A 230,686-nucleotide genomic window follows, 5' to 3' on the forward strand; every position below is an offset into this window, starting at 1 on the left:
AGAAACAGAAGATCTCTGGCTCAGTTTAGGCTATGATCCGCGGTCCCGATCGGGATCCAGCGATCCTGGCCGGGTATAACCGCAGATAGCGGTTCGCACATCACCCTCATTGGGTCATGTCGATGTGCGCCAACAATCATGAATATTCAATAGTTTTCTTTTATTGTTCGAGTGGAGTCCGCCGTGTCACTTTCGCTTTGGCAGCAGTGTCTTGCCCGATTGCAGGATGAGTTACCAGCCACAGAATTCAGTATGTGGATCCGCCCATTGCAGGCGGAACTGAGCGATAACACGCTGGCTTTGTATGCGCCAAACCGTTTTGTGCTCGATTGGGTAAGGGACAAGTACCTTAATAACATCAATGGACTGCTGAACGATTTCTGCGGGTCAGATGCCCCGCAGCTGCGCTTTGAAGTGGGCACAAAGCCGGTGACCCAAACCGTCCGTGAAACCGTGAACGTAGCAGCGCCCGCTCAGGCCGCGCCTGCTCCGGCCCCTCGCGTCGCACCCGCTCGTCAGGGCTGGGATAATGTCCCCGCACCGGCTGAGCCAACCTACCGCTCTAACGTTAACGTGAAACACACGTTCGATAACTTCGTTGAAGGTAAGTCGAACCAGCTGGCGCGCGCGGCGGCTCGTCAGGTTGCTGATAATCCCGGTGGGGCCTACAACCCGCTGTTCCTTTACGGCGGCACGGGTCTGGGTAAAACGCACCTGCTGCATGCAGTGGGTAACGGCATTATGGCGCGCAAGCCCAATGCCAAAGTGGTGTATATGCACTCCGAGCGCTTCGTTCAGGACATGGTAAAAGCCCTGCAAAACAATGCGATCGAAGAGTTTAAACGCTACTATCGTTCCGTTGACGCGCTGCTCATCGATGACATCCAGTTCTTTGCGAATAAAGAACGATCGCAGGAAGAGTTTTTCCACACCTTCAATGCCCTGCTGGAAGGCAATCAGCAGATCATTTTGACCTCGGATCGTTATCCAAAAGAGATCAACGGCGTTGAAGATCGTCTGAAATCCCGCTTCGGCTGGGGCCTGACCGTGGCGATCGAGCCACCGGAGCTGGAAACCCGCGTCGCGATCCTGATGAAGAAAGCCGATGAAAACGACATTCGCCTGCCGGGCGAAGTGGCGTTCTTTATTGCCAAGCGTCTGCGCTCCAACGTGCGTGAGCTGGAAGGGGCGCTGAACCGCGTTATCGCCAATGCCAACTTTACCGGTCGTGCGATCACCATCGATTTTGTGCGTGAAGCGCTGCGCGATTTGCTGGCATTGCAGGAAAAACTGGTCACTATCGATAATATTCAAAAGACGGTGGCTGAGTACTACAAGATCAAAGTGGCAGATTTACTGTCTAAACGTCGTTCCCGCTCGGTGGCGCGTCCGCGTCAGATGGCGATGGCGCTGGCAAAGGAGTTAACCAACCACAGTCTGCCGGAAATCGGGGATGCGTTTGGTGGCCGTGACCATACGACCGTGCTGCACGCTTGTCGTAAGATTGAGCAGTTACGCGAAGAAAGCCACGACATAAAAGAAGATTTTTCCAATTTAATTAGAACATTATCATCGTGACGCTATGAAATTTACCGTTGAACGTGAACATTTATTAAAACCGCTGCAACAGGTGAGTGGCCCATTAGGTGGCCGCCCAACGCTGCCTATTCTCGGAAACCTGCTGCTTCAGGTCGCGGACGGTACGCTGTCGCTGACCGGTACAGATCTGGAAATGGAAATGATCGCGCGCGTTACGCTGACGCAGCCGCACGACGCGGGCGCGACCACGGTTCCGGCACGTAAATTCTTTGATATCTGCCGCGGGCTGCCGGAAGGCGCTGAAATCGCCGTGCAGCTGGAAGGCGACCGTATGCTGGTGCGCTCTGGCCGCAGCCGTTTCTCGCTCTCCACGTTGCCTGCTGCGGACTTCCCGAACCTGGACGACTGGCAGAGCGAAGTTGAATTCACCCTGCCGCAGGCGACGATGAAGCGTCTGATTGAAGCCACGCAGTTCTCCATGGCGCATCAGGACGTCCGTTACTACTTAAACGGCATGCTGTTCGAAACTGAAGGTGAAGAGCTGCGTACCGTAGCCACCGACGGCCACCGTCTGGCGGTCTGTTCTATGCCGATTGGCGACGCGCTGCCAAACCATTCGGTGATCGTGCCGCGTAAAGGGGTGATTGAGCTGATGCGTATGCTCGACGGCGGCGACACGCCGCTGCGCGTGCAGATCGGCAGCAACAACATCCGCGCACACGTGGGCGATTTTGTCTTCACGTCTAAGCTGGTTGACGGTCGTTTCCCGGATTATCGCCGCGTATTGCCGAAGAACCCGGACAAAACGCTGGAAGCGGGCTGCGATAGCCTCAAGCAGGCCTTTGCCCGTGCGGCCATTCTCTCCAACGAGAAATTCCGCGGCGTGCGCCTGTACGTGAGTGAAAACCAGATCAAAATCACCGCTAACAACCCGGAGCAGGAAGAGGCAGAAGAGATTCTGGACGTCACCTACGCCGGCGCTGAGATGGAAATCGGCTTTAACGTCAGCTACGTGCTGGATGTGCTGAATGCGCTGAAATGCGAAAACGTGCGCATTCTGCTGACCGACTCCGTTTCAAGCGTACAGATTGAAGATGCCGCATCACAGTCGGCTGCCTATGTTGTTATGCCAATGAGACTGTAATGTCGCTCACCCGTCTGTTGATCCGCGACTTTCGCAATATCGAAAGCGCGGATCTCGCTTTATCCCCTGGCTTTAACTTCCTGGTTGGCGCAAACGGCAGCGGCAAAACCAGCGTGCTTGAGGCCATCTATACGCTCGGCCACGGTCGGGCGTTTCGCAGTTTGCAGATTGGTCGCGTCATTCGCCACGAGCAGGAATCCTTTGTCCTGCACGGGCGTTTGCAGGGGGCGGAGCGGGAAACCGCGATCGGCCTGACCAAAGACAAGCAGGGCGACAGCAAGGTGCGCATCGACGGCACCGACGGCCATAAAGTGGCGGAGCTGGCGCTGCTGATGCCAATGCAGCTGATTACGCCGGAGGGGTTTACTTTACTCAACGGCGGCCCCAAATACAGAAGAGCATTCCTCGACTGGGGATGCTTTCACAACGAAGCCGGTTTCTTTAACGCCTGGAGCAACCTGAAGCGTCTGCTCAAGCAGCGTAACGCTGCCCTGCGCCAGGTTACCCGTTACGCCCAGCTGCGTCCGTGGGACATGGAGTTAATCCCTCTCGCGGAACAAATCAGCAACTGGCGTGCCGAATACAGCGCAGGTATCGCCGAAGACATGGCCGACACCTGCAAACAGTTTTTACCCGAGTTCTCTCTCACCTTCTCTTTCCAGCGCGGCTGGGAGAAAGAGACAGATTATGCTGAGGTGTTAGAGAGAAGCTTCGAGCGCGACCGCATGTTGACCTATACCGCGCACGGCCCGCACAAGGCGGATTTCCGCATTCGTGCCGACGGTGCACCGGTGGAAGACACGCTGTCGCGCGGGCAGCTCAAGCTCCTGATGTGTGCGCTGCGCCTGGCACAGGGAGAGTTTCTCACACGCGAGAGCGGAAGACGCTGCCTGTACCTGATAGATGATTTTGCCTCGGAACTTGACGACGCGCGGCGCGGGCTGCTTGCCAGCCGCTTAAAAGCCACTCAGTCGCAGGTTTTCGTCAGCGCCATTAGCGCTGAACACGTTATAGACATGTCGGACGAAAATTCGAAGATGTTTACCGTGGAAAAGGGTAAAATAACGGATTAACCCAAGTTGAAATGAGCGAGAAACGTTGATGTCGAATTCTTATGACTCCTCCAGTATCAAAGTCCTGAAAGGGCTGGATGCGGTGCGTAAGCGCCCGGGTATGTATATCGGCGACACGGATGACGGCACCGGTCTGCACCACATGGTATTCGAGGTGGTAGATAACGCTATCGACGAAGCGCTCGCGGGTCACTGTAAAGACATCGTGGTCACCATCCATGCGGACAACTCCGTCTCAGTCACCGATGATGGTCGTGGCATCCCAACCGGTATTCACCCGGAAGAGGGCGTCTCTGCCGCGGAAGTGATCATGACCGTGCTGCACGCAGGCGGTAAGTTTGACGATAACTCCTATAAAGTTTCCGGCGGCCTGCACGGCGTAGGCGTCTCCGTGGTTAACGCCCTGTCGCAGAAGCTGGAGCTGGTTATCCAGCGAGAAGGCAAAATTCACCGTCAGCTCTATACGCACGGCGTGCCGCAGGCACCGCTGGCCGTTACCGGCGATACCGACAAAACCGGTACCATGGTGCGTTTCTGGCCGAGCCATGAAACCTTCACCAACGTCACCGAATTCGAGTACGACATCCTGGCGAAACGCCTGCGTGAACTGTCGTTCCTGAACTCCGGCGTCTCTATCCGCCTGCGCGACAAGCGTGACGGCAAAGAAGACCACTTCCACTACGAAGGCGGTATCAAGGCGTTCGTTGAGTATCTGAACAAGAACAAAACGCCTATTCACCCGAATATCTTCTATTTCTCCACCGAAAAAGACGGTATCGGCGTGGAAGTGGCGCTGCAGTGGAACGATGGTTTTCAGGAAAACATCTACTGCTTCACCAACAACATTCCACAGCGTGACGGCGGTACGCACCTTGCAGGCTTCCGTGCGGCGATGACCCGTACCCTGAACGCCTACATGGACAAAGAAGGCTACAGCAAGAAAGCGAAAGTCAGCGCCACCGGTGATGACGCCCGTGAAGGCCTGATTGCCGTTGTCTCCGTGAAGGTGCCGGATCCGAAGTTCTCCTCACAGACCAAAGACAAGCTGGTCTCTTCCGAGGTGAAATCGGCGGTTGAACAGCAGATGAACGAACTGCTGAGCGAATACCTGCTGGAAAACCCGTCCGACGCGAAAATCGTGGTGGGCAAAATTATCGATGCGGCGCGTGCCCGCGAAGCGGCGCGTAAAGCCCGTGAAATGACCCGTCGTAAAGGCGCGCTGGACTTAGCAGGCCTGCCGGGCAAACTGGCTGACTGCCAGGAACGTGACCCGGCGCTGTCCGAACTGTACCTCGTGGAAGGGGACTCCGCGGGCGGTTCTGCGAAGCAGGGCCGTAACCGTAAGAACCAGGCTATCCTGCCGCTGAAGGGTAAAATCCTCAACGTTGAGAAAGCCCGTTTCGACAAGATGCTCTCTTCTCAGGAAGTGGCGACGCTCATTACCGCGCTGGGCTGCGGCATCGGCCGTGATGAGTACAACCCGGACAAACTGCGCTACCACAGCATCATCATCATGACCGATGCGGACGTCGACGGCTCGCACATTCGTACGCTGCTGTTGACCTTCTTCTATCGTCAGATGCCTGAAATCGTTGAGCGTGGTCACGTCTACATTGCACAGCCGCCGCTGTACAAGGTGAAGAAAGGCAAGCAGGAACAGTACATTAAAGACGACGAAGCGATGGATCAGTACCAAATCGCGATTGCCCTTGATGGCGCGACCCTGCACGCGAACTCGCACGCCCCTGCACTGGCCGGTGAGCCGCTGGAGCGTCTGGTGTCCGAGTTCAACGCGACTCAGAAAATGATCACGCGTATGGAACGTCGCTATCCGAAAACGCTACTGAAGGAGCTGGTTTATCAGCCAACCCTGACCGAAGCCGATCTGAGCGACGAGCAGACCGTGACCCGCTGGGTGAATGCCTTGGTGACCGATCTCAACGAGAAAGAGCAGCACGGCAGCATGTGGAAATGCGATATCCAGCAGAACGCCGATAAGCAGTTCGAGCCTATTATTCGCGTGCGTACCCACGGCGTTGATACCGACTACCCGCTGGAACACGAGTTTGTGACCGGTCCGGAATACCGCCGTATCTGCACGCTCGGCGAGACGCTGCGCGGCCTGATCGAAGACGATGCGTTCATCGAACGTGGCGAACGTCGTCAGCCGGTAGCCAGCTTCGAGCAGGCGCTGGACTGGCTGGTGAAAGAGTCTCGTCGTGGTCTTGCGATCCAGCGCTATAAAGGTCTGGGCGAAATGAACCCGGACCAGCTGTGGGAAACCACCATGGATCCGGAAAGCCGCCGCATGCTGCGCGTGACCGTTAAGGACGCGATTGCCGCGGACCAGCTGTTCACGACCCTGATGGGCGATGCGGTTGAACCACGTCGTGCCTTCATCGAAGAGAACGCCCTGAAAGCGGCAAATATCGATATTTAATCGTCGTTATACCGCACGATAACTGGCCGCGCTTTTAGCGCGGCTTTTTTATGGACGCTGGAAGGTCCAGTGACATCGCTGCCGGTAAACGGCTCGCCAGCGTATCTATCGCTATTCTTACCCTCAGCGGCAGATGCGGCGTCTGCTGCCACACGGCATGAACGTTGAAATGCACATCCGGTGCCTGCTTCAGGAGCGGCACGAGTTTACCCTGGTGAATATCTTTGACGACCATCCAACAGGGCAGCCATGCAATGCCGTGTCCGGCCAGCGCAGCGTCGCAGATCGCCTGCAAATCATCCATATTGAGCGACGATCGGGGCGTAAAGGTGTGCGACGTTCCTTCGTTATCCATCAGCTGCCAGGACAACACTCTGCCTGCGCTCAAATAGTTGATGGCCGTATGCTGGGATAAATCATTAACGCTTTGTGGCTGGCCTTTCTTCAGCAGATACTCCGGCGCGGCGCACAGCACCATGCGGTGTTCTCCCAGCTTTCTGGCGACCAGCACGCTGCTGTCCTGAAGCGTGCCGTTACGCACCGCCATATCAAACCCTTCCTCGACGAGATCCACCACGCGGTCGCTGAATGACATTTCCAGCTCAAGCCCGGGGTGTTCCTGCGCCAGCGCTATCAGCAAGGGGGCGACGCACTGGCGACCAAACAGCACCGGCATGGCAACGCGCAGGCGGCCACTGACCTGCTGTTTCCCCGTTTCAAGCAGCGATTCCGCACCCCGAATCTCCTCCAGCGCGCGCAGACAGCGTTCATAAAAAAGGGCGCCGTTATCGGTCAGACTCTGGCTGCGGGTGGTGCGCTGAAAAAGACGCACCCCAAGCCGCTGTTCGAGGCGAGCGATGCTTTTTCCGACCGCCGAACGTGACAAATGCAGGCGAATCGCGGCCTGCGCGAAACTTCCCGCCTCAACGGCGGCCACGAAAACAGGAATATCCTTCAGCGTATCGGTCATGGATTGTATCTATTCTGGCGTCAATAAAGAGAAAACTTATCGCCACTGGCGACCATTAGTCAACGGTAGACTGTCAGGACTAAAGCTCATCTGATGGCAGGAGAAATAAAATGACAGAGACAATGCAACGCTGGTCCATGGATGCCCTCGGGCGCGAGAACCTCCAGCTGACTCAGGCGCCCGTTCCACAGCCTGGCCCGGGTGAAGTGCGCGTAAGGGTAAATGCCGTTGCGCTTAACTATCGCGATAAAATGGTTGTTGAAGGCACAATGCCGATCCCGCTTTCCTTCCCGTTTACCCCGGCGTCTGACATGGCGGGCGTGGTGGACAGCATTGGTGAAGGCGTTACGCGCTTCCAGCCCGGCGCGCGCGTCATCTCAACCTTCTTCCCGGAGTGGATCGACGGTAAGCCGCAGGCGGACGCGCGCAATCTGCCCTATAAAACGTCCGGTGGATACTTCCAGGGCATGCTGTCCGAGTATGTGATTGTGAAGGAAGACGCGCTGGTGGCCTCCCCGGAGACCCTGGATGACGCCGAGGCCAGCACCTTACCTTGCGCAGGGCTTACCGCCTGGTTTGCGCTGGTGGAACGCGGCCAGCTGCGCGCCGGGCAATCGGTGCTGGTGCAGGGCACGGGCGGCGTGGCGTTATTCGCCCTTCAGATTGCAAAAGCGCACGGCGCGGAGGTGTTTGTCACCTCGGGGAGCGATGAGAAACTGGCGCTGGCCAAAACGCTGGGGGCCAGCCACGGCATCAACCGGCTGAAAGGCGACTGGGCTGAAAATACGCTGGCGCTCACGCAGGATCGCGGTATCGACCATATTATTGAAACCGTCGGTGGAGAGAATCTGAAGCATTCCCTGCGCGCCGTTGCCGTTCACGGACGTATCTCCGTCATTGGCGTGCTGGCCGGGACGGAGATTACCCTCTCTGCTGGCGAACTGCTGCTGAAATCCCCCGTCATTCAGGGGATTGGCGTGGGGCACCGCCGGGCGCTGGAAGATTTTGTCCGCGCTGTTGACGTCACGGGGCTGAAGCCGGTGATTGAGCATCGCTACCGTTTTAACGAGCTTGAACAGGCGTTTGAACATCTGGATCGCGGCGCGTTCGGTAAAATTGTGCTCACCCGCGAGTAAGCTTTTGTTCCTCGGGATAAGCGTAAAAGGGGTGTTCCTGTTGCGCAATATAGCTCTATTTTTGTGTGCTTAATCGCGTTAGCATGAGGCAGCACTCATTTATTCCGGGGAACTCATGGCTATCAAACTCATTGCAATCGACATGGACGGCACGCTGCTGCTGCCAGATCACACCATCTCTCCAGCCGTTAAAAACGCGATCGCCGCGGCGCGCGCTAAGGGCGTGAATGTGGTCCTGACCACGGGGCGTCCGTATGCGGGTGTACACAGCTACCTGAAAGAGCTGCACATGAATCAGCCGGGCGACTACTGCATCACCTATAACGGCGCGCTGGTGCAGAAAGCCGCAGATGGCAGTACGGTTGCGCAAACCGCGCTGAGCTACGATGACTATCTGTTCCTGGAAAAACTGTCCCGTGAAGTGGGTTCCCACTTCCACGCGCTCGATCGCAATACGCTCTATACCGCCAACCGCGATATCAGCTACTACACGGTACATGAATCCTACGTTGCGACCATTCCGCTGGTGTTCTGTGAAGCGGAGAAAATGGACCCGGCGACGCAGTTCCTGAAAGTGATGATGATCGACGAGCCGGAGATCCTGGATAAAGCGATTGCGCGCATTCCGGCGGAGGTAAAAGAGAAGTACACCGTGCTGAAAAGTGCGCCGTACTTCCTCGAAATCCTCGATAAACGCGTCAATAAAGGCACCGGTGTCAAATCGCTGGCCGATGCGTTGGGCATTAAACAGGAAGAGATCATGGCGCTGGGCGACCAGGAAAATGACATCGCGATGATCCAATTCGCCGGTATGGGCGTGGCGATGGATAACGCGATCCCATCGGTGAAAGAGGTGGCTAACTTCGTGACCAAATCCAACCTCGAAGACGGCGTGGCTTATGCCATCGAGAAGTTTGTGCTGAACTAAAAACCCGCTTGCGATACCCTGATGCGATAACTGCGCATCAGGGTATCCTCATGAAACAAATCACCTTCGCTTCCCGCAACCACCAGCTGACCAACATCAATACCTGGACGCCGGACAGCCAGTGGCTGGTCTACGACGTGCGCCCGTCCGGTGCGTCGTTCACCGGCGAAACCATCGAGCGGGTCAATGTCGCGACGGGTGAGGTAGAGGTGGTTTATCGCGCGACTGACGGCGCGCATGTCGGCGTGGTGACCGTTCATCCTGCAGAAGATAAATATGTCTTTATCCACGGCCCGAAAAAGCCGGATGCCGACTGGCGCTACGATTTTCATCATCGCCAGGGAGTGATTGCGCAAAACGGTCAGGTGAGCAACCTGGACGCGATGGATATCACCGCGCCTTACACCGCAGGCGCGCTGCGCGGCGGCAGCCACGTCCATGTCTTCAGCCCGAACGGGCAGCTCGTCAGCTTTACCTATAACGACCATGTCCTGCACGAGCGCGATCCTAAACTCGATTTACGCAACGTCGGCGTGGCTGCGCCTTACGGCCCGGTGAACCCGCAGGGGAACCATCCCCGTGAATATTCGGGAACCTTCTGGAGCGTGCTGGTTAGCCGCACGACGCCCAACCCACGGCCGGGCAGCGATGAAATCAACCGCGCTTACGAAGAGGGCTGGGTGGGCAACGACAGGCTGGCGTTTATCGGCGATACCCTCTCCGCGCAGGGCGAAAAAGTACCCGAACTGTTTATCGTCGACCTGCCGAAAGACGAGCAGGGCTGGAAGCGTGCGGGCGATGCGCCGCTACAGGGCACGACGGAGACCCTGCCAGCTCCGCCTGCCGGGGTGATGCAGCGTCGTCTGACCTTTACGCATCAGAGGGCATATCCAGGCCTGGTGAACGTGCCGCGCCACTGGGTACGCAGCAACCCGCAGGGGACGCAGATCGCGTTTCTGATGCGGGATGATAACGGCATTGTGCAGCTGTGGCTGATCTCTCCTGAGGGCGGCGAGCCGCGCCAGTTGACGCGTACCGGGAGCGATATTCAGTCAGCATTTAACTGGCATCCTGCGGGCGACAGTCTGGGGTTTGTGCTCGAAAATCGGATCGCCTGCTGCGACGTCCAGACCGGAGAGGTGACGTTTTTGACGTCCGATCATGGCAACCCGCCGTCTGCTGATGCGGTTGTGTTTTCCCCTGACGGGCGCGTTATTGCGTGGATGGAGGAGACAGCCGGTTTCCGTCAGCTTTGGGTAACGGAAACCGCGCAGTACTAGCGTGGAGGCATGTCAGCGGGCGGAATGACGGCGTTTGTCGCCAGATTTTCCTGCTCGCTTTTTTCTACCCGCGAGCGTACGGAGTTGTCCTTACGAAACATATCCCACGGCAGCAGAAGCGTATCCGCCACGGCCGTAAACGGCATATCCAGGATAACCAGGGATTTGGTGCCCCAGTTTGTATCGTCATCGGAGAGCATCGCCGCGCTGGCGCGCGTCCCCGGATATGTTCCTTCTTTACCGCCGGTGTGAGACATCACGCTCGAACACCCGCAAAGTAAAACTACCCCGCTGAACGTCGTCAGCTTTATCAGAACATTTTTCATCATCACTCAGTCATCGTTAATGGCACTGCATAGACCTGCAACTCTGGGTTATAGCGAGCCTTATCCAAAATGGATAGCCCGATAACCCCGCACTGTGGCAGCCATCGCAATTTAACCCTTTGTGCTGTTGTCCCAGTCTAAGCGAGATGCAGGAAAGTGCAAAAAAAAGTGCAGCTGTCGTTCTTGAAAAGCCCGATTGCAGACCCATTTTAAGAATGTGGCCCGATAACGAACTCGCCTGATGGGTGTTCGGGGGCGCAAAGGCCTGTCCATGGTGGAAGGCTACAATTTCTCGCTGATTTCAGGAGTTTTATTTATGCGTAACTTCGATCTTTCTCCGCTATACCGTTCTGCAATTGGTTTTGACCGCCTGTTTAACCATTTAGAAAATAACCAAAGCCAGAGCAACGGCTACCCTCCATACAATGTTGAGCTGGTTGACGAAAACCACTACCGCATCGCCATTGCCGTCGCCGGTTTTGCAGAAAATGAACTGGAGATCACCGCGCAGGACAACCTGCTGGTGGTGAAAGGTTCCCATACGGCCGAGCAGAAAGAACGTACCTATCTTTATCAGGGCATCGCCGAGCGCAACTTTGAACGCAAGTTCCAGTTAGCCGAGAACATTCACGTTAAAGGCGCGAACCTGGTCAACGGCCTGCTGTTTATCGAACTGGAACGTGTGATTCCGGAAGAGAAAAAACCGCGCCGTATCGAAATTAACTAATTACGCGGGTCGCGTGAGCGGCCCACCCGGACTTGCTTGCCGTAACGGGAGCATATGCGAATCCTTCAGGATTTGCAGGAACAACCGTGCACAAAATTACACTGTGCCGAACTCGCTTCTCAGAAGGAGATTTAGTATGCGTAACTACGATTTATCCCCCCTGCTGCGTCAGTGGATTGGTTTTGACAAACTGGCGAACGCCCTGCAAAGCACCACCGAGCAACAGACGTTTCCGCCGTACAACATCGAAAAAAGCGACGATAACCACTATCGCATCACCCTTGCGCTGGCCGGTTTCCGCCAGGACGATCTGGACATCCAGCTTGAAGGCACGCGCCTGACCGTGAAAGGTACGCCGGAAAAACAAGAGACCGAGACCAAATGGCTGCATCAGGGGCTGGTTAATCAGCCGTTCAGCCTGAGCTTTACCCTGGCAGACCATATGGAAGTGTCCGGCGCAACGTTTACCAACGGTCTGCTGCATATCGACCTGATCCGCAACGTGCCGGAAGCCATCGCGCCGCAGCGTATCGCCATTAGCGAGCGGCCTGCGTTGAATAGCTAATAGTGTGCGGGCTGATGCCCTCACCCCGGCCCTCTCCTGTAGGGAGAGGGTGAAAAGATAAAGCCCTGCCCCGGCAGGGCTTTTTTGTGCGCCATCACCCATACAACCGCCTCCGGCTCTGAGAGAATCCTTAGCATAACTAAGGTTATGATAAGGAAGTGGGTCATGAGTGATATCGCGTTAACCGTCAGCGTGTTGGCCCTGGTCGCTGTTGTTGGCCTGTGGATAGGTAATATCAAAATCCGTGGCGTCGGGTTTGGGATAGGCGGGGTACTGTTTGGCGGCATTTTTGTCGGGCACTTCGCCGACAAGCTCGGGCTGGTCCTCAGCGCCGAAATGCTCCACTTTACCCAGGAGTTCGGCCTGATCCTCTTCGTTTATACCATCGGTATTCAGGTGGGACCGGGCTTTTTCGCCTCACTTCGGGTCTCCGGATTACGGCTCAACCTGTTTGCCCTCGGCATAGTGGTGATGGGCGGGCTGGTCACCGCAATTCTGCATAAAATCTTCGATATCCCGCTCCCCGTGGTGCTGGGCATTTTCTCCGGGGCGGTTACCAACACGCCTGCGCTCGGTGCCGGGCAGCAAATCCTTCGCGATTTGGGCATCGAACCCGGCATCGTCGACCAGATGGGGATGAGCTACGCCATGGCCTATCCGTTTGGGATTTGCGGCATTCTGCTTTCCATGTGGCTGGTACGCGTCCTGTTTCGCATTAACGTCGACAAAGAGGCGAAGGACCACGAAACCACGCTCACCAACGGCCATATGCCGATCAAAACCATCAACATTCGGGTCGATAACCCCAACCTGAACAATATGGCGATTCAGGACGTGCCGATCCTCAACAGCGCCAATATCATCTGCTCCCGCCTCAAGCGTGACGATATGCTGATGGTGCCCGCGCCCGGCACCGTCATTCGGCAGGGCGATCTGCTGCACCTGGTCGGCCAGCCCGGAGATTTAAACAACGCGCGGCTGGTGATTGGCCAGGAAGTGGATACCTCGCTCTCAACCCGCGGCACCGATATGCGCGTGGAACGCGTTGTGGTGACTAACGAACACGTTCTTGGCAAGAAAATACGCGATCTGCAGGTAAAAGAGCGCTATGACGTGGTGATCTCTCGCCTTAACCGTGCGGGGGTTGAACTGGTCGCCAGCCCGGAGGCTAGCCTGCAGTTCGGGGATATCCTCAACCTGGTCGGGCGCCCGTCGTCCATCGACGCCGTGGCGGATATGGTGGGTAACGCCCAGCAAAAACTGCAGCAGGTGCAGATGCTGCCGGTGTTTATCGGTATCGGACTCGGCGTGCTGCTCGGTTCTATTCCTGTGTACGTGCCGGGCTTCCCGGTGGCGCTCAAGCTGGGCCTGGCGGGCGGGCCGCTGATTATGGCGCTGATCCTCGGGCGTATCGGCTGTATCGGGAAGCTCTACTGGTTTATGCCGCCGAGCGCCAACCTGGCGCTGCGCGAGCTGGGCATCGTGCTGTTCCTGGCGGTGGTCGGCCTGAAATCCGGCGGTGATTTTGTCGATACCCTGGTCAAGGGCGAAGGGATGAGCTGGGTTGGATACGGCATCTTTATCACGGCGATCCCGCTGCTGACGGTGGGAATACTGGCGCGGATGTTCGCCAAAATGAACTACCTGACGCTGTGCGGGATGCTGGCGGGCTCCATGACCGATCCGCCCGCGCTGGCTTTTGCCAACAACCTGCACGCCACCAGCGGTGCGGCCGCGCTCTCCTATGCCACCGTCTATCCGCTGGTGATGTTCCTGCGCATCATCACCCCGCAGCTACTGGCGGTGCTGTTCTGGGGGATGAGCTAGCAGGTCATCCGGATGGATGCGCCGCAGATGGTAGTCCACCTGGTAATCACTGGTATTTCGGAACATCACGGAATAATTGAGGAACTCGCCGCTGTCGCTGTAGGAGAGAGAGGTAATTCGCAGCAGCGGCGTCTGTTCCGGCAGGTTCATATAACCGGCCAGCGTTTTATCTGCCAGCACCGGCGTCAGGCTCTCGTAGTTGCCGCTGATGGTGATCCCGCACTCCTTCTCGATGTAATCAAACTTAGACCCCTCAAGATGCGCCAGCGACAGATTGCGGAACAGCTTCACCGGCATAAAGCTGTCCTCCAGCATCAGCGGCTTTCCGTCCACGTAGCGCACCCGTCGGGAAAAGTAGATCCGTTCATCCACCTGAATCCGCAGCTGGCTGGCGATGGCCGGAGGGGCGGGCATCACTTCAAACTGTAAGACCTTACTCTGCACCTCTTTTCCCTGCTGACGCAGCACCTCCACCAGCCCGGTCAGGTTGGTGGTTTCGTGGTGAACGTCTTTGCGTGAGACAAAGGTTCCGCTGCCGTGCCGACGCTCAACCAGCCCCCAGCTCACCAGCAGATCCAGCGCCTTGCGGATGGTCATTCGCGCCACGCCGAACTCCTGCGCCAGCGCTTTTTCGCCGGGCAGCGGGCTGCCGACGTTGTAGTCCGACGAATTCAGCCGCAGCCGCAATCTGTCAGCAATAGATTTGTAGATCACCAGTAGACCTCTCTGCCGTTATCAGGGCGTGGATTGCGTTCTGACATGTCCATATTTACCGCAAAAAGTAGACCTGATTGGTCAAAATAAAACCATGAATGCGATCACGAATCGCAGCGGCACGCCATGTTCGCGCATCAGTAACTTCTTATGCTCACCTCAGGCCAGCAAAAAACCATAAAGGCCTCTACCCCTACAGGTTGTTTCATGAGGATTTAAAAATGCTCAGTCAAATACAACGTTTTGGCGGTGCCATGTTTACCCCGGTGTTGCTGTTTCCGTTCGCCGGGATCGTGGTGGGAATCGCCATCATGCTTTGCAACCCGCTGTTTGTCGGCGAAGCCTTAACGGCCCCCGATCATCTTTTCGCGCAGATCGTTCACATCATTGAAGAGGGCGGCTGGGCGGTGTTTCGCAATATGCCGCTGATTTTTGCCGTTGGCTTACCGATTGGCCTGGCGAAGCAGGCGCAGGGCCGCGCCTGTCTTGCGGTGCTGATTAGCTTCCTGACCTGGAACTACTTTATTAACGCGATGGGGATGACCTGGGGCCACTTCTTCGGCGTCGACTTCTCCGCCGAACCGACGGCCGGAAGCGGGCTGGCGATGATTGCCGGTATCAAAACGCTCGATACCAGCATCATCGGTGCCATTGTGATCTCAGGCATCGTCACCGCCATCCACAACCGCTATTTCGACAAGCCGCTGCCGGTGTTTCTGGGGATTTTCCAGGGCAGCTCGTTTGTCGTTATCCTCGCGTTCTTCGTCATGATCCCCTGCGCCTGGCTGACGCTGCTGGGCTGGCCGAAAGTGCAGATGGGCATTGAGTCCCTGCAGGCGTTCCTGCGGTCCGCCGGTGCGCTGGGCGTGTGGGTGTATACCTTCCTGGAACGCATTCTGATCCCAACCGGATTGCACCACTTCGTCTACGGTCCGTTCATCTTCGGCCCGGCGGCGGTGGAAGGCGGGATTCAGGTCTACTGGGCACAGCACCTGCAGGAATTCAGCCAGAGCACCCTGCCGCTGAAAACCCTCTTCCCGGAAGGCGGATTCGCGCTGCACGGCAACTCAAAAGTGTTTGGCTCGGTCGGGATTGCGCTGGCGATCTGGTATACCGCGTCGCCGGAAAACCGCGTCAAGGTGGCGGGGCTGCTGGTCCCGGCCACGCTCACCGCCGTGCTGGTGGGCATCACTGAACCGCTTGAGTTCACCTTCCTGTTTATCTCGCCGCTGCTGTTTGCCGTGCACGCCGTGCTGGCGGCCACCATGGCAACGGTGATGTACGCCTTTGGCGTCGTGGGGAACATGGGCGGCGGCCTGCTGGACCAGTTCCTGCCGCAAAACTGGATCCCAATGTTCCACAACCACGCCTCGACGGTATTCACCCAGATCGGCATTGGCGTCTGCTTCACCGGGGTTTACTTCGTGGTCTTCAAAACGCTGATCGAACGTCTGAACCTGAAAACGCCGGGCCGGGAAGAGAGCGAAATCAAACTTTACAGCAAGGCCGACTATAAGGCGGCGCGCGGGCAAACCACCGCCCCGGCGGCGGCCAGCCAGCAGGTAGGGCAGGCCGCCGGATTCCTGCAGGCGCTCGGCGGCGCGGCCAACATCGAAAGCATCAACAACTGCGCCACCCGCTTGCGCATTGCGCTGGTGGATATGGCGAAAACCCAAAGCGATGACGTCTTCAAAGCCCTCGGCGCCCACGGCGTGGTGCGACGCGGCAACGGCATTCAGGTGATTGTCGGCCTGCACGTTCCTCAGGTGCGCGACCAGCTGGAATCGCTGATGAAAACCCCTTTAACGAATGAACAAACCACCCTGACAGAGGCTATATCATGAAAAAATTCTCAGTTGTTATTGCAGGCGGCGGCAGTACCTTTACGCCTGGTATCGTCCTGATGCTGTTAGCCAACCGCGACCGTTTCCCGCTGCGCGCGCTGAAGTTCTATGACAACGACGGCGCACGTCAGGAAACCATCGCCGAAGCGTGCAAAATCATCCTCAGGGAGCAGGCGCCGGAGATTGAATTCAGCTACACCACCGACCCTAAAGCGGCGTTTACCGATGTGGATTTTGTGATGGCGCATATCCGCGTGGGCAAATACCCGATGCGTGAAAAAGATGAAAAAATTCCGCTGCGCCATGGCGTGCTGGGCCAGGAAACCTGCGGACCGGGCGGCATCTCCTACGGCATGCGCTCTATCGGCGGCGTGCTGGAGCTGGTTGATTATATGCAGCAGTACTCCCCGAACGCGTGGATGCTGAACTATTCCAACCCGGCGGCGATTGTCGCGGAAGCCACGCGTCGCCTGCGTCCGAACGCCAAAATCCTCAACATCTGCGATATGCCGATCGGCATTGAAGGGCGCATGGCGCAGATTGTCGGCCTGAAAAACCGCAAAGAGATGCGCGTGCGCTACTACGGTCTGAACCACTTCGGCTGGTGGACGTCGATTGAAGATCTCAACGGCAACGATCTGATGCCGAAACTGCGCGAATACGTGGCGAAAAACGGCTATGTTCCGCCTTCGGAAGATGCGCATACCGAAGCGAGCTGGAACGATACCTTTGCCAAAGCCAGAGACGTACAGGCGCTGGATCCTGATACCATGCCGAACACCTACCTGAAGTATTATCTGTTCCCGGACTACGTGGTCGCGCACTCCAACCCGGAACGCACCCGCGCCAATGAGGTCATGGATCACCGTGAGAAGCACGTATTCAGCGCCTGCCGGGCGATTATTGAAGCCGGTCACTCTGCCGCCGGTGAGCTGGAAATCGACGAACATGCGTCGTACATCGTCGATCTGGCGACGGCGATTGCCTTCAACACTCAGGAGAGGATGCTGCTGATTGTGCCAAACAACGGGGCCATCCATAACTTTGATGCCGACGCGATGGTGGAGATCCCGTGCCTGGTAGGCCATAACGGCCCAGAGCCGCTTACGGTGGGCGATATTCCACACTTCCAGAAAGGGCTGATGAGCCAGCAGGTGGCGGTGGAAAAACTGGTGGTGGATGCCTGGGAGCAGCGCTCGTACCAGAAACTCTGGCAGGCGATCACACTGTCGAAAACCGTGCCGAGCGCGTCCGTCGCGAAAGCGATTCTGGATGACCTGATCGAGGCCAATAAGGACTTCTGGCCAGCGCTGCACTAATCGTCCTGACCGGCATCGCCCGATGCCGGTCTCCTTGTCCTTGTCGATTTACGCTATGCTGAAGCCTGCCTGGAGCACGACAAGGAACCTTCATGAAAATTTCCCGCCTCGGCGAAGCGCCGGACTACCGCTTTTCTCTGGCCAATGAACGCACTTTTTTAGCGTGGATCCGCACCGCGCTGGGCTTTCTTGCCGCAGGGGTCGGTCTCGATCAGCTCGCGCCCGATTTCGCCACGCCGCTGATCCGTGAAGTGCTGGCGCTGCTGCTGTGCCTGTGTGCGGGCGTGCTGGCGATTTACGGCTACCTGCGCTGGCTGCGCAATGAGAAGGCGATGCGCCTGAAGCAGGATCTGCCCTATACGCGCGGGCTGCTGATCGTCAGCACGATTCTGCTGACGGTGGCGGGCGTGGTGATGGTGCTGGTGTTCTATGGCGGATAGCCGCAAAGCGCGGCGCGAGGCGGACCCCGGCCTGCAGCCGGAGCGGACGTCGCTGGCCTGGCTTCGCACGCTGCTGGGGTATGGCGCGCTGATTGCCCTGGCGATTAAGCACAACTGGCACCGCACGGGGGTGCCATTCTGGATTTCTATTGTTGTGCTGGCGCTGGTGGCCATCATTTTATGGCGCTATACCCGCAGGCGTAACCTGATGGACGTGGCGCAGAACGATTTTGTACAGCCGAAAGCGGTGCGGGATAAGTTCCTGATCGCGCTCGCTGTTCTCTCGCTGTCGCTGCTGTTTGCGGTAACCCATATTCAGCAAATTTTGAGCCTGTAAGCCCGGTGGCGGCTACGCCTTACCGGGCCTACGATTAACGGCCTTTTGCTAAATACTTCGCCATCTCGTCTTCCGGCACCATTCCGCCGCCGGTCGCCCACACCAGGTGGGTAACGTTGGTATGCGAATGAACGCGCACCGGCCCGGCCATGCCCGCCAGCGCCGACGGCTCCAGGCGGAGCCCTTCCTCCTGCGCGAGCCAGCCGAGCATGTCATACATGCTCTGGTCGGAAAGGGTGTAGAACCCGTCGAGCAGGCGCTCCATCGCGCGGCCCACGAAGCCGGAGGCGCGTCCTACCGCCAGCCCGTCCGCCGCCGTCACGTTATCAATGCCCAGATCCTGCACCGCGATCTCATCGTGCAGGCCGGTGTAGACGCCAAGCAGCATGCACGGGGAGTGCGTTGGCTCCGCGAAGAAGCAGTGGACGTTATCGCCAAAGGCCAGCTTCAGGCCAAATGCTACGCCGCCGGGGCCGCCGCCGACGCCGCACGGCAGGTAAACGTACAGAGGATGGTCCGCATCCACCACGCGGCCCTGTTCGGCAAATTGCGCCTTCAGCCGCTCGCCTGCAACGGCGTAGCCCAGGAAAAGGGTGCGGGAGTTTTCATCGTCAATGAAGAAACAGTTCGGATCGCTTTCCGCCGCTTTTCGTCCCTGCTCCACCGCCACGCCGTAATCCTGCTCATATTCCACGACGATGACGCCGTGGCTGCGCAGTTTGGCTTTCTTCCACTCGCGGGCGTCGGCGGACATATGCACCGTCACCTTAAAGCCGATGCGTGCGCTCATAATGCCGATGGACATCCCGAGGTTGCCGGTTGAGCCTACCGCAATGCTGTACTGGCTGAAGAAGTCCTTAAAGCGCGGCTCCAGCAGAATGCTGTAGTCGTCGTCGATGCTCAGCAACCCGGCTTCCAGCGCCAGTTTTTCCGCATGGGTCAGCACCTCATAGATGCCGCCGCGCGCTTTAATCGAGCCGGAAATCGGCAGATGGCTGTCTTTTTTCAGCAGCAGCGTGCCGGGAATAGGCTTACCAGATTCTCTCTCCAGCCGCTTTTGCATCGCCGGGATCGCGACCAGCTCGGATTCGATAATCCCGCCCGTTACCGCCGTTTCCGGGAAGGCTTTCGCCAGATACGGCGCGAAGCGGTTGAGGCGCGCGTGCGCGTCGTCCACGTCGGCTTTGGTCAGCCCGACATAGGGCAACCCTTCTGCAAGCGTCGTGGTGCGCGGGTTAAGCCAGGTAGTTTCTTTCAGGGCAATCAGATCCTCAACCAGAGGAAACTGTGCGGTTAAAGTAGTGATAGTTGCGTTTTCCATAATACGTCTCTTCGCGCTCAGATAATGAAGGAAAGCAGGAATGTGCCGCCAAGTGCAAGCACCGAGGCGATAAACGTCGCCGTCGTATAGTATTTGAAGGTCTCCTTCAGGGTCGCGCCGCAGTATTGCTTCACCAGCCAGAAAAGGGAATCGGTCACGATCGTGCAGCCAATGGCGCCGGAACCGATGGCAATGGTGATGATCTCCGGGCTCACGTTCGGATAGAGCGGCAGCATCGGCGCGACGATCGCCGTCGCGCCCATCATCGCCACCGTCGCGGAGCCGACGGCGGCATGCAGAACCAGCGCCACCAGCCAGGCGAGCAGGATAGGGTGCATGTGCAGGTTCGAGAGAATATGCGCCAGCGAGTCTGCCAGCCCGCTGGTTTTCAGGATGGCGTTAAACGCGCCGCCCGCGCCGATAATCAGCAAAATGTTGGCGATAGAGCCGAAGCCGTGCTCGGTGTGCGTCAGCATCGTGCCCATGCCCATATGCTGGCGTATCCCCAGCAGGTAGTAGGCGACAAACACGGCGATAAACATCGCGGTGATCGGGTTGCCGATAAACTCCAGCAGCGTATACAGCGTGCCTTCTTTTGCCATATTCAGCTCGGCAATGGTTTTCACCAGCATCAGGGCAATCGGCAGCAGCACCGTGAACAGCGTGGCGCCCAGCGACGGCAGGGTGTGCTCTTCCCGTACCTTCAGGTCTGAAAATTCCGCCGGAACCGGTTTAAAGGGCAGACGGTTGCCGAGCAGTTTCAGGAACAGCGGGCCGCCGACCAGCGAGGCCATCAGGCCTACCATCAAACCGTAGACAATGACCGTTCCGACGTCCGCGCCTAATTTATTAGTCACAAACAGCGCGGCCGGATGCGGCGGCACCACGCAGTGCACCGCCATCAGCGCGGTACAGAGCGGAATGGCCAGCTTGAGCAGCGACGTGTTGGTCTTTTTGGCGATGGAAAACGCCAGCGGGATCAGCAATACCACGCCCACTTCCACGAACAGCGTGATCCCGCAGATAAGGCCCACCAGCACCATAATCACGTCTGCGGATAGCCAGCGGCAGCGCTGCAACGCGATCCCGATGCGCTCTGCCGCGCCGGAGACTTCCATCATCTTGCCGAGAATGGTGCCCAGACCAATCACCGCCGCCAGGAAGCCCAGCGTACCGCCAATTCCGCTCTCGATGGCGTTCACCATATCCAGCGGGCTCATCCCCATCATCGCGCCGACGAAAAAGCTCGCCAGCAGCAGCGCGAGGAACGGGTGAAACTTCAGCTTAACGATGGTTAAAACAATCAACACAATGCTGACCAGCAGCGTTGCCACAACCCAGACCTGAGATCCCATATCTCACCTCACCCTTATGTCATCTGTGGGTATTGGACGAAAAAACGGCGTGGGCTGACAAACGATATAAATTGGCGTTCAGATGAGCCAGATTGGATCAACTGAGTGACTGCGGTCTAAAAAGCGCACTTAATTCGTATTAGGTTCACATAAATTCACCCTTGAGCGGTATGCTGAGCGCAGAAAACTCGCGTGAGAATTGTGATGACCGATGCGAATGAAGCCAGAAACCGGCTGTTAAACGGCTGGCAGCTGTCGAAAATGTACACCTTTGAAGTGGCCGCCCGGCATGAGTCTTTCGCCCTGGCGGCGGAGGAACTGTCGCTCAGCCCAAGCGCGGTGAGCCACCGCATCAACCTGTTGGAAGAGGAGCTGGGCATTCAGCTGTTCGTCCGCTCGCACCGTAAAGTTGAGCTGACGCAGGAGGGAAAGCGCGTTTACTGGACGCTTAAGTCGTCCCTCGACACCCTGAATCAGGAGATCCTGGACATCAAAAACCAGGCACTGTCCGGCACGCTGACGGTCTACTCCCGGCCGTCGATCGCTCAGTGCTGGCTGGTGCCCATGCTGGGGGACTTTACCCGCCGCTATCCGTCGATTTCACTCACCATCCTGACCGGCAATGATTACGTTAATATGCAGCGAACGGGCATCGATCTGGCGCTCTATTTCGACGATACGCCGCCAAACCACCTCTCTCATCACTTCCTGATGGACGAGGAGATTTTGCCCGTCTGCTCGCCGCAGTATGCCCGCGAGCATGAGCTGCTGAAAAACCCCGATAACCTCAGCCACTGCACGCTGCTGCACGACCGTCAGGCCTGGAGCAACGATTCCGGTACGGATGAGTGGCTGAGCTGGGCGCAACACTTTGCGGTGAATATGCCGCCATCGTCGGGTATTGGTTTCGATCGTTCCGATTTAGCGATTATTGCGGCCATCAACCACGTCGGCGTCGCGATGGGCAGAAAGCGGCTGGTGCAGAAACGGCTCGAACGGGGCGAGCTTATCGCCCCGTTTGGTGAAAAGACCCTGAAATGCCATCAGCACTACTATATCTCGACGCTCTCTGGCCGACAGTGGCCGAAAATAGACGCCTTTATCGGCTGGCTGAGAGAACTGGCAGGTTGAAGAATTATTACGCTTTCGCTCTACACGAAATGTGAAAAAGCGTGCTAAATACAGGTAATGCTTTCGATTTATCCAGGGTAAACCGTGTTAAAGCCTTTTATTGCCTGTGCATTACTGATCTCTTCCGGCTGGGCGATTGCCGCTGAGCCGCCGCTGACGGCTGCCCGTTATGCGCAGCAGCTGGGCGTCGGGATGGATGTGGACTGGGCGCGCACCGAGCGCGGCATACGCGAATTCGACCCGCTGGTGGTACGCGATTTTCGTGCAAAAGGCATTACCCACGTGCGCATTCGCGTCGCTGATGAGCCGACGGAAGCGCGCCTAATCCACCTGCGGAAGTTGGTGGAAGCCTGCGAACAGTATGGCGTGATCCCGATTATCGCCTATCAGGCTGATGAGTATAAAAACGACCCGAAAGCCGATAACGAGAAAGAGACGATCAACTGGTGGATTGCCGTGGCGCACTATTTCGGTCAGAGCTATCCGCTGCTGGGTTTTGATCTCATTTATGAGCCGGCCGACAAGCTTAACCACAACCTCGCGTCGCTAAACCGCGTGTATGAAAAAACCATTAAAGCGATCCACGACATGGACCCGCAGCGCATGATCTTTATTGCGCCACGCCTGCGCGCCGCGCCGGAGGATTTATCCAGCCTGAAGCTGCCTGCGCACAGCCAAAACTACCTGCTGGCGGAGTGGCATATTTTCCCGTGGGGGCCGCTGAAAAATAGCGGTAAATACCCGTGGACGTCCGGCACGGCGGCTGAGAAAGCGGCTATACATAATCGCATCAATACCGCGCTACGCTGGCAGCAAAAAACCGGGCACGTGAGCTGGGTCGGGGGCTGGGGCGTGGGAGAGTCAAACCATCTCACGCCAACCGCTTCGCAAATGGCGTTCTCCACCTTTATGGCCTGCGAGCTGCAAAAGGCGAAAATCCCGTATGCGCTGAACGCGGATTTCCAGTTTTACGACGGGGAAGAGGGGGCCTGGCGGCCCGCGCCGGAGCCGTTACTGCAGGCGATGATTGCGCCCGTCTGTGAAAAGCCCGGCGAGAAGCCGGGCCATCATGCGGTTAAACCGGCTGCTCGTGATGCGGAACACGCGACGCCAGCGGCAGCCAGCACAGTAAAATCAGCAGCCCCATCAGCGTCATCAGCAGGCCCAAACTAGCCTGCCCGGTCTGCGGCATCATCGCCGAGAGCCAGGCCAGCGCGCCGGAGCCGATATTCTGCAAACCGCCTACCAGCGCGCCAGCCGTGCCTGCGAGAAACGGGAACGGCTCCATCGCGCCGCTGGTCGCCAGCGGGAACAGCATCCCCGCGCCGAAGAAGAACAGCGCTGCCGGGATGAGCAGCGTCCAGACCGTCATCACGCCAAACAGCCCCGGTATCCACATCATCAGACCCGCCAGCAGACAGCTGATCACCGACTGCCACATCAGGGTGGAGAAGCGTTTATTTGGGCGTCCGGCAAACCACGCGCCGAAGAACGCCGCCGGGATCGGCAGAATAAACAGAATACTCACTACCATGCTGCTCAGGCCCAGACCCGCGCCCAGCAGCACGCCGGAACAGGCTTCAAACACCGCAATGCCCGCCAGGCCGCCGATCAGCATCAGCAGGTAGCAGGTAAACGACCCGTTGCCGAACAGCGTTTTATAGCTGGTGATAAGCTTCGTGCGCGGGGCGTCCTGCGGGCGCGTTTCCGGCATCCAGCGCGCCATGCTGAAGGTGACAATGACGCACAGCACCAGCAGGAAGGCGTAGCAGGCGCGCCAGGACCACATCGTGTCCAGCAGGCCGCCAATCAGCGGGGCGAGAAGCGGGCTGACCAGAATACCCATATTCAACAAGCTGTTGGCATGACGGAGCTGGGTGCCCTGATACATATCGCGCGGTAAGGTTCGCGCCATCACCCCACCGACGCCGGTTCCGACGCCCTGCAGGGCGCTGGCGGCAATCAGTACGGTCAGGCTGTGCGTGGTAATGGCAATCACCGTCGCCACCATGAAAATGCTCATGCCCACCAGGATCACCGGGCGACGCCCGATTCGGTCAGACAGCGGGCCGTAAAAGAGCTGCGAAACGCCATAGGTCAGCAGGTAGGCTGCCATCACGCTCTGCACCGCGCCCTCGCGGACGTTCAATTCCTTTGCCATGTCGGCAATCGCCGGAATGTAGATGGTTTGCGCCATCTGACCGACGGCCACCAGTAACACCAGCATCAACAATAAGTTAACGTTCCTTTGTTTTTTCATGTCGCTGAATACTTTTGCCAAAAGAGAAAAATGAAGAATAAGTGACTGCGCATTCCCATAAATGCGCGAGGAATCTACCACAGAGAGATGACAATTTAAGCATTGTCGTGGTGAATGAAAAAACCGGGAAAGGCAGGATTTGTAAACAAGGACGGCAACTAATGTTGCCAGTGATTTACGCCAGGCGCAGCAGAATGGCGCCGCCAGCAATACCCAGCGCCGCCGCGATGCGCAGGCCCGCAACCTTCTCTTTTAAAAGGACAAACGCGATCAGCGCCCCGAAAAGAATCGAGGTTTCACGCAGCGCCGCGACCACCGCCAGCGGTGCCTGCGTCATGGCCCAAAGCGCCAGACCGTAAGAGCCCATGGTGCCCACCCCGCCGAGTAACCCCTTTTTCCAGTGCAGGCGCAGGTAGCCGGACGCCTCGCGCCGACGCGCCACCATCGCCCAGCTCAGCAGGCAGAAGCCATTCATAAAGAAGGTCCACAGCGTGTAGCCCAGCGCGGTGTCCGACAGCCGCACGCCGGTGCCGTCCACTAGCGTATACCCGGCAATGAAGCAGGCGTTCAGCAGCGCCAGCCAGATCCCTTTGCGTGACTGCATGCGGCCATGCATCGCCATCGCCAGAATCGAAAGGCAAATTACTCCGATGCCGGACCAGGCGAGCCAGGAGAGACGATCGCCGAGCGCCAGCACGCCGATCAGCGCCACCAGCAGCGGGGCGGTGCCGCGCATCAGGGGATAGGTCTGGCTCATATCGGAGACCTGATAGGTCTTCGCTACCAGCACGGTGTACACCACCTGTAAGGCGCAGGAGACGATCAAAAACGGCCAGCTTGCAGCAGATGGCTGTGGGGAAAACGGCAGTAAGACCAGAGCGATAACCGTGGCGGATCCGCTGACGCTTATCGCGGAATAGAGCTTGTCCGTTCCGGCCTTAACGATGGCGTTCCAGCTGGCATGCAGCAGCGCGGCGAAGAGCAAAATGCAGAAAACGGTGGTGGTCATGGCGTATCGGGTGATGAATTGTCACTCAACTGTAACATTCACACCCTGATGCTGCCAGCCGGTTACACGGCACAAAAAAGGCGGTGCGTCACCCGCGGTTCGTCCGAGACCAGCGTAAAACCCGCCCGATTATAAAACCCGTAGGCACTGTCCGGCGCGTGGGTATTCAGAAAATCAAACCAGATGCTGGCATCGGCCATCACCACGGTTAAAAGCTGTTTGCCAATGCCCAGCCCGCGGCACTTCTCGCTGACGTAGAGATGGCGAATACGTCCGGCGCGCGGCTGCTGGCTGAACGGATCGCGGTTGAGGCCGCATACGCCGACCAGCTTGCCGTTAAGAAACGCGCCCAGCAGCTTTTCTCCCGGCGCGTTAAAGCGGTTCTCGCCGCGCTGCCAGTTCTCTTCCAGCCTGCGCAGCATGTTGAAATTCAGTGCGATACTTTCAGCCTTCAGGGCGATATACCCCGGTTCATCCGGTGTGACAGGCTCAATTAACAGACGCGACATAGCATTCCCTCGTTATTAAAGAGGGGCGGTTTCCCGCCCCTCTCAGGTGCGACTTGAACCTGAATTACCGAAGGAATTTCAGGACAGCATCAAGCAGTTGCAGTACTGCAACAATGAGTTTGAGGATAAGTATCACCATATCCACTACGCTCATACGCGTCTCCTTTTGGTTAAAAGGAGCACGATGCTGGCGTACCTTTCCGCCGCCTGTTGCCAGCACCTGGATTGACGTAACACAGTGTGCTCACTTCAGGGGTTAAGGCACTGACGGCACCACCCGTTTCAGCCAGGGCTTCGTTGCGCCGGTAAAACTGCGGCCCCCTCGCTCACTGCGAACACCCTCAGTATAGATAAATACTGTATGCATGAACAGTATTTTTTGGACAAAATCAGGAAGGCGATCCATACTCAAAAGCGTCAAAATCCGTGCCGGAATTGCGCGTTCGTCTTCGATCGCGTATACTTTTTGCGTTGACGTAACACAGTGTGTTCTGCGGCGACCAACCGCAAACCCTGATAAAAACCTCGCTCCGGCGGGGTTTTTTGTTTTCATCCCTCAACAAACGAAACGTGATCCCTGGCGCATTTTTGCGCAGATGAAAATATTTCCATTGTCACGCCCGAAAACCTGTGTTTGTATAAATTCCATCAATGATTCCAAACACAGGTCCCCAATGACTTCATCCATCTTCACTTCGACCCTACTAAAAACTGCGCAACCAGCCGCAGTGGTCGTCGTGCGTGTGGTGGTGGTCGTCGGCAATGCGCCGTAGGGACTGGATCAACACACGAATCCAAAACCCCGCCGGCGCAAACCGGGCGGGGTTTTTCGTTTAGGACCCTCCCCGGAACGTCGGCCCAGAAGAAAAGGACTGGAGCATGGCAAGTTCGGGCACAACATCCACCACGACGCGTTTTACTGGCGCGCAGCTGATCGTTCATCTGCTGGAACGGCAGGGCATCACCACGGTTGCGGGTATCCCTGGCGGCACGGTACTGCCGCTGTACGATGCGTTAAGCCAAAGCACGCAGATCCGCCACGTGCTGGCGCGCCACGAGCAGGGGGCAGGCTTTATTGCTCAGGGCATGGCGCGTACGCAGGGCAAACCGGCGGTCTGTATGGCCTGCAGCGGCCCTGGCGCAACCAACCTGGTGACCGCCATCGCCGACGCGCGCCTCGACTCCATTCCGCTGATCTGCATTACCGGCCAGGTACCGTCCTCAATGATCGGCACCGATGCGTTCCAGGAAGTGGACACCTACGGCATCTCTATCCCCATCACCAAACATAACTATTTAGTTCGCGATATCAGCGAGCTTCCTCAGGTTATCAGCGATGCGTTCCGCATTGCGCAGTCTGGCCGCCCGGGCCCGGTGTGGATAGACATTCCTAAGGATGTCCAGACCGCTGAGATCGAGATCGACGTCCTGCCTGAGCCGGGCGAGCGTGCCCCCGCGCCGGAATTCAGCGCTGAGAGCGTGCGCGATGCCGCCGCCATGATTAACGCCGCCAAACGCCCGGTGCTCTATCTGGGCGGCGGAGCGATTAACGCTGCGGATGAAATCCGCCAGTTTGCAGAGAAAGCCAACCTGCCGACCACCATGACCCTGATGGCGCTGGGCATGCTGCCTAAAGCGCACCCACTCTCTCTCGGCATGCTGGGCATGCACGGCGCACGCAGCACCAACTACATCCTGCAAGAGGCTGATTTGCTGATTGTTATGGGCGCGCGTTTTGATGACCGGGCGATCGGCAAAACCGAGCAGTTCTGCCCGAACGCCAAAATCATTCACGTGGATATCGACCGCGCCGAGCTGGGTAAAATCAAGCAGCCGCACGTGGCGATTCAGGGCGACGTGGCCGAGGTTCTGGCGCAGCTGATCCCGCAGACGGACGCAGCCGACCGCGCCGACTGGCGCCAGCTGGTGGCCGATCTGCAGCGCGAGTTCCCGGGCGCCATCCCAACCGAAGGCGACCCGCTGAGCCACTACGGTCTTATCAACGCCGTGGCCGCCTGCGTGGACGACAGCGCAATTATCACCACCGACGTCGGCCAGCATCAGATGTGGACCGCCCAGGCCTACCCGCTGAACCGTCCGCGCCAGTGGCTGACCTCCGGCGGTCTGGGAACCATGGGCTTTGGTCTGCCCGCAGCTGTGGGTGCGGCGCTCGCCAACCCGGACCGCAAGGTCATCTGCTTCTCCGGCGACGGTAGCCTGATGATGAATATTCAGGAAATGGCCACCGCGGCCGAAAACCAGTTAGACGTGAAAATCATCCTGATGAACAACGAGGCGCTGGGGCTGGTGCACCAGCAGCAGAGCCTGTTCTACAAGCAGGGCGTGTTTGCCGCGACCTATCCGGGGATGATTAACTTCATGCAGATTGCCGCCGGCTTTGGCCTGCACACCTGCGATCTGAACGCCGAAGAGGATGCCCACGCGGCGCTGCAGGACGCGATTTCTCGCCCCGGCCCGGCGCTGATCCACGTGCGTATCGACCCTGAACAAAAAGTGTATCCGATGGTGCCGCCGGGAGCGGCAAATACTGAGATGGTGGGAGAATAAGCCATGCAGAAACAACATGATAACGTCATTCTGGAACTCACCGTCCGCAACCACCCTGGCGTCATGACCCACGTCTGCGGGCTCTTTGCCCGCCGGGCGTTTAACGTGGAAGGCATTCTCTGTCTGCCGATTCAGGGCAGCGAGCACAGCCGCATCTGGCTGCTGGTCAACGACGACCAGCGTCTGGAGCAGATGATGGCGCAGATCGACAAGCTGGAAGACGTCACCAGAGTGGCGCGCAACCAGTCCGATCCCACCATGTTTAACAAAATTGCGGTGTTTTTCGAATAAATCGCTTAAGGTAAGCGCCCTGGTCGGCCTGCAGGCGTCGCGCTTGCAGGCCGGATAAGCGCAGCGCCATCCGGCGTTTTCAGACCGCAGGAACACACATGACCACCATCGCTCTCATCGACGACCACCTTATCGTCCGCTCCGGCTTTGCCCAGCTTTTAAACCTCGAACCGGATTTTCAGGTCGTGGCCGAGTTTGGCTCCGGTCGCGAGGCGCTGGCGGGCCTGCCGGGGCGCGGGGTGCAGGTCTGTATCTGCGACATCTCGATGCCGGATCTCTCCGGGCTGGAGCTGCTAAGCCAGCTGCCGAAAGGGATGGCGACGATCATGCTGTCGGTCCACGACAGCCCGGCGCTGGTCGAGCAGGCCCTCAACGCGGGCGCGCGCGGCTTTCTCTCCAAGCGCTGTAGCCCCGACGAACTGATCGCCGCCGTGCGAACCGTCTCCACCGGCGGCTGCTATTTAACGCCGGATATCGCCATCAAGCTGGCGGCCGGACGTCAGGATCCGCTCACCCGACGCGAGCGCCAGGTGGCTGAGAAGCTCGCGCAGGGGATGTCGGTGAAAGAGATTGCCGCCGAGCTGGAGCTGTCCCCGAAAACCGTGCACGTCCACCGCGCCAACCTGATGGAAAAACTCAACGTCAGCAACGACGTCGAGCTGGCGCGCCGCATGTTTGACAGCTGGCAATGAGTTCCGCTTTTTCACGGCTGATCGCCGTTGTCGCCAGCTTTTTTATCTTCTCCGCCGCCTGGTTTTGCCTGTGGAGCATCAGCCTGCACCTGGTGGAACGCCCGGAGCTGGCGGTGCTGCTGTTTCCCTTCGGCCTGCGTCTGGGGTTAATGCTCCAGTGTCCGCGCGCCTACTGGCCCGTTTTGCTCGGTGCTGAATGGCTGATGCTGGTCTGGCTGGCGCAGGAGGTTGCCCTCGCGCACCTGCCCTTATTGATGACCGGAAGCCTGCTCACGCTTCTCCCGGTTGCCCTCATTTCCCGCTACCGCCACCAGCGCGACTGGCGCACGCTGCTGCGGCAGGGGGCGGCGCTGATGGCCGCCGCGCTGCTGCAGTCGCTTCCGTGGATCGGCGAGAAGGAGATGCTCAACGCCCTGCTGCTGACCCTCACCGGCGGCCTGACGCTCGCGCCAACCTGTCTGGTGATCTGGCACTACCTCACCAGCACCGTCTGGCAGCCTCTCGGCCCGGCGCTGGTTTCCCAGCCGGTGAACTGGCGCGCCCGGCACCTCATCTGGTATCTGCTGCTGTTTGTGGTGAGCCTGTGGCTCCAGCTTGGCCTGCCCGCCGAGCTTTCTCGCTTCACGCCGTTTTGTCTGGCGCTGCCGATTATCGCCCTGGCCTGGCACTACGGCTGGCAGGGGGCGCTGATCGCCACGCTGATGAACGCCATCGCGCTGATCGCCAGCCAGACCTGGCACGATCACCCTGTGGATTTACTGCTTTCCCTGCTGGCACAGAGCCTGACCGGGCTGCTGCTCGGCGCGGGCATTCAGCGCCTGCGCGAGCTGAACCAGTCCCTGCAAACCGAGCTGGCGCGCAACCGCCGTCTGGCGGAGCGTCTGCTGGAAACCGAAGAGAGCGTGCGGCAGGAGGTCGCCCGCGAGCTGCACGACGATATCGGCCAGACCATCACCGCCATCCGCACCCAGGCGGGCATTGTCCAGCGCCTGGCGGCAGAAAACGCAGGCGTGAAGCAGGGCGGGGCGCATATCGAACAGCTTTCGCTGGGCGTCTATGATTCCGTTCGTCGCCTGTTAGGACGGCTGCGCCCGCGCCAGCTTGACGACCTTACGCTGGAGCAGGCGGTGCGTTCCCTGATGCGCGAGATGGAGCTGGAAAGCCGCGGAATAGTCAGCCATCTCGACTGGCGCATTAACGAATCTACGCTCAGCGAAGGCCAGCGCGTGACGCTGTTCCGCGTCTGTCAGGAGGGGCTGAACAACATCGTCAAGCACGCCAGCGCCAGCGCGGTCACGATCCAGGGCTGGCAGCAGGACGACAGCCTGAAGCTGATAATTGAAGACGACGGCTGCGGCCTGCCGCCGGGTTCCGGCCAGCAGGGCTTTGGCCTGGCGGGCATGCGCGAGCGCGTGAAGGCGCTGGGCGGCACGCTGAACCTCTCCTGCACCCACGGGACGCGCGTCAGCGTCAGCCTGCCGCTACGGAGTTACCATGTTTAAAACCCCTGCCAGCGCCGCGCCGATTGGCGATAAAGCGGAAATCGACGCCCGCTACCGCTACTGGCGTCGCCATATCCTGATGACCATCTGGCTCGGCTACGCGCTGTTCTACTTCACCCGCAAAAGCTTCAACGCCGCCGCGCCTGAAATCCTCGCCAGCGGCGTGATGACGCGCACCGATATCGGCCTGCTGGCGACGCTGTTTTACATCACCTACGGCCTGTCGAAGTTCTTCTCCGGCATCGTCAGCGACCGCTCCAATGCGCGCTATTTCATGGGCGTTGGGCTGATCGCCACCGGGGTGGTGAATATCCTGTTTGGCTTTTCGACGTCGCTTTGGGCCTTTGCCCTGCTGTGGGCGCTGAACGCCTTTTTCCAGGGCTGGGGCGCGCCGGTCTGCGCCCGCCTGCTCACCGCCTGGTATTCGCGCAACGAGCGCGGCGGCTGGTGGGCAATCTGGAACACCGCGCATAACGTCGGCGGGGCGCTGATTCCGATGGTGGTGGGGGCGGCGGCGCTGCACTACGGCTGGCGCGCGGGGATGATGATTGCCGGTGGCCTGGCGATAATTGCCGGGCTGTTTCTCTGCTGGCGCCTGCGCGACCGGCCGCAAACCGTCGGCCTGCCTGCGGTGGGCGACTGGCGGCACGACGAAATGGAGATTGCCCAGCAGCAGGAGGGCGCGGGGCTGACCCGCAGGGAGATCCTCACCAAGTACGTGCTGAAAAACCCTTACATCTGGCTGCTGTCGCTCTGCTACGTGCTGGTCTACGTGGTGCGCGCGGCGATCAACGACTGGGGCAACCTGTACATGTCCGAGACGCTCGGCGTGGATCTGGTGACCGCCAACTCGGCGGTGACGATGTTCGAGCTGGGCGGGTTTATCGGCGCGCTGGTGGCGGGCTGGGGATCGGACAAGCTGTTCAACGGCAATCGTGGACCGATGAACCTGATTTTCGCCGCCGGGATTTTGCTCTCCGTCGGCTCGCTGTGGCTGATGCCGTTCGCCAGCTACGTGATGCAGGCGGCGTGCTTCTTCACCACCGGCTTCTTCGTGTTTGGCCCGCAGATGCTGATCGGCATGGCGGCGGCAGAGTGTTCGCACAAAGAGGCGGCAGGCGCGGCGACGGGCTTTGTCGGGCTGTTTGCCTACCTCGGCGCATCGCTCTCCGGCTGGCCGCTGGCGCGGGTGATCGACGTCTGGCACTGGAGCGGATTCTTTGCGGTGATCGCCATCGCGGCGGGGATTTCCGCGCTGCTGCTGCTGCCCTTCCTGCACGCGCAGGCGCCGCGCGAGGTGAGCGAAGCGTGATGCGTCTCACCTTTTCACCCCGAATGGCGCAAAACCAGGAAATTTTCCCGGTTTTACCTGGACGCTGTCTCAGGCATCTCTCCCGGCTGATTTTTACAATGCCTGCCATTCGCAGGTAAAAATCAGCTCAGGAGCAAACCATGCTGGCCTTCCTCAACCAGGTGCGCAAGCCGACCCTGGATCTGCCGCTCGACGTGCGGCGCAAGATGTGGTTCAAACCGTTCATGCAGTCCTATCTGGTGGTCTTCATCGGCTACCTGACCATGTACCTGATCCGCAAAAACTTTAACATCGCGCAGAACGACATGATCTCAACCTACGGGCTGAGCATGACGCAGCTGGGGATGATTGGCCTGGGCTTCTCCATCACCTACGGCGTGGGTAAAACCGTCGTTTCCTACTATGCGGACGGCAAAAACACCAAGCAGTTCCTGCCGTTTATGCTGATCCTCTCCGCCATCTGTATGCTCGGCTTCAGCGCCAGCATGGGCGCGGGCTCCGTCAGCCTGTTCATGATGATCGCCTTCTACGCCCTGAGCGGCTTCTTCCAGAGTACCGGCGGGTCGTGCAGCTATTCCACCATCACCAAATGGACCCCGCGCCGCAAGCGTGGTTCGTACCTCGGCATGTGGAACATCTCCCACAACCTCGGCGGGGCGGGGGCGGCTGGCGTAGCGCTGTTTGGCGCAAACTACCTGTTCGACGGCCACGTGATCGGCATGTTTATCTTCCCGTCGATTATCGCCCTGATTGTCGGCTTTATCGGCCTGCGCTACGGCAGCGACTCCCCGGAATCTTACGGCCTCGGCAAAGCCGAAGAGCTGTTCGGCGAGGAGATCAGCGAAGAGGACAAAGAGACCGAAGAAAACGAGATGTCCAAATGGCAGATCTTTGTTGAGTACGTGCTGAAAAACAAAGTGATCTGGCTGCTGTGCTTCTCAAACATCTTCCTGTACGTGGTGCGTATTGGCATCGACCAGTGGTCGACCGTGTATGCCTTCCAGGAGCTGAAGCTCTCTAAAGAAGTGGCGATTCAGGGCTTTACCCTGTTCGAAGTGGGCGCCCTGGTCGGCACCCTGCTGTGGGGCTGGCTCTCGGATCTCGCCAACGGCCGTCGCGCGCTGGTGGCCTGCGTTGCGCTGGCGTTGATTATCGCCACGCTCGGCGTCTACCAGCACGCCAGTAACCAGTACGTTTACCTGGCGTCTCTGTTCGCGCTCGGCTTCCTGGTGTTTGGTCCACAGCTGCTGATCGGCGTGGCGGCAGTCGGCTTCGTACCGAAAAAAGCGATCGGCGCCGCCGATGGGATTAAAGGCACCTTCGCCTACCTGATCGGCGACAGCTTCGCCAAGCTGGGTCTGGGGATGATCGCCGACGGCACGCCAATTTTCGGCCTCACCGGCTGGGCGGGCACCTTCGCGGCGCTGGATGCGGCGGCCATCGGCTGTATCGTCCTGATGGCGATGGTAGCGGTGCTGGAAGAACGTAAAATTCGCCGTGAGAATCGTGCGCAGAAATTAAAAACAGCCTGAGTGTGCAGGTAACTTCTTTGCCCGGTGTGTGATGCCGGGCTTTTTTATGCCTGTCGCTGTCGACGCCCTGCGTTTCCCGCTATGATGAGCGGCAATTCATAGGAGAACGCATGGTCTGGATAATGCTGGCAACGCTTGCCGTGGTGTTTGTGGTGGGATTTCGCGTCCTGACCTCAGATTCCCGCCGCGCCATCAAACGTTTGAGCGAGCGTCTGGGGATTACCCCGATGCCGGTCGAGTCGATGATCGACCAGTTCGGTAAAACGTCCGGCAATGAGTTTATCCGCTACCTTGAGCGACCCGACGAGGCGCATCTGCAAAACGCTGCGCAGGTGCTGCTGATCTGGCAGGTTTGCATCGTCGACGGCAGCGAGGAGAACCTGCACGCCTGGCACCGCATGCTGCGTAAAGCCCGCCTTGCCGCGCCGATTACCGATGCGCAAATTCGTCTGGCGCTTGGCTTCATGCGCGAGATGGAGCCCGATCCGCAGGAGCTAAACGCTTTCCAGCTTCGCTATAACCAGCTCTTCCTGCCGGAAGAGGGCGTGTTTTACCTGCACTGATCCCCTGTAAAAACGACAAAAGTTGTCAAATCGTTAAATCCGTCACACTTTTGATGATAAACTGCGCGACTTTTCCGCACGTTTTTATCTTCAGGTGACGCCATGACAGAACATATCCAGCCCACGACCAGACCGCAGACCAAAGAGGTTTCTCGCCCCAACTGGTCGGCCGTTTTCGCCGTGGCGTTCTGCGTCGCCTGCCTGATTACCGTTGAGTTTCTGCCGGTGAGCCTGCTGACGCCGATGGCGCAGGATTTGGGCATTTCCGAGGGCGTGGCGGGGCAGTCCGTCACCGTTACCGCCTTCGTGGCGATGTTCGCCAGCCTGTTTATCACCCAGGTGATTGGCACCATCGACCGCCGCAAGGTGGTTATTCTGTTCAGCGTGCTGCTGACGCTCTCCTGCCTGCTGGTCTCCTTCGCGGAAAGCTTCACCCTGCTGCTGCTGGGGCGCGCCTGCCTGGGGCTGGGATTAGGCGGTTTCTGGGCGATGTCGGCCTCGCTCACGATGCGCCTGGTGCCCGCGCGGACGGTGCCAAAAGCGCTTTCCGTTATCTTCGGTGCGGTCTCTATCGCGCTGGTGATTGCCGCGCCGCTCGGCAGCTTCCTCGGCGGGATTATCGGCTGGCGTAACGTCTTCAACGCCGCGGCGGTGATGGGCCTGCTCTGCATCATTTGGGTGTGGAAGGCGCTGCCGTCCCTGCCGGGCGAAGCGGCGCACCACAAACAGAACATGTTCGCGCTGCTGAAGCGCCCCGGCGTGCTGGCGGGGATGACCGCCATCTTTATGTCCTTTGCCGGGCAGTTTGCCTTCTTTACCTATATCCGCCCGGTGTTTATGACCATGGCGGGCTTTGACGTCGACGGCCTGACGCTGGTGCTGCTGAGCTTTGGTATTGCCAGCTTTGTCGGCACCTCGCTGTCGTCCCAGTTCCTGAAACGCTCCCTGAAGGTGGCGCTGGCGGGGGCGCCGCTGGTGCTGGCGGCGAGCGCGGCGGTGCTGGTGCTGTGGGGCAGCGATAAGTGGGTGGCGTCTGCCATCGCGATTATCTGGGGGTTGGCCTTTGCGCTGGTACCGGTGGGCTGGTCGACGTGGATCACCCGCTCGCTTGCCGATCAGGCGGAAAAAGCCGGGTCGATTCAGGTGGCGGTGATCCAGCTGGCGAACACCTGCGGCGCGGCCATTGGCGGCGTGGCGCTCGACCATTTGGGGCTGACGTCACCGCTGGTGATCTCCGGCACGCTGATGCTGCTGACCGCGCTGCTGGTGGCGGGGAAGGTGAAGGCGAAGTAGTGTTTTTCTCCCTCTCCCGTGGGAGAGGGTTGGGGTGAGGGCATCAGGCTACGCCGATGTCTGAACCCGTCTTCTCGAATCCATCGAAATCAGCACTACCGACGACACGATCAATAGCGTCCCCAGCCAGTCCGGCAGGGTGAACGCCACGCCCAGCAAAATCACCGACAGCAGCGCGCTGCTCAGCGGCTCGGCGCAGCTCAGAATGCTCGCCTTCGGCCCGCCGATCATCTGCGCGCCTTTCAGATACAGGCTGAACGTCAGCGCGGTGCCAATCACCACCAGGTAGAAAAACGCCAGCAGCAGGCTGCCGTCAATCACAAAGGTGGTCCCGCGTCCGGCGTAGAACGGCGTCAGCATTAGCCCGGCGATCAACATGCTCCAGCCGACAATCGGCAGCGTGCCGTAGCGGGCGATCAGCGTTGACGGATAGGTGGTGTAAAACGCGGCGGCAAACGCCGAGGCGATGCCGAAGAACAGCGCGGCAGGCGAGATGGAGAGCGAGGTTGGGTCGCCGTGGGTGACCAGCAGAAACGTACCGACAAGCGACGTCATGATGGCCGACAGCACAAACACGCCGGGACGCTTTTTCCGCGCCAGGGCGAACCAGGCCACGATAATGGTCGGCGAGAGGAACTGCAGCACGGTAGCGGTGGCTGCGTTGGATTTCTCAATCGTCAGCAGGAAGGTGAGCTGCACGGTGAGCGCGCCGACCAGCGAGAAAATCAGCAGGCTGAGGGCGTCTTTGCGATGTTTGATGACCGAGAAAATCTTATCGCCGTGAACGAAGGAGAGCGTCAGCAGGATCACGCCGGTAAACAGCAGGCGAACCATGGTCAGGTAAGGCGAAGAAATGTGGCTTTTCTCCATGATGTACTGCGCGCAAACGCCGGAACTGCCCCATAAAACGGCGGCGATCAGGACGTTTAGCATCCCTTTACGTGTGGAACCCATTTTCTCCCCTGCGATGTTGTCGTTAATTCGGTCAACAGCATAGCATGGTTGCGTGCGGCCTGATGCCCTCACCCCGGACCGTACACCCACGTGGAGAGGGAGCAAACACTAAAAACGGCAACTTGCGTTGCCGTTTTGCTTCTACCTTGCTTAGAACCACGCCTCCCACATCGCGCCGACGTTGAAGTCGTCGAGCGTTTCGTCTTTGGTGTTGTTCACGCGCGCGGTGCGTTCGTTATCCACTTTGCCGCCGGTCACGTAGAAGCGCAGCATCGGGCGGAACTCCGGCCCCATGGCGATAGACATGTTCTGGGACAGGGTCAGCTTCCAGCCCTTGTTGTCGCCGCCGTTGTCGTAATCCACGTGCTGCCAGCCCGCTTCCAGCCAGGTGGAGTGAACGTCGTTCCACCAGTGCATCGGTCGCACGATGGCGTTGTAGTTCTTGCGGTTGTCGGTCTTATCGCGGCTGTTGTCGTAGTCGTGGAAGGCGAGGATGTACTCCACCTGCGTGGCCTGGGTGAATTTGTACAGCCCTTCGAAGCTGGCGTAGACCGTGGTCAGATCCTCGGTTTTGTTGAACACGCTGTTGTCCGCGTTATCGGAGTAGCGGGCGATCACCTTGTTCACGCCGCTGTCGTTGGTGTGGCTCAACACTACGCCGCCCTGCCACGCGTTCAGACGCTCGTCGCTCTCCACCGCCTTGGAGTCAAAGCCGTAGTTGGCGTACAGCTCCATGTCGATCGGGCCGAGCTTCATGCCGTGGATTTTTGAGGTCGCGGCGTAGTTGCCTTTGTCGCCCGTGCCGGAACCGCCGGTACAGGTGATGCGCGACGGGTTGGCTTCATCTTCCATCACTTCCGGGCTACAGGATTCCACCGCCGCCACGGCGGCGACGTCAAACTGCACGCCGCCGATGTCGAAGTTCTTCACCCCGGCGCCCTGGCCGTCGTGGTTCATCCAGAAGTAATCGTTGATGCCCTGCTGCGGACGCTGGTGGAAGTCACGGCCTGCCCAGAAATAGGCGTTCGGGTTGGAGGCCATAATGTTGGTCACCCCCGCGTAGGCTTTTTTCAGGTTAACTTCGTCGCCCCAGTGGTCGATCATCACGTTAACGTCCCAGATGGCGCCGTTTTCACCCTTGAAGGCCTTGGATAGCTGGAATTCCCCGCCGTTGCCTTCGTTGCCCAGACGACCAATGGCGGACGCGCCGTTGTACGAGCCGTCCACCGCCACGTATTTCTGATCGGCGGCCTGGAAGTGCGCGCCGTAGCGGGCGTAGCCGGTAAATTTAATTCCGAACGGGATCGCCATGTCCGGAGATTGCGCCGCGCTTTGCGGCTCGGTCACCACGTCCGCTTTTTTCGCGACCGCCGCATCCATTTTAGCCTGACGTTCGGCCAGGGCTTTATCCACCGCTTTCGCCACAATGGCGTCGATTTGCTCCTGCGTGAATTCCTGCGCGAGCACGGAAATTGGGCAAAGCGCGGCGATAACCGCCATGGTTAATGGAAGTTTTTTAATCGTATTCATGGTTATCTCAATATAGTTTAATTTTATTCAGACAATAACCATCCCGCTCCGATCTGACAGAGTATGTCGCTATCATCAGAACAAGTGGATCTCTATTTAGGGTACAGAGGTATTACAATAATTATTTCGCCATAGACTATCTCTGATATAAATGAATAATTTCTTCGGACAGTTCACGCGCTAATAATGAATTCATTAAATGATCCTGCGCGTGCACCATAATTAACGTCATCGGCTGACGGCCTTCGCCCGCATCCTGCTCGATCAGTTTGGTCTGCATCTTGTGCGCCTGGCGCGCGTAGCCGTCGGCTTCGCGCAGCAGGCTTTTGGCTTCGTCAATGTTGCCCTGACGCGCCGCGTGCAGCGCTTCAAAGCACAGGCTGCGGGACTGTCCGGCATTGACGATAATTTCCATTACGGCTTCTTCTAATGCGATCATCATCATTACTCTTTTTCAAAACTATTATTTAACGCGGTAGCGGCAAACCACTCTCCGCTTTTCTTAATGGTGCGTTTCTGCGTCTCTAAATCGAGCTGGATAAATCCGTAGCGATTTTTATACGCGTTGCACCACGACCAGTTATCAATAAACGTCCACATATGGTAGCCGAGACAATTGCACCCTTCGCTAATACCCTTATGCAGCCAGGCTAAATGTTCGGAAATAAACTCGATGCGGTATTGATCGTTAATCTGGCCATTTTCAATAAAACGCTGCTCGTTTTCGACGCCCATGCCGTTTTCAGAAATAAAGCAGCGTGGGTTGCCGTAGTTGTCGCGCAGGTTGACCAGAATATCGTAAATTCCCGGCTCGTAGATTTCCCAGCCGCGGTACGGGTTCATCTTGCGGCCCGGCATCTCGTAATTATCGAAGAACCACTCCGGCATAAACGGCGCCTGCGGGTTCACCGCGCTGTCGCGACACTTCACGCGACGCGGCTGATAGTAGTTCACGCCGAGCAGGTCGATTTTCCCTTCCGCAATCAGGAAGCCGTCTTCCGGTTTACAGGCGGGTAATTGATCGCAGGATTTCAGCAGCGCTACGAGATCTGCCGGGTATTCGCCGCGCAGGACCGGGTCAAGGAAGCTGCGGTTAAACATCAGGTCCGCGATGTGCGCCGCCTTCACGTCTGCCGGGTTCTGCGAACGCGGGTACGACGGCGTCAGGTTTAGCACGATGCCAATCTCCCCCGCGTAATGTCCGGCGCGGTAGGCCTGAACCGCCTTCGCATGGGCCAGCACGGTGTGATACGCCACGGTGGCTGCCCGACGAAAATCCACCACGTTGGGGTAGTGGAAGTCGTACAGATAACCGCCTTCCACCGGCACGATCGGCTCGTTGAAGGTAAACCAGTGCAGCACGCGATCGCCGAACAGCTCAAAGCAAATCTGCGCATAGCGGGCGTAGGCGTCCACCACGTCGCGGTTTTCCCAGCCGCCGATCTCCTGCATCGCCATCGGCATGTCGAAATGGAACAGGGTCATAAACGGCGTGATGCCCTGTTCATTCAGCTCATCAATGACCTGATTGTAAAAATCGACCGCTTCCGGGTTCACTTCACCGATACCGTCGGGGATCAGGCGCGCCCAGCTAATCGAGGTGCGAAAGCTGTTGTGGTTCAGCTGCTTTAACAGCTGAATATCCGTTTTCCAGTGCTGATAAAACGTGGAGGTCTGCTGCGGCCCCACGCCGTTGTGAAAACGGTTTGGCTCGCGGGCAAACCAGTAATCCCACGTGGTTTCCCCCTCTCTTGCCCCTTCCGTCTGGAGAGCGGAGCTTGCGCTGCCCCACCAGAAGTTATCGGGAAATGCGTATTTCATGACTCTTCCTCTTTGACTTAATTGCTGGCGGTCTCGGCGGCGCCGACGGTTGCCTGGGCCTTCTGCTCTTCGTTTTTGATGAGCGTACGCTCATAGGCGCGCAGGAACGGCAGGTACATCAGCGCGGACATCACCATACAGACCAGGCACATCACCACCGGGCTCAGCGCCCAGTTTGCCGCCCACGAGGCGCCAATCGGTGCAGGGGTGGTCCACGGGGTCAACGAGACGACCTGCGCCAGCCAGCCGAGTTTGGTTGCGCCGTACGCCAGGCAGGCGTTAACCAGCGGAACGAACACGAACGGGATAAACAGCATCGGGTTCATGATGATCGGCGCGCCGAACAGAATCGGTTCGTTGATGTTGAAGAAGCTTGGCACCACGCCCATTTTGCCGATGGTGCGCAGGTGGGTAACGCGGCTGCGCAGCAGCAGGAACGCCAGCGGCAGGGTAGAGCCTACGCCGCCAATCAGGAGGTAGTGATCCCAGAAGCCCTGGAGGTAAACGTGCGGCAGCGCCGCGCCGGCCGCCAGCGCCGCCTGGTTTGCCGAGAGGTTCGCCATCCAGAACGGGTTCATGATGCCGGTGACGATCAGCGAGCCGTGAATACCGGCGAACCAGAAGATCTGACACAGCAGCACGGAGAGCAGAATGGCGGGCAGGGAGTCAGAGGCGGACACCAGCGGCTCCAGCAGGTGCATGATCGCCTGCGGGATGATCATTCCGGTCTGCGCTTCGATGAACAGGTTCAGCGGGTGCAGCGTGCCGATCACCACCATCACCGGGATCAGGATCTCAAACGAGCGCGCCACGCCGGTTGGCACTTCCTTCGGCAGGCGAATGGTCACGTTGTTCTGCTTCAGCCACGCGTAAACGCGGGTGGCGTAAATGGCGGTGATCAGCGCGGTGAAGATGCCCTGGCCGGAGAGATACTGGGTCGAAATTTTGCCGTCGGCATAGGGTGCGGCGACCAGCAGGAAGGCCATAAAGGCCAGCAGGCCGGACATCACCGGGTCGAGGTTGAACTGACGCCCCAGGCTCGCCCCAATTCCCACCGAAATGAAGAAGGTCATCACGCCCATGCTGAGGTTAAACGGCAGCATCAGCTGTTCGCGATAGGTCTGGGAGAAATCCAGCCAGCCGCGGGCAAAGCTGTTGGTGGTATCCGCCGAGAACGGCGGGAAGATGAACACCAGCATAAACGAGCCGATGATCATAAACGGCAGCGCGGCGGTAAAGCCGTCGCGGATGGCAATCACATACTTTTGCTGGCCCAGCTTGGCGGCCAGCGGGGTAATTGACTGCTCAATCACCGCGACCATGGATTGATATAACGAACTCATGTGAACACCTTTTAGTGTGCCGCTTCGATGAGCGACAGAGCATAGTCCAGTACTTTATCGCCACGCTGCATGCCGTAGTCCATCATGTCGATGGGCTGCACCGGAATGCCTTTCGTAGCCGCCTTGTCTGAGAGTGTCTTTAACATGTATTTCACTTGCGGTCCGAGAAGGACAACCTGGTATTGCGGAAACTGCGTATCAAATTCGGAAACACCGTACGCATCAATCTTCACCGGCAAACCACGTTCTTTCGCGACATCGACCATTTTGCTGACCAACAGGCTGGTGGACATCCCGGCAGAGCAGCACAGCATAATCTTGAACATCGACAACCATCCTCTAAATGTAAAAAGTTATTGCGAGGATGATTGGACATTATACGGAAACCGGTTTCCATTCATAAAAGACAGAAGTGTGACAACCATCAATATCCCTTACTTATGAGGCTAATTAACCGGATGTGGGTCACATAATTTGGCTGTTTTGACATCATTTTGAGTGGAAACGGAAAATCGGTTTCCATGGAAAACGGAAACGGATATACTCCGTTCTGGCTATAATGTGAGCCGAAGCGGTGATGGAATTTGCAGGCGCGAGGTAAGCCTGCCAGGGGAAAGAGATGTCGACAATCAATGATGTATCACGTCTTGCCGGGGTGTCTAAAGCCACGGTATCGCGAGTGTTGAGTGGGTCGCGTGGCGTAAAGGAAGCCAGCCGTCAGGCCGTTCTGAAGGCCGTGGATGAGCTGAACTATCGTCCCAACGTGATTGCCCAGTCGCTGCTGAGCCAGTCGACGGGCTGTATCGGGGTGATTTGCGCGCAGGAAAACATTAACCAGACCACCGGATATCTCTACGCGCTGGAAAAACAGCTCAGCCAGCATCAAAAACACCTCCTGCTGCGCTTCGCGCACAGCAAAGCGGAAGTGATGCACGCCCTTGAAGAACTCTCCTGCGGACTCTGCGATGATATCCTGGTGATTGGCGCCCGTTTCCCGCTGGACGTGGAGATGGACAACGTCATTCTGGTGGACTGCATGGAATCTGATAATTCCAACAGCATTCAGTTCGATCACGCCTTTGCCGCCGAAACCGCATGTAACTACCTCACCAGCCAGGGTCGTCGCCAGATTGCGCTGATCCACCCCCACGGCAGCGGTTTTGCCGACCAGGTGCTGCTCGGCTACAAGCACGCGCTGGAGAAAAATTTCCTGCCTTTTAATCGCAACCTGGTCTTTATGGACGCGACTTCTTCATCCGTTGCGCTGCAGGAGCTGCTTAACAACGCCAGCACCCTGAATTTCAACGCGCTGCTGGTGGCGGACGAGCAGGAAGCCCAGCGGGTGATCCCGCAGCTGCAGGCGTTTAATAAATCGGTGCCGGACGACATTATGGTCTTCAGCCTTGCCGGATCGCTGCACCTGCCGGGCATTCCAGTGATCCCAGCAATTGAATATTCCATGGACGCGATGGCGGCGCGTATTGTGAGCTGGCTGACGGAGAAAACGCAGATGCTCGGGTCCTATGTTCTGCGCGGGGATCTCATCATTCCGGATATGCGGAAGCGTTAAACATGTTTTCCAGGCCGGGTAAGCGCAGCGCCACCCGGCGGGAATTCAATAATCTTCCATACAATCCACCTGACCAATCGCCCCCCAGTAGGCATCCAGGTTGTCGCGCTTTACGGCGGTAATGGCATTTTTAATCAGCAGCTGATTGGCCTCGGACGACAAAATCATCTCCTGCCAGGCTTTATCGCTCTGCTTTTTCTGTGGCGTACAGGTTTTCTTAATATCTTTAAGGACCTGCTGCTTTATTTGCGCCTCTTTCGCGGGGTCATCCTTTTCCTGAGCATGGACAAACGCGGCGAAGAGCAGACAAACCAGCAGGCAGACCAGGTGCGCAGCTTTCATCAACAACCCCCTTTAGAAGTCACATGCTTCCCATGAAATATATCGTTACATTCAGTGTAGCGACGCCAGCCGAAAGTATGAATTTTCTCTTCACCGCCTGTCATGAACTTCCCGGCAAGCGCTACTGAATACCGCCCCCCAGCGACTGCCACAGCGTGATGCGGTTTTCCAGGTCGGTTTGCTGCAGCGCGATCAGCGATTCCTGCGCCGACCACAGCGACCGCTGCGCGGTCAGTACTGTCAGATAATCCCCCGCGCCCGCCTTATAGCTGCGCGTTGCCACATCCAGCGTTTTTTGCTCCGCCGCGACGTATTCACGCTGGGCGTCGAGCTGCTCGCTCAGGGTTTCACGCCGCGCCAGCGCGTCGGCCACGTCCTTAAACGCGCTCTGGATGGCTTTCTCATAGGTGGCGATCAGCCCCTTCTTCTCCGCTTCCGCGTAGCGCAACTGCGCCAGATTGTTCCCGCCGCTGAACAGCGGCAGGGTGATGGACGGCGCGAACGACCAGACCTTCATCCCGTGGCTGAACAGGGAGGAGAGCGAGTCGCTGCCGACGCCCGCGCTGGCGGTCAGTGAAATGGTCGGGAAGAAGTTGGCCCGCGCCGCGCCGATGTTGGCGTTGGCGCTCAGCAGGTTATGCTCCGCCTCCTGAATATCCGGACGACGCAGCAGCGTGCTGGAGCTGACGCCCGCCGGGATCAGCGTGATGGCGTTATCGCTCAGGCTCTCCAGCGTGCCGGGGAGTAGGTTGTCCGGCACCGTATCGCCCGCCAGCAGATTGAGGGCATTTTTGTCCTGCATCACCAAAGTCCGATAGCTCGCGACGCTGGCGCGCGCCTGCTGATAGACCGCCATTGCCGAGCTGACGTCCGTGGCGGCCGCCACGCCAACGTCCTGCTGGCGCTTCACAATCTTCAGCGAGTTTGCCGCGCTCTCCATCGTGGATTTCGCCAGCGCCAGGTTGCTGTTATCCGCCGCCAGCGTCACCCAGGCCGTGGTCAGCTCGCTGACCATCGTCAGGCGCGTGTTCTGCGCGGTGAACTCGCTGGCAAGCCAGGTTTCACGCGCGGCGCGGGAGAGGCTCTGGTTGCGGCCAAACAGATCCAGCTCGAAGCTGGAGACCGCGCCGTTGGCTTCATCGCTTGTCGCGACGCCGCTTGCCAGCGTGCGGCTGCGGGTGTGGCTCAGCTCCGCGTCCACCGTCGGGAACAGGGACGAGCGCGTTTCACCGTACTGGGCGCGGGCGGCGTCGATATCAGCAATCGCTTTTTGCACGTCGCGGTTGCTGTTAAGCGCCATCGTCACCACGCTTTTCAGCCGCGCATCGTTCATCACCTGCTGCCACTGGCTCACCACGGCGGTGGCTTCGCCGTGCGCGCCGGGCAAGGTTGCCGGGACGGGGGCGTCCGGGCGTTGATACGTTGGATCTAACGACACACAGCCCGCGCTCAGCAGGGCTAACGCTAAAATAGATACACGAAACATTATGACCTCCGGTTCGCGTGTTTACCGGAGAACAGTCGTTTCACCAGTACAAAGAATAAGGGGACGAAGAAGATCGCCAGCAGCGTCGCGGCCAGCGTTCCGCCGATAATGCCGGTACCAATTGCCACGCGGCTGTTGGCGCCTGCACCGGTTGCCACGGCCAGCGGCGTAACCCCTGCGATAAACGCCAGCGAGGTCATGATGATCGGCCGCAGACGCGTCTGGGCGGCACGCAGTGCGGCGCGCGTCAGAGAGTACCCTTCAGCGACTTTGGCTTCGGCAAACTCGACAATCAGGATGGCGTTCTTCGACGACAGGCCGATAGTGGTGAGCAGCGCCACCTGGAAGTAGACGTCGTTGTTCAGGCCGCGCAGGGAGGCGGCGACGGCCGCGCCTAGCACGCCAAGCGGGATCACCAGAATGACCGAAATCGGCACCGACCAGCTCTCATACAGCGCCGCCAGGCACAGGAACACGACCAGGATCGAGAGGGCATACAGGCTCATCGCCTGACCGCTCGCCAGTTTTTCCTGCAACGACAAACCGCTCCACGCCCAGGTGCTGCCGGACGGCAGGCTGTTTGCCAGCTGCTCCATTTTGCCCATCGCCGTGCCGGAGCTGGCGCCGCTGGCGTTTTCGCCCTGTATTTCATACGCCGCCGAGCCGTTGTAGCGCACCAGGCTTTCCGGGCCGTACTCCCAGCGGGTGGTGGCGAAGGCGGAGAACGGCGTCATGGTGCTGTCGCTGCCGCGCACAAACCATTTGTTGAGATCCGACGGTACGGCGCGGGTGTCGCTGTCGCCCTGGATGTAGACCTTTTTCACGCGGCCGCGGTCGATAAAATCGTTCACGTAGGTCCCGCCCCAGGCGCTGGAGAGGGTGTTGGTAACGTCGCTCAGGGACAGCCCCAGCGACACGGCCTTGTTGTTATCGATATCCACCTGAAGCTGCGGCATCTGCGGCAGATCGTTGGCGCGCACGGCGTGCAGCGAGCTGTCCTGATTGGCCTCGCCAATCAGCTGGTTACGCAGCTTCAGCAGCGCGTCGCGGTCGGTGCCGCCGCTTGCCATCAGCTCAAAGGTAAAGCCGTTGCTCTGGCCCAGGCCGTCCACCGCGGGCGGCGTCATGGCAAAGATTGTCGCATCGCGGATGGTGCTCAGCTCCTGCGTGGCGCGCAGGGCGATGGCCTGCGCGGTATTCTCATCGCCTTTACGTTCGGACCAGTTTTTCAGGGAGACAAACGCCATCCCGGCGTTCTGGCCGCTGCCGCTGAAGCTGAAGCCTTCAATGGTGAAGATCACGTTGGTATTGGCTTTTTCTTTCGTGAGGAACCACTCGCGCACCTGGCGGCTGACTTCGGCGGTACGTACCGTCGTTGCGCCCGCTGGCAGGGTGTACTGCACCATGATTTCGCCCTGATCTTCCGTTGGCAGGAAGCTGCCCGGCAGCTTAAGCATGGCGAAGCCCATCGCGCCGCAGAGCAGGGCATAGATAACCAGCATGCCGCCGGAACGGCGCAGGGCGCGCAGCACCTTGTTCTGATAGCCGCGCTCGGTCCTGCTGTAGAAGCGGTTAAACGCGCCGAAGAAGCCCTTTTTGTGCGGCGTCGTGTGGCTCAGGATCGAGCCGCAGAGCGCGGGCGTCAGTGTCAACGCCACCACCACGGAGAGGAACATCGCCGAAATGATGGTGACCGAGAACTGACGGTAAATCACCCCGGTGGATCCGCCGAAGAAGGCCATCGGCAGGAATACCGCAGAGAGCACCAGCGCAATGGCGACCAGCGCGCCGGAGATTTCGCCCATCGATTTCTCGGTGGCTTCCCGGGCGGGCAGCCCCTCGTCGCGCATAATACGCTCGACGTTTTCCACCACCACGATGGCGTCATCCACCAGGAGCCCGATCGCCAGCACCATCGCAAACAGCGTCAGGGTATTGATGGAGTAGCCGAACAGCGCCAGCACGCCGAAGGTGCCCAGCAGAACGACAGGTACTGCCAGCGCCGGGATCAGCGTCGCGCGGATGTTTTGCAGGAACAGGTACATCACCACCACCACGAGGATAATGGCTTCGAACAGGGTCTGAATCACGTCCTCAACGGAGATCTTGATGAACTCGGTGCTGTCTTTCGGGTAGGCCACGTCGTAGCCTTCCGGCATCGACTTTTTGAACTCGGCGATTTTATCTTTCACCGCCGTGGCGGTGTTGAGCGCGTTCGCGCCCGGTGAAAGCATCACCGCCATACCCGCCGCCGGGTGGCCGTTGAGCTTCGCGGTGGCGGTATAATCTTCGCTGCCCATCTCCACGCGGGCGACGTCGCTGATGCGCACCACCGCGCCGCTGGACTGGCTCTTCACGATGATGTTTTTAAACTGATCGACCGTCTGCAGGCGCGACTGGGCGCGGACGGTGGCGGTCAGCTGCTGGGCGTTCGACGAGGGCAGCGCGCCGATTTTACCGGCGGAAACCTGCACGTTCTGCGCTTCAATCGCGCTCTGCACGTCGGAAGGCATCAGCGAATAGGACGCCAGCTTCGCCGGGTCAAGCCAGATGCGCATCGCGTATTCCGCCCCGAACACCTGCAGGCTGCCGACGCCCTCCACGCGCGCCAGCGGGTCCTGCATATTGCTCACCAGCCAGTCGGCGATATCCGAGCTGCTGGCGGAGTCGGTTTTGTCGTACACGCCCATGATCAGCAGGAAGTTGCTCTGCGATTTCTCGACGGTAATGCCGGACTGCTGCACCTCGGTCGGCAGGCGCGATTCTGCCTGCTGAACCTTGTTCTGCACCTGCACCTGGGCGGTGTCCGGGTCGGTTCCCTGCTCGAAGGTGACGGTAATGCTCACCGACCCGTCCGAGCTGCTGGTGGAGGTGAAGTAGAGCAGGTTATCCAGCCCGGTCAGCTGCTGCTCGATCACCTGCGTCACGCTGTTTTCCAGCGTCTGCGCGGAGGCACCGGTGTAGGTGGCGGAGATTTTGATCGACGGCGGGGCGACGTCCGGGTACTGCGCCACCGGCAGCGTGCGGATCGCCAGCATCCCGGCGAGCATGATAAGAATGGCGATAACCCAGGCAAAAACCGGGCGACGCACGAAGAAGCGGGAAAACATCAGGCTTTTCCTCCCGCAGCTTTCATCTCTTCGGCCTTCACTTCCTGCCCGGGAGTCACTTTGTCGGTACCTTCCACAATCAGCCTGTCGCCCGCCTTCAGGCCGCTCAGCACCAGCCATTTGTCGCCGTAGGTGTCGCCCGTCTCCAGCTGACGCTGCTCGACCTTATTGCCGGCATTCACCACCAGCGCGGTGGCGGTGCCTTTGGCGTCGCGGGTGATGCCCTGTTGCGGTGCCAGGATCGCGTCGTTCATGATGCCTTCATCTACCCTGGCGCGAACGAACATCCCCGGCAGGAGCTGGTGCTGCGAATTCGGGAAGACGGCGCGCAGCGTGACCGAGCCGGTTGATTCATCCACCGCCACTTCGGTTAACGCCAGGCGGCCTTTCTCACCGTAGGTGCTGCCGTCTTCGAGGATTAAGGAGACGCTTAGCGTATCGCTATTGGTGGCAAGGGTTTGCCTGCGTAAACGCAGCAGATCGGCGCTGGAACGGGTTAAGTCGACGTACATACTGTCCAGCCCGCGAACGGTGGCGAGCGCGGTATCCTGCTGGGCGGTCACCAGCGCGCCGGGCGTGACGGAGGAGATACCGATGCGTCCGGCAATCGGCGCGGTAACGGTGGTCCAGTTAAGGTTAATGCGCGCGCTCTCCTGCGCGGCCTTCTTTGACTCGACGCTGGCCTTGTCCTGCGCGCAGGTGGACTGTGCGTCCTCTGCGTCCTGGCGCGACACGCCGTCGTCTTTCACCAGCTGCGCATAGCGCCGGGCCTTCTGGCAGTCGGCCGCTACCAGCGCCTGAGCCTGCTTCAGCGCCGCGGCGGCTTCATCAAACGCCGCGCGATAGCTGGAAGGGTCAATTTGATACAGCGCCTGTCCGGCCTTGACCGTATCGCCTTCGGTGAACAGCCGCTTCTGGATAATGCCGCCCACCTGCGGGCGCACTTCGGCGCTCATGGCGGCGGTGGTGCGGCCGGTCAGTTCGCTGACGACGGACACCGGCTGGCTCATGAGCGTGACAATCCCCACATCCGGAAGAGGACGCTGGGGAGCAGATGTTTGCGCATTATCGCACCCGGTCAGGAGAAATAATGCCGCGATGGAGGTTGTTATGTTTTTCATAATCTTTTTCCAGGGTGAACGACGCCAGCCCCGTTAATGGCTTAACGGGGAGGAGGACAATTTAGAGGCACAGCGATACCGCATCTCTGGCTGAGCCAGAAATGTAAAAAAGGGGAATTACTTATTCCCGCTAATTATTCATATGCGATTACTTCGCAGAGAAAAGCATATTTAAAATATCCTGATAAAGGGGTTCTAATTGTTCTGACGGGACTTTTAAGGGGGTTAATCGACGATAAATCGTTCCCTCAATCATCACGGCGGTAATCTCCACGCAGCAGCGAATATGCTCGTCGCTCAGGTGGGGAAACTGCTTTTTCAGGTGCGCGCAGGCGTTGGCGAACATGCGCGATTCAGCTTCGATCAGCATCGTCGCCACCTGCGGATTACGCGTGGCCTCAGCGGACATTTCCAGCATCAGCGCATCGTCATCTTCGTTGAGGGTCTGTCGCCAGGCGAGCGCCTGCGGCATCCCTTCCACCAGGGTTTTACCCTGCATCTCCTCAATGCGTGAGTCGATGATTCGGCGGATCATCTCTTCGATAATCGCGTCTTTGTTGCTGAAATAACGGTAAATTTGCCCGACGCTGAGCTTCGCTTCGCTGGCGATCTGCGACATGCTGGCGGCGTGAAATCCGCTGGCGCGAAAGCAACGACGCGCGGCGGTGATGATCTCGTCCTGACGTTGTTTTTGTCGTTCTTCCAGTTTCGTACTCATCGTCGGCTACCGTGTAAAAGTGAGAATGATCGTTCTCAGTATACGTTTTGGGTGCGTATTGGAAAGGCCTTTTTTATTTAGATATTGAGGGAATGTTTCCGTATTTAAAAAATGGAGGGAATGAGGAGTTTTTGTGGAGGTTAAGCTGTGAGATATTCAGATTGCATAGAAAATAAGGAGAGAAAAATGCACCTGAGCATAACAAATAATGTAACGCCCGCTGAAAAAGAAGAGTTATTTGTGGGGTTAAGAGCCTATAACGGGCAATTTTTGGATATGGCGACCTTTAGCGGCGACATTGGCGTTTACGTACGAGACGATAAAGGCGTTATGCTCGGCGGGCTAATTGGGGTGCGTAAAGGCGACTGGCTGAATATCGACTATCTCTGGGTCAGCGAGACCGTGCGCGGATCCGGCGTGGGCAGCCAGCTCATCAAAACGGCCGAAGAGGAAGCCAGACGCAAAGGCTGCAAGCACGCGCTGGTCGATACCGCCAGCTTCCAGGCGCGCCCGTTCTATGAAAAACAGGGGTACCAGCTGCAAATGTCTTTGCAGGATTATCCTTATCCGGGCATGCAGCGGCATTATCTGGCGAAAGCGCTTTAAATCCGTTTCTGTGATTAGGGATTCAGCTATTTATTGCGAGTCGCATTCCTAATTTGAAGCGTGTTGCTTGTCTTCTTTTCAGGCCCTGGCGCATGCTTTGGCCTGGTCAAGTAAACCATGGAGATGGCAATGGAACGCACAGCAAAACTCTTCAAGAAGGGGCGGAATCAGGCCGTAATGCTGCCTGCTGAATTCGCGTTTGATACGGAGAGCGTCTATATCCGGCGGGATGAGGAGGGGAATGTCGTTTTGACTGCGAGATCGGAGAAAGAGCGGCATCGAGATAACTTTTTACGTTTATTGAAGCAGACCCATGTTCCTGATTCATTCCTCAGCAAAGAGGAACGTAATCAGAGCTATACAACAAGAGATCCCTTTGAAGGACTCTAGAATATGCTGCATATGTTGGATAGTGACGCCGCCGCAACGTACGGCGAACTCCGCGCAGCAATGGAGAAGAGAGGAAAAGTGATGGGCGATCTCGATCAACTGATCGCTGCGCATGCTATCAGTCGGAGAACAACGATTGTGACTAACGATCGTGCATTCAGAATGGTGCAGGAGCTTACCGTCGAGGACTGGACGACAACGTCGTGATCCCTCATGCCGGGTAAGCGCAGCGCCACCCGGCAAAACCCGCATATAACTTATCCTTCTTATTGATTCTTTTTCGGTTTTTATTTCACCGCCTCGTTGTCGATATAGTCACTACAACATTTAGCAAAAGGAACTGTCTTGTGAAACGTCGATTGGGTGCTCTGGTACTTGCTGGCCTGCTGCTGGCAGGGTGCGATCAAAGTGGCAGCGATGCCAAACACATTAAAGTGGGCGTCATCAACGGCGCTGAACAGGACGTGGCGGAAGTCGCCAAAAAGGTGGCAAAAGAGAAATATGGCCTGGACGTTGAGCTGGTCGGCTTCAGCGGCTCGCTGTTGCCCAACGATGCCACCAACCAGGGAGAACTGGATGCCAACGTCTTCCAGCATCGCCCGTTCCTCGCTGAGGATAACAAGGCGCATAACTACAAGCTGGTGGCCGTAGCGAACACTTTTGTTTTTCCGATGGCTGGTTATTCCCGCAAAATTAAATCCGTCTCTGACCTGAAGGACGGGGCGACGATTGCCATTCCAAACGACCCGACCAACCTTGGCCGCGCGCTGTTGCTGCTGCAAAAGGAGAAGCTCATTACCCTGAAGCCGGGCACCGGGCTGCTGCCGACGGCGCTGGATATTACCGCCAACCCTAAACAGCTGAAAATTATGGAGCTGGAAGGGGCGCAGCTGCCGCGCGTGCTGGACGACCCGAAAGTGGATGTCGCCATCATCAGCACTACCTATATTCAGCAAACCGGGCTGTCGCCGGTGCATGACAGCGTCTTTATTGAAGACAAAAACTCGCCGTACGTGAACATCGTGGTGACGCGCGAAGACAACAAGGACGCGGAGAACGTGAAGACGTTTATCCAGTCGTATCAGTCGCCTGAAGTGGCAAAAGCGGCTGAGACGATCTTTAACGGCGGGGCGGTGCCGGGCTGGTAAACGATCTGACGGAAAACGGGTTGCTTAAATTGGCCCGATTCCATCGGTAATCGCCCTTTAACCCACTGCGGCAAGTGCGACGGCTGGCTATCCTCCTTATCACACCCACCGGAGGATAGCCCATGAACATTACCCACATTCGCAACGCCACCCAGCTGATTTCCTACGCCGGAAAATGTCTTTTAATCGACCCGATGCTGGCCCCGAAGGGGGCTTATCCGGGCTTTCCCGGCACGGCGTATGCCGAACGCCGTAACCCGACGGTCGAACTCCCCGTTGACGTCAACACGCTGCTGGACGCCGACGCGGTGATCGTCACCCATACTCATGACGATCACTGGGATCGCACTGCGGCGGAGCTGATCGCCAAAGACAAACCGATCTACGTGCAAAACGATCGTGACGCCGCGCTGCTGCGCAGCCAGGGATTCAGCAACCTGACGGTCATGACCGACGCGACCTTCTTCGGCGATATTCAGATTACGAAAACCCACGGCGGGCAGCACGGCACCGATCGCGCTTACGCCGTGCCGGAGCTGGCGGAGCGTCTGGGCGAGGCCTGCGGCGTGGTGCTGCGTCATCCCGATGAGAAGACGCTCTATCTTGCCGGGGATACCGTCTGGCGTGACGAAGTGGCGGTCGATCTGCAAAAGCACCAGCCGGACGTGGTGGTGCTGAACGCTGGCTATGCCCACGTCATTGGTTTTGGGCCCATTATTATGGGGCAGGAGGATGTGCTCAACGTTCATTTCCTGCTGCCGCAGGCCAGCATTGTGGCAATCCATATGGAGGCGATTAACCACTGCCTGTTGACCCGCAGCGCGCTGCGTGAGTACGTTGAAGCCAATCAGGTGAGTGACGCAGTGAGCATTCCCCAGGATGGCGAAACCGTTATATTCTGAGTGCGTTAAAGGGAAAGGAGGAACTGATGTCGCTAATCAACGTCGCGATTGTCGCGGTAGACGGGTTCAGCCCGTTCCACTACTCCGTTCCCTGCATTCTGTTTGGCGATTCGGTCTCCGGCGAAAAGCGCTTTAACGTGACGATCTGCGCCGAAACGCCGGGGTTTCTCACCTCAAAAGACGGATTTGCCCTCAACGCCACGCAGGATTTTACCGCCATTGGTCAGGCCGATATTGTCGTCGTTCCCTACTGGCAGCACGTTCTTGAACGCCCGCCCCAGACGCTGCTCGACAGCCTGGTGCGGGCGAGAGACAACGGCGCGGAAATCGTCGGGCTGTGTCTGGGGTCGTTTGTGCTGGCCTGGGCGGGGCTCCTCGACGGCAAACGTGCGGCCACCCACTGGGAGTTCGAGCATCAGTTCCAGTCCCTTTTCCCGCACGTTCAGCTGGATATCAATGCGCTCTACGTGGATGACGGCAATATCATCACCTCCGCCGGAACCGCGGCGGCGCTGGACTGCTGCCTGTATATCATTCGTCAGCGCTTTGGCAGCGTGGTCGCCAACCAGATTGCCCGTCGGATGATTGTTCCGCCCCACCGCGAGGGCGGTCAGGCGCAGTTCATCGCCCAGCCGGTACCCAAAGATACCCGCGACGGACGCATTAACTGCCTGATCGATTATCTTCAGCAGCACATTACCGAACCGCATAGCCTGGACTCACTGGCGGAGGTGGTTTCGATGAGCCGCCGCACCCTGACCCGTCATTTTATTCAAGCCACGGGGATGAGCGTCGCCGACTGGCTTACCGCCGAACGCCTGCGGCGCAGCCAGCTCCTGCTTGAAGCCGGAAATATGCCGATTGAGCGCGTGGCCGAACTGGTGGGATTTAATTCCGCCGTCACCTGGCGGCAGCAGTTTAAGGCGCGTTTTGGGGTGAGCCCTGCGGAATGGAGAAAAACGTTCCGTCTTCACAGCTAGTGTATTACGGCTAACTCAAGATTTAAGGGTTAGTTAAATCACTTCTTATTTTTTCTTAATCCACCTCTCATTTTTCTGAAAAAATATTTTATTTGCTTCGCCCTAACGCAAATTAGATATACTCGCATTAAGAATGCTCTTATATTTCGAAAATATTAATTGCGAATAAATTTTGTGGCATGGATGAATAGCAATAAAATAGAAAGAAGAATAATTTCATTAGCAAATTATATTATTTTTATCTTATCGGGTGCGCTTTTTTCAGCAAGCGTTAACGCTGCACCCTTGTCGCCAGCCGATCGCGATACTATTCAGCAGCAACAGCAGCAGCTTTTATTACAGAACCAGCAACAGCGTGAAGAGCTGGAGCGGAGTATTCCTCGCCCCGCGCCTGCCAGGCCTCTGCCTGCAGCCGGTGCCGGGCCCTGCTTCACCATTGATACCATTACCCTTTCCGGCACGACCCTCATTTCCCCGAAAACCCGGCAGGCCCTTGTCGCGCCGTGGCAGGGCCGGTGTCTGGATATGGCGAAAATAACGGAGCTTCTCGCCCGTATTTCTGACTGGTATATCAGCCGGGGATATATCACCAGCCGCGCTTTTCTTACCGAGCAGGATCTCTCCGGCGGTCAGCTGAATATTGTGGTGCTGGAAGGACGGCTGGAAGCGATCCGTCTGGAAGGCGAAACGCCGCGCATGCTGAAAATGGCGTTTCCGGGACGGACAGGCGGCATCCTTAATTTACGCGACATCGAACAGGGGATGGAGCAAATTAACCGTTTGCGCGCCGAACCGGTGCAGATTGAAATTCTGCCGGGAACGCAGGCCGGATATTCCATCGTTAATCTCACGGGCAAGCCGGAATTTCCGTTAAGTGCATCCGTGAGCCTGGATAATAGCGGGCAGAAGAGCACCGGTGAAAACCAGCTTAACGGCGTGCTCACCGCCAATAATATGCTGGGGCTGGCGGATAAATGGTTTGTCAGCGGCGGGCGCAGCAGTGATTTTGCCAGCGCGTACGATGCGCAGAATTTCCAGGCGGGCGTCAGCGTGCCGTCTGGTTACGGACTGCTGGACTACAGCTACGCCTGGAGCAACTACCGGACCACCATCAGTAACCAGGGCTTCAACTGGCTCTCCACGGGCGATACGAAAACCCACCGCCTTAACGCGTCCTGGGTGGTTTTCCGCAACGGGGATGTCAAAACCGGCATTGCGGCGGGCGTGGTTCAGCGCTCCAGCCGCAACTGGCTGAACGACGCGCCGCTTAAGAGCAGCACGCGCAACCTCTCCAGCCTGGTCCTGGGAATTACCCACACGCAAAAAATGCTGGGCGGCGTGGCGACCTTCAACCCGACCTGGAGCCACGGCATGCCGTGGTTCAATGCCGAAACCGATGAAAATAAATCCGGGGATATGCCGCGGGCGGAATTCCGCAAATGGAGCCTGAACGCCAGCTTCCAGCGTCCTGTTGCCCGTAACGCGTGGTGGCTGACCAGCGCCTACGGCCAGTGGTCGCCCGACCGGCTGTACGGCGCCGAGCGCCTGACGCTCGGCGGCGAAAGCTCCGTACGCGGTTTTAAAGAACAGTACCTGTCCGGGGATAACGGCGGCTACTGGCGTAACGAGCTGGGGTATTCCCTCTTCACCCTCCCGGTGATTGGCGCGGTAAGCGCAACGGTCGCCGTTGACGGCGGCTGGCTGGAAAAAGACCGTCAGGACCGCTTTGCCTCCGGCACGCTGTGGGGCGGTTCGGTGGGGCTGAGCAGCGCTGGGCGCGGGTACAGCAGCCAGATTTCGGTCGGCACGCCCCTGCACTACCCCGACTGGCTCGGCCCGGATCATGTGAGCGTTAACTGGCGCATTGCCTTCATGCTTTAAGAGACTCTACGACTATGGATACCCGTCACCCACCCGTTCGTTTCTCGCAGCGTCTGATCAGCTGGATTGTCTGCGGCCTGATGGTCTGGCAGCCGGTGGCACCCGCCGTCGCGGCGGCGCTTACGCCGGCCGGGCAGACCACGGTCGACCGGGCGGGGAACGGGGTGCCGGTCGTCAACATTGCCACCCCGAACGGGGCGGGCATTTCGCATAACCAGTTCGGCGAGTATAACGTCGGCAGCGAGGGGCTTATCCTCAACAACGGCACGGACCGTTTAACCCGGACCCAGCTGGGCGGGCTTATTCAGAACAACCCCAACCTGCAGGCCGGGCGGGAAGCGAAAGGCATCATCAACGAAGTCACGGGCGCCAGCCGCTCGCAGCTGCAGGGCTACACGGAAGTCGCCGGTAAGGCGGCAAACGTCATGGTGGCCAACCCCTACGGCATTACCTGTAACGGGTGCGGATTTATCAACACCCCGAACGTCACCCTGACCACCGGCAAGCCGCAGTTTGACGCCAGCGGTAACCTGCTGGCGCTGGAGGTGACGAAAGGGGCCATCACGGTTGAAGGCCAGGGGCTGGACGCCAGCAAGAGCGACGCGCTGTCGATTATTGCGCGCGCAACGGAGGTGAACGCCGCGATCCACGCGAACGACCTGACGGTGACCGCAGGGGCGAACCGCGTGGGTGCCGACGGCAGCGTCAGGCCAATTGCCGGCGAGGGCGCCGCGCCCGTGGTGGCGGTGGATACCGGCGCGCTCGGCGGGATGTATGCGAACCGTATCCGCCTGGTCTCCAGCGAGGCGGGCGTCGGGGTGAACCTCGGCAACCTCACCGCGCGCCAGGGCGACATTCAGCTGGATGCGGGCGGGAAACTGACGGTCAGGAACAGCCTCGCCAGCGGCTCGATTAGCGCGAAGGGCGCGGGAGTGGCCCTCAGCGGCAGCCATCAGGCAGGGGGCGCGCTGAACGTGGCCAGCTCGCAGGATGTGGAGCTCAGTAACAGCACGCTCGCCAGCCAGGGCGACATGCGCCTTTCCGCTGCGGGGAAAGTGCAGATGACGGGCGGCGGGACAAACAGCGCGGGCGCGCTGGCGGTCAGCAGCGGGCAGGCGATGACGCTCAGCAATACCTCCCTTATCTCCCGCGGCGCGGCGACGCTGAACAGTCAGGACACCCTTACCGTCAACGGCGGCGGCGTGTCGGCACAGGGCGGGGCGCTGACCGTCGCGGGCGGGCAGGGGATGGCACTTTCGGATGCAACGCTGACGGGCCAGGCCGACACCACGCTGTCCACCGGCGGCAGCCTGACGCAGCGCGGCGGCAGCGTCACCGGCAGGGGCGCGCTCAGCGTGGCGGCCGGGAAGGATATCACCCTGACGAATACCCGCAGCGGAAGCGATACCCGCGCGACGCTCAGCAGCGGCGGCACGCTGTCATCCACGGGCAGTGCGGTCTCGGCAGGAGAGAGCCTGGCGCTGAGCGGCGGGCAGCTGGTGCTGGACGGCCAGAGCCGGGCCGATGCCGCGGCCGATATCCGCCTGACGGGCAGCACCGTCAGTAACCAGGGGCAGGTGAATGCGGGGCGCGACATTGCGCTCTCCGGCGACAGGGTGTCCAGCAGCGGCCTGCTGGCGGCGAAAGGCCGTCTGGACGTGAACGCCGGAGAGCTGACGAACGGCGGCACGGCGCAGGGCAGCGACGTCACCCTGAAGGGACAGACGGTGACCAACAGCGGCACCCTGCAGAGCGCCGGCAGCCTGGCGTTAAGCGCCGGAACCCTGGCGCAGCGGGGCACGCTGAGCGCGAAGGGCAATGCGGACGTCACGGCGCAGCAGGCCCTGCGTAACGACGGCAGCCTGCTGGCTGACGGCGCGATGAACGTGACCGCAGGCGTGCTTGAGCAGAACGGCACCCTGTCCGGCGCGACGGCGCTGACGGCGCAGGCCGGCACCCTGACCAGCGGTCAGGCGTCCCGCACGACCAGCCAGGGCAATATACAGATTACCGCGACCCGCAGCGCCAGCCTGAACGGGCAGACGGACGCGGCGGGGGCGGTCACCGTCAGCGCCGGCGACCTGACCACCGGCCGGGACGCGCACCTGCAGAGCGGGCAGGGGCTCACCCTGCAGGCGCAGAGCGCCGCGCTGAACGGCACCCAGGCGGCGAAAGGCGCCCTGTCGGTGACGGCGGGCACGATTGCGCACGCCGGGAAATCCACCGGTGACGCGCTGAGCTTTAACGCGACCGGCGACCTGACCAGCGGCGGCGAACTCACCGCCGGCGCCATTACTCTCAGCGGACAGAACATCCTCCAGTCCGGCGCCGCAAAAGCGGACCGCATGACCCTGACGGCCCCCGGGCGCATCACCAGCAGCGGCTCGCTGATTGCCGGTACCCTCTCCCTGGACGCAGCCTCGGTGGAGAACGGCGGGCTGCTGCAGGGGACCACCCTGCTCGGCCTGAAGACCGGTTCACTCGCGAACCTCGCGGGCGGGTCGGTTTACAGCGCGCAGGATTTAACGCTGAACGTTCCGGTGCTGACCAACGGCGGGCTTATCACCACCGACGGCACGCTGCGCATTAAAGGCGACACGCTGACCAACCAGGGTGAAATCAACGGCGTCAGCCTGAGCAGCGACTACCTCAGCCTGACCAGCAGCGGACGCCTGCTGGCGGACGACCGGCTCACCCTGAACGGCACTACTCTGGTTAACGCGGGCAGTATTGCCGCCGGCGACCTGCACATCACGGCGGACAGCCTGGAGAACCAGGGTACCGTCGAGGGGGACGCGGCCCTGACGCTCGGCGTGGCAGACATTACTAACCGCGGCGCGCTGCGCAGCGGCGGAACGCTGACGCTTAACGGCGACACCCTTACCAGCAGCGGCGAGCTCAGCGCCACCGCGCTGCTGCTGAACCTGACCCGTCAGGTCAGCAACGAGGCGGGCGGCCGGGTGATTGCCCGGGACGGCCTGACGCTGACCGCCGCCAGCCTGACCAACAGCGGGCTGATGGCCGGTACCGACGCGCAGTTCAACAGCGCGTCGGTGACCAACGGCGGCACGCTGCAGGGAACCCGCTCGCTGACGGCGACGGGGGCACAGCTCAGCAACCTGCAGGCGGGCATGCTGCTCTCCGGTGGCGCGCTCGGCCTGCACCACTCCACCCTGAACAACGCCGGGCTCATGCAGGGCAACACCCTGAACCTGGCCACCGGCGAGTGGATGAACACCGGTAACGCGCTGGGGGAAGCGGGCGTGACGGCGGCGGTGACCGGCGCGCTGACCAACAGCGGTAAGGTGCTCAGCCAGCAGGCGCTGGACGTTCAGGCCGGCAATACCGATAACCGGGGCCAGCTGCTGGCGAAAGTGCTGACCCTGCGGGGCGACCTGCAGAACAGCGGCCTGCTTCAGGGCAGCAGCACGCTGGCCTGGTCCGGCAACACCTTCGCGAACCAGACTCAGGGGCAGGTGACGGGCGGTGAGACCCTCACCCTGAGCGGACACACGCTCAGCAACGCGGGCAGCCTGCAGGGGCGCAGCGCCACGCTGGACGCCGCAGGCCTGAATAACCAGGGCAGCGTTCAGGCGCTGGACGCCCTGACGCTTGCCGCGACCGGCAGGCTGGACAACACGGGCGCCCTGCTCAGCCAGAACCTGTTCACGCTGACGGCGGCGCAGCTGTTTAACGACGGCCGGCTGGCGGGGAAAGCGCTGACGGTGAACGCCGCGCAGCTGACCAACACCGGCATGCTGCAGGGCAACGACACGCTGGCGCTGACCACCCGCGCGCTGAGCAACGGCGCCACCGGGCAGCTGGTGAGCGGAAGCGGCCTGAATCTGTCCCTGGACACGCTCGATAACGCCGGTCTGCTGCTGGTGAACGGCGGGCTCATCCTCAGGGGCAGCGACCTGACCAACCAGGGCGATATTCAGGCGCAGGACCTGGATTTGGGGCTGGGCAACGCCCTGAGCAATACCGGGAACATCGTGGCCACCGGCGATGCCGCGCTTCACGCGACGACGCTGACCAGCAGCGGCACGGTGGCGGGCAGAACGCTGACCGCAGGCGCGACGGAGCTGCGCAACAGCGGCCTGATGCAGGGCAGCAGCGCGGTTAACGCCGCCGCTGACCGCTTTATCAACGCGCTGAACGGCAAATGGCTCTCCGGCGGCGGCTTCACGCTGACGGGCGGGCAGCTGACGAACGCCGGCACGCTGCAGGGCGCGACGCTGGACATGACCGGCACCACCCTGACCAGCAGCGGCACGGTGAACGGGCTGGCGGGGCTCAGCGGCACGCTCGGCGGGGCGTTAACCAATACCGGGCTGCTGCAGAGCGGCGGCGCAACCGCCTTCACCGCGGACACCCTGGTGAACCCGGGGCGCATCACCGGCGGCACGCTCTCCCTGACCGCCCGCGAGATGAACAACGACGGGCTGATGCAGGGAACGAACGGCCTGGCGCTCACCGGCACCGCGCTGACCACGGGCGCGGCCTCGCGCACCCTCTCCGGCGGCATGCTGACGCTGGACGCAGGCCAGCTGGTTACGCAGGGCACGCTGCAGGGGAGCGGCGCGGACATCCGCGCCACCGGCGACTGGACGCACGGCGGGTCCCTGCTCAGCCAGGGGGCGCTGACGGCCGCAACCGGCGGCACGCTGACCTCGTCCGGCTCGCTGATGAGCCAGGGGCGGGCGGATATCACCGCGCAGACGCTGGATAACCGCGGGCAGCTCCTCAGCGAGGGGGACGTGACGCTCGGCGGCAGCATCCTTAAAAACAGCGGCACCGTGCAGGGGAACACCCTCGCGCTGCGCCAGGACAGCATTAACAACCAGGGCACCCTGACCGGCCTGCAGAGCCTGACCGTTCAGGGGCAGCAGCGGCTGATGGCGCGCATGGCGATGGCCGCGCCGCAGCAGGCGCTGATTAACGGTGCAGGCGGCAGGCTTCTCACTCAGGGCGCGCTGACCATTGCCTCCGGGGCGGTGACCAACGCCGGCAGCTGGCAGGCGCAGAACATCCTGCTTAACGCGCAGTCGCTCAGCAACAGCGGCACGGTGCAGAGCGCCGACGGGCTGCAGATGACGCTGGCCGACACGCTCACCGGAACCACGGGCAGTAAGATTACCGCGCTGGGCAGCGCCACGCTGCAGGCCGCGACGCTGGTGAACCAGGGGCAGTGGGCGGCGAAAAACCTGACGCTGACCGGCGGCACGCTCAGCAACAGCGGCGCCATCAGCGGGGTGAATGGCCTGACCCTCAGCCAGACCGGCGCGGTCAGCCAGCAGTCGACCGGGACCCTGCTCTCCGGCGGGGCGCTGAACGTCACGGCGGCCTCCGTCACCAGCGACGGCAAAATGCAGGGGAGCACGCTCGGCATCACCACCGGGGCGCTCACCAACGGCGGACGTCTGCAGGGCGATAACGGCGCGACGCTGGCCCTCAGCGGCACGCTGACCAACAGCAGCGGGGGCGAAATCGTCAGCCGCGATGGCCTGACGCTGACCACGCCCGCGCTGTTTAACTACGGCCTGATTCAGGGCGGCGGCGAGACGCGCGTGACCGCCTCCTCGCAGGCGCGTAACGACGGCAGGCTGCTTTCCGGCGCGCGCCTGACGCTCGGCACGCCGCAGTTCACCGGTACCGGCTGGCTGCAGGCCACCGACCTGATACTCAATGCGGCAAACGCCACTAACGGCGGCACGTGGGTGGCCGACCGGGCCACGCTGACCGGCACCACCTTTGCCAGCCAGGGCACCACCCAGGCGGGACAGCTGACGGTTAACTACAGCCAGCTGAACAACAGCGGCACGCTGCTCGGCAACGCGCAGCTGAATATTGGCGCGGACCAGGTGACCCAGAGCGCGGGCGGCAGGCTGCTGAGCGGCGGCAACCTGTGGCTGCAGAGCCGGGGGCTGGACCTGACCGGCCAGCTGGTCTCCCTGGGGGACTTAACGCTGCAGCTGACGAACGCGTTTACCAGCCGGACCGCCGTGGCGGCAGGCCGGACCCTGACCATCAGCAGCGGCGGCGACATCGATAACCGCAGCGTGCTGCAGGGGCAGGCGGTTAACCTCAGCGCGGGCGGGCAGCTCAGCAACAACGGACAAATCACCACCGGCGGCGGCACCAGCACGCTCTCCGGCAGCAGCGTGGCGCTCAATGCCGCGGGCACGGTGCAGGGCGGGGGCGACATCACCGTCGCCAGCCGGAGCAACATTACCGTCGACGGCTTCACCGGCACGCGCGGCTCGCTGACCCTGAGCGCGCCGGGGTCCATCGTCAACACCGCGCTGCTGTACGCGGCGAATAACCTGGCGCTGTTTGCTGACAGCATCACCAACCGGCGCGGCGACATCATGGCGGGGAACAACCTGTGGATGCAGCGGGATGCGGCGGGGAACGCCAACAGCCAGGTGGTGAACACGTCGGGGAATATTGAGACGCAGGGTGGGGATATTACGGTTAAGACTGCCAGCCTGTTAAATCAGCGTGATGGATTAACGTCAACCACAACAACAAGTGCGTCGCCAGCGTATGGTTGGGTTGGGCAGGCAACTGTTGACATACCTGTGTCGGTTCTCGGAATCGATACGCTTGTTCGGGATAAATACAGCACTTATACCCATGAGGGTTCTGGTACATGTGGTGGGGTTCCCTGTTTCTTGTATGAGGATACCCATTACTATTACAAACCAATTACAGGCTATGAAACACGTAAATATGCACTAAATCAGATAGCGCAGGTTGTAAATGCTGAGGGTGGAAGCGCTCGTATTTCTTCCGGGCGTAACCTGACTATCACTGCCGCAGAGTTGAACAATCAGGCGAGTGCAATCCTGGCGAATAGCAATATTACGCTTGCAGGAAACACGCTGAATAATCAGAGCTATCAGAGCGGAACTTATACAGAATATGCTGTATATAAATATGTAAGCCCTTCATATGGTGGAAGTTTTTCTGGATCCTACTTTCCAACCCATCGCAATACTTACTACGACAATGACGTAACCTATGTATTAGATGGGCATGTCACAGAAAGTGAAAATGGCGAAACATTCCGCGCCGTCATCCAGGCGGGCGGCAACGTCACCGCAAACTTCACCAGCAACATCAGCAACACTAATACCACCGCTAACGCGGGCGGCGTCAGTAACGTTATCTCCACCCCGTCGCTGAACACCCTCAGCAACCAGACCATCGGCAGCGGTGTGCAAAAGCAGGGGCTGAACGCTACCGGCACCGTGGCGGTGACCTCGCCGCAGTGGAACGATCGGCTTCAGGGGGCGCTGCAGCAGCTTAACGGCGGCGGCGCGCTGGAAAACGGCGGCGCGTCCGGCACGCCTCTCAGCAACGTTGCCACCACGCAGAAAGGCGATGCGAACCTCGGCCAGCTGGGCGCACTGGCGAACGCCGGGGTCACCACCGCCGATCTCCGAACCGCGCAGGGCGGCGCCGTCGGGCATTATCAGGGCCAGCGCGTCGATACCAGCGCTTACCCGCTGCCGTCGGGCAACAACGGCTATTTTGTCTTCTCCGACAACCCGAAAAGCCCGTACCTGATCGGCATCAACCCGAAACTGAACGGTCTCGGGCAGCTTGATCCCGCCCTGTTTGCCGATCTGAACGCGATGCTCGGGATCAAACCGTCGTCCACGGCGCCGCAGGAGACGCGGCTGGCCTTTACCGACGAGAAGCAGTTCCTCGGCTCGTCCTATATGCTCGGCCGCCTCAACCTGAACCCGGACTACGATTACCGCTTCCTCGGCGATGCGGCGTTCGATACCCGCTATGTCTCCAACGTGGTGCTCAACCAGACCGGTAACCGCTACCTGAACGGCATCGGCTCCGATCTGGATCAGATGCGCTATCTGATGGACAACGCCGCGGCGGCACAGCAGTCGCTGGGCCTGCAGTTTGGCGTCTCGCTGACCGCCGATCAGATTGCCGCGCTCGACCACAGCCTGCTGTGGTGGGAGAAAGCCACCGTCAACGGCGAAACGGTGATGGTGCCGAAGCTTTACCTGTCACCGAAGGACGTCACCGTCAACAACGGCAGCGTGATTGCGGGCAACAACGTCACCCTGAAGGGCGGCAGCATCACCAACGGCGGCAGCACGCTGCTGGCGAAAAACAGCCTGACGCTCGACAGCCAGAACAGCATCAGCAACCTCAGCAACGGCCTGATGAAAGCGGGCGGCGACCTGAACCTGAGCGCCATCGGCGATATCAATAACATCAGCTCCACCATCAGCGGCAAAACGGTCGCGCTGGAGAGCCTGGACGGAAGCATCAACAACCTGACGCAGGTTGAGCAGATTGATATCAACGCCGGAGGGAAGTACGGCAACATCGGCCTGAAAGACACGCTGCTGGGCAACACGGCGTCGATTACCGCGCAGGATGGCCTGTCGCTTGAGGCGGGGAAAAACATCACCGTCACTGGGGCGAACCTGGCCTCCGGCGGGGATATGCTGCTGAATGCGTGGGGCGATATTGCCGTCAACGCGAATCAGATCAACGACGCATTCAGCTCCAGCCGGGAGAAAACCAGCCGTTCGTCCGTCACGTATCAGGGCAGTAACGTCACCGCGGGCGGCAACCTGCTGGTGAATGCCGGGCACAACCTTGACGTGACCGCCAGCGACCTGAAGGCGGGCGGCAGCGCGGGGCTGAGCGCGGGCAACGATCTGAACCTGAACGCGGAGCAAACCAGTGAAAGCAGCCGGAAAGGGAAAAGCGAGTCCCACAGCACCGGGCTCGACCGCACCACGATTTCCGCAGGCGATAACCTGGTCCTGAAGGCCGGGCAGGATATCAACGCCCAGGCCGCCGCGCTGGCGGCGGAGAAAAGCGTCGGGCTGCAGGCGGGTCGCGACGTGAATCTGGCTGCGGAAGAGACCACGCAGGGCGACAGCTATAGGTCAGGCAAGAAAACCGTTATTAACGAATCGGTACGTCAGCAGGGAACCGAGATCGCCAGCGGGGAGAATACTCAAATCCTCGCCGGACGCGATGTGACCACCGAAGCCGCGCAGGTGACGGCGAAGGGCGATATCGGCGTGGCGGCAGGCCGCGACGTCAATCTCAATACCGCAACCGAAAGCGATTATCACTACAAAGAGCAGACCAAAACCAAAAAAGGTTTCCTCAGCAAGAAAACCACCCACACCATCGAGGAGGACAGCGCGACGCGTGAATCCGGCTCATTACTTAGCGGCGACAACGTGCAGGTGGTGGCGGGCAACAACCTGCGGGTGTTCGGCTCCGCCGTGGCGGGCGATGGCGACGTGCAGCTTAAGGCGGGCAACAATGTTGATATCGTTGCGGCCACCAACACCGACACCTCGTGGCGCTTTAAGGAAGAGAAAAAATCCGGCCTGATGGGCTCGGGCGGGATTGGCTTCACCATCGGTAGCAGTAAAAGCACGCACGATCTTCGTGAGAAGGGTACCACCCAGAGCCAGAGCTTCAGTACGGTGGGCTCGACGGGCGGTAACGTCGCGATTTCTGCCGGAAACCAGGCCCACGTCGGCGGCGCGGATCTTATCGCCGGGAAGGATTTAAGCCTCAGCGGCGACAGCGTCATCATCGAGCCGGGGCACGACAGGCGCACCCGGGATGAAACATTCGAGCAGAAGAAAAGCGGGCTCACCGTGGCGCTCTCCGGCACCGTCGGTAGCGCTATTAACAATGCCGTGAGCGCGGCGCAGGAGACCAAAGAGCAAAGTGATGGCCGTCTGAAAGCCCTTCAGGCCACCAAAACGGTGCTGTCCGGCGTGCAGGCCGGGCAGGCTGCGGATATGGCGGCAACCACCGGCGACCCGAACGCAATGGGTGTGAGCCTCTCGCTGACGACCCAGAAGTCGAAATCACAGCAGCATGCTGAGAGTGATGCGGTGGCAGGCAGCACGCTGAACGCAGGCAATAATCTCTCCATCACCGCGAACGGCAAAAACAAAGGCGCGAACAGCGGCGACATCGTGATTGCGGGCAGCCAGCTGAAAGCCGGGGGTGATACCACGCTGGATGCACAGAACGATATTCTGCTGTCCGGCGCGGCGAATACCCAAAAAACCAGCGGCAAGAACAGCAGCAGCGGTGGCGGTATTGGGGTAAGCATCGGTGCCGGAGGCAACGGCGCGGGTATCAGCGTGTTTGCCAACGTTAACGCCGCGCACGGCAAGGATAAAGGTAACGGTACCGACTGGACCGAAACCACAATCGACAGCGGCAAAAACGTCACCCTTAAAAGCGGGCACGACACCGTGCTTGATGGCGCCCAGGTTAACGGCAATAAAATCGTGGCAGATGTTGGTCACGACCTGCTGATGCGCAGCCAGCAGAACAACAGCGACTACGACAGCAAGCAGACCAGCGTTGCAGCGGGTGGCAGCTTCACCTTCGGCACCATGTCCGGCTCAGGCTATATCAACGCCAGCCAGGACAAGATGAAGAGCCGCTTTGATTCGGTGGCCGAACAGACCGGGCTGTATGCCGGGGACGGGGGCTTCGACATCACCGTGGGGCATCACACCCAGCTTGATGGCGCGGTTATCGCGTCCACCGCCACGCCGGACAAAAACAGCCTCGATACCGGAACGCTCGGCTTCAGCGATATCCACAACGAAGCGGACTTTAAAACCTCGCACTCCGGTATCAGCCTGAGCGGCGGCGGCAGCTTCGGGGATAAATTCCAGGGCAACCTGCCGGGCGGCATGATCTCCGCTGCGGGTAATAAAGGCCATAAGGAAGGCACCACGCAGGCCGCCGTGGCAGAGGGCTCCCTCACCATCCGCGACAAGGCAAACCAGAAGCAGGACGTGGCCGATCTGAGTCGCGACACCGAACATGCTAACGACAGCATCAGCCCGATCTTCGACAAGGAGAAAGAGCAGAACCGCCTGAACGCGGTTGGGATGATCAGCGACATTGGTAGCCAGGTGGCGGATATTGCCAGGACGCAGGGTGATCTTAACGGGCTGAAGGCGGCCCAGAAAGAAACCGGCGCAACACTCCCCGCAAACGCGACAGAGAAACAGCGCCAGGATTATCTGGCGAAACTGCGAGATACCCAGGCATACAAAAACGTGATGGTGACGTACGGAACCGGCAGCGATATGCAGCGCGGCATCCAGGCGGCCACGGCAGCGCTGCAGGGACTGGCGGGCGGCAATATCGGAGGGGCGCTGGCGGGCGCGTCGGCACCTGAACTGGCGTACATCATCGGTCACCGCGCAGGCATTAACGACGACAAGGCGGCAAAAGCGATTGCCCATGCCATCCTCGGCGGCGTAACTGCAGCCCTTCAGGGAAACAGTGCCGCAGCGGGCGCTGTGGGGGCCGCATCCGGCGAACTGATTGCGACAGCAATCGCCAGACAGTTCTATCCGGACACAGACCCGTCGAAGCTGACGGAAGAGCAGAAGCAGACCGTGAGTACGCTGGCATCTGTTTCAGCGGGCATAGCCGGCGGGATTGCTGGGGGAAATACGGCTGGTGCGGCGGCCGGGGCCAGTGCCGGGAAGAATAGTGCTGAGAATAACGCGCTGAACTTTGGCACGGGCATGGAAAATACTATTGCGGTTAACGCTGTATGGAAACAGTATGCTGTGGAAAACAACCTGACGCCGGAAGAAACACAGGCCGGGCTGAATAGGATCGCGAAAGGCGATATGCCGGACAGCACCAATATCACGAAGGTGATAGTTAATGGATCTAAGGATGGTGTAATGATAGCGGGAGCCGCCTATTTAGGGCCTGCGGCATCCATAGTAAAAGTTGTTGGTGGTGCTGTAATCGGTGAAATTGCTAATGGCAGTTATCAATGGTACGACTTAAGCAGACCAGGCCACGAAAACAAAAGCTGGGATTACTGGAGTAGTATGTCTGCGGGTATTACAGGGGCGCTGGCTCCGGGTCGTAATGTCTGGCAAAACGCAGGTATCGTAGCTGGAGGGACATTTTTCACAGATGGTCTTGATAAAAATGCCCTGACGGGTTCTGGGTTTAGCTGGGCAGTTGGTGGTGTGGTTAGTGTTATTGCACCGCCTGCATTGAATCCAGTTTTCGGCCCAAGCACCGGATTTGTTAGTGACATTATTGGTTCTGTTGGTGGCGAATTTATTGGTAATAAAATTAAAGATAAACTAAAAGAAAAGGATGCTAATAATGCTGGCAATTAAAAAACAACAAAAAATAAGTTTGAAGATTTTATTTTTAAGTGTGGTTTATCTTGTCGTTTGCTGTTTTATTTTTTTCTCGATAGCTAGTGTTGTTATAGACTTGATTTTCGATGGTAAGGTGAATTTAACGCGAGAAGTTATTATAGATATTATAGTTGTAAGCGTTATTACGGGGACTGCTGGAGGGCTGGGGTCTTGGATCTTCGCGAAAATAGATGAGCGTAAAGCCCGTAAATCTTCGCGTTCTGATACTGAATAATTTTCGATAATCCTGCCCATCTGTTGGCAGGATTTTTCATATTTACTTAAAAGAAAGAGAATGCGACCTACCCCAGCCTCTCCACCTTCGTCTCCCCCTCCACCATTGACAGCTGATACAGCGAAAACGATCGCTGTTTCTCAATCAACTTCGCCAGCTCCGGCGAGTGGCTGGTGAGCCAGATCTGCGAGTAGCGGCTGGCCTCGGCGATTAAGCTCGCCAGCGCGGGCAGCATCTGCGGGTGCAGGCTGTTTTCCGGTTCGTTCAACGCGATAAACGCCGGTGGGCGCGGGCTTAACAGCGCCACCGTCAGGCACAGAAAGCGCAGGGTACCGTCGGAGAACTCCGCCGGTTCCAGCGGCCTGCTAAGACCTTCGCGCTGCATCATCATGCGAAAACGTCCGCCGGTGTTGTCGCTGTAAAACACGCAGCCGGGGAAGGCCTGGTCAAGGATGCGCATCAGCAGCAGCTCGTCGCCGATCTCGACGATAGTCTGAAACGCGGCAGCCAGGTTGGCACCGTCGCTGGCCAGCACCGGGGAGCGGAAGCCGACCTGCGGGGCGCGCATCGCCGAGCCGATTGATACAGAAAACTCATGATAAAAGCGCCAGTTACGCAGGGACTCGCGCATCTGCGACACTTCCGGGTAAAGATGCGGTTCGCCGAGCTGCCCGAACACCGATTCGTTCTCGTACAGCGTGCCGCTGTGGGTCACTTTCTCGTGATGCACGTTGTTCAGAAATACTGCCTGGTTCTTACGCTTCATCAGCTGTGACGAAGGCCGACGGTGCTGACCGCTCAGCCAGATGGACTCCTCTTTGATCACCGGATCGAGCTGAAACTGCGAGGGATAGGGCAGCTTCTCCACAAACCCGACCTGCAGCTCGTATTCGTAGGTCTCTGTTTCCACCGCCAGATTCATCCGCCGCAGCTGGTCGCTGCGGGTTTTGCCTGCCCAGAACACCTTCAGAATGCCGCCCTCGTTTGCCAGCGCCTGGGAAAATTGTCCCTGGGCGGCGCTGTGCATCAGGTGTATCGCCTTGTAGATATTGGATTTCCCGGTGCCGTTCGGCCCGAAGACGATGTTGAGCTGCTCCAGCTCCAGCGACATGTCGCGGATGGATCGGTAGTTTTGAATGTGCAGGGTGTTGATCACTGGCAGGCCCCTTTTTGCAGAATAAGCCTGTATATAATCACAGTCTTTGAGATGAAATGCAAAAAAGAGACGACAGTGAGGATGTCGTCTAAACGGGGTACTGCTTTGGGCCTCTACGGGTCAATGGGGCCTTCGCATTTTTATGATCACTTGACTGCCAGACGCAGACCCAAATCATCAGGATAGGGATCAAAGTAGTTTTGCGTCATCAGATACCGGTCGGGGTATTCGGCCAGGTAGTGCTTCAGCAGCGTGATCGGGGCGAGAATAGGCAACTGTCCGTTGCGATAGTGCAGGATCACGTCGCGCAGTTCGCCGCGCTGGCGGGTGTTCAGCTGGTTACGGAAATATCCCTGAATATGCATCAGCACGTTGGTGTGATTCTTCCGCGAGGCGGGTTTTTTCAGGATGGTCATCAGCTTTTCCCGGTACGCCACGAAGAAGGCGTCCAGGTCTTCCCACTCGTGCAGCGAGGCAACGAACGGGCCGATTTCGCGATAGCCTGCCTGATGGTGCGCCAGTAGCTGAAGCTTATAGCGGCTGTGAAAATCCAGCAGCCCACGGCGCGTCAGACCTTTAGCGCGCAGCGTGTTTAGCTCGTGCAGGGCAAATACCCGCTCGATAAAGTTTTCCCGCAGCACCGGGTCGTGCAGCCGACCGTCTTCCTCGACGGGCAGCCACGGGTAGGTTTCAAGAAGGGCGGCGGTGAACAGCCCGACGCCCTCCTTGCGGCCCCGGTTGCCGTTTTCATCGTACAGCCGCACGCGTTCCAGGCCGCAGCTTGGGGATTTTGCGCAGACGATAAATCCTGACAGATCGCCGATTTTTGGCAGATAGTCCGCCGTAAAGTCGGCCATTTTCTGCGTGAGGTCATCATGAGGCGGCTTGCTGAAACGGAGCTGCGTTTCGCAGCTGTCCGTCAGCGTCAGGCGTATGGCCGGGCGAGGCGTCGGCAGGCCGATGGCCATTTCAGGGCAGACGGGCCTGAAATTCACCCACTGGGCCAGCTCATCCATGACGAAGCCCATACGCTTGTGTCCGCCGTCAAAGCGAACGGCGGATCCGGTCAAACATCCGCTAATACCGAGCACAGGTTTCGTTGTCATGGTGTAGTCCTCCCGTTCATATAATTAAAACTTACACAACATGACTAATTTGTCCAAGTATTAGCGGAACTATTTTTTTTATTCCTTTAAAATCAATGCGTCTTAACTGCCCTTGTAGGTCGAGTAACCGTACTGGCTCAGCAGAAGCGGAATGTGCAGCTTCTCGTTGGTGCGGGTCACGGTAAACAGCACCGGGATCTCCGGGAAGAAGGAGTCCAGCTTTTTGCCGTGGAAGTACTCTGCGGTTTTGAAAGTCACTTTATACACGCCAGGCTGCATGTCCTGATCCTGCGGATAGAGCGATTTGATGCGGCCGTCGTGGTCGGTTTTGCCGCTGGCAATCGGGGTCCATTTGTCCTGCTGCTGTTTCTCCAGCGTAACGGTCACGTCTGATGGCGGCATCCCGGTTTGCTGGTCGAGAATGTGGACGCTCAGCGTGCCGGCAGGGGCGCTAAAGGCAGCAGGGGCAAAGGCCATCGAGGCCAGGATCAGCAGAGGGGCAGTTTTTTTCATGGTGTTTTCCTGTTGAGTTATTCGTTACAGGAAAACGTTAGCATCTGCGGCGCGGGAAAATATTCAACTTTTCGTGAAGATTCCCGCAGGAGAAAATTATCAGAGGATAATCACTTCAAGCGATACCTGCTGCTGCCACTGCTCCACCTGTTTTTTCCGCCCGGCGGTGAGTTTGCCGCTGGTGACCAGAAGCCATTTGCGCTCCGGGAAAATTTCCGGTGCCAGCGCGTCAGGCGGAACCGGCAGGATGTCGATTCGGTGGCCCTGCCCGGTGCGCGTTAAGGCTTCGAGCCAGATCTCGCACGGGTCGTTCAGGTGCCAGCCGCTGAGCAGAATGTTATCGCCCGGCGCTTTTTTATCGCCTTCGAGGCAAAACGAGGTGTAGGCGATGATGATGCCGTCGAGGATCGCGCGCAGGGTCATGGCGGCGGCGACGTTGGCCGAGACCTGGCTGCGCAGCGGGCGCAGCACGTTCGCGACCAGCTCCGGCCTTGGGTATTCGCGTCCGGCGTCGTAAATCATCTGGCGCAGGGACTCGACCTTGCCGTCCTGCAGGCGTTGCAGCATGTTCTTCTGCAGGGTTTGCCAGTTGTTGGTCCGACCCGGCATCGGGCGTTCCAGCAGCGGTTTGACCTGGCCGATCGGGACGCCTTTTTTGACCCAGTCGAGAATTTTTAGCGCCTGCTGGACGTCCTCGTCGCTGTACTGGCGGTGGCCGCCTTCCGTGCGCTGTGGCTTGAGTAAACCATAGCGACGCTGCCACGCCCGCAGGGTGGTGGCGGTGATGCCGCTGAGTCTGGCGAATTCGCCGATGGAGTAAGCCATGTCCGTGTCCAGAGTGGAGGAATACTCTCAATATACTACGAATTTTCCCGAACGGGATGAAGCGCCGAAACGGTGCACTACACTTAACGTCCAACCGTGCAAATGAAAGGAATTCTCATGAAGCTATGGCCTGTAGTGACCGGTGTTGCCATTGCACTGACGCTGGTCGCCTGTAAATCCCCCACGCCGCCGAAGGGCGTGCAGCCGATTTCCGGTTTTGACGCCAGCCGCTATCTTGGCAAATGGTACGAGGTCGCCCGTCTGGAAAACCGCTTTGAACGCGGGCTGGAGCAGGTAACCGCCACCTACGGCAAGCGCAGCGACGGCGGCATCAGCGTGCTCAACCGGGGCTACGATCCGGTGAAGAACAAGTGGAACGAGAGCGAAGGCAAAGCGTACTTTACCGGTGAGCCAACCACCGCCGCGCTGAAGGTGTCCTTCTTCGGCCCGTTCTACGGCGGCTATAACGTGATCAGGCTGGACGATAAGTACCAGTACGCCCTGGTCAGCGGCCCAAACCGCGACTACCTGTGGATCCTGTCGCGCACGCCAACCATTCCGGATGCGGTGAAGCAGGATTACCTGAACACTGCGCGCAGTCTGGGCTTCCGAACCGATCAGCTGTTGTGGGTGAAGCAGTAGCCCCTACTGGTAGGAAAACGTAATGCTGGCCAGCGCGTTGGCCGAGCCGGGGACCAGTTCGCCGGTTCGGATGTACTGCGCCTGGAACGGTAACGTGAGCGTCTGCGCCGCCGTGGTGCTCTGGATGAAGAACTGCCCGGTCGCACCCGCGGCCGAGCTGTCCGGCCCCATCGTCAGCGGCCCGCTGCCGTTGTAGAAAAACTGCACCCCAACGCCGGACGCCGTGGAATCTCCGGTCAGGGTCACCACCGACGAGGTGTTCGACGGCGTGGTCTGATCGGTCATCACCGCGTGAACCGCCACGTTCGCGTCGCAGGTCAGGCCGACGGTAAACGTCCCTGATGGCGACGTGCTTCCCACCGTGGGCAGGGTGCGAATATCAATGGTGCCCAGCGCCACGCTGGCGTTTTTGCTGCCGACCGTACACCCGCTGGCGGTCACCGTGATGGTGGTCGGGCTGATGATGACCTGCGCCGTTTTCGTTTCGTTGTTATAGGCGGTGAGCACCGCGGCGTTGATGGTCGGGATGTTATAGACGCCGGATTTCAGGGCGGCACCGGTTTTAATAAAGGTGACCTTTGCCGACCATCCCAGATCCTGGGCAAACCCACTGGTGCCCTCTGCCGGGTAGCTTTGCGTGATACCGGTTTGCAGGGGAATATATTGTGTACTCTTAAAATCCTTCAGCCCGATGATATAGCCCACGCCCGGTACGCCGGTCTCAAAAATGGTGTAATTCACGCCGTCGACGGTGACCGTCGCACCGCTTGAGATGGCGCTGCTGCTGGGCTGCAGCGTCCCTTTGTTGCAGGTAAAAATAAGCCCGCACCAGAACACCTGCTGCACGCTGGCGGTGGCGCTCCAGGTCGAGCCGATAATGCTGCCCGGCACCACGGAATCCGCCGGCCCGCTGTAGGTCATCGGCTGAGGGGAGAGCGTAATGTCCGATTTCCAGTCCAGAGCCTGCACGCTGGCGCAGAAAAGTAATCCGCCGAGAAGAAACGCTAAACGCATCATAGATACTCCGTTGTCCAGGTGGCGAGGGCTGACACATCACCGGCGCTCACCGGCGTAGCGGTGGCAACCAGCTGCGCGTAGAAGGTCATCTGTACGCTGTCATCCCCCGCCGTTCCGTACGCGGTGGTCTTTGTATTCAGGGGAATGAGTACGCTCTCTTTATCGAGGATCTGCACCGCCACGCCGGTAGCGCCACCGTCGGCAATTTTCAGCAGCTGCGGGTTGGCATCATCCGGCGTACCGCTGAAGCGAATTTTTACGCCAGCAAAGGTTGGCCCGCACGCTTCAAGCCTGAGCGTGAAGGGCGTTTTGATATTGCTGACGGCCCCGGCACGGCTGAACTGTTTAATACCAATGGTGCCCAGCGGCACGTTTTGCTCCCCGGAGTCCTGCGCCACCACGCAGGTGTTGCCGATCAAATTGCCGGTGACGGAGACCAGCACGTCGTAGCCGCGAACGGGGAGCGTGAAAACCAGCAGCAGCGCAAGGCAGCCGATCCGAAGCGTTACTGACATACCACCTCCTGAGAATAAAGACCGGTGCGGGCGTTAAAGTGCTGCTTGTTTAAGGCATAGGTAATGGCGCAGCGCTGGCGGCTGCCGCGACCCCACACGGCGTTCAGCTTGCCCTTCTCTGACAAACCGGAGAGATACAGGCTGCCGCCATCGCCAACGATGCCGCTGGTTTTGTCATCATCGAGCGAGACCAGCGTGCCGAAGGGGAGCACGTCGTTGCCGTGACGTACGATAAACATCGCTTTTGCCCCCTGGTGCGTGGTGAAGGTGGCGCGAACCAGGGCGCCATCGGTAGGCGTTTTGTTGGCGATGGCGTTTTCCAGCTCCACGTCGTTGCCGGCGGTCGTCACGTCCAGCGCGACCTGGTTAACGCGGTACGGCGTGGCGTACGGGATCACCGCGTAGCCACGGCCGTCCGTTTTGATGCCCTTATGGTTAAGCACGGCGACGTTGCTGGCCCCCGGCGCTTTCACCAGAATGTTGGTATTTCCGAGCGGCTGGCTCAGCGTCAGGCCATCTTCATGCACTACCGCGCCGCCGCTGATGCCGTAGCTGAGGTTGCGGGAGTCGCTGGCGTAGCTGTAGCCCAGGTTGTAGTCTCCCCACGCGCCTTCGTACTGCAGGGTGGCATCGCCGCCGTAGTGCTGTCGGGAGCTGTAGCGCTGGTTGACGCTATAGAACAGATTCTCCTCACCCGGCAGGTAGCCGCTCACGCCCGTGCTGGTGGTTGTGCCGGTGGAATCCGCATGGGTCGTGGTAAAGCGCGCGCGGGTCGACAGCGTCGGGTTGCCCAGCGGGACCGAAATCGACATCGACAGGATGTTATCTTTCTTGTCGTCATACAGGCTCGAGCTTCGCTGGACGCTGACGCCAAGCGACACGTTGCGAAACGTGGCGTTCCACGCAAACTGCAGGCTTTGCGTGGTATTTGACGTGTTCCAGTAGGTCTGCTGATCCCACGACAGTGACAGCGAGCCGTATTGTCCCATCGGCTGCGACAGCAGCAGCTGGTTTTTTGCCTTACGCGACATGCGCAGGTTGTACACGGTGTCGTATTGGGTGGTGACGGTGCCATCGTCTTCCACCGTCTGCTTTGGCGATCCGCCCGACATGCCTTTGTACGTGGTGTCGCTGAGGGTATAAAACCCTTTCGTGGAGTAGCGCAGCGAGAAGAAATTCACCCGCGTGCCAATGTCGTTCAGCAGCTTGCTGTAGCGCAGGCGCACCGAATCACCGGTATAGCGCCGATCGTCCGCCAGCTGGCTGCGGGCGTGGGTCAGGTCGATGGAGTAGGCGCCAAAGCGGCCGAGGTTTTGCCCAAACCCGAGGGCCAGGCCGTTATAGCGATCGGCAAACTGCGCCCCGCCGTAAAACGTCAGGCCGTATCGCCAGCCGTAGAACAGCTCGCCCTGCGCGAAAGCGGGCGCGTCCTGATTGCCCGTCGGACGGTATTTCCCGGCGCCGAGGGCATATTTCACCTGTCCGTTACGCACCAGGTTCGGCACGCTGGCAAAGGGGAGCGTGTATTGCGTTTTGCTGCCGTCGTTCTCCTGAATGGTGACCGCCAGATCGCCTCCCGAGGAGGTCGGGTAGAGATCTTTCAGCACAAACGCCCCCGGCGGGACGGAGGTTTGATAGATGATGTTGCCGTTCTGACGAACCGTGACCGTGGCGTTGCTGCGCGCGATGCCGCGAACTTCAGGTGCATAGCCGCTGAGGCTGGCGGGCAGCATGTTGTCATCGGTTTTCAGGGCGATACCGCGCAGGCCTACGGAGTCGAACACCTGCGCCGAGGTGTACGTTTCCCCGGCATACACCTGCGCGCGCAGGGCGTGAATATCGCGCTGCAGCCAGGTCTGCACGTGGGTAAGCTCATTGCTGTCTTTGGTCCACGTGGTGAAATCACGCAGCCGCCACGCGCCCAGGTTGACGCCGCTGTTGAGGCTCGCAAACAGCTGCTGCTCCCGCGTGCGCGTCTCGCCGCGATACTCATTGTTCGAGCCATTGACCACGTAATTCAGCCACGCGGCAGGAATGCCCGCCTCCCAGCTTTCCGGGCTGACGTACCCGCGCGGCAAATTGCGCATCGCACTTTGCGGTACGGTGAAGCTCAGGGTGAGCGTCTTCTGGTCCAGATCAAACTGCGTATCCGCAAACGCCTTCGTTAAGAAGATGCAGCGCTGCGCCAGCGGCAGGTCGCCGCCCTTCGCCTGATGGCTATCGATGCCCAGCGCGTCGAATTGTTCAGGCGTGAGGCAGGGCAGCGCTTCACCCGTGCTGTCTTCAGCAAGGCGGAACGTGACGTTACCCGTGAACGCATAATTCGTATTGATATATACGTTGAGGTTGTAATCACCCGGCGGCAACGCGCTCCCGGCGTTGACCCAGGCGAGATCGGCGCTGTTTGCGCTCTCGCCGTTGAGGAACGCGGGGTTAAATTGCAGCTCGCTTTCAGCAGCCACGGCTTGCCGAATCACCAGGGAGATCACCGTGGCGCACAGGATTTTTATTTTCACGTGGTCACGCCTTACTGTTTTTATTATTGGGATAACGACGCGCGCGCGGCGGGGGTCCAGGCCCCGTAATCGTTAATGGTCTGATAGCTCATGCTGCCCGCATGGCTGAAGGTTTCGGCCAGCGTCACGCTGCCTTTTGGGGGCACCATCACCGGCTGCACCGGCATACCGTCAATTTTCACGTTGATGGTGGTGAGGTAGTACGGCGTGGGGTTGCTGAGCGTGACTTTTCCGGCGCGATAGGCACCGGCCAGCTTTTTCCACGCCTCTCCCGGGGTCTCGCTGAGTCCTTCCGGGCGATAAAAGACCTTGATGCGGTTAGCCGAGGCAAACTGCAGCGTATTCCCGGCGCCGCTTTTCGCCTGCTGGGGGATGGCTTTTACCGTCATCCAGTAGAGCGTCTCCCGATCCTCTGGCAGGGCTTTGCCGTTAAACATGATTTTCACCGCGCTTTCGCTGGCCGGCTTCATGACGTACAGCGGCGGCGTGATCATGAAGTCGTTGGTGCGTTCGCCTTTCTCATTCTCCATCCACGACTGGATGAGGAACGTAGCGTCGGGATGGGTGTTTCTCACCTGCATCATGGCCTGGCTGGTGGCGCTGGAGTAGACCATTCGCGTTGCGCCCAGCCCCACGCCGCCGGCATAGACGGCGGAGGAACATAACGCACCCGCCAGGCAAATCCATGTGTTTACGCGCATAGTGTTTCTCCTGAAAGCTAAGACAGGCCCGGCCGTAGACCGGGCCTGAGGATTACGAATAGGTCACGGTGTAGGTTGCGACGGCGCTGGCATCACCCGCGGTGGCGCCGCCCTTCGGCGAGTAATATTTCGCGCTGAAGTTCAGGGTGTTGGCACCCTTACGCAGAGGGATGGCCGCAGCAGGTTCACCCAGGTTCACCACGTTGCCCTGCTCGTCATAAAGGCGAATAGCCACGTTTTGCGCAGAGTTGGCGCTGCCGTTTGCCCCGACGGACAAGCTATTAACATCGGAAGTGTCCGGCGTGCCGGTGAAGGTGACGGCCACGGTTGTGGCGGCAATCGGGTTCTCATCCGTAGAGGCTGAGGTATCGGCGATTTCGCAATCTTCCAGGGTGATGGCAAACGCTTTTGCCGTGCTGGCAACGCTGCCTGCCGTCTTCAGCGTTGCGGTACGCACTTCACCCATGTCCACGTCAATGTTGGCGCTTCCCGCGCTGATGGCGCAGGCGGAGGTCACCACTTTGCCGCTAAAGTTCACCGTGCCGCCGCTGGTGCCGGCAGCCAGGGCCGTGCCCGCTGGCAGTAATGCCGCAATAGCGATCGCGAGCAGCGTTTTATTATTGAATTGAGCTTTCATTGTCCTGATTCCATTATGGTGTTATGTCGAGATTTGCTCTGAAAGCAGCAGGTCTAACTGGTTAAAAAGACCAGCAAATCTGTCTTGTTCCTGAGCCCGAGTTTTCTTATCGCTGAGCTTTTTAACGCGCTGACACGACGGTAAGAAAGCTGCTCTGTTTCGGCGATGTAACGCATATCCAGACCCTTTCGCAGTTCCTTCAATACCCTCCATTCACCCGGCGTCAGCGATAACGCCGTGGGTTTTTTTAGTGGGCGATAACGGCTATCGACCATTTTTAATACGCTGGCTCGCCAGTGATAAAGCGGGTCCTGCAGCGAGAGATAGGCGTCTATTTCACCGCGTATCCACAGCCAGGAATTTGCCGGTGCGGAATACATGCAAATAAGTACGTCGGGATAAAGGACTTTCATCTTCCTGATATATTTCAGGCAGTCATATCCCGCGTGATATTTCTCCATGCCGGATAAAAAAATCACGTCTACCGGTGCGGCTGCGAGTATCGTTTCGAACTCTGCGTAATTATCGATTGATGCTGTAATCTGCATAGCCGGGACAATATTTTTTAATAACGCGGCGATCCCCTGGCGCGCAAAGTGATCTCCACCCAATAGCGCGATATTTAAATGACGTGTGTTGTTGAGCTTATTCGCCATGTCATTCCCTCGATTTATAATTGTAATGAGACTCGTCTGTCTGGCAGAGCGATGCCTGTATTTTCGAAGCAATTAAGCATTGCACGGTGTGAGCCCACTATACTCAGGGCGTAAAAGAGGTAACCTGAATTAATCTTAATTTGTTTTAAGTACGGTTTAGGTGTAGCGTCAATTTCTCCTCGCTGAACCGGCTTTTGCTTATCTGCCTGTAAATAATCATACCGGTAGTTTTTATTGAAAAGTTGGCTTTAATAAATGTTTTGTAAGGAAATAGTCTGGGGACGTCATGCGACGCGGGTTGTTACTGACGGTGGCTAACAGTTTCGCACCGAAATTGTTAATTAAGACGACAGCTTTCGAATTGGTCGTAATTTCGAAACCCGCTGGCAGAGCGCGTCCTCTCTGCTTTTTATTAAAAAAACAAATTAAGCGCGCTGAATAATTCAGACAATGATGGCTAAAGCGTTCAACGGGCGCCTTTGTCGAGTTTTGTCAGTGTCAAGACGGCTTTAAATGGCGGTTAAGAAAACTTCAGACCGGTCAGATAAAGAGAAAGGAAAAATAAGATTTTTCGCCAGGCGCCAGGATATACAGTTGCGCATTAATCCGTCACATTAATCCTTACACAGGCGAGGGATACGCAGGTTAACCGTGAAGGGAATCTACTGGAGCAACAGGCGTTGACCGGAGGTATTTAGCCCATTCTATGCATAAGCATTACATTATTAATGGCCTGGTAGAGTTTCATCCAGCGGCCAGCACATTACGCGATCTCAACAATCCTGACCGGGTGGTGGTATTAAATTCCCCGGCGGGGCGCTGTTTGTTGTTATTAATAGAAAGAGTCGGAAGTATTGTGACTCAACAGGAGTGCATGGATATTGTCTGGCAGCGCCGGGGGATGCTGGTTTCGCCTAATACCTACTACCAGAATATTTCTATTCTGCGTAAGGGGCTGAAGAAAGTGGGGTTTGAAACCGATCCGATTGTCACTATCCCGCGCATTGGACTGACGCTCGCAAGCGATACGCAAATCACCGTTAAAGAGACGCAGCCGCAGGCTGAAGAGGAAGAACGTGCTGCTCCGGATGTCTGCAAAGAGGCTGTCGCCCCAACGGTCTCGACGCGCCGCTTCTGGCTGCCTGGCGCGCTGGTGCTATTGCTGATGCTGGCTGGCGTGAGCGTTATCAGCCATAACCTGCTGCATGACGGCTATTTCGTCGACGGGTACCGCTTCGCGATGAAGATGGGCGAATGCCAGCTCTATTTTTCTCGCGATATTGAAACGCAGCGCGACCGGGATAAAGCCCTGGCCTATGCCGCCCCGTTTAAGAACCAGTGCGCTAACTATCCCTGGGTTTACGTCAGCGGCTACATCCTGCTGCCCCGTGCATCGGTCATTCGCTGTGACAGACCGATGACGGAACCCAACCGCTGTATGTCCGATTATTTTATAGAGGATCGCTAGTATGGTTCGCTACCGTCAAACGCTTGTTGCGCTCTGCCTGTGCCTGCTGATGGGGGCTGTCGTGTCGGCGTATTACCTCTGGCATCGCCATTACATCCAGCCCTTTTCCTGCCAGGCGAACTTTATTCAGCATCACCGTGATGAAACGCTCTCTCTGTGGCTGAATTACACCGTGGAGGGTAACAGCGGAATACTCAGCATGAATGGCCGGTTGAAAAGCGATCCCACGAAGACCCTGAATCGCAAAGTTTTCTTTCAGATTGTGCGCAAAGACAGCGTCTATAATCTGACGTCCATACGCAATATGAAATTTCCGGACGACAACATCAGCGACAGCTGGCTGGAGAAGTACGAGCCCTTATTTTTTATCTATCCGAATAAGAATATTTATATGCGTATTAAGAAACAGCAGAATGAGAATTATTTATTTATTCTGGGAACGCTGCCGACCTATGTGTGCCACACGTCAAAAAACGGATAGCGACAGGGAGAAATGTTTTTAAGTTTTTGCGACCATCATTTATGCTTGATTTAACAGCCAGGACCTATCTTAGGAAAATATAACAGCAACAATAATGTTGCGATAATGTAATTATTCTTCGGCAAGTTAATGAAAAATATAATTGATGATAGCGTCAGAATGACGCCTGCACGGAATAAATCCCTGCATATGGGTTTACTCCTGTGGCCCCATTTCTCGCTTTTCGCATATTCAGGATTAATAGAGGCGTTACGTATTGCATCCAGCGTCCAGAAGCGTAGCCAGAAAATACGCTTTAAACTCAGCCTGATAAGCACCTATCCCGACTTACCGGTAGTGAGCAGCTCAGGGCTCAGCGTGCGGCCCGAGGCCGCCCATGCGCCGCCCGGCGACTTCGACTATATTGCGGCGATCGGCGGAGGTCTGGAGCATCTTCATCAGGGACACCGCGGCGACAGAGCGTTTCTCACGGAGGCTTATCACAACAACGTTCCCCTGATCGGTATTGGTACCGGCAGCTTTATTCTGGCGGAGGAAGGCTTACTGAACGAGCGCCGCGCCTCGATTCATCCTCATCACCATGACGTTTTCACGCAGCGGTTTCCGCAGGTTTATGCTGAGCAAGGCCTCGATTTTATCGACGAAGGCGATGTGCTGACCTGCCCGGGCGGGATCTCAACGCTCACCCTGGTAACGGCGCTGATCCGCGCCCACGGGGGAGACGACATTGCGGCCACCACCTCCCGGCGGTTGTCCCTTCCTCCGCATGACGCCGCCACGCCGCGGCCCGCGAATATCGCCATGATCCCTGATTCACGGCTGCGCAGGGCGGTGACGATCGTCGAACAGTATCTGACTCACCCGCTGAACGCCGCCAGGCTCGCGCAGGACGTTAAGCTGAGCGAACGCCAGCTTAACCGCCTGTTTCACGCCGAGTTTGGCAAAACGGCGCGGGAATTTATTCGCAGCGCCAGGCTGCGCTATGCCTGCTGGCTGCTGAAAAACTCTCAGCAAAGCGTGACGGATATTGCGCGGCGGATGCGGTTTAGCGACTGCGCCCATTTTATTCGTCATTTTCAGACCGAGTACGGCTGCACGCCGGGGGTATGGCGCACGTCGCAGAACTGATGCACCTATTTCGTGCTTTCTTCGTAGGGTATTACTGGCTCGCCTGGATAGACTTCCGTTAAAAGCCCAACGGAGGGAAGACGACATGAACTGGCAGCCTTTTCGCGGCGATGCACCGGAAAATATGACGATTTTCAGCGCGTCATTTCCCGACGTCAGCGACCAGTGGCCGATGAAAGACGACGCTGCCCGTGAGATCGCCTCCCTTGACCGCGCCCTGAAAGCCGAGCCAGCGCTCCGGCCTCCGAGGGTGGAATACGATGAAGGGGGGCAGGCCGTGCTTGTCCCGCAGAATCGCTATTCCGAACAGGCCTTCCGCAACCGCCCGGCGCTCACCGCGTGGCGTACCCGGCTGGTGCCCTCCGCGCTGGCGCTGTTTGTGGTGCAAAACCCGCTGGAAGACCGCCTGCCCGACGGCACGAAAATGGACAGCGACAGCCGCCAGTGGTTTATCCACGCTAACGATGCGGTTGGCGTGCGCTCCCGCGCCCGGGTGCTGGCCGCGCTGGTGGATAAGTACATTCACAACGAAAGTGAAAATAACTGGGTTAGCCTCGCAAGCGGTGCCGCCATTCCGGTGCTGGAGGCGCTGCGCGAAGCAAAGCTCGACGGCCAGCGGGTATATCTTACGCTGGTGGACAAAGACCCGGTGGCGCTCAGCTGGGCCGAAACCATGGCGGCGCAGGAAGGGATTGTGGTGGGCGAACAGCTGACGCTGCTCAGGCGCAACCTGCTCCATACGCTGGTGCGTAACGAGGACCTGCTGCTGGAGCTGGGCGAGCATCAGGCCGAACTGGTCGACGCGCTGGGGATTTTCGAATACTTCAACGATACCGATGCGGTGATTTTTCTCCAGCGCGCGCTGCGGCTGATCAAGCCCGGCGGGGCGGTGATTGTGTCGAACATGCTGACCAGCAGCCCGCAAATTGACTTTGTGCTGCGGGGTATCGGTTGGGAGGATATTCACCCGAGGTCGTTACAGCAGCTGCAGGATATCCACCTTGCGGCGGGCGTGCCGGTGGAAAACGTCACCGTGGTGGTGCCGAAGGACGGGGTGTATGCGGTGATGGAGATTAGGGTTTAGCTCGAACGGTGTGGGATGACAAACCGCACAATCGGTTCCCTCTCCCTTGAGGGAGAGGGCTAGGGTGAGGGGGAGCAGGGCGCAACAATATTTACCGTTCCTCAGTTGTTCGGTTAAACCGAACAACTGTCATGAAGGATTGACTCGTTTCCCTGTTCTCATTCCCAGGTGATGATTCTTGCTTGCCATGATCTATCATTTGCCTGGTTTCCTGAACCAACTTTCGGGCCATTTCCTTGATACGCTCTCTACTTTCAGATGTACGAGAGTTTATAACTTCATTTAAGGTCTTCGTTTTATTGCCTCCATGCTTCTGGATACTTGATTTAATCTTTGCGCTCTATAATGATCCCCCCATGAAAATTGAAACCGCACTCCCCACACACTTCGAACTTCTGGTCGCGATCTGGGAATCCTCCGTCCGCGCCACCCATCACTTTTTACAGGAAAGCGATATTGCGGCGCTGCGCCCGTTATTGCTCAACGCCTATCTGCCAAACCTCAAGGTCGTAATCGCTCGCGATGACGCAGGCGTTATTCACGGCTTTTTAGGCGTGGATGAAAATCGCATTGAAATGCTGTTTGTTGACGACGCGAGCCGCGGGAAGGGCGTCGGGAAATTGCTGCTGCAACACGCCATCGCAGAGTGTGGCGCGAACGAAGTGGACGTGAATGAGCAGAACCCGCAGGGCGTGGGATTTTATCGCCATATGGGGTTTGAGCAGGTCGGACGCTCGGAACTGGACGGGCAGGGGAATCCGTTTCCGTTGCTGCATATGCGATTGGGTGAGTAAAAATAATCAGTAGATAATTTAAAACGTTACCGTAATTTCTGAGGGATATACTTACACCCTTATCATTCATTAAAAAAATAATTGTATTAAGTTACGGTGATATTAATATAGCTCTCGCAAAAGGAGAGCGCAGATGAGCGATGGAATAAAAATTGGCGGAGTGCGACTGTTAACGCTCGGTGAAATTAACCTTGCCAAAACACTTTATGGCTTAAGTATTCGTTATAATGAAGTGTGGATTCATCGGGGAAGTTATTTGCCCTTCAATATGCAGAATTTCAGAACCGCAATGACGCCAAACGGTGAGATTTATTTTATGGAAGGTACGTATGAAAACGACTTTTCCATGTCCCATCAAAGAATGTCTCGTATCGTCGGAGCACATCTTTTTCTGCATGAAATGATGCATGTTTGGCAGCATCAGCACGGTATGATGGTACGCCTTCGTGGAGCATTCTCCTGGGCTGTCGACTATTCCTACCATTTAGATAAACATCACCTGCTTGATTACGGTCTCGAGCAACAAGCCTCTATCGTCAGTGATTTCTGGCTGCTCAATACCTATGGATTTGATCCCCGCAGCAACCTGCATAAACTCATTGATTACGACCCATCGGAACCAAAACAGGATCTTCTCAGGCGGTATGAAGCTATTTTAGGAGACTTTCCACAGTGAAACTAAAAATTCTATTCATTCCGATTATCTCAATGTTGACCGGTTGTCCGGGTGAAAACCTGAATATTCCTGAGCAGCGAATGATCATGATAAATGGCAATCATTTTTGTTTTAGTGTTGACGAAAAAGATATTTTGAATGGATATACAATTTCGTCTATGCAACACGGTGAATATAAAGAGTTTGCGGCCGAATTTCAAAGACGTTCATATCCAGATAGTTGTATCGAGATTGCCCTGCCAGCTGGCTATGCCTATGAAATCTCTTATACCTTGAATGAGCAAAATTATTACTATCCATTTTTCAAGGATAATGACGGCAGAGTCATAAATTATCATTAGGAGAAAAGTCAATGTCATTACCCGCATACATGTTTCTTTATGATGAAAATGGAAACCCGATCAAAGGCAGCTGCAACGTTTCGGGCAGAGAAGGCGCGATTGAGATCCTTAACAGCAATTACCACATCCATCAGGTTTGCAGCGCCAACACGGGCAATCTTATGGGGGCCAGAGAACATGGGGCATTCACTATCCATAAGCAGATCGACAAAACGTCGCCTTACTTTGCAGATGCCTTATGTCAAAGCAAAAGGCTACAGAAAGCGGTTATCCACTACTATGATGTGAACGAAGCAGGATTTGAATTCGAGGTGTACCGCATAACGCTGGATAGTATCGTGATTATGTCTGTCGATGCTGCCCATACCTGGGTTCCGGGGGCGCCTGGTCATAATATGATGGAAAGCATCGGGATTCGTTATCGCGGTATCGAGTGGTTTTATCTGGAGGGACACATTAAATATGAGGATCACTGGAATAAGGTGCCTCAGTGATGCCGTTAGTGAAGATTGGGTCCCTCTACCTTGATGGAGAGGGATGTAAAAAATTAGTTACTGGTAATTTTCCCGATGATTACGCCACGCACTTTTTCGCCATCGAAGTAATAGGAGACCGTATTACTCTGGATGAATCCATTCTGTACTGGCGTCTCCTGATAAAAAAGCATCGCTTTCTTTCTGGAAGGTCAAAAAGAATTTTCTTTAAAGGTGTAATGAGCTTTTACCCACTCGTCACGAATGAGAGGCAGTTAAGAGAACTGGATGGATGGTTAGTTTCTACTATTTATAGAGCTTTATTGTTAAGATCAAAACTTCTTGCTCAGCATGGATATAACAGAAATCATAGTTTCCCATTCAATCAGTCTAAAGTTAACTTACTTACTAATTGTTCAAAAGTTAAAATTAATGGAAAAAAATTATTGGAGATTCCTAGTTTCCTTTTGATCAGCAAAGCATTAAGGAAAGGGTTAATAGAAAATGGCATTGAAAGAGTAATGAATCCCAATTCACAAAATTACAACTACCGATGGTAGGGGACTGGCGGAAGATCACAGGAGTCGAACCTGCCCGGGAACGCTGGCGTCCCCAACTGGATTTGAAGTCCAGCCACCTCACCGGAGATGACGATCTTCCGCGCCTCGATTGCTACATGGAGGCGGGGCGCATTATAGCTACTTTCAGGCATTTACCACATACCCCGACACACTTTTTTCACCTCTCTTTTGACCTGTACACCCCTGTTTCAGTTAATTCCTAAGAAAATCCTCATGTTAGCCCCTCGTGCTTCCAACATTTACCGCGATCACAAAAAACAAGAAACGTAATCTGCTAACCAGAAAACGCAATACCCGCTCCTGAAACAATGGTTTAAAACTCTGTAACCGGTCTCAGCGCCCCCTACAGCGTGAAGGATAAAAAAAGATGAGCGAAGTATTGTCAGTTAAAGAGAAGATTGGCTACGGCATGGGAGATGCCGCCAGCCACATCATTTTTGATAACGTCATGTTGTACATGATGTTTTTCTACACCGATATTTTCGGCATTCCCGCCGGGTTTGTCGGCACCATGTTTCTGCTGGCGCGCGCGCTGGATGCGATCTCCGACCCGTGCATGGGGCTGATTGCCGACCGCACCCGCAGCCGCTGGGGCAAGTTCCGTCCGTGGATTTTATTTGGTGCCATCCCGTTCGGCATCGTCTGCGTGCTGGCCTACACCACGCCGGACCTCAGCCTCAACGGCAAAATGGTTTACGCCGCCGTTACCTACACCCTGCTGACCCTGCTCTATACCGTGGTCAACATTCCCTACTGCGCGCTGGGCGGCGTGATCACCAACGACCCGACGCAGCGTATCTCCCTTCAGTCCTGGCGCTTTGTGCTGGCGACCGCGGGCGGCATGCTCTCCACGGTGCTGATGATGCCGCTGGTGAACCTGATTGGCGGCGACGATAAGGCGTTCGGCTTCCAGGGCGGCATCGCCGTGCTGTCGGTGGTCGCGTTCCTGATGCTGGCGTTCTGCTTCTTCACCACCAAAGAGCGCATCCAGGTGCCGCCGAGCACCACCTCCATGCGGGAAGACCTGCGCGACATCTGGCACAACGACCAGTGGCGCATCGTCGGCGTACTCACCATCCTCAACATCCTCGCAGTCTGCGTGCGCGGCGGCGCGATGATGTACTACTGCACCTGGATCATGGGCTCGCCGGAGGTGTTCGTCGCGTTCCTCACTACCTACTGCGTCGGCAACCTGATTGGCTCCGCGCTGGCGAAACCGCTCACCGACTGGAAGTGCAAGGTCAGCATCTTCTGGTGGACCAACGCCGCGCTGGCGGTGGTCAGCGTGGCGATGTTCTTCGTGCCGATGCACGCCACCGTGCTGATGTTCGCCTTTATCTTCGTCATCGGCGTGCTGCACCAGCTGGTGACGCCGATCCAGTGGGTGATGATGTCCGATACCGTCGACTACGGTGAATGGACCAACGGCAAACGCCTGACCGGCATCAGCTTTGCGGGCACGCTGTTCGTGCTGAAGCTCGGCCTGGCGCTGGGCGGGGCAATGATCGGCTGGATGCTGGCTGGCGGCGGCTACGACGCGGCAGCCAAAAGCCAGAACAGCGCGACCATCAGCATCATCATCGGCCTGTTTACCCTGGCCCCGGCGGCCTGCTACGTGCTGAGCGCCATTATCGCCAAGCGCTACTACACGCTGAAAACCCCCTTCCTGACCAAAATCATGGGCGAGCTGGCGCAGGGCGCGCGCCGCAATCAGCAGGAATTTGAAAACCTGCCGGTCAGCAAAGAATTACAGAACTAAGAGGACGAGAGCATGAAAATCAGTGATGGAAACTGGCTTATTCAACCGGGCCTGAAGGTGACGTATCCGGTTCAGGTGTTCGACGTGGAGCAGCAGGGCAACGACCTGGTGGTGTATGTGGCGCCGCGCGACGTGCGCGAACGCACCTGGCAGCTCGACACGTTGATGTTCACGGTGCGCCTGTTTGCCCCGCAGGAAGGGATTGTCGGGGTGCGCATTGAGCATTTTCAGGGCGTGCTGAATAACGGCCCGCACTATCCGCTGAACGTTCTTAAAGACGTGAAGGTAGAGATTGAAAACAACGCCGACTTTGCCGAGCTGAAAAGCGGCAGCGTCAGCGTGCGCGTCACCAAAGGCGAGTTCTGGGCGCTGGATTTCCTTCGCAACGGCCAGCGCATTACCGGCAGCCAGCTGAAAAATAACGGCTACGTGCAGGACAGCAATACCGACCACAATTACGTGTTTGAACGTCTGGATCTGGGCGTGGGGGAAACGGTCTACGGTCTGGGCGAGCGCTTTACCGCCCTGGTGCGCAACGGCCAGACGGTCGAAACCTGGAACCGCGACGGCGGCACCAGCACCGAGCAGTCCTACAAAAACATCCCGTTCTACCTGACCAACCGCGGCTACGGCGTGCTGGTGAATCATCCGGAAAACGTCTCGTTTGAAGTCGGCTCCGAGAAGGTCTCCAAAGTGCAGTTCAGCGTGGAAGGAGAATACCTCGAGTACTTCGTGATCGACGGCCCGACGCCGAAAGAGGTGCTGAACCGCTATACGCGGTTCACCGGGCGTCCGGCGCTGCCGCCTGCCTGGTCGTTCGGCCTGTGGCTGACCACCTCGTTCACCACCAACTACGACGAAGCCACGGTAAACAGCTTTATCGACGGCATGGCCGAGCGCGACCTGCCGCTGCACGTCTTCCACTTCGACTGCTTCTGGATGAAGGCCTTCCAGTGGTGCGATTTCGAGTGGGACCCGGTGACCTTCCCGGATCCGGAAGGGATGATCCGCCGCCTGAAGGAGAAAGGGCTGAAGGTCTGCGTGTGGATTAACCCGTACATCGGCCAGAAATCCCCGATCTTCCGGGAGCTGAAAGAGAAGGGCTACCTGCTCAGGCGCCCGGACGGCTCCCTGTGGCAGTGGGACAAATGGCAGCCGGGGCTGGCGATTTATGACTTCACCAACCCGGACGCGTGCCGGTGGTATGCCGACAGGCTGAAAGGCCTGGTGGAGATCGGCGTCGACTGCTTCAAGACCGACTTCGGCGAGCGTATCCCGACGGACGTGCAGTGGTTCGACGGGTCCGATCCGCAGAAGATGCATAACCACTACGCCTACATCTATAACGAGCTGGTGTGGAACGTGCTGAAGGAGACGGTGGGGGAGGAAGAGGCGGTGCTGTTTGCCCGCTCGGCGTCCGTCGGGGCGCAGCAGTTCCCGGTGCACTGGGGCGGTGACTGCTACGCCAACTATGAATCCATGGCCGAAAGCCTGCGCGGCGGGCTGTCGATTGGCCTGTCCGGCTTCGGGTTCTGGAGCCACGATATCGGCGGGTTCGAAAACACCGCTCCGGCGCACGTCTACAAACGCTGGTGCGCGTTCGGGCTGTTCTCCAGCCACAGCCGCCTGCACGGCAGCAAATCCTATCGCGTGCCGTGGGCGTACGATGACGAGTCCTGCGACGTGGTGCGCCACTTCACCCAGCAGAAGTGTCAGCTGATGCCGTACCTGTATCGTCAGGCGGCGCTGGCCCGCGAGTTCGGCACGCCGATGCTGCGGGCGATGATGCTGGAGTTCCCGGACGATCCGGCATGCGATTACCTCGACCGCCAGTACATGCTGGGGGATGCGGTGATGGTCGCACCGGTGTTCTCCGAGGCGGGCGACGTGCAGTTCTACCTGCCGGAAGGACGCTGGACGCATCTGTGGCATAACGACGAAATTCAGGGCAGCCGCTGGCATAAGCAGCAGCACGATTTCATGAGCCTGCCGGTCTACGTGCGCGACAACACCCTGCTGGCGCTGGGCAACAATAACCAGAAGCCGGACTACGCGTGGAACGCGGGGACGGCCTTCCAGCTGTTTAACCTGGACGATGGCTCAACGGCGGTGAGCGAAGTGCCTGCGGCGGACGGGGCCGTGGCGTTTACGCTGAAGGCGTCACGTCGGGGCGACATCGTGACCTTTACCGGCGCGGGAGACGCGAAAAACTGGTCGGTGTGCTTGCGCAACGTACAGAAGGTGAGTGGCGTAAAAGGTGGTTCACACGCGGGCAGCGAATGGGGTGTGGTGGTGAAAGCGGAGGGGAATGAGGTGGTGGTTCACCTTTAATTCCCCTCACCCTAACCCTCTCCCCAAAGGGGCGAGGGAAGGGTTTGCTCCCTCTCCCTTTCAGGGAGAGGGCTGGGGTGAGGGTGCGGTCGATACCACACCGCCCGTCATCGTCTGCTGCACCTGCTGTTTATCCATATTTACCGCGTTCAGCTTGCCGTTCACCGTTGGCTTCAACGGTGCGCTGGCCTGCACGCTGCCGCTGGCGGTGAGCTGAATATTGCCGTCGCCCGTAATCGGCAGCGCAGGCCAGCCCCACTGCTGCAGCACGTTGAGCGGCACGCCGCGGCCGTTCAGGCTCACCGTGGTCTGCCGCTGCGGAAGCTGTGAAACCGTCGCCGTTGCTTCAAGAATACCTTTCTCGGTAAAGGCGCTCAGGTCGGTAATGTTCACCGTGGCGGCGTTGGCATTCAGCGCCAGCGACGGACGACGCACGTCCACGCGGTTAAAGGTCGCCGCCGCGCCGTTCAGGGTTGCGCTACCGCCCCAGATGCCCCACTGGCGATCTTTCACCAGCTGCAGGTTTGCGCCATAGCCGTCCAGAGAGGTGATCTGCCACGGGAAGGCGGGATCGATGTCGATCACCAGGTTGCGGCTCAGGCCGAATTTTTGCAGCGTGACGCTGTTCAGCCATTCCGGCAGAGGCTCCATCCACAGCGTTTTCCAGTTTTGCGGCAGGGTGTACTCCAGCCCGGCGATGGCAACATCGTCCAGCACCAGCGCTTTACCGTCGCGCAGCCAGTTACCGGACGTGCGCACCATGCCGCCTTCCCAGCGGGAGGTGAACTGACGCAGCGCCATGCCCTGCGGGGAAAACTCCGCATTCAGGATCGGGTCGAAAAGATGCAGCGAGCCGTAGATAAACTCGCTGGCGTTCATGGACAGGCGGCCTTCCTGGCTCTGCCAGTCGCCTTTGCTGAGAGTCAGGTTGCGCAGGCTTAAATCGAGATCGGTCACCGCCCAGTCCGGGCCCTGAAGCCGGGCGTCGGTTACGTCCAGACGACCAATCTGCAGAGAAGGGATGGAGGCCAGCGGCGCGAAGAACGCCATCAGCGTTTTATCGCTCTGCAGGCGGATCTCATTCAGGCGCATCGTGTCGATAATCCAGCTCCCGTCGGCGTTGCGCAGGGCGGAGCCGGTGAGTGAGCCACGGGCCATGTCGGCACCAATCGTTTTCAGCACCACTTCCTTGCCGTTGAGCTGGCCCTCGATCAGCACGTTAGTCGCCGGTACGCCGTTCAGGGTCAGCGAGCCCGCGCTCATCTGGATCTGCGCGTTGTTCCCCAGCACGTTGCCCGCTTCCGGCTGCCACGGGCTGACGCCGCCCGTGACCTTCTGCGCGCTGAGATCCCATTCGGTATTCGGGCTGTTAAAGGCCATGTTGTTCAGCTGCAGGCGATCCGCCTGGAAAGGCAGCGGTGCCGTCTGAGGCGAGAGATTCAGCGTGCCATCGAACAGGGTGATGGTGTCCATATGCAGCGGATCGGTTATCTGGCGGCTGCTCAGACCGATATCGACTTTTTTGGCTACCAGCGTGGCGGGTTTACCGTCCCGACCGAAGGTGACGTTTTCCAGAATGATGTGGGAAGGCGACGAAAAGCGGTGATTCATCTTGTCGAAACTGAGTTCGTAGTCGGTATTCACCGTCACCCAGCTGCTGACCTGAGACGCGCCCCAGCGGGTCTGGAGCAGAATGTAGAACGCCAGCAGCACAATGAGCAGGGCTACCAGAAGATAGATGAGGAGCTTTCCAATAAATTTCATGGTCTTCCATCCCGCAAAACGCACATAAGGGAGTTATGCACGATTTATGCGCAATCCTCAAGGCGGGAATGGTGTAATTAGATGTCACGGCAGGCATTGGCTGCCTGCCGTGAAGAGGATCAGTTCTTTTCAGGCGGGAAAACGAGGTTCAGAACGATAGCGGTGATACCGCCCGCGGCAATGCCAGAAGAGAGCAGGTTTTTCACCCAGTCAGGCGCAAACTGCAGGATCAGCGGCTGCTGGGATACACCCAGACCGACGGCCAGCGACAGCGCGATAATCATGATCGCGCGGCGGTTCAGCGGCTCGCGGGAAACGATACGCACGCCAGAGGCCGCGATGGTCCCGAACATTACCAGGGTTGCGCCACCCAGCACCGGCTCAGGGATGTGCTGCACAAAACCGCTTACCGCCGGGAACAGGCCGAGGACGATCAGCATCAGCGCTACCACAAAACCGACGTAGCGGCTGGCCACACCGGTCAGCTGGATCACGCCGTTGTTTTGACCGAAGCAGGAGTTCGGGAAGGTGTTGAATACCGCAGAGACAAACGAGTTCAGGCCGTTCGCCAGCACGCCGCCTTTCAGGCGCTTCATGTACAGCGGGCCGGACACCGGCTGCTCGGAGACGTCGGAGGTGGCGGTGATATCGCCGATGGTCTCAAGAGAGGTGATCATAAAGACCAGCATCAGCGGCAGGAGCAGGCCCCAGTCAATGCCCAGTCCGTAGTACAGCGGCGTAGGAACGACGATCAGCGCGCTGTTGGTCGGCGCGGTGTTCTCCGGCAGCATGCCCAGCGCCCACGCCAGCAGGTAGCCCGCCGCCATGGCGATCACCAGCGAGGCGACGCGCAGGTAAGGATTACGCTGACGGTTAAGCAGAATAATGATCGCCAGCACGATACCCGCCAGCAGCAGGTTTTTCGGCGCGCCGAAGGTGTGGTCGCTCATTGCGGCATAGCCGCCGCCGATGGAGGTCAGGCCCACCTGAATCAGCGACAGCCCGATAATCATCACCACCACGCCGGAAACCAGCGGGGTGATGACGCGGCGAGCCAGATGCAGAACGCGGGAGATGACCATCTCCGTACAGCTGGCCAGCATCAGGGTGCCGAACAGCGCCGCCATCATGGTTGGGACATCCGCACCGCCGGTTTTTAGCGCCGTACCGCCCATGATCAGCGGTGCCACGAAGTTAAAGCTGGTGCCCTGAATCGACAATAATCCCGACCCTACCGGCCCCCACGCTTTAATTTGAATAATCGAGGCCACGCCGGAGGCGAAGAGAGACATGCTGATAATGTGCTGCGTGTCCTGCGCCGGTAAACCGAGCGCCTGGCAAATCAGCAGCGCCGGGGTGATCACCGCAACAAACATCGCCAGAAGATGCTGGCAGGCGGCGAAAAGCGTTTGCGGCAGCGGCGGGCGATCCTCAAGGCGGTAAATCAGTTCGCTATTTTGCTTCTGCGCAATCGGTTGCGCATCAGGCGACTCTATGGTGTTAACGGACATCGGCGGCAATCCCACGGTGGAAAAGCGGGCATTTTATCTGACCACCTGGTAAAAGCAAACGATTGCCAGCAAAAAAAGGGAAGAAAATCTGCCGCTGTGAGCAGGTTTTCTACAACGCGTGGGGAAAAAAAATTACACTTTTTGCGCCGGGGGCTCATGAAGAGCGCAAACCGGCCCAGGATAACGCCGCGTGTGTATGGAACACGCGCATAACAGGAGCCTTTTATGATTCATCTCGATACGTTGTCGACCCTTGTTGCCGCAACGCTGGTTCTTCTGCTTGGTCGCAAGCTGGTACACAGTGTTTCCTTTCTGAAAAAGTACACCATTCCTGAACCTGTCGCCGGTGGCCTGCTGGTGGCGCTGGCCCTGCTGTTACTGAAAAAAAGCATGGGCTGGGAAATCGATTTTGATATGTCCCTGAAAGATCCGCTGATGCTGGCCTTCTTTGCCACTATCGGCCTGAACGCCAACCTGGCAAGCCTGCGCTCGGGCGGTAAGGTGCTGGGCGTATTCCTGATTGTGGTGGTGGGGCTGCTGCTGATGCAAAACGCCATTGGCATCGGCATGGCAACGCTGCTGGGGCTGGATCCGCTGATGGGTCTGCTGGCGGGGTCGATTACCCTTTCGGGCGGTCACGGAACCGGGGCCGCGTGGAGCAAGCTGTTCATCGAGCGCTATGGGTTTGAAAACGCGACGGAAGTGGCGATGGCCTGTGCGACCTTTGGCCTGGTGCTGGGTGGCCTGATTGGTGGCCCGGTGGCGCGGTATCTGGTTAAGCACTCCACCACACCGAACGGCAGGCCTGACGATGAGCTGGTGCCGACCGCCTTCGAAAAGCCGGACGTTGGCCGCAGCATCACCTCGCTGGTGCTGATTGAAACTATCGCGACGATCGCCATCTGCCTGACCGTGGGCAAAGTGGTTGCGCAATGGCTGGCGGGTTCCGCGTTTGAACTGCCGACGTTTGTCTGCGTGCTGTTTATCGGGGTGATCCTGAGCAACGGTCTGGCGCTGATGGGCTTCTACCGCGTGTTTGAACGGGCGGTATCGGTGCTCGGCAACGTCTGCCTGTCGCTGTTCCTGGCGATGGCGCTGATGAGCCTCAAGCTGTGGGAGCTGGCCTCGCTGGCGCTGCCGATGGTGGCGATTCTGGCGGTACAGGCGCTGTTTATGGCGCTGTACGCCATGTTCGTGACCTGGCGCATGATGGGAAAAAACTACGATGCGGCGGTGCTGGCAGCGGGTCACTGCGGGTTTGGTCTGGGGGCTACCCCAACGGCTATAGCCAACATGCAGGCGATCACCGAACGGTTCGGACCATCGCACATGGCGTTTCTGGTGGTCCCGATGGTTGGGGCGTTCTTTATTGATATCGTCAACGCGCTGGTGATCAAGCTGTACCTGATGCTGCCGATGTTTGCCTGAGATCAGGCGTTGGAATACCGCTCGGTTTCCGGCATCCAGCGCTCAATTAACGCTGCCGCCTGTTCGGGGTAGCGTTCATGAATATGGCGGGCGAGGCGCTGAACCTCGGGGATCATGGCCTGATCGCGCAGCAAATCGGCTACTTTGAATTCCGCGTTACCCGTCTGACGCGTGCCCAGCAGTTCGCCCGGGCCGCGGATCTCCAGGTCTTTTTGCGCAATCACAAAACCGTCGTTGCTGTCGCGCAGCACCTGCAGACGCATCTGGGCGGTTTTGGAAAGCGGGGCTTTGTAGAGCAGTACGCAGTGGGACGCCACCGCGCCACGACCGACGCGCCCGCGCAGCTGGTGGAGCTGGGCAAGGCCGAGACGCTCCGGGTTTTCGATGATCATCAGGCTGGAATTGGGGACGTCCACGCCGACTTCGATCACCGTGGTGGCAATCAGCAGATGCAAATCACCCTGTTTGAATGACTGCATCACCGCCTGCTTTTCGGTGGGCTTCATGCGTCCGTGAACCAGACCGACGTTCAGCTCGGGCAGCGCCAGCTTAAGCTCTTCCCACGTTGCTTCGGCAGCCTGCGCTTCCAGCAGTTCAGATTCTTCAATCAGCGTACAGACCCAGTAGGCCTGACGCCCTTCCTGGGTGCAGGCGTTGCGCACGCGGTCAATGATATCGCTGCGGCGCGTGTCGGGAATGGCGACCGTGGTGACCGGCGTACGGCCCGGCGGCAGTTCGTCAATGGTGGAGGTATCCAGATCGGCGTAGGCGGTCATCGCCAGGGTACGCGGGATCGGCGTAGCGGTCATGATCAGCTGATGCGGGTGGAAGCCCTGCTGCAGCCCTTTCTCCCAGAGCGCCAGACGCTGATGCACGCCGAAGCGGTGCTGCTCGTCGATTATCACCAGCGCAAGACCGTTAAACTGCACCTGCTCCTGGAAGATGGCGTGCGTGCCGACAATCATCTGCACCTGCCCGCTGGCAATAGCCTCCTGTTGCGCAAGGCGCGCTTTGCCTTTTTGCTTCCCGGCAAGCCAGCCCACTTCAATTCCGAGTGGCGCAAACCAGGCGCGGAAATTGTTGGCGTGCTGCTCGGCCAGCAGCTCGGTCGGCGCCATTAGCGCCACCTGTTTACCGTTAGCAATCGCGCGCAGGGCCGCCAGGGCGGCAACCAGCGTTTTACCGGAGCCCACGTCGCCCTGCACCAGACGCATCATCGGCACGTCGAGCGCCATATCGCGTTCAATCTCGGCGGTGACGCGCGCCTGCGCGCCGGTGGGTTTAAACGGCAGCGAGGCCAGCAGCTTATCTTTGAGCGCATCATTCTGGCTTAACGGCTGAGCGTGGAAACGCTGCGCGCCCGCGCGAAGCGCCAGCATGCTCAGGTTATGGGCCAGTAATTCCTCAAGGATAAGACGCTGTTGTGCGGGATGTTTGCCGCTTTCTAAATCGCTGAGCTGCAGCGTTGGCGGCGGGCGGTGCAGGGTGCGCAGCGCCTCGGGCAGGCTCATCATGCCCTGCGCCAGCTCGGGCGGCAGCAGCTCGGTAATGGCGCAGGTATCCAGCAGCTCCAGTGCCTGATCGGTGAGCTTACGCAGCGTCGCCTGCTTGATGCCTTCGGTTGTCGGGTAAACCGGGGTAAGCGTCTCCTGCATTTCCGGCGTGCTGAGATCGCCCTGCACGCGGTACTCCGGGTGGATCATCTCTGCGCCGTATTTCCCGCGTTTGGCTTCGCCATAGGCCAGCACCCTGCGGCCCGTCGCCAGGCTGTTTTTCATCGCCGCGCTGAAGTTGAAAAAACGCATGGTGAGAATGCCGGTGCCGTCGCTGATCTGGCAGGTCATCATTCGGCGTCCGCCGAAGGTGATGTTGCAGTTCAGGACTTCGCCTTCAACGGTGGCGTAAATGGCGGGAAGAAGATCGCCAATCTTGTAGAGCTGGGTGCGGTCTTCGTAACGCAGGGGGAGATGAAGCAGGAGATCCTGCACGGTGTGCAGGCCAATTTTTGCCAGCTTATTGCTTTGCGCCGCGCCCACGCCCGTCAGGCTGTTAAGCGGGATGGCATCCAGCAGGCGGCCTTTCATCGCTTACCCGGCGTACTGCATGGTGGCCCACCACTCGGCATCGGCTTCTATTTCGCCCTGCGCGTTGACGTGGGGGTAAGGCAATTTTTTCTGCTTCGCAACGCGAGCCAACACCGGATAACCACCTTCAAACAGCAGGCGCTGCTGTTCCTCTTCCGGCAGCATGCTGTTGCTGCGCTCGTACATCCCGGCGTTCTGACGCTGGCGCTGCGCTTCATACAGAATGAGCGCGGACGCCACGGAGACGTTGAGAGACTGGACCATGCCGATCATCGGAATGATGATGTCACGATCCGCCAGATCCAGCGCTTCCTGGGTGATCCCGGTTTTCTCCTGACCCATCAAAATGCAGGTCGGACGGGTGTAGTCGATCTCGCGGAAATCTACGGCTTTAGCGGACAGGTTAGTGGCGAGGATCTGCATCCCGCGCCCTTTCAGGTGCGATACGGCTTCGCCAATGGTGTGATGATTATTGACAGACACCCAGCTGTTGCTGCCTGCCGCCGCCGAGACAGTATTGCGCATACGGCCGTCCGGCCAGACGGCGTGCACTTCATGCACACCGACGGCATCTGCGGTACGGACGATAGCAGAGACGTTATGAGGTTTATGCACCTGCTCCATGCAGACCGTCAGGTCAGGCTGACGCCTGGCGAGCATTTCGCAGATACGTGCATAACGTTGTGAATTCATAAACCTAGTTTCGGTTTCGGGTGACTTTAATCACGTCCGGCATGACGCGGATCTTGCGCATAATATTCGCCAGATGCACGCGGTCGCGGGCGGTCAGACGAATAAAGGCGCTGTACACGCGGCCATCTTTTTCTTCCGTATTCAGGCTCTGAATGTTGGAAGAAGCCGTGTTGATCGCTGCCGTCAGGTTCGCCAGGGCACCCTGGTGGTTGAACATATCCACCTTAATTTCGGTGATAAATTCCTGTGCGGTCTCTTTATCCCACTCAACCGCCATAAACTTCTCGGCTTCTTTCTGGTAGCCGCGAATGTTACGACAGGACTCGTGGTGGATAACCAGCCCTTTACCCGGGCTGACGTGCGCAATAATCGGGTCGCCAGGGATTGGACGGCAACATTTCGCGAAGGTGATCAGCACCCCGTCTGCGCCTTTAATCGGCAGGTGTCCGTGGCCTTGCGTGGTTGCAGGCACCGCTGTCGTGTCGCCTTGCTGCAGGTTCTTCGCCACCACCACGCTCATGGCGTTGCCGAGGCCAATCTCTGCAAGCAGGTCGTCAAGCGACGCGAGCTTCATGCGCTCCAGCTCGCGCTGGACGTTCTCCTGCGGAATTTCAGCCAGCTTACGGCTACCGCCCAACGCGTGGTTGAGCAGACGACGCCCCAGGCTGACGGAATCATCGCGCTTGAGGTTTTTCAGCAGCTGGCGAATTTTGGCGCGTGCTTTGGAGCTCACGACAAAGTTCAGCCAGGCCGCGTTCGGACGCGCGCCCGGCGCGGTAATAATTTCTACCGTCTGGCCGCTGGATAGCGGTTGAGACAGCGGATAAGGCTGTCTGTCGACGCGCGCGCCGACGCAGGCATGCCCGATATCGGTGTGCACGGCGTAGGCGAAGTCGACCGGCGTTGCGCCCGCAGGCAGTTCGACAATGCGACCTTCTGGGGTGAAAACGTAAATCTCATCCGGGAAGAGATCGGATTTAACGCTCTCGATAAATTCAAACGAGCTACCCGCACTCTGCTGAAGCTCCAGCAGGCTTTGCATCCAGCGCTGGGCGCGGATTTGTGCGGTCGTGCTACTTTCGCCACCGTGCTCTTTATACGCCCAGTGTGCGGCAACACCCATCTCTGCCATCTGGTCCATGTCTTCGGTGCGAATTTGCACCTCAACAGGTACGCCATGTGGCCCGATCATCGAGGTGTGCAAAGATTGATAGCCGTTCGCTTTTGGAATGGCGATGTAATCTTTCATGCGGCCCGGACGCGGTTTGTAGAGGCTGTGCATCTGCCCCAGCACGCGATAGCAGGTGTCCGAGTCGTGGACAATTACGCGGAAGGCGTAGATATCCATGATCGAGTGAAAACGCTGCTCTTTGAGCACCATTTTGCAGTAGATGGAGTACAAATGTTTTTCGCGACCGCTGACGCGGCACGGAATCCCCGCTTCCTGTAAGCGCCCTTCGATTTCAGAGAGGATTTTTTGAATCATCTCTTTACGGTTACCGCGTGCGGCTTTCACCACCTCTTTAATCACGCGATAGCGGTTAGGGTACAACGCTTCAAAACCCAGCTCTTCCAGCTCGGTTTTAATGTGATGAATACCTAAACGGTGCGCCAGCGGGCTGTAGATTTCGAGGGTTTCACGGGCAATGCGGCGACGTTTATCCGGGCGAAGTGAGCCCAGCGTGCGCATGTTGTGGGTACGGTCAGCGAGTTTGATGAGAATGACGCGGATATCCTGCACCATCGCCATAATCATCTTGCGGAAGTTTTCGGCTTGCGCCTCTTTCTTGTCGCGGAAATTCAGCTTATCAAGCTTAGAGACCCCTTCCACCAGTTCGGCAACGCTTTTGCCAAACAGCTGTTCCATGTCCTGATAGGTGGCAGGGGTATCTTCGATCACGTCGTGCAGCAGAGCGGCCATCAGCGTTTCGTAGTCGAGTTTCATCTCGGCCAGAATACAGGCCACCGCTACCGGGTGCGTGATATAGGGTTCACCGCTTGAACGTGTCTGGCCCTCGTGAGCGTCACGTGCAACGAGATACGCCTGCTGAAGACGCTTAATCTGGTCTTCAGGCAGGTAGGTTTGAATCAGTTGATTCAGGCTTTCAAACAGATACAAGGGCGACCCGCAGGTTTAATTAACGACGACCTTCAGCAATAGCGGTTACAGCCTGCAGTTCTGCGGCTTCCTGCTCTTGCTGCTCCTGGCGCTCACGCACGTCGAGGATCTGGTTGTTGATCAGACCTTCTTCGATTTCGCGAAGTGCAATAACGGTGGTTTTATCGTTTTCTTCCGGTACCAGCGGATCTTTACCGCCTACCTGCATCTGACGAGCGCGACGCGCGGCGACCAGCACCAGGTCAAAACGGTTACCAATTTTCTCTACAGCGTCCTGAACAGTTACGCGTGCCATACTTAAAATGCTCCACAGGTGAAGAAATGACTGGGCATGATACTGAAAGTGGGTTCAGTCTGCCAACAGTTTGGTGATTAATGCGTCATGTCGCTGCTTCTGGCGGCTCATACGCAGACGTTCTGCACGAAGAATGGTTTTGAGATCGCTCAGTGCGGCATCAAAATCATCATTCACAATAAGGTAATCATATTCCGCGTAATGGCTCATTTCTGCAACAGCCTGTTCCATACGCTTTGCGATCACTTCTTCGCTGTCCTGACCGCGGCCACGCAGGCGGCGATCCAGCTCATCTTTCGATGGCGGTAAAATAAAGATACTGCGCGAGTCAGGCATTTTCTTGCGAATTTGCTGTGCGCCCTGCCAGTCGATATCCAGGAACACATTCACGCCCGTGGCCAGAACCTGCTCAATGGTTTCACGCGAGGTACCGTAGTAATTACCGAATACTTCAGCGTGTTCAAGAAACGCGTCTCTGCCGATCATCGCTCTGAATTCGTCGTGATCCACAAAGAAATAGTGTTCACCGTGCACTTCACCCGGACGCGGCGCTCGCGTGGTGTGAGAAACAGAAACCTGTGTGTCGTACAACGGTTGGGTTTTTAACAGTGCCTGAATAAGGCTGGATTTACCCGCGCCACTAGGGGCAGAAACAATATAAAGCGTGCCTTGAGCCATGAGAGTCTTTTGTATGTGTTAACGAAGAAGTCCTACATACGGGCTTATTATACACGTCACCGCCGTGTGACGTAGCCTTTGTCACACTTTTTCCCCTGGATTATTGAATTTTGCGTGCCGTTTTCAGGTTTTATCTGTGGTTTTCAGCAACCAAAAGAAACACCGGATAGCGTCTCGCATTGTGAAACGTTGCCGTTAGCGTTGTTTCAGGCATCCGGGTATATCTCCTGCAATGAAAAGGAGGGGTAGCGATGTGGCGATGGATAAGCGGGTTAATGCTGTTGTGGTGTGGCTATGGCGCGGCGGTGTGTCCGGTGTGGTCGCAAGCAAAAGCAGAAAAAGAGATGGCGTCGTTAAGCGCGCAAATCAAACGCTGGGATGAGGCCTACTGGAAGCAGGGCGTGAGTGAGATCAACGACGAGGTTTACGACCAGCTTCACGGGCGGTTAACGCAGTGGCAGCGCTGTTTTGGCAGCGAGCCTTCAGAAGAGAAACTCCCTGCACTGGCGGGAAGCGTAAAACATCCTGTTGCCCATGCGGGCGTACATAAAGTGGCCAGCAAAGAGGAGTTGAGACAGTGGATGCGTGTCCGAAAGCATCTGTGGCTGCAGCCCAAAGTTGATGGTGTGGCGGTGACGCTGGTCTATCGTGACGGGAAGTTAACCCAGGCTATTAGTCGCGGTGATGGCCTCAAAGGGGAAGACTGGACCGGGAAGGTACATTTAATCCCGTCTGTTCCGCAAAATCTCACCGGCGCGCTGGCGAATAGCGTCTTGCAGGGCGAGCTTTTCTGGTTGCGTGACAACCACATTCAGCAGCAGTTGGGCGGAATGAACGCTCGCGCAAAGGTGGCAGGGGCGATGATGCGGCAAAAGGATAACGCGCTATTAAGCAAGATCGGCGTATTCATCTGGGCCTGGCCGGACGGACCGAAAGATATGCGGACATCTTTAGCTGAACTGTCTCAGGCCGGTTTTCCGTTGTCGGCACGGTACACGCTACCCGCCGATTCTGTCGATGCCGTCGAGAAGCAGCGCGCGGCCTGGCACGTGACCGCATTACCCTTTGCCACGGATGGCATTGTGGTGCGTTCGGAGAATGAACCTGCGGCCGAAGAGTGGTTACCGGGAGAAGGCCACTGGGTTGTCGCGTGGAAATATCCTCCCGCAGCCCAGGTCGCTGAGGTGAGTGATATTCATTTTTCCGTGGGGCGCACGGGCAAAATTTCCGTTGTAGCAGCGCTGGAACCCGTGCAACTGGATGATAAACAGGTGCAGCGGGTGAGTCTGGGCTCGGTTGGGCGCTGGCAGAATCTGGATATTGCTCCAGGGGATCAGATACAGATCAGCCTGGCCGGGCAGGGTATCCCCCGGTTTGATAAGGTGCTCTGGCGCGGAACGGACAGACATAAACCAGAGCCACCGGCCTCACGCTATCATGCTCTTAGCTGTTTCTATGCTTCGCCGGAGTGTATGGAGCAGTTCTTTGCCCGGCTGACCTGGCTCAGTTCAAAGCAGGTATTCGATATTGAAGGATTAGGTGAGTCAGGCTGGCGGACCCTCTGGCAGGCGCATCATTTTGAACATCTCTTTTCATGGCTGTTATTAACGCAGGCGCAGCTGCAGGCTACACCGGGGTTTTCCTCAGCACGCGGGCTGGCGCTCTGGCACCGATTTAATCTGGTGCGCGAGAAGCCGTTTATCCGCTGGCTCATGGCAATGGGTGTGCCATTGACCCAGGCTTCGCTGAAGGCGATGGGAGACATATCGTGGCAGAAGATGAGCGGGCGCAACGCAAAGGACTGGCAGACCCTGCCGGGAACAGGAGAGGAAAAAGCGCGAAAAATCGTAAACTGGATTCACGCGCCTCAGATTGATGTGCTGGCGAAATGGCTCGCTGAACAGAACATCAACGGGTTCTGAAGCTAGTGGGCGCTGTGTTTGTAATGAAAAACGGGCAGCCCGAGCTTCAGACGCAGCGCCAGCATGCGGGCCGTAAAGCCAAACAGCAGCGTCGAGATGACCACCACATCATGGTTTGAAACGTAATGCTGCAGGGCGATATAGAGCACCGCTGCCGCAAAGGAGATGCCGGCATACAGCTCTTTTTGAAAGACCAGGGGGATGCGTTTGCAGAACATATCGCGCAGCACGCCGCCGAATACGCCCGTGACCACGGCGGCGATGGTGGCGATAACCGGTCCTTCCCCCATATCGAGCGCGATTTGCGCGCCGATGATCGAAAATACGATCAGCCCCAGCGCATCAAGCACCAGGAACAGGCGGCGAAGATGGGGCATAACGGGCGCCACTATGGTGGTTAACACGGCGGCCGTTGCCACGATAATCACGTATTCAGGGTGTTTAACCCAGCCGAGCGGGTAATGGCCAAGCAGAATATCGCGCACGGAACCGCCACCCAGCGCGGTCGCCGTAGCAATAATGATCACGCCGAAGGTATCCATACGGCGACGTCCGGCGGCAAGTGCGCCGGTCATGGCTTCTGCGGTGATGCCAATGAGATAAAGGATGTGAAGCAGCATATACCCTCCGGTGTGAACGCGGGGGAGGTTAGCGATTTGTGCGCAAGATCACGATTGAGATTTTCTAAGGCGAGCCAGTTTGCCCTATAAATTTTTATCAAGTTCTATAGAGAAAGCTTGATGAAAGGCGGTAAACTGACAAAATTGGCGTTAAGATGGATTAGAAATAGTAATGGGTGGTGCTGTCGACACCACCCGAAAAGCATTACTCGATGTTCTGGATCTGCTCGCGCATCTGTTCAATCAGCACTTTCAGCTCAATCGCTGAATTCGTCACTTCTGCATTGATCGACTTAGACGCCAGGGTGTTCGACTCGCGGTTGAACTCCTGCATCATAAAGTCCAGACGGCGGCCCACAGCTTCTTTTTTCTTCAGAATGTTGTAGGTTTCTTTAACGTGCGCTTCCAGACGGTCCAGCTCTTCAGCGACATCGATACGCTGCGCCATCAGCACCAGCTCTTGTTCCAGACGGGTGTTTTCCAGCTGAACTTCCGCTTCTTCCAGTTTGGCGACAAGGCGCTCGCGCTGCCATTGCAGCACTTCTGGCATATGGGTGCGGACTTTCGCTACTTCGGTGCTCACGCCTTCAAGACGCTGCTCAATCATCGCTTTCAGCGCCTGGCCTTCGGTTTCGCGGGCAACGATAAAGTCGTCCAGCGTGCCGTCGAGAGCTGCCAGGATTTCAGCGGCAATGGCGTCCAGATCCTGCTCACCAGCGGCCATGACGCCAGGCCAGCGCAGAATATCAACCGGGTTGATTTCGCCTTCATCGCTCTGCATTTTGACCCAGTTCGCCGCATTCACGAGCTGTTTTGCCAGTTTTTCGTTGAGGATGAGCTCGCCCTGTGCGCTCGCATCAGGCTCAAAGCGCAGGTTACATTCAACTTTTCCGCGCGTCAGACGCGTACGGATACGTTCACGTACGACAGGCTCAAGGCTGCGGAACTGCTCCGGCATACGGAAATACGTTTCCAGGTAACGCTGGTTTACCGAGCGCATTTCCCATGTGGCGCTACCCCAGCTACCCTTGATTTCACGCCGGGCGTAGGCGGTCATACTGCGGATCATAGACATTCCCGTTTTTAAAGGAGAGATGGGGGGATTATAGCTTTCGGGGGCTTCTCAGGATAGGAATAAGCGTCCTTTATCCGTATAATGCGCAGCCACATTCGTTTCAAGCCGGAGAATCCATCATGCGTCCATCAGGCCGTAGCGCCAACCAGGTGCGTCCCGTCACCCTGACCCGTAACTATACAAAACACGCTGAAGGCTCCGTGCTGGTTGAGTTTGGTGACACTAAAGTGCTGTGCACCGCCTCCATCGAAGAAGGCGTTCCGCGCTTCCTGAAAGGTCAGGGCCAGGGTTGGATCACCGCAGAATACGGCATGCTGCCGCGTGCGACCCATACCCGTAATGCCCGTGAAGCGGCAAAGGGTAAGCAGGGCGGCCGTACCATGGAGATTCAGCGTCTGATCGCGCGTGCGCTGCGCGCCGCCGTTGACCTGAAAATCCTCGGCGAATTCACCATCACTCTCGATTGCGACGTCATTCAGGCAGACGGTGGTACGCGTACCGCATCCATTACCGGCGCCTGCGTGGCGCTGGCCGATGCTCTGAACAAGCTGGTTGCGGCCGGTAAGCTGAAAACCAACCCAATGAAAGGCATGGTTGCGGCGGTTTCTGTCGGTATCGTTAACGGCGAAGCGCTTTGCGATCTGGAATACGTTGAAGATTCCGCAGCCGAAACCGACATGAACGTGGTGATGACCGAAGATGGTCGCATCATTGAGGTGCAGGGCACGGCGGAAGGCGAGCCGTTCACCCACGAAGAGCTTCTCTCCCTGCTGGCGTTGGCCCGAGGGGGAATCGAATCCATTGTAACGACGCAGAAAGCGGCGTTAGAAAATTGATTTTAAAGGCGACCAATGAGTCGCCTTTTTTTTGCCTGTAAGACAGAAAAACCAAAGGAGCAAATCCATGAAATCGTATCAGCGCCAGTTTATTGAGTTTGCGCTTAACAAGCAGGTACTTAAGTTTGGCGAATTTACGCTGAAATCCGGGCGTAAGAGTCCCTATTTCTTCAACGCCGGGCTGTTTAATACCGGGCGCGATCTGGCACTGTTAGGCCGTTTCTATGCCGAAGCGCTGGTGGATTCCGGGATTGATTTTGACCTGCTGTTTGGCCCGGCCTATAAAGGCATTCCGATTGCGACCACCACCGCGGTGGCGCTGGCGGAACACCATGACCGCGACGTGCCGTACTGCTTTAACCGTAAAGAGGCTAAAACCCACGGTGAAGGCGGGAATCTGGTCGGCAGCGCGCTGCAGGGCCGCGTCATGCTGGTCGATGACGTGATTACCGCGGGTACGGCGATCCGTGAATCGATGGAGATTATTCAGGCCAACGGTGCGACGCTTGCTGGCGTGCTGATTTCTCTGGATCGTCAGGAGCGTGGTCGCGGTGAAATTTCCGCTATTCAGGAAGTCGAACGCGATTACAGCTGCAAAGTGACGTCGATTATTACCCTGAAAGACCTGATTGCGTATCTGGAAGAGAAGCCCGAGATGGCGGACCATCTGGCGGCGGTACGTGCGTACCGGGAAGAGTTCGGGGTGTAATTAAATTGCCCGGTGGCGCTACGCTTACCGGGCTTACGGATTACTGCAACTGAGCAGCCACTAACGGCCAGCGGGCGTCAAAATCGTCCGTTGGACGGTATTTGAACTCGCTGCGCACAAAGCGGGAGAGCATCCCTTCACAAAACGCCAGGATCTGGCTCGCCAGCAGCGTTTCATCAATGATGTAACCTTCGCCTTCACGCATTTTCTTTTCGCGCAGTACCTGGCGCAGCTGCGCTTCAATCCGCTCGAAAAGCTGGTTAATGCGGCCCTGCAGTCTGTCCTGTTCAAACATCAGCGCGTGGCCGGTGAGGATACGGGTTAAGCCCGGATTGCGTTCACCGAAGCCCAGGATTAACAACACAATCAGACGCAGACGCGCGGTGGTGTCTTTTTCGTCTTTCAGAATCAGGTTGATGCGCGTAATCAGGCTGTCTTCAATAAACTCGATCAGACTGTCGAACATCCGGGTCTTGCTCGGGAAATGACGGTACAGCGCCGCCTCAGACACGCCTACAGAGGCGGCCAGTTTAGCGGTGGTGATGCGTTGACTGCCATCGCTGGATTCAAGCATCAGAGCCAGAGATTGAAGTATTTCTTCGCGACGATTCCTTTTCGCGGTTTGTTTTTCTGCCATGTTACAAAATACCCCTGAAAATAAGCACTTGCCAGGCTGGCATCCACACAGCGACCGCAAACGGGCGTTTGCGGTTTGTTATTGCATTATAACGCTGTGAGATACGTGTCTTTCGGGCCGTTATTTGCGCCCGGAATGGCCGAAGCCGCCTTCGCCACGGTCGGTGGCGTCAAAGTCTGCCACCAGGTTAAATTCTGCCTGCACCACCGGTACAAAGACCATCTGGGCGATACGCTCGCCAGGTTCAATGGTAAAGCTGTCCTGACCGCGGTTCCAGACGGAGACCATCAGCTGACCCTGGTAGTCGGAGTCGATCAGGCCGACCAGGTTACCCAGCACAACGCCGTGCTTATGGCCCAGACCAGAACGCGGCAGGATCACTGCTGCCAGAGACGGGTCAGCAATGTGAATCGCCAGGCCAGTTGGAATCAGGGTAGTGGCACCCGGAGCCAGTTCTACGGCGTCATCGAGACAGGCGCGCAGGTCAAGACCGGCAGAGCCGGAGGTGGCATAGGTTGGCAGCGGGAATTGCTCGCCAACACGCGGGTCCAGAATCTTAACGTCGATTTTTTTCATCATAACGGGTAACGATCTCGTCCAGTAATTGTTGGCCCAGGAGTTCCTTGCGCTCAAGCGGTAAGACTTTATCTCCATCCTGCCAGAAAAGGTGCAGTGCGTTGCTGTCGCTGTTAAATCCTTGTGTGGCCAGCGATACGTCGTTCGCGCAAATCAAATCGAGGTTTTTGCGGGTACGTTTTTGCCGGGCATATTCTTCCACATTATTCGTTTCTGCGGCAAACCCAACAACGTATGGACGATGGCTTTTTAGTGCGGCGACGCCGGCAACAATGTCCGGGTTTTTCACCATTTTTAGTGTTAATTCATCGCCTTGCTTTTTAATTTTAGCCTCGGCAACCGTCTCGGCACGATAGTCTGCGACGGCCGCACAGCCGATAAAAATCTGCTGGCTTTGCGCATGTGCCTGCACGGCGGCTTCCATCTCCAGCGCGGTGGTCACGTCAATTCGCTTCACAAACGCAGGGGTAGGCAGCGATACCGGGCCGCTCACCAGCGTGACTTTCGCGCCACGCCTTGCGGCGGCGGCGGCAATCGCAAAGCCCATTTTGCCGGAGCTGTGGTTGGTGATGTAGCGCACCGGATCCAGCGGCTCGCGCGTGGGGCCCGCGGTAATCATGATGTTGAGATGTTGCAGATCGTTGACAGGCGAAAAATGGGCTGCGGCCATATCAACAATCGTCAGCGGATCAAGCATGCGGCCCGGGCCAACGTCGCCGCAGGCCTGGCTGCCGCTGTCTGGACCCCAGATAAGCAGGCCGCGTGAGGCCAGCGTCTCCAGATTATGCTGGGTGGCCGCGTTACGGTACATCTGCTGGTTCATGGCAGGAACGACGGCAACAGGCGCAGGGGTGGCCAGACAAATAGTGGAGACCAGATCGTTTGCCATACCGGCCGCAACCCGAGCGATTAAATCAGCCGTGGCGGGAGCGAGGATAACCAGGTCTGCCCATTTTCCCAGCTCAATATGGCCCATCGCGGCTTCGGCGGCCGGATCGAGCAGGCTGTCAGATACCGGGTATCCTGAAACGGCCTGCAGGCTCAGGGGAGTGATAAAGGCTTTACCGCCTTCGGTTATCGCGACCCGCACGTCAGCTCCGCGCTCGCGCAGACGACGCACCAGCTCCGGCGCTTTATAAGCAGCAATGCCGCCGCTCACGCCAAGAACAATTTTTTTACCGGCCAGGCTCATCATGATTCTTTCCTGTTGGGTTTCACCAGAGAGCGGGCATTTTATCACAATCCCCAAAGCGGGGTGATTTTGTCCTTCGACCACTTTGCGAGGCGCTACGCAAGAACGCAATGTGACCGTCGAGCGACGGATTGGCCTGTGGCAGCATGAGGTTAAAAAGGGGAGAAAGAGCATGGAAGAAGAGGATGAGGAGCTGCTGCCGCGCGAAAAACTGCTGCGCTATGGCGTTACCCTGTTAAAAGACGATGAACTGCTGGCGCTCTTTTTACGTACCGGAACGCCCGGAAAAACGGTATTTACGCTGGCAAAAGAGCTGATCGCACATTTCGGTTCGCTGTACGGTTTATTGACCGCCGATCTGGCGCAGTTTAAGCACGTTGAGGGAATTGGCGTGGCGAAATATGCCCAGCTGAGGGGCATTGCTGAACTTGCCCGCCGTTTTTACAACGTCCGCATGGAGAAGGAAGATCCGATCCTGACGCCAGAAATGACGCGTGAATTCCTGCAAAGCCAGTTAACTGATATTGAACGCGAGATCTTTATAGTGATCTTTGTCGATAACAGAAATCGGGTGCTGAAACATAGCTGTCTCTTTGCGGGCACGTTGAGTCACGTTGAGGTGCATCCGCGTGAAATTGTGCGGGAAGCGATAAAAGTGAATGCAGCGGGCGTGATCCTCGCGCATAATCACCCCTCTGGCTGTGCAGAACCGAGCAGAGCGGACAAAGAAATCACCGAACGCATTATCAAATGCTGTCAATTCATGGACATTCGTGTGCTGGACCATCTAATAATTGGCCGCGGTGAGTACATTTCTTTCGCAGAACATGGCTGGATTTAGGCTATTTCTCGCGATCCATCGGGATCTTTGTCTGTTCGGGACTTGAGCACACCGCCGAGTCAGCGTATACTACGCCACCTTTGAGAATCTCGGGTTTGGCATTTGGGCCTGGCAATCGAGAGTTCACTTAGAACTATGCGATGACCGGGCTGTAAAGCCTGACGAGGCGCCGATACCCCATACGAAGCTCGAGCTAATTTGATTTTTGGAGAATAGACATGTCCCGAGTCTGCCAAGTTACTGGCAAGCGTCCGGTGACCGGTAACAACCGTTCCCACGCACTGAACGCGACTAAACGCCGTTTCCTGCCGAACCTGCACTCTCACCGTTTCTGGGTTGAGAGCGAGAAGCGTTTTGTCACCCTGCGCGTATCTGCTAAAGGTATGCGTGTAATCGATAAGAAAGGCATCGATACAGTTCTGTCCGAACTGCGTGCCCGTGGCGAAAAGTACTAAGTACTTAAAGAGGAAATAAATCATGGCTAAAGGTATTCGCGAGAAAATCAAGCTGGTTTCTTCTGCTGGTACAGGTCACTTCTACACCACCACGAAGAACAAACGTACTAAGCCGGAAAAACTGGAACTGAAAAAGTTCGATCCAGTTGTACGCCAGCACGTACTGTACAAAGAAGCTAAAATCAAATAATTTTAGTCTCCTTGTATCGAAAAACCCCGCAACTGCGGGGTTTTTTGCATTCTGCATCTCAACGGAGGAACCATGCCTGAATTACCTGAGGTAGAAACCAGCCGTCGCGGCATTGAGCCCCATCTGGTCGGCGCGACGATTCTTCACGCGGTGGTCCGCAATGGACGTCTGCGCTGGCCGGTGTCCGATGAGATCCATGCCCTGAGCGATAAACCCGTCCTTAGCGTACAGCGTCGCGCGAAATACCTGCTGCTGGAACTGCCCGACGGCTGGATTATTATCCACCTGGGGATGTCCGGGAGCCTGCGCATTCTTACCGAAGAACTGCCTGCGGAAAAGCACGACCACGTCGATCTGGTGATGAGCAACGGCAAAGTGCTACGTTACACCGACCCACGGCGCTTTGGCGCGTGGCTGTGGACGAAGGAGCTGGAAGGGCATAACGTGCTGGCGCATCTGGGCCCGGAGCCGCTCTCAGACGCGTTTAACGCAGAATACCTCAAGGCGAAGTGTGCGAAGAAGAAAAGCCCGATTAAGCCCTGGCTGATGGATAACAAGCTGGTGGTCGGCGTGGGGAATATCTACGCCAGCGAATCGCTGTTTGCGGCGGGGATCCATCCCGATCGGCTGGCCTCTTCGCTGTCGGCGCAGGAGTGCGAGCTGCTGGTCCGGGTGATTAAAGCCGTATTACTTCGCTCGATTGAGCAGGGCGGGACAACGTTGAAGGACTTCCTGCAAAGTGACGGCAAGCCGGGCTATTTTGCCCAGGAGCTGCAGGTGTATGGCCGTAAAGGCGAACCGTGCAGAGTCTGCGGCACGCCGGTGATTGCCACGAAGCACGCCCAGCGCGCCACGTTCTACTGCCGTCAGTGCCAGAAATAAGGCTACTTTAGCTTTTCCATCAATGCCTGGTGGACGTTAGTCGGCAGGAAATGGGTGACATCGCCGTGATGACGCGCCACCTCTTTTACCAGCGTGGAAGAGATAAACGACCACTCTTTGGAGGGCATCAGGAACACGCTCTCCAGCTCCGGCATCAGGTGGCGGTTCATGTGCGCCAGCTGCATCTCATACTCGAAGTCTGCCACCGCGCGCAAACCACGGATCAGAATATTGGCCTGCTGAGCGCGGGCGAAGTTTGCCATCAGGTCGCTAAACCCGACCACCTCAACATTCGGCAGGTGCGAAATGGCATCGGTAGCGAGCTGTACGCGCTCGTTGAGGTCAAACATCGGCTTTTTGCTGGGGCTGGCGGCAATGGCCAGGATCACCTTGTCGAACATGCACGCCGCACGGGTGATGATATCAAGATGACCGTTGGTGATCGGATCGAAGGTACCCGGATAAATCGCTTTTGTGCTCATGGCTCACGTTTTCTCTGAGTAGCCGCGGCAGAGCGCCCACAGCTCGGTGTATTTGTTGAAAGTATACTGGGCATTCACAACCGCGAGTAACCAGCCCTGCTTGCCGTCCAGGACGCCACCACGCAGCAGCAGCGTTTTCAGGAACGCGCCCAGCGTGTGGGTGAAGATACCCGTCAGCGAGGCCTTCTTGCCGCGCTGGTGACGCTCCTGAGCCCATGCGGTGGCATAGTTGAGCTGTTTACGCTGGAAGCTCGCGAAATCACGGCAGGTCAGGTGCAGCAAATCGCCCGTCAGGGGAATAACCTGGGCGCTATCGCAGCTCAGGGATTCATGCACCAGATTGTCGTTGTATTGATACCGCTCGCGCTCGTAGAGGCGCATCACGCGGTCAGGATACCAGCCGCTGTGGCGCATAAAACGGCCAAGGAAGTAGTTGCGGCGGGCAATGCTGTATACGGCGCCAGGCTGGGGCGAGGAAAGCACAGCCTGAATGGCCTGCTGAAGCTCCGGCGTGATGCGTTCGTCGGTGTCGAGCATCAGGACATAATCACCTGTGGCATACCCCTGCGCGCGCTGGCGCTGGATGCCATAGCCCTGCCAGTCAGCGTCGACAAAGACTTTTGCGCCCGCTGCCCGGGCAACGTCCACCGTGTTGTCCGTACTTCCGGAGTCGAGAATGACTATCTCGTCAGCCCAGGCAACCGACGCCAGGCAATCCGGAAGCAGGTCGGCGGCGTTTTTGGCGATCATGACGACCGACAGACGCGTTGACATCAGTGGCTCCGCTGGGGCAGATAAGGTTGCAGAAGCTGCAGCAGTCGGGTCAGTGCGCCCTGGTTCTGGTGCAGCACTTCGACGGCATGACGCCCGTACCACAGGCGATAATCTTCGTCAGTCAGAAGGGTCGATACCTCTTTAACCACCGAATCCGCATCGGTCACGGTAATTAAACCATCGGCCTGCTGTAATTTCGCGCAGATATCTTTGAAGTTAAACGTGTGCGGCCCCATCAGCACCGGAATGGCGTGGGCTGCCGGCTCCAGCGGGTTATGACCGCCGCGTTCGACCAGGCTGCCACCGACAAACGCGAGGTCAGCGATTCCGTACAGCAGCATCAGCTCGCCCATCGTATCGCCAATCACCACCTGGGTGCTGCCGGAAGGAATTTCACCGCTGCTGCGCAGCGTGAAGCTGAAGCCGCCTTTCTGCACCATTTCACGGGCATCTTTAAAACGCTCCGGATGGCGAGGCACGAGGATCAGCAGTAAATCAGGGAATTTTTCCAGCAGCTTGCGGTGAGCCTGCAGAATGATCTCTTCTTCGCCATCATGAGTACTGGTGGCAATCCAGACCTGACGACGCGGGGCCCACTGGCGACGCAGCGTGATCGCACGGGCGGCGAGCTCAGGGGTAACGGAAATATCAAATTTCAGGCTGCCCGTTACCGCAAGCTGGTTGCGTTTCAGGCCCAGCGCGATAAAGCGTGCCGCATCCTCTTCGTTCTGCGCGGCAATCAGCGTAATTTTGCTCAGCAGGCGGCGCATAAACTTACCCAGCTTGCCGTAACCTTTCGCCGAGCGCTCTGAAAGGCGGGCGTTGGCAATGACCAGCGGGATTTTACGGGCATGCAGGGCGGAAATCATATTCGGCCACAGTTCGGTTTCCATCACGATCACCAGCTTCGGGCGCACGGTATTCAGGAAACGATTCATGGCGCAGGGCAGATCGTAAGGCAGATAGACGTGCTGCACGTCTTTACCGAAAGCGGATAACGCGCGCTCCGAGCCGGTTGGCGTCATCGTCGTGACGGTGATTGGCAGCGAAGGGTAGCGGTGACGCAGGGCGCGAACCAGCGGGATCGCCGCCAGCGTTTCACCGACAGAAACGGAATGCAGCAAAATACCGTCCGGTACGACTTTATTGCGGCAGAAGCCATAGCGTTCAGCCCAGCGTTTACGATACGCAGGCGCTTTCCGGCTACGAAGCAACAGTCTCAGCCACACCAGTGGCTGAATGATGTAGAGCAGAGCGGTATACAACAATTCCAAGCGATTATCCGTTTTTTTAGTTTCGGCGGGCAAATTCTAAGCATTTAGGCCAGGTAAAGCTATCTCTTATGCCAGATACCGTTTCAAACGGAAATAACGTCGACCCAGCCGCCAGCGCAGACGCGGACTTTTTGCACTTTTCCAGATGAGTTTCCAGATGCCTGTTTCGAAGAACTCTTTAATAATCATTGATTTCTTCTTCTCATCCTTCATGTTGTCGAAGGTGTGAATAATGCCCAGCCCCTCTTTGGCAATTTGCCAGTGGCAGGCAGGGATCCCTTTCACTTTATCCGGGTAGCGCTGATTGATGGTGTCGAGCATCTGCAAGATTTTCATGTAGTGACGCGCGGAGCGAATCAGCGTGTCGTCATTGTCCGGCATATGGGACACCGATGCAGAGTGAATGTAGTAGTCGTAATAACGTTCACTGGTGTACTGAACCCGCTCTGCCGCGAGCAGCACTTCGGTGGTCCACGGAATATCCTGATGGCGCAGGCCGGGTTCGAAATGGAAATTGTGTTTACGGATAAAGTCGTGGCGATAGATGTTCAGCCAGGTGACGTGAAGGAATTTACGAGAGTCCAGCGCCATTTTTAACCACGCAGGGCCAGCCATGACCCCAGTCGAAGCCAGTTTGTCTTCAGGGAAGATCGGGCGCGAGGGTTTCTTGTTATTCTCCCAGACGTAGTTCCCGTTACAGGTGGCGACATCCAGATCCTGCGTGACGGCCATATCCAGCAGGTGTTGGTACATGCCGGGTTTAAAGACATCATCAATATCCGGAAAAGAAAGATATTGACCCGTCGCAACGGCCAGACCGGTGTTACGCGCGATGGATACGCCCTGGTTTTGCTGTTCTATGACCTGCAGCTGCGGCAGTTTTTCTCGCCAGTTTTCGACGATCTCCATCGAGCGGTCAGTAGAGCCGTCATTGACAATGATGACTTCCATGCTGTCGATGCGTTGATTGACAAGGCAGGTAAAGAACTGATCCAGGAAAGCTTCACCGTTATAAACGGCAACCACCACGCTTAACAATGGGGCTGAATTTTGCATAAGAAACCTGATTATTTTTGATTGTCGACCAGAGCAACATATTGCTGGCAAATAGCATTGATACCGAACGACGCGATGGTTGTATCGCCAACGACCGGCGGGGCGGTATAAATATCCGCCAGCGTTTTTGCCAGTGACTCGTCATTTAACTCTGCCAGCCCGCGCGCTAAAGCGCCGGTGAGGATTTCGGCAGGGCCTCCGGGGCAATTTGTACTGACCGGTGGCGTCTGGCAGATAATGGCTTCGACCAGCACATTACCAAAACCTTCGCAGTCAGAACTTAACACTAAAAGGCGTGCCCCTTTAATCCAGGGATAGGGATTGGACTCGAACGGGCGGAAAACCGTTTTGTTTTCAATACCCAGCTCGGCAGCAAGCTGCTTGAGTTTTTGAATTTGAGCGTCAGACCCATTGCCCATCATGACCAGCGTGGTGTCAATTTTACTCAGGGCGAACGCACGTAAAAGGCGGTCGTGGCGTTTGTGCTCATGGAAGCGGCCAACATGAATAATGTAATCCTTTCCCTGCATCTCGAAGGGCGCATCCGCCAGACGCTGAATTTCAGGAATATCGAAAGGATTATGGATAACCGCTTTGCGTCGAAGATTGAGCGCCAGCGTCTCGGAAAGATCTGTCAACACGGCGCCTGAGACGGCGACAACGTTGCGGTTTTCGTAGGTATGACGGATTTTAAGATGTTTAAACCAGCGCGAAAGTCCGCTGCGATGGCGAAGATAGGAAAACGAGAACATGCCGTGCACGCAGAACCAGACTTTGTCACGTTCCAGCGCGCGGCAGTGCGCCACAATGCGGTCTGTTTTGTGCAGGTGAGAGAACACCACATCAAATTTGCCGCTGCGCTCAGCTCGCTCAATCGCCTGATCCAGCAGTTGGGCGCGGCGTGGGATTTCCGTCAGCTTTCGCCACGGTTTTTTACATGTGTCCTGAACAACCTGATAATCGATGCCTTCCGGGATGGCGTAGTCGCACACTTTCCGCAGAGAGAATAGAGAGACCTGATGTCCCATTTCTATTAATCCACGGGAGAGCGTAAGAACCGTTTTTTCAGCTCCTCCACCGGGTAAACCATCAATAATCATTAGGATGCGCATTTTTAATCCAGTAATTTTTGATAAAGCGTAATAAGCTGACTTGATAGTTTTTCGGGAGTGGCGTCTTTTACACGTTCACGTGCCGCTCGTCCCATATTGTTATTTTTTTCCAGTGAAGGAATGGCGGCTACCGCTTCCTTCAATGTACTGATATCAAGTGCGTCACAATAAAATCCGTTCTGGCCTTGTTGAATAAACTCTGCACCACCGCAACTCTCTGAAGTAATGACGGGCAAGCCGCAGGCCATCGCTTCAAGAATGACGTTAGGAAAGGGATCATACAGCGTTGGCAACAGTAAACCATCGGATAGCTGATAAAAAGGCAGAGTTTCTTTTTGCACCCCCAGGAAACGGATTTGTCCCTCGCAGCCTAACGAACGGGCGAGGTCGCGATAACGACGCTCTGCTTTATCTTGCCCAACCACAATCAGCCAGGCTGATGTTCCAGCGATAGCGCGTATGGCGCTGGCTAATCCTTTTCGTTCAAACCCTGAGCCAACAAAACAGAGCACAACGGCATCGGCTGGCAAACCAAATTGCTGGCGCAGCATCGCACGCTGTGCCTCCTGGGCCGGAACGAAGCGGCTGGAATCAATAGAATTATAAATCACATGAATTTTATTTGCGCCAATATCAAAGTCTTCAACGATTTCGCGTTTGATCATCTCCGCATTGCAGATTACGGCTTTTAACTCAGGCGCCTGATACATTTCCCGTTCCGCACGCATCACGTAGCGGTGATAGCGGTCATACATCAGCATTTGCGCACGCCAGGCAGGTAAAATGCGCGCGCGCTGCAGCAGCCAGCGACGATGCACCCCATCACCCGCGCGATAGATATCACAACCCGGGATGCGCTCATGGCTTTGAACAATATCAAACTGCTGTTGCTGCCACAGCGCGCGCGCGGCCTGTGCAAATCCGCGCTCTCGACTGATGCGGCCCCATTTTTGAGGGTTGCAAATATGGATATGCCAGTCGTCTTGCTTCTCTCCCTGCCACTCACGCGTGATGACGTTGAGCTCAAGGTTCTGATTGCTCAGCGCGGTGAGAGCGCGCGAAACGAAGCGTTCCGCTCCGCCATCAGGGCGATATTTTTGGCGAACAATGGCCAGACGATGGTTTTTCATGACAGATATCTCCTTGCGGCGGAGACGACAGCATCAACGGGAATGGCGTCGAGATAGCGTTCTTTCGTTTTGGTATCAATGGCATCCGGATCGGGTAGCGGGCCGTAATCGCCGGCCCAGATGACTTCACCGTTGACTTGCCATGGAGACCAAAACGTGAGTTTAGAAGGACCAAACAGCGCCACGCAGGGCGTTTGCAGCGCGGCGGCCATATGCATTGGAACGGAGTCAACGCCGATAAAAAGACGCGCATGATCGATAAGTGAGGCCAGCTGGCGCAACGTTAGCTGGCCCGCCAGCGAGACGACTCCCGTCTTTGGCGAGGCGGCGAGAATGCGATCGATCATCGCCAGCTCTTTTTTATCCGGCCCCGCGGTGAGCACAACCGTATGACCATCCTGCTGCAGTGCAGTAATGGTTTGCGCCATTTTGTCTTCGCTCCAGCATTTAAAGAACCAGCGGGACGTCGGCTGGATCACGATATAGCTGTCACCCACAGCCGTGAGCGTCAGCTTTTGGCGAGCATGATGCCAGTCTTCTGCGGTGTAAGCCATGGTGACGGCAGGCTGCGGCGCGACCGGTAATGGCGCCAGAATGGAAAGATTCTGTTCGACCGTATGCAGGGATTTGTGGCCGTCGACAGAAACCAGATCGGTGTGACAAAAACGCCAGAATGCACTGTTGCGTTTGTTAAACGCGAATCCGAGGCGAACGGATGCACCGGTGAAACGGGTGACGATCGCGCTACGCCATTGATCGGCAAGGTTAATCACCAGATGATAATGCTGATTTCTTAACGCACGCAGCAACTGCCACTCTTTTTGAAGATGCTTGAGCGTGCCAAGCTGTTTCCATTTACGATCGATTCCGTAAATTGTACCGATCGCCGGATGCGCGGCGAGCATATCGCGCGTTTCTTCATATAGCAGGACATCAATCTGCGCCTGCGGCCATTTTTGACGTAGCGAATCAATGACGGGAGTGGTCAGCAACATGTCGCCATGATGGCGGAGTTTGATAAGTAAAATGCGCAAATCAGGTGTGTCAGGTAAGTTATTCATCATCATCTTATCGGCGTTGTACTGATGGCAATTCTAATAGACCTGATAGCGACTTGCACTCTTTCTCCATAATCTCAGTAATTTCCCTGGAAGGGTTTACTCATGCTTTGGAGAGTGCGTAACATAGCGCTAACTTTCCTGTCTTGCGGACTCATTATGAACAAACCAGCGTTTATCATCACAATTGATACTGAGGGCGATAATCTCTGGCAAAATCACCGCGTCATTAAAACGGAAAATGCGCGTTATCTGGCGCGTTTCCAGGCGCTTTGTGAGCGTTTCGGCTTTAAGCCCGTGTGGCTGACCAATTACGAGATGGCGATCGAACCCGTTTTCATCGAATTCGCCAGGGACGCAATCGCCCGCGGTCAGGGGGAGGTGGGAATGCACCTTCACGCATGGAATAGCCCGCCGGAACACGATCTCACGGGCGATGACTGGCGATGGCAGCCTTATCTGGTGGAATTTTCGGATGAGGTGATGCGCGAAAAAGTGCTATTCATGACCCGCCTGCTGGAAGAGACCTTCCAGACCAAAATGTTAAGCCACCGTGCCGGACGTTGGGCATTTGACAGTCGCTATGCAAAATTGCTCGTTGAACTGGGCTACCAGGTGGATTGCTCCGTGACGCCACGCGTGAACTGGCGCAATGCGAAAGGCGCCCCGCAGGGTAATGGCGGAACGGATTATCAGCTTTTCCCCGACCACGCCTATTTCATGGATTTAGACAATATTTCCCGGGCAGGCAATAGCCCATTACTCGAAGTGCCGATGAGCATTCAGTATAAACACCCGTCGTGGTTGAACACGATCAAACAGGGTTACGACAGGCTTCGCGGTAAATACCGCTCTCCCTCTGTGAACTGGCTAAGACCGTCCGGTGGGAATGCGGCGCAAATGATTCAGGTCGCACAGCAATGCCTGTCGCAGGGAAGTGAGTACGTGGAGTTTATGCTTCATTCGTCGGAATTTATGCCTGGCGGAAGCCCAACGTTTAAAGATGAGGCGGCGATTGAAGGGTTGTATCAGGATTTAGAAACGCTCTTTAGCTGGTTATCCGATAAGACGGTAGGGATGACGCTGGCGGAGTTTTATCAGTACAAGAAAAAATAATGCCCGCCTGGCGGGCATTATCATTAGCGTTGCCTGGTTTGCGAAAAAGGGGTACTCAGCGCAAACACGGTGACAAAGAAGATTAAAGCCTCAGAACTCAACAGTATGACGTCAGTCAGGCCATAGAGTAATAAAAGAAGCATGGTCGTCAGCAGTAGGCCATTTCTGTTTTTAAGGGCGTAAACGATCATCGATATATAGAAAAACACTAATATCGCCAGCCCTGGGATCCCCTGCAGAGAATATTTTTCAATAAACTCATTGTGCAGATGCACCCTGATAAACTCGAGTGCAGCCGCGAGGTGTGGATGCCCATCTTTCACATATTGCTGTGTCCATATTTCGCGGTCTTCGACTGACTGCCCTAAAGGATGGGCAAGACCGTTTTGAATACCAACACTCCACATAGAGAAACGTGCGCCGAGTGAGGTTGCATCATAGCCTTTCTGATAACTTTCAACTTCAGCTTGTGTTTGTTGTATCTTAGGTAAGATTAATGGCTTGTAGCTAACGATAACAATACCCGCCACAATACATAAGAAAATCAGCGTAGATTTAAGGTGGATTCTTCTGAAGTGATAAAGCGTGAGTACAATCGCCAGGAGTAGATATAACCCCATTGCGGCACGCGTTCCCGTTAAAAGAATGACGAAATAAGATATTAAGATGATGAGTCCTGCGGCAACATACAGTTTTATATTTTTCTGTAGATAAAGGCTGTATACAAACGCCAGTGACAATACAGAATAAACATAGGCCGACACGGTCGCACGGTTTATCGCCATCTCGATACGCCCCATACCCTGTGAAGCCTGCCATAAGCCATAGCCAGTGGCGAGTATAAACCCTGCACCAGAGGCGTATAAAAAATATTTCTGGAAGGATGCTCTATCAATATAAGACTTAAACCGGTCAAGGTAAAAAATGAGAATACTTGCCAGAATTAATTTTTTACTTGCACCGAGATAATCGCTATAAACGTTCAGACCTTCGCTATGATATTCATACACCAGATACCAGCCAAGATTAAGCAGGCCAATCAATAAAATCGGCAATGCGATAGAAAAAGGACGCACTGTGATTTTTTTATATTCGCACGCCAGGCCGATAATGCTGGCATAAATCGCAATATAGAAAAACTCCCGCTGCTTACCTGAACTCAGCAGCGCCAGCGCAAGCGAAATAAGGCTCAAAATCAGCGTCAGCTGATAAAGCCGCAGTTTTACTTTTTCCATAATGCCTCAATGACCCTTTTTTTGTAGCTGAAACGTACATCTTTGGTGAAGAAGAAAGAGAGAGAATAAAGTGCATTGACCCGCTGTTTAACCAGTTTGAGTTGCTGGTCAGTCAGATGCTGTCGGTGGTTTCTGTAGATATCAAACCAGTGACAATTCACAAGATGCTTAAAAGAACGAGGGAATGTTTTTTCCATTTGTAATGTGCAATCAACCAGCGTAGCGATTTTACTGGCGTCGAGACGGCTCGACAAACTGTCGTTACGTTTGATGTAATAATAGTGTCCCTGACGCTGATAGACTATTTTACTCGATTGCATCAGCATGCCGGGAAACACGGCGAAATCTTCATAGCAGACCATCGAAGGAATCGGGTTATTCACATACAATTCCCGATGAATGAATTGCCCGATGAGATGTGCCTGAAAATCTTTGTGCTGCAGGAACCGCTTTATTGCCTCATGTTGTGACAAAGCAACAGGAGAGAACCCCTGCCAGTCGGCTGTCATTTTTTTTGTGTCGCGAATTTCCAGCAGGCGCGTCAGGAGCATATCAGGGCGCTCTGATTTGAGAAACGCCACAGCGTCCCTGATGCTGCCCGGTTTCATCCGGTCATCGCTATCCAGCATGGTGATGTATTCACCTTTGGCCAGCGAGAGGGCACTGTTTCGAACATGGCCTACGTTACGGTACTCGACGTATCGGGATTGCGCATTCGGAAGCATTGGCAGCCACGCTTCAATAATATCCTGCGTTGAGTCGTTTGAACTGTCGTTAAAGATAATGATCTCTACATCATCCCCCGCACCCTCAATCGCGTTTTGCAGGCTTTCTAGCGTGGTGTGAAGCGTATCTTTGGCGTTATGCGCGGCAATAATGATGCTTAGAAAAGCCATAATAATTAGTTTCCCTGAGCACCAAAGGAGTATGCGTCTGTATTAATTGTGGGTAACCCGCAAATGAAGTGTTTGAGTTCACGTAGCGCTTCGTCTGTTACAGCGAAGAGTTCTTCCCGGCTCTGTGAGAAGTAATATCGTGTTTCAAAAACATATGAGCAAATGTTGTCATCATTACCAATCAGCAATACGTTGCCCAGCGGACGCTGTTCATAGTGGCAACAAGGCCCGAACAGTAAGATTACCGGCACGCCTACCGCATCGGCAATGTAGACATTCCCCGAGTCAGACGCGATATAGCAATCCATTTTAGAAATGGCCCACGGCAGCTCTTCAAGCGAGATTTTGCCAATCAGGTTAATAAAGTTGGGCAGTTCACCGTAAGCGCGGGTGATATCATCCATCCACGATTGTTCATTTGGGGCGCCAAACACATAAAATTCGCAGGGCAGGTCGGCGAGACGATCGGCAATTTGCTTCCAGATGACCGGCGGAACGGTTTTCGCTTTATTCCCGGCGGCTACGCTGATGCCAATGCGGATCACGCCGGGTTTATCGAGGATTGCCGGATAGGTCGCAGGTTTGAAAAGTGGCTTTGTGGCGTGCTTTGGCGAGTCTTGCCAGGTTAAGGTGCGATCGGCCAGTTTGAGATAGTTCGTGACTGAAAGAGTCTTCTTACCGTGTTCAACTGTACCGTCTGCCGTTGCATAGAAAATACCGTGATACCATCTGCGCGTGTAAGTGCTTAAAAACTGTTTGTTTTTAGCGTTACACACGGAGGCGAAAAAGAGGTTCACGCTGTTGGGTTGCAGGAGATAGACATTGTCATAGCGGTTCATGATCCGGCAGGCAAAGACCAGCTTTCGCCACAGGTTACGCTTATGCTGCTCGATAAAAAAAATCTCATCGATCGTCTCATCATGCTTCGCCAGCGCACCTACGCTACGACTGATGAGCACGTCGCTTTTTTGCAGGTATGCCAGAAGGGGCGTTGCATTAACAAAATCGCCGATTTTTGCTGTCTGAATGACCAGGTTTTTACCTGTCTCTTTGCGGAACAGCTTCCGGATAAGCTTCACCGGAAAGAGTAAAATCAGCAGAAATACGTAACTCATGCGTTAGATATCCCTGTTGGAAAGCCAACGGCTGCCCTGTAAAAATGAAAAAATAGCATCTGCGCTGATATCCTTCGTTTGCTGGGTCGGGCTGACCATCTGATGCTGGTTTTTACCGTAACCCCCGATCAATCCGGGATCGGTCGGACCAAAAATCGTAATATTCGGACGATCCAGCGCCGCGGTTAAATGGCTTAAACCTGTATCAACGGAAACAACAGCATTCGCTCCCGCCAGCTGCGCGGCAACCTGCGCCAGCGTGAGTTTCGGCAATACCTCGACGTGTGAAAAGCCTGCTGCCAGACGCTCTGCACGCTGCCGCTCATGTTCAGCGCCCCAGGGCAGTTTAATATGGATGCCGGTAGGTTGCATTAGTTCAATCAGGCTTCGCCAGTGCGTTTCCGGCCAGTGTTTATCGTCGCGCGTTGTGGCATGCAGGAAGACAAGATAAGGCTGCGCACAGGGATCTGTATTGCGCAAAAAGTGCTGCGCAATGGCGTAGTCGCCCTGGGTTTCCGGTTTCGCATAGCCCAGACTTTTTGCAAATAGCTCGCGGGTACGTTCTACGGCATGCTGTTGCTTTGCGATGTGGTGCCGACGGTTATAGAACAGGCTCGCCAGCGGTTCGCGGGCGGTATGCCAGTCCATGCCGTGCTTTACGCCATGTGCCAGACGCGTCACCAGCGCGGCGCTTTTCACCAGCCCCTGGGCGTCGATGATGGCGTCGTAATGCTGTGCCTGCACCGCCTCACGGAAGGCTTTGCGTTCGGCTTTAATCGGGGCGGAGAACCACGCTTTGCGCCAGCGGCGGATCGCCACCGGGATCACGCGGTCAACCGCTTCATGCCAGGTGGGGATCTGCGCGAAGCCTTCTTCCACTACCCAGTCAAAACGAATGTCGGGAATGGCCCGCATGGCGTCCGTCAGTGACGGGAGCGTATGCAGCACATCGCCCATCGAAGAGGTTTTAACGATCAGTACCCGCATTCGTTATCCTTCTTCGCTCAACAGCAGTTCGTTAAGCTCTTCGAGAACGCGCTCTGGCGTAATGTCAATCAGGCTCTGATGGTAGCCTTCTGCGGCATCGCCCTTGCGAACTTTGTGATAGCCGGTGATCAGGCGGATGACGCGCGCTTTATGAGAAAGCGGGGGCGTGAAGTCCGGGCTACTTGGCCCATACAGCGCCACCAGCGGGCAGTTGAGCGCGGCGGCGACGTGCATCAGGCCCGAATCGTTGCTGACCACGGCCTCACAGGCGGCAATCAGGATAACAGCCTGTTCAAGCTGCGTTTCTCCCGCCAGGTTGCGGCACCAGGCCTGCTGTTCATTACTGAGCGTCGCGAGAATTTCGTTGCCTGCCTCGTGGTCCTTTGCCGAACCGAACAGGACAATCTGGTAGCCTTCGTCAATCAGCTGTTTCGCCAGCTCCGCATAGTGATAGTGCGGCCAGCGTTTTGCCGGGCCGAACTCGGCGCCGGGGCAGAAGCCAATCATCGGGCGTTCAGACGATAGACCAAACGCGTTACAGGTCTGGGATTTTTCACCGTCGTTAACCTGAAGCTGTGGCCAGAGCAGCGGCTGCGGCAGATCTTTCGCACTGCGCATCACGCCTTTGTCGTAGGCCAGCGCCACATAGCGCTCCACCATCAGCGGCCAGGCCTCTTTATCCAGCACCCGCGCATCGTTCAGCAGGCCGTAGCGCATTTCACCGCGCCAGCCGGTGCGATGTGGAATACCTGCAAAGAAAGGCACAAGGGCGGATTTAAAGGAGTTTGGCAGGACATACGCCCGATCGTAGCGCTTCCCGCGCAGGCTATGACCGAGCTTCCGGCGTTCGCCGATTTCCAGCGCCCCGTGGCCAAGCGGCATCGGGATCGCCTCGTTCACTTCCGGCATACGCGACAACAGCGGACGGCACCACGCGGGTGCCATCACGTCGATTATCGCCTGGGGATAACGCGCCTTGAGCGTGCGATAGAGACTTTGCGACATCATCATGTCGCCCACCCATGACGGGCCGATCACCAGAATCTTCATACTTATGCGTCGCGGTTCAGCCAGGCCATATATTCCGTTACGCCTTCGGCAACGGTCTTGAACGGCTTGTCGTAGCCTGCGGCGCGCAGGTTGGTCAGATCGGCCTGGGTGAACGCCTGATAACGGCCTTTCAGCTTGTCAGGGAACGGAATGTACTCGATGCTGCCTTTTTTGTGATACGCCAGCGTTGCGTCAGCCACGGCCTGGAAGGACTCCGCGCGGCCGGTACCCAGGTTGAAGATGCCGGATACGCCGTTTTCCCAGAACCACAGGTTCACTGCGGCTACGTCGCCCACGTAAACGAAGTCGCGCTTAAAGCCGTCGCTGCCTTCGAACAGTTTCGGGCTTTCGCCGTTATTCAGCTGGGTGTTCAGGTGGAACGCCACGCTCGCCATGCTGCCTTTGTGGCCTTCGCGCGGTCCGTACACGTTGAAGTAACGGAAGCCGACGATCTGCGAGTTCGCTTCAGGCAGCACCTGACGCACGTACTCGTCGAACAGGAATTTGGAGTAACCGTAGACGTTCAGCGGCTGTTCATACTCGCGGGATTCGATAAAGTCCGAGGTGCGGCCGCCGTAGGTTGCCGCGGAGGAGGCATACAGGAACGGAATTTCACGCTCCAGGCAGTAGTGCAGGATCTCTTTGGAGTACTGATAGTTATTGTCCATCATGTACTTGCCGTCCCACTCGGTGGTGGAAGAACACGCACCTTCGTGGAAGATGGCTTCGATCTCGCCGAACTCTTCGCCTGCCATAATCTGGATAAGGAAGTCTTCTTTATCCATGTAGTCAGCGATGTTCAGATCCACCAGGTTGACGAACTTGGTGCCGTCTTTCAGGTTGTCAACCACCAGGATGTCGGTGATGCCTTTGTCATTGAGAGCCTTAACAATATTGCTGCCGATAAAGCCCGCGCCGCCGGTAACGATGATCATAACTGTAACCTTTGAAGTGTGGAGCCCGGGGACAATCCCAGACGCTAATGTCTCTATCATATCATTAGTATGGCTGCCCTTCAGCCATTCACCTTCACAGCGCAGGGGTACGCGTGATTTATGCTGCAAAAACGACAAGAGATGACGTGTCATCTCGTCATGAACTATAGGTTTGGGTAATATGTCCCGAAATTTGCCGAGTCTGGAGAATTGCAATGCGTGGTGATTTTTACAAACAGTTAAACAGCGACCTCGACACCGCACGTGCGGAAGGGTTGTTCAAGGAAGAGCGTATTATCACGTCTGCCCAGCAGGCGGACATCACCGTTGCCGACGGCAGCCATGTGATCAACTTTTGTGCGAACAACTATTTAGGTCTTGCGAATCACCCTGAGCTGATTGCCGCTGCAAAAAACGGCATGGACACCCACGGTTTCGGCATGGCCTCCGTACGCTTTATCTGCGGTACGCAGGACAGCCACAAGCAGCTTGAGCAAAAGCTGGCGAGCTTCCTCGGAATGGAAGACGCGATTCTGTACTCCTCCTGCTTTGACGCCAACGGCGGTCTGTTTGAGACCCTGCTTGGCGCAGAAGATGCGATTATCTCCGACGCCCTGAACCACGCCTCCATCATCGACGGCGTTCGCCTGTGCAAAGCGAAGCGTTTCCGCTACGCCAACAACGACATGGTCGAGCTGGAAGCGCGTCTGAAAGAGGCGCGTGAAGCGGGGGCTCGCCACGTGCTGATCGCCACCGACGGCGTGTTCTCTATGGACGGCGTGATCGCCAACCTGAAGGGCGTGTGTGACCTGGCGGATAAATACGACGCGCTGGTGATGGTCGATGACTCTCACGCGGTCGGCTTTGTCGGCGAAAACGGCCGCGGTTCCCACGAATACTGTGACGTGATGGGCCGCGTGGATATCATCACCGGTACGCTGGGCAAAGCGCTCGGCGGCGCGTCCGGCGGCTATACCGCCGCGCGTAAAGAGGTGGTCGAGTGGCTGCGCCAGCGCTCTCGCCCGTACCTGTTCTCCAACTCCCTGGCGCCGGCGATTGTTTCTGCCTCCATCAAAGTACTGGAGATGGTGGAGTCAGGCGCTGAGCTGCGCGACCGCCTGTGGTCCAACGCCCGTCTGTTCCGTGAAAAAATGAGCGCCGCAGGGTTTACCCTGGCCGGTGCTGACCACGCGATCATTCCGGTGATGCTGGGCGATGCGGTCGTCGCGCAGCAATTTGCCCGCGAACTGCAGAAAGAAGGGATTTACGTCACCGGGTTCTTCTTCCCGGTGGTGCCAAAAGGTCAGGCGCGTATCCGCACCCAGATGTCTGCGGCGCATACGCCTGAACAAATTGAACGTGCGGTGGAAGCCTTTACCCGCATCGGCAAACAGCTGGGCGTAATTGCCTGAGGACGTGTGATGAAAGCGTTATCCAAACTGAAAGCGGAAGAAGGGATTTGGATGACCGACGTGCCGGAGCCGGAAGTCGGTCATAACGATCTGCTGATCAAAATTCGTAAAACCGCCATCTGCGGTACTGACGTTCACATCTACAACTGGGATCAGTGGTCGCAGAAAACCATTCCGGTACCGATGGTTGTCGGTCACGAATATGTCGGCGAAGTGGTGGGTATCGGCCAGGAAGTGAAAGGCTTCCAAATTGGCGACCGCGTCTCCGGTGAAGGCCATATTACCTGCGGCCACTGCCGTAACTGTCGCGGCGGGCGTACGCACCTGTGCCGTAATACCATTGGCGTGGGCGTAAACCGCCCGGGCTGCTTCGCGGAATACCTGGTGATCCCGGCGTTTAACGCGTTCAAAATCCCGGACAATATCTCTGACGACCTGGCCTCCATCTTCGACCCGTTCGGCAACGCGGTGCACACGGCGCTCTCCTTCGACCTGGTCGGTGAAGACGTGCTGGTCTCCGGCGCGGGCCCAATCGGCATTATGGCCGCTGCGGTGGCGAAGCACGTGGGCGCGCGCAACGTTGTGATCACCGACGTGAACGAATACCGTCTGTCGCTGGCACGCAAAATGGGCGTCACCCGTGCGGTAGATGTCTCGAAAGAGAGCCTGACCGACGTGATGGAAGAGCTGGGCATGACCGAAGGCTTTGACGTGGGTCTGGAGATGTCCGGTGCGCCACCGGCGTTCCGCACCATGCTCGACACCATGAACCACGGTGGCCGTATCGCGATGCTGGGGATTCCGCCGTCAGACATGTCTATCGACTGGAACAAAGTCATCTTCAAGGGGCTGTTCATCAAGGGCATCTATGGCCGCGAGATGTTCGAGACCTGGTACAAGATGGCGGCGCTGATCCAGTCCGGTCTGGATCTGTCCCCAATTATTACTCACCGTTTCTCCATCGATGAGTTCCAGCAGGGCTTCGACGCGATGCGTTCCGGCCAGTCAGGAAAAGTGATCCTGAGCTGGGATAAGTAATCAAAAAGGGGCCTCAGGCCCCTTATTTTATTGCTTCTTTTTTTCTTCGTCCGTCAGGTAACGCACCTTGCGGGTGTAGTCCTGACCTTTGAACAGCAGTTTGTTATCCGGCGATTCAAGATACTTCTGCCATTCAGAGAGAGGGAAGCCACCGTGCGCGCCAATCACCTCTTTCGGCACAACGGCTTCCTGACCGCCGATTTTTTTCGAGACCGGCCAGTTCATCCAGTCCCCCAGGTTAACCGTTTTTAAATCCAGCATGTCCAGCAGCGCGGCGAGCGGCAGCTGATCGGTCGGCGGCTGCGTATCATCCATCAGCTCCCAGGTATCCTGGAACAGCGTCAGCCACAGCGGGCAGATACGGCGCCAGGTTTTTTTGGTTGCCGCAAGAAACGCGCCGTTAACGTGATCGACCAGATACGGGCGCACCGTCTCTTTGTAATACGCCGGCACTTTCTCCGCTGGCGCACCGTCCAGCTTGGCAATCATTTTGCCCTGACGGAAGCTGGAGTAAATGTGCATATCGGCCATGTTGATCTCTGGCATCTTGAGCAGGTTGAGATCGGAATCGATCATCAATACCCCTTCACCGCGAGCCTGCAGCGGGGCGTTAAGCTTCACCAGACGGCTGAGGTAGATCTGCTTATAGCGGTAGTTTTCCTCACGAACGGGAAGGTTAAGCGTCACTACGCGGGTTTTAGGCGGCAGTACCCCAAAGGCGGATTCAGGCTGATCGCTGACGATGACGATTTCGCTCACCCCGGTGGCATAACGTTCCGCGAAGGTGGCAGAGAGTAATGCTTCTTCGACGAAATCTGCGCCGGTACACGGAATCACAATAGAATCCACCGCAGCAAGCGCGCCCGTCACGGGCAGAGAGCTGTAAGGAATGTTGTGTCGCCCGGTGATATGACGATAGCGAGCATTAAGAAATTTAAACATAGTTATCTCGTTTGGTTAGTGCGCGCCAAGCACGGCTTCGACACCGCTGACATAGTTTTCGATGGCATAGGTATGACAGACGTTCTGGTATGCAGCCGCAGCCAGTCGAGCCCGCAGATCCGCGTCTGCCCAGATATTGTCCAGATGCTGTGCAAGCTGTGAAACATCGCTCCAGGGGAAGAGAAGCCCTGTCGAATCATGGTCAATCAATTCCGCCGTGCCGGTCACCTGAGAGCCAATAACGGGGATATTGAGAAGCATCGCTTCCAGCACCACGCGCGGCAGCCCTTCGCTTTTTGAGGCCAGAATAAAGGCGTCAAACGTAGCGAGGTAATTAAATGGGGTATTCTGAAAACCGGTGAAGATGACGTGGTTTTCAATTCCCAGCATTCGGGCCTGTTCCGCTAAAGCGCGGCGTTCGGCACCTTCGCCGACCAGCACCATTTTCCATTTCGCCTCGGGATGCTTCTGGCTGAACTGTGCCAGCGCCTCCAGCGTGTGGTGGTTGGCTTTGCGAGGGATTAACGACCCAATACTGCCGAACACAAACGTGTCGTCATCAATGTTCAGGCGCTGGCGCATCGCGCGTCGGTCAGGTAAAGGCTGGTGGATGTCGATGGCATTATTGACCGTTGTACACAGTTCGGGCCGGACGCCATGCTCAAGCAACACGCGTTCAACGCCGTGCGAGACGGCGATGATTTTTGTGGCATGGGCATTAACCAGCTTTACCAGCGGCGGGGTCAAAACGGGCTCAATGCGGCAGTGCTGGATCAACCGCGCCTGCAGGTTCGCCGCCGCCAGATAGCCTTCCTCGTTTGAGCCCGGCTGGTTATTCATATAGAGCGTATCGAAACCGCCCTGCGTGAAAAGGGTCTCGATTTTGCTGACGTTAGGCCTGATGCGCCACATGATATCCACGTGACGCGTCAATGCCTTGCGGGCGCTGCGTGAGAAAAACAGCAGGCTACGTCCCGCTTCCTTCAACAATTTGGCCCAGACCGGCTGCGGACGTTGAGGGATCACGATGAGCGGGATGCCGATGCCGTTGAGCACCTGGCCAATCGTCTCACCTTCAGCACGACTATAATCACTGTAAAAACAACAGGTAATATCGAATTTATCGCGATTGATTCGCTTCAGGAGCTCAAGCATACTGTTGGTGCCTCCCCCCCATTCTTTACCCGTATCCAGGAGGAGAATTTTACTTTTGTGCGGCATGTCTGAATCCGTGTGCTACCCTTCATCTGACTGCATTATAAAGAATCTGTTGAAATAAAATAGATTTTTCTATTTTATTGCCCTTCAGAATTAGACAAAATTTCAAGCGTGATTATTTGAAAAGTGTGATTCAGGACTTTAATCGTCTCTACTCATTTATATAGTATTAATAATATTAATTTAGGCTGCTATTGAGAGTAGGAAAATGTTTAAAATAACGGTCTGCTTATTAACGTTTAATTCTGAAAGATTATTGCACGATGTTATCCCGCCTCTTTTGAAAATAGCGGATGAAATTGTCGTGGTCGATTCTGGCAGTACGGACAAAACACGATATATTTGTGAAAGTTTTGGACTGCTACCTGTCTATAAAAAATTTAGCTGGCATGGCGAGCAGATGAACCATGCCATATCCTTAGCCAGCAATGACTGGGTCCTGTGCATCGACAGCGACGAAATTCTTGACCAGGAAACGGTTAATGCCGTTTTAACGTTAAAAGCAGGCGATGAGCCAGACCCCGGAATGGCATGGCGAATATGTCGCCACTGGTTTGTTCTGGGTGAAGAAGTCCGGACGATTTATCCAGTTTCATCCCCTGATTATCCTGTGCGTCTTTTTAACCGTAAACAGTCCCGGTTTAATAACAGGCCGGTAGACGATCAGGTCGAAGGTTTTCTCCGTTGTGAACGTATTCCGGGCTATGTAAAACATGATACGTTTCCTACGCTGCATGAGCTTTTTAACAAATTAAATTGTTATACAACCCGCCTGGTTCAACATCAAAAAATACGGCCCTCGATAGGGCGCGGCGTAATCAGCGCCATCGGGGCTTTTTTCAAATGGTATCTGTTTAGCGGCGCCTGGCGTAAGGGCAAAGTGGGGGTGGCGACGGGACTGTATGCCACAGCCTATAGCTTTTTGAAGTATTTCAAATCCTGGTATCAGCATCAGGAAAAAAAAGAGTCCGTTGCTAACGAGCAGACGGACTCTCAGATTGCGAAATAAGCGTCAGGCTTTCTTACCCCATCCCTGCCACTGCTGCTGGACGTATTTCACCAGGGTACTGTTACTGATGCTGTCTCCGATGACGGAGAAGAAGCGGGTCGCATAGACCGGTTCAAGCGGTTGCTTCGGTACACAGCGCTTCACGCCGCGGAACGGATTACGCGGCGCTGTCGGGACGGGCTGCGCAGAATTTGGTGTAGAGGTATCTACCTGCGGCTCGTTCAGCAGATCGCTCGGACGCACCAGCGTGATATCGGCAGGCAAGGTCGGCAGCAACTGCTGCAGGACGCGAACGGTAGACGGGTGCGGGTGACCGATGGCGATGGCTGAGCCATTGCGGCGGGCCAGCTGTACCGCGCGATTAAACTGCATGCGGATATCGGCTTCGTTCTGGGTATCATCCAGGAACACCTTGCGCTTAATCACCTTTACGCCGGTTCCCTGAGCGGCACGCATCGCCTGGCTGTTGCCGATAGTCATGCTGTCGAGGAAGTAGAGGTTGTAACGCTCCAGCGCCTGCATCACTTTGAGCATCCCGTACAGGCTTGATGTCATCGCGCTGCCCATATGGTTGTTCAGCCCTACGGCATACGGCACTTTGTTGTAGGCGTCGCGGATGATGCGCTCGATCTCCTCGCTGCTCATGTCCGGGCGCAGGGTATCTTTTTCCAGCGGCTGCTTGCTGAGCGGGGCCATCGGCAGGTGGATCAGCACCTGATGACCGCTGTTATGGGCTTTGGTCGCCATCTCACGCGCGTGGGGCGCATTTGGAAGGACGGCGACAGAAATGGCCGACGGCATCGCCAGCACCTGATTTTCATAGTGCGGACGATAACCGAAGTCATCAATCACGATAGCGAGTTTACCTGCGTATACTGGTGCAGCCAGCGCCAGCGCGCTGACGACGGAGAAAACCATTCGACGAAATTGAAGCAAAACTTATCTTCCCAACCACGGCTGTGGATTGACCGCCTGACCCTGGCGACGAATTTCGAAATAGAGTGACGGGCGGCCCTGACCGCCACTGCTGCCCACAAGGGCGATGGGTTGGCCTGCGCGCACCTGCGTGCCGACGCTGACCAGTGCGCTCTGGTTGTAGCCGTAAAGGCTCATGTCACCTTTACCGTGTTCGACCACCACCACCAGTCCGTAACCCTGCAGCCAGTCGGCCAGAATCACGCGGCCATCGGCAATGGCTTTTACTTCGCTACCTTCAGACGCACCGATAACTATCCCTTTCCAACGTAGCTCACCCTGCAGCTGTTCGCCATAGCGATGCAGAATTGAACCGCGAACGGGCCAGAAAGCCTGACCGCGAGGAGAGCCCAAACCGCCGGTACGCGACATCAGGGAACGTTCGCTCTCGCTTGGCTTGTAGGTAGTGCCTTTGCGGGATGCTTCCTGCTGCTTATCGCGAACGGCCTGCGCCTCGCGAGCCTCTTTTTCGGCGCGCGCTTTCGCCGCCGCTTCCGCACGGGCGATGCTGTTACGCAGTTTTGATTCGTTGGCGCGCATTTCGCTAAGCTGGCTCTGACCTTCCTGAATGGAGGATTCAAGGCCGGAAAGGGTTTTCTTACGCTCGTTGCGCGCCTGCTCAAGCTTCGCCTGCTGGGCCTGCTGATCGTAGAGCAGCGTCTGCTGCTGGCTCTGCTTCTCTTCCAGCTCGGCTTTTTGCGTGGAGACCTCTTCGCGCGTCTGCTTCAGCTGCGCGATCGTCTCCTGACGCGCCTGGTTGAGATAGCCAAAGTAGGCCTGCAGGCGCTGGCCGCGCTGGCTCTCTTCGCCGCTGAGGATCAGCTGGAGTCCGGTATGTTCGCCCTGGCGGAATGCGGCATCAAGCTGTGCGGCAAGATTGCGCTCCTGCGCGTCACGCTGGCGCTCGAGTTTGGCAATCGACGCGTTCATCTCGTCGATCTGTTTATTCAACTGGGCGAGGGTATTTTGTGTTTCACGGAGTTTACGCGTGGCGGCGGAGATCGCCTCTTCCTGCTGCTTGAGCTGGGCGAGCAGGGCGGAGCGTTGCTGCTGCTGCTGGCGTACCGCACGCTCTTTGGCGGCGATATCGGCCTGAATGGATTTCAGCTGATCGCGGTCATCCGCGTGGGCGGATGCGGCGCACAGCAATACGCCAGCGCTGAGTGCGCTGGCGTAAAACAGAGGTCTGACTGATAACCTAAGCGGCTTCACGACCCATGTGATTGAAAAAATCGCCTTTCCCCTCATGGGGAGCGATTATTCCACGATGAACAGCGGCTTACCAGTCATCTCTTCAGGGATCGGCATACCCATCAGCGACAGCATGGTTGGCGCGATGTCAGAAAGCTTGCCGCCTTCCACTGCTTTCAGTGATTTATCACCCACATAAATCAGCGGAACAGGCAGGTTGGTATGGGCCGTGTGCGCCTGGCCGGTCGCCGGGTCGCGCATCTGTTCAGCGTTACCGTGGTCAGCTGTGATCAGCAGCTGGCCGCCAACGGATTCAACCGCTTTCGCTACCTGCTCAACGCAGTGGTCCAGCGCTTCAACCGCTTTCACTGCCGCTTCCATCACCCCAGTATGCCCAACCATGTCGCCGTTCGGGTAGTTACAGATGATGGTGTCGTACTTACCGCTCTTGATGGCCGCAATCAGTTTTTCCGTCAATTCTGCAGAGCTCATTTCTGGCTGCAGATCGTAGGTAGCGACTTTCGGAGAGTTGATCAGAATGCGGTCTTCGCCTTTGAACGGCTCTTCAACGCCGCCGTTAAAGAAGAAGGTCACGTGCGCGTATTTTTCAGTTTCGGAAATACGCAGCTGCGTTTTGTCGTTCTTCGCCATCCACTCGCCAAAGGTGTTTGCCAGAGATGCTGGCGGATACGCGCAAGGCGCTTTGATGTCTGCTGCGTATTCAGTCAGCTGGATGAAATCGAGGTTTACCACTTTCTTACGGGCAAAACCGTCGAAGTCGCTGTTGACGAACGCACGGGTGATTTCACGCGCGCGGTCAGCGCGGAAGTTCATGAAGATCAGCGCGTCGCCATCTTCCATGGCGGCGTCGGCCTGGCCTTCAGCACGAATCACGGACGCTTTCACGAATTCGTCGTTTTCATCACGTGCATAGGCCGCTTCCAGCGCCTCAACGGCGGTCGCGAACTGGAATTCACCTTTTGCCAGGGTCATCAGGTCATAGGCCTGTTCAACGCGATCCCAGCGGTTGTCGCGGTCCATAGCGTAGTAACGGCCAATGATGGACGCTACGCGGCCTTTACCCAGCGCGGCGAATTTCTCTTCGAAGGCTTGCAGAGAGCCTTTTGCGCTACGTGGTGGCGTATCGCGACCGTCCAGGAAGGCGTGCAGATAGATTTTTTCTGCACCGCGCTCGGCGGCCAGTTCAACCATCGCCATGATGTGATCTTCGTGGCTGTGAACGCCGCCAGCAGAGAGCAGGCCCATGATGTGTACGGCCTTGCCAGCGGCAACGGCTTTATCGACCGCGCCAGACAGCGTTGGGTTGGAGAAGAAGGTGCGTTCTTTAATTTCAACGTCCAGACGCGTCAGATCCTGATACACAATACGCCCGGCGCCCAGGTTTACGTGACCGACTTCGGAGTTGCCCATCTGGCGGTCCGGCAGGCCCACTTCCAGGCCAGACGCGTCAATCAGCGTATGCGGACGTTTCGCCCACAGGGCATCCATGACCGGAGTTTTGGCGTTGAAAATAGCGTTATCCTGGCTATCTTCACGGTAGCCATAGCCATCCAGAATCACCAGTACCATAGGTTTTTTAGAAACCGACATTGCGACAACCTCATGCTCAAGAGTCAAAATTTGCGTAATTTTACTACAGCTGAATCGATCAAATAGCCGCAGAAGATCAAAGAAAGCGCAGGGGCAAGATGTTCACCAGACCATTTTGAGGCATTTTTTTAGGTGGCATGCCGCAGAAAATGGATTAGGTTATGGTCGCTGGCTGTATTTGCCAGAACGCACAGGTATACTCCTGTCCTGGTTTTTTTTATCACTTAGTCGGGAGTAGTTACCCTCCATGCAAGAAATTATGCAATTCGTTAGCCGCCATCCGGTTCTGAGCATCGCGTGGATTGGCCTGCTGGCTGCTGTGCTGTTCACCACATTTAAGAGCCTGACGTCTAAAATTAAGGTTATCACCCGTGGTGAAGCGACGCGTCTGATTAACAAAGAAGATGCCGTCGTGGTCGATCTGCGTCAGCGTGACGATTTCCGTAAAGGTCACATTGCGGGCGCAATCAACCTGCTGCCAGCTGAAATCAAAGCGAACAACGTCGGTGAGCTTGAGAAACACAAAGCCCAGCCGATTATCGTTGTCGATGCGACCGGCATGCAGGCACAGGAATCTGCCAGCGCGCTTCATAAAGCAGGCTTCGAAAACGTAACGGTGCTGAAAGAAGGTATTTCCGGCTGGAGCGGGGAAAATCTTCCTTTGGTACGCGGTAAATAAGGAGTTCAGTCATGGCCAATATTGAGATCTATACCAAAGCGACGTGCCCGTTCTGTCATCGTGCGAAAGCGCTGCTGAACAGCAAAGGCGTCACGTTCCAGGAACTGCCGATCGACGGTGACGCGATTAAACGCGAAGAGATGATCAAACGTAGTGGTCGCACGACGGTTCCGCAGATTTTTATTGATGCGCAGCACATTGGCGGCTGTGATGACTTGTATGCGCTCGACGCCCGTGGTGGACTCGATCCGCTGCTGAGCTAAGAGACTTTAGGACAATTAAAAAGGGTATTTCCATGTCAGAACAAAACAACACCGAAATGACTTTCCAGATCCAGCGTATCTACACCAAGGACGTCTCTTTCGAAGCGCCAAATGCGCCACATGTTTTCCAGAAAGATTGGCAGCCAGAGGTTAAACTTGATCTGGATACCGCATCTACCCAACTGGCAGATGACGTGTATGAAGTCGTGCTGCGTGTGACCGTTACCGCGTCTCTGGGTGAAGAAACTGCATTCCTGTGTGAAGTACAGCAGGGCGGCATCTTCTCTATCGGCGGTATCGAAGGCAACCAGATGGCGCATTGCCTGGGTGCGTACTGCCCGAACATTCTGTTCCCGTATGCGCGTGAATGCATCACCAGCCTGGTTTCTCGCGGTACATTCCCGCAACTGAACCTTGCGCCAGTTAACTTTGATGCGCTGTTCATGAACTATCTGCAGCAGCAAGCTGGCGAAGGTGCTGAACAACATCAGGATGCCTGATGAGCACTGTTAATGCGTCAATGACTGTGATCGGTGCCGGCTCATACGGCACCGCTCTTGCCATCACGCTGGCAAGAAATGGTCACGAAGTGGTTCTCTGGGGCCACGATCCAAAACATATCGCAACGCTGCAACGCGACCGTTGTAACGTGGCGTTTCTTCCGGACGTTCCGTTCCCCGACTCCCTGCACCTTGAAAGCGACCTTGCGACCGCGCTGGCGGCCAGCCGCAACATTCTGATTGTGGTCCCGAGCCATGTATTTGGCGACGTGCTCCGTCAGATTAAGCCGCTGATGCGCCCGGATGCGCGCATTGTCTGGGCGACAAAAGGACTGGAAGCCGAAACCGGACGCCTGCTGCAGGACGTTGCCCGTGAAGCGCTGGGTGATGAGATCCCGCTGGCGGTCATCTCCGGCCCGACCTTTGCCAAAGAGCTGGCCGCTGGCCTGCCGACGGCGATTTCGCTGGCCTCCACCGATCAGGCCTTCTCCGACGATCTTCAACAGCTGCTGCACTGCGGCAAGAGCTTCCGCGTCTACAGCAACCCCGATTTTATCGGCGTGCAGCTGGGCGGTGCGGTGAAGAACGTGATTGCGATTGGTGCCGGAATGTCAGACGGCATTGGTTTTGGTGCCAATGCGCGTACGGCGCTGATCACCCGAGGGCTGACCGAAATGTCCCGCCTGGGCGAAGCGCTGGGTGCCGATCCGGCCACCTTTATGGGAATGGCTGGCCTGGGCGACCTGGTGCTGACCTGTACCGACAACCAGTCTCGTAACCGCCGTTTTGGCATGATGCTCGGACAGGGCAGCGATGTTAAAGGCGCGCAGGAGAAGATTGGTCAGGTGGTTGAAGGCTACCGCAATACCAAAGAAGTCCGCGAGTTGGCGCACCGTTTCGGTGTCGAAATGCCAATAACCGAGGAAATTTATCAGGTATTGTATTGCGGAAAAAATGCGCGCGAGGCAGCATTGACCTTATTAGGTCGTGCGCGCAAGGACGAGCGCAGCAGTAACTAGTCGGAACCGTTGTCACCTGAATGACCCAGCCAGCGCAGAACTGGCTGGTCATTAACTATCGTCTGGAGTAAGCAATGCCGTGTGAAGAACTGGATATCGTCTGGAACAATATTAAAGCCGAAGCCCGGGCGCTGGCCGACTGCGAGCCTATGCTGGCCAGTTTCTACCACGCGACGCTACTCAAGCACGAAAATCTCGGCAGCGCGCTGAGCTATATGCTCGCCAACAAGCTGGCTTCCTCGATCATGCCAGCTATCGCCATTCGTGAAGTGGTGGAAGAGGCGTACGCTGCAGACCCGGAAATGATCGCCTCTGCCGCCTGCGATATTCAGGCCGTGCGTACGCGTGACCCGGCGGTCGATAAATATTCTACGCCGCTGCTGTACCTGAAAGGCTTCCACGCCCTGCAGGCATACCGCATCGGCCACTGGCTGTGGAATGAAGGCCGCCGCGCGCTGGCGATCTTCCTGCAAAACCAGGTTTCCGTGACGTTCCAGGTCGATATTCACCCGGCGGCAAAGATTGGCCGCGGGATCATGCTTGACCACGCCACCGGGATTGTCGTCGGGGAAACGGCGGTCATTGAAGATGACGTCTCGATCCTGCAGTCGGTTACCCTGGGCGGTACCGGTAAAACCAGCGGCGATCGCCATCCGAAAATCCGTGAAGGGGTGATGATTGGCGCGGGTGCCAAAATCCTCGGCAATATTGAAGTCGGACGCGGCGCGAAGATCGGCGCAGGCTCCGTGGTGCTCCAGCCCGTGCCGCCGCATACCACCGCCGCTGGCGTACCGGCGCGCATCGTCGGTAAACCAGACAGCGATAAGCCGTCCATGGACATGGATCAGCACTTCAACGGCATTCACCATACCTTCGAGTATGGTGACGGCATCTAACTTCTGAGAATGGCGCCCGGGTAACCCAGCTGGCGCCAGGCCTCATACACCACCACCGACACCGCGTTCGACAGGTTCATGCTTCGGCTGTCCGGCATCATCGGAATACGGATTTTCTGCTCAGCGGGCAGGGCATCCAGGATCGTGGCCGGCAGGCCGCGGGTTTCCGGGCCAAACATCAGATAGTCACCTGCCTGATAGCTCACGGCGCTATGCGCTGGCGTGCCTTTGGTGGTCAGGGCGAACATGCGCTGCGGCTTTTCGGCTTCCAGAAACGCGGCGTAATTGTGATGGCGAACGACGGCGGTAAATTCATGATAATCCAGCCCTGCGCGACGCAGACGTTTGTCGTCCCACGTAAAGCCCATCGGCTCAATGATATGCAGACGAAAACCGGTGTTGGCACACAGGCGGATAATATTGCCGGTATTTGGCGGAATTTCTGGTTCGAATAAAACGATGTTAAGCATGCTGCCCCCTTAATTGCGGGGGCAGAATAGCAGAAAAGAGAGGAACTACGCGACGCCGGGTTCCTGCGAGCGGCTGTACAGCATTTTGTAGACGGTTGCCGCAGCGGCCACCAGAGCGGGCACGCTGAGGATCATTAAAATACTGTCTGCCTGCCACTGCATAGCGAGAAGCTGGGCGCTGGTCATGGTTCCCGCCACGCCGCCAAAGCGGCCGATCCCCTGCATCCAGGCGATGCCCGTCGCGCGGCACTCGGTAGGGTAAAAGGTGGCGGCCAGGGTTTGCATGCCCGATTGCGCGCCGTTCATCGCGATCCCCATCAGGAAAATCAGCCCGCCAAACAGAGCGATATGGTTATGCTCAATACCCAGTAAAAGAATAAGGCCCATTGTCAGCACGAAACCACACGCGACCACTTTATGCGCTTCCCAGCGGTCCATCATCCAGCCCGCGAGCAGAATGCCTGCGGTGCCGCCGAAGGTGAACAGCGAGGTGAGCCAGGCGGATTCAGCCAGAGCATAGCCCATCCCCTGCATCAGCGTCGGCATCCAGCTAAGCAGGACGTAGTAAATCACCAGCCCCATAAAATAGGTCACCCACAGCATCAGGGTGCCGGGCAGCCAGGGCATAGAAAACAGCTGCGACACGCTCCCTTTTTTAGATGCGACTTTCTCCTCCGCCAGGAAAAAGCCCGTGACGCCATCCAGCGTGCTGCGGGCGAACCGGCTGGCGATACGGCGGACCTGCATGACGTCTTTCCCGCGCTGCACCAGAAACTTCACGGACTCCGGTAAAAACAGCGCCAGCAGCAGCGTTAAAATCAGCGGAGCAATCGCCCCGGTCAGCAGCACGCTTCGCCAGCCGTGATGGGGGATAAGCCAGGAAGAGATCGCGCCGCCGCCCGCCGCACCCAGAGGGAAGCCGCAGTACATGGTATTAATCGCCATGGCGCGACAGCGCTGGGGGGCAAACTCGGAGATCAGCGTGATGGCGTTAGGCATTGCGGCGCCGAGCCCCAGGCCCGTCAGAAAGCGCCACAGCGTGAGCGTATTCAGACTTTGCGCCCAGGCCGTCCCCAGGCTCGCAAGGCCGAAGAACAGGCACGAAAAGACCAGCACGCGCTTGCGACCCATCCGGTCCGATACCGGACCGGCAATCAGCGCGCCCAGCGACAGCCCCAGCAGCGCAGCGCTCAGCACCGGCCCCAGATCCTGTTTGTGTATCCCCCATTCTGCAGACAGCGTAGGCGCGATGTAACCCATCGCCGCCGTATCAAAACCATCGATCGCCAGAACCAGAAAGCCCAGCACAATGAGCAGCCAGTGAAACCCTGAAAAAGGACTCTCATCGATCACCTGCTGAATATCCACCTTACCTGAATACGCCATACGCTCCACTCCGATCTGATGTTGTTTTTGTGTTCTTGTATTTGCTTGTCTATACAATTGCGGACGGCAGGTGGATGTCAAATTTTCTTATCTAATATGTTATCTGGATGTTATTTTTGGCGTAAAAAAGCGCCCGAGGGGAAAATCGGGCGCGAGAAAAAGGTGTATTAACGGAGGAGAATTTAGGCCGCGTTTCCCCGAGCAAGTGGCGCCAGCGCCGCCGGTAATTTGCTTAACTCCTGCACCAGAGAATCTCTGCTGATTTCGCTAATCGTTCTTGCACCTGTCAGCGTCATCGCCACCTTCATCTCTTTTTCGATCAGGTTGAGCAGATTCGCCACCCCTGCCTGGCCCGCCGTCGCCAGTGCATACAGATACGCGCGCCCCAGCAGCACGCTGTCGGCGCCCAGCGCAATCATGCGCACCACGTCCAGCCCGTTGCGGATGCCGCTGTCGGCCAGGATCGCAATATCGCCTTTCACCGCATCGGCGATGGCCGGCAGGGCGCGTGCGGAAGAGAGCACACCGTCAAGCTGGCGTCCGCCGTGGTTAGAGACCACAATCCCGTCTGCGCCAAAGCGTACCGCGTCGCGGGCATCTTCCGGATCGAGGATCCCTTTGATCACCATCGGGCCGTCCCAGAACTCGCGGATCCACTCCAGGTCCTTCCATGAGATCGACGGATCGAAGTTGTTCGCCAGCCAGCCGATGTAATCCTCCAGCCCGGTCGGTTTACCGAGGTAAGCCGAAATATTGCCCAGGTCGTGCGGACGACCGTTCAGGCCGACATCCCACGCCCACTGCGGATGGGTCACGGCCTGCCAGTAACGACGGAGCGCAGCGTTCGGGCCGCTCATGCCGGAGTGGGCATCACGATAGCGCGCGCCGGGGGTCGGCATATCGACGGTAAAGACCAGCGTGGAGCAGCCCGCCGCTTTGGCGCGCTCGAGCGCGTTGCGCATAAAGCCGCGATCGCGCAGGACGTACAGCTGGAACCACATCGGGCGTTTGATGGTCGGGGCGACCTCTTCAATCGGGCAGACGGACACGGTGGAGAGGGTAAACGGAATGCCTTTGGCATCCGCCGCAGCGGCAGCCTGCACTTCACCGCGGCGGGCATACATGCCGCATAAGCCCACAGGCGCGAGCGCCACGGGCATGGAGAGCGTTTCGTTGAACAGCTTTGTCTCAAGGCTCAGGTCAGACATATTCTTCAGCACGCGCTGGCGCAGGGCCACTTCCGACAGATCTTCCACGTTGCGGCGCAGGGTGTATTCGGCATACGCCCCGCCGTCGATATAGTGGAACAGGAACGGGGGCAAAATGCGCTGCGCCGCGGCGCGATAGTCACTGGCTGCTGAAATAATCATGCTTTGTTCTCCCTGGAAATATCACTGTCGCCAGGCAGACGGGTAATACGCGCCTGTCGGGCCTGGTCTTCATCGAATCGTTTAATGGTGGTGTGCACGAAACCGAGATGCGCCATCATCGCTTTGCGTGCGGCCTCGGCATCACCGGCCAGAATGGCGTTGAGCACCGCCTCGTGTTGTTCGGTCAATTGGGCAAACACCGGCGGAACCAGATACATGCGCTGGCGGCTCTGCTTCACGGAGGATTGCAGCAGGTCGAAGAACCCGCGCATGGTCTGAAGCAGCACCACGTTGTGCGACGCCTCGGCAATCGCCAGGTGAAAACGGACGTCCGCCTGGGAGGCGATGTCCGGGTCGCTGCTTTGCGTGGCCTCAAAGCAGGCGATGAGTTTCTCTTTGTCGGCGTCGGTTGCCCGCATGGCCGCGTGCCAGGCGGTACTGGTTTCGATGGCGTGACGCGCTTCAAGGATGTCGAAGCTGTAGTCCGGGTCGTTCTCCATCAGCGTCTTCAGGGGCTGCACGATGTTTTGCTCGGACCAGTCGTCATGCTGCCAGCGCACAAAGGTGCCGCCGCCGCGACGGCTCACCAGCACCCCTTCGCTGACCAGCGTCGCCAGCGCCTCGCGCAGTGAATTGCGCGACACGCCAAGCTGGGCGGCAAGCTGGCGTTCGGCGGGCAGCTTCATGCCCGCTTCAAGCTGTTGTTCTTCAATCAGCGCCCGCACGCGAGAGGCAATCTCGTCGGACAGGCGTCTGGGCATCACTATCATGGGATCATCCAGGTTAAGACATAGGCCTGCAGGGTGGTGATCACCCCGACCATGCAGGTGAATATCAGGCTGTGTTTCACGGTAAAGCGGAACAGATCCGACTCTTTACCGACCAGTCCCACCGCCGCACAGGCAATGGCGATGGATTGTGGAGAGATCATTTTCCCGGTCACGCCGCCGGTGGTATTCGCGGCCACCAGCAGGACATCCGACACGCCAATCTGCTGGGCCGCCGTTGCCTGCAGCGCGGCAAACAGTGCGTTAGACGAGGTATCGGAACCGGTCAGGAACACCCCCAGCCAGCCGAGGAACGGCGAGAAGAAGGTGAAGGCGTGGCTGGTATGGGCCAGCGCCAGCGCCAGCGTCGATGACAGGCCGGAGTAGTTCGAGATAAACGCGAACGCCAGCACCATGCCGATGGAGTAAATCGGCAGCATCAGCTCTTTAATGGTCGCGGCAAAGGTCTGCACCGCGGCCGCAGGCTTCATGCGCAGCCACACTACGGAAAGGATAGCGGCAAACAGGATGGCGGTACCGGTGGCGGAGAACCAGTCGAATTTATAGACCGCGGCATACGGCGTGGCAGCGTGCACCACCGGCGGCATACGGGCGACCATTTTGTCGAGGAACGGTACGGAGATGTTAATCACCATGTCGTACAGCGCGCCGCCCGGGGCGAACAGGGCTTTAAACGGCGGAATGCTCCACAGGGTGACCGTTGCGGTCAGGAACAGGAACGGCGACCAGGCGCGGATCACCTGTCCTGCCGTATAGCCCGTACGGGCCAGGGTTTGATCAACCTGCGAGGCGCCCATGTCGGCGAAGCGGAAAATACGTACCGGCTGCCAGCGTTTCAGGAACAGCGTCAGACAGACCAGCGACACCAGCGAAGAGATGATGTCCGGCAGCTCCGGGCCGAGGAAGTTCGAGCTGAGGTATTGAGCGATAGCGAACGAACCGCCCGCCACCATCACCGCAGGCCAGGTCTCCTTCACGCCGCGCCAGCCGTCCATAATCGCCATGATCCAGAACAGGACGATAATGGTCAGGAAGGGCAGCTGGCGGCCAACCATCTGGCCGATCTCGAAGCTGTCCAGCCCGGTGACCTGTCCGGCCACCAGAATCGGAATACCCATCGCGCCAAACGCAACCGGCGCGGTGTTCACAATCAGGCACAGACCGGCGGCATAGAGCGGGTTAAAGCCCAGACCGACCAGCAGCGCGGCGGTGATCGCCACCGGTGCGCCAAAGCCTGCCGCACCTTCCAGAAACGCCCCGAAGGAGAAGCCGACAATCAGCATCTGCAGGCGCTGGTCCGGCGTGATGGAAAGAATCGACGAGCGGATTATGTCGAACTGCCCGGTTTTCACCGAGATTTTATAGACAAACACCGCCGCGATGATGATCCACGCAATTGGCCACAGGCCGTAGAAGAAACCGTAGACGACGGAGGCCAGCGCGCGATCGACCGGCATTTTGTAGAAGAACAGCGCCACCATCAGAGCGATGGCAACGGTATACGTCGCGGCGAGGTAGCCCTTCAGCTTGAGCTTAATCAGCGCAAAGAAGAAGAACAGGATCGGAAGCGATGCGATCAGGCTCGACAGCCAGATATTTCCGGCCGGGTCGTAGTTTTGTTGCCAGAGGCTCATGCAGGTCTCCTGGGGACCAGACAGCCTGCGCTGCGGGTGAGTCTCCGCTCAACTCTGCGACACAGGTTGTGTAAAAGTGGTCCTGCCAATGTTGTGTTGTAGGGTTAATGACAATGAATGGTTAACCAAATGTTATGGTCAGGCAATGAGTTTGTGAGCGGAAATAATGGAATTGTGAACCGGGGAAGAAAGAAAAGGGGGATTGGTTGGGCCAATTTGAAGCAGGGTGGGGCCTGATGCCCTCACCCCGGCCCTCTCCCACAGGGAGAGAGGGAAGTATCAGAACGCGGTCTTACAAAAGCCCGTCATCTCTTTCAGGCCCATTTCGCGACCAAGCTCGGTCATAGGGTGTACCACCACCAGACCACGGACGCTTTTCTTCAGCTTGCCCATGTCGGCCTGTTCTTTTTTGGTGATCGCGCGGCGGTGCGGCATGTTCATCAGCTTCTGCGCTTCTTTGCTCAGCTTCTGGCCCTTCACTTCGCGCAGGCGCTCGATTTCTGTTTCCAGCGTGGCGGCTTCTTTTTCCAGCTCGGCGTACTTCTCGGCGGATTCGACCAGTGACAGGCCAGCCATCTGGTGGCGGATCAGATCCAGGCGGTCGCTCAGGCGTTTAATTTCGTTCTTTTCGACTTCTTTCATGACAAATAACTCTGAAAACGGGGAATTTACAGGGAAGGATACACCAATGTGAGCAGGCTTACTTCTGAAACGCTTTTTTTAAGCTGATCCGGGAAATCAGCTCAGTCAGGGAGAGCACCATCGTGGAACGGACAACCTGTTGATAACGCAGCTTTTGCATCGCGTAGAGCTCAGGGTCGCTGTTGTCAAAATGCGGAGCAGGGGGGAGCGCGCTGACGCAGTGCAGTTCGCCGAAGGGCCCCAGGATCTCATCATCGGTAAAGGTGTACTCGTTACCGTCATGATTGAGCTCTTCGCGCAGCGCCATTAACAGCTCCGCATCTTCATACTCTTGTCGGTTGAGCACGCCAAGACCATAAATCAGCTTCAGACGCACGGATAAATCGCCCAGCGGTCCGTCTCCGTCCAGTAACGGTTCTACAGCATACTTTACCGCGTAGTCGTCTTTGCGAAACACCTGAAGCACCAGGATATTCACCGCCTCGGTTAACAGCTCGACGGCGGCGATCAGGAAGCTTCGTACGGTTTTGCCAGCATTCAGACGCTCAAGCACACGATTTTCAAAGGCCTGGGTTTGTTCCATTATTGCCTGCATATCTGACAATCTATTATCTGGGCGCAGGTTAACCTGCGCCGCACTGTGCATCATTTGGTTGCGTTGTATGCGTTAACCGCCTCCACAACCACGTCGCTGTTGGCGTCCAGACCGGAAATCTGCGCCAGCGCAGCCTGCGCGCCTTTGTCATCAATCAGCTGAGCCAGTTCCTGCGCCTGCGGGTCCTGCTCGCTGCGGTAGTGCATCGCGGCGGCAATCCCTTTCACCAGGTTGGCGTGCGGCAGGCCGTATTCCAGCGTGCCCAGCAGCGGCTTAATCAGACGGTCGCCCGCGCTCAGTTTGCGCAGAGGCTGACGGCCCACGCGCTCAACGTCATCTTTCAGATACGGATTTTCAAAGCGACCGAGGATTTTCTGGATGTATGCTGCGTGTTTATCAGCATCAAAACCGTAGCGTTTGATCAGCACCGCGCCGCTCTCTTCCATTGCCCCTTTTACCACCGCGCGGATCTTCTCATCGAGGATCGCATCACGAATGGTCTGATGACCGGCCAATTTTCCGAGGTACGCGGTTATAGCATGCCCGGTGTTCAGCGTGAAGAGTTTGCGTTCGACAAATGCCATCAGGTTATCGGTTAATTCCATTCCCGGAATGGTCGGCAGGGCGCCTTTAAACTGGGTTTTATCCACGATCCACTCGCTGAAGGTTTCCACGGTCACTTCCAGCGGGTCGTTGGTGGCGGATTCAGACGGCGGAACGATGCGATCCACGGCGGAATCCACAAACCCAACGTGCGCTTCAACCCAGGCTTTGTCTTCGTCGGCTACAGCGTTGAGCACGTGGCCTTTCAGCTGCGTGGTGCCGCGCACCATGTTTTCGCAGGCGATGATGTTCAGCGGAGCGTCGATGCCCTGCGCTTTACGTTTTGCCAGGCCTTTCGCAACCGCAGGGGCGATGCGCTCAAGGACGACCGGACCCACGGCCGTGGTGACCAGATCGACGCTGGCGATCAGGTCGATAACGTCTTCCCCGATGCTGCTGACCGCGTTGACGCCGGATACCGTCTCAACCTGCTCATTTTCGCCCACCACATGTACCTGATAGCTATGACGCGCATTCAGGGCATCCAGGACCACCTGATTCACATCGGCGAATGTCAGCGTAATGCCCGCGTCTGCCAGCAGTTTACCGATAAAACCACGACCGATATTACCTGCGCCAAAATGTAATGCTTTCATAGTGTTAACCTTCATCAATGTTTTTACCCGAGAGGGCTGGGGTGAGGAACTTTTCCCCTCACCCTAGCCCTCTCCCCAGAGGGGAGAGGGAAGAGGACTTATTTGTTAAGAAGTGCCAGGACTTCTTCCACGCTGGTGGTGCTCGCCAGACGCGCAATGACAGACTCATCGTCCAGCGCGTTGGTCAGGCTGGTAATCACCTGAATGTGCTCGTTGTTGCGAGCGGCGATACCAATCACCAGACGGGCGATGTCGTCTTCTTCTTCACCGAAGCGCACGCCCTGCGGATACTGACAGAATACGACGCCGGTTTTCAGGACGCGATCTTTCGCTTCAACCGTACCGTGCGGCACCGCGATGGATTCGCCCAGGTAGGTTGGCGTCAGTTTTTCGCGTTCCAGCATTGCGTCGACATATTCAGGCTGAACGTAGCCGCCTTTCACCAGCTGCTCGCCGGCAAAGCGAATCGCTTCTTCTTTGGTTGCTGCTGTGCGACCGAGGAAGATGTTTTCCGCACCCAGTTTGAACAGGTGGGCGTTGCTCTCGTCAAAGCTGTCCTGCAGGCTGGAGCGCACTTTCACTTCATTGTCTTCGTGACGCTGCGCCGCAACCAGACGTTCGGTCAGGCTGCTGTACAGGCCGCTGTCGAGGAAGTTGGTCAGCGAGATGTGCTGTGCCTGCGGCACCTGGCGCATGGCGCGTTCGGTCAGGTCGCGGTGCGTGATGACCAGGTCAACGTCCGGCGGCAGGCTGTTAATGGCGCTGTTGGTGACGGAGATGTTGGTCAGACCCGCATCCTGCACTTTCTTACGCAGCACGCCTGCACCCATTGCGCTGGAACCCATACCGGCGTCACAGGCAACGATGATTTTACGCACGTGGCTCAGGTCGTTAGACACGTCGCCAGCCGCCAGCGGGGTTGCGCCTTTGGATTCGGCTTTCATGTCGTGCATACGACGGGTCGCCGCTTCAATATCGTCGTCTTCTTTCACTTTGCTGGTTTTCAGCAGGATAGAAGAGACCACGAAGGAGACTGCCATGGCCGCACAGATGGCCGCGATGTTCGCGAAGTACGCCCCTTTTGGCGTCATCGCCAGCACCGCCAGGATAGAACCCGGAGAAGCTGGAGACACCAGACCGCCGCCCAGCACGCTCAGGGTGAACACGCCGGTCATACCGCCAAGGATAACGGCCAGGATCAGACGTGGGTTCATCAGCACGTACGGGAAGTAAATTTCGTGGATACCGCCCAGGAAGTGAATGATTGCCGCACCGCCAGCAGACTGCTTAGCGCTGCCGCGACCAAAGAACATGTACGCCAGCAGTACGCCCATACCCGGACCTGGGTTGGCTTCAATCAGGAAGAAGATAGACTTGCCGAGATCGTGAGACTGCTGAATACCCAGCGGCGAGAAGATACCGTGGTTGATGGCGTTGTTCAGGAACAGGATTTTCGCCGGTTCAACAAAGATAGACGCCAGCGGCAGCATGTCGTGCGCCACCATAAAGTTAACGCCTGCCGCCAGAATTTTGGACAGCACTTCAACCGCAGGGCCAATGCCGAGGAACGCCAGAATCGCGAGGATCATCCCGATGATGCCCGCAGAGAAGTTGTTCACCAGCATTTCGAAGCCGGATTTGATCTTACCATCAACCCAGACGTCGAATTTCTTAATCGCCCAGCCGCCCAGAGGACCGGCAATCATTGCACCGAGGAACATCGGCATATCCGCACCGACGATAACACCCATGGTCGTGATGGCACCCACTACGCCACCACGGTCACCGCCCACCAGACGACCACCGGTGAAACCGATGAGCAGCGGCAGGAGATAGGTAATCATTGGGCCTACAAGTTTCGCCAGCGTTTCGTTAGGCAACCACCCTGTCGGAATGAACAATGCAGTGATGATACCCCACGCGATAAACGCGCCGATATTTGGCATCACCATGTTGCTGAGGAAACGACCAAAGCTTTGAACTTTGATCTTGAAATCGGATGACATAAAACACCCCTTCTTCTGTTTACGCTTAGGCTTGCGGCCCGAGGTTTATTGTTAATGAGGCGGCAGAGGTAGCCGGGCCCTGTTCTGATGCTGTGAAATCTGGCACTGAATCGTTCAACTGTCCAGACAGTGAAAATTTGTGTGATGCATGTCACGTAAAGGTAGGGGGTGTGGATGTCAATGAGGTGATCTTAGTCACAAAAAAGGTGGGCAAAAAAAATACGACGGCGAGAAATGCGGCAAAAACCCCCCTTTTATGTGATGGTTGTCACGATTTGGTTTTGTGGGTTTGTTTCTGGATTGTGACTGATTTCACAAAATATTTTTATGCAGATTTCTCCGGCTGCGATCGGCGGCAAACTCTGCTTAGCGATTCGGCGTCAGGATGGCATAGCGCGACACGTTAAGCTAAAAAACCACTTTTGAAGTGTGGTATGGCGAAAAGTTAAAACGTGGATTACGCTCATATTGTAAGGTTAAGTATATTATTATTCAGGATATATTTTGACACGCTTATAAACTTGCACGGAGATATTATAAAAAACGATACTCCCCGGCTCTGAAATAACCAGTATACCTTCTGTATTTCAAAATAAATTAATTAGGTTGCGTACTGTTTTATTAATTAAATGAGTTGACGTTGTTTAAGTGAGGAGAATATGTTTCTCAACTATTTTGCGCTGGGCGTATTGATTTTTGTATTTCTGGTTCTTTTTTATGGAATCATCGCCATCCATGACATTCCTTATAATATGGCCAAAAAGCGAAACCATCCGCATGCCGATGCGATTCACACGGCAGGCTGGATTAGCCTGTTTACGCTCCATGCCATCTGGCCGTTCCTGTGGATATGGGCCACGCTGTACCGTGAAGATCGCGGCTGGGGGATGCAAAACCACATCACCAAGCCTGATGAGGTTCCGGGCATGGATGCGCTGGCCAAACGCGTGGCCGAATTAGAACAAAAGCTGGCCGCGGTACAGCCCGCCGCTGATAAAAACACGCTGGAGCGCTAATCATGGATCTGTTGATTATTTTGACCTATGTGGCATTTGCCTGGGTGATTTTTAAAATATTCCGTATTCCGGTAAACCAGTGGACGCTTGCCACCGCGACATTAGGCGGGGTGTTCATTGTTGCCGGGCTTATTCTGTTAATGAACTATAACCATCCGTACACCTTTACGGCGCAAAAGGCGGTTATTTCTATTCCGATTACGCCGCAGGTTACCGGGGTGGTCAGTGAAGTCACCGATAAAAATAACCAGCTAATTAAAAAAGGCGAAGTGTTATTTAAACTGGATCCGGGCCGCTACCAGGCGCGCGTCGACAGACTCCAGGCCGACCTGGTGACCGCAACGCACAATATCGACAATCTGAAAGCGCAGCTTTCGGAAGCGGTCGCCAATACCACCCGCGTGTCGGCTGAACGCGATCGTCTGTTTAAAGATTATCAGCGCTACCTGAAAGGCAGCCAGGCAAAGGTGAATCCGTTTTCTGAAAGCGATATCGACAACGCGCGCCAAAATTATCTCGCACAGGATGCGATGGTGAAAGGCTCCGTTGCCGAACAGACGCAGATTCAAAGCCAGCTGGACAGCATGGTGAACGGCGAACAGTCGCAGATTGCCTCCTTACGCGCGCAGCTTGCTGAAGCGAAATACAACCTGGATCAGACCGTGGTCCGTGCGCCAAGCGATGGCTATATCACCCAGGTGCTGATCCGTCCGGGGACGTACGCCGCCGCGCTGCCGCTGCGTCCGGTGATGGTCTTTATTCCTGAACAGAAGCGTCAGATCGTGGCCCAGTTCCGTCAGAACTCGTTGTTGCGTCTGAAGCCGGGCGATGAAGCGGAGGTGGTGTTTAACGCGCTGCCGGGCCAGGTGTTTACCGGTAAACTCACCAGTATTCTGCCGGTGGTGCCGGGAGGCTCCTATCAGGCGCAGGGCGCGCTGCAGTCGCTGACGGTGGTGCCGGGAACGGACGGCGTGTTGGGTACGATTGAGCTGGATCCGAATGCGGAGGTCGATGCGCTGCCAGACGGTATCTATGCCCAGGTGGCGGTCTACTCGGACCATTTCGCCCACGTCTCGGTGATGCGTAAAGTATTGCTGCGTATGACCAGCTGGATGCACTACCTCTATCTCGATCACTAATCCTTCCAGGGCAGGAATGCGACACGCATACCTGCCCTTTTTTCATCGCTTGATCCATACTGACTTTTTTCCGGCATCAAGGATCAGGCAATGAAACTCATCGGTAGCTACACCAGTCCCTTCGTGCGAAAAATCTCGATTCTCCTGCTGGAGAAAGGGATTGAATTTGAATTCATCAATGAACAGCCCTACAACGCTGAAAACGGCGTCGCGCAGTACAACCCGCTGGGGAAAGTCCCGGCGCTGGTGACGGACGAGGGCGAATACTGGTTCGATTCCCCGATTATTGCGGAGTATATCGAGCTGCTGGGCGTTGCCCCGGCAATGCTGCCGGCTGACCCAAAAGCGGCGCTGGCGGTGAAGCAAGTCGAAGCCCTGGCCGATGGCATTATGGATGCGGCGTTAACCTCCGTGCGTGAGCAGGCCAGGCCCGCCGCCCAGCAGTCGGAAACGGAACTGTTACGCCAGCGGGAAAAAATTAGCCGTAGCCTGGACAGGTGCGAACAGCTTATCCGGGAGGGAAAGATTCAAACCGACAGCCTGAACCTGGCAACTATCGCTATCGCCTGCGCCATCGGCTATCTCAACTTCCGCCGGGTTTCCCCTGGCTGGTGCGTCGACCGTCCGCTGCTGGTGAAACTGGCAGACACGCTTTTTAGCCGCGAGAGCTTTGCCCGGACAGAACCGCCAAAGGCTTGACGCGGGTTATAACACTTCGGCGTCGGAGGCGGTACAATCCCTCCACATGTTAACTCCCTCTCCCGTCGGGAGGGGGGAAGATATTTACTCGCCAGGCGCTTTCATGACTACTCATCATTCGCTGTACAGCCAGATCCCCGCTACCGACCGTCTCCTTCGCGAGCCCCGCATTCATGCTGCCGTTGAGCGCTTCGGCCATACCGCGACGGTGGAGATGTTACGCCTGCTTCAGGACGAAGCCCGATGCGCTATTCAGGCAGAAAACGCCTTGCCCGACTGGTGCGCGGCGTGGGAGCAGGAAGTTGAGCACCGGCTGGATGAGAAAGCGCAAAGCGCATTACGCCCGGTGATTAACCTGACCGGTACCGTGCTCCATACCAACCTGGGCCGCGCGCAGCAGGCGGAAGAGGCGGTTGCGGCGGTTGTACAGGCCATGCGGGCGCCCGTGACGCTGGAGTACGATCTGGACGGCGCCGGTCGCGGGCATCGTGACCGGGCGCTGGCGGACCTGCTGTGCCAGCTGACCGGCGCGGAAGATGCCTGCATTGTGAATAACAACGCCGCAGCGGTGCTGCTGATGCTGGCGGCGACCGCCAGCGGCAAAGAGGTGGTGGTTTCCCGCGGCGAGCTGGTGGAGATTGGCGGGGCGTTTCGTATTCCGGACGTGATGCGCCAGGCGGGCTGCACGCTACATGAAGTGGGCACCACTAACCGTACCCATGCGAAAGATTATCGCGCGGCGGTGAATGAAAATACCGCCCTGCTGATGAAGGTCCACACCAGCAATTACCATATTGAAGGCTTCACCAAAACGGTTGAAGAGGCAGAGCTGGCGGCGATTGGCCGCGAACTGAATATTCCGGTGATTGCCGATCTCGGCAGCGGCTCGCTGGTGGATCTGAGCCTTTACGGGCTGCCAAAAGAGCCGATGCCGCAAGAGATGATTGCCGCAGGCGTTAGCCTGGTCAGCTTTTCCGGCGACAAGCTGCTGGGCGGGCCGCAGGCCGGAATTATCGTCGGCAAGCGCGAGCTGATTGCGAAGCTGCAGCAGCATCCGCTCAAGCGCGCCCTGCGAGCCGATAAAATGACGCTTGCCGCGCTGGAAGCGACGCTGCGGCTCTATCTCCATCCGGAGAAACTGGCCGACCGCCTGCCCACGCTGCGTCTGTTAACCCGCGATGCCGCTTCGATTCGCGCCCAGGCCGAATTACTGCTGCCGCGCATTGCCCCGCACTACCCCGATTTTGACGTTCGCATTGAACCCTGCCAGTCGCAGATTGGCAGCGGTTCGCTGCCGGTGGACAGGCTGCCGAGTGAAGCGCTCACGTTCACCCCGCGTGACGGGCGCGGCAGCCACCTTGAAGCCCTGTCGTCGCGCTGGCGTGGCCTTCCCGCGCCGGTTATCGGGCGGATTTACGATGGCCGAATGTGGCTGGATCTGCGCTGCCTTGAAGATGAAGAGCGATTTCTGGAGATGTTGTTGAAATGATTATTGCCACCGCAGGTCATGTCGACCACGGAAAAACCACGTTGCTGCAGGCGATTACCGGCATAAACGCCGACCGCCTGCCGGAAGAGAAAAAGCGCGGCATGACCATCGATCTGGGCTATGCCTACTGGCCCCAGCCTGATGGCCGCGTGCTGGGTTTTATTGATGTTCCGGGGCATGAAAAGTTTCTGTCCAACATGCTGGCGGGCGTGGGGGGCATCGATCATGCCCTGCTGGTGGTGGCCTGCGATGATGGCGTTATGGCGCAAACCCATGAGCATCTGGCGATCCTGCAGCTGACCGGTAACCCGCAGCTGACCGTGGCGCTGACCAAAGCCGATCGCGTGGATGACGCTCGCGTCAGCGAAGTGCGCGAAGCGGTACAGGCGACCTTGCAGGAGTATGGTTTTGCCGATGCACCGCTTTTTGTCACCGTGGCGACAGAAGGGCGCGGTATCGATGAACTTCGCCACCACTTACGGCAGCTTTCGTCGCGTGACCACGCCAGCCATCACCGCTTCCGTCTGGCAATTGACCGGGCGTTTACCGTCAAAGGCGCGGGGCTGGTGGTGACCGGGACGGCGCTGAGCGGTGAAGTGAACGTAGGTGATACGCTCTGGCTGACGGGCGTTAACAAACCGATGCGCGTGCGCGGCTTACATGCGCAAAACCAGCCCGCGGAGCGTGCTCATGCCGGGCAGCGGATCGCGCTGAACATTACCGGGGATGCGGAAAAAGAGCAGCTTAACCGCGGCGACTGGCTGCTGGCCGATGCCCCGCCTGAGCCGTCTGAACGCGTCATTGTCTCCCTGCAGACAAACGTGCCCCTGACCCAATGGCAGCCGCTGCATATTCACCACGCGGCCAGCCATATCACCGGGCGCGTGTCGCTGCTGGAAAACGATCTTGCCGAACTGGTATTCGATTCACCGCTCTGGCTTGCAGACAACGATCGTCTGGTTCTGCGTGATATTTCCGCGCGGGAAACGCTGGCCGGGGCACGGGTGGTCGCGCTGAATCCACCGCGACGCGGCAAGCGTAAGCCTGAATATCTGCAGTGGCTGGCAGCGCTGGCGCAGGCCAGCGATGATAACGCCGCGCTGCGGGTGCATCTTGAGCGCGGTGCGGTGAGCCTGCGTGATTTTGCATGGGCACGCCAGCTGAGCGAGGAAGGGTTACGCCTGCTGGCTCAACAGCCGGGCTTTATTCAGGCTGGAAACAGTCTGCTAAACGCCCCGGTTGCTGCGAACTGGCAGCGTAAGATACTGAACACGCTCGCAACGTACCATGAACAGCATCAGTATGAGCCTGGCCCGGGCCGTGAGCGTCTGCGGCGCATGGCGCTGCCGATGGAAGACGATGCGCTGGTGCTGCTGCTGATTGAAAACATGCGCGAAAGCGGGGCGATCAAAAGCCACCACGGCTGGCTGCATCTTCCGGATCACAAGGCCGGGTTCACCGCTGAGCAAGAGGCTATATGGCAAAAAGTGGCCTCGCTGTTTGGCGATGAGCCGTGGTGGGTTCGCGATCTGGCCCGCGAAACGAATACCGACGAGCAGGTGATGCGTCAGGTATTGCGCCATGCGGCGCAGCAGGGGCTGATAGTCGCGATCGTGAAAGATCGTTATTACCGTAACGATCGCATTGTGGCGTTTGCGAACCTGATCCGCGAGCTGGATCAGGAGCGGGGCTCTACCTGCGCAGCTGATTTCCGCGACCGGCTGAACGTGGGCCGCAAGCTGGCGATTCAGATCCTGGAGTATTTCAACCGCATCGGCTTCACCCGCCGTCGCGGTAACGATCATTTATTGCGCGATTCGTTATTATTTCCTGAAACTCCGTGACCCCCGTCGTAAAGCCGTTACCGGTTGGCGAGAAAATCGCCAGCCGGAACTACCCTTGATGTACACCAACAGCAAGGAGACGGTCATGACAAACAATCCTCCCTCATCGCGTATCCAGCCCGGCGAGTATGGTTTTCCCCTCAAGCTGAAGCCTCGTTATGACAACTTTATTGGCGGCGACTGGGTAGCTCCCGTCGACGGCGAATACTATTCCAACCTGACCCCCGTAACCGGCCAGCCGCTGTGCGAAATAGCCAGCTCCGGCAAGCGTGATATCGACCTGGCGCTGGATGCGGCGCACAAAGCGAAAGATAAATGGGCCCATACCTCCGTTCAGGACCGCGCGGCTATTTTGTTTAAAATCGCTGACCGGATGGAGCAGAATCTGGAGCTGCTGGCGACGGCGGAAACCTGGGATAACGGCAAGCCGATCCGGGAAACGATGGCGGCAGACGTGCCGCTGGCCATCGACCACTTTCGCTATTTTGCCTCCTGCATTCGCGCTCAGGAGGGCGGAATAAGCGAGGTAGACAGCGACACCGTGGCGTATCACTTCCACGAACCGCTGGGCGTCGTCGGGCAAATTATTCCGTGGAACTTCCCGCTGCTGATGGCGAGCTGGAAAATGGCGCCCGCGCTGGCAGCCGGGAACTGCATTGTGCTTAAACCGGCGCGTCTGACCCCGCTCTCGGTGCTGCTGCTGATGGAAATCGTTGGCGATCTTCTGCCGCCTGGCGTGATTAACGTGGTCAACGGTGCGGGCGGTGAGATAGGGGAATATCTGGCTACCTCGAAACGAATCGCTAAAGTGGCGTTTACCGGGTCGACGGAAGTGGGCCAGCAGATTATGCAGTACGCCACGCAGAACATCATTCCGGTGACCCTGGAGCTGGGTGGGAAATCCCCGAACATCTTCTTCGCGGACGTGATGGAGGAAGAGGATGCCTTCTTCGATAAAGCCCTGGAAGGGTTTGCGCTGTTTGCGTTTAACCAGGGCGAAGTCTGCACCTGCCCAAGCCGTGCGCTGGTGCAGGAGTCCATCTATGAGCGCTTTATGGAGCGGGCCATTCGCCGCGTCGAGTCTATCCGCAGCGGTAACCCGCTCGATAACGTTACGCAGATGGGGGCGCAGGTTTCGCACGGACAGCTGGAAACCATCCTCAACTACATCGATATCGGCAAGAAAGAGGGGGCGGATATTCTGACGGGCGGTCGCCGTAAGGTGCTCGGCGGGGATCTGCAGGAAGGGTATTACCTGGAGCCAACGATCCTGTTCGGTCAGAACAACATGCGCGTCTTCCAGGAGGAAATTTTCGGACCGGTGCTGGCCGTGACCACCTTCAAAACGATGGAGGAGGCGCTGGAGATTGCCAACGACACGCCGTATGGCCTGGGAGCCGGCGTCTGGAGCCGCAACGGTAATCTGGCCTATAAAATGGGCAGAGGTATTCAGGCCGGGCGCGTCTGGACCAACTGTTACCACGCCTATCCGGCGCACGCGGCATTTGGCGGTTATAAGCAATCGGGCATCGGGCGTGAAACCCATAAGATGATGCTGGAGCATTATCAGCAGACGAAATGTTTGCTGGTCAGCTACTCCGATAAACCGCTGGGGCTGTTCTAATCGCCCAGCTCAGGCCGTCCATGGGCGGCCTGAGCAATTTGCTGGCGCAGGCAGTTCAGAACGCCATCCAGAACGTATTGCACGCGCCAGGGCTGGTATTCGCGTTTGCGGAAGATGGCCGTCAGATCGAGCCACCACTCTTCCTGATGCGGGAAGCAGGGAACCAGCATCCCTTGCGTTAATTCTTTTTTCAGACTCTCTTTTGGCGCAAAAACAATCCCAAGATTATTTCTTGCCAGCTCCAGGGCCGTCTGCGTATTGTCGCAAATATAATTACCGGTCACCCGGTAGTCATGCACGCTATCACTGCCGTGTACGCGGAAACGCCAGATGTTTGCATCATCGATCAGCATGGAATCAATGAGAATACAGGAGTGATTAATTAAACCTTCAGGTCCCGTTAAGGGGTGTTTATTTAAATATTCCAGGGTAGCGAATGCCGTAACAGAATATTTTGTTAACACGCTGGCAACCAGACTTTCGTCTTTCGGCGGCGCATAGGTAATTAAAATGTCGCAGTCATCCGGAAAGGAAACGCCTTCTGAATATTCATTCCGATCCAGGTTATAGGTTTTCAGGGAGATGCGGATGTCACCGATATCTTCTATCTGATGGATCACGTGGCGCGCGAGATAGGTTACGATACCTGTAGGGGCATAGATCGTGACCTTTCCGCGCTTTTCATGCTTATAATCAGCAATAAAATTAACGAGTTGACTGTTCTTATCCAGCGTGGCATCAATGTACGGGAGTAACGCTTCCCCAAACTGGGTCAGGGCCAGCTGCCGCGTGGTGCGCTCAAAAACCTTGAGTCCAACCCGCGTTTCAAAATCAGACAGATATTTACTGACGTTGGCCTGCGCCATGCCCAGCAGGGCGGCGGCATCACCAATGCTGTGGGTGGCTGCGATGACGGATATAATTTTTAACTCGCGCGGCTTTAGCTGTAATTTATTCATCATGCACACCCATCTATATGATTTTGTATATAATATTATATAAACCGCAGCGTTGCATTGGCAAATTTGTAACCATTATTATGCGCCTCGCTTGTTTGGCATTTTAATGGATTACATGTAATGACTATTAAATACAATTTACTCATCGCTGCCACGTTATTTGCAACATCCTCAGCAATGGCCGGTGACTTTTCACTAGGAGCGGGGGCTGTATTTAATGAGTCTCCTTACAAAGGCTATAACGAAAATACTACCGCAGTACCGTTAATTAGCTACGAAGGCGATAGCTTTTATGTTCGCCAGACCACGGGCGGATGGATCCTGTGGAAAGACGCAAAAAATGAACTCAGCCTGACCGCATCGTGGATGCCGCTGCATTTCGATCCTGATGACAACGACGACCATCAGATGAAAAAGCTTGATGAGCGTAAAGCTTCTGCCTTCCTCGGCGGCGCGTACTACCGCCACGAAAGCTGGGGTTCGCTGAAAGTGGCGGTCTCGGGCGATGCCACGGATGAAAGCGGCGGTATGATCGGCGAGGTTTCATACTTCCGTCCAATCAGGATGGAACGCCTGACCCTGACGCCCTCTGTCGGTATTTTCTATAGCGACGAAAGCTATAACGACTACTACTACGGCGTATCCGACAGCGAGTCTCGCCGCTCAGGTCTGGATGAATACACCGCCGGTGACAGCTGGACGCCATACGTTGGCCTGGCGGCCAAATATCAGTTAACCCAGAAGCTGTATCTTAACGCCAGCGCGGTCTACACCGTATTGCCTGACGACGTGAAGAACAGCCCGATGATCGACCGCGACGACAGCTTCGCGCTGATGACCGGTCTGACCTGGCGTTTCTGATGCGCTAAAGCCGGGTGGCGGCTTCGCCATACCCGGCCTACATGGACAGCCATCGCAGTTTTACGTAGGCCCGTGCAAGCGAAGCGCCGCCGGGCATATTTGAGAGTACCGATCTCCCGTTTTCCCTTCCCGTCATGGCTTCCTCATTAATATTCCTGATACGCTAATGCGATCTGCGCCATCAATAAAGGTGTGCATCATGTGTATCATGCTTAAAGAAAATCAAACCGGGCACTCTCGTCCGGATTTGGCGAAAGGCGGGAATTAAGCACGGATATCAGGAGTCGTTATGTTTTATCCGGCTTACATTCGTTCTGACTTCGACGGTAGTGCGAGCGGCTATCTCAAAAGAACCGGCTTTTAATGCACGCGAGGCGTAACACATGAACCGATTTATCATGGCGGATGCGGAAAAATGCATTGGGTGCCGCACCTGCGAAGTGGCCTGCGCGGTGTCGCATCAGGACGCCGTCTCCGCTAATGCCTTTTCGCCCCGCCTTCGGGTGGTTAAGGGAAGTTCATACACTACGGCAGTGGGTTGCCATCAGTGCGAGGACGCGCCGTGTGCTAACGTCTGTCCAACCCATGCCATCAGCCGTACGACGGGAGCCTGGCTCGTTGAGCAGACGCGCTGCATTGGGTGCAAAAGCTGTGTGGTGGCATGTCCGTTTGGGGCGATGCAGGTGCGCCTGGAGGGAAATAAGGCGCAGGCGCTGAAATGTGATTTATGCCTGCATCGCGAAGGCGGACCGGCCTGCGTGGAGGCCTGTCCAACCCACGCGTTGCGCTGCGTTGACCCTGCCAGGATTCGGGCTGAAAAGCTTACTGCATTTTATTGAAATTCCACGTAAACGTCAGACTGTAGCGCCAGTCCCTGTTGCGACTGTCTGTCGGAACATCCCCGACGGGTCTTGCCGCCTCAACCGTGACGCTATAGTGGCGCGTATCGCCTATCATCACCCCGGCAGCCACTGACCCGAGCCGCTGATGAGGCAAACCGGACGTGTTAAACCAGGTTTGCGCGGTATCGGCCAGGATATAGGGTTGGACGGTGGCAAGCCAGGTGCTCTCTTTTCGCATCTTGATATAGCGCAGTTCTACCTGCCCGCCATAGCCGTAATCACCGCTTGCTTCACTGTCCTGATATCCACGGCCAAAGCGCTGGGCACCGAAGCTAACGCGTTCGGGCTCTGGCAACGTGTTATTTGACCAGTCTCCCTCCCAGGATGTTGATAGCCGCCATTTATCGGCAAACAGCCAGGCTGCGTCTAAATAGCTTTTTGTGAGCGTAAAATTAATATCGGGTTTAGGCGTTGAGACGATATCGGCACCCAACGCATCAATACCCTGTCGTACGTTGAGTCTGCCGCTGATGCTGGCGGTTGTGAATTGATGTGCACCATTGATACCCACTTCCAGCGCCGGATAACGCGCGTGTTGGTTGACGGAGTCCAGACTGTAGGTTTTGCCCTGCAGTCTGGCCTGCAGGGCATAGTCATCCCGGCGGTCGGTATAATCAAAACCGCTGGTCAGATTAATTTGTGATTTTTGCGTCAGCAGCAATGGATAGCCAAACGCGACGCCGCCGTTGTATTGCGTTGTTTTTTGCTTCGAATCGACCTGAATATTATTGGGCAAAGTGAGCAGGGGGGAAAAATCCCGCGGATTTTCACGGTAATAGCTGCCTTTGATCTGCATCGTCAGCCCTTCATCGTTTAAAAACTGCTGCCAGTTCAGACCCACATAGTTTTTTCGCGTGTTGCTATCCAATGGTATAAGCGTAGCCACGCCAAGCTGATCGCCATAGCTTGTCAGGTTGCTGAGCGTCCCGTTCAGCATCATTAAATCTTGCCCTTTACGGGTGTCGATCGTGGAGGCGATATTCCAGCTTCGCTCCTCATTACCGGTTATCTGCATCGCCGCCGCGCCATAGATATTGGTTGGCAGCTGCGCGTTGGCCGTGACCGGAACGTTCGGGGTGCGGGTCATCAGCTGGCTATAGCGATCGAACGTATCCTGAGACAGCGGTTTTTCCGCCATGATTTTTTCTGACAAGCGTTTAAGGCGCGCGGCGATATTGGGGTTGTTACTGGTTATGTCGCTGTGCGCAACGTACCCTTCGACCAGGACAATTTTAATATTTCCCTGCTGGAAATTATTATCGGGCAGCCAGGCATAAGAGAGCGGAAAACCGTCGGCCTTGTAGCGCGCCGTAATATCATTTACCAGCCCCGTAAGCGTTTTTAGCGGCACGGTTTTTCCGGCGTAAGGCCTGAAGGGGTTAAGTAATTCCTGCAAGGGATAACGCGTGCCGCCAATAAACTGAATGTGACGAATGGTAATGGGCGTTTCAGGCGTCAGCGTTGACTGCGGTTTTTCTATTTTGACTTTCGGCTGTGGGACGGTCTCAGTCTGTTCTGGGGCAACGTTGCGAGAAACTTGCGCCGGGTTATCAGGGTTAATAATAGAGGGCAGTGTATCGGCGCGGGCCATGCTCAACACAACCAGCCCCGTCAGCGAAAAAAGGAAATGGTTTTTCATCGCGCTATCCCTGTTCATCATTCCCGGTTAGGGGGAGTGTCGCTGTACGAAGCGCCCCTGAAGCAGGGGCGCAGAAAGGCAATAACCGTTTTACTGTTTTGGCGTCAGTAGACCGGTGGTTAACGTGTTGTTGTGCTGGCGGTAACGCCCGACGTCAGGGTATTGAGGGTTGTATTGACCGTCGCACCCAGGCTGTTGTTCGTGGCCGCCACATTTGCATTAGCTGTGAGAGAGCCTGATCCTCCTCCGGTCGTCGAGGTGGCGGGTTTCACTAGCGTACCGGTATCCGTCACCGTCTGGCCGACGTTTTGAACGACCTGACCTACGCCGCTAAGCCCGCTATTACTGCTGCTAACGTTGGTACCTACGCCGCTCACGGTGTTTCCTACCTGCGTCAGCAGGCCGTTGACCGGAGTACCCAGACCTGTTGTGGTGCCCACGCTTTGCGTCACGCCTTGTACACCGCCCAGCGTCTTGTTCACCACAGTCGTGGTATCGGTCGTTACCTGAGCTACCGCAGGGCTACTGACCGTGTTGGTTAAACCTGTGCCGGTGTTACTGACTAACTGCCCGGTACTGTTTACAACGCTGCCCGTCAGGCCTGTTACGCCGCTAACCGGTGTTCCCGATGTCGAACTTGCCAGGCCCGTGCCTACCGTAGAGACGGTATTGCCCAATGAGGTGACCGACGTGGTCACGCCCTGAACCGTCGTACCAACACCGTTCGCGTTGCCCGGATCGCCAATGCCGGAGGTGACGCCTGTCCCCACGGTAGAGACGGCGCTGCCAACACCGCTGACGGTGGTTGAAACGGTTGATGTGACAGGATTATTTGTTGGGATCTGGCTTCCCAGACTGTCCACCGTAGAGCCGACGCTGGTCACCGTTTTACCGGCATCACCCAGCACAGTATTCACGCCTGCAGTGGTTGTGCCGCCACTGCCCGTTCCGGTTCCTCCGCTGCCGTTACCTCCGGTTCCCGTTCCTGAGCCTGAGCCCGAGCCTGTCCCTGAACCTGAGCCAGATCCGTTACTGCCTGAACCACCATTGTTAGCCGTTGTGCCACTTCCATCACCCGAGCCGGTATTACTTCCGGTTGCAGGGTTATTTTTGGCTGTTGAGTGAGATCCGCCACCGCTTCCACTGCAGGCAGAAAGAGAGAACGCGAGCAGTACCGCAGCAGCAATTACGCTGATGCGACTAGCATTATTAGGTAGCATAAAAATACTCCACGCAATAGAACGCCGAGCGGCGTATTAGTGAGTATATGCAGTATTTTAAAAATGCACACAGACTCGCTCCGAGGATATTTTTTTACCAGCGCTGTTTGTTTTAAATCTTATATAACAATGAGTTAATTAAGTTATTATTTAACGTTTACTTAATTATTTTTGAATTACTATAGTGCCATTAAAACAACAGGAATTATCCTAAACAATCCCTTTAAATAATAGGGAAATAAAGCAGAAGGATATATCCTTTATAAAATATATAGATCACGTAAAAATAAGGCTCTTCATCCGAAGAGCCTTAATATTTAACAATTGCCTTCGCGCCAGGCTTTTTCAATTTCTTCGGCGAGAATTTTAACACCCGCTTCGATTTTTTCCGGATCGGGTACGTAGTTCATGCGCATGCACTGGTGCGTATGCGGCCACGGCTTATCCAGTCCCGGGAAGAAATAATCGCCCGGTACCATCAGCACGCCGCGCTTTTTCAGGCGCTGGTAGAGCAGTTCGGTGGTGATAGGCAAATCCTTAAACCACAGCCACAGGAAAATTGCTCCTTCAGGTTTGTGGATCAGGCAGCGTTCTTCCGGCAAATAGCGGCGAAGTATCGCAATCGTCTCCTGAACGCGCTGGTAATAGAATGGCTTGATCACGTCATTCGACAGACGCAGCAGGTCGTTGCGCTTAATCATTTCGCACATCATCGCCGGGCCAATGCCGCCCGGTGAAAGGCTGATAATGCCGTTCATATTGGTAATGGCGGTGATGATTTTCTCGTTGGCGATGATGATGCCGCAGCGGCTGCCCGGCAGACCCAGCTTAGAGAGGCTCATGCACAGGACAATGTTCGGGTTCCACAGCGGTCGTGCTTCGCTGAAGATAATGCCCGGGAACGGCACGCCGTAGGCGTTATCGATCACCAGCGGAATACCGTGCTGATTCGCCAGCGCATCCAGCTTCATCAGTTCGTCGTCGGTGATCACGTTGCCCGTTGGGTTAGTCGGGCGCGATACGCAGATCATGCCCGTCTCTTCACCAATATGCAGGTGTTCAAAATCGACGTGATATTTGAACTGGCCTTCCGGCAGCAGCTCGATGTTCGGGCGCGCAGAGACGAACAGATCCTCTTCCAGGCCGGAATCGGCGTAGCCGATATACTCCGGTGCCAGCGGGAACAGCACTTTTTTGGTGGTGCCGTCGGCGCGACGCCCTGCGAACAGGTTAAACAAGTAGAAAAATGCGCTCTGACTGCCGTTTGTTAGTGCAATATTCTGTGGTTCGATATCCCAACCCAGCTCGTCACGCAGCATTTCGGCGAGGAGTGCCAGCAGTTCGGTTTTACCCTGCGGGCCGTCGTAATTGCAAAGCGCATCGGTTGCTTTGCCGCTTTCCAGCATCTGAGCGAGCAGCGTCTGGAAATAGGTATTCATCTCCGGGATTTGAGCCGGGTTTCCACCGCCGAGCATGATTGCGCCCGGTGTGCGCAGCCCGTCGTTGAGATCCTCCATCAGGCGAGTAATGCCTGAATGGCGGGTAAATTTGTCGCCGAAAAGTGAAAACGTCATAGCAGGTGATCTGTCGAGCTTATTTTGAAAGTGGGTAACCATAACGCTAGCACCGTGCTGGTGCAAATCGGGTGATGTGGTCGGATTTGTTGTTTTATAGGGCGGAAGTGTATTTGTGTAGTGAATAGTTCTGGTGGGTTTCCCCAACCCTAACCCTCTCCCACAGGGAGAGGGAACTGGAATGTGCCGTTATTGATTACCTGCCCATACCACCATCACCTTATCGTCATTATGCTCGCGCACGAATCCATACCCCTCGTTCAGCGACAGCGTGGTTTGCTTGCCTTCACCAATCGCCGGATGGCGGGCGCGGAACTGGCCCAGCGTTTGCCAGTGGGCGACGGTTAGGGCCTGCTTGCCCGTGACGTCCTGCCAGTTCATATCTGACCGGGTGCCCTGTAATGGGTCAGAACCCGTCGGACCGAACGGACGCTCGGATTCATCACCGTAATAGATTTGTACGCTACCCGGAGCCAGCAGAAGCAGCTCCGCCGCGCGCTGGCCCCCTTCGCGGAACAGACGCGTATCGTGTGATGAGAGATAGCTCAGCACGTTGAAGCTTTGCAGCTTTTCCGCCATCTGCTGCCAGGTGAGATCCATATCGGCCAGACAATCCACCGCTTTTACCGCCTGCTCCTGATAGTCAAAGTTGATCATCGCATCAAAACCGTGGCGGTAATAATCGCTTTGCATCACCCCGTGGCCCCAGGACTCCCCGGTCATCCAGAACGGTGCGTTGTCGAGCTTTTTGTCCGGGTTCGCCCCTTTCCAGGCGGCCAGCGCCTGACTTGCCTGGTCTTTCAGCTGTTGCCAGGCCGCAAGCTCAACGTGTTTCGCCGTATCCACCCGGAAACCGTCGATGCCGTAGTCACGTACCCACTGGCTGAGCCAGTGGGTCAGATAATCGCGCGGGGTATATCCCGGGATGGCCTTCGCGTGGGTGTCGGGCTTGTGTTGGTAAAAGTTTGGCAATCCGGAAAGCGTCGTGGATTCCGTTTTCAGATCCGGCAGAAATGCCAGCGACATGGTCAAATCGTCGAAGCCGGGGTTGTCGTAATCGCCGATGTCCGTGCGGATCCATTTCTTGCCCCACCATTTCTCCCATGCGGCTTTGTCGCTAAAGTTGATGTAGTCGTTAAAGCTGTGCCAGCTTTGGCCCGCGCCCGGCTTCCAGTCCGTCCAGCGTTCTCCCAGCGTCTTTTTCAGCTCATCCCCCTGAAGGTACAGGGCACCAAACTGAAATTCCTGCATGTCTGCCAGCGTGGCATAGCCAACGTGGTTCATGACGATATCAAACAGAACGCGGATCCCGCGCTTGTGCGCTTCGTCGACAAGATGGCGTAAATCATCTTCGGTGCCCATGTTGGCGTCGAGCTTCGTCCAGTCCTGGGTGTAGTAGCCGTGATAGGCGTAATGCGGGAAATCCCCCTTTGTGCCACCGCCTACCCAGCCGTGGATCTGCTCAAGCGGAGAGCTTATCCAGAGTGCGTTCACTCCCAGCTGCTGTAAATAATCGAGCTTGCCGGCAAGTCCTTTGAGATCCCCGCCGTGGAAGGTGCCAATCTCCTGCATACCGTCTTTATGACGACCGTAGCTGTTGTCGTTGCCCGGGTCACCATTCACATAACGGTCGGTCAGCACAAAATAGACGGTGGCGTTTTGCCAGCTAAACGGCGCAGGCTTGTCGGTCTCGGCGCGCTCAAGCAGCAGCAGGCCGTTACTGCTGGCGGCTGGCTGCAGGGTTATTTTTCCATTCTGCACCGTCGCCGTGTGTTTACTGTAGTAGTCGCGCACCACGGAGCCTTCCGGGAAGGTACTGCTGACGTCCAGCGACAGCGGTTTACCGTCCCACTTCGGACACTGGCGGATGACGTTTGCAACCGGCTGTTCTGCGGCACTCTGAATCGTCAGCAGCAGAGTGGGCGTGCCGGAGCGAGTATCAATCCGCATCTGGTAGTCACCGTCGCGGAAAAGACGCCACTGCGGCGGCGTGCCGTCACAGGGCTTGAGCGACAGCATCTCATTGAGTTTTATCGCGTCCGCAGGCTGCCAGCACGTCTTGTCAAAACTTAGCGTCAGAGGACGCGTACCCTTCGCAAGCTTTGCCTGGCTGGTGAAGACCCCGGTGCCTTCGGCGCTAAATGCGCTAAACCCCGGCGATGACCAGTCGGCATGCGCCAGTGCGGGTAACATCAGAAAGGCTAATGCGGTACGTTTCATTCCTTTTTCCTGTCGCGGCATTTTTGACCAGTGTGCCATCAGGCGAGGGGCAAAAACTCATCCCCTGTCGCTTTCTGCCGGGAGGAAGCGTGAGGATGAGTGATCTCGCGCAAAATTAGGCAGTTATCTGCGATAGCGCACACAGTTTTTGTGGAATGATGTTTTTATGAGCAAGTTTCAGGTGACATAGTTTCAGAATTGGACTATTTCTATACGTGCTCTTGAAGTCTATTTTTGATATGATTTGAGATTCCGCTCTCAAATTTGTGAAAAAAATAAGGTGTTGGGATGATTACATCCGACCAGGAGACCTAATGATATCGACTCCCATTCGACGATATGGGGCTGCGATACTCATGTTACTCACCACGGCATTTTCGGGTGAGGTGCTTGCGAAGACGCACACGGATACAACGAGTAAGAAAGCCCACGTAATAAAAACGACAAGTAGTAAGGTTAGCAGTAAACAAGAGTATTCTCGCAATAGTGCAAAGAGTAGTTCACTTCCTGATTTGCGAAAATACCCTTCCGGAACACCAAGGAAAAAAGCGTTTCTCCGGACGGTAATGCCTTACATCACGAGTCAAAATGCCGCGATTACTGCGGATCGTAACTGGCTGATTTCCAAGCAGTACGATAGCCGCTGGTCGCCGTCAGAGCGCGCGCGTCTGAAAGATATCACGAGGCGCTATAAGCTGAGCTGGAACGGTAACACGCGTCGTGTGCCGTGGAATGCTCTCCTTGAGCGTGTGGATATCATCCCGGGCAGCATGGTTGCGACCATGGCTGCTGCCGAAAGCGGCTGGGGTACTTCTAAGCTCGCGCGTAGCAACAACAACCTTTTCGGCATGAAATGTGTGAAAGGTCGTTGTAATAATGCCCCTGGCAAGGTGAAAGGCTATTCGCAGTTTGAATCTGTGAAAGATTCCGTCAGCGCCTATGTGGTGAATCTGAACACGCACCCGGCCTACTCATCGTTCCGTAAATCACGCGCTCAGCTGCGTAAAGCGGACCAGGAAGTGACGGCCAGTACGATGATCCACAAGCTGAAAGGTTATTCGACAAAGGGACAGAGCTATAACAACTATCTGTTCGCCATGTACCAGGATAACCAGCGCTTAATCGCCGCCCATATGTAATCTCAAAAAAAACGCCTTCCACTGGAAGGCGTTTTCTTTTCTATATCAACACCTCGCTGTGGCGATCCCGATACTCCTTCGGCGTGGTGTCATACTCTTTGCGGAACACCGAATAGAAGTATTGCAGAGACGGGTAACCGCACATCTGCGAGATTTCGTTGATCGACAGCGACGTGGAAATGAGCAGGCTGCGTGCTTTCTCCAGCTTTTCAGCATGGATGACGGCATGAATGGTTTCGCCCACCTCTTCTTTAAAACGCTTCTCCAGATTCGAACGCGAAATGCCCACCGAATCCAGCACCTGATCGACCTTTATCCCTTTGCAGGCGTGGTTGCGAATGTAGTGCATGGCCTGAATGACGGCCGGGTCGCTTAAGGAGCGATAATCGGTTGAGCGACGTTCCACGACGCGGACAGGAGGCACAAGCAAACGCTGAAGCGGCAGAGATTCTTTATCGAGCAGACGATGCAGCAGCTTCGCCGCCTGATAGCCCATCTGACGCGTGCCCTGAGCAACGGAGGAGAGCGCCACGCGAGACAGATAGCGGGTCAGTTCTTCGTTATCAATGCCAATCACGCACAGCTTTTCGGGCACCGGAATGTGTAAGTGTTCGCAGACCTGCAGCACGTGCCGCGCGCGAGCGTCCGTCACGGCGATAATACCGGTTTGCGGCGGCAGCGTTTGCAGCCAGTCCGCCAGGCGGTTTTGCGCGTGCTGCCAGTTTTCCGGCGCGGTCTCCAGCCCCTGATAGACCACGCCACGGTATTTTTCCTGCGCGACCAGCTGGCAAAACGCGTGCTCTCGTTCGACGGCCCAGCGCTTGCCGCTGGTGGCCGGTAAACCATAAAACGCGAAGCGATGGACGCCTTTCTCTTTTAAATGAAGAAAGGCAGCCTCGACCAGGGCATGGTTATCGGTGGCAATATAATGGACCGGCGGATAGTGTTCGGGCGCATGGTAGGAGCCGCCGACGCCCACAATCGGGACGTCGACGTCGGTCAGCAGCTGTTCGATGACGGGATCGTCATAGTCGGCGATGACGCCATCGCCCAGCCAGTCTTTGATGTTCTCCAGACGGGTGCGAAAATCTTCTTCAATAAAAATATCCCATTCAGATTGCGACGCCTGCAAATATTCACCAACACCTTCCACCACCTGACGGTCGTAGGCTTTATTGGCATTGAATAACAACGTAATGCGGTGACGCTTTTCAAACATGGCTCACTTCCCAATTAAGTCACAATACGGTTATCAGGCCCGTCGCTTGGTGGCCGAGTCCATCCAGACTGCCAGTAAAAGAATGGCCCCCTTGACGATATACTGCCAAAACGTCGGGACGTCCATCATACTCATCCCGTTATCCAACGACGCCATGATAAATGCCCCCATGACCGCGCCCGCCACGCTACCGATACCCCCAGCGAGGCTGGTGCCGCCAATGACGCAGGCGGCGATAGCATCCAGCTCGGCGATGTTACCGGCGGAGGGCGAGCCGGCGCCCAGACGCGAGCTGAGGATCAGCCCGGCGATAGCGACCATCAGGCCATTAATGGCGAAAACCGCCAGCTTGGTACGTTCGACATTGATACCCGAGAGACGGGCAGCTTCAAGGTTGCCGCCAATGGCATAAATACGGCGGCCAAACGCGGTGCGCGTCGCCATAAACATACCGGCCAGCAGTAAAAGCGCCAGCAGCAGGACGGGGGTCGGGACACCGCGATAGTCGTTTAAAAGCCAGATGGCGCCCAGAACAATGACCGCCGTGAGCGCCTGACGCCCCACCACCGACGTTGACGCTGGAGAAGCCAGCCCCAGCGCCTGACGGCGCATGCGTCCACGCCACTGCCACGCGACAAACCCCAGCAACCCCACCACACCGAGGGTAAAGCCCACGCTATCCGAGAGGTAACTCTGGCCAATCTGCGACATGGCTGCACTGGTCGGGGAGACGGTGGTGCCGTTGGTGATGCCGATTAAGATCCCGCGAAAGGCCAGCATCCCCGCCAGGGTGACAATGAACGATGGCACCTTACGGTAGGCAACCCACCAGCCGTTCCAGGCACCCAGTACCAGACCCAGCACCAGTGTGACCGCCACGGTCAGCGGCAGCGGCCAGCCGAGCCAGACGTCAAAAATCGCCGCCACGCCGCCGAGGAGACCCATCATCGACCCGACCGACAGGTCGATCTCCGCGGAGATAATCACGAACACCATGCCCACGGCCAGGATGCCGGTGATGGCGGTCTGGCGGAGCAGGTTGGAGACGTTACGCGCGCTTAAGTACGAGCCATCGGTCATCCAGGTAAAGAACAGCATGATGACGATAATGGCAGCGATCATCACGAAAACCTGCAGGTTAAGCGCTTTTAGCCCCGCGAACGCACCGGGCGTCGGAACAGCGACTTTGATATCAGACGGATTGCTTTTCGACATGACGTTCGCTCCTTAAAGCGGCTTCCATCACCTGCTCCTGCGTCAGGTTCTGGTTAATCAGGTTGGCTTTCAGTTTTCCCTCGTGCATGACCAGCACGCGGTCGCTCAGGCCGAGCACTTCGGGTAACTCAGACGAAATGACAATGACGGCAATCCCTTGCTGTACAAGCTGATTAATCAGTTTGTAGATTTCATATTTGGCACCGATATCAATCCCGCGCGTTGGCTCATCAAGAATTAATATGCGTGGATTGAGAAGCAGGCAGCGCGCCAGAATCGCCTTCTGCTGATTCCCCCCGCTCAGGCGGCCTATCGCCAGTTCCGGCGAGGAGGTTTTGACCTTCAGCCGGGCAAGCGACTGGAGGATGCACTGCTGCTCGGCGGCGTCGTCCAGGCTGCTCAGCGCGCCGGAGAACCGATCGAGTGCCGCAAGCGTAATGTTTTTACCCACCGCCATCACCGGTACGATGCCGTCTTTCTTACGATCTTCCGGCACCATGGCAATGCCGTGGGCAATCGCCTGCTGGCAGTTGTCGATTTTCACCGGCTGGCCGTCGATATAAACCGTGCCCTCCCAGCGCCCCGGCCACACGCCAAACAGGCACTGTACGGCTTCGGTGCGCCCGGCACCGACGAGGCCGGCAATCCCAAGAATTTCACCGCTGTGAAGAGAAAACGAGACGTTATTGACGCGCTTGATGTGGCGGTTAACGGGGTGCCACGCGGTCAGGTTTTCCACGCGCAGCACTTCATCGCCCTTAGCGTGAGGCTCATTCGGGTAGAGCGCCGTCAGCTCGCGGCCCACCATCATGGTGATGATGTCATCTTCGCTCATCCCGGCGGCTTCACGCGTGCCGATGTGCTGCCCGTCGCGGATCACGCAGATGGTGTCCGAAATGGCTTTGACCTCGTTCAGCTTGTGCGAAATGTAGATACAGGCGATGCCGTGGTTTTGCAGATCGCGGATGATGTTGAGCAGAACCGCGGTTTCCTGTTCGGTGAGCGAGGCCGTGGGCTCATCAAGGATCAGCAGCCTGACCTGTTTATTAAGCGCTTTCGCTATTTCGACCAGCTGCTGTTGCCCCAGGCCCAGATCCCCCACGCGGGTGTCCGGTGAAATGTTGAGGCTAACCTGCGCCAGCAGCTTTTCGCAGCGGAGCGTCATGGTGTCGTAATCCAGCACGCCGCGGTGGGAAATTTCGGCCCCCAGGAAGATGTTCTCCAGCACGGTGAGATGCTTCACCAGTGCCAGCTCCTGGTGGATGATGGCGATGCCTTTGCGTTCGGTATCGCGGATGTGTGTCGCCTGGATAACTTCACCGGCAAAGACGATTTCGCCTTCGTAGCTGCCGTGTGGGTAGATCCCGCACAGCACTTTCATCAGCGTCGACTTGCCCGAGCCGTTCTCGCCGCACAGCGAAACCACTTCGCCGGGATTCAACCGGAGGCTGACGTTGTCGACGGCTTTCACCGTGCCGAAGCGTTTGGTGATGCTTTTCATTTCAAGTAAATAAGGCATAACCGCTCCACATAGCCCGAGGGAAGAACAGTACAACGTGATGCGCCCCCGCAGAGCAGGGGCCGCGCCGGATTACAGTTCGCTCTTCTTGTGGAAACCGTCTTTAACCACGGTGGCGTCAATGTTCTCTTTGTTGACTTCAATCGGCGTGAGCAGGCGCGCCGGAACGTCTTTCAGGCCGTTATTCAGCGTTGCGTCTGCTTTAGGTTGTTTGCCATTGCCCAGCTCCACGGCGATTTCCGCCGCCGTATTGGCCAGTTGGGTAATCGGTTTGTAGACCGTCATGGTTTGGGTGCCTGCGATAATGCGTTTTACGCCAGCGAGATCGGCATCCTGTCCTGAAATGGCGACTTTTCCGGCCAGCCCCTGTGCGCTCAGGGCCTGGATAGCCCCGCCTGCAGTGGCATCGTTGGAGGCCACAACCGCATCAATTTTGTTGTTGTTGGCCGTCAGCGCGTTTTCCATAATTTTCAGCGCGTTTTCTGGCAGCCAGCCGTCGGCCCACTGATCGCCAACCACTTTAATTTTCCCGTTGTCGATGTACGGCTTAAGGACTTTCATTTGCCCTTCGCGGAACAGTTTGGCGTTGTTATCTACCGGAGAGCCGCCCATCAGGAAATAATTGCCCTGAGGCACTTTGTCGATCAGGCTTTGCGCCTGTAATTCCCCGACTTTTTCATTGTCGAACGAAATATAATAATCAATATCCGCATTATTAATCATGCGGTCATAGGCCAGGACTTTTATGCCTTCCTGTTTGGCTTCTTTCACCACGTTACTTAATACCTGGCCGTTATAGGGGATAATGACCAGAACATCGACGCCACGGTTGATCATATTCTCGATCTGCGACATTTGTGTTTCTTCGTTGCCGTTAGCCGACTGAACAAACACGCTTGCGCCGAGAGATTCTGCTTTCTTCACAAAAATATCGCGATCTTTTTGCCAGCGCTCCAGGCGCAGGTCGTCAATCGCCATGCCAATTTTGACCTCTTTGGCATGTCCTGCAAAGCTTGCAAGGAGAAGCGTAGTGCAGAGCGTTAGAGTCAGGTTCTTTATCTTCATAATTATTAGGCCTTTTTGTAGGGGTATGTGTTGCTGAGATAAAAGAAACATTCACTACTGAGACGCAGCAAATTTTTAACGCGGAAAGGCGGGCTGGCAATTACAGATTTTTATCTTCTCATTATGATATTTGGTTTATTTCTGAATTTATGACCGCGATCGGATTTTAAAATACGTAACGTCTTAATTACATTTGATTCTGGAATACGCGCCGAAAAATAGTTTGTCTGCGCATTATTTTGCGAGCCAGCGCACAGTTGTGCATTCTCTCAATAGCAGTGTGAAATAACGTAATTGAGCAACCCAAAATGTCTATTCACTATTACTCCTGTATCAACGACTCGCCGCATACCCTGATTATGGAGCTCAATATGCAAGCTTATTTCGACCAACTCGATCGTGTTCGTTACGAAGGCCCAAAAACGACCAATCCTTTAGCATTTCGTCACTACAACCCGGATGAGCTGGTGCTGGGTAAGCGTATGGAAGATCATCTGCGCTTTGCCGCCTGTTACTGGCATACCTTCTGCTGGAACGGCGCCGATATGTTCGGCGTGGGTTCCTTTGACCGCCCGTGGCAGCAGCCGGGTGAGGCCATTGAGCTGGCAAAGCGCAAAGCCGATGTGGCGTTTGAGTTCTTCCACAAGCTGAACGTGCCGTACTACTGCTTCCATGACGTGGACGTGTCGCCGGAAGGCGCGTCGCTGAAAGAGTATCTGAACAATTTTGCGCAGATGGTGGATGTACTGGCGGCGAAACAGCAGCAAAGCGGCGTGAAGCTGCTCTGGGGCACGGCAAACTGCTTCACCAACCCACGCTACGGCGCGGGCGCGGCAACCAATCCGGATCCGGAAGTGTTTAGCTGGGCAGCCACGCAGGTGGTGACGGCAATGAACGCTACGCATCAGTTGGGTGGCGAGAACTATGTCCTGTGGGGTGGCCGTGAAGGTTATGAAACGCTGCTGAACACCGACCTGCGTCAGGAGCGCGAGCAGATTGGCCGCTTTATGCAGATGGTTGTCGACCATAAGCACAAAATCGGCTTCCGCGGCACGCTGCTGATTGAGCCGAAACCGCAGGAACCAACCAAGCACCAGTATGACTACGACGTGGCGACGGTGTATGGCTTCCTGAAGCAGTTCGGTCTGGAAAAAGAGATCAAAGTGAACATTGAAGCCAACCACGCCACGCTGGCGGGCCACTCTTTCCATCATGAGATCGCGTCTGCCATTGCGCTGGGTATTTTCGGCTCTGTCGATGCGAACCGTGGCGATGCACAGCTGGGCTGGGACACCGATCAGTTCCCGAACAGCGTGGAAGAGAATGCGCTGGTGATGTACGAAATCGTCAAAGCGGGCGGTTTCACCACCGGCGGCCTGAACTTTGACGCCAAGGTGCGTCGTCAGAGCACCGACAAATACGATCTGTTCTACGGCCACATTGGCGCGATGGACACCATGGCGCTGGCGCTGAAAGTGGCGGCTCGTATGATTGAAGACGGCGAGCTGGATAAACGCGTAGCGAAGCGTTACAGCGGCTGGAACAGTGAGCTGGGCCAGCAAATCTTGAAAGGTCAGTTATCGCTGGCGGAAATTGCGAAGTACGCTGAACAACAGCAGCTGGCGCCGCAGCACCAGAGCGGGCACCAGGAACTGCTGGAAAATCTCGTAAACCACTATCTGTTTGATAAGTGATTGAGCTGAAGATGCACGTAGGCCCGGTAAGCGTTAGCGCCACCGGGCATTTCTGTTAAAGGAGTCACCGTAATGTATATCGGGATCGATCTTGGCACATCGGGTGTGAAAGCTATCCTGTTGAGCGAGCAGGGCGACGTGTTAGCCACGCAGACGGAAACGCTGCAGGTTTCACGTCCGCATCCGCTGTGGTCAGAACAGGATCCGGAGCAGTGGTGGCAGGCGACGGATCGCGCAATGAAAGCCTTAGGTGAGCAGCACAGCCTTCGTGACGTGAAAGCGCTGGGAATTGCCGGACAAATGCACGGCGCTACGCTGCTCGACAGCCAGCATCGCGTGCTGCGTCCTGCGATCCTCTGGAACGATGGCCGCTGTGCGGAAGAGTGCGCGCTTCTTGAGGCGCGCGTGCCTGCCTCCCGCGAGATTACCGGCAACCTGATGATGCCCGGCTTTACTGCGCCCAAATTGCTGTGGGTGCAGCGCCATGAAGCGGAGATTTTCCGTCAGGTGGCGAAAGTCCTGCTGCCGAAAGACTATCTGCGTTTTCGCATAACGGGCGATTTCGCCAGCGACATGTCCGATGCCGCCGGCACCATGTGGCTCGACGTGGCGAAGCGCGACTGGAGCGAGGCGATGCTGGATGCCTGCCATCTGACCCGGGAACATATGCCAGCGCTGTACGAAGGCTGTGAGGTGACAGGCGCGCTGCTGCCAGCCGTTGCTGAACGCTGGAATATGCCTGCCGTACCGGTGGTGGCCGGGGGCGGCGATAACGCGGCGGGCGCTGTCGGTGTCGGCATGGTTGAGGCGGGGCAGGCGATGCTGTCGCTGGGAACGTCCGGCGTCTATTTTGCCGTCAGCGACGGGTATCGCAGTAATCCAGAAAGCGCCGTGCACAGTTTCTGTCATGCCCTTCCCGGGAAATGGCATTTGATGTCGGTGATGCTCAGCGCGGCATCCTGCCTGGACTGGGCGGCAAAACTCACCGGCATGGCCGACGTTCCGGCGCTCATTTCCGCAGCCCAGCAGGCGGATGACGCTGCGGGTACCGTCTGGTTTTTACCGTATCTTTCCGGCGAGCGTACCCCGCACAACAACCCAGAAGCGAAAGGGGTGTTCTTTGGCTTAACTCATCAACATGGCCCGGCAGAACTGGCGCGTGCGGTTCTGGAAGGCGTGGGCTATGCGCTGGCCGACGGGATGGACGTGGTGCACGACTGCGGCCTGAAACCGACGAGCGTCACCCTGATTGGCGGCGGTGCGCGAAGCCCTTACTGGCGACAGATGCTATCGGATATCAGCGGGTTGCAGCTGGATTTCCGCACCGGAGGGGATGTTGGGCCCGCGCTCGGTGCCGCGCGTCTGGCGCAGATAGCCATTCATCCGGAACAACCGCTTTCGCAACTGTTGCCGCAGCTTACGCTTGAACAGGCGCATTTGCCTGACGCGGCGCGCCATGCGCGGTACGCGGAGAGGCGCGACGTGTTCCGCAAAATCTACCAACAGCTGCTGCCGCTGATGTCGTAAATACGCTTGTCCGGGAGAGGCACGAGGATGTCCTTTTTTGGTCTGTGCGTGCCTTCATTTCCTTGCCAGTATGGTGTCACACCCCACTGGCGAGGAGAACCATCATGTCACGCATTGCATTAATCAACATCGATACTCAGCAGTCCTTCCATCACCGCAATTACTGGCATGAAAGCGAGATCCCTGCCTTTCAGCAGGCGATGCTGGGGCTGATTGAAGGCTGCCAGGCGCACAATATTCCGGTCGTTGATATTTTTCACGTGGATGAAGACGGTCCTTTCACCCTCGAAAGCGGCTATGTCAAACCGATGGCCTTTTTACGTCATCAGCCGGATGTGGTTTTCCAGAAACACGTCCATAATGCCTTCACGGATACCGGGCTTGACCGCTGGCTGCGCGAGCGTGATATCAACCAGCTGATTATCTGCGGCATTCGCACTGAACAATGCTGTGAAACCACCGCCCGGGTGGCATCCGATCTGGGTTATGCTGTGACCTTTGTTAGTGAGGCAACGCTGACGTTTCCCATGACGTACAAGGGTATTACCCTTAGCGCAGCGGAAATTCGCCATCGTACCGAGACGGTACTGTCCGGGCGTTTTGCCGAGATTAAAACGGTAGCGGAGACGCTGGAGTCACTGTAATGCGCATCGACGTCTGGTTCGTGATGTTGCCCGGGGTGCTGTCATTAGACATGACCGGCCCGGCAGAAACCTTTGTGCTGGCAGGCGACGCGTTTCGCCTGCATTACATTGGCCCGCAGCCTGAGGTTCCGACGTCCATTGGCCTGACGATGAGCGGCATTCAGCCGCTGCCGGAGCGTCTGCCGGAAGGCAGCCTGCTGGTGCTGCCGGGTGTGAGCGACTCCCGCTGTCAGTTCTCAACGCCACAGGCACAGCAGATCCAGCACTGGCTGATGCGCCTGCAGCCGCAGATCCAGCGCCAGGAAATCACCGTGATGTGCGTCTGTTCAGGGGCCTTACTGGCAGCGAAATCGGGCCTGTTGAACAACCGACAGTGCACGACCCATCATGACGTTATTAGCCGTTTACGCACCGCGGCCCCCACGGCGACGATTAAAGAAAACCGCATCTTTGTGCAGGATGAGAATATCTGGACCAGCGCGGGGATCACGTCAGGCATCGATCTGGCGCTGCACATGATTAACCGCCTGTGCGGCCCCGAAAAGGCGCTGACCGTGGCGCGTGAGATGGTGGTCTGGTTCCGCCGTTCCGGTGACGATCCCCAGCTCTCTCCGTGGCTACGCTATCGCAATCATCTTCACCCGGCGATTCATCGGGCGCAGGATGCGCTCACCGCCGAGCCGCAAAAAGCGTGGAGCTTGCCTGACATTGCCGCACTGGCGCACGTCAGCCCGCGTCATCTCACCCGGCTTTTCCAGTCACATTTAGGGATTAGCGTTCGCGATTATCTGGAACAGCTGCGTCTGGCGGTGGCGGAGCAGTGGCTATTGCAGGGGCGCGGCGTTGAGCAGGCTTCACTGGCGGCAGGGTTTTCCTCCCCGCGCCAGTACCATCGCGCCCGGCAGCGGAGTATTAGCTGACGAAGCGGCGAACGTCTATTTTTTGCAGCAGCATCGACAGCAGCAGGCTGATCGCCAGCGTGGCGGCAAAAATCCAGACGATATCCAGCACCGGCCAGCTTTTTAGCTCAACGCCTCTCGTGCGCAGCGCGTGGATAACCAGCGCGTGAAAACCGTAAATCCCGAGAGAGTGCCGCGAGATAATACTCAGCACGGGAAGGGCGCGAGCGTTCAGGGTATTTTTGGCAAGCGTGAGCAGCGAAACGGCACAGATAAAGACCATCGGCCCGCAATAGAGATACCAGGTATCGGCAAAATTGCCGCGCCACTGCAGCTCGTGCAGCGTCCCGCGTGAAATCACTGCCACGCCAGCGATAAACAGCGCCCCGCAGAGCCAGTTCAGCCCGCGTTTTTGCGTGTCCATCATCCCGATGGCGCGCCCCAGCATGCCGTAAAGCACGTAGTAAAAAGTATCGCCGTTGATATAGAGATTGACCGGCAGCCACTCAAATCCGTCGATTTTCTGTGAGAGCGTATTCGGGTTGGCGACAATGCCGATAACCACCATCAGGGCCAGCAGCATTTTACCGCTGACGTTTTTTACCTGGATGAGCGGGGAGACCAGATAGATAAGGATAATGGCGAAGAAGAACCACAGGTGATAGAACACCGGTTTTTGCAGCACGTATTTCAGCGATAGCCCGGCGTTAATGGAGGTGAACAGCGTGATATAGAGCAGGGCAACGGCGCTGTAGAACCCCAGGCAGGCCGCGATGCGGATGAAGTGCCGCGGCTGTGCGCTACGCTCGCCAAAAAAGAGAAAGCCGGAAATCATAAAGAACAGCGGCACGCTGACGCGTGACGCAGAGTTGAGAATATTGGCGATATCCCAGTTAACGGGGCTGATGCTGTGGGCATTCGTGACGTACCAGGTCGTCGTGTGGATCATGACCACCATCAGACACGCTATTCCTCGCAGGTTATCAATCCAGTTAATTTTTGACTGCATCAGTTCCTCGTATTCCCTGTAAATTGAGTGTGACTGCCATTGTCCAAAAGTCTTCGCTTGGAAAATTCTGAGTTTTATTCAGCAGGCTTGTAGGGAAGCCGCGAGATTCGCAGAATGCCGGACCGTAATCTATAAAAGCTTTGATACTAAAAATAACAGCCACTGACCAGGGCGGTAATAAAAATGATGATGAAGCGTGTGGCGTCACTCTTTCTGCTGTTGAGCCTGGCGGGATGCAGCGCGCCGCAAGAAGCACCTGTGCAGAAAGCGCAGCAGGGTAAAATGAGCCCGGAACGTTCACTGAATATGGAAGCGCTCTGTAAAGATCGGGCCGCTCGCCGCTATAACTCGGACGTACAGAAAATTGATGTCACCGGGTTTGAGCGTTTTCAGGGAAGCTATGAGCTGCGGGGACATACGTCGCGCAAAGAGGGCTTTGTCTGCTCGTTTGATGCGGACGGTCAGTTTTTACATCTCTCCATGCGCTAGCCTGCTCGTATAATCAACAGCCAGACGCCGTCAGCGTTCTGGCCGGAAGGCTTATTTCCCCAATTTTCCCTAAACAACCCCGTTTCGTACTGTATATCTTGCAGCCAGCGGGTATACTGGTCCCTTCCATTTAAAACCACACGTATCCAGCACGAAATACTATGCAAAAGTTTGATACCAAGACCTTCCAGGGCCTGATCCTGACCTTACAGGATTACTGGGCTCGTCAGGGCTGTACCATTGTTCAACCTTTGGACATGGAAGTCGGCGCCGGCACTTCACACCCGATGACCAGCCTGCGCGCGTTGGGGCCAGAGCCAATGGCGACCGCGTATGTGCAGCCTTCCCGTCGTCCGACCGATGGTCGTTACGGTGAGAACCCGAACCGTCTGCAGCATTACTATCAGTTCCAGGTGGTGATTAAGCCATCACCAGACAACATTCAGGAACTGTACCTCGGGTCGCTGAAAGAGCTGGGTATGGATCCAACCATCCACGACATTCGTTTCGTGGAAGATAACTGGGAAAACCCAACGCTGGGTGCCTGGGGTCTGGGTTGGGAAGTGTGGCTGAACGGCATGGAAGTGACCCAGTTCACTTACTTCCAGCAGGTTGGCGGTCTGGAATGTAAGCCAATCACCGGTGAAATCACCTACGGTCTGGAACGTCTGGCGATGTACATTCAGGGCGTAGACAGCGTTTACGACCTGGTCTGGAGCGACGGCCCGCTGGGTAAAACCACCTACGGCGACGTGTTCCATCAGAACGAAGTGGAGCAATCCACCTATAACTTCGAATACGCGGATGTGGACTTCCTGTTCACCTGCTTCGAGCAGTACGAGAAAGAAGCGCAGCAGCTGCTGGCGCTGGAGACTCCGCTGCCGCTGCCTGCTTACGAGCGTATTCTGAAGGCCGCCCACAGCTTCAACCTGCTGGACGCCCGCAAAGCCATCTCCGTGACTGAACGTCAGCGCTACATTCTGCGTATTCGTACCCTGACCAAAGCCGTTGCAGAAGCTTACTACGCGTCCCGTGAAGCCCTTGGCTTCCCGATGTGCAACCGAAACAAATAAGAGGCGGCCATGTCTGAGAAAACTTTCCTGGTGGAAATCGGCACCGAAGAGCTGCCACCAAAAGCCCTGCGCAGCCTGGCTGAATCTTTCGCTGCGAACGTGACCGCCGAGCTGGATAACGCTGGCCTGGCACACGGTAAAATTGAGTGGTTTGCTGCACCGCGCCGTCTGGCGCTGAAAGTGGCAAATCTGGCGGCGTCTCAGCCGGATCGTGAAGTCGAAAAACGTGGCCCGGCGATTGCCCAGGCGTTTGACGCGGAAGGCAAGCCGAGCAAAGCGGCTGAAGGCTGGGCGCGCGGCTGCGGCATCACCGTTGATCAGGCCGAGCGTCTGACCACGGATAAAGGCGAGTGGCTGCTGTACCGTGCGCACGTGAAAGGCGAAAGCGCGGAAGCGCTGCTGCCGGACATGATTGCGACTTCTCTGGCGAAGCTGCCGATTCCTAAGCTGATGCGCTGGGGCGCCTCTGACGTGCACTTTGTGCGTCCGGTGCACACCGTGACCCTGCTGCTGGGCGATACCGTTATCCCGGCAACCATTCTGGGCGTGGCGTCCGATCGCGTGATCCGCGGCCATCGGTTTATGGGCGAGCCAGAGTTCACCATCGACAATGCCGACCAGTATCCGCAGATCCTGCTGGAGCGCGGTAAGGTCATTGCCGACTACGAGCAGCGTAAAGCCAAAATCAAAGCGGACGCGGAAGACGCGGCGCGCAAGATTGGCGGTAACGCAGACCTGAGCGACAGCCTGCTGGAAGAAGTCACCTCTCTGGTTGAATGGCCAGTTGTGCTGACGGCGAAGTTCGAAGAGAAATTCCTGGCCGTTCCGGCTGAAGCGCTGGTGTACACCATGAAGGGTGACCAGAAGTACTTCCCGGTCTATGCCAACGACGGCAAGCTGCTGCCAAACTTCATCTTCGTGGCGAACATCGAATCGAAAGATCCGATCCAGATTATCTCCGGTAACGAGAAAGTGGTGCGTCCACGTCTGGCAGATGCGGAGTTCTTCTTCAATACCGACCGTAAAAAGCGTCTGGAAGATCATCTCCCGCGCCTGCAGACCGTGCTGTTCCAGCAGCAGCTGGGTACGCTGCGCGACAAGACCGACCGCATTGCGGAGCTGTCCGGCTGGATTGCCCGTGAAATCGGTGCAGACGTCAACCACGCGACGCGTGCAGGCCTGCTGTCCAAGTGCGACCTGATGACTAACATGGTGTTCGAATTTACCGACACCCAGGGCGTGATGGGCATGCACTACGCGCGTCACGATGGCGAAGCGGAAGACGTGGCCGTCGCCCTGAACGAGCAGTATCAGCCGCGCTTTGCGGGTGACGAACTGCCTTCTAACCCGGTTGCCTGCGCCGTGGCGATTGCCGATAAGATGGACACCCTGGCGGGTATCTTTGGTATCGGTCAGCATCCGAAAGGCGACAAAGATCCGTTTGCGCTGCGTCGTGCTGCGCTGGGCGTGCTGCGTATCATCGTTGAGAAGAACCTGAACCTCGATCTGCAGACCCTGACCGAAGAAGCGGTGCGTCTGTACGGCGACAAGCTGACTAACGCGAACGTTGTGGATGATGTGATCGACTTTATGCTCGGTCGTTTCCGCGCGTGGTATCAGGACGAAGGCTACACCGTTGACACTATTCAGGCGGTGCTGGCGCGTCGTCCAACCCGTCCGGCTGATTTCGATGCGCGTATGAAGGCGGTTTCCCACTTCCGTACCCTGGAAGCGGCATCTGCCCTGGCCGCGGCCAACAAGCGCGTATCCAACATTCTGGCGAAATCCGACGAGACGCTGAACGAGCGCGTGAACGCCGCAACCCTGAAAGAGCCGGAAGAGATCGCTCTGGCGATGCAGGTTGTGGTGCTGCGCGACAAGCTCGAGCCGTACTTCGCGGAAGGTCGCTACCAGGAAGCGCTGGTGGAGCTGGCCGAGCTGCGTGACGTGATCGACGCCTTCTTCGAGAAAGTGATGGTGAACGTAGAAGATAAAGAACTGCGTATTAACCGTCTCTCCATGCTCGAGAAACTTCGCGAGCTGTTCCTGCGCGTAGCGGATATTTCGCTGCTGCAGTGATGTGCCGTTGTTACAAATGCTAAAAACCCGCTTCGGCGGGTTTTTTTATGGGGCTTTTCTGAGCAGGATAAGCGCAGCGTCATCCGGCAGGTTTAGCCGATCGCGATTGTGCCTTCGTTCGTCTGCAGCCAGCGCGGTGCCTTCAGCTTATCGGCAAAGTAGCTGACCAGTTCGCACAGCAAATCTTCCATCACGATTTCAGATTATCGCGGCAGTGAGCCGTTCATCAGCATCTGCGTTATCTCCTGACAGTAGCGCCCCAGCTGATCGCATTCGGGTTCGAAAGCCGGAACGCATGACGGGAGTTCCTTCACGGTCAGGCTGGCTTTAAAGCGTCCGGAACAGGATCCAGAAGCGTGGGTTGCAGAAGATTCAGACAGGCATAAAGTCTGCCGTAAAGGGCCATTTTTGGGGCGGGTTTTTCGCAATCGACCAGTGCGTCGGTAAAACGTTCGCAGTTATCCGCCAGTTCGGTGAAGTCGGTGGCGTGGTTGAAGGGCAGGGTGATTAAAGAGTTAATCAATGACATAAAATAACCTCAGTGAGTGGTATATCTTCCGCCACGGGAGGTTCCAGGCTCGCTGGTGGCGGAACCGAACAAGGTTGGAACGACTGGCCTCACTGACACCAGCGCGCTTTGAAGCGCCCCTGTCCGGCCCGCCATTGAGATGCAACAGGCCGTACGACACAGAGCCTGTGTCGCCAGTGAAGTGATTCAGGGTTCCAATCCCGGCACCTGATTTTGCAGGTGCGAAGAGAACTTACTGCTCATCAAAACAGGCGGCAACAGTTTTGAGCTATGTCGCTGAGGATATTACCATTTCTGGAAAGAGGCTCGCAAAATTACCGTAATGAGAAGCATACTGCGGGTAGAGGTTTTACAGCGACGCCATGGCGGTGGCGATTGAGCCGCCCTGGCACGTTCACAGGCCATGTCGTTACAGAGTAGCAAGGAACAACCCCCACAGCCGTATGTTCCCCCTCACCCCAGCCCTCTCCCTCAAGGGAGAGGGGGCCGTCTGTGCAGACAATATTTGGTGGGGATCCCTCAGCCCAAAGGGAGAGGGAGTATAAGTCGTCCAAAATTTAACCTTGAAACCGTCAACACATTACCGCTATCCTTATCGCGTTAACTTTCTCACGCTGGAGCGCCCCCCAAAAATGAACAAACACGACTGATGAATTTCGATCCTTGCTAAACGCCACCGCGTCGGCAGGGGATGTTTTGATTTCATTCAGGAGTGCTTATGGCTCATTTTGCGCAGTCCCCTTCTTTTATTTTGCATCAGGTCACCTGTCAGTTTCCGACGGGCGATACCCTTTTTGGTCCGCTGAATCTCACGCTGGAACCCGCCCTGTGCGCGCTGGTTGGCCGCAACGGCAGCGGGAAAACGCGTCTGCTGCGTCTGCTGGCGGGGCTGGACGAACCGGCTACCGGTCATATTGAACGCTTTGGCTCGCATGCCTGGGTGGCGCAGCAGCACCTCATTTCGCCGCAGACGACGCTTGCTGTACTGCTCGGGTATGACGCGATTTTTACGGCGCGTAAGCGCATCGACAGCGGCAATTACCAGCCTGACGATCTGGACACGCTCGACGGCCGCTGGGATGTCGCCGAGCGTCTGAGCGAAGCCTTTATCAATGCGAATCTCCCACCCTTTGACCCGGATAAACCCGCCGGTGAGCTCAGCGGCGGCGAGCGCATTCGCGCCCTGCTGTGCGGGGCGTTTACGGCTGAAGCCGATTTCATGCTGCTGGACGAGCCAACTAACCATCTGGACCGACAGGGCCGGGCGTGGTTCTACGACCAGCTCAGCCGTTTTCAGGGCGGCGTGCTGGTGGCTTCCCATGACCGTGAATTACTGGCTCAGGTACCGCGTATCCTTGAGCTGAGCGCCTCGGGTCTACGCAGCTACGGGGGGAATTATGCGGATTATCAAACCCAGCGCGATGCCGAACAGCAGGCGGCCCGCGCGTCGCTGGAACATGCTGCAACCGAGCGCAAACGCACTCGGGCACGCATGCAAAAAGAGCATGATGACAGTCAGCGGCGTTCGGCAAAGACATTGCGCACCGTTGATACCCTGAATATCGCGTCGTTCGAGCGGGTCAAATATAAAGGCGCGGCAAAGGAGCGGATCGGCTCCTGGAAAAAACAGCACAGCGAGCAAAATGATGCCCTCAACGCCGCGGTAAATAAGGCGCGTGAACGCGTTGAGGAAGATAGCCCGGTAATGTTCACCCTGCCGGGGAGCCAGATCCCGGAGGGGAAGCAGGTGCTGGTGCTGGAGGATCTGGTGCTGCCGCATGTGCCTGTTCCTCCGCTCAACTGGCGGATGGACGGACCGATGCGCGTGGCGTTAAAGGGACCGAACGGCTGCGGAAAATCGACGCTGTTAAAAACCATTCTCGGCGAGATAGCCCCCCGTTCGGGTACCTGTAAGGTTTCAGTCAGCTGCGCTTATCTTGATCAACATCTTTCCCGGCTCGATCTTTCACAGTCGGTCATGACGCATCTCAACCTGAGTCATACGCCTCTGGAAGAGGGGGTATTGCGAACCCGTCTGGCGCAGCTTCAACTAGGGGCCGACAAAGTTACGCTCCCGCTGGCGGAGCTCAGCGGCGGCGAGCGTCTTAAGGCCGCCCTGGCATGCGTGCTGTGGCGTGCGGAGGCCACGCAGCTTCTGCTGCTGGATGAACCGACCAACCATCTGGATTTAGCCTCGGTCCAGGCCATCGAAGCGGCGCTGGTCGGTTTCCCCGGGGCTCTGCTGGTGGTATCGCACGATGAGGCTTTTCTAAGAGGCTTAACGTTAACGCATGAATGGGTATGGGAAGAGGCGGGCTGGCGTTGCGAGAGCCTTTAAAACACAAGCCCCCGCAAAGGCGGGGGCATTCAATCTTCACTACGCTATCTGTTTGCTGAGTGCAGGGTTGGCCTGAATCAGGCGCATCAGCCTTAACTCGGTTGGGGTGGGTTTCTCACGTTTTGACTCCCACTCCTGCACCATAGCCACGCTGACACCCATCGCTCTGGCGAATTCTTCCGTTTTCAGTCCTGTCCCTTTGCGCAATTGCTCATATTCTGTAAAGGGATTGGATTTTTGTTGCAGGGTAATCGCCTGCGGTACGTCTTTAAAAATGATCTGTTCCAGACTGCTCAGCAGTTCAAACTCAGGATCTTTATATTCCATTGAGGACTCCTCTTAAATCTCACATCGTGATCAAGAACATCAGAGAGCCAGTTAAGAATAGTCCCTAATACGAACTCAGGATCGTCACGGGTGTGATTAATCGTGCGGTAACTATCGCTTTACCCGATTCAGCGATATGGATAGTTATGCTAATTACCTGATTAGTCATATGTCGGCTTCGGCAGGTATTTTTTTGTAAATGGTAAGAAATAAATCGGCAATAGCCGTTTTGCATGAAAAGAGTATCTTGCAAGGCTGACCTGGACTATCCTTGTCAGCGTCGGGCACGCGTGTGCCGGTGTGCGCTTTTTTGGGTGAAAGGAGTAATAAAATGGCGACAGGAAAGTCCTGCTCTCGCTGGTTTGCGCCTATTGCGGCGTTGTTGATGGTTGTTAGCCTGAGTGGGTGTTTTGATAAAGAAGGCGATCAGCGCAAAGCGTTTATCGATTTTCTGCAGAATACAGTGATGCGCAGCGGCGAGCGGTTGCCGACGCTGACTGCGGATCAGAAAAAACAGTTTGGCCCCTTCGTGTCCGATTACGCCATTCTTTATGGTTATTCACAGCAGGTGAGCCAGGCGATGGATTCCGGTATCCGTCCGGTAGTGGATAGCGTGAACGCCATTCGCGTTCCGCAGGATTATATGACGCAGCGTGAACCGCTTCGCCAGTCCAACGGTGCGCTTGGCGTACTGAGCCAGCAGTTGCAGAATGCGAAAATGCAGGCTGACGCGTCACGTTCTGCGCTGAAGCAGGGTGACGATCTCAAACCTGTCTTCGACAAAGTGTATGAGAAAGTGGTGACGAAACCGTCTGAAGCGCTGCAACCGCTGATTCCGGCCGCGCAAATCTTCACGCAGCAGCTGGTTCAGGTGGGCGACTTTATTGCCCAGCAGGATACTCAGGTGAGCTTTGTTGCCAACGGCATTCAGTTCCCGACCTCGCAGCAGGCAAGCCAGTACAATACGCTGATTGGGCCGCTGGCCTCCCAGCATCAGGCCTTTAGCCAGGCCTGGAGTGCCGCAGTCACGGCCACAGAATAAACCGAAAAAACCCCGCGTCTGGCGGGGTTTTTTTATGCTTATCGAAAATAACGCTTGTCATTCTTCTACCACATCGGTATAACTATCCCCGTCGGTTTGTTACACAGACCTAAAGCAGTTTAGTAAAGCAGTCCAGATTGTTATCCATAGATACCCTTCGTTGTGACCCTTCCTTCATCGCTTAAAAATCTGTAACGCAATCCATCAAGCCGGAAGGCTCAATATATTTGTTAATAAGGTAATTTCTATGTCTGCTAAAATGACTGGTCTGGTAAAATGGTTCAACGCTGATAAAGGTTTCGGCTTCATCACTCCTGACGATGGCTCAAAAGACGTGTTCGTACACTTCTCTGCTATCCAGAACGATGGCTACAAATCTCTGGACGAAGGTCAGAAAGTGTCCTTCACCATCGAAAGCGGCGCTAAAGGCCCAGCAGCTGGTAACGTTGTAAGCCTGTAAGCTTCCAACCCAGTAGCACAAAATTCAAAAACCCGCCTTCTGGCGGGTTTTTTCGTTTCTATCGTTGCACCTGCGGGTTCACGCAGTTTATCTCCACCTTACCGCTTAGGGCGGCGATAAGGTTATCGACCGCAGTGGCCGCCATGTTGTAGCGCGTCTCATGGGTGGCGGAGCCGATGTGGGGCAGGGCGACGACGTTTGGCATTGCCAGCAGCGGGGAGTCCACCGGCAGCGGCTCCTGCTCAAAGACGTCCAGACCTGCGGCATGGATCTCACCGTTCTGCAGGGCTTCAATCAGCGCCTTCTCATCCACCACCGGGCCGCGACCCGCGTTGATGAAAATGGCGGATTTCTTCATTTTTTCAAATGCGGATTTGCCAATCAGATGACGCGTTTCGTCCGTCAGCGGCAGAACCAGACAAACAAAGTCGGCTTCCTCCAGCAGGGTATCCAGCTCGCAGTAGCGGGCGTTGAAGCGTTCTTCGGCTTCACCGTGATGGCGACGCGCGTTATACAGAATCGGCATGTTAAAGCCAAAATGCGCGCGCTGCGCCAGTGCCAGCCCGATACGCCCCATGCCAACAATGCCCAGCGTTTTGCCGTTAACGTCCACGCCGAACCAGTCCGGTCCAATGCTTTTTGTCCATTCGCCCGCTTTGACGCGCTCGGCTACTTCCACCACGCGACGTGCCGTGGTGAGTACCAGCGCCATCAGCGTATCGGCCACGGTTTCCGTCAGGGCATGTGGCGTATGCATCAGCAGGATCTTGCGGGCGTTAAGGGCATCCACATCGAAATTGTCGTAACCCACGGAAACGGTAGAGGTAGCACGAAGCTTGGGCATTTTCTCCAGCAGGGCGACATCCACTTTCTCGCTTGAACCCAGCAGGCCTTCGGCGCTGGCGAACGCTTCGGCGTGCTGCGCCACGGTTTCCGGGCTCAGGTTCTTCACCTGCGTGACGGTGAAGTGTTCTTCAAGGCGTTTCTGCAGATCTTCCGGCAGTGCTTTGTACAAAATGACGGACGGCTTCATGCTAATCTCCGTTGATTTTTAAGGATTCAGGCGTGGCGTGCGCCGACAGGGTGTTGTTGATTATTAGCAGGCTTAACAATCAGAGTAAGCCACACGGAGGCGAAAAGCGCCACCCCCATAAAGATGTACGATGCGGACGGGCTGCCGGTGGCACCGTTCAGGTAGCCAACGAACCAGGAGCCGCAGAACGACCCCAGCGCACCCATACTGTTAATCAGCGCCATCGCGCCACCCGCGACGTTACGCGGCAGCATTTCCGGGATGATGGCAAAGAACGGACCATACGGGGCATACATGGCGGCACCGGCGACCACCAGCAGGGTATAAGAGGCCCAGAAGTGATTTGCACCCACGGCCCACGAGCCGATAAAGGCAAAAGCAGCGATCAGCAGCAGCGGCCAGACAAACAATTTTCGGTTCTGCAGCTTGTCCGACGCCCAGGAGACGACGATCATGGCGATGGTCGCGGCCAGGTACGGTACGGAAGAGAGCCAGCCCACTTCTACCATCCCGAGGTTCTCGCCGCCGCTGCGGATAATCGACGGCAGCCACAGCACAAAGCCGTACACGCCAATGCTCCAGGTAAAGTACTGCGCGCAGAGCAGGATCACGTTGCGCGAGCGGAAGGCTTCACCGTAGTTGCGTACCGCCTTCAGGCCTTGCTGTTCTTTATCCAGCTGCGCCTGCAGCGCCGCTTTTTCGTCTTCGGAAAGCCATTTCGCCTGGGCAGGTTTATCCTTCACCAGCACCCACCAGCAGAATGCCCAGATCACTGCCGGAACCCCTTCGATAATAAACATTTCGCGCCAGCCGAAGGACTGGATCAGGTAGCCAGATACCACCGACATCCACAGTACCGTCACCGGGTTACCGAGGATCAGGAAGGTATTCGCGCGCGAGCGTTCAGATTTGGTAAACCAGTTGCTGATGTAGATCAGCATCGCCGGCATCACCGCCGCCTCAACGACGCCGAGGATAAAGCGAATGGCGGCCAGGGCAGGAATATTGTTCACCACGCCGGTCAGTGACGCGCAGGCGCCCCACAGGATCAGGCAGACGAAGATCAGCTTACGCACGCTGCGGCGTTCCGCATAAATCGCGCCGGGGATCTGGAAGAAGAAGTAGCCCAGGAAGAAAAGGGCTCCCAGCAGGGAGGAGATACCTTTGGTGATGCCAAGGTCCTCTGTGATCCCCGCCGCGGACGCGAAGCTGAAGTTGGCACGGTCAAGATACGCCAGGCTGTACGTGATAAACACGATTGGCATGATGTACCACCAGCGTTTTACTGCATTGGTCGAACTGTTCATAGGCTTGCCTCTGTTGTTGAGGTTGTTACCGCCGTTGTCTGTAGGGTACACGGTGGCTTGTTTTGCTGAGTGCGATTTATGCCCCTCACCCCGGCCCTCTCCCCAGAGGGGAGAGGGAGCAAGTCATTCCCTCGCCCCTCTGGGGAGAGGGTTAGGGTGAGGGGGATGTTTATTCGTTAAGCTCTGCTCGCGTGGGTAATCCTTCGCTGTCGCCCTGCACCTGAATGGCCAGCGAGCCAATCTTGTTGCCTCGCGCCACGGCCTGCGGCAGCGTTTTGCCTTCCAGCAGGGCGCTAATCACGCCCACGGCAAAACCGTCGCCCGCGCCGACGGTGTCGACCACGTTCTCAACCTTGACCGCCGCGACCGCGCCCTGTTCGCCGTCGGCCGTCTTAAACCATGCGCCATCGGCGCCGGTCTTCAGCACCACCGCTTTTACCCCTTTATTCAGGAAGAAATCGGCAATGCCTTCCGGCGTGCTTTTACCGGTCAGGATCATCCCTTCTTTCAGGCCCGGCAGAACCCAGTCCGCTCTGAACGCCAGACGGTTGAGCTTCTCGACCATTTCCGCTTCGCTTTTCCACAGCACCGGGCGCAGGTTCGGATCGAAAGAGATCGTTTTTCCCTGGGCTTTCAGAGTGGCTGCCGCGTGATCCAGCAGTTCATACGAGCTGGCGGACAGCGCTGCCGCCACGCCGCTGAGGTGCAGGTGGCGCGCGGAGGCGAAATAGTCGACGTGGTAATCCGCCACTGAGAGGTGGCTTGCGGCCGATCCCTTACGGAAATATTCCACGATGGGATCGGTTCCATTTTCGACCTTAGATTTAAGCTGAAAGCCGGTAGGGAAGCGTGCATCAAGGGTGACGCCTGCGGCATCAATACCCTCTTTTTTCAGCGAGTCGAGAACGAAATGGCCAAAGCTGTCGTCCCCCACGCGGCTGACCCAGCCGACGTTAAGGCCGAGACGCGCCAGGCCGGTCGCGACGTTCAGCTCTGCGCCCGCCACGCGTTTGATAAAGTGCTCTACCGCGCTCAGCTCGCCCGTTTGGGTGGCGACAAACATCGCCATGGCTTCGCCGATCGTGATGACATCCAGCGTCTTGTGCATGGTTTACTCCTCGCGCAGCAGGTTGACGTAATGGCGGGTAACGGCGGTTAAATCCGTCCCTTCCAGCGGGAACTCGATACCGCGCGGGGCATCGGCAGGCAGCTGGCCGAGCAGATCCAGCCAGCGCGCATCGGCGTGGTCCGGCGCCACGGCGCGGAAGTTATCTTTATGCGGCACGGCGGCTTTCACGTGGATATAGCTCACCGCAGGGGCAAGGTGACGCGCGGCCTCTTCGGGGGAATCACCGACCCACAGCCAGTTGCCCATGTCGAAGGTCAGCGTGACGGGCAATGCCATTTCCCGACAGGCGGCCTGGAAGCGCTGCATCGGCGCGAGCTGTCCACAGTCGGTCTGATCGTTCTCCACGACCAGCGCCATGCCGCTTGCGTTCAGCAGGCTACGCAGGGCGTCGAGAGGCTGCGCGTCGCGGAAATGGCCCAGGGAAACCTTCAGCCACAGGGCGTTCAGGGTGCTGGCCTCAGAGAGATAGCGGGTCAGATCCGGGTTGAGGGTGCCGTCGGGCATAAACAGGGCGGCGGGGGCGGAGTAGCACGCCAGCAGGCCGAGCAGCTCAATGGATTCTCCCAGCGCAGGCAGCGTCAGCAGCTCTTCGCTGCTGAACAGTTCCCGGCGGATCTCCACGCCGTCTGCCCCTGCGCCTGCAATAACGGGAAGCATCGCCCGCTGACCGCCTGCCTGTCGCACCTGTTCCGCACCGTACGCGGCGGTGACCACCATAATTTTCCTGCCCATCTTCGGACTCCATCGCAACATATCAATACTATTACGCTAGATGGAACCGGTTCCAAAGAAAAGGTCAGGATGTCGAATTTATGATCGGTATCACAAGGGAAAATTAACGCGCCGTGGAGCCGCGAACGATCAGCTCGCCGGAGAAGACCTGCTCGCGAACGGCATCGCTGGTGCCTTCAATACGACGAACCACTTGTTCAACAGCAGCATAGCCAATCTGCCAGGTGGGCTGTTTGAGGGTCGTAATGCCGACGCCCGCCAGTTCCGCCCACTCCAGTTCATCAAACCCCAGCAGACCGATATCGCTGCCCCAGTGCAGGCCAATGCGCTTGAGCGAGCGGGCGACCTGAAGCGTCAGCGCCCCGTTTGCGGAGATAACGGCTTTGCGCATCCCGCGATGGCGCGTGTGGAACTGGCGCAGGGTGTTATCGAGCTGGTCGGCTTCGTGAAGCGGCGTTTCGGCATTTTCGGCGATCACGCCGGGATATCGCTCCAGCGTGGCGCGAAATGCGCTCAGGCGCTCGCGACGGGTATTGACCATCCCTAAGGGTTCACTCAGAAACAGAATGGCCTCGAAGCCCTGTTCGATCAGATGTTCGGTGGCGGTCGTGGCGGCCTGGGTGTTATCCAGCCCGACCACATCGCAGGCAAATTCCGGGATTTTACGGTCGATGAGGACCATGGGCAGGGAGGATTGCTGCAGGCGGTTTAAACCCTCTTCCCGCATGCCCACCGCGTTCACCACAATCCCTTCGACCTGATAGCTGCGCAGCAGATCGAGGTAATGCAGCTCCTGGTCGACTTCGTTGTTGGTATTACAGACCAGCGGCGTGAAGCCCTTCTCGCGACAGGCGGCTTCAATACCGCTGAGCACGTTAACGGAATAGGGGTTGGTGATATCGGCGATAATAAGCCCGATAAGGCGGGTGCGGCCGCGTTTGAGCCCGCGCGCCATGAGGCTGGGACGGTAGTCGAGATCGGCAATGGCCTGTTCAATACGCGCCAGCAATGCGTCGGACAGCAGGTGTTTCTCGCCGTTAAGGTAGCGCGAAATGCTGGTTTTACCGGTTTTGGCGGCTTTCGCCACGTCGCTGATGGTGGCCCGGGCTGGTTTGCTCATCGCTGATTTCCCTGAATTTAGTGAGAATACCTTAACGGGAAAATCAGACGAATCAAGTAATTTGCCCGGTGGCGCTGCGCTTACCGGAGGGTGCGGTCTGGTGCCCTCACCCCAGCCCTCTCCCACGGGAGAGGGTGCAACCACTAAAAACGGCAACGAGCGTTGCCGTTTTGCTTTTACCTACTGAATTGGGCTCAACGTAATCTCAACGCGGCGGTTCTGCGCTTTGCCTTCCGCCGTGCTGTTGCTGGCGATAGGGTTGGCAGGTCCCATGCCGCTGGTGCGGATGCGGTTGGCTTCAACGCCCTGGGTAATCAGCGAGCTGGCTACGGCATCGGCGCGCTGCTGGGACAGACGCATGTTCAGATCCTGGCTGCCGGTGCTGTCGGTGTAGCCCATCACGTTCACGGCGGTCTTGTTGTACTCTTTCAGCACCATCGCCACGCCGGTGAGCGTGTTCGCGCCCGCGGGTTTCAGCGTTGCGCTGCTGCTGTCGAAGGTCACGTTGTTCGGCATATTCAGGATGATGTTATCGCCGCTGCGCGTCACGCTCACGCCGGTTCCCTTCATTTTGTCGCGCAGCTTCGCTTCCTGCACGTCCATGTAATAGCCAACGCCGCCGCCCAGTGCCGCGCCCGCCGCGGCGCCAATCAGCGCGCCTTTACCGCGGTCTTTCTTGGAGGAGGAGAGCGCCCCCACGCCTGCGCCGACCAGCGAGCCGATACCCGCGCCAATGCCGGATTTACCCGCTTCACGCTCACCGGTGTAAGGGTTAGTTGTGCAGCCAGAAACAGCCAGTGCACCGCTCACCAGAGCGGCAATAACGAGTACGCGTTTTTTCATCTTCTTTCCTTAATCCTTTTTATTCTTTGCCACGGCGAGCGTGGCAGTTGATTATGACGTCCAGATACGGAGAAAATTCCGGGTATAACTCTGAAATTTGTGACAAACCATAAACTGCCTCAGAAAGAAGGCCGTAAACCTGCACGCAACCAGGAGCGCACGCTTGAGCACCTCAACGAAAACCATTCTGACCGCCGCCCACTGGGGGCCGATGCTGGTCGAAACCGATGGCGAAAATGTTCTGTCGTCCCGCGGGGCACTGCCAACCCAACATCCCAACTCGTTACAGACCGTCGTTCGCGATCAGGTGCACAGCAAAACGCGCGTGCGCTGGCCGATGGTGCGTAAAGGTTTTCTGGCCTCGCCGGATAAACCGCAGGGGATCCGCGGTCAGGATGAGTTTGTTCGCGTGAGCTGGGATGACGCGCTGGCGCTGATCCACGCCCAGCATAAGCGCATTCGCGACACTTACGGTCCGTCGTCCATTTTTGCCGGATCTTACGGCTGGCGTTCGAACGGCGTGCTGCACAAGGCCTCGACGCTGCTGCAGCGCTACATGAGCCTGGCGGGAGGCTATACCGGCCATCTCGGGGATTACTCCACCGGCGCGGCGCAGGCGATCATGCCGTACGTCGTAGGGGGGAACGAAGTGTACCAGCAGCAGACCAGCTGGCCGCTGGTGCTGGCGCATACCGACGTGGTAGTGCTCTGGAGCGCCAACCCGCTCAATACGCTGAAAATTGCCTGGAATGCCAGCGACGAGCAGGGCATTGGGTATTTCGACGCGCTGCGCAAAAGCGGCAAGCGCATCATCTGCATTGACCCGATGCGCTCTGAAACCATGGATTTCTTCGGCGACAGCGCCGAGTGGATTGCCCCCCATATGGGCACCGACGTGGCGATGATGCTGGGGATTGCCCATACGCTGGTAGAAAACGGCTGGCACGATGTTGAATTCCTGACGCGCTGTACCACCGGTTTCGATAAATTCGCCGACTACCTGACGGGCCAATCCGATGGGGTGGCGAAAACGGCTGAGTGGGCGGCAGATATTTGCGGCGTACCTGCAGATAAAATCCGCGAACTGGCGGCGTTGTTCCATAAAAATACCACTATGCTAATGTCCGGCTGGGGAATGCAGCGTCAGCAGTTTGGCGAGCAAAAACACTGGATGCTGGTCACCCTTGCCGCAATGCTTGGGCAGATCGGCACGCCGGGCGGGGGTTTTGGTCTCTCCTATCACTTTGCAAACGGCGGTAACCCGACGCGTAAAGCGGCGGTGCTGGCGTCTCTGCAAGGCTCGGTGCAGGGCGGCGTCGATGCCGTGGATAAAATCCCGGTGGCGCGTATTGTTGAAGCCCTGGAAAACCCGGGCGGTTTCTATCAGCACAACGGTCTGGACCGCCACTTCCCGGACATTAAATTTGTCTGGTGGGCGGGCGGGTCGAACTTCACGCACCATCAGGATACCAACCGCCTGATCCGCGCCTGGCAAAAGCCGGAGCTGGTGGTGATTTCCGAGTGCTTCTGGACCGGCTCGGCTAAGCATGCAGATATTGTCCTGCCAGCGACCACCTCGTTTGAGCGTAACGATCTCACTATGACCGGCGACTACAGCAACCAGCATATGGTTCCGATGAAGCGCGTAGTGGCCCCGCGAGACGAAGCGCGTGATGATTTTGACGTGTTTGCTGAACTGAGCGAGCTGTGGGAAGCGGGCGGTCGCGAGCGTTTTACCGAAGGGAAAAGCGATCTGCAATGGCTGGAGAGCTTCTACCAGATTGCCGGCCAGCGCGGCGCGGCGCAGGGCGTGGCGCTTCCGCCATTTGCCGAATTCTGGGAAGCGAACCAGATCGTCGAGATGCCGGAGAGCGAACAGAACGCGAAGTTTGTCCGTTTTGCCGATTTCCGCCGCGACCCGGAGAGCCACCCGCTGAAAACCGAGAGCGGAAAGATCGTGATCTATAGCGAGCGCATCGCCAGCTTTGGCTATGCCGACTGCCCGCCACACCCTATGTGGCTCGAGCCGGACGAGTGGCACGGCAACGCCCAGCCGGAACAGCTGCAGGTGTTGTCAGCGCATCCCGCGCACCGCCTGCACAGCCAGCTTAACTATACGTCTCTGCGCGAGCAGTATGCGGTCGCCGGGCGAGAGCCCGTCACGCTGAATACCCTCGATGCGAAAGCCCGGGGGATTACGGACGGCGACGTGGTGCGCGTCTGGAACTCGCGCGGGCAGGTGCTGGCAGGGGCGGTGGTGAGCGACGGAATTAAACCGGGCGTGATCTGCATTCATCAGGGCGCATGGCCCGACCTTGAGCCCGCCGAGGGAGGGATCTGTAAAAACGGGGCGGTTAACGTGCTGACCAAAGATCTCCCCAGCTCGAAGCTGGGGAATGGCTGCGCAGGGAACACGGCGCTGGCCTGGGTAGAGAAATATCAAGGCCCCGAGCTTACCTTAACGGCGTTTGATCCGCCTGCCAGCTCATGATCCACGTCGGGTGCTGGGTATCATCCTGCCAGGCGCTGTCTTCAATGCGAAAGCCCTGAGCATGGTAGAAATTCACCGCCCGCACATTTTTCTGGTACACCTCCAGGGTTAAATGCGGGAAGCGCTGCTGAACATGGTTCAGCAGCGCGCGCCCGATGCCTTTCCCGATGCATGATGGTGCGACAAACAGCGCGCCGACAAACTGAGACTGCATCACGCTGATAAATCCGTATGGCTCGCCATCCTGTTCCCAGACCCAGGTTTCCGCCGACGGCAGGTAAACGTCCCGCACCATGGCCTCGTTCTCTTTCCAGTAACCCGGCTCGATAAACGGATGCGCTTCCGTGGTGCTTTCAAGCCACAGGCTCAGAAGCGGCGCGGTATTCTCACTTTGCCATTTGCGGATCATGATGGCCTCCCGGATGACAGAAGCAGCCGGTAACGTGGTCGTTGACCAGGCCACAGGCCTGCATAAAGGCGTAGCAGATGGTGGAACCGACAAACTTAAAGCCGCGTTTTTTCAGGGCCTTCGAGAGCGCATCCGAGGCCGGGGTGGAGGCCGGGATTTCCGCGAGCGAGGCGGCCTGTGTGACCTGCGGATCGTTGTTCACAAACGTCCAGACAAAATCTGAAAATGATTCGCCGTTTTGCTCCATCGCCAGGTAAGCGCGAGCGTTGCCGATGATGGCCTGGATCTTACCGCGATGGCGGATGATACCGGCGTCCTGCACCAGGCGTTCCACGTCTTCATCGGTCATCGCGGCGACGGCGACAGGATCGAACTGATGGAAGGCGTTGCGGTAGTTTTCGCGTTTCTTCAGCACCGTAATCCATGACAACCCCGCCTGCTGGCCCTCGAGGCAGATCATCTCAAAGAGTTTTTTGCCATCCGTTTCCGGTACGCCCCATTCCCGATCGTGATAATCGATATAAAGCTGATCCTGGCTCACCCAACCGCAACGTTCCATCCGTCATCTCCCTTATTGATACTGATTTCTCAAAATTTTCATTCTGACTGGCTTGACGTGTTTACTATAAAGACAATAGTTAATACAAGGGCTATAAGCTCTTCCTGAATAACGACAAATATCGCCGAATTCGGCTCTCTCTGGGGTCGCGTTGATGATGATAAAAAAAATCAGTGGTCGCCATGCTGCTTCTGGCCTGGTGGGAATTTCAGCCTGCCTGTTTTTTTGTAATACAGCGTCTGCCTGGCAACAGGAATATATCGTTTCAGACGCCCAAAATAATACGGCGGAACGCTATACATGGGACGCGGATCACCAACCGCGTTATGAGGATATTCTGGCTGAGCGTATTCAGTCTTCGCAAAACGCGCCGGGTCTTGCCCTGAATATACCTTCTGGCAGCACGCCGGAGGGGGCGATGAGCGTGGGCTGGAATTTTCCGGTTTCAGCGCGTATCACCACCGGTCCGGTGGTGGCGTGGCGATACGACGGCACGGCTCCCATGATGATCAACGAGTTTGGTGATAGCGCGTCGACGCAGGCAATCACCGACCCGCTCTGGCATGCCAGCGTCAGCACGCTGGGGTGGCGCGTGAATACCCAGTACGGCGATCTCCGTCCCTGGGCGCAGATTAGCTATAACCAACAGTTTGGTGAAAACCAGTGGAAATCGCAGTTTGGCATGCCGCAAACGCCAGCTCCTGCCCAAAACGGTAGCTGGATGGACGTCACCGTGGGAACGGATATTCCTTTTAATACGCACGTCGCGGCCTATGCGTCGCTGGCTCAGGGGGAGCACACCACCACCGGTGAGGAGTTTTTATACACCCTCGGCGTTAGCGCAAATTTCTAGAGTTGTTACTTTTTTAAACGTTACGATAACATCTCGAATACAACAACCACGGGCTTTACAGCGATAGCGTATACTAACACGCTGTCGCTTTATTCCCGGGCCAGGCCATTCATTCCTGATTCCAGGCATTTCATTCCGTTCCGCCTGCATTTCATGCCGTTTTACCCCAGGCGTATTAAGGTTTTGTTTATCGTTGTCCTCAGCGAACTTCCTTAATTTCTCTTGCAGGACGACTGCCATGAACACATCAACTTATAACCGCACGCGCTGGCTCACGCTCTTTGGCACCATCGTCACCCAGTTTGCGCTGGGGTCGGTCTATACCTGGAGCCTATTTAACAGCGCGCTTTCCGACAAACTCGGCGCACCGGTCAGCCAGGTTGCGTTCTCCTTTGGTCTGCTGAGCCTGGGGCTGGCGATTTCGTCTTCCGTCGCGGGCAAGCTGCAGGAGCGTTTTGGCGTGAAGCGTGTGACCATGGCGTCCGGCATTCTGCTGGGTTTGGGCTTTTTCCTGACGGCGCATTCCAGCAACCTGATGATGCTGTGGCTGAGCGCCGGCGTGCTGGTGGGTCTGGCCGATGGCGCAGGTTACCTGCTGACCCTGTCGAACTGCGTGAAGTGGTTCCCGGAGCGTAAAGGCCTCATCTCCGCATTCGCCATCGGCTCCTATGGCCTGGGCAGCCTCGGATTCAAATTTATCGACTCCCATCTGCTGGCGTCCGTTGGCCTCGAAAACACCTTTATGATCTGGGGCGCAATCGTGCTGGTGATGATTCTGTTCGGCGCCACGCTGATGACCGATGCGCCGCAGCAGGAGGTCAAATCCGTTAACGGCGTGGTGGAGAACGACTTCACCCTCGCGCAGTCCATGCGTAAACCGCAGTACTGGATGCTGGCGGTGATGTTCCTGACGGCCTGCATGAGCGGACTGTATGTTATCGGCGTGGCGAAGGATATCGCACAGGGGATGGTGAAGCTGGATGCGGCCACGGCGGCGAACGCGGTGACGGTCATCTCCATTGCCAACCTCTCCGGTCGTCTGGTGCTCGGTATTCTGTCTGACAAAATTGCCCGCATCCGTGTGATTACGATTGGGCAGGTGGTTTCGCTGGTCGGCATGGCGGCGCTGCTGTTCGCTCCGCTGAATGAAGCCACCTTCTTTGCGGCGATTGCCTGCGTGGCCTTTAACTTCGGCGGCACCATTACCGTCTTCCCGTCACTGGTAAGCGAGTTCTTTGGCCTGAACAATCTGGCGAAAAACTACGGCGTTATCTATCTTGGCTTCGGGATCGGCAGCATCTGCGGCTCGCTGATAGCCTCTCTGTTCGGCGGGTTCTACGTGACCTTCTGCGTCATATTTGCCCTGCTGATTATCTCGCTGGCGCTCTCGACCACGATTCGCCAGCCGCAGCGTGAAGTATTCAAAGAAGCGCACGCGTAAGCAGTATGAAAGAGGCCTCTGTGGCCTCTTTTTTCTTTATGCGAGACGCTTCCCGTCTCGATATTTTGTAAAAATTTATACCGATCACACTCTCTGCTGCCACTTTTCTCTCCCGCTGTGGTCTACTTATCGCGCTTGTAGACGTTTCTAATAACGCTTCCTTACGCATTTACGTACTCTGTCCGCTTTCTCTTTGAGATTCGTCGGGTTTTTATACCCCTTCCCCCAGGGTTGTTTGCATGAAATACATTAGGTCTCTTACCCAGCAAAGATTGTGTCTGATGCTGGCTGTCTATATCGGATTATTTCTGAATGGCGCGGTACTGTTCAGAAGAGTGGAAGGTTATTTTGAACACCTTACCGTAAGTAATGGTATTTTTGCCGCCATTGAAGTGTTCGGTTCCGTCCTCGCTACCTTCTTCCTCTTACGCCTGCTGTCCCTTTTTGGCCGACGTACCTGGCAAATTTTGGCCTCGCTGGTGGTGATTATTTCCGCCGCCGCAAGCTATTACATGACCTTTATGAACGTGGTCATTGGGTACGGTATCGTTGCCTCGGTGATGACCACGGATATCGATCTCTCGAAAGAGGTGGTAGGGAAAGGCTTTATCGTCTGGACAGTTTTAACCTGTCTGATACCGCTGTTCTTTATCTGGAACAATACGTGCCGCTATACGCTGTTACGCCAGCTGCGCACGCGTGGACAGCGGATCCGCAATATCGTCGTTGTCCTGCTGGCCGGACTGCTGGTATGGGCGCCAATCCGCCTGATGGAAACGCAGCAAAAACGCGTCGAAAAAGCGACGGGCGTGGATATGCCAAGCTATGGCGGCGTGGTGGCAAACTCCTATTTGCCGTCTAACTGGCTGTCAGCGTTAGGTCTGTATGCCTGGGCGCAGGCGGACGAATCCAGTGATGTGAAATCGCTGATCAATCCAACGAAAAAATTCACCTACCAGCCGCCAGCCGACGGGATTGATGATACGTACGTCGTCTTCGTCATCGGCGAAACGACGCGCTGGGATCATATGGGTATTCTCGGCTATAACCGGGACACCACGCCAAAGCTGGCGCAGGAGAAAAACCTGGTGGCTTACCGTGGCTACTCCTGCGATACCGCAACGAAGCTCTCGCTGCGCTGTATGTTTGTGCGTGAAGGCGGTGCAAGCGATAACCCGCAACGCACGCTGAAAGAGCAGAACGTGTTTGCCGTGCTGAAGCAGCTTGGATTTAGCTCAGACCTGTTCGCTATGCAAAGTGAGATGTGGTTCTACACCAATACTCTGGCAGATAACATCGCGTACCGCGAGCAGATTGGCGCCGAACCGCGTAACCGCGGTAAAAACGTCGACGACATGCTGCTGCTGGAAGAGATGTCGCAATCCCTCAAGAACCATCCGCAGGGCAAGCATCTGGTTATTCTGCATACCAAAGGGTCGCATTACAGCTACTACCAGCGCTACACCCGTGATTTTGCGAAGTGGCAGCCTGAGTGCGTGGGCATTAATAAAGACTGCAGCAAGCAGGAGCTGATCAACGCCTACGACAACTCGGTGCTGTACGTGGATACCTTCCTGAGCCGGGTGATCGACCAGCTGCGCGATAAAAAAGCGATTGTGATTTACGCGGCAGACCACGGTGAATCCATCAATGAGAAAGAGCACCTGCACGGTACGCCGCGCAAGCTGGCACCGCCGGAGCAGTTCCGCGTGCCGATGATCATGTGGATGTCGGATAAGTATCTTGAAAATCCGGAGAAGGCGAAGATGTTTGCTCAGCTGAAAAAAGAGGCGGAGATGAAGGTGCCGCGCCGTCACGTTGAGCTGTACGACACCATTATGGGTTGTCTCGGTTATACCTCACCGAATGGTGGGATTAACGAAAACAACAACTGGTGTAAACTCCCTGATAACAGCGTAAAAGCCGCGCAGTAGCTGCCCTGGCGAGAATATCGCCAGTTGAATGGCTTTTTGAAAATAAGGGATTGACGGGGGCGCACCTCAGCAGTAAGATGCGCTCCGCATTCGGCGAGTAGCGCAGCTTGGTAGCGCAACTGGTTTGGGACCAGTGGGTCGGAGGTTCGAATCCTCTCTCGCCGACCACATTCTGAAAAGGGCTAACCGCAAGGTTAGCCCTTTTTGCATTATGATCTTATCCCGTCAGAGTATCCAAAACGCCCCTTAGGCCTGCTTCTCCCTGCCTGTTAACGATTTTGTGACATAATCCATTGTATTTTTTTATATATAGATTGATCTTTTTTCGCGTTGCTTATGGATAACCTCAGCATTTTTCGCTGTGCGTTTTAACGTTCGCGGTATTTAGTGCTCAGATAATCACCATTCTGCAAGAAAATTTACCCATTCTGAATAAAAGTTAATCACTGATTGTTGCGAAATATGAAGAGACTTGTGCTGCAAGATAGCGAGTAGCATAAATTTCCCTGCTGAAAACTGGCATGCATAGTTTTTTTAATCTTTGTTTGCGGTTTCTCACACTCAGCGTAAATCCCCGTCACCTGTATTGACGTTTTCACATTCTGTTGACAGATTGTAGGGCATGAGGGGCATTTCAGGGACGATCTGCGCTGCAACTCAAACGCTCTTCTGAAAGGATTCTCCATCCCTTTAAAGCCTTCGGGCATCACCGACCGGACCGGGTAAAAAATAAATAAAGGTCTGGCGGCGTAACACAACAAAGCAAAACATCACATTGGAGCAGAATAATGAGTATTTCCTTGAAGAAGTCAGGGATGCTGAAGCTTGGTCTGAGCCTGGTGGCTATGACCGTGGCAGCAAGCGTACAGGCAAAAACCCTGGTTTACTGTTCTGAAGGCTCGCCGGAAGGCTTTAACCCACAGCTCTTTACCTCTGGTACGACTTACGACGCAAGCTCTGTACCGATCTATAACCGTCTGGTTGAATTCAAAACCGGTACCACGGAAGTGATTCCGGGTCTGGCCGAGAAGTGGGACGTCAGCGAAGACGGTAAAACCTATACCTTCCACCTGCGCCAGGGCGTGAAGTGGCAGGACAGCAAAGAATTCAAACCAACGCGCGACTTTAACGCCGACGACGTTGTGTTCTCCTTCGACCGTCAGAAAAACGCTCAGAACCCGTACCACAAAGTGTCTGGCGGCAGCTATGAATACTTCGAAGGGATGGGTCTGCCAGACCTGATCGCTGAAGTGAAAAAAGTGGACGATAAAACGGTTCAGTTCGTGCTGACGCGTCCGGAAGCGCCATTCCTGGCTGACCTGGCCATGGACTTCGCTTCAATTCTGTCCAAAGAGTACGCGGACAACATGCTGAAAGCCGGTACGCCGGAAAAAGTCGACCTGAACCCAATCGGTACCGGTCCATTCCAGCTGCTGCAGTACCAGAAAGACTCCCGCATTCTGTACAAAGCGTTCGAAGGCTTCTGGGGCACCAAGCCGCAGATCGACCGTCTGGTCTTCTCCATCACGCCTGATGCGTCAGTACGTTATGCAAAACTGCAGAAAAACGAATGCCAGGTAATGCCGTACCCGAACCCGGCTGATATCGCCCGCATGAAGCAGGACAAGAACATCAACCTGCTGGAGCAGGCTGGCCTGAACGTGGGCTATCTCTCTTTCAACACCGAGAAGAAACCGTTTGATGACGTGAAAGTGCGTCAGGCGCTGACCTACGCGGTGAACAAAGAAGCGATCATCAAGGCGGTTTACCAGGGCGCTGGCGTTGCTGCCAAAAACCTGATCCCACCAACCATGTGGGGCTATAACGACGACGTTAAAGACTACACCTACGATCCTGAGAAAGCGAAAGCGCTGCTGAAAGAAGCGGGCCAGGATAAAGGCTTTACCGTTGAGCTGTGGGCGATGCCTGTACAGCGTCCGTACAACCCGAACGCACGCCGTATGGCGGAAATGGTTCAGGCTGACTGGGCTAAAGTTGGCGTTCAGGCCAAGATTGTGACCTACGAGTGGGGCGAGTACCTGAAGCGCGCCAAAGCGGGTGAGCACCAGGCGGTAATGATGGGCTGGACCGGTGATAACGGGGATCCGGACAACTTCTTCGCCACCCTGTTCAGCTGCGCGGCGGCGAAAGACGGTTCTAACTACTCTCGCTGGTGCTACAAGCCGTTTGAAGACCTGATCCAGCCGGCGCGTGCGACCGACGATCACAACAAACGTATCGAACTGTACAAGCAGGCTCAGGTTGTTATGCACGATCAGGCTCCGGCACTGATTGTTGCTCACTCCACCGTGTACGAGCCAGTGCGTAAAGAAGTGAAGGGCTACGTGGTTGATCCACTGGGCAAACACCACTTCGAAAACGTATCTGTTGAATAATAAGTAGGGTGTTCTCCCTCTCCCTCCGGGAGAGGGCAGGGGTGAGGGGATGCATGCACGCCCTTCACCCTAACCCTCTCCCGCCAGGAGAGGGAATTTACATTTGTGAGCAATACAGACGTCACGCCACTGGTCGTGCGTCATCAGAGAGAATCCGGGTTATGTTGCAGTTCATCCTCCGACGTCTGGGACTTGTTATCCCCACGTTTATCGGTATCACCCTTCTCACTTTTGCCTTCGTCCATATGATCCCCGGCGACCCGGTAATGATTATGGCGGGCGAGCGTGGTATTTCCCCTGAGCGCCATGCACAGCTGCTGGCGGAACTCGGTCTCGATAAGCCGATGTGGCAGCAGTACCTCCACTATATCTGGGGCGTGTTGCACGGTGATTTAGGGATTTCGCTGAAAAGCCGTCTTCCGGTGTGGGACGAGTTCGTGCCGCGTTTTAAAGCGACGCTGGAGCTTGGCGTCTGCGCCATGATTTTCGCCACTGCGGTGGGTATTCCTGTCGGGGTACTGGCTGCCGTCAAGCGTGGCTCTATTTTTGACCACACCGCCGTGGGCCTGGCGCTGACCGGCTACTCCATGCCTATCTTCTGGTGGGGCATGATGCTGATCATGCTGGTGTCGGTGCAGCTTAACCTGACACCGGTCTCCGGGCGCGTCAGCGATATGGTCTTCCTGGATGACTCCAACCCGCTCACCGGCTTTATGCTGATTGATACGGCTATCTGGGGCGAAGAGGGCAACTTCATTGATGCCGTGGCGCACATGATCCTGCCTGCCATGGTGCTGGGCACCATTCCTCTGGCGGTGATCGTGCGAATGACCCGTTCATCGATGCTGGAAGTGCTGGGTGAGGATTATATCCGCACCGCGCGCGCAAAGGGCCTGACGCGTATGCGCGTCATCATCGTCCATGCGCTGCGTAATGCCATGCTGCCGGTGGTGACCGTTATCGGTCTCCAGGTGGGGACGTTGCTGGCGGGGGCGATCCTGACCGAAACCATCTTCTCCTGGCCGGGCCTTGGACGCTGGCTGATTGACGCGCTGCAACGCCGTGACTATCCGGTTGTGCAGGGCGGTGTACTGCTGGTCGCGACGATGATTATCCTCGTCAACCTGCTGGTCGATTTGCTGTACGGCGTGGTGAACCCGCGTATTCGTCATAAGAAGTAAGGGACCATCATGTCACAAGTCACTCAAAATAAAGTGGTCGCTGCACCGGTTCCTATGACGCCGCTGCAGGAATTCTGGCACTACTTCAAGCGCAATAAAGGCGCGGTGGTAGGGCTGGTGTATGTCGTAATCATGATCCTGATTGCGGTGTTTGCGAACTTCCTCGCACCGTATAACCCGGCGGACCAGTTCCGCGACGCGCTGCTCGCGCCGCCTGCGTGGCAGGATGGCGGTAGCCTGACGCACCTGCTGGGTACCGATGACGTGGGCCGCGACGTGCTGTCGCGTCTGATGTACGGCGCGCGCCTGTCGCTGCTGGTAGGCTGTCTCGTTGTTGTGCTGTCGCTGATCATGGGCGTTGTACTCGGCCTGGTTGCCGGTTACTTCGGCGGCATCGTTGATAACATCATCATGCGTATCGTCGATATCATGCTGGCGCTGCCAAGCCTGCTGCTGGCGCTGGTGCTGGTGGCAATCTTCGGCCCGTCGATAGGCAATGCCGCGCTGGCATTGACCTTCGTGGCGCTCCCTCACTACGTGCGTTTAACCCGTGCGGCGGTACTGGTGGAAGTGAACCGCGATTACGTCACGGCCTCTCGCGTGGCGGGTGCCGGTGCGATGCGCCAGATGTTCGTGAATATCTTCCCTAACTGCCTGGCGCCGCTGATTGTTCAGGCGTCGCTCGGTTTCTCTAACGCCATTCTTGATATGGCCGCTCTTGGCTTCCTGGGCATGGGTGCGCAGCCGCCAACACCGGAGTGGGGCACCATGCTCTCCGACGTGTTGCAGTTCGCACAAAGCGCCTGGTGGGTTGTCACCTTCCCGGGTCTGGCAATCCTGCTGACGGTGCTGGCATTTAACCTGATGGGTGATGGCCTGCGTGATGCGCTTGATCCCAAACTGAAGCAGTAAGAGGCACGAGATGGCGTTATTAAATGTAGATAAATTATCGGTGCACTTCGGTGACGAAGGCACCCCGTTTCGCGCCGTGGACCGCATCAGCTACAGCGTAAATCAGGGCGAAGTGGTTGGCATTGTCGGGGAGTCCGGTTCCGGTAAGTCAGTGAGCTCACTGGCGATTATGGGGCTGATTGATTACCCGGGCCGCGTGATGGCGGAAAACCTGCAGTTCAACGGTCAGGATCTGAAGCGCATTTCTGAAAAACAGCGCCGCCAGCTGGTGGGCGCCGAAGTGGCGATGATTTTCCAGGATCCCATGACCAGCCTGAACCCTTGCTACACCGTTGGTTTCCAGATTATGGAAGCGATTAAGGTGCATCAGGGCGGGAATAAGAAAACCCGTCGTCAGCGGGCGATCGACCTGCTGAACCAGGTGGGTATTCCTGACCCGGCATCGCGTCTGGACGTTTACCCGCACCAGCTCTCAGGTGGGATGAGCCAGCGCGTGATGATCGCGATGGCGATTGCCTGTCGACCAAAACTGCTGATTGCGGATGAACCGACGACGGCGCTGGATGTGACCATCCAGGCGCAAATCATCGAACTGCTGCTGGAGCTGCAGCAGAAAGAGAATATGGCGCTGGTGCTGATTACGCACGATTTGGCGCTGGTGGCCGAAGCCGCGCACAAAATCATCGTAATGTATGCCGGCCAGGTGGTCGAAACCGGAAATTCACACGATATTTTCCGCGCGCCGCGTCACCCGTATACCCAGGCGCTTTTACGCGCGCTGCCGGAGTTTGCCCAGGACAAAGCGCGTCTGGCATCGCTGCCGGGTGTGGTACCGGGTAAATATGACCGTCCTCAGGGCTGTCTGCTCAATCCGCGCTGTCCGTATGCAACGGACAAATGCCGGGCAGAAGAGCCAGAGCTTAACCAGCTTGCTGACGGTCGTCAGTCGAAATGCCACTACCCACTCGATGATGCCGGGAGGCCAACACTATGAGTACGCAACAGGCCACCACGCAACAGCCGCTGTTGCAGGCCATCGATCTGAAAAAATACTACCCGGTGAAGAAGGGGCTGTTTGCCCCTGAACGCCTGGTGAAAGCGCTGGACGGCGTCTCCTTTAACCTCGAACGCGGTAAAACGCTGGCGGTGGTGGGGGAGTCAGGCTGCGGCAAATCCACGCTGGGCCGTCTGCTGACGATGATTGAAGTGCCGACCGGCGGGGAGCTCTATTATCAGGGGCAGGATCTGCTCAAGCACGATCCGCAGGCGCAGAAGCTGCGTCGCCAGAAAATCCAGATTGTGTTCCAGAACCCGTACGGTTCTTTAAACCCGCGTAAAAAAGTCGGGCAGATTCTAGAAGAGCCGCTGCTCATCAACAGTAATCTGAGCAAAGAGCAGCGCCGTGAAAAAGCGCTGGCGATGATGGCGAAGGTCGGCCTCAAAACCGAGCATTACGATCGCTATCCGCACATGTTCTCCGGCGGCCAGCGTCAGCGTATCGCTATCGCCCGCGGGCTAATGCTCGATCCGGACGTGGTGATTGCCGATGAGCCGGTCTCCGCGCTCGACGTATCCGTGCGTGCGCAGGTGCTGAACCTGATGATGGATCTCCAGCAGGAGCTGGGGCTCTCTTACGTGTTCATCTCCCACGACCTGTCGGTGGTTGAGCATATTGCCGATGAAGTGATGGTGATGTACCTGGGGCGCTGCGTGGAGAAGGGGACTAAAGACCAGATCTTTAATAACCCTCGTCACCCGTATACCCAGGCGCTGCTGTCTGCGACGCCGCGTCTGAACCCGGACGATCGTCGTGAGCGTATTAAGCTGACGGGTGAACTGCCAAGCCCGCTGAATCCGCCTCCGGGATGTGCATTCAACGCCCGCTGCAGTCGCCGCTTTGGCCCATGTACCCAGCTCCAGCCGCAGCTGAAGGATTATGGCGGCCAGCTGGTTGCCTGCTTCGCGGTCGATCAGGATGAAAATGGCGAGAAGCCACATCCATAACGAAAAAAAACCGGCGCTTAGCCGGTTTTTTTATGTCTGCTTGATTATTTCCGCAGGCGAATCTGGTCGACGGCGTGCTTCTCGCTCTTGGTGAGGATCAGGCTCGCACGCTCGCGCGTCGGCAGGATGTTCTCTTTGAGGTTCACGTAGTTGATCTCATTCCACAGCCCCGTCGCCACGTTGATCGCTTCCTCTTCAGAAAGCTGGGCATAGTGGTGGAAATAGGAATCCGGGTCAGTGAACGCCCCTTCGCGGAACTTCAGGAAGCGGTTGATGTACCAGTTTTGCAGCAGGTCTTCCGGCGCATCGACATAAATAGAGAAATCGACGAAATCCGAGACGAATACGTGATGCGGGTCGTGAGGATAGTCCATCCCGCTTTGCAGCACGTTCAGACCTTCCAGAATCAGGATGTCCGGCTGGACCACGGTTTTATCCCCACCCGGGATGCGATCGTAGATCAGGTGCGAATAGACTGGCGCAGTCACGTGCGGCACGCCGGATTTCAGGTCAGAGACAAATTTCACCAGACGGTGCATATCATAAGAAAGCGGGAAACCTTTCTTCTTCATCAGCCCACGTTCTTTTAACACCTCGTTCGGGTGCAGGAAGCCGTCGGTGGTGATCAGCTCCACGCTGCGGTGTTCCGGCCAGCGGCTTAACAGCGCCTGCAGGACGCGCGCGGTGGTACTTTTACCCACGGCCACGCTGCCTGCGATACTAATGATATAAGGAATGCGTTGACCGTTCGTCCCGAGAAACTGCTCCAGCACGGCCTGACGGCGCAGGTTCGAGCTGATATAGAAGTTAAGCAAGCGAGAGAGGGGGAGATAAATTTCTGCCACCTCTTCCAGGGACAGATCTTCGTTTATCCCTTTTAACCGTGCGATTTCACCTTCCGTCAGCGTCATAGGGACGGAATCACGCAGGGCAGCCCACTGGCTGCGGTTAAAGTGAAGATAAGGCGTCATTAACGTTTGCTCTTTTTTGCTCATAAGCATGCTTCAGTGAGCCAGCATCACACTGCCGGATTATGGCTCATCACACAGTTAATTTTGGACAATGGGCAGGAGGTTAACACCAGATGACGGGAATAATAAGAAAAAAGATGGAAAGCGCTGCGTTACGCGGAAGCCGTCACGCTACGGTGAATACGGTGCAAATCACGATGATATGTTGAATATTTGACCTCAAATGACTACTTTTACAGCGTCCGATACGCTGTTCGCATAAAATGTGAGCGAAAGAACGTTTTATGCAAATTTTTAGTTGCATGACCGCGCAGGTATCCATAGAATGCGCGCTACTTGATGCCGACTTAGCTCAGTAGGTAGAGCAACTGACTTGTAATCAGTAGGTCACCAGTTCGATTCCGGTAGTCGGCACCATCAAGTCCGGTGGGGTTCCCGAGCGGCCAAAGGGAGCAGACTGTAAATCTGCCGTCACAGACTTCGAAGGTTCGAATCCTTCCCCCACCACCACTTTCTGGCAGCGTAAATGCCGCCGGAGCTGGTTGGAAAAATTAGCCAGCTCAAACTGAAAAAGAGAGAAATCTCTTTTTTTGTTACAGAAAGAACTGGGTAGCCGAGTTTCAGGATGCGGGCATCGTATAATGGCTATTACCTCAGCCTTCCAAGCTGATGATGCGGGTTCGATTCCCGCTGCCCGCTCCAATACGTGCTGATATGGCTCAGTTGGTAGAGCGCACCCTTGGTAAGGGTGAGGTCCCCAGTTCGACTCTGGGTATCAGCACCACTTCACTTCTCCTTCCCGTTTCTCTCTGTTTCAATTTTACTGTATTCAACAATTCAGGCATTTCGCCTGGTTGATGTGGTGATATCACCGATTTATCCGTGTCTTAGAGGGACAATCGATGTCTAAAGAAAAGTTTGAACGTACAAAACCGCACGTTAACGTCGGTACTATCGGCCACGTTGACCATGGTAAAACAACGCTGACCGCTGCAATCACTACCGTTCTGGCAAAAACCTACGGTGGTTCTGCTCGTGCATTCGACCAGATCGATAACGCACCAGAAGAAAAAGCTCGTGGTATCACCATCAACACCTCTCACGTTGAGTACGACACCCCGACTCGCCACTACGCACACGTAGACTGCCCAGGCCACGCCGACTATGTTAAAAACATGATCACCGGTGCTGCGCAGATGGACGGCGCGATCCTGGTTGTTGCTGCGACTGACGGCCCAATGCCTCAGACTCGTGAGCACATCCTGCTGGGTCGTCAGGTAGGCGTTCCTTTCATCATCGTGTTCCTGAACAAATGCGACATGGTTGATGACGAAGAGCTGCTGGAACTGGTAGAGATGGAAGTTCGTGAACTGCTGTCTCAGTACGATTTCCCGGGCGACGATACTCCAATCGTTCGTGGTTCTGCTCTGAAAGCGCTGGAAGGCGAAGCTGAGTGGGAAGCGAAAATCATCGAACTGGCTGGCTTCCTGGATTCTTACATCCCAGAACCAGAGCGTGCGATTGACAAGCCATTCCTGCTGCCAATCGAAGACGTATTCTCCATCTCCGGTCGTGGTACCGTTGTTACTGGTCGTGTAGAGCGCGGTATCATCAAAGTTGGCGAAGAAGTTGAAATCGTTGGTATCAAAGAGACTGCGAAGTCTACCTGTACTGGCGTTGAAATGTTCCGCAAACTGCTGGACGAAGGCCGTGCTGGTGAGAACGTTGGTGTTCTGCTGCGTGGTATCAAACGTGAAGAAATCGAACGTGGTCAGGTTCTGGCGAAGCCAGGCTCAATCAAGCCACACACCAAGTTCGAATCTGAAGTGTACATCCTGTCCAAAGACGAAGGCGGCCGTCATACTCCGTTCTTCAAAGGCTACCGTCCACAGTTCTACTTCCGTACAACTGACGTGACCGGTACCATCGAACTGCCAGAAGGCGTTGAGATGGTAATGCCAGGCGACAACATCAAGATGGTTGTGACTCTGATCCACCCAATCGCGATGGACGACGGTCTGCGTTTCGCAATCCGTGAAGGCGGCCGTACCGTTGGCGCGGGCGTGGTTGCTAAAGTTCTCGGCTAATCGCTGATAACATTTGACGCAATGCGCATGAAAAGGGCATCATTTGATGCCCTTTTTGCACGCTTTCACATCAGAACCTGGCTCATCAGTGATTATTTTTGTCATAATCATTGCTGAGACAGGCTCTGCAGAGAGCGTATAATCCATAAAGGGATTAGCGTTTCGATTTGGCTCGCCTCGCAATCGCGGGGTGAAATTATTTGTAGAATTCTTCTGACAGGTTGGTTTATGAGTGCGAATACCGAAGCTCAAGGGAGCGGGCGCGGCCTGGAAGCGATGAAGTGGGTCGCTGTTGCCGTGCTGCTGATTGTGGCAATCGTTGGCAACTATCTTTATCGTGACATGATGCTGCCGCTCCGCGCGCTGGCAGTGGTGATTCTGATTGCTGCAGCGGGCGGTGTCGCGCTGTTGACGACTAAGGGTAAAGCAACCGTTGCTTTCGCTCGCGAAGCACGTACCGAAGTCCGCAAGGTCATTTGGCCGACTCGCCAGGAAACATTGCATACCACGCTGATCGTGGCTGCAGTGACTGCGGTAATGTCACTGATCCTGTGGGGACTGGATGGTATTCTGGTTCGCCTGGTTTCCTTTATTACTGGCCTGAGGTTCTAAGATGTCTGAAGCCCCTAAAAAGCGTTGGTACGTCGTTCAGGCGTTTTCCGGTTTTGAAGGCCGCGTAGCAACGTCGCTGCGTGAGCATATCAAATTACACAACATGGAAGAGTTATTTGGCGAAGTTATGGTTCCGACCGAAGAAGTGGTTGAGATCCGTGGCGGCCAACGTCGCAAAAGCGAGCGTAAATTCTTCCCGGGTTACGTGCTGGTTCAGATGGTGATGAACGACGCGAGCTGGCACCTGGTGCGCAGCGTACCGCGCGTGATGGGCTTTATCGGCGGCACGTCTGACCGTCCGGCGCCAATCAGCGACAAAGAAGTTGATGCGATTATGAACCGCCTGCAGCAGGTGGGTGATAAGCCGCGTCCGAAAACGCTGTTTGAACCGGGTGAAATGGTTCGTGTTAGCGACGGTCCGTTTGCTGACTTTAACGGTGTGGTTGAAGAAGTTGACTACGAGAAGTCCCGCCTGAAAGTTTCCGTTTCTATCTTCGGTCGTGCGACCCCGGTAGAACTGGACTTTGCGCAGGTCGAAAAAGCCTAAGCAGCGATCAAAAAAGCGGCGATTTAATCGTTGCACAGGGCGCGAGATTGGAATACAATTTCGCGCCTTTTGTTTTTATGGGTCCGGCCCGTAAAACGAATTTTATTCACGGGGAGCCTCCCTGAGGCGCTATCACCCAATCAGAGGATTTTAGAATGGCTAAGAAAGTACAAGCCTACGTCAAGCTGCAGGTTGCAGCTGGTATGGCGAACCCAAGTCCACCAGTTGGTCCAGCTCTGGGTCAGCAGGGTGTGAACATCATGGAATTCTGTAAAGCGTTCAACGCCAAAACCGAATCCCTGGAAAAAGGTCTGCCAATCCCAGTCGTAATCACTGTTTACGCTGACCGTTCTTTCACTTTCGTTACCAAAACCCCTCCAGCAGCTGTTCTGCTGAAGAAAGCGGCTGGTATCAAGTCTGGTTCCGGTAAACCGAACAAAGACAAAGTGGGTAAAATTTCCCGCGCTCAGCTGCAGGAAATCGCGCAGACCAAAGCTGCCGACATGACTGGTGCCGACATTGAAGCGATGACTCGCTCAATCGAAGGTACTGCACGTTCCATGGGCCTGGTAGTGGAGGACTAAGAAATGGCTAAACTGACCAAGCGCATGTCCGTGATCCGTGACAAAGTTGATGCGACCAAACAGTACGACATCAACGAAGCTATCGCTCTGCTGAAAGAACTGGCAACTGCTAAGTTCGTTGAAAGCGTTGACGTTGCCGTTAACCTCGGCATCGACGCGCGTAAATCCGATCAGAACGTTCGTGGCGCAACTGTACTGCCACACGGTACTGGCCGTTCCGTTCGTGTAGCTGTATTTGCTCAGGGTGCAAACGCTGAAGCTGCTAAAGCTGCCGGCGCTGAACTGGTAGGTATGGAAGATCTGGCTGATCAGATCAAGAAAGGCGAAATGAACTTTGACGTTGTTATTGCTTCTCCAGATGCAATGCGCGTTGTTGGCCAGCTGGGCCAGGTTCTGGGTCCACGCGGCCTGATGCCTAACCCGAAAGTCGGTACTGTAACTCCTAACGTTGCTGAAGCGGTTAAGAACGCTAAAGCAGGTCAGGTTCGTTATCGTAACGACAAAAACGGCATCATCCACACCACCATCGGTAAAGTGGACTTTGACGCTGACAAACTGAAAGAAAACCTGGAAGCTCTGCTGGTTGCGCTGAAAAAAGCAAAACCAACTCAGGCGAAAGGCGTGTACATCAAGAAAGTTAGCATCTCCACCACCATGGGTGCAGGTGTTGCAGTTGACCAGGCTGGCCTGAGCGCTGCTGCAAACTAATGCCTTTACGTGGGCGGTGATTTTGTCTACAATCTTACCCCCACGTTTGCTAACGAAAGTTAGCGGCTAAAAGATTTGTTCGTTGGAGCCTGGCCTAATCCAGGCCTCCGTCGAAGACCGCAGGTGTTTCGCAAGAGACTTAATCCCCTGCGTAGACGGTGACAGAACGCTAAGATTATTTTTGGATACTCTGGCTTGTTTCTGCTCACCGTATTAAGACGCTCTTTCCGTTTGGGAGAGTGAAGTGAGTTCCGGAACATGAGTTCCGGCAAACATCCAGGAGCAAAGCTAATGGCTTTAAATCTTCAAGACAAACAAGCGATTGTTGCTGAAGTCAGCGAAGTAGCCAAAGGCGCGCTGTCTGCAGTAGTTGCGGATTCCCGTGGCGTTACTGTAGACAAAATGACTGAACTGCGTAAAGCAGGTCGTGAAGCTGGCGTATACATGCGTGTTGTTCGTAACACCCTGCTGCGTCGCGTAGTTGAAGGTACTCAGTTCGAGTGCCTGAAAGACACGTTTGTTGGTCCGACCCTGATTGCATACTCTATGGAACACCCGGGCGCTGCTGCTCGTCTGTTCAAAGAGTTCGCGAAAGCGAATGCAAAATTTGAGGTCAAAGCTGCAGCCTTTGAAGGTGAGTTGATCCCGGCATCGCAAATCGATCGCCTGGCAACCCTGCCGACCTACGAAGAAGCAATTGCACGCCTGATGGCAACCATGAAAGAAGCTTCGGCTGGCAAACTGGTTCGCACTCTGGCTGCTGTTCGCGATGCGAAAGAAGCTGCTTAATCGCAGTTATCTTTATAAAGCATTTGCTTACGTATAAACTTATTCTGATTTTCAGGAACAATTTAAATGTCTATCACTAAAGATCAAATCATTGAAGCAGTTGCAGCTATGTCCGTAATGGACGTTGTAGAACTGATTTCTGCAATGGAAGAAAAATTCGGTGTTTCTGCTGCTGCTGCTGTAGCTGTAGCTGCGGGCCCGGCTGAAGCTGCTGAAGAAAAAACTGAATTCGACGTAATTCTGAAAGCTGCTGGCGCTAACAAAGTTGCTGTTATCAAAGCAGTACGTGGCGCAACTGGCCTGGGTCTGAAAGAAGCTAAAGACCTGGTAGAATCTGCTCCAGCTGCGCTGAAAGAAGGCGTGAGCAAAGACGACGCAGAAGCACTGAAAAAATCTCTGGAAGAAGCTGGCGCTGAAGTTGAAGTTAAATAAGCCAACTTTTCTGGTTGCAGCCTGAGTAATTAGGCTGATGGCTGGTGACTTTTTAGTCACCAGCCTTTTTGCGCTGTAAGGCATCAGTAGCATTTCACACTGTTTGACTGCTGATTGTCCTGACAATGCATGTTTCTATCGACGACTTAATATATTGCGACAGGGTGCTCGCTCTGTGTAAATCGCGACGAAATGATTTAAGCGTGATAGCAACAGGTATTGCGGAAAGTATTCAATTTTCCGGTCCACAAAATGGTGTTGCACAAACTGTCCCTTCGTCGGACAGATGGGTCGACTTGTCAGCGAGCTGAGGAACCCTATGGTTTACTCCTATACCGAGAAAAAACGTATTCGTAAGGATTTTGGTAAACGTCCACAAGTTCTGGACATTCCATATCTCCTTTCTATCCAGCTTGACTCGTTCCAGAAGTTTATCGAGCAAGATCCTGAAGGGCAGTACGGTCTGGAAGCAGCCTTCCGCTCCGTGTTCCCGATTCAGAGCTACAGCGGTAACTCCGAGCTGCAGTACGTCAGCTACCGCCTTGGCGAACCGGTGTTTGACGTTCAGGAATGTCAGATCCGTGGCGTGACCTATTCCGCACCGCTGCGCGTAAAACTGCGTCTGGTGATCTACGAGCGCGAAGCGCCGGAAGGCACCGTAAAAGACATTAAAGAACAAGAAGTCTACATGGGTGAAATTCCACTCATGACAGACAACGGTACTTTCGTTATCAACGGTACTGAGCGTGTTATCGTTTCCCAGCTGCACCGTAGCCCGGGCGTCTTCTTCGACAGCGATAAAGGTAAAACACACTCTTCCGGTAAAGTACTGTATAACGCACGCATCATTCCTTACCGTGGTTCATGGCTGGACTTCGAGTTCGATCCGAAAGACAACCTGTTTGTCCGTATCGACCGTCGTCGTAAGCTGCCTGCAACCATCATTCTGCGTGCGCTGCAATACACCACTGAACAGATCCTGGACCTGTTCTTTGAGAAAGTGATCTTTGAAATCCGCGACAACAAGCTGCAGATGGAGCTGGTGCCGGAACGTCTGCGTGGCGAGACCGCGTCGTTCGACATCGAAGCCGACGGCAAAGTGTATGTGGAAAAAGGTCGCCGTATCACCGCGCGCCACATCCGCCAGCTGGAAAAAGATGATATCAAACTCATCGAAGTTCCGGTTGAGTACATTGCAGGAAAAGTAGCCGCGAAAGATTACGTTGACGAGTCAACGGGTGAGCTGATCTGCCCAGCGAACATGGAGCTGAGCCTGGATCTGCTGGCTAAGCTGAGCCAGTCTGGCCACAAACGTATCGAAACGCTGTTCACCAACGATCTGGACCACGGCGCGTATATCTCTGAGACTATTCGCGTCGACCCAACCACCGATCGTCTGAGCGCGCTGGTAGAAATCTACCGCATGATGCGTCCTGGTGAGCCACCAACTCGCGAAGCGGCGGAAAGCCTGTTCGAGAACCTGTTCTTCTCCGAAGACCGCTACGATCTGTCCGCGGTTGGTCGTATGAAGTTCAACCGTTCTCTGCTGCGCGACGAAATCGAAGGTTCCGGTATCCTGAGCAAAGACGACATCATCGAAGTGATGAAGAAGCTCATCGATATCCGTAACGGTAAAGGCGAAGTGGACGATATCGACCACCTCGGCAACCGTCGTATCCGTTCCGTAGGCGAAATGGCGGAAAACCAATTCCGCGTTGGCCTGGTACGTGTAGAGCGTGCGGTGAAAGAGCGTCTGTCTCTGGGCGATCTGGATACCCTGATGCCTCAGGATATGATCAACGCCAAACCGATTTCTGCAGCAGTGAAAGAGTTCTTCGGTTCAAGCCAGCTGTCTCAGTTCATGGACCAGAACAACCCGCTGTCTGAGATTACGCACAAACGTCGTATCTCTGCACTCGGCCCAGGCGGTCTGACCCGTGAACGCGCAGGCTTTGAAGTTCGAGACGTACACCCGACGCACTACGGTCGCGTATGTCCAATCGAAACGCCTGAAGGTCCAAACATCGGTCTGATCAACTCCCTGTCCGTGTACGCACAGACTAACGAATACGGTTTCCTCGAGACCCCGTACCGTAAAGTGACAGACGGTGTTGTAACCGACGAAATTCACTACCTGTCTGCTATCGAAGAAGGCAACTACGTTATCGCTCAGGCGAACTCCAACCTGGATGACGAAGGCCACTTTGTAGAAGATCTGGTTACCTGCCGTAGCAAAGGCGAATCCAGCTTGTTCAGCCGCGACCAGGTTGACTACATGGACGTATCCACCCAGCAGGTGGTATCCGTCGGTGCGTCCCTGATCCCGTTCCTGGAACACGATGACGCCAACCGTGCATTGATGGGTGCGAACATGCAACGTCAGGCCGTTCCAACTCTGCGCGCTGATAAGCCGCTGGTTGGTACCGGTATGGAACGTGCTGTTGCCGTTGACTCCGGTGTTACTGCAGTTGCTAAACGTGGCGGTACTGTTCAGTACGTCGATGCATCCCGTATCGTTATCAAAGTTAACGAAGACGAGATGTATCCGGGCGAAGCTGGTATCGACATTTATAACCTGACCAAATACACCCGTTCTAACCAGAACACCTGTATCAACCAGATGCCTTGCGTATCTCTGGGTGAGCCAGTTGAGCGCGGCGACGTGCTGGCAGACGGTCCGTCCACCGACCTCGGTGAACTGGCGCTCGGTCAGAACATGCGCGTAGCGTTCATGCCGTGGAACGGTTACAACTTCGAAGACTCCATCCTCGTCTCCGAGCGTGTGGTTCAGGAAGATCGTTTCACCACCATCCACATTCAGGAACTGGCATGTGTGTCTCGTGACACCAAGCTGGGGCCAGAAGAGATCACCGCTGACATCCCTAACGTGGGTGAAGCTGCGCTCTCCAAACTGGATGAATCCGGTATCGTTTACATCGGTGCGGAAGTGACCGGCGGCGACATTCTGGTTGGTAAGGTTACACCGAAAGGTGAAACCCAGCTGACGCCAGAAGAGAAACTGCTGCGTGCAATCTTCGGTGAGAAAGCGTCTGACGTTAAAGACTCTTCTCTGCGCGTACCAAACGGTGTTTCCGGTACGGTTATCGACGTTCAGGTCTTCACCCGTGACGGCGTTGAGAAAGATAAGCGTGCGCTGGAAATCGAAGAGATGCAGCTCAAACAGGCTAAGAAAGACCTGTCTGAAGAACTGCAGATCCTCGAAGCGGGTCTGTTCAGCCGTATCTATGCGGTGCTGGTTGCCGGTGGCGTTGAATCTGAGAAGCTCGACAAACTGCCACGCGATCGCTGGCTGGAACTGGGCCTGACCGACGAAGAGAAACAAAATCAGCTGGAACAGCTGGCTGAGCAGTATGACGAACTGAAACACGAGTTCGAGAAAAAACTCGAAGCGAAACGCCGCAAAATCACTCAGGGCGACGATCTGGCACCAGGCGTGCTGAAGATTGTTAAGGTGTATCTGGCCGTTAAACGTCAGATCCAGCCTGGTGATAAGATGGCAGGTCGTCACGGTAACAAGGGTGTTATCTCTAAGATCAACCCGATCGAAGATATGCCGCACGATGCTAACGGTACGCCGGTAGATATCGTACTGAACCCGCTGGGCGTACCGTCTCGTATGAACATCGGTCAGATCCTGGAAACTCACCTGGGTATGGCTGCGAAAGGTATCGGCGACAAGATTAACGCCATGCTGAAGCAGCAGGAAGAAGTCGCGAAACTGCGTGAATTCATCCAGCGTGCCTACGATCTGGGTACTGACGTGCGTCAGAAAGTCGACCTGAATACCTTCAGCGATGAAGAAGTGCTGCGTCTGGCTGAGAACCTGAAAAAAGGTATGCCAATCGCAACGCCGGTCTTCGATGGCGCGAAAGAAGCTGAAATTAAAGAGCTGCTGCAACTGGGTGGTCTGCCAACGTCTGGTCAGATTACGCTGTTTGACGGCCGTACCGGTGAACAGTTCGAGCGTCCGGTAACCGTAGGTTACATGTACATGCTGAAACTGAACCACCTGGTCGACGACAAGATGCACGCTCGTTCTACCGGTTCTTATAGCCTGGTTACTCAGCAGCCGCTGGGTGGTAAGGCACAGTTCGGTGGTCAGCGCTTCGGGGAGATGGAAGTGTGGGCGCTGGAAGCATACGGCGCGGCATACACCCTGCAGGAAATGCTCACCGTTAAGTCTGATGACGTGAACGGTCGTACCAAGATGTATAAAAACATCGTGGACGGCAACCATCAGATGGAACCGGGCATGCCAGAATCCTTCAACGTATTGTTGAAAGAGATTCGTTCGCTGGGTATCAACATCGAACTGGAAGACGAGTAATTCTCGCTCAAACAGGTCACTGGTGCCGGGTTAACCCCCGGCACCAGATTGTGCTAACTCCGACGGGAGCAAATCCGTGAAAGATTTATTAAAGTTTCTGAAAGCGCAGACTAAAACCGAAGAGTTTGATGCGATCAAAATTGCTCTGGCTTCGCCAGACATGATCCGTTCATGGTCTTTCGGTGAAGTTAAAAAGCCGGAAACCATCAACTACCGTACGTTCAAACCTGAGCGTGACGGCCTTTTCTGTGCGCGTATTTTCGGGCCAGTAAAAGATTACGAGTGCCTGTGCGGTAAGTACAAGCGCCTGAAACACCGTGGTGTGATCTGTGAGAAGTGCGGCGTTGAAGTGACCCAGACCAAAGTGCGTCGTGAGCGCATGGGCCACATCGAGCTGGCGTCTCCGACCGCTCACATCTGGTTCCTGAAATCTCTGCCGTCCCGTATCGGTCTGCTGCTGGATATGCCGCTGCGCGATATCGAACGCGTTCTGTACTTCGAATCTTATGTGGTTATCGAAGGCGGGATGACGAACCTGGAACGTCATCAGATCCTGACTGAAGAGCAGTATCTGGACGCGCTGGAAGAGTTCGGTGACGAATTCGACGCGAAGATGGGTGCGGAAGCTATTCAGGCCCTGCTGAAGAGCATGGATCTGGAGCAAGAGTGCGAGCAGCTGCGTGAAGAGCTGAACGAAACCAACTCCGAAACCAAACGTAAAAAGCTGACCAAGCGTATCAAACTGCTGGAAGCGTTCGTTCAGTCTGGTAACAAACCAGAGTGGATGATCCTGACCGTTCTGCCGGTTCTGCCGCCAGATCTGCGTCCACTGGTTCCGCTGGATGGTGGTCGTTTCGCAACGTCCGATCTGAACGATCTGTATCGTCGCGTTATCAACCGTAACAACCGTCTGAAACGTCTGCTGGATCTGGCTGCGCCGGACATCATCGTACGCAACGAAAAACGTATGCTGCAGGAAGCGGTTGACGCCCTGCTGGATAACGGCCGTCGCGGTCGTGCGATCACCGGTTCTAACAAACGTCCTCTGAAATCTTTGGCCGACATGATCAAAGGTAAACAGGGTCGTTTCCGTCAGAACCTGCTCGGTAAGCGTGTTGACTACTCCGGTCGTTCTGTAATCACCGTAGGTCCATACCTGCGTCTGCATCAGTGCGGTCTGCCGAAGAAAATGGCACTGGAGCTGTTCAAACCGTTCATCTACGGCAAGCTGGAACTGCGTGGCCTGGCCACCACCATCAAAGCCGCTAAGAAAATGGTTGAGCGTGAAGAAGCTGTCGTTTGGGATATCCTGGACGAAGTTATCCGCGAACACCCGGTACTGCTGAACCGTGCACCAACTCTGCACCGTTTGGGTATCCAGGCATTTGAGCCAGTCCTGATCGAAGGTAAAGCTATCCAGCTGCACCCGCTGGTTTGTGCGGCATATAACGCCGACTTCGATGGTGACCAGATGGCTGTTCACGTACCGCTGACGCTGGAAGCCCAGCTCGAAGCGCGTGCGCTGATGATGTCTACCAACAACATCCTGTCCCCAGCGAACGGTGAACCTATCATCGTTCCTTCTCAGGACGTTGTATTGGGTCTGTACTACATGACCCGTGACTGTGTTAACGCCAAAGGCGAAGGCATGGTGCTGACTGGCCCGAAAGAAGCTGAGCGTATTTATCGCGCTGGCCTGGCCTCTCTGCATGCGCGCGTTAAAGTGCGTATCACCGAATATGAAAAAGATGAAAACGGCGAATTCGTTGCGAAAACCAGCCTGAAAGACACGACCGTTGGCCGTGCCATTCTGTGGATGATCGTACCGAAAGGTCTGCCTTTCTCCATCGTCAACCAGGCGCTGGGCAAGAAAGCGATCTCCAAAATGCTGAACACCTGTTACCGCATTCTGGGTCTGAAGCCGACCGTTATCTTCGCTGACCAGACAATGTATACCGGCTTTGCTTATGCAGCGCGTTCAGGTGCATCTGTTGGTATCGATGACATGGTCATCCCAGAGAAGAAACACGAGATCATCTCTGAAGCGGAAGCCGAAGTTGCTGAGATCCAGGAGCAGTTCCAGTCTGGTCTGGTAACCGCGGGCGAACGCTATAACAAAGTTATCGATATCTGGGCAGCGGCGAACGATCGTGTATCCAAAGCGATGATGGATAACCTGCAGACCGAAACCGTGATTAACCGTGACGGCGTAGAAGAGCAGCAGGTTTCCTTCAACAGCATCTACATGATGGCCGACTCCGGTGCGCGTGGTTCCGCAGCACAGATTCGTCAGCTGGCAGGTATGCGTGGTCTGATGGCGAAGCCAGATGGCTCCATCATCGAAACGCCAATCACCGCGAACTTCCGTGAAGGTCTGAACGTACTCCAGTACTTCATCTCCACCCACGGTGCTCGTAAGGGTCTGGCGGATACCGCACTGAAAACTGCGAACTCCGGTTATCTGACGCGTCGTCTGGTTGACGTTGCGCAGGATCTGGTTGTGACCGAAGACGATTGTGGCACCCTCGAAGGTATCACCATGACCCCGGTTATCGAGGGTGGTGATGTTAAAGAGCCACTGCGCGATCGCGTTCTGGGTCGTGTAACCGCGGAAGACATTCTGAAGCCGGGTACTGCAGACATTCTGGTTCCACGCAACACGCTGCTGCACGAGCACTGGTGTGACCTGCTGGAAGCGAACTCTGTTGACTCCGTGAAAGTACGTTCCGTTGTATCCTGTGACACCGACTTTGGTGTATGTGCGCACTGCTACGGTCGTGACCTGGCGCGTGGCCACATCATCAACAAAGGTGAAGCAATCGGCGTTATCGCGGCACAGTCCATCGGTGAGCCGGGTACACAGCTGACGATGCGTACGTTCCACATCGGTGGTGCGGCATCACGTGCGGCTGCTGAATCCAGCATCCAGGTGAAAAACAAAGGTAGCATCAAGCTCAGCAACGCGAAGTCTGTTGTTAACTCCGCTGGCAAGCTGGTTGTGACCTCTCGTAACACCGAGCTGAAGCTGATCGACGAATTCGGTCGTACCAAAGAGAGCTATAAAGTGCCTTACGGTGCGGTTATGGCGAAAGGTGATGGCGAGCAGGTTGCTGGCGGTGAAACCGTTGCAAACTGGGATCCACACACCATGCCGGTTATCACCGAAGTAAGTGGTTTCATCCGCTTCACTGACATGATCGACGGCCAGACCATTACTCGTCAGACCGACGAGCTGACCGGTCTGTCTTCTCTGGTGGTTCTGGATTCTGCTGAACGTACTACCGGTGGTAAAGATCTGCGTCCTGCACTGAAAATCGTTGATGCTCAGGGTAACGACGTTCTGATCCCTGGTACCGACATGCCTGCGCAGTACTTCCTGCCGGGTAAAGCGATCGTTCAGCTGGAAGATGGCATTCAGATCGGTGCGGGTGATGCTCTGGCACGTATTCCACAGGAATCCAGCGGTACCAAGGATATCACCGGTGGTCTGCCACGCGTTGCGGACCTGTTCGAAGCACGTCGTCCGAAAGAGCCTGCAATCCTGGCTGAAATCAGCGGTATCATCTCCTTCGGTAAAGAGACCAAAGGGAAACGCCGTCTGGTTATCACTCCAGTAGATGGCAGCGAACCGTACGAAGAGATGATTCCTAAGTGGCGTCAGCTCAACGTGTTCGAAGGTGAACGTGTAGAACGTGGTGACGTGGTTTCCGATGGTCCAGAAGCTCCGCACGACATTCTGCGTCTTCGTGGCGTCCACGCGGTAACGCGTTACATCACCAACGAAGTACAGGACGTTTACCGTCTGCAGGGCGTTAAGATTAACGATAAGCACATCGAAGTTATCGTTCGTCAGATGCTGCGTAAAGCAACCATCGAAAACGCAGGCAGCTCCGAGTTCCTGGAAGGCGAGCAGGTTGAATACTCACGCGTCAAGATCGCTAACCGCGAACTGGAAGCGAACGGCAAAATCGGTGCGACCTTCTCGCGCGATCTGCTGGGTATCACCAAAGCGTCTCTGGCAACCGAGTCCTTCATCTCTGCAGCATCGTTCCAGGAAACGACTCGTGTCCTGACCGAAGCCGCTGTTGCAGGTAAACGTGATGAACTGCGCGGTCTGAAAGAGAACGTCATCGTGGGTCGTCTGATCCCGGCGGGTACCGGTTATGCGTACCACCAGGATCGTATGCGTCGTCGTGCTGCGGGCGAACTGCCAGCTGCACCGCAGGTAACTGCTGAAGATGCATCCGCGAGCCTGGCAGAACTGCTGAACGCAGGTCTGGGCGGTTCCGACAACGAGTAATCGTTGATGCCCGGTGATGAGCATTACCGGGCATGTGCCTCGTAGGTCGGGTAAGCGCAGCGCCACCCGACAATAAAAAACCCGCCTCGGCGGGTTTTTTTACATCTGTAGGTTATCAGTTCACCAACGGGATCCGACGATAAAGCTCAATCATATCGCCCGCCAGATCCTGAATGACCATCGCGTTCATCAGGTGATCCTGAGAGTGGACGGTGATCAGGTTAACCGGAAGCTTCCCGGTCCCTTCGTCAAAACCGATAAGCTGCGTCTGGATCGTGTGCGCATGCTTCACATATTCGCGCGACTCTTCCATCGCTTTTTCTGCTTCGTCAAACTCACCTTTACGCGCCATCTGTAGCGCCGTCAGGGCCGCACTGCGCGCCGCGCCTGCGTTGACCAGCAGTTCCATTATCGTAGTTTCTAAGTCTTCCATTATGACTCCAGAAGTTTGAGCGCTTTTTCCAGGACGGCATCGCCTTTCATCATGCCGTAATCCATCATGTCGATCACCGCGACCTTTTTACCCAGCGGCTCGGCCTGCGCCTGAAGTTTAGCCTGCTCGTATTTAACCTGTGGCCCCAGCAATACGATGTCGGCCGTCGCGATGTTGTCTTTAAACTCCGCAACCGGAACGGCTTTAATGGTGACTTCAATCCCTTTTTTCTGCGCGGCGTCTTTCATACGTTGAACCAGCATGCTGGTTGACATTCCCGCTGCACAGCATAAAACGATGTTCTTCATAATCAGCCTCGATCTACATGTGTTTATTGATAATTATCCCGTGCAGAGCGCTTCAACAACCGGTTTACCGCGATTGTGTGTCAGGCATCACAAAGAAACCGGCGATTTTCTGAAACCGGTTACAATTTTGCATTGTCGCGTACCCGGCCCGTAGAAACGGGCAGGGTGAAAGAGGGAGGATTAGCTGATGGACGTTCGATTGATGCGGTTTTTGCCCTGCTGTTTGGCGCTGTAGAGGGCGCTATCAACGCTTCCGACAAATTGCTCCAGCGGTTCAAAATGCCACTCCCCAAGACCGCCGCTGAACGTAACCCGCAGGTTTTCTTCTCGCCAGACGCGTTTTTCAACTGCGGTACGCCAGGCTTCCAGCAATGAGAGCGCAGACGTCATCTGCTCAGCCTGGAAGATTACCGCGAACTCTTCTCCACCGTACCGGTAAATCGAGACGTGATGTGGCTGCATAATCTGGATCCCTTCGCGGGCCACGTTGCGCAGAACGATATCACCGGTCAGGTGGCCCAGCGTGTCGTTAATCGACTTGAAGTTATCGATGTCCACCAGCGCCAGCGCGAAAGGCTGCTGGGCATTCAGCAGCTCCGCGATATCGTTATCGAACGCGCGGCGGTTTTTACAGCCCGTCAGCGCATCGTGAGTCGCCTGGCGCACATAGGCCATCTCACGCTCTTTATTGGACTGGATAGTGTGGCTCAGCATCGCTTCCAGGCGCGGCGCCTCGCTGACGTCGCCGGTTTTAATGGCATTGATAATGTGCATCAGCACGGTACGCGAGGCGTGACGGAGGTATAAGCCGAAGAGGATGATGATGATTGCCGCCAGCGCAAACCCCCAGCCAACAATCGTCGTTTCGTGGCGGGTGATATCGGTGAGCGTCTCGCCAGAGACCCGGTAGATGACAAACCAGTCCGGATTGGTAAACGAGTAGTAGTAGTACCAGGCGTTGCTTTTCTTATCGTAAAGGTGGCCTTCGCCGCTGGTCATTTTGTCCATCAGCGCTTCGCTCACGTATTGTTTGAAGAGCGCGCCTGTATCCGGGTGAAGCACAACGGCGCCGTCGCGTTCAACGACGAAGAATTCTCCCTGGACGGGCGCCACCATCTGACGCAGGGTGAAGCCCATTGACGTCAAATCGAGATGAAACGCGATCGTTCCCTTCAGTCTGCCTTCGGGTGAAATCAAGGGCTTATAAAGTGTGACCGTCGGATGGCCGGTGAAGTAGTCCATGTACGGGCGAGTATAGTGGCTGAAGATACTGGCTTCGGCCTGAGCGATAAACCACGGCCGCGTCCGGGGATCGAAGGTTTTACTCTTCTCCGTGGGGAGCACTTCCGGCGCGCGGAGATAATGCCCCTGCGTGTCCGCCAGCGAGATGGAGGACACGGTCGGCATCAGGTTTTGCAAATGCATCATCATCTGAAGCCCCTGCGTCGGGTTGACGTTGAGCGTCTCGTTTAGCCTATCGTCGCGGGCAAAGTACATCGCGGAACGGCCCAGGATATAGTCGTTTTCACGCAGGATAGATTCGGTATAGTTCACCGCCAGGTTGTGCGTGAAATTGCTGTTGATCTTATGATAATCCTCAAGAAAATCCTTTCGTTGCGAAAGCGTCACCGCGATCGCGATCACCGCAAAACTGCAGAGGATCCCCGCGAAGCTGAGCATGATTGGCCGGGTAAAAGAGAGCTTTTTGCTGTGAAGTGCCATGAGCTGTACATCGTTCCTGATGGTGATTACTTTTCGTCTGCCGATATCCTCTCAGCATAGTCGCTGTCCTGCGGTTAGCGGTGAATTATACGACACACGATTTCTGGCGGGATGATTTATCTTAAGAACCATTAAGAAAATACTTATTCAACCTGCTGGCGGCCGTGTGCGCAATGAACCAGAGGCAGGGCGAAACGAGGAAGAAGCTTTTCGCCCTGGTCAGCATCCGTTGCTGACCGTGTGACAATAAAAAACCGGACGATCGCTGACAACCACCCGGTTTTGCCTTTTCGTCGTGCCTCGACAATTTTTTATGGCGTTGCAGTACGTTTCAGCGTCATTGCGAGGTTCTTCCAAGCCAGCGGTCCCAGTCTTTCCAGACAGGCTGAAGACCCTGGGCCGTCAGGGCTGCGGCGACCGCTTCCGGACGTCGTCCGTCATGCGGCACAAACTGCTCGAGCTCCGGACGATCGTCGGCGTAGCCGCCTGGCTGCGTTTTGGAAAACGCGCTGACGTTGTTAATCGCAAGCGGGATAACGCGATCGCGAAACGCCGGGGATTCACGCGTTGAGAGCGATAATTCCACTTCCGGGGCGAGCAGGCGAAACGCACAGATGGCCTGCACCAGCTGGCGTTCATCCATCAGCGAAGCCGGTTCAATCCCGCCCGCGCAAGGTCTCAGGCGCGGGAAGGAGATGGAATAACGGCTCTGCCAGTAGTGCTGCTGAAGCCACAGCAAATGTTCCGCCACCATGTAACAATCCACCCGCCAGCTGTCAGAGAGCCCGATCAGCGCCCCCAGACCGATTTTGTCGATCCCCGCGCGACCCAGCCTGTCCGGCGTTTCCAGCCGGAAAAAGAAATCCTGTTTCTTGCCCTTCAGGTGATGCCGGGCGTACGTCGCCTCGTGATAGGTTTCCTGGTAGACCATGACCCCGTCCAGTCCAAGGGTTTTGAGCTCCGCGTACTCCTCCTGCGCCAGGGGCTGTACTTCCATCTGCAGCGACGCAAACTGACGACGAATGGCGGGAAGGTGGTGACGGAAATAGTCCATTCCCACCTTTCCCTGATGTTCGCCCGTGACCAGCAGAAGATGTTCAAAGCCCATTTCACGAATGGCCGCGCACTCGCGGGCGATCTCACCTTCATCGAGCGTTTTACGCTTGATGCGGTTGCTCATGGAAAAACCGCAGTAGGTACAGTCATTGGCGCACAGGTTTGAGAGATAGAGCGGCACGTAGAAGCTCACCGTGTTGCCAAAACGCTGGCGTGTGAGCCGCTGTGCTCGCTGGGCCATTGGTTCGAGGTACGCGCTGGCCGCCGGGGAGAGCAGGGCCATCAGATCCTCGCGGGTCAGATGGCGGGCATGCAGCGCGCGCTCTACGTCAGCCGCCGTTTTGCTGTTGATGCGCAGGGCAATGTCGTCCCAGCTAAGCTGCCGCCAGCGCTCGGTAAACGTGCTCATGAGATCGCCTCCAGAAAACCGGTCAGCGGGCTGGTGGCCTGTGCCTGGAAACTGCGCGAGCCGGGGCCGGACTCCCTTGCCAGCAGGCCAGCCTCTACGGCCATGCGGAACGCACGCGCCATCATGACCGGATCGTCGGCAACCGCGATGGCCGTGTTGACCAGCACCGCGTCGGCGCCCATCTCCAGCGCCTGCGCGGCATGGCTGGGCACGCCAATGCCCGCATCAACCACCACCGGCACGGTAGCCTGCTCAATAATGATTTCCAGCATCGCACGGGTTTCAAGCCCCTGGTTGGAGCCAATGGGGGCGCCCAGCGGCATGACGGCGGCGCAGCCGACCTCTTCCAGCCGTTTGCACAGAACAGGATCGGCGCCGCAGTAAGGCAGGACGGTAAACCCTTGCTGCACCAGCTTTTCAGCCGCTTTCAGCGTTTCGATGGGGTCGGGGAGCAGCCAGCGGGCGTCAGGATGAATTTCCAGCTTCAGCCAGCGGGTGCCGAGCGCCTCGCGGGCCAGCTGCGCGGCGAAAATCGCCTCTTCGGCCGTTTTGGCACCGGAGGTGTTGGGCAGCAGCGTGACGCCAGCCTCCAGTAAAGGCGCCAGAATAGCATCGCTGTGATGACGCAGATCCACGCGCTTGAGCGCCAGCGTCACCAGCTGGCTGCCGCTTTCGCGAATGGCATCCACCATCAGCTGCGGTGAGGCGAATTTTCCGGTTCCGGTAAACAGATGTGAATCAAAGACTTTATCGGCAATACGTAACATCTCAGCCCCCTGCGATAACCTGAAACAGCAGGATCTGGTCGCCGTCATTGACCTGCTGATGTTCCCACTGCTCGCGCGGCAGGATCTGTTGATTGAGCGCCAGCGCCGTTCCCGGCTTGAGCTGGCGCAGCTTGTCGAGCAGTACCGCAACGGTGAGCCCGTCGTCGCATTTCATCGGCTCATCGTTAAACAGAATGCGCATCGCGGCCTCCGCATACCGGGCAGCGACTGGCGCGGTGTAACGCCAGATGGCGCCAGCCGCTGGAGCGGGCATCAAACAGCCGCAGCGTATTGCGTTCCGTCTCCATGCCGCTGAGCAGCTTGATGGCCTCCAGCGCCTGCATTGTGCCCATTACGCCGACCACCGGACCCAGAATGCCCGCCGTACGGCAGTTGCGCGCTGGCTCGGCATCGTCCGGCCACAGGCAGCGATAGCAGCCCTGCGACCACGGCGGGGTCAGGACCATCATCTGCCCGCCGAAACCCACTGCGCTGGCGGTGATAAGCGGCGTATTACTTGCCACGCAGGCGGCGTTAATCGCCTGGCGCGTCGCCATGTTGTCGGTGCAGTCCAGCACCACGTCGGCAAGGGCGACCTCACGGCTGAGGTTGTCACCGCTGAGCCGTTCCTGCAGGGCAATCAGCGCGATATCCGGGTTGAGCTGGTTCAGGCGCTGCCGGGTGATTTGCGCTTTCGGCTGGTTGATATCCTCGGTGGTAAAGAGGATTTGTCGCTGCAGGTTGCTGAGGTGAACCTCGTCGTCGTCGGCCAGCACCAGCGTACCGATACCTGCGCCGGCCAGATAAAGCGCGGCGGGCGCGCCTAACCCGCCCAGACCGACAATCAGCACCCGGCTGGCGAGCAGTTTTTGCTGTCCGTCGATGGCGATATCTTCCAGCAGGATCTGACGGCTATAGCGCATAAAATCACGATCGTTCATCACCCGCTCCTGCCAGCTGTAACAGCTGTTCGGTGGCGAGACGCCAGTCTGCGGCCTGGGTGATGGCGCTGACGACGGCGATACTGCCGACGCCGGTCTCCAGCACCGCCGGGGCGCGTTCAAGACTGATTCCGCCGATGGCGACGGTAGGGTAATCGGCAAGGCGTTTAACGTGACTCGCCAGCTGCGTCAGACCCTGCGGTGCGGAGGGCATCTGCTTGGTTTGCGTCTGGAAGACGTGACCCAGCGCGATGTAAGAGGGACGGGCCGCCAGCGCCACGTCGATCTCCATGTCATCGTGTGTTGAAACGCCAAGACGCAATCCGGCTTCGCGGATAGCGCTCAGGTCCGTTGTTTCCAGATCCTCCTGACCCAGATGCACGCCGTACGCCTGGTGCTTAACGGCCAGCCGCCAGTAATCGTTGATAAACAGACGGGCGTTATGCCGACGGCCAAGCGCGATGGCGGCAGCCACATCGGCTTCCACCTCGTCATCGCGTTTATCCTTGATGCGCAGCTGGATCGTTCGAACGCCTGTCTCCAGCAGGCGCTCTATCCACTCCACGCTGTCCACCACCGGATAGAGCCCTAAACGGTAGGGGACAGGCGGGAAATCGGGCTTATACATTACGCCTCCTCTTTTTTGAGGTAGATTTCGCCGCCTTTGGCACGGAAGGTTTCAGACATGTCCGCCATCCCAACTTCAATGGTCTGCGCGGCGGCGTAGTCGCGCACCTCCTGGCTGATTTTCATCGAGCAGAACTTCGGCCCGCACATAGAGCAGAAATGTGCGACTTTGCCTGATTCCTGCGGCAGGGTTTCGTCGTGATAGGCGCGGGCGGTGAACGGGTCCAGCGCCAGGTTGAACTGGTCTTCCCAGCGGAATTCGAAGCGCGCCTTCGACATGGCGTTATCGCGTATTTGCGCGCCCGGGTGGCCTTTGGCCAGATCCGCCGCGTGGGCGGCAATTTTGTAGGTGATCAGCCCCTGCTTCACGTCCTCTTTGTTTGGCAGGCCGAGGTGCTCTTTCGGCGTTACGTAGCAGAGCATGGCGCAGCCGAACCAGCCGATCATCGCCGCTCCAATTCCGGACGTGAAGTGGTCATAGCCCGGCGCAATATCGGTGGTCAACGGCCCCAGGGTATAGAACGGCGCTTCGTGGCAGTGCTCCAGCTCCTCGGTCATGTTGCGGCGGATCATCTGCATCGGCACGTGGCCCGGGCCTTCAATCATCACCTGCACGTCATACTCCCAGGCGATTTTGGTCAGTTCGCCCAGCGTGTGCAGCTCGGCAAACTGCGCTTCGTCGTTCGCGTCGCGAATAGAGCCCGGACGCAGGCCGTCGCCCAGCGACAGAGAGACATCGTACGCGGCGCAGATTTCGCAAATTTCGCGGAAGTGTTCGTAGAGGAAGTTTTCCTGATGATGGGACAGGCACCACTTCGCCATGATGGAACCGCCGCGCGAGACGATGCCGGTCAGGCGCTTCGCCGTCATCGGCACGTAGCGCAGCAGCACGCCCGCGTGAATGGTGAAGTAGTCCACGCCCTGTTCGGCCTGCTCCAGCAGCGTGTCGCGGAACGCTTCCCAGGTGAGGTCTTCGGCAATGCCGTTGACCTTTTCCAGCGCCTGATAAATCGGGACGGTGCCAATCGGTACCGGGCTGTTACGCAGGATCCATTCGCGGGTTTCGTGAATATAGCGTCCAGTGGAGAGGTCCATTACCGTGTCCGCGCCCCAGCGCGTGGACCAGACCAGCTTCTCCACCTCTTCTTCGATGGAGGAGGTGACGGCCGAGTTACCGATGTTAGCGTTGACCTTCACCAGGAAGTTGCGGCCAATAATCATCGGCTCGGATTCCGGGTGGTTGATATTGGCAGGGATAATCGCGCGGCCTGCGGCCACTTCGTCACGCACAAATTCCGGCGTGATGTTCTCCGGCAGGCGAGCGCCAAAGCCTTCACCCGGATGCTGATAGCGCAGCACTTCGCTACGGATGCGCTCGCGACCCATGTTTTCGCGGATGGCGATGAACTCCATCTCCGGCGTGACGATGCCCCGGCGCGCGTAGTGCAGCTGGGTCACGCATTTGCCCGCTTTAGCGCGTTTTGGCGTCAGCAGGCCGGTAAAGCGCAGCTCGTCCAGGCCGTCGTCGGCCAGGCGCTCTTTGGTGTACGCAGAACTCAGGACGCTCAGCTCTTCGCAGTCGTTACGCGCGTCAATCCAAGGCTGGCGCAGCTTCGCCAGACCCTGCTGGACGTTGATGGCAACATCAGGATCGCCGTAAGGACCGGAGGTGTCATACACCGGCACGGCTTCGTTGTCTTCATACTGCGGGTTATCTTTGCTGCCGCCGATAAGCGTCGGGCTAAGCTGGATTTCACGCATTGGGACGCGGATATCGGCCTGCGAGCCGGAAATGTAGATGCGCTTCGAGTTCGGGAAAGCGGTGCCTTCCAGCGTGTCGATGAAGTGTTGGGCCTGTGCGCGCTGTTCGCGGCGGGTCAGTTTTGCAGTAGACATAGCTCATTCCAAAAGTGAAGGACATGGCTTGTCAGACGACGGATGAAGCAAGAGAGGATCGCCCTCAGGCGATACAACAGCAGTGTGACTCTTGTTCCCTTCGCAGGTATTAGCCTGATCAGGTTCCGCGGATCCCGAATTAACGGTCTCAGCCCGCGCTTTCAGGCGCTGGGCACTCCGACAAGAAAAATCCCCCTCGTGAGAGGGGCGAATGGTTGTAAATTACTCGTTAACGGTGAAGAACTCAAGCAGGGCGCGCGACGTTCTCTTCGTTACTGATGTTCAAATCATTGTCCAGCACGAGGGCGATCAGCTTATCTTCCAGCGTGAATCGCTCTTCCAGCGCTTCACCGAGGTCGGATAGCGCCTGCTGAAACTCAAGATAGTTATCGTGGTCGATAGCGTTCTCGAGCGCGGAATCATAGTAATCCATGATCTGCTGGGTGTTGGCTTCCAGAAGGGGATAGAGCTTGCTGGCCGCTAAATACGGCGTTGTCCCTTCCATTTCGCGGATAATGCGTTCATAAATATTGAAATGGCCGTCGGACAGATAGTCGACCAGGCCCTGACAAAAATCATCCAGCGCTTTTTCATTCAGTCGCATAAACGATTCTTTGCCAGGCTTAATACCGACCAGATTGTAATAAGCCACGAGTAGATGCTTGCGTACATGTAGCCAGCGATCCACCAGTTTGTTATTTCCTCTAACGCGCTCAGTCAGGCTTTGCAGCTGGTTTAACATGGTCGACTCCGCAAAATGTAGGATTGAATCTGCTTATCCAGAATGTAACCACAATGCTAACAACATGTCAGTGAAGCGAAGGTAGTGCAATAGATATGGATCGTATTATTGAAAAATCAGATCTTGGTTGGTGGATCGTCAGTCACGAACAAAAATTATGGCTTCCTGCCGGGGAAATCCCCTACGGTGCAGCTGAGGCGTTCGATCTCGTCGGCCAGCCTGCGCTGAAGATCGGCGAGTGGCAGGGTGAGCCGGTGTGGTTGATCCAACAGTCCCGCCGCCAGGATATGGGATCGGTGCGCCAGGTGCTGGATCTGGACGTGGGGCTGTTCCAGCTGGCGGGGCGCGGCGTGCAGCTGGCCGAGTTTTACCGCTCGCATAAATACTGCGGCTACTGCGGTCATACCATGCGCCCGAGCAAAACCGAGTGGGCGATGCTCTGCAGCCACTGCCGCGAACGCTACTATCCGCAGATTGCGCCGTGCATTATCGTCGCTATCCGCCGGGAGGATTCCATCCTGCTGGCGCAGCATACCCGCCATCGCAACGGCATTCACACCGTGCTGGCCGGCTTCGTCGAGGTGGGCGAAACGCTGGAGCAGGCGGTAGCGCGCGAGGTGATGGAGGAGAGCGGGATCAAAGTGAAGAACCTGCGCTACGTTACCTCGCAGCCGTGGCCGTTCCCGCAGTCGCTGATGACGGCATTTATGGCCGAATATGATAGCGGCGAGATCGTTATCGATCAGAAAGAGCTGCTGGAAGCAAACTGGTATCGCTACGACGATCTACCGCTGTTACCTCCGCCGGGCACCGTGGCGCGTCGGCTGATAGAAGATACCGTGGCGATGTGTCGGGCCGAGTATGAGTAGTGTTACACTGAGGCCATGACGCTTAAGGAACTGCAAAAATGACCGAACTGAAGAACGATCGTTATCTGCGTGCGCTGCTGCGCCAGCCCGTTGATGTCACCCCGGTGTGGATGATGCGCCAGGCGGGACGCTATCTCCCGGAGTACAAAGCCACGCGCGCGCAGGCGGGCGATTTTATGTCGCTGTGCAAAAATGCCGAGCTGGCCTGCGAAGTGACGCTCCAGCCGCTGCGCCGCTTCCCGCTGGATGCTGCGATCCTCTTCTCGGATATTCTGACCATTCCGGATGCAATGGGCCTTGGCCTGTACTTCGAAACCGGTGAAGGCCCGCGTTTCACCTCCCCAATCAAAAGCAAAGCCGACGTGGATAAGCTGCCGATCCCCGATCCGGAAGGCGAGCTGGGCTACGTGATGAACGCCGTGCGCACCATTCGCCGCGAGCTGAAAGGTGAAGTGCCGCTGATTGG

Annotated in this window: 201 protein-coding genes, 6 tRNA genes, 3 pseudogenes, 1 riboswitch and 1 other annotated feature (1 of these 212 cut by a window edge); of the genes and pseudogenes, 109 read left to right on the forward strand and 101 right to left on the reverse strand. The window is 56.7% G+C overall.

All coding sequences use genetic code 11. The features are described from left to right. Positions 1-183 precede the first annotated feature (183 nt). The 4 genes from dnaA to gyrB are packed head-to-tail and all read left to right on the forward strand — an operon-like array spanning position 184 to position 6,196. Entirely contained in the window at positions 184-1,578 is a 1,395-nt protein-coding gene (gene dnaA / locus NI40_RS00005) for a chromosomal replication initiator protein DnaA (RefSeq protein ID WP_010426558.1), read from the forward strand. 4 nt (positions 1,579-1,582) lie between these two features. Beyond that, positions 1,583-2,683, forward strand: a complete 1,101-nt coding sequence (gene dnaN / locus NI40_RS00010; RefSeq protein ID WP_014830028.1) for a DNA polymerase III subunit beta — start codon at positions 1,583-1,585, stop codon at positions 2,681-2,683. Beyond that, on the forward strand, positions 2,683-3,756 hold the full coding sequence (gene recF, locus NI40_RS00015) for a DNA replication/repair protein RecF (RefSeq protein WP_023309805.1): 1,074 nt from the start codon (positions 2,683-2,685) through the stop codon (positions 3,754-3,756). The genes dnaN and recF overlap by 1 nt, the downstream gene beginning before the upstream one ends. 28 nt (positions 3,757-3,784) lie before the next feature. Further along, on the forward strand, positions 3,785-6,196 hold the full coding sequence (gene gyrB / locus NI40_RS00020) for a DNA topoisomerase (ATP-hydrolyzing) subunit B (protein WP_023333933.1): 2,412 nt from the start codon (positions 3,785-3,787) through the stop codon (positions 6,194-6,196). Between the two features lie 34 nt (positions 6,197-6,230). Here the strand turns inward: gyrB and NI40_RS00025 are convergent, their stop codons facing one another. Continuing rightward, complete coding sequence (locus NI40_RS00025) at positions 6,231-7,166, reverse strand: LysR family transcriptional regulator (RefSeq protein WP_039260360.1); 936 nt, start codon at positions 7,164-7,166, stop codon at positions 6,231-6,233. Between the two features lie 110 nt (positions 7,167-7,276). Between NI40_RS00025 and NI40_RS00030 the strand changes: the two genes are divergently transcribed. The 3 genes from NI40_RS00030 (at position 7,277) to NI40_RS00040 (ending at position 10,510) form a co-directional block, all read left to right on the forward strand. Next, positions 7,277-8,302: a zinc-dependent alcohol dehydrogenase family protein gene (locus NI40_RS00030; protein WP_039260361.1), complete on the forward strand. Its 1,026-nt coding sequence runs from the start codon at positions 7,277-7,279 to the stop codon at positions 8,300-8,302. Positions 8,303-8,417: 115 nt separating this feature from the next. After that, positions 8,418-9,230, forward strand: coding sequence for a sugar-phosphatase (gene yidA / locus NI40_RS00035; RefSeq protein WP_039260362.1), 813 nt, complete (start codon positions 8,418-8,420; stop codon positions 9,228-9,230). Positions 9,231-9,280: 50 nt separating this feature from the next. After that, entirely contained in the window at positions 9,281-10,510 is a 1,230-nt protein-coding gene (locus NI40_RS00040; RefSeq protein WP_039260363.1) for a DUF3748 domain-containing protein, read from the forward strand. Here the strand turns inward: NI40_RS00040 and NI40_RS00045 are convergent. Continuing rightward, complete coding sequence (locus NI40_RS00045) at positions 10,507-10,839, reverse strand: YceK/YidQ family lipoprotein (protein WP_039260364.1); 333 nt, start codon at positions 10,837-10,839, stop codon at positions 10,507-10,509. The genes NI40_RS00040 and NI40_RS00045 overlap by 4 nt on opposite strands. 248 nt (positions 10,840-11,087) lie before the next feature. Then, positions 11,088-11,159: a sequence feature (ROSE (Repression Of Heat Shock gene Expression) occurs in the 5'-region of heat shock genes and acts as an RNA thermometer to modulate expression.), on the forward strand. Here NI40_RS00045 and ibpA point away from each other — a divergent pair. From ibpA to NI40_RS00060, 3 genes are all read left to right on the forward strand, one after another. Further along, the gene (gene ibpA, locus NI40_RS00050; protein ID WP_008500162.1) at positions 11,153-11,563 is read left to right on the forward strand and encodes a small heat shock chaperone IbpA; all 411 of its coding nucleotides are present in this window, start codon (positions 11,153-11,155) and stop codon (positions 11,561-11,563) included. Its footprint overlaps the feature before it by 7 nt. A 136-nt stretch (positions 11,564-11,699) precedes the next feature. Then, the gene (ibpB, locus tag NI40_RS00055; RefSeq protein WP_032662053.1) at positions 11,700-12,128 is read left to right on the forward strand and encodes a small heat shock chaperone IbpB; all 429 of its coding nucleotides are present in this window, start codon (positions 11,700-11,702) and stop codon (positions 12,126-12,128) included. Between the two features lie 165 nt (positions 12,129-12,293). Beyond that, a complete protein-coding gene (locus tag NI40_RS00060) occupies positions 12,294-13,955 on the forward strand; it encodes a putative transporter (RefSeq protein ID WP_039260365.1) in 1,662 nt (553 codons plus the stop codon). Here the strand turns inward: NI40_RS00060 and NI40_RS00065 are convergent. After that, positions 13,923-14,669, reverse strand: coding sequence for a GntR family transcriptional regulator (locus NI40_RS00065; RefSeq protein ID WP_033144348.1), 747 nt, complete (start codon positions 14,667-14,669; stop codon positions 13,923-13,925). The genes NI40_RS00060 and NI40_RS00065 overlap by 33 nt on opposite strands. 221 nt (positions 14,670-14,890) lie before the next feature. On the opposite strand from NI40_RS00065, the gene NI40_RS00070 reads away from it, so the two are divergent. From NI40_RS00070 to NI40_RS00085, 4 genes are all read left to right on the forward strand, one after another. Beyond that, on the forward strand, positions 14,891-16,513 hold the full coding sequence (locus NI40_RS00070; RefSeq protein WP_039260366.1) for an alpha-glucoside-specific PTS transporter subunit IIBC: 1,623 nt from the start codon (positions 14,891-14,893) through the stop codon (positions 16,511-16,513). After that, positions 16,510-17,832 (forward strand): 6-phospho-alpha-glucosidase, encoded by a 1,323-nt coding sequence (locus tag NI40_RS00075; protein ID WP_033144346.1) that lies wholly within the window; start codon positions 16,510-16,512, stop codon positions 17,830-17,832. Before NI40_RS00070 ends, NI40_RS00075 begins: the two co-directional genes overlap by 4 nt. A 92-nt stretch (positions 17,833-17,924) precedes the next feature. Then, positions 17,925-18,272 (forward strand): YidH family protein, encoded by a 348-nt coding sequence (locus tag NI40_RS00080; RefSeq protein ID WP_039260367.1) that lies wholly within the window; start codon positions 17,925-17,927, stop codon positions 18,270-18,272. Then, a complete protein-coding gene (locus tag NI40_RS00085; protein WP_039260368.1) occupies positions 18,262-18,609 on the forward strand; it encodes a DUF202 domain-containing protein in 348 nt (115 codons plus the stop codon). The genes NI40_RS00080 and NI40_RS00085 overlap by 11 nt, the downstream gene beginning before the upstream one ends. 34 nt (positions 18,610-18,643) lie before the next feature. Here the strand turns inward: NI40_RS00085 and dsdA are convergent, their stop codons facing one another. Further along, positions 18,644-19,930: a D-serine ammonia-lyase gene (gene dsdA, locus NI40_RS00090; protein WP_039260369.1), complete on the reverse strand. Its 1,287-nt coding sequence runs from the start codon at positions 19,928-19,930 to the stop codon at positions 18,644-18,646. 17 nt (positions 19,931-19,947) lie between these two features. Further along, positions 19,948-21,285, reverse strand: coding sequence for a D-serine transporter DsdX (dsdX, locus tag NI40_RS00095; protein WP_039260370.1), 1,338 nt, complete (start codon positions 21,283-21,285; stop codon positions 19,948-19,950). Between the two features lie 204 nt (positions 21,286-21,489). On the opposite strand from dsdX, the gene dsdC reads away from it, so the two are divergent. Both dsdC and NI40_RS22285 read left to right on the forward strand, forming a co-directional pair. Continuing rightward, positions 21,490-22,416, forward strand: a complete 927-nt coding sequence (gene dsdC, locus NI40_RS00100; protein ID WP_024907380.1) for a DNA-binding transcriptional regulator DsdC — start codon at positions 21,490-21,492, stop codon at positions 22,414-22,416. 84 nt (positions 22,417-22,500) lie between these two features. Further along, positions 22,501-23,589 carry a cellulase family glycosylhydrolase gene (locus tag NI40_RS22285; RefSeq protein WP_033144341.1) on the forward strand — a complete coding sequence of 363 codons (1,089 nt, stop codon included), beginning with the start codon at positions 22,501-22,503 and terminating at the stop codon, positions 23,587-23,589. Here NI40_RS22285 and emrD read toward each other — a convergent pair. The 4 genes from emrD to tisB all read right to left on the reverse strand — a co-directional run bounded on the left by emrD (position 23,492) and on the right by tisB (position 26,348). Continuing rightward, a complete protein-coding gene (emrD, locus tag NI40_RS00115) occupies positions 23,492-24,676 on the reverse strand; it encodes a multidrug efflux MFS transporter EmrD (protein ID WP_033146466.1) in 1,185 nt (394 codons plus the stop codon). The two genes, NI40_RS22285 and emrD, sit on opposite strands and share 98 nt — an antisense overlap. Positions 24,677-24,851: 175 nt before the next feature. Further along, complete coding sequence (locus NI40_RS00120) at positions 24,852-25,685, reverse strand: EamA family transporter (protein ID WP_039260371.1); 834 nt, start codon at positions 25,683-25,685, stop codon at positions 24,852-24,854. Positions 25,686-25,747: 62 nt separating this feature from the next. Then, positions 25,748-26,194 (reverse strand): GNAT family N-acetyltransferase, encoded by a 447-nt coding sequence (locus tag NI40_RS00125; protein ID WP_033144339.1) that lies wholly within the window; start codon positions 26,192-26,194, stop codon positions 25,748-25,750. Between the two features lie 64 nt (positions 26,195-26,258). Beyond that, on the reverse strand, positions 26,259-26,348 hold the full coding sequence (tisB, locus tag NI40_RS00130) for a type I toxin-antitoxin system toxin TisB (RefSeq protein ID WP_023309830.1): 90 nt from the start codon (positions 26,346-26,348) through the stop codon (positions 26,259-26,261). Positions 26,349-26,868: 520 nt separating this feature from the next. Here tisB and ivbL point away from each other — a divergent pair. The 9 genes from ivbL to nepI all read left to right on the forward strand — a co-directional run bounded on the left by ivbL (position 26,869) and on the right by nepI (position 35,947). Beyond that, positions 26,869-26,967, forward strand: coding sequence for an ilvB operon leader peptide IvbL (gene ivbL / locus NI40_RS23720; protein WP_057979964.1), 99 nt, complete (start codon positions 26,869-26,871; stop codon positions 26,965-26,967). Between the two features lie 106 nt (positions 26,968-27,073). Continuing rightward, positions 27,074-28,762 (forward strand): acetolactate synthase large subunit, encoded by a 1,689-nt coding sequence (ilvB, locus tag NI40_RS00135; protein WP_039260372.1) that lies wholly within the window; start codon positions 27,074-27,076, stop codon positions 28,760-28,762. Positions 28,763-28,765: 3 nt separating this feature from the next. Next, positions 28,766-29,053: an acetolactate synthase small subunit gene (ilvN, locus tag NI40_RS00140; protein ID WP_033144334.1), complete on the forward strand. Its 288-nt coding sequence runs from the start codon at positions 28,766-28,768 to the stop codon at positions 29,051-29,053. Between the two features lie 98 nt (positions 29,054-29,151). After that, a complete protein-coding gene (uhpA, locus tag NI40_RS00145) occupies positions 29,152-29,745 on the forward strand; it encodes a transcriptional regulator UhpA (protein WP_032626676.1) in 594 nt (197 codons plus the stop codon). Then, the gene (gene uhpB, locus NI40_RS00150) at positions 29,742-31,247 is read left to right on the forward strand and encodes a signal transduction histidine-protein kinase/phosphatase UhpB (protein WP_039260373.1); all 1,506 of its coding nucleotides are present in this window, start codon (positions 29,742-29,744) and stop codon (positions 31,245-31,247) included. The genes uhpA and uhpB overlap by 4 nt, the downstream gene beginning before the upstream one ends. Continuing rightward, positions 31,240-32,559: an MFS transporter gene (locus NI40_RS00155; protein WP_033144332.1), complete on the forward strand. Its 1,320-nt coding sequence runs from the start codon at positions 31,240-31,242 to the stop codon at positions 32,557-32,559. The genes uhpB and NI40_RS00155 overlap by 8 nt, the downstream gene beginning before the upstream one ends. A gap of 140 nt (positions 32,560-32,699) precedes the next feature. After that, on the forward strand, positions 32,700-34,091 hold the full coding sequence (gene uhpT / locus NI40_RS00160; protein ID WP_023333957.1) for a hexose-6-phosphate:phosphate antiporter: 1,392 nt from the start codon (positions 32,700-32,702) through the stop codon (positions 34,089-34,091). Positions 34,092-34,201: 110 nt separating this feature from the next. Continuing rightward, entirely contained in the window at positions 34,202-34,654 is a 453-nt protein-coding gene (locus tag NI40_RS00165) for a DUF1198 domain-containing protein (RefSeq protein WP_029741417.1), read from the forward strand. A gap of 102 nt (positions 34,655-34,756) precedes the next feature. Beyond that, positions 34,757-35,947, forward strand: coding sequence for a purine ribonucleoside efflux pump NepI (gene nepI / locus NI40_RS00170; protein ID WP_039260374.1), 1,191 nt, complete (start codon positions 34,757-34,759; stop codon positions 35,945-35,947). 48 nt (positions 35,948-35,995) lie between these two features. Here the strand turns inward: nepI and NI40_RS00175 are convergent, their stop codons facing one another. The 6 genes from NI40_RS00175 to NI40_RS00200 all read right to left on the reverse strand — a co-directional run bounded on the left by NI40_RS00175 (position 35,996) and on the right by NI40_RS00200 (position 41,921). Further along, positions 35,996-36,901 carry a DMT family transporter gene (locus tag NI40_RS00175; protein WP_029741863.1) on the reverse strand — a complete coding sequence of 302 codons (906 nt, stop codon included), beginning with the start codon at positions 36,899-36,901 and terminating at the stop codon, positions 35,996-35,998. A 150-nt stretch (positions 36,902-37,051) separates the two neighbouring features. Continuing rightward, positions 37,052-38,431, reverse strand: a complete 1,380-nt coding sequence (locus NI40_RS00180; protein WP_033144328.1) for a carbohydrate porin — start codon at positions 38,429-38,431, stop codon at positions 37,052-37,054. A gap of 136 nt (positions 38,432-38,567) precedes the next feature. After that, positions 38,568-38,870 (reverse strand): PTS lactose/cellobiose transporter subunit IIA, encoded by a 303-nt coding sequence (locus NI40_RS00185; protein WP_029741865.1) that lies wholly within the window; start codon positions 38,868-38,870, stop codon positions 38,568-38,570. 5 nt (positions 38,871-38,875) lie between these two features. Beyond that, positions 38,876-40,252 carry a glycoside hydrolase family 1 protein gene (locus tag NI40_RS00190; protein ID WP_033144327.1) on the reverse strand — a complete coding sequence of 459 codons (1,377 nt, stop codon included), beginning with the start codon at positions 40,250-40,252 and terminating at the stop codon, positions 38,876-38,878. A 17-nt stretch (positions 40,253-40,269) separates the two neighbouring features. Next, positions 40,270-41,595, reverse strand: a complete 1,326-nt coding sequence (locus NI40_RS00195) for a PTS sugar transporter subunit IIC (RefSeq protein ID WP_039260375.1) — start codon at positions 41,593-41,595, stop codon at positions 40,270-40,272. Between the two features lie 11 nt (positions 41,596-41,606). Continuing rightward, positions 41,607-41,921, reverse strand: a complete 315-nt coding sequence (locus tag NI40_RS00200) for a PTS sugar transporter subunit IIB (protein WP_039260376.1) — start codon at positions 41,919-41,921, stop codon at positions 41,607-41,609. Between the two features lie 293 nt (positions 41,922-42,214). Here NI40_RS00200 and NI40_RS00205 point away from each other — a divergent pair, with 293 nt between their 5' ends. Beyond that, on the forward strand, positions 42,215-43,165 hold the full coding sequence (locus NI40_RS00205; protein WP_039260377.1) for a LacI family DNA-binding transcriptional regulator: 951 nt from the start codon (positions 42,215-42,217) through the stop codon (positions 43,163-43,165). Between the two features lie 45 nt (positions 43,166-43,210). Here NI40_RS00205 and NI40_RS00210 read toward each other — a convergent pair whose 3' ends face one another. From NI40_RS00210 to NI40_RS00230, 5 genes are all read right to left on the reverse strand, one after another. Next, the gene (locus NI40_RS00210) at positions 43,211-43,507 is read right to left on the reverse strand and encodes a YicS family protein (protein ID WP_023309843.1); all 297 of its coding nucleotides are present in this window, start codon (positions 43,505-43,507) and stop codon (positions 43,211-43,213) included. Positions 43,508-43,628: 121 nt separating this feature from the next. Further along, positions 43,629-44,993 carry an efflux transporter outer membrane subunit gene (locus tag NI40_RS00215; RefSeq protein ID WP_039260378.1) on the reverse strand — a complete coding sequence of 455 codons (1,365 nt, stop codon included), beginning with the start codon at positions 44,991-44,993 and terminating at the stop codon, positions 43,629-43,631. Further along, the gene (locus NI40_RS00220; RefSeq protein ID WP_039260379.1) at positions 44,993-48,103 is read right to left on the reverse strand and encodes an efflux RND transporter permease subunit; all 3,111 of its coding nucleotides are present in this window, start codon (positions 48,101-48,103) and stop codon (positions 44,993-44,995) included. Before NI40_RS00220 ends, NI40_RS00215 begins: the two co-directional genes overlap by 1 nt. Continuing rightward, complete coding sequence (locus NI40_RS00225; protein ID WP_039260380.1) at positions 48,103-49,224, reverse strand: efflux RND transporter periplasmic adaptor subunit; 1,122 nt, start codon at positions 49,222-49,224, stop codon at positions 48,103-48,105. The genes NI40_RS00220 and NI40_RS00225 overlap by 1 nt, the downstream gene beginning before the upstream one ends. A gap of 148 nt (positions 49,225-49,372) precedes the next feature. Then, complete coding sequence (locus NI40_RS00230; protein WP_033144322.1) at positions 49,373-49,942, reverse strand: TetR/AcrR family transcriptional regulator; 570 nt, start codon at positions 49,940-49,942, stop codon at positions 49,373-49,375. A 186-nt stretch (positions 49,943-50,128) separates the two neighbouring features. On the opposite strand from NI40_RS00230, the gene NI40_RS00235 reads away from it, so the two are divergent. The 10 genes and pseudogenes from NI40_RS00235 (at position 50,129) to NI40_RS00275 (ending at position 68,305) form a co-directional block, all read left to right on the forward strand. After that, entirely contained in the window at positions 50,129-50,548 is a 420-nt protein-coding gene (locus NI40_RS00235; RefSeq protein ID WP_039260381.1) for a GNAT family N-acetyltransferase, read from the forward strand. Positions 50,549-50,677: 129 nt separating this feature from the next. Further along, positions 50,678-50,938 carry an antitoxin gene (locus tag NI40_RS00240; protein ID WP_039260382.1) on the forward strand — a complete coding sequence of 87 codons (261 nt, stop codon included), beginning with the start codon at positions 50,678-50,680 and terminating at the stop codon, positions 50,936-50,938. An 18-nt stretch (positions 50,939-50,956) separates the two neighbouring features. After that, positions 50,957-51,145, forward strand: a pseudogene (locus tag NI40_RS00245) (PIN domain-containing protein); the annotation flags it as partial. Between the two features lie 140 nt (positions 51,146-51,285). Further along, positions 51,286-52,086, forward strand: coding sequence for a lipoprotein NlpA (gene nlpA, locus NI40_RS00250; protein WP_039260383.1), 801 nt, complete (start codon positions 51,286-51,288; stop codon positions 52,084-52,086). 122 nt (positions 52,087-52,208) lie between these two features. Further along, entirely contained in the window at positions 52,209-52,988 is a 780-nt protein-coding gene (locus NI40_RS00255) for an MBL fold metallo-hydrolase (protein WP_039260384.1), read from the forward strand. A 26-nt stretch (positions 52,989-53,014) separates the two neighbouring features. Then, positions 53,015-53,968 carry a GlxA family transcriptional regulator gene (locus NI40_RS00260; protein WP_039260385.1) on the forward strand — a complete coding sequence of 318 codons (954 nt, stop codon included), beginning with the start codon at positions 53,015-53,017 and terminating at the stop codon, positions 53,966-53,968. Between the two features lie 183 nt (positions 53,969-54,151). Beyond that, positions 54,152-55,849, forward strand: a complete 1,698-nt coding sequence (locus tag NI40_RS00265; protein WP_055703366.1) for a ShlB/FhaC/HecB family hemolysin secretion/activation protein — start codon at positions 54,152-54,154, stop codon at positions 55,847-55,849. A gap of 80 nt (positions 55,850-55,929) precedes the next feature. Next, positions 55,930-56,721, forward strand: a pseudogene (locus tag NI40_RS24425) (filamentous hemagglutinin N-terminal domain-containing protein); the annotation flags it as partial. 786 nt (positions 56,722-57,507) lie between these two features. Next, a complete protein-coding gene (locus NI40_RS00270) occupies positions 57,508-68,046 on the forward strand; it encodes a hemagglutinin repeat-containing protein (RefSeq protein WP_442855918.1) in 10,539 nt (3,512 codons plus the stop codon). Beyond that, positions 68,033-68,305, forward strand: a complete 273-nt coding sequence (locus NI40_RS00275; RefSeq protein ID WP_039263496.1) for a hypothetical protein — start codon at positions 68,033-68,035, stop codon at positions 68,303-68,305. The genes NI40_RS00270 and NI40_RS00275 overlap by 14 nt, the downstream gene beginning before the upstream one ends. A gap of 67 nt (positions 68,306-68,372) precedes the next feature. On the opposite strand, the gene NI40_RS00280 is transcribed toward NI40_RS00275, so the two are convergent. The 4 genes from NI40_RS00280 to NI40_RS00295 all read right to left on the reverse strand — a co-directional run bounded on the left by NI40_RS00280 (position 68,373) and on the right by NI40_RS00295 (position 71,905). Further along, positions 68,373-69,461: an AAA family ATPase gene (locus NI40_RS00280; protein WP_039263497.1), complete on the reverse strand. Its 1,089-nt coding sequence runs from the start codon at positions 69,459-69,461 to the stop codon at positions 68,373-68,375. Between the two features lie 146 nt (positions 69,462-69,607). Continuing rightward, the gene (locus NI40_RS00285; RefSeq protein ID WP_039263498.1) at positions 69,608-70,567 is read right to left on the reverse strand and encodes a YbgA family protein; all 960 of its coding nucleotides are present in this window, start codon (positions 70,565-70,567) and stop codon (positions 69,608-69,610) included. 102 nt (positions 70,568-70,669) lie between these two features. Beyond that, positions 70,670-71,080 (reverse strand): hydroxyisourate hydrolase, encoded by a 411-nt coding sequence (gene uraH, locus NI40_RS00290; protein WP_033147068.1) that lies wholly within the window; start codon positions 71,078-71,080, stop codon positions 70,670-70,672. A gap of 99 nt (positions 71,081-71,179) precedes the next feature. Beyond that, positions 71,180-71,905 carry a MerR family transcriptional regulator gene (locus NI40_RS00295; protein ID WP_039263499.1) on the reverse strand — a complete coding sequence of 242 codons (726 nt, stop codon included), beginning with the start codon at positions 71,903-71,905 and terminating at the stop codon, positions 71,180-71,182. A gap of 117 nt (positions 71,906-72,022) precedes the next feature. On the opposite strand from NI40_RS00295, the gene NI40_RS00300 reads away from it, so the two are divergent. Continuing rightward, entirely contained in the window at positions 72,023-72,547 is a 525-nt protein-coding gene (locus tag NI40_RS00300) for a lipocalin family protein (RefSeq protein ID WP_039263501.1), read from the forward strand. Between the two features lie 3 nt (positions 72,548-72,550). Here the strand turns inward: NI40_RS00300 and NI40_RS00305 are convergent, their stop codons facing one another. Genes NI40_RS00305 through NI40_RS00330 form a run of 6 tightly spaced genes read right to left on the reverse strand, consistent with a single transcriptional unit; the run spans position 72,551 to position 78,589 of the window. Further along, positions 72,551-73,561: a fimbrial protein gene (locus NI40_RS00305; RefSeq protein WP_039263545.1), complete on the reverse strand. Its 1,011-nt coding sequence runs from the start codon at positions 73,559-73,561 to the stop codon at positions 72,551-72,553. Further along, positions 73,561-74,079: a fimbrial protein gene (locus NI40_RS00310; protein WP_039263502.1), complete on the reverse strand. Its 519-nt coding sequence runs from the start codon at positions 74,077-74,079 to the stop codon at positions 73,561-73,563. The genes NI40_RS00305 and NI40_RS00310 overlap by 1 nt, the downstream gene beginning before the upstream one ends. Then, complete coding sequence (locus NI40_RS00315; RefSeq protein ID WP_039263503.1) at positions 74,070-76,595, reverse strand: fimbria/pilus outer membrane usher protein; 2,526 nt, start codon at positions 76,593-76,595, stop codon at positions 74,070-74,072. Before NI40_RS00315 ends, NI40_RS00310 begins: the two co-directional genes overlap by 10 nt. A gap of 23 nt (positions 76,596-76,618) precedes the next feature. Then, complete coding sequence (locus NI40_RS00320; RefSeq protein WP_039263505.1) at positions 76,619-77,296, reverse strand: fimbrial biogenesis chaperone; 678 nt, start codon at positions 77,294-77,296, stop codon at positions 76,619-76,621. 52 nt (positions 77,297-77,348) lie between these two features. Beyond that, positions 77,349-77,933, reverse strand: coding sequence for a fimbrial protein (locus tag NI40_RS00325; protein WP_032661969.1), 585 nt, complete (start codon positions 77,931-77,933; stop codon positions 77,349-77,351). A 53-nt stretch (positions 77,934-77,986) separates the two neighbouring features. After that, positions 77,987-78,589: a helix-turn-helix transcriptional regulator gene (locus tag NI40_RS00330; RefSeq protein ID WP_039263506.1), complete on the reverse strand. Its 603-nt coding sequence runs from the start codon at positions 78,587-78,589 to the stop codon at positions 77,987-77,989. Between the two features lie 706 nt (positions 78,590-79,295). Here NI40_RS00330 and NI40_RS00335 point away from each other — a divergent pair. The 9 genes from NI40_RS00335 (at position 79,296) to NI40_RS23730 (ending at position 85,594) form a co-directional block, all read left to right on the forward strand. Next, entirely contained in the window at positions 79,296-80,057 is a 762-nt protein-coding gene (locus NI40_RS00335) for a winged helix-turn-helix domain-containing protein (RefSeq protein ID WP_039263507.1), read from the forward strand. Position 80,058: 1 nt separating this feature from the next. Then, entirely contained in the window at positions 80,059-80,538 is a 480-nt protein-coding gene (locus NI40_RS00340) for a hypothetical protein (protein WP_039263508.1), read from the forward strand. A gap of 189 nt (positions 80,539-80,727) precedes the next feature. Further along, positions 80,728-81,666, forward strand: coding sequence for a GlxA family transcriptional regulator (locus NI40_RS00345; protein ID WP_045143055.1), 939 nt, complete (start codon positions 80,728-80,730; stop codon positions 81,664-81,666). An 85-nt stretch (positions 81,667-81,751) separates the two neighbouring features. After that, positions 81,752-82,750 carry a class I SAM-dependent methyltransferase gene (locus NI40_RS00350; RefSeq protein ID WP_039263509.1) on the forward strand — a complete coding sequence of 333 codons (999 nt, stop codon included), beginning with the start codon at positions 81,752-81,754 and terminating at the stop codon, positions 82,748-82,750. Between the two features lie 356 nt (positions 82,751-83,106). After that, a complete protein-coding gene (locus NI40_RS00355) occupies positions 83,107-83,544 on the forward strand; it encodes an acetyltransferase (RefSeq protein WP_039263511.1) in 438 nt (145 codons plus the stop codon). A 133-nt stretch (positions 83,545-83,677) separates the two neighbouring features. Then, positions 83,678-84,220: a hypothetical protein gene (locus NI40_RS00360; RefSeq protein ID WP_039263512.1), complete on the forward strand. Its 543-nt coding sequence runs from the start codon at positions 83,678-83,680 to the stop codon at positions 84,218-84,220. After that, the gene (locus NI40_RS23725) at positions 84,217-84,561 is read left to right on the forward strand and encodes a putative T6SS immunity periplasmic lipoprotein (RefSeq protein WP_045899516.1); all 345 of its coding nucleotides are present in this window, start codon (positions 84,217-84,219) and stop codon (positions 84,559-84,561) included. Before NI40_RS00360 ends, NI40_RS23725 begins: the two co-directional genes overlap by 4 nt. An 11-nt stretch (positions 84,562-84,572) precedes the next feature. Further along, on the forward strand, positions 84,573-85,055 hold the full coding sequence (locus NI40_RS00365; protein ID WP_039263513.1) for an Hcp family type VI secretion system effector: 483 nt from the start codon (positions 84,573-84,575) through the stop codon (positions 85,053-85,055). After that, the gene (locus NI40_RS23730) at positions 85,052-85,594 is read left to right on the forward strand and encodes a hypothetical protein (RefSeq protein ID WP_127353304.1); all 543 of its coding nucleotides are present in this window, start codon (positions 85,052-85,054) and stop codon (positions 85,592-85,594) included. Before NI40_RS00365 ends, NI40_RS23730 begins: the two co-directional genes overlap by 4 nt. 5 nt (positions 85,595-85,599) lie before the next feature. Here NI40_RS23730 and NI40_RS00370 read toward each other — a convergent pair. After that, positions 85,600-85,694, reverse strand: a tRNA-Sec gene (locus NI40_RS00370). A 288-nt stretch (positions 85,695-85,982) separates the two neighbouring features. Between NI40_RS00370 and NI40_RS00375 the strand changes: the two genes are divergently transcribed. Together NI40_RS00375 and yicI are read left to right on the forward strand one after the other, a co-directional pair. Then, positions 85,983-87,374 (forward strand): glycoside-pentoside-hexuronide family transporter, encoded by a 1,392-nt coding sequence (locus NI40_RS00375; RefSeq protein WP_039263514.1) that lies wholly within the window; start codon positions 85,983-85,985, stop codon positions 87,372-87,374. Positions 87,375-87,386: 12 nt separating this feature from the next. After that, the gene (gene yicI / locus NI40_RS00380) at positions 87,387-89,705 is read left to right on the forward strand and encodes an alpha-xylosidase (protein WP_039263516.1); all 2,319 of its coding nucleotides are present in this window, start codon (positions 87,387-87,389) and stop codon (positions 89,703-89,705) included. Between the two features lie 60 nt (positions 89,706-89,765). Here yicI and NI40_RS00385 read toward each other — a convergent pair whose 3' ends face one another. Further along, positions 89,766-91,469 (reverse strand): AsmA family protein, encoded by a 1,704-nt coding sequence (locus tag NI40_RS00385; protein ID WP_039263517.1) that lies wholly within the window; start codon positions 91,467-91,469, stop codon positions 89,766-89,768. A gap of 119 nt (positions 91,470-91,588) precedes the next feature. Beyond that, the gene (gene xanP / locus NI40_RS00390; protein ID WP_039263518.1) at positions 91,589-92,980 is read right to left on the reverse strand and encodes a xanthine/proton symporter XanP; all 1,392 of its coding nucleotides are present in this window, start codon (positions 92,978-92,980) and stop codon (positions 91,589-91,591) included. A gap of 225 nt (positions 92,981-93,205) precedes the next feature. Between xanP and gltS the strand changes: the two genes are divergently transcribed. Then, complete coding sequence (gene gltS / locus NI40_RS00395; RefSeq protein WP_039263519.1) at positions 93,206-94,408, forward strand: sodium/glutamate symporter; 1,203 nt, start codon at positions 93,206-93,208, stop codon at positions 94,406-94,408. A 2-nt stretch (positions 94,409-94,410) separates the two neighbouring features. On the opposite strand, the gene recG is transcribed toward gltS, so the two are convergent. Genes recG through gmk form a run of 5 tightly spaced genes read right to left on the reverse strand, consistent with a single transcriptional unit; the run spans position 94,411 to position 100,277 of the window. Beyond that, entirely contained in the window at positions 94,411-96,492 is a 2,082-nt protein-coding gene (recG, locus tag NI40_RS00400) for an ATP-dependent DNA helicase RecG (protein WP_039263520.1), read from the reverse strand. A gap of 3 nt (positions 96,493-96,495) precedes the next feature. Next, positions 96,496-97,185, reverse strand: a complete 690-nt coding sequence (gene trmH, locus NI40_RS23735) for a tRNA (guanosine(18)-2'-O)-methyltransferase TrmH (RefSeq protein ID WP_039263521.1) — start codon at positions 97,183-97,185, stop codon at positions 96,496-96,498. A 4-nt stretch (positions 97,186-97,189) separates the two neighbouring features. After that, the gene (gene spoT, locus NI40_RS00410) at positions 97,190-99,304 is read right to left on the reverse strand and encodes a bifunctional GTP diphosphokinase/guanosine-3',5'-bis pyrophosphate 3'-pyrophosphohydrolase (RefSeq protein WP_039263522.1); all 2,115 of its coding nucleotides are present in this window, start codon (positions 99,302-99,304) and stop codon (positions 97,190-97,192) included. 19 nt (positions 99,305-99,323) lie between these two features. After that, the gene (rpoZ, locus tag NI40_RS00415; RefSeq protein ID WP_000135058.1) at positions 99,324-99,599 is read right to left on the reverse strand and encodes a DNA-directed RNA polymerase subunit omega; all 276 of its coding nucleotides are present in this window, start codon (positions 99,597-99,599) and stop codon (positions 99,324-99,326) included. A gap of 54 nt (positions 99,600-99,653) precedes the next feature. Further along, a complete protein-coding gene (gene gmk / locus NI40_RS00420; RefSeq protein ID WP_010426438.1) occupies positions 99,654-100,277 on the reverse strand; it encodes a guanylate kinase in 624 nt (207 codons plus the stop codon). A gap of 251 nt (positions 100,278-100,528) precedes the next feature. Here gmk and ligB point away from each other — a divergent pair, with 251 nt between their 5' ends. After that, complete coding sequence (ligB, locus tag NI40_RS00425) at positions 100,529-102,199, forward strand: NAD-dependent DNA ligase LigB (RefSeq protein WP_039263523.1); 1,671 nt, start codon at positions 100,529-100,531, stop codon at positions 102,197-102,199. Positions 102,200-102,201: 2 nt separating this feature from the next. Here ligB and NI40_RS00430 read toward each other — a convergent pair whose 3' ends face one another. Both NI40_RS00430 and NI40_RS00435 read right to left on the reverse strand, forming a co-directional pair. Further along, complete coding sequence (locus tag NI40_RS00430) at positions 102,202-102,819, reverse strand: trimeric intracellular cation channel family protein (protein ID WP_023334014.1); 618 nt, start codon at positions 102,817-102,819, stop codon at positions 102,202-102,204. 205 nt (positions 102,820-103,024) lie between these two features. Next, entirely contained in the window at positions 103,025-103,888 is an 864-nt protein-coding gene (locus NI40_RS00435) for a YicC/YloC family endoribonuclease (RefSeq protein WP_023309886.1), read from the reverse strand. Between the two features lie 125 nt (positions 103,889-104,013). On the opposite strand from NI40_RS00435, the gene rph reads away from it, so the two are divergent. Continuing rightward, positions 104,014-104,730 carry a ribonuclease PH gene (gene rph / locus NI40_RS00440; RefSeq protein ID WP_010426431.1) on the forward strand — a complete coding sequence of 239 codons (717 nt, stop codon included), beginning with the start codon at positions 104,014-104,016 and terminating at the stop codon, positions 104,728-104,730. 67 nt (positions 104,731-104,797) lie between these two features. Continuing rightward, positions 104,798-105,439, forward strand: coding sequence for an orotate phosphoribosyltransferase (pyrE, locus tag NI40_RS00445; protein ID WP_010426430.1), 642 nt, complete (start codon positions 104,798-104,800; stop codon positions 105,437-105,439). A 40-nt stretch (positions 105,440-105,479) separates the two neighbouring features. Here pyrE and slmA read toward each other — a convergent pair whose 3' ends face one another. From slmA to coaBC, 3 genes are all read right to left on the reverse strand, one after another. Then, positions 105,480-106,076 carry a nucleoid occlusion factor SlmA gene (slmA, locus tag NI40_RS00450; protein ID WP_039263525.1) on the reverse strand — a complete coding sequence of 199 codons (597 nt, stop codon included), beginning with the start codon at positions 106,074-106,076 and terminating at the stop codon, positions 105,480-105,482. 120 nt (positions 106,077-106,196) lie between these two features. Further along, a complete protein-coding gene (gene dut / locus NI40_RS00455; RefSeq protein ID WP_015570042.1) occupies positions 106,197-106,655 on the reverse strand; it encodes a dUTP diphosphatase in 459 nt (152 codons plus the stop codon). Next, positions 106,633-107,844 (reverse strand): bifunctional phosphopantothenoylcysteine decarboxylase/phosphopantothenate--cysteine ligase CoaBC, encoded by a 1,212-nt coding sequence (coaBC, locus tag NI40_RS00460; RefSeq protein WP_127353305.1) that lies wholly within the window; start codon positions 107,842-107,844, stop codon positions 106,633-106,635. The genes dut and coaBC overlap by 23 nt, the downstream gene beginning before the upstream one ends. A 172-nt stretch (positions 107,845-108,016) precedes the next feature. Between coaBC and radC the strand changes: the two genes are divergently transcribed. The 4 genes from radC (at position 108,017) to mutM (ending at position 110,212) form a co-directional block, all read left to right on the forward strand. Then, positions 108,017-108,685, forward strand: a complete 669-nt coding sequence (gene radC / locus NI40_RS00465) for a RadC family protein (protein ID WP_039263528.1) — start codon at positions 108,017-108,019, stop codon at positions 108,683-108,685. A gap of 218 nt (positions 108,686-108,903) precedes the next feature. Continuing rightward, on the forward strand, positions 108,904-109,140 hold the full coding sequence (gene rpmB, locus NI40_RS00470; protein WP_002436699.1) for a 50S ribosomal protein L28: 237 nt from the start codon (positions 108,904-108,906) through the stop codon (positions 109,138-109,140). A 22-nt stretch (positions 109,141-109,162) separates the two neighbouring features. Next, positions 109,163-109,330 carry a 50S ribosomal protein L33 gene (rpmG, locus tag NI40_RS00475; protein WP_003024094.1) on the forward strand — a complete coding sequence of 56 codons (168 nt, stop codon included), beginning with the start codon at positions 109,163-109,165 and terminating at the stop codon, positions 109,328-109,330. 72 nt (positions 109,331-109,402) lie between these two features. Further along, positions 109,403-110,212 carry a bifunctional DNA-formamidopyrimidine glycosylase/DNA-(apurinic or apyrimidinic site) lyase gene (gene mutM, locus NI40_RS00480; protein WP_023309890.1) on the forward strand — a complete coding sequence of 270 codons (810 nt, stop codon included), beginning with the start codon at positions 109,403-109,405 and terminating at the stop codon, positions 110,210-110,212. A gap of 2 nt (positions 110,213-110,214) precedes the next feature. Here the strand turns inward: mutM and coaD are convergent, their stop codons facing one another. From coaD to rfaQ, 7 genes are all read right to left on the reverse strand, one after another. Then, the gene (gene coaD / locus NI40_RS00485) at positions 110,215-110,694 is read right to left on the reverse strand and encodes a pantetheine-phosphate adenylyltransferase (RefSeq protein ID WP_023334018.1); all 480 of its coding nucleotides are present in this window, start codon (positions 110,692-110,694) and stop codon (positions 110,215-110,217) included. A gap of 3 nt (positions 110,695-110,697) precedes the next feature. Continuing rightward, positions 110,698-111,468, reverse strand: a complete 771-nt coding sequence (locus NI40_RS00490) for a glycosyltransferase family 2 protein (protein ID WP_032661926.1) — start codon at positions 111,466-111,468, stop codon at positions 110,698-110,700. Next, positions 111,468-112,742, reverse strand: a complete 1,275-nt coding sequence (waaA, locus tag NI40_RS00495) for a lipid IV(A) 3-deoxy-D-manno-octulosonic acid transferase (protein ID WP_032661923.1) — start codon at positions 112,740-112,742, stop codon at positions 111,468-111,470. Before waaA ends, NI40_RS00490 begins: the two co-directional genes overlap by 1 nt. Before the next feature lie 66 nt (positions 112,743-112,808). Then, complete coding sequence (locus tag NI40_RS00500; RefSeq protein WP_039263531.1) at positions 112,809-113,798, reverse strand: glycosyltransferase; 990 nt, start codon at positions 113,796-113,798, stop codon at positions 112,809-112,811. 11 nt (positions 113,799-113,809) lie between these two features. After that, complete coding sequence (locus tag NI40_RS00505) at positions 113,810-114,910, reverse strand: glycosyltransferase (RefSeq protein WP_039263533.1); 1,101 nt, start codon at positions 114,908-114,910, stop codon at positions 113,810-113,812. 2 nt (positions 114,911-114,912) lie between these two features. After that, positions 114,913-116,040, reverse strand: a complete 1,128-nt coding sequence (locus NI40_RS00510) for a glycosyltransferase family 4 protein (protein WP_039263534.1) — start codon at positions 116,038-116,040, stop codon at positions 114,913-114,915. Beyond that, entirely contained in the window at positions 116,037-117,107 is a 1,071-nt protein-coding gene (rfaQ, locus tag NI40_RS00515; RefSeq protein WP_080338155.1) for a putative lipopolysaccharide heptosyltransferase III, read from the reverse strand. The genes NI40_RS00510 and rfaQ overlap by 4 nt, the downstream gene beginning before the upstream one ends. Positions 117,108-117,257: 150 nt before the next feature. On the opposite strand from rfaQ, the gene NI40_RS00520 reads away from it, so the two are divergent. After that, entirely contained in the window at positions 117,258-118,214 is a 957-nt protein-coding gene (locus tag NI40_RS00520; RefSeq protein WP_039263535.1) for a polysaccharide deacetylase family protein, read from the forward strand. Positions 118,215-118,237: 23 nt separating this feature from the next. On the opposite strand, the gene NI40_RS00525 is transcribed toward NI40_RS00520, so the two are convergent. From NI40_RS00525 to rfaD, 6 genes are read right to left on the reverse strand one after another with little or no spacing between them, the layout of a single operon-like run. Then, complete coding sequence (locus NI40_RS00525; protein WP_039263536.1) at positions 118,238-119,449, reverse strand: O-antigen ligase family protein; 1,212 nt, start codon at positions 119,447-119,449, stop codon at positions 118,238-118,240. Then, on the reverse strand, positions 119,437-120,345 hold the full coding sequence (locus NI40_RS00530; protein ID WP_039263537.1) for a glycosyltransferase family 2 protein: 909 nt from the start codon (positions 120,343-120,345) through the stop codon (positions 119,437-119,439). The genes NI40_RS00525 and NI40_RS00530 overlap by 13 nt, the downstream gene beginning before the upstream one ends. Positions 120,346-120,350: 5 nt before the next feature. After that, on the reverse strand, positions 120,351-121,460 hold the full coding sequence (locus NI40_RS00535) for a glycosyltransferase family 9 protein (protein ID WP_039263538.1): 1,110 nt from the start codon (positions 121,458-121,460) through the stop codon (positions 120,351-120,353). A gap of 3 nt (positions 121,461-121,463) precedes the next feature. Next, positions 121,464-122,447, reverse strand: coding sequence for a lipopolysaccharide heptosyltransferase RfaC (gene rfaC, locus NI40_RS00540; RefSeq protein WP_039263539.1), 984 nt, complete (start codon positions 122,445-122,447; stop codon positions 121,464-121,466). Between the two features lie 3 nt (positions 122,448-122,450). Continuing rightward, complete coding sequence (gene rfaF / locus NI40_RS00545) at positions 122,451-123,497, reverse strand: ADP-heptose--LPS heptosyltransferase RfaF (RefSeq protein ID WP_039263540.1); 1,047 nt, start codon at positions 123,495-123,497, stop codon at positions 122,451-122,453. Positions 123,498-123,499: 2 nt separating this feature from the next. Beyond that, positions 123,500-124,432, reverse strand: coding sequence for an ADP-glyceromanno-heptose 6-epimerase (gene rfaD / locus NI40_RS00550; protein ID WP_008502707.1), 933 nt, complete (start codon positions 124,430-124,432; stop codon positions 123,500-123,502). 215 nt (positions 124,433-124,647) lie between these two features. Here rfaD and kbl point away from each other — a divergent pair, with 215 nt between their 5' ends. After that, a complete protein-coding gene (gene kbl / locus NI40_RS00555; protein ID WP_032661893.1) occupies positions 124,648-125,844 on the forward strand; it encodes a glycine C-acetyltransferase in 1,197 nt (398 codons plus the stop codon). Positions 125,845-125,853: 9 nt separating this feature from the next. Next, the gene (gene tdh / locus NI40_RS00560) at positions 125,854-126,882 is read left to right on the forward strand and encodes an L-threonine 3-dehydrogenase (RefSeq protein WP_023309906.1); all 1,029 of its coding nucleotides are present in this window, start codon (positions 125,854-125,856) and stop codon (positions 126,880-126,882) included. A gap of 27 nt (positions 126,883-126,909) precedes the next feature. Here tdh and NI40_RS00565 read toward each other — a convergent pair whose 3' ends face one another. Together NI40_RS00565 and NI40_RS00570 are read right to left on the reverse strand one after the other, a co-directional pair. After that, a complete protein-coding gene (locus NI40_RS00565) occupies positions 126,910-127,824 on the reverse strand; it encodes a hypothetical protein (protein WP_039263541.1) in 915 nt (304 codons plus the stop codon). A gap of 15 nt (positions 127,825-127,839) precedes the next feature. Further along, positions 127,840-129,045: a glycosyltransferase gene (locus NI40_RS00570; protein ID WP_039263543.1), complete on the reverse strand. Its 1,206-nt coding sequence runs from the start codon at positions 129,043-129,045 to the stop codon at positions 127,840-127,842. 205 nt (positions 129,046-129,250) lie between these two features. Between NI40_RS00570 and NI40_RS00575 the strand changes: the two genes are divergently transcribed. Next, positions 129,251-130,051: a glycosyltransferase family 2 protein gene (locus NI40_RS00575; RefSeq protein ID WP_039261118.1), complete on the forward strand. Its 801-nt coding sequence runs from the start codon at positions 129,251-129,253 to the stop codon at positions 130,049-130,051. Between the two features lie 3 nt (positions 130,052-130,054). Here NI40_RS00575 and NI40_RS00580 read toward each other — a convergent pair whose 3' ends face one another. Genes NI40_RS00580 through gpmM form a run of 3 tightly spaced genes read right to left on the reverse strand, consistent with a single transcriptional unit; the run spans position 130,055 to position 133,828 of the window. Continuing rightward, the gene (locus tag NI40_RS00580; protein WP_039261121.1) at positions 130,055-130,987 is read right to left on the reverse strand and encodes a divergent polysaccharide deacetylase family protein; all 933 of its coding nucleotides are present in this window, start codon (positions 130,985-130,987) and stop codon (positions 130,055-130,057) included. A 3-nt stretch (positions 130,988-130,990) separates the two neighbouring features. Continuing rightward, entirely contained in the window at positions 130,991-132,250 is a 1,260-nt protein-coding gene (gene envC, locus NI40_RS00585; RefSeq protein WP_229231479.1) for a murein hydrolase activator EnvC, read from the reverse strand. 33 nt (positions 132,251-132,283) lie between these two features. Continuing rightward, a complete protein-coding gene (gene gpmM / locus NI40_RS00590) occupies positions 132,284-133,828 on the reverse strand; it encodes a 2,3-bisphosphoglycerate-independent phosphoglycerate mutase (RefSeq protein WP_039261123.1) in 1,545 nt (514 codons plus the stop codon). Positions 133,829-134,075: 247 nt separating this feature from the next. Between gpmM and NI40_RS00595 the strand changes: the two genes are divergently transcribed. From NI40_RS00595 to cysE, 5 genes are all read left to right on the forward strand, one after another. Continuing rightward, a complete protein-coding gene (locus NI40_RS00595) occupies positions 134,076-134,507 on the forward strand; it encodes a rhodanese-like domain-containing protein (protein WP_023309913.1) in 432 nt (143 codons plus the stop codon). An 11-nt stretch (positions 134,508-134,518) separates the two neighbouring features. Continuing rightward, positions 134,519-134,770 (forward strand): glutaredoxin 3, encoded by a 252-nt coding sequence (gene grxC, locus NI40_RS00600; RefSeq protein WP_023309914.1) that lies wholly within the window; start codon positions 134,519-134,521, stop codon positions 134,768-134,770. Positions 134,771-134,802: 32 nt separating this feature from the next. Beyond that, positions 134,803-135,270 carry a protein-export chaperone SecB gene (gene secB / locus NI40_RS00605; protein WP_003860835.1) on the forward strand — a complete coding sequence of 156 codons (468 nt, stop codon included), beginning with the start codon at positions 134,803-134,805 and terminating at the stop codon, positions 135,268-135,270. After that, complete coding sequence (gene gpsA / locus NI40_RS00610; protein ID WP_023309915.1) at positions 135,270-136,289, forward strand: NAD(P)H-dependent glycerol-3-phosphate dehydrogenase; 1,020 nt, start codon at positions 135,270-135,272, stop codon at positions 136,287-136,289. The genes secB and gpsA overlap by 1 nt, the downstream gene beginning before the upstream one ends. 74 nt (positions 136,290-136,363) lie before the next feature. After that, positions 136,364-137,185: a serine O-acetyltransferase gene (cysE, locus tag NI40_RS00615; protein WP_008502718.1), complete on the forward strand. Its 822-nt coding sequence runs from the start codon at positions 136,364-136,366 to the stop codon at positions 137,183-137,185. Here the strand turns inward: cysE and trmL are convergent. The 9 genes from trmL to NI40_RS00660 all read right to left on the reverse strand — a co-directional run bounded on the left by trmL (position 137,182) and on the right by NI40_RS00660 (position 147,275). Next, positions 137,182-137,655 (reverse strand): tRNA (uridine(34)/cytosine(34)/5-carboxymethylaminomethyluridine(34)-2'-O)-methyltransferase TrmL, encoded by a 474-nt coding sequence (trmL, locus tag NI40_RS00620; protein ID WP_039261128.1) that lies wholly within the window; start codon positions 137,653-137,655, stop codon positions 137,182-137,184. The genes cysE and trmL overlap by 4 nt on opposite strands. A gap of 45 nt (positions 137,656-137,700) precedes the next feature. Then, entirely contained in the window at positions 137,701-139,041 is a 1,341-nt protein-coding gene (locus NI40_RS00625; protein WP_039261131.1) for an MFS transporter, read from the reverse strand. A gap of 182 nt (positions 139,042-139,223) precedes the next feature. Beyond that, a complete protein-coding gene (lldD, locus tag NI40_RS00630; protein WP_039261133.1) occupies positions 139,224-140,411 on the reverse strand; it encodes a quinone-dependent L-lactate dehydrogenase in 1,188 nt (395 codons plus the stop codon). Beyond that, complete coding sequence (gene lldR / locus NI40_RS00635) at positions 140,408-141,181, reverse strand: transcriptional regulator LldR (protein WP_023294814.1); 774 nt, start codon at positions 141,179-141,181, stop codon at positions 140,408-140,410. Before lldR ends, lldD begins: the two co-directional genes overlap by 4 nt. Then, positions 141,178-142,833 (reverse strand): L-lactate permease, encoded by a 1,656-nt coding sequence (gene lldP, locus NI40_RS00640; protein WP_032650757.1) that lies wholly within the window; start codon positions 142,831-142,833, stop codon positions 141,178-141,180. The genes lldR and lldP overlap by 4 nt, the downstream gene beginning before the upstream one ends. Before the next feature lie 279 nt (positions 142,834-143,112). Beyond that, positions 143,113-143,475, reverse strand: a complete 363-nt coding sequence (locus NI40_RS00645; protein WP_039261135.1) for a YibL family ribosome-associated protein — start codon at positions 143,473-143,475, stop codon at positions 143,113-143,115. A 58-nt stretch (positions 143,476-143,533) separates the two neighbouring features. Beyond that, positions 143,534-144,124, reverse strand: a complete 591-nt coding sequence (gene mtlR, locus NI40_RS00650; protein ID WP_033147025.1) for a mannitol operon repressor MtlR — start codon at positions 144,122-144,124, stop codon at positions 143,534-143,536. After that, a complete protein-coding gene (gene mtlD, locus NI40_RS00655) occupies positions 144,121-145,269 on the reverse strand; it encodes a mannitol-1-phosphate 5-dehydrogenase (protein WP_032665121.1) in 1,149 nt (382 codons plus the stop codon). The genes mtlR and mtlD overlap by 4 nt, the downstream gene beginning before the upstream one ends. 98 nt (positions 145,270-145,367) lie before the next feature. Next, the gene (locus tag NI40_RS00660; protein ID WP_039261137.1) at positions 145,368-147,275 is read right to left on the reverse strand and encodes a PTS mannitol transporter subunit IICBA; all 1,908 of its coding nucleotides are present in this window, start codon (positions 147,273-147,275) and stop codon (positions 145,368-145,370) included. 659 nt (positions 147,276-147,934) lie between these two features. Here NI40_RS00660 and NI40_RS00665 point away from each other — a divergent pair. The 6 genes from NI40_RS00665 to aldB all read left to right on the forward strand — a co-directional run bounded on the left by NI40_RS00665 (position 147,935) and on the right by aldB (position 155,086). Then, positions 147,935-148,291 (forward strand): DUF3302 domain-containing protein, encoded by a 357-nt coding sequence (locus NI40_RS00665; protein ID WP_023334046.1) that lies wholly within the window; start codon positions 147,935-147,937, stop codon positions 148,289-148,291. Positions 148,292-148,293: 2 nt separating this feature from the next. Then, positions 148,294-149,430, forward strand: a complete 1,137-nt coding sequence (locus NI40_RS00670) for an HlyD family secretion protein (RefSeq protein ID WP_033147023.1) — start codon at positions 148,294-148,296, stop codon at positions 149,428-149,430. Between the two features lie 90 nt (positions 149,431-149,520). Next, positions 149,521-150,129, forward strand: a complete 609-nt coding sequence (locus NI40_RS00675) for a glutathione S-transferase (RefSeq protein ID WP_039261138.1) — start codon at positions 149,521-149,523, stop codon at positions 150,127-150,129. A 103-nt stretch (positions 150,130-150,232) separates the two neighbouring features. Next, positions 150,233-151,618, forward strand: a complete 1,386-nt coding sequence (gene selA / locus NI40_RS00680; protein WP_039261140.1) for an L-seryl-tRNA(Sec) selenium transferase — start codon at positions 150,233-150,235, stop codon at positions 151,616-151,618. Continuing rightward, complete coding sequence (gene selB, locus NI40_RS00685) at positions 151,615-153,462, forward strand: selenocysteine-specific translation elongation factor (RefSeq protein ID WP_039261142.1); 1,848 nt, start codon at positions 151,615-151,617, stop codon at positions 153,460-153,462. The genes selA and selB overlap by 4 nt, the downstream gene beginning before the upstream one ends. Positions 153,463-153,547: 85 nt before the next feature. Beyond that, entirely contained in the window at positions 153,548-155,086 is a 1,539-nt protein-coding gene (aldB, locus tag NI40_RS00690; protein ID WP_039261144.1) for an aldehyde dehydrogenase AldB, read from the forward strand. Here aldB and NI40_RS00695 read toward each other — a convergent pair. Continuing rightward, positions 155,083-156,048 (reverse strand): LysR family transcriptional regulator, encoded by a 966-nt coding sequence (locus NI40_RS00695; protein ID WP_065419815.1) that lies wholly within the window; start codon positions 156,046-156,048, stop codon positions 155,083-155,085. The genes aldB and NI40_RS00695 overlap by 4 nt on opposite strands. A 117-nt stretch (positions 156,049-156,165) precedes the next feature. Here NI40_RS00695 and NI40_RS00700 point away from each other — a divergent pair, with 117 nt between their 5' ends. Next, on the forward strand, positions 156,166-156,906 hold the full coding sequence (locus tag NI40_RS00700; protein ID WP_039261147.1) for a MipA/OmpV family protein: 741 nt from the start codon (positions 156,166-156,168) through the stop codon (positions 156,904-156,906). Positions 156,907-157,289: 383 nt separating this feature from the next. Further along, on the forward strand, positions 157,290-157,745 hold the full coding sequence (locus NI40_RS22300; protein WP_071884802.1) for a 4Fe-4S dicluster domain-containing protein: 456 nt from the start codon (positions 157,290-157,292) through the stop codon (positions 157,743-157,745). On the opposite strand, the gene NI40_RS00705 is transcribed toward NI40_RS22300, so the two are convergent. From NI40_RS00705 to NI40_RS00725, 4 genes are all read right to left on the reverse strand, one after another. After that, positions 157,729-159,447 carry a ShlB/FhaC/HecB family hemolysin secretion/activation protein gene (locus tag NI40_RS00705; RefSeq protein WP_039261149.1) on the reverse strand — a complete coding sequence of 573 codons (1,719 nt, stop codon included), beginning with the start codon at positions 159,445-159,447 and terminating at the stop codon, positions 157,729-157,731. The two genes, NI40_RS22300 and NI40_RS00705, sit on opposite strands and share 17 nt — an antisense overlap. Before the next feature lie 119 nt (positions 159,448-159,566). Continuing rightward, the gene (locus NI40_RS00710; protein WP_224979705.1) at positions 159,567-160,355 is read right to left on the reverse strand and encodes a collagen-like triple helix repeat-containing protein; all 789 of its coding nucleotides are present in this window, start codon (positions 160,353-160,355) and stop codon (positions 159,567-159,569) included. 629 nt (positions 160,356-160,984) lie between these two features. Continuing rightward, positions 160,985-162,241, reverse strand: coding sequence for a valine--pyruvate transaminase (gene avtA, locus NI40_RS00720; protein ID WP_039261150.1), 1,257 nt, complete (start codon positions 162,239-162,241; stop codon positions 160,985-160,987). A 189-nt stretch (positions 162,242-162,430) separates the two neighbouring features. Further along, complete coding sequence (locus NI40_RS00725) at positions 162,431-164,461, reverse strand: alpha-amylase (protein ID WP_039261152.1); 2,031 nt, start codon at positions 164,459-164,461, stop codon at positions 162,431-162,433. Between the two features lie 314 nt (positions 164,462-164,775). Between NI40_RS00725 and NI40_RS00730 the strand changes: the two genes are divergently transcribed. Then, positions 164,776-165,600: a protein bax gene (locus NI40_RS00730; protein WP_039261154.1), complete on the forward strand. Its 825-nt coding sequence runs from the start codon at positions 164,776-164,778 to the stop codon at positions 165,598-165,600. A gap of 40 nt (positions 165,601-165,640) precedes the next feature. Here the strand turns inward: NI40_RS00730 and xylR are convergent, their stop codons facing one another. The 4 genes from xylR to xylF form a co-directional block, all read right to left on the reverse strand. After that, on the reverse strand, positions 165,641-166,819 hold the full coding sequence (gene xylR, locus NI40_RS00735) for a D-xylose utilization transcriptional activator XylR (RefSeq protein ID WP_023309935.1): 1,179 nt from the start codon (positions 166,817-166,819) through the stop codon (positions 165,641-165,643). A 33-nt stretch (positions 166,820-166,852) separates the two neighbouring features. Beyond that, positions 166,853-168,034 (reverse strand): xylose ABC transporter permease XylH, encoded by a 1,182-nt coding sequence (xylH, locus tag NI40_RS00740; protein ID WP_039261156.1) that lies wholly within the window; start codon positions 168,032-168,034, stop codon positions 166,853-166,855. Beyond that, complete coding sequence (locus NI40_RS00745; protein WP_039261158.1) at positions 168,012-169,553, reverse strand: xylose ABC transporter ATP-binding protein; 1,542 nt, start codon at positions 169,551-169,553, stop codon at positions 168,012-168,014. Before NI40_RS00745 ends, xylH begins: the two co-directional genes overlap by 23 nt. 72 nt (positions 169,554-169,625) lie before the next feature. Continuing rightward, complete coding sequence (xylF, locus tag NI40_RS00750) at positions 169,626-170,618, reverse strand: D-xylose ABC transporter substrate-binding protein (RefSeq protein ID WP_032650791.1); 993 nt, start codon at positions 170,616-170,618, stop codon at positions 169,626-169,628. Positions 170,619-170,989: 371 nt separating this feature from the next. On the opposite strand from xylF, the gene xylA reads away from it, so the two are divergent. The 4 genes from xylA (at position 170,990) to NI40_RS00770 (ending at position 175,403) form a co-directional block, all read left to right on the forward strand. Beyond that, on the forward strand, positions 170,990-172,312 hold the full coding sequence (gene xylA, locus NI40_RS00755; protein WP_087823749.1) for a xylose isomerase: 1,323 nt from the start codon (positions 170,990-170,992) through the stop codon (positions 172,310-172,312). A 72-nt stretch (positions 172,313-172,384) separates the two neighbouring features. Beyond that, complete coding sequence (gene xylB / locus NI40_RS00760; protein ID WP_039261160.1) at positions 172,385-173,839, forward strand: xylulokinase; 1,455 nt, start codon at positions 172,385-172,387, stop codon at positions 173,837-173,839. A 104-nt stretch (positions 173,840-173,943) separates the two neighbouring features. Then, on the forward strand, positions 173,944-174,483 hold the full coding sequence (locus tag NI40_RS00765) for an isochorismatase family protein (RefSeq protein ID WP_039261163.1): 540 nt from the start codon (positions 173,944-173,946) through the stop codon (positions 174,481-174,483). Beyond that, complete coding sequence (locus NI40_RS00770) at positions 174,483-175,403, forward strand: GlxA family transcriptional regulator (protein ID WP_039261165.1); 921 nt, start codon at positions 174,483-174,485, stop codon at positions 175,401-175,403. The genes NI40_RS00765 and NI40_RS00770 overlap by 1 nt, the downstream gene beginning before the upstream one ends. On the opposite strand, the gene NI40_RS00775 is transcribed toward NI40_RS00770, so the two are convergent. Further along, complete coding sequence (locus tag NI40_RS00775; protein WP_039261167.1) at positions 175,396-176,391, reverse strand: acyltransferase; 996 nt, start codon at positions 176,389-176,391, stop codon at positions 175,396-175,398. The two genes, NI40_RS00770 and NI40_RS00775, sit on opposite strands and share 8 nt — an antisense overlap. 183 nt (positions 176,392-176,574) lie before the next feature. Between NI40_RS00775 and NI40_RS00780 the strand changes: the two genes are divergently transcribed. The 3 genes from NI40_RS00780 (at position 176,575) to glyS (ending at position 180,032) form a co-directional block, all read left to right on the forward strand. Continuing rightward, positions 176,575-176,880: a YsaB family lipoprotein gene (locus tag NI40_RS00780; RefSeq protein ID WP_033147005.1), complete on the forward strand. Its 306-nt coding sequence runs from the start codon at positions 176,575-176,577 to the stop codon at positions 176,878-176,880. Between the two features lie 161 nt (positions 176,881-177,041). Continuing rightward, positions 177,042-177,953, forward strand: a complete 912-nt coding sequence (gene glyQ / locus NI40_RS00785; RefSeq protein ID WP_003860141.1) for a glycine--tRNA ligase subunit alpha — start codon at positions 177,042-177,044, stop codon at positions 177,951-177,953. Positions 177,954-177,962: 9 nt separating this feature from the next. After that, positions 177,963-180,032 (forward strand): glycine--tRNA ligase subunit beta, encoded by a 2,070-nt coding sequence (glyS, locus tag NI40_RS00790; protein ID WP_039261172.1) that lies wholly within the window; start codon positions 177,963-177,965, stop codon positions 180,030-180,032. A gap of 92 nt (positions 180,033-180,124) precedes the next feature. Here the strand turns inward: glyS and NI40_RS00795 are convergent. Next, positions 180,125-180,561 (reverse strand): annotated as a pseudogene (locus NI40_RS00795) (hypothetical protein). A 718-nt stretch (positions 180,562-181,279) separates the two neighbouring features. Here NI40_RS00795 and NI40_RS00800 point away from each other — a divergent pair. Further along, positions 181,280-182,899 carry an ABC-F family ATP-binding cassette domain-containing protein gene (locus NI40_RS00800; RefSeq protein WP_039261173.1) on the forward strand — a complete coding sequence of 540 codons (1,620 nt, stop codon included), beginning with the start codon at positions 181,280-181,282 and terminating at the stop codon, positions 182,897-182,899. Positions 182,900-182,938: 39 nt separating this feature from the next. Here NI40_RS00800 and NI40_RS00805 read toward each other — a convergent pair whose 3' ends face one another. Beyond that, on the reverse strand, positions 182,939-183,226 hold the full coding sequence (locus tag NI40_RS00805) for an HTH-type transcriptional regulator (protein ID WP_029740975.1): 288 nt from the start codon (positions 183,224-183,226) through the stop codon (positions 182,939-182,941). Between the two features lie 331 nt (positions 183,227-183,557). On the opposite strand from NI40_RS00805, the gene NI40_RS00810 reads away from it, so the two are divergent. After that, positions 183,558-184,268: a DUF3053 domain-containing protein gene (locus NI40_RS00810; RefSeq protein WP_023309949.1), complete on the forward strand. Its 711-nt coding sequence runs from the start codon at positions 183,558-183,560 to the stop codon at positions 184,266-184,268. 247 nt (positions 184,269-184,515) lie between these two features. After that, on the forward strand, positions 184,516-184,728 hold the full coding sequence (gene cspE / locus NI40_RS00815; protein WP_003860775.1) for a transcription antiterminator/RNA stability regulator CspE: 213 nt from the start codon (positions 184,516-184,518) through the stop codon (positions 184,726-184,728). Positions 184,729-184,786: 58 nt separating this feature from the next. On the opposite strand, the gene ghrB is transcribed toward cspE, so the two are convergent. The 6 genes from ghrB to NI40_RS00845 all read right to left on the reverse strand — a co-directional run bounded on the left by ghrB (position 184,787) and on the right by NI40_RS00845 (position 190,892). Beyond that, entirely contained in the window at positions 184,787-185,761 is a 975-nt protein-coding gene (ghrB, locus tag NI40_RS00820; RefSeq protein ID WP_039261175.1) for a glyoxylate/hydroxypyruvate reductase GhrB, read from the reverse strand. A gap of 26 nt (positions 185,762-185,787) precedes the next feature. After that, complete coding sequence (locus tag NI40_RS00825) at positions 185,788-187,068, reverse strand: MFS transporter (RefSeq protein WP_023309951.1); 1,281 nt, start codon at positions 187,066-187,068, stop codon at positions 185,788-185,790. Positions 187,069-187,237: 169 nt separating this feature from the next. Beyond that, positions 187,238-188,176 carry a sugar kinase gene (locus NI40_RS00830; RefSeq protein WP_039261176.1) on the reverse strand — a complete coding sequence of 313 codons (939 nt, stop codon included), beginning with the start codon at positions 188,174-188,176 and terminating at the stop codon, positions 187,238-187,240. Between the two features lie 3 nt (positions 188,177-188,179). Next, on the reverse strand, positions 188,180-188,929 hold the full coding sequence (locus NI40_RS00835; protein ID WP_039261178.1) for a sugar phosphate isomerase/epimerase family protein: 750 nt from the start codon (positions 188,927-188,929) through the stop codon (positions 188,180-188,182). 103 nt (positions 188,930-189,032) lie between these two features. Continuing rightward, complete coding sequence (locus NI40_RS00840) at positions 189,033-190,049, reverse strand: LacI family DNA-binding transcriptional regulator (RefSeq protein ID WP_039261180.1); 1,017 nt, start codon at positions 190,047-190,049, stop codon at positions 189,033-189,035. Between the two features lie 180 nt (positions 190,050-190,229). Further along, positions 190,230-190,892 (reverse strand): OmpA family lipoprotein, encoded by a 663-nt coding sequence (locus tag NI40_RS00845; protein ID WP_024909080.1) that lies wholly within the window; start codon positions 190,890-190,892, stop codon positions 190,230-190,232. Between the two features lie 211 nt (positions 190,893-191,103). Between NI40_RS00845 and NI40_RS00850 the strand changes: the two genes are divergently transcribed. After that, entirely contained in the window at positions 191,104-193,383 is a 2,280-nt protein-coding gene (locus NI40_RS00850; RefSeq protein WP_045143165.1) for a molybdopterin guanine dinucleotide-containing S/N-oxide reductase, read from the forward strand. On the opposite strand, the gene NI40_RS00855 is transcribed toward NI40_RS00850, so the two are convergent. Together NI40_RS00855 and tag are read right to left on the reverse strand one after the other, a co-directional pair. Next, complete coding sequence (locus NI40_RS00855) at positions 193,346-193,792, reverse strand: N-acetyltransferase (RefSeq protein ID WP_032661790.1); 447 nt, start codon at positions 193,790-193,792, stop codon at positions 193,346-193,348. The two genes, NI40_RS00850 and NI40_RS00855, sit on opposite strands and share 38 nt — an antisense overlap. Next, positions 193,770-194,351 (reverse strand): DNA-3-methyladenine glycosylase I, encoded by a 582-nt coding sequence (tag, locus tag NI40_RS00860; protein ID WP_039261185.1) that lies wholly within the window; start codon positions 194,349-194,351, stop codon positions 193,770-193,772. Before tag ends, NI40_RS00855 begins: the two co-directional genes overlap by 23 nt. Before the next feature lie 154 nt (positions 194,352-194,505). Between tag and NI40_RS00865 the strand changes: the two genes are divergently transcribed. The 9 genes from NI40_RS00865 to dppF all read left to right on the forward strand — a co-directional run bounded on the left by NI40_RS00865 (position 194,506) and on the right by dppF (position 205,072). Next, positions 194,506-195,204 (forward strand): autotransporter domain-containing protein, encoded by a 699-nt coding sequence (locus tag NI40_RS00865; RefSeq protein WP_033146996.1) that lies wholly within the window; start codon positions 194,506-194,508, stop codon positions 195,202-195,204. 238 nt (positions 195,205-195,442) lie between these two features. Further along, positions 195,443-196,645 carry an L-lactate MFS transporter gene (locus NI40_RS00870; RefSeq protein WP_033146995.1) on the forward strand — a complete coding sequence of 401 codons (1,203 nt, stop codon included), beginning with the start codon at positions 195,443-195,445 and terminating at the stop codon, positions 196,643-196,645. 239 nt (positions 196,646-196,884) lie between these two features. Continuing rightward, positions 196,885-198,579 (forward strand): kdo(2)-lipid A phosphoethanolamine 7''-transferase, encoded by a 1,695-nt coding sequence (gene eptB, locus NI40_RS00875; protein WP_039261186.1) that lies wholly within the window; start codon positions 196,885-196,887, stop codon positions 198,577-198,579. Between the two features lie 91 nt (positions 198,580-198,670). Beyond that, positions 198,671-198,747, forward strand: a tRNA-Pro gene (locus NI40_RS00880). A 620-nt stretch (positions 198,748-199,367) separates the two neighbouring features. Beyond that, positions 199,368-200,975: a dipeptide ABC transporter periplasmic-binding protein DppA gene (gene dppA / locus NI40_RS00885; RefSeq protein ID WP_039261188.1), complete on the forward strand. Its 1,608-nt coding sequence runs from the start codon at positions 199,368-199,370 to the stop codon at positions 200,973-200,975. Between the two features lie 161 nt (positions 200,976-201,136). Further along, positions 201,137-202,156, forward strand: a complete 1,020-nt coding sequence (gene dppB, locus NI40_RS00890) for a dipeptide ABC transporter permease DppB (protein ID WP_023334097.1) — start codon at positions 201,137-201,139, stop codon at positions 202,154-202,156. A gap of 9 nt (positions 202,157-202,165) precedes the next feature. Beyond that, a complete protein-coding gene (gene dppC / locus NI40_RS00895; RefSeq protein WP_029742039.1) occupies positions 202,166-203,068 on the forward strand; it encodes a dipeptide ABC transporter permease DppC in 903 nt (300 codons plus the stop codon). Positions 203,069-203,078: 10 nt separating this feature from the next. After that, complete coding sequence (gene dppD, locus NI40_RS00900; protein ID WP_008502772.1) at positions 203,079-204,062, forward strand: dipeptide ABC transporter ATP-binding protein; 984 nt, start codon at positions 203,079-203,081, stop codon at positions 204,060-204,062. Beyond that, positions 204,059-205,072: a dipeptide ABC transporter ATP-binding subunit DppF gene (dppF, locus tag NI40_RS00905; RefSeq protein ID WP_039261191.1), complete on the forward strand. Its 1,014-nt coding sequence runs from the start codon at positions 204,059-204,061 to the stop codon at positions 205,070-205,072. Before dppD ends, dppF begins: the two co-directional genes overlap by 4 nt. Positions 205,073-205,116: 44 nt before the next feature. Here dppF and coaA read toward each other — a convergent pair whose 3' ends face one another. Further along, on the reverse strand, positions 205,117-206,067 hold the full coding sequence (gene coaA / locus NI40_RS00910) for a type I pantothenate kinase (RefSeq protein ID WP_021242480.1): 951 nt from the start codon (positions 206,065-206,067) through the stop codon (positions 205,117-205,119). Between the two features lie 317 nt (positions 206,068-206,384). Here coaA and NI40_RS00915 point away from each other — a divergent pair. The 13 genes from NI40_RS00915 (at position 206,385) to rpoC (ending at position 220,450) form a co-directional block, all read left to right on the forward strand. Next, a tRNA-Thr gene (locus tag NI40_RS00915) sits at positions 206,385-206,460 on the forward strand. 8 nt (positions 206,461-206,468) lie between these two features. Continuing rightward, a tRNA-Tyr gene (locus NI40_RS00920) sits at positions 206,469-206,553 on the forward strand. A 117-nt stretch (positions 206,554-206,670) separates the two neighbouring features. After that, a tRNA-Gly gene (locus NI40_RS00925) sits at positions 206,671-206,745 on the forward strand. A gap of 6 nt (positions 206,746-206,751) precedes the next feature. Then, positions 206,752-206,827 (forward strand) — tRNA-Thr (locus NI40_RS00930). A gap of 118 nt (positions 206,828-206,945) precedes the next feature. After that, positions 206,946-208,130 carry an elongation factor Tu gene (tuf, locus tag NI40_RS00935; RefSeq protein WP_014068448.1) on the forward strand — a complete coding sequence of 395 codons (1,185 nt, stop codon included), beginning with the start codon at positions 206,946-206,948 and terminating at the stop codon, positions 208,128-208,130. A gap of 228 nt (positions 208,131-208,358) precedes the next feature. Then, positions 208,359-208,742, forward strand: coding sequence for a preprotein translocase subunit SecE (gene secE, locus NI40_RS00940; protein WP_014068449.1), 384 nt, complete (start codon positions 208,359-208,361; stop codon positions 208,740-208,742). A gap of 1 nt (position 208,743) precedes the next feature. Continuing rightward, positions 208,744-209,289, forward strand: a complete 546-nt coding sequence (gene nusG / locus NI40_RS00945) for a transcription termination/antitermination protein NusG (protein ID WP_002438628.1) — start codon at positions 208,744-208,746, stop codon at positions 209,287-209,289. Positions 209,290-209,444: 155 nt separating this feature from the next. Next, positions 209,445-209,873, forward strand: a complete 429-nt coding sequence (gene rplK, locus NI40_RS00950) for a 50S ribosomal protein L11 (RefSeq protein ID WP_008503452.1) — start codon at positions 209,445-209,447, stop codon at positions 209,871-209,873. Positions 209,874-209,876: 3 nt separating this feature from the next. Continuing rightward, the gene (rplA, locus tag NI40_RS00955; protein ID WP_006810530.1) at positions 209,877-210,581 is read left to right on the forward strand and encodes a 50S ribosomal protein L1; all 705 of its coding nucleotides are present in this window, start codon (positions 209,877-209,879) and stop codon (positions 210,579-210,581) included. Between the two features lie 291 nt (positions 210,582-210,872). Next, positions 210,873-211,370 (forward strand): 50S ribosomal protein L10, encoded by a 498-nt coding sequence (rplJ, locus tag NI40_RS00960; RefSeq protein ID WP_001207203.1) that lies wholly within the window; start codon positions 210,873-210,875, stop codon positions 211,368-211,370. 66 nt (positions 211,371-211,436) lie between these two features. Next, positions 211,437-211,802, forward strand: coding sequence for a 50S ribosomal protein L7/L12 (gene rplL, locus NI40_RS00965; protein WP_006176746.1), 366 nt, complete (start codon positions 211,437-211,439; stop codon positions 211,800-211,802). 319 nt (positions 211,803-212,121) lie between these two features. After that, positions 212,122-216,150 (forward strand): DNA-directed RNA polymerase subunit beta, encoded by a 4,029-nt coding sequence (gene rpoB / locus NI40_RS00970; RefSeq protein WP_039262351.1) that lies wholly within the window; start codon positions 212,122-212,124, stop codon positions 216,148-216,150. Positions 216,151-216,226: 76 nt separating this feature from the next. Continuing rightward, a complete protein-coding gene (rpoC, locus tag NI40_RS00975) occupies positions 216,227-220,450 on the forward strand; it encodes a DNA-directed RNA polymerase subunit beta' (protein ID WP_023309968.1) in 4,224 nt (1,407 codons plus the stop codon). Between the two features lie 115 nt (positions 220,451-220,565). Here rpoC and NI40_RS00980 read toward each other — a convergent pair whose 3' ends face one another. The 10 genes from NI40_RS00980 to NI40_RS01025 all read right to left on the reverse strand — a co-directional run bounded on the left by NI40_RS00980 (position 220,566) and on the right by NI40_RS01025 (position 229,351). Then, complete coding sequence (locus tag NI40_RS00980) at positions 220,566-220,883, reverse strand: PTS lactose/cellobiose transporter subunit IIA (protein WP_033146992.1); 318 nt, start codon at positions 220,881-220,883, stop codon at positions 220,566-220,568. Then, entirely contained in the window at positions 220,883-221,191 is a 309-nt protein-coding gene (locus NI40_RS00985; RefSeq protein WP_039262354.1) for a PTS sugar transporter subunit IIB, read from the reverse strand. Before NI40_RS00985 ends, NI40_RS00980 begins: the two co-directional genes overlap by 1 nt. A gap of 180 nt (positions 221,192-221,371) precedes the next feature. Then, positions 221,372-222,913, reverse strand: coding sequence for a sensor domain-containing diguanylate cyclase (locus NI40_RS00990; protein ID WP_039262356.1), 1,542 nt, complete (start codon positions 222,911-222,913; stop codon positions 221,372-221,374). Positions 222,914-223,250: 337 nt separating this feature from the next. Beyond that, positions 223,251-224,378, reverse strand: coding sequence for a 2-iminoacetate synthase ThiH (gene thiH / locus NI40_RS00995; protein ID WP_039262357.1), 1,128 nt, complete (start codon positions 224,376-224,378; stop codon positions 223,251-223,253). Next, positions 224,375-225,145 carry a thiazole synthase gene (gene thiG, locus NI40_RS01000; RefSeq protein ID WP_023334103.1) on the reverse strand — a complete coding sequence of 257 codons (771 nt, stop codon included), beginning with the start codon at positions 225,143-225,145 and terminating at the stop codon, positions 224,375-224,377. Before thiG ends, thiH begins: the two co-directional genes overlap by 4 nt. A 1-nt stretch (position 225,146) precedes the next feature. Next, positions 225,147-225,347, reverse strand: coding sequence for a sulfur carrier protein ThiS (gene thiS, locus NI40_RS01005; RefSeq protein ID WP_039262358.1), 201 nt, complete (start codon positions 225,345-225,347; stop codon positions 225,147-225,149). Next, on the reverse strand, positions 225,331-226,086 hold the full coding sequence (gene thiF, locus NI40_RS01010) for a thiazole biosynthesis adenylyltransferase ThiF (RefSeq protein ID WP_039262359.1): 756 nt from the start codon (positions 226,084-226,086) through the stop codon (positions 225,331-225,333). Before thiF ends, thiS begins: the two co-directional genes overlap by 17 nt. Continuing rightward, on the reverse strand, positions 226,073-226,714 hold the full coding sequence (thiE, locus tag NI40_RS01015) for a thiamine phosphate synthase (protein ID WP_039262360.1): 642 nt from the start codon (positions 226,712-226,714) through the stop codon (positions 226,073-226,075). The genes thiF and thiE overlap by 14 nt, the downstream gene beginning before the upstream one ends. After that, the gene (gene thiC, locus NI40_RS01020) at positions 226,714-228,609 is read right to left on the reverse strand and encodes a phosphomethylpyrimidine synthase ThiC (protein WP_023309975.1); all 1,896 of its coding nucleotides are present in this window, start codon (positions 228,607-228,609) and stop codon (positions 226,714-226,716) included. Before thiC ends, thiE begins: the two co-directional genes overlap by 1 nt. A 78-nt stretch (positions 228,610-228,687) precedes the next feature. Beyond that, a riboswitch (TPP riboswitch) is annotated at positions 228,688-228,799 on the reverse strand. 54 nt (positions 228,800-228,853) lie between these two features. Then, positions 228,854-229,351, reverse strand: coding sequence for an Rsd/AlgQ family anti-sigma factor (locus NI40_RS01025; RefSeq protein WP_023309976.1), 498 nt, complete (start codon positions 229,349-229,351; stop codon positions 228,854-228,856). Positions 229,352-229,446: 95 nt separating this feature from the next. On the opposite strand from NI40_RS01025, the gene nudC reads away from it, so the two are divergent. Together nudC and hemE are read left to right on the forward strand one after the other, a co-directional pair. Beyond that, positions 229,447-230,220, forward strand: a complete 774-nt coding sequence (gene nudC / locus NI40_RS01030) for an NAD(+) diphosphatase (RefSeq protein ID WP_039262361.1) — start codon at positions 229,447-229,449, stop codon at positions 230,218-230,220. Between the two features lie 38 nt (positions 230,221-230,258). Next, positions 230,259-230,686 carry the start of a uroporphyrinogen decarboxylase gene (gene hemE / locus NI40_RS01035; RefSeq protein WP_029742041.1) on the forward strand. The gene runs 637 nt beyond the window's last position, so only the first 428 of its 1,065 coding nucleotides appear in the window; the start codon lies at positions 230,259-230,261; the stop codon falls past the right edge of the window.

It is taken from the genome of Enterobacter sp. E20 (assembly GCF_000801755.2).
GTDB classification, from domain to species: Bacteria; Pseudomonadota; Gammaproteobacteria; order Enterobacterales; family Enterobacteriaceae; genus Enterobacter; species Enterobacter asburiae_B.

Bases quoted from the DNA above. Each gene is read 5' to 3' on its own strand.
- thiE (WP_039262360.1), bottom strand. From the start codon at position 226,714: ATGTATAAGCCCGATTTCCCGCCTGTCCCCTACCGTTTAGGGCTCTAT.
- NI40_RS00850 (WP_045143165.1), top strand. From the start codon at position 191,104: ATGCTGGTCGAAACCGATGGCGAAAATGTTCTGTCGTCCCGCGGGGCA.
- NI40_RS01025 (WP_023309976.1), bottom strand. From the start codon at position 229,351: ATGTTAAACCAGCTGCAAAGCCTGACTGAGCGCGTTAGAGGAAATAAC.
- tag (WP_039261185.1), bottom strand. From the start codon at position 194,351: ATGGAACGTTGCGGTTGGGTGAGCCAGGATCAGCTTTATATCGATTAT.
- NI40_RS00490 (WP_032661926.1), bottom strand. From the start codon at position 111,468: ATGTCAACGCGTCTGTCGGTCGTCATGATCGCCAAAAACGCCGCCGAC.
- NI40_RS00980 (WP_033146992.1), bottom strand. From the start codon at position 220,883: ATGGAAGACTTAGAAACTACGATAATGGAACTGCTGGTCAACGCAGGC.
- NI40_RS00340 (WP_039263508.1), top strand. From the start codon at position 80,059: ATGGTTCGCTACCGTCAAACGCTTGTTGCGCTCTGCCTGTGCCTGCTG.
- NI40_RS00310 (WP_039263502.1), bottom strand. From the start codon at position 74,079: ATGTCAGTAACGCTTCGGATCGGCTGCCTTGCGCTGCTGCTGGTTTTC.
- NI40_RS00725 (WP_039261152.1), bottom strand. From the start codon at position 164,461: ATGAAACGTACCGCATTAGCCTTTCTGATGTTACCCGCACTGGCGCAT.
- selB (WP_039261142.1), top strand. From the start codon at position 151,615: ATGATTATTGCCACCGCAGGTCATGTCGACCACGGAAAAACCACGTTG.
- NI40_RS00870 (WP_033146995.1), top strand. From the start codon at position 195,443: ATGAACACATCAACTTATAACCGCACGCGCTGGCTCACGCTCTTTGGC.
- NI40_RS00800 (WP_039261173.1), top strand. From the start codon at position 181,280: ATGGCTCATTTTGCGCAGTCCCCTTCTTTTATTTTGCATCAGGTCACC.
- NI40_RS00775 (WP_039261167.1), bottom strand. From the start codon at position 176,391: ATGCAGTCAAAAATTAACTGGATTGATAACCTGCGAGGAATAGCGTGT.
- nudC (WP_039262361.1), top strand. From the start codon at position 229,447: ATGGATCGTATTATTGAAAAATCAGATCTTGGTTGGTGGATCGTCAGT.
- xylF (WP_032650791.1), bottom strand. From the start codon at position 170,618: ATGAAGATAAAGAACCTGACTCTAACGCTCTGCACTACGCTTCTCCTT.
- NI40_RS00500 (WP_039263531.1), bottom strand. From the start codon at position 113,798: ATGCAAAATTCAGCCCCATTGTTAAGCGTGGTGGTTGCCGTTTATAAC.
- NI40_RS22300 (WP_071884802.1), top strand. From the start codon at position 157,290: ATGAACCGATTTATCATGGCGGATGCGGAAAAATGCATTGGGTGCCGC.
- thiC (WP_023309975.1), bottom strand. From the start codon at position 228,609: ATGTCTACTGCAAAACTGACCCGCCGCGAACAGCGCGCACAGGCCCAA.
- lldD (WP_039261133.1), bottom strand. From the start codon at position 140,411: ATGATTATTTCAGCAGCCAGTGACTATCGCGCCGCGGCGCAGCGCATT.
- NI40_RS00210 (WP_023309843.1), bottom strand. From the start codon at position 43,507: ATGAAAGCTGCGCACCTGGTCTGCCTGCTGGTTTGTCTGCTCTTCGCC.
- NI40_RS00855 (WP_032661790.1), bottom strand. From the start codon at position 193,792: ATGATCCGCAAATGGCAAAGTGAGAATACCGCGCCGCTTCTGAGCCTG.
- NI40_RS00085 (WP_039260368.1), top strand. From the start codon at position 18,262: ATGGCGGATAGCCGCAAAGCGCGGCGCGAGGCGGACCCCGGCCTGCAG.
- NI40_RS00200 (WP_039260376.1), bottom strand. From the start codon at position 41,921: ATGTTCAAGATTATGCTGTGCTGCTCTGCCGGGATGTCCACCAGCCTG.
- NI40_RS00810 (WP_023309949.1), top strand. From the start codon at position 183,558: ATGGCGACAGGAAAGTCCTGCTCTCGCTGGTTTGCGCCTATTGCGGCG.
- mtlR (WP_033147025.1), bottom strand. From the start codon at position 144,124: ATGATGCACAGTGCGGCGCAGGTTAACCTGCGCCCAGATAATAGATTG.
- NI40_RS00675 (WP_039261138.1), top strand. From the start codon at position 149,521: ATGAAACTCATCGGTAGCTACACCAGTCCCTTCGTGCGAAAAATCTCG.
- NI40_RS00070 (WP_039260366.1), top strand. From the start codon at position 14,891: ATGCTCAGTCAAATACAACGTTTTGGCGGTGCCATGTTTACCCCGGTG.
- NI40_RS00770 (WP_039261165.1), top strand. From the start codon at position 174,483: ATGCGCATCGACGTCTGGTTCGTGATGTTGCCCGGGGTGCTGTCATTA.
- NI40_RS00525 (WP_039263536.1), bottom strand. From the start codon at position 119,449: ATGGAAAAAGTAAAACTGCGGCTTTATCAGCTGACGCTGATTTTGAGC.
- ilvB (WP_039260372.1), top strand. From the start codon at position 27,074: ATGGCAAGTTCGGGCACAACATCCACCACGACGCGTTTTACTGGCGCG.
- NI40_RS00205 (WP_039260377.1), top strand. From the start codon at position 42,215: ATGTCGACAATCAATGATGTATCACGTCTTGCCGGGGTGTCTAAAGCC.
- dppF (WP_039261191.1), top strand. From the start codon at position 204,059: ATGAGTACGCAACAGGCCACCACGCAACAGCCGCTGTTGCAGGCCATC.
- NI40_RS00235 (WP_039260381.1), top strand. From the start codon at position 50,129: ATGCACCTGAGCATAACAAATAATGTAACGCCCGCTGAAAAAGAAGAG.
- NI40_RS00360 (WP_039263512.1), top strand. From the start codon at position 83,678: ATGAGCGATGGAATAAAAATTGGCGGAGTGCGACTGTTAACGCTCGGT.
- dppD (WP_008502772.1), top strand. From the start codon at position 203,079: ATGGCGTTATTAAATGTAGATAAATTATCGGTGCACTTCGGTGACGAA.
- rfaC (WP_039263539.1), bottom strand. From the start codon at position 122,447: ATGCGGGTACTGATCGTTAAAACCTCTTCGATGGGCGATGTGCTGCAT.
- NI40_RS00575 (WP_039261118.1), top strand. From the start codon at position 129,251: ATGTTTAAAATAACGGTCTGCTTATTAACGTTTAATTCTGAAAGATTA.
- NI40_RS00835 (WP_039261178.1), bottom strand. From the start codon at position 188,929: ATGGGCAGGAAAATTATGGTGGTCACCGCCGCGTACGGTGCGGAACAG.
- NI40_RS00325 (WP_032661969.1), bottom strand. From the start codon at position 77,933: ATGAAAGCTCAATTCAATAATAAAACGCTGCTCGCGATCGCTATTGCG.
- NI40_RS00535 (WP_039263538.1), bottom strand. From the start codon at position 121,460: ATGAGTTACGTATTTCTGCTGATTTTACTCTTTCCGGTGAAGCTTATC.
- NI40_RS00355 (WP_039263511.1), top strand. From the start codon at position 83,107: ATGAAAATTGAAACCGCACTCCCCACACACTTCGAACTTCTGGTCGCG.
- NI40_RS00285 (WP_039263498.1), bottom strand. From the start codon at position 70,567: ATGACAACGAAACCTGTGCTCGGTATTAGCGGATGTTTGACCGGATCC.
- tuf (WP_014068448.1), top strand. From the start codon at position 206,946: ATGTCTAAAGAAAAGTTTGAACGTACAAAACCGCACGTTAACGTCGGT.
- NI40_RS00430 (WP_023334014.1), bottom strand. From the start codon at position 102,819: ATGCTGCTTCACATCCTTTATCTCATTGGCATCACCGCAGAAGCCATG.
- gpmM (WP_039261123.1), bottom strand. From the start codon at position 133,828: ATGTCGGTTTCTAAAAAACCTATGGTACTGGTGATTCTGGATGGCTAT.
- lldR (WP_023294814.1), bottom strand. From the start codon at position 141,181: ATGATAGTGATGCCCAGACGCCTGTCCGACGAGATTGCCTCTCGCGTG.
- NI40_RS00530 (WP_039263537.1), bottom strand. From the start codon at position 120,345: ATGGCTTTTCTAAGCATCATTATTGCCGCGCATAACGCCAAAGATACG.
- nusG (WP_002438628.1), top strand. From the start codon at position 208,744: ATGTCTGAAGCCCCTAAAAAGCGTTGGTACGTCGTTCAGGCGTTTTCC.
- NI40_RS00805 (WP_029740975.1), bottom strand. From the start codon at position 183,226: ATGGAATATAAAGATCCTGAGTTTGAACTGCTGAGCAGTCTGGAACAG.
- rfaQ (WP_080338155.1), bottom strand. From the start codon at position 117,107: ATGATGATGAATAACTTACCTGACACACCTGATTTGCGCATTTTACTT.
- NI40_RS00215 (WP_039260378.1), bottom strand. From the start codon at position 44,993: ATGTTTCGTGTATCTATTTTAGCGTTAGCCCTGCTGAGCGCGGGCTGT.
- xylA (WP_087823749.1), top strand. From the start codon at position 170,990: ATGCAAGCTTATTTCGACCAACTCGATCGTGTTCGTTACGAAGGCCCA.
- NI40_RS00040 (WP_039260363.1), top strand. From the start codon at position 9,281: ATGAAACAAATCACCTTCGCTTCCCGCAACCACCAGCTGACCAACATC.
- NI40_RS00080 (WP_039260367.1), top strand. From the start codon at position 17,925: ATGAAAATTTCCCGCCTCGGCGAAGCGCCGGACTACCGCTTTTCTCTG.
- thiF (WP_039262359.1), bottom strand. From the start codon at position 226,086: ATGAACGATCGTGATTTTATGCGCTATAGCCGTCAGATCCTGCTGGAA.
- rpoB (WP_039262351.1), top strand. From the start codon at position 212,122: ATGGTTTACTCCTATACCGAGAAAAAACGTATTCGTAAGGATTTTGGT.
- ibpB (WP_032662053.1), top strand. From the start codon at position 11,700: ATGCGTAACTACGATTTATCCCCCCTGCTGCGTCAGTGGATTGGTTTT.
- radC (WP_039263528.1), top strand. From the start codon at position 108,017: ATGGAAGAAGAGGATGAGGAGCTGCTGCCGCGCGAAAAACTGCTGCGC.
- rph (WP_010426431.1), top strand. From the start codon at position 104,014: ATGCGTCCATCAGGCCGTAGCGCCAACCAGGTGCGTCCCGTCACCCTG.
- mtlD (WP_032665121.1), bottom strand. From the start codon at position 145,269: ATGAAAGCATTACATTTTGGCGCAGGTAATATCGGTCGTGGTTTTATC.
- rfaD (WP_008502707.1), bottom strand. From the start codon at position 124,432: ATGATCATCGTTACCGGCGGCGCGGGCTTTATCGGCAGCAATATTGTT.
- emrD (WP_033146466.1), bottom strand. From the start codon at position 24,676: ATGAAAAAACAAAGGAACGTTAACTTATTGTTGATGCTGGTGTTACTG.
- dsdX (WP_039260370.1), bottom strand. From the start codon at position 21,285: ATGGGATCTCAGGTCTGGGTTGTGGCAACGCTGCTGGTCAGCATTGTG.
- thiG (WP_023334103.1), bottom strand. From the start codon at position 225,145: ATGTTACGTATTGCCGATAAAGTCTTTGATTCACATCTGTTTACCGGA.
- NI40_RS00225 (WP_039260380.1), bottom strand. From the start codon at position 49,224: ATGAAAAACATAACAACCTCCATCGCGGCATTATTTCTCCTGACCGGG.
- NI40_RS00300 (WP_039263501.1), top strand. From the start codon at position 72,023: ATGAAGCTATGGCCTGTAGTGACCGGTGTTGCCATTGCACTGACGCTG.
- NI40_RS00705 (WP_039261149.1), bottom strand. From the start codon at position 159,447: ATGAAAAACCATTTCCTTTTTTCGCTGACGGGGCTGGTTGTGTTGAGC.
- cysE (WP_008502718.1), top strand. From the start codon at position 136,364: ATGCCGTGTGAAGAACTGGATATCGTCTGGAACAATATTAAAGCCGAA.
- secB (WP_003860835.1), top strand. From the start codon at position 134,803: ATGTCAGAACAAAACAACACCGAAATGACTTTCCAGATCCAGCGTATC.
- NI40_RS00195 (WP_039260375.1), bottom strand. From the start codon at position 41,595: ATGAGTTCGTTATATCAATCCATGGTCGCGGTGATTGAGCAGTCAATT.
- dnaN (WP_014830028.1), top strand. From the start codon at position 1,583: ATGAAATTTACCGTTGAACGTGAACATTTATTAAAACCGCTGCAACAG.
- glyQ (WP_003860141.1), top strand. From the start codon at position 177,042: ATGCAAAAGTTTGATACCAAGACCTTCCAGGGCCTGATCCTGACCTTA.
- uhpB (WP_039260373.1), top strand. From the start codon at position 29,742: ATGAGTTCCGCTTTTTCACGGCTGATCGCCGTTGTCGCCAGCTTTTTT.
- NI40_RS00260 (WP_039260385.1), top strand. From the start codon at position 53,015: ATGTCGCTAATCAACGTCGCGATTGTCGCGGTAGACGGGTTCAGCCCG.
- NI40_RS00845 (WP_024909080.1), bottom strand. From the start codon at position 190,892: ATGAAAAAACGCGTACTCGTTATTGCCGCTCTGGTGAGCGGTGCACTG.
- ilvN (WP_033144334.1), top strand. From the start codon at position 28,766: ATGCAGAAACAACATGATAACGTCATTCTGGAACTCACCGTCCGCAAC.
- NI40_RS00185 (WP_029741865.1), bottom strand. From the start codon at position 38,870: ATGATCGCATTAGAAGAAGCCGTAATGGAAATTATCGTCAATGCCGGA.
- NI40_RS00830 (WP_039261176.1), bottom strand. From the start codon at position 188,176: ATGCACAAGACGCTGGATGTCATCACGATCGGCGAAGCCATGGCGATG.
- ivbL (WP_057979964.1), top strand. From the start codon at position 26,869: ATGACTTCATCCATCTTCACTTCGACCCTACTAAAAACTGCGCAACCA.
- NI40_RS00510 (WP_039263534.1), bottom strand. From the start codon at position 116,040: ATGAAAAACCATCGTCTGGCCATTGTTCGCCAAAAATATCGCCCTGAT.
- coaBC (WP_127353305.1), bottom strand. From the start codon at position 107,844: ATGAGCCTGGCCGGTAAAAAAATTGTTCTTGGCGTGAGCGGCGGCATT.
- rplJ (WP_001207203.1), top strand. From the start codon at position 210,873: ATGGCTTTAAATCTTCAAGACAAACAAGCGATTGTTGCTGAAGTCAGC.
- NI40_RS00365 (WP_039263513.1), top strand. From the start codon at position 84,573: ATGTCATTACCCGCATACATGTTTCTTTATGATGAAAATGGAAACCCG.
- grxC (WP_023309914.1), top strand. From the start codon at position 134,519: ATGGCCAATATTGAGATCTATACCAAAGCGACGTGCCCGTTCTGTCAT.
- trmL (WP_039261128.1), bottom strand. From the start codon at position 137,655: ATGCTTAACATCGTTTTATTCGAACCAGAAATTCCGCCAAATACCGGC.
- NI40_RS00435 (WP_023309886.1), bottom strand. From the start codon at position 103,888: ATGATCCGCAGTATGACCGCCTACGCCCGGCGTGAAATCAAGGGTAGC.
- NI40_RS00045 (WP_039260364.1), bottom strand. From the start codon at position 10,839: ATGATGAAAAATGTTCTGATAAAGCTGACGACGTTCAGCGGGGTAGTT.
- gyrB (WP_023333933.1), top strand. From the start codon at position 3,785: ATGTCGAATTCTTATGACTCCTCCAGTATCAAAGTCCTGAAAGGGCTG.
- NI40_RS00645 (WP_039261135.1), bottom strand. From the start codon at position 143,475: ATGAAAGAAGTCGAAAAGAACGAAATTAAACGCCTGAGCGACCGCCTG.
- coaD (WP_023334018.1), bottom strand. From the start codon at position 110,694: ATGAGCACAAAAGCGATTTATCCGGGTACCTTCGATCCGATCACCAAC.
- NI40_RS00570 (WP_039263543.1), bottom strand. From the start codon at position 129,045: ATGCCGCACAAAAGTAAAATTCTCCTCCTGGATACGGGTAAAGAATGG.
- eptB (WP_039261186.1), top strand. From the start codon at position 196,885: ATGAAATACATTAGGTCTCTTACCCAGCAAAGATTGTGTCTGATGCTG.
- NI40_RS00780 (WP_033147005.1), top strand. From the start codon at position 176,575: ATGATGATGAAGCGTGTGGCGTCACTCTTTCTGCTGTTGAGCCTGGCG.
- NI40_RS00375 (WP_039263514.1), top strand. From the start codon at position 85,983: ATGAGCGAAGTATTGTCAGTTAAAGAGAAGATTGGCTACGGCATGGGA.
- NI40_RS00180 (WP_033144328.1), bottom strand. From the start codon at position 38,431: ATGAATACGATTAAAAAACTTCCATTAACCATGGCGGTTATCGCCGCG.
- NI40_RS00125 (WP_033144339.1), bottom strand. From the start codon at position 26,194: ATGTCGCGTCTGTTAATTGAGCCTGTCACACCGGATGAACCGGGGTAT.
- aldB (WP_039261144.1), top strand. From the start codon at position 153,548: ATGACAAACAATCCTCCCTCATCGCGTATCCAGCCCGGCGAGTATGGT.
- xylR (WP_023309935.1), bottom strand. From the start codon at position 166,819: ATGTTTGAAAAGCGTCACCGCATTACGTTGTTATTCAATGCCAATAAA.
- rplK (WP_008503452.1), top strand. From the start codon at position 209,445: ATGGCTAAGAAAGTACAAGCCTACGTCAAGCTGCAGGTTGCAGCTGGT.
- NI40_RS00660 (WP_039261137.1), bottom strand. From the start codon at position 147,275: ATGTCATCCGATTTCAAGATCAAAGTTCAAAGCTTTGGTCGTTTCCTC.
- NI40_RS00305 (WP_039263545.1), bottom strand. From the start codon at position 73,561: ATGCGTTTAGCGTTTCTTCTCGGCGGATTACTTTTCTGCGCCAGCGTG.
- glyS (WP_039261172.1), top strand. From the start codon at position 177,963: ATGTCTGAGAAAACTTTCCTGGTGGAAATCGGCACCGAAGAGCTGCCA.
- pyrE (WP_010426430.1), top strand. From the start codon at position 104,798: ATGAAATCGTATCAGCGCCAGTTTATTGAGTTTGCGCTTAACAAGCAG.
- NI40_RS00625 (WP_039261131.1), bottom strand. From the start codon at position 139,041: ATGGCGTATTCAGGTAAGGTGGATATTCAGCAGGTGATCGATGAGAGT.
- NI40_RS00565 (WP_039263541.1), bottom strand. From the start codon at position 127,824: ATGTTTAAATTTCTTAATGCTCGCTATCGTCATATCACCGGGCGACAC.
- NI40_RS00985 (WP_039262354.1), bottom strand. From the start codon at position 221,191: ATGAAGAACATCGTTTTATGCTGTGCAGCGGGAATGTCAACCAGCATG.
- NI40_RS00670 (WP_033147023.1), top strand. From the start codon at position 148,294: ATGGATCTGTTGATTATTTTGACCTATGTGGCATTTGCCTGGGTGATT.
- trmH (WP_039263521.1), bottom strand. From the start codon at position 97,185: ATGAATTCACAACGTTATGCACGTATCTGCGAAATGCTCGCCAGGCGT.
- NI40_RS00745 (WP_039261158.1), bottom strand. From the start codon at position 169,553: ATGCCTTATTTACTTGAAATGAAAAGCATCACCAAACGCTTCGGCACG.
- NI40_RS00275 (WP_039263496.1), top strand. From the start codon at position 68,033: ATGCTGGCAATTAAAAAACAACAAAAAATAAGTTTGAAGATTTTATTT.
- xylH (WP_039261156.1), bottom strand. From the start codon at position 168,034: ATGTCGAAAAGCAATCCGTCTGATATCAAAGTCGCTGTTCCGACGCCC.
- rpmB (WP_002436699.1), top strand. From the start codon at position 108,904: ATGTCCCGAGTCTGCCAAGTTACTGGCAAGCGTCCGGTGACCGGTAAC.
- NI40_RS00990 (WP_039262356.1), bottom strand. From the start codon at position 222,913: ATGGCACTTCACAGCAAAAAGCTCTCTTTTACCCGGCCAATCATGCTC.
- ibpA (WP_008500162.1), top strand. From the start codon at position 11,153: ATGCGTAACTTCGATCTTTCTCCGCTATACCGTTCTGCAATTGGTTTT.
- NI40_RS00320 (WP_039263505.1), bottom strand. From the start codon at position 77,296: ATGCGCGTAAACACATGGATTTGCCTGGCGGGTGCGTTATGTTCCTCC.
- thiH (WP_039262357.1), bottom strand. From the start codon at position 224,378: ATGAGCACGTTTACCGAGCGCTGGCGGCAGCTTAGCTGGGACGACATT.
- dsdC (WP_024907380.1), top strand. From the start codon at position 21,490: ATGACCGATGCGAATGAAGCCAGAAACCGGCTGTTAAACGGCTGGCAG.
- uraH (WP_033147068.1), bottom strand. From the start codon at position 71,080: ATGAAAAAAACTGCCCCTCTGCTGATCCTGGCCTCGATGGCCTTTGCC.
- gltS (WP_039263519.1), top strand. From the start codon at position 93,206: ATGATTCATCTCGATACGTTGTCGACCCTTGTTGCCGCAACGCTGGTT.
- NI40_RS00345 (WP_045143055.1), top strand. From the start codon at position 80,728: ATGGGTTTACTCCTGTGGCCCCATTTCTCGCTTTTCGCATATTCAGGA.
- NI40_RS00700 (WP_039261147.1), top strand. From the start codon at position 156,166: ATGACTATTAAATACAATTTACTCATCGCTGCCACGTTATTTGCAACA.
- NI40_RS00075 (WP_033144346.1), top strand. From the start codon at position 16,510: ATGAAAAAATTCTCAGTTGTTATTGCAGGCGGCGGCAGTACCTTTACG.
- thiS (WP_039262358.1), bottom strand. From the start codon at position 225,347: ATGCGCATTCTGTTTAACGATGAGCCGATGAAATGCGACGACGGGCTC.
- NI40_RS00265 (WP_055703366.1), top strand. From the start codon at position 54,152: ATGAATAGCAATAAAATAGAAAGAAGAATAATTTCATTAGCAAATTAT.
- dppB (WP_023334097.1), top strand. From the start codon at position 201,137: ATGTTGCAGTTCATCCTCCGACGTCTGGGACTTGTTATCCCCACGTTT.
- xylB (WP_039261160.1), top strand. From the start codon at position 172,385: ATGTATATCGGGATCGATCTTGGCACATCGGGTGTGAAAGCTATCCTG.
- NI40_RS00240 (WP_039260382.1), top strand. From the start codon at position 50,678: ATGGAACGCACAGCAAAACTCTTCAAGAAGGGGCGGAATCAGGCCGTA.
- rpmG (WP_003024094.1), top strand. From the start codon at position 109,163: ATGGCTAAAGGTATTCGCGAGAAAATCAAGCTGGTTTCTTCTGCTGGT.
- coaA (WP_021242480.1), bottom strand. From the start codon at position 206,067: ATGAGCAAAAAAGAGCAAACGTTAATGACGCCTTATCTTCACTTTAAC.
- rpoZ (WP_000135058.1), bottom strand. From the start codon at position 99,599: ATGGCACGCGTAACTGTTCAGGACGCTGTAGAGAAAATTGGTAACCGT.
- slmA (WP_039263525.1), bottom strand. From the start codon at position 106,076: ATGGCAGAAAAACAAACCGCGAAAAGGAATCGTCGCGAAGAAATACTT.
- gpsA (WP_023309915.1), top strand. From the start codon at position 135,270: ATGAGCACTGTTAATGCGTCAATGACTGTGATCGGTGCCGGCTCATAC.
- mutM (WP_023309890.1), top strand. From the start codon at position 109,403: ATGCCTGAATTACCTGAGGTAGAAACCAGCCGTCGCGGCATTGAGCCC.
- tdh (WP_023309906.1), top strand. From the start codon at position 125,854: ATGAAAGCGTTATCCAAACTGAAAGCGGAAGAAGGGATTTGGATGACC.
- avtA (WP_039261150.1), bottom strand. From the start codon at position 162,241: ATGACGTTTTCACTTTTCGGCGACAAATTTACCCGCCATTCAGGCATT.
- yicI (WP_039263516.1), top strand. From the start codon at position 87,387: ATGAAAATCAGTGATGGAAACTGGCTTATTCAACCGGGCCTGAAGGTG.
- uhpA (WP_032626676.1), top strand. From the start codon at position 29,152: ATGACCACCATCGCTCTCATCGACGACCACCTTATCGTCCGCTCCGGC.
- dut (WP_015570042.1), bottom strand. From the start codon at position 106,655: ATGATGAAAAAAATCGACGTTAAGATTCTGGACCCGCGTGTTGGCGAG.
- selA (WP_039261140.1), top strand. From the start codon at position 150,233: ATGACTACTCATCATTCGCTGTACAGCCAGATCCCCGCTACCGACCGT.
- dppC (WP_029742039.1), top strand. From the start codon at position 202,166: ATGTCACAAGTCACTCAAAATAAAGTGGTCGCTGCACCGGTTCCTATG.
- NI40_RS00865 (WP_033146996.1), top strand. From the start codon at position 194,506: ATGATGATAAAAAAAATCAGTGGTCGCCATGCTGCTTCTGGCCTGGTG.
- secE (WP_014068449.1), top strand. From the start codon at position 208,359: ATGAGTGCGAATACCGAAGCTCAAGGGAGCGGGCGCGGCCTGGAAGCG.
- yidA (WP_039260362.1), top strand. From the start codon at position 8,418: ATGGCTATCAAACTCATTGCAATCGACATGGACGGCACGCTGCTGCTG.
- recF (WP_023309805.1), top strand. From the start codon at position 2,683: ATGTCGCTCACCCGTCTGTTGATCCGCGACTTTCGCAATATCGAAAGC.
- NI40_RS00730 (WP_039261154.1), top strand. From the start codon at position 164,776: ATGATATCGACTCCCATTCGACGATATGGGGCTGCGATACTCATGTTA.
- NI40_RS00255 (WP_039260384.1), top strand. From the start codon at position 52,209: ATGAACATTACCCACATTCGCAACGCCACCCAGCTGATTTCCTACGCC.
- NI40_RS00520 (WP_039263535.1), top strand. From the start codon at position 117,258: ATGAACAAACCAGCGTTTATCATCACAATTGATACTGAGGGCGATAAT.
- NI40_RS00230 (WP_033144322.1), bottom strand. From the start codon at position 49,942: ATGAGTACGAAACTGGAAGAACGACAAAAACAACGTCAGGACGAGATC.
- NI40_RS00060 (WP_039260365.1), top strand. From the start codon at position 12,294: ATGAGTGATATCGCGTTAACCGTCAGCGTGTTGGCCCTGGTCGCTGTT.
- NI40_RS00840 (WP_039261180.1), bottom strand. From the start codon at position 190,049: ATGAGCAAACCAGCCCGGGCCACCATCAGCGACGTGGCGAAAGCCGCC.
- NI40_RS00330 (WP_039263506.1), bottom strand. From the start codon at position 78,589: ATGGCGAATAAGCTCAACAACACACGTCATTTAAATATCGCGCTATTG.
- NI40_RS00030 (WP_039260361.1), top strand. From the start codon at position 7,277: ATGACAGAGACAATGCAACGCTGGTCCATGGATGCCCTCGGGCGCGAG.
- NI40_RS00665 (WP_023334046.1), top strand. From the start codon at position 147,935: ATGTTTCTCAACTATTTTGCGCTGGGCGTATTGATTTTTGTATTTCTG.
- rfaF (WP_039263540.1), bottom strand. From the start codon at position 123,497: ATGAAGATTCTGGTGATCGGCCCGTCATGGGTGGGCGACATGATGATG.
- NI40_RS00190 (WP_033144327.1), bottom strand. From the start codon at position 40,252: ATGAAATACGCATTTCCCGATAACTTCTGGTGGGGCAGCGCAAGCTCC.
- recG (WP_039263520.1), bottom strand. From the start codon at position 96,492: ATGAAAGGCCGCCTGCTGGATGCCATCCCGCTTAACAGCCTGACGGGC.
- rplA (WP_006810530.1), top strand. From the start codon at position 209,877: ATGGCTAAACTGACCAAGCGCATGTCCGTGATCCGTGACAAAGTTGAT.
- NI40_RS00335 (WP_039263507.1), top strand. From the start codon at position 79,296: ATGCATAAGCATTACATTATTAATGGCCTGGTAGAGTTTCATCCAGCG.
- NI40_RS00155 (WP_033144332.1), top strand. From the start codon at position 31,240: ATGTTTAAAACCCCTGCCAGCGCCGCGCCGATTGGCGATAAAGCGGAA.
- rplL (WP_006176746.1), top strand. From the start codon at position 211,437: ATGTCTATCACTAAAGATCAAATCATTGAAGCAGTTGCAGCTATGTCC.
- kbl (WP_032661893.1), top strand. From the start codon at position 124,648: ATGCGTGGTGATTTTTACAAACAGTTAAACAGCGACCTCGACACCGCA.
- NI40_RS00595 (WP_023309913.1), top strand. From the start codon at position 134,076: ATGCAAGAAATTATGCAATTCGTTAGCCGCCATCCGGTTCTGAGCATC.
- ghrB (WP_039261175.1), bottom strand. From the start codon at position 185,761: ATGAAGCCGTCCGTCATTTTGTACAAAGCACTGCCGGAAGATCTGCAG.
- dppA (WP_039261188.1), top strand. From the start codon at position 199,368: ATGAGTATTTCCTTGAAGAAGTCAGGGATGCTGAAGCTTGGTCTGAGC.
- lldP (WP_032650757.1), bottom strand. From the start codon at position 142,833: ATGAGCCTCTGGCAACAAAACTACGACCCGGCCGGAAATATCTGGCTG.
- gmk (WP_010426438.1), bottom strand. From the start codon at position 100,277: ATGGCTCAAGGCACGCTTTATATTGTTTCTGCCCCTAGTGGCGCGGGT.
- ligB (WP_039263523.1), top strand. From the start codon at position 100,529: ATGTGGCGATGGATAAGCGGGTTAATGCTGTTGTGGTGTGGCTATGGC.
- NI40_RS00295 (WP_039263499.1), bottom strand. From the start codon at position 71,905: ATGGCTTACTCCATCGGCGAATTCGCCAGACTCAGCGGCATCACCGCC.
- uhpT (WP_023333957.1), top strand. From the start codon at position 32,700: ATGCTGGCCTTCCTCAACCAGGTGCGCAAGCCGACCCTGGATCTGCCG.
- NI40_RS00175 (WP_029741863.1), bottom strand. From the start codon at position 36,901: ATGGGTTCCACACGTAAAGGGATGCTAAACGTCCTGATCGCCGCCGTT.
- tisB (WP_023309830.1), bottom strand. From the start codon at position 26,348: ATGAGCGTAGTGGATATGGTGATACTTATCCTCAAACTCATTGTTGCA.
- NI40_RS00120 (WP_039260371.1), bottom strand. From the start codon at position 25,685: ATGACCACCACCGTTTTCTGCATTTTGCTCTTCGCCGCGCTGCTGCAT.
- cspE (WP_003860775.1), top strand. From the start codon at position 184,516: ATGTCTGCTAAAATGACTGGTCTGGTAAAATGGTTCAACGCTGATAAA.
- NI40_RS00825 (WP_023309951.1), bottom strand. From the start codon at position 187,068: ATGAACAGTTCGACCAATGCAGTAAAACGCTGGTGGTACATCATGCCA.
- NI40_RS00220 (WP_039260379.1), bottom strand. From the start codon at position 48,103: ATGTTTTCCCGCTTCTTCGTGCGTCGCCCGGTTTTTGCCTGGGTTATC.
- NI40_RS00350 (WP_039263509.1), top strand. From the start codon at position 81,752: ATGAACTGGCAGCCTTTTCGCGGCGATGCACCGGAAAATATGACGATT.
- dsdA (WP_039260369.1), bottom strand. From the start codon at position 19,930: ATGGAAAACGCAACTATCACTACTTTAACCGCACAGTTTCCTCTGGTT.
- NI40_RS00765 (WP_039261163.1), top strand. From the start codon at position 173,944: ATGTCACGCATTGCATTAATCAACATCGATACTCAGCAGTCCTTCCAT.
- NI40_RS00695 (WP_065419815.1), bottom strand. From the start codon at position 156,048: ATGATGAATAAATTACAGCTAAAGCCGCGCGAGTTAAAAATTATATCC.
- NI40_RS00025 (WP_039260360.1), bottom strand. From the start codon at position 7,166: ATGACCGATACGCTGAAGGATATTCCTGTTTTCGTGGCCGCCGTTGAG.
- NI40_RS00385 (WP_039263517.1), bottom strand. From the start codon at position 91,469: ATGAAATTTATTGGAAAGCTCCTCATCTATCTTCTGGTAGCCCTGCTC.
- xanP (WP_039263518.1), bottom strand. From the start codon at position 92,980: ATGTCCGTTAACACCATAGAGTCGCCTGATGCGCAACCGATTGCGCAG.
- NI40_RS00165 (WP_029741417.1), top strand. From the start codon at position 34,202: ATGGTCTGGATAATGCTGGCAACGCTTGCCGTGGTGTTTGTGGTGGGA.
- NI40_RS00505 (WP_039263533.1), bottom strand. From the start codon at position 114,910: ATGCGCATCCTAATGATTATTGATGGTTTACCCGGTGGAGGAGCTGAA.
- nepI (WP_039260374.1), top strand. From the start codon at position 34,757: ATGACAGAACATATCCAGCCCACGACCAGACCGCAGACCAAAGAGGTT.